161 protein-coding genes, 1 tRNA gene and 1 pseudogene are annotated in these 206086 nt (G+C 41.5%); 86 read left to right on the top strand and 77 right to left on the bottom strand.

Annotated features, from left to right (window positions below; genetic code table 11):
• The first annotated feature begins 295 nt into the window (after nt 1-295).
• Nucleotides 296-3571, top strand: a complete 3276-nt coding sequence (locus tag FC093_RS15440) for a S41 family peptidase (RefSeq protein ID WP_137262697.1) — start codon at nt 296-298, stop codon at nt 3569-3571.
• 219 nt (nt 3572-3790) lie between these two features.
• On the opposite strand, the gene FC093_RS15435 is transcribed toward FC093_RS15440, so the two are convergent.
• The 11 genes from FC093_RS15435 to FC093_RS15385 form a co-directional block, all read right to left on the bottom strand.
• Entirely contained in the window at nt 3791-4195 is a 405-nt protein-coding gene (locus FC093_RS15435; RefSeq protein ID WP_137262696.1) for a Dabb family protein, read from the bottom strand.
• A 253-nt stretch (nt 4196-4448) separates the two neighbouring features.
• Nucleotides 4449-5759 (bottom strand): TolC family protein, encoded by a 1311-nt coding sequence (locus FC093_RS15430; RefSeq protein WP_137262695.1) that lies wholly within the window; start codon nt 5757-5759, stop codon nt 4449-4451.
• A 387-nt stretch (nt 5760-6146) separates the two neighbouring features.
• The gene (locus FC093_RS15425; RefSeq protein ID WP_170971112.1) at nt 6147-7259 is read right to left on the bottom strand and encodes an acyltransferase family protein; all 1113 of its coding nucleotides are present in this window, start codon (nt 7257-7259) and stop codon (nt 6147-6149) included.
• Between the two features lie 328 nt (nt 7260-7587).
• Complete coding sequence (locus tag FC093_RS15420; protein ID WP_137262694.1) at nt 7588-10650, bottom strand: efflux RND transporter permease subunit; 3063 nt, start codon at nt 10648-10650, stop codon at nt 7588-7590.
• 53 nt (nt 10651-10703) lie between these two features.
• Nucleotides 10704-11783, bottom strand: coding sequence for an efflux RND transporter periplasmic adaptor subunit (locus FC093_RS15415; RefSeq protein ID WP_240743325.1), 1080 nt, complete (start codon nt 11781-11783; stop codon nt 10704-10706).
• Between the two features lie 250 nt (nt 11784-12033).
• Nucleotides 12034-14865, bottom strand: a complete 2832-nt coding sequence (locus FC093_RS15410) for a CHAT domain-containing protein (protein WP_137262693.1) — start codon at nt 14863-14865, stop codon at nt 12034-12036.
• Between the two features lie 44 nt (nt 14866-14909).
• The gene (locus FC093_RS15405) at nt 14910-15116 is read right to left on the bottom strand and encodes a hypothetical protein (protein ID WP_137262692.1); all 207 of its coding nucleotides are present in this window, start codon (nt 15114-15116) and stop codon (nt 14910-14912) included.
• A 62-nt stretch (nt 15117-15178) separates the two neighbouring features.
• On the bottom strand, nt 15179-15919 hold the full coding sequence (locus tag FC093_RS15400; RefSeq protein ID WP_137262691.1) for a tetratricopeptide repeat protein: 741 nt from the start codon (nt 15917-15919) through the stop codon (nt 15179-15181).
• Nucleotides 15920-15978: 59 nt separating this feature from the next.
• Nucleotides 15979-16548: an RNA polymerase sigma factor gene (locus FC093_RS15395; protein ID WP_170971111.1), complete on the bottom strand. Its 570-nt coding sequence runs from the start codon at nt 16546-16548 to the stop codon at nt 15979-15981.
• Nucleotides 16549-17051: 503 nt separating this feature from the next.
• Nucleotides 17052-18437: a HAMP domain-containing sensor histidine kinase gene (locus FC093_RS15390; protein WP_137262689.1), complete on the bottom strand. Its 1386-nt coding sequence runs from the start codon at nt 18435-18437 to the stop codon at nt 17052-17054.
• Nucleotides 18438-18445: 8 nt separating this feature from the next.
• The gene (locus tag FC093_RS15385; RefSeq protein WP_137262688.1) at nt 18446-19141 is read right to left on the bottom strand and encodes a response regulator transcription factor; all 696 of its coding nucleotides are present in this window, start codon (nt 19139-19141) and stop codon (nt 18446-18448) included.
• Nucleotides 19142-19498: 357 nt separating this feature from the next.
• Here FC093_RS15385 and FC093_RS15380 point away from each other — a divergent pair, with 357 nt between their 5' ends.
• A complete protein-coding gene (locus FC093_RS15380) occupies nt 19499-19969 on the top strand; it encodes a single-stranded DNA-binding protein (protein WP_137262687.1) in 471 nt (156 codons plus the stop codon).
• A 178-nt stretch (nt 19970-20147) separates the two neighbouring features.
• On the opposite strand, the gene pdeM is transcribed toward FC093_RS15380, so the two are convergent.
• Together pdeM and FC093_RS15370 are read right to left on the bottom strand one after the other, a co-directional pair.
• A complete protein-coding gene (gene pdeM, locus FC093_RS15375; RefSeq protein WP_240743324.1) occupies nt 20148-20864 on the bottom strand; it encodes a ligase-associated DNA damage response endonuclease PdeM in 717 nt (238 codons plus the stop codon).
• 566 nt (nt 20865-21430) lie between these two features.
• Nucleotides 21431-23533 carry a hypothetical protein gene (locus FC093_RS15370; protein ID WP_137262686.1) on the bottom strand — a complete coding sequence of 701 codons (2103 nt, stop codon included), beginning with the start codon at nt 23531-23533 and terminating at the stop codon, nt 21431-21433.
• Nucleotides 23534-23899: 366 nt separating this feature from the next.
• On the opposite strand from FC093_RS15370, the gene FC093_RS15365 reads away from it, so the two are divergent.
• The 3 genes from FC093_RS15365 to FC093_RS15355 all read left to right on the top strand — a co-directional run bounded on the left by FC093_RS15365 (nt 23900) and on the right by FC093_RS15355 (nt 26688).
• Nucleotides 23900-24592, top strand: coding sequence for a response regulator transcription factor (locus FC093_RS15365; RefSeq protein WP_137262685.1), 693 nt, complete (start codon nt 23900-23902; stop codon nt 24590-24592).
• Nucleotides 24593-24645: 53 nt separating this feature from the next.
• Nucleotides 24646-25695 (top strand): sensor histidine kinase, encoded by a 1050-nt coding sequence (locus FC093_RS15360; protein ID WP_137262684.1) that lies wholly within the window; start codon nt 24646-24648, stop codon nt 25693-25695.
• 147 nt (nt 25696-25842) lie between these two features.
• Entirely contained in the window at nt 25843-26688 is an 846-nt protein-coding gene (locus FC093_RS15355; RefSeq protein WP_137262683.1) for a hypothetical protein, read from the top strand.
• A gap of 136 nt (nt 26689-26824) precedes the next feature.
• Here FC093_RS15355 and FC093_RS15350 read toward each other — a convergent pair whose 3' ends face one another.
• On the bottom strand, nt 26825-28789 hold the full coding sequence (locus FC093_RS15350; protein ID WP_137262682.1) for a M4 family metallopeptidase: 1965 nt from the start codon (nt 28787-28789) through the stop codon (nt 26825-26827).
• A gap of 445 nt (nt 28790-29234) precedes the next feature.
• On the opposite strand from FC093_RS15350, the gene FC093_RS15345 reads away from it, so the two are divergent.
• Nucleotides 29235-31124: an ABC-F family ATP-binding cassette domain-containing protein gene (locus FC093_RS15345; protein ID WP_137262681.1), complete on the top strand. Its 1890-nt coding sequence runs from the start codon at nt 29235-29237 to the stop codon at nt 31122-31124.
• Nucleotides 31125-31133: 9 nt separating this feature from the next.
• Here FC093_RS15345 and FC093_RS15340 read toward each other — a convergent pair whose 3' ends face one another.
• Nucleotides 31134-31583 (bottom strand): hypothetical protein, encoded by a 450-nt coding sequence (locus tag FC093_RS15340; RefSeq protein WP_137262680.1) that lies wholly within the window; start codon nt 31581-31583, stop codon nt 31134-31136.
• Between the two features lie 102 nt (nt 31584-31685).
• Between FC093_RS15340 and FC093_RS15335 the strand changes: the two genes are divergently transcribed.
• Nucleotides 31686-32921: a dicarboxylate/amino acid:cation symporter gene (locus FC093_RS15335; RefSeq protein ID WP_137262679.1), complete on the top strand. Its 1236-nt coding sequence runs from the start codon at nt 31686-31688 to the stop codon at nt 32919-32921.
• Between the two features lie 4 nt (nt 32922-32925).
• On the opposite strand, the gene FC093_RS15330 is transcribed toward FC093_RS15335, so the two are convergent.
• From FC093_RS15330 to pgi, 4 genes are all read right to left on the bottom strand, one after another.
• Nucleotides 32926-33798, bottom strand: a complete 873-nt coding sequence (locus FC093_RS15330; RefSeq protein WP_170971110.1) for a DUF72 domain-containing protein — start codon at nt 33796-33798, stop codon at nt 32926-32928.
• A gap of 110 nt (nt 33799-33908) precedes the next feature.
• A complete protein-coding gene (locus FC093_RS15325; RefSeq protein WP_137262677.1) occupies nt 33909-34097 on the bottom strand; it encodes a CsbD family protein in 189 nt (62 codons plus the stop codon).
• A 270-nt stretch (nt 34098-34367) separates the two neighbouring features.
• Nucleotides 34368-35423: a WD40/YVTN/BNR-like repeat-containing protein gene (locus FC093_RS15320; RefSeq protein WP_137262676.1), complete on the bottom strand. Its 1056-nt coding sequence runs from the start codon at nt 35421-35423 to the stop codon at nt 34368-34370.
• A gap of 109 nt (nt 35424-35532) precedes the next feature.
• Nucleotides 35533-37182, bottom strand: coding sequence for a glucose-6-phosphate isomerase (gene pgi / locus FC093_RS15315; protein ID WP_137262675.1), 1650 nt, complete (start codon nt 37180-37182; stop codon nt 35533-35535).
• A gap of 288 nt (nt 37183-37470) precedes the next feature.
• Here pgi and FC093_RS15310 point away from each other — a divergent pair, with 288 nt between their 5' ends.
• The 3 genes from FC093_RS15310 to FC093_RS15300 all read left to right on the top strand — a co-directional run bounded on the left by FC093_RS15310 (nt 37471) and on the right by FC093_RS15300 (nt 40470).
• Nucleotides 37471-38328 (top strand): sigma-70 family RNA polymerase sigma factor, encoded by an 858-nt coding sequence (locus FC093_RS15310; RefSeq protein ID WP_137262674.1) that lies wholly within the window; start codon nt 37471-37473, stop codon nt 38326-38328.
• Between the two features lie 169 nt (nt 38329-38497).
• Nucleotides 38498-39310 carry an alpha/beta fold hydrolase gene (locus FC093_RS15305; protein WP_137262673.1) on the top strand — a complete coding sequence of 271 codons (813 nt, stop codon included), beginning with the start codon at nt 38498-38500 and terminating at the stop codon, nt 39308-39310.
• Nucleotides 39311-39324: 14 nt separating this feature from the next.
• Nucleotides 39325-40470, top strand: coding sequence for a glycosyltransferase (locus FC093_RS15300; protein WP_137262672.1), 1146 nt, complete (start codon nt 39325-39327; stop codon nt 40468-40470).
• Nucleotides 40471-40915: 445 nt separating this feature from the next.
• Here the strand turns inward: FC093_RS15300 and tig are convergent, their stop codons facing one another.
• The 6 genes from tig to FC093_RS15270 form a co-directional block, all read right to left on the bottom strand.
• Complete coding sequence (gene tig / locus FC093_RS15295) at nt 40916-42277, bottom strand: trigger factor (RefSeq protein ID WP_137262671.1); 1362 nt, start codon at nt 42275-42277, stop codon at nt 40916-40918.
• Between the two features lie 84 nt (nt 42278-42361).
• Nucleotides 42362-42443: transfer RNA gene (locus tag FC093_RS15290), tRNA-Leu, on the bottom strand.
• Nucleotides 42444-42517: 74 nt separating this feature from the next.
• Nucleotides 42518-43006: a GNAT family N-acetyltransferase gene (locus FC093_RS15285; RefSeq protein ID WP_137262670.1), complete on the bottom strand. Its 489-nt coding sequence runs from the start codon at nt 43004-43006 to the stop codon at nt 42518-42520.
• A 44-nt stretch (nt 43007-43050) separates the two neighbouring features.
• A complete protein-coding gene (locus tag FC093_RS15280; RefSeq protein WP_240743323.1) occupies nt 43051-44550 on the bottom strand; it encodes an oligosaccharide flippase family protein in 1500 nt (499 codons plus the stop codon).
• A 159-nt stretch (nt 44551-44709) separates the two neighbouring features.
• Nucleotides 44710-45504: a TIGR00266 family protein gene (locus FC093_RS15275; RefSeq protein WP_137262669.1), complete on the bottom strand. Its 795-nt coding sequence runs from the start codon at nt 45502-45504 to the stop codon at nt 44710-44712.
• A 15-nt stretch (nt 45505-45519) separates the two neighbouring features.
• Complete coding sequence (locus FC093_RS15270; protein ID WP_137262668.1) at nt 45520-45786, bottom strand: hypothetical protein; 267 nt, start codon at nt 45784-45786, stop codon at nt 45520-45522.
• 59 nt (nt 45787-45845) lie between these two features.
• Here FC093_RS15270 and FC093_RS15265 point away from each other — a divergent pair, with 59 nt between their 5' ends.
• From FC093_RS15265 to FC093_RS15225, 9 genes are all read left to right on the top strand, one after another.
• Nucleotides 45846-46148, top strand: coding sequence for a YXWGXW repeat-containing protein (locus FC093_RS15265; protein WP_137262667.1), 303 nt, complete (start codon nt 45846-45848; stop codon nt 46146-46148).
• 261 nt (nt 46149-46409) lie between these two features.
• Entirely contained in the window at nt 46410-49370 is a 2961-nt protein-coding gene (locus FC093_RS15260) for a M36 family metallopeptidase (RefSeq protein ID WP_137262666.1), read from the top strand.
• 417 nt (nt 49371-49787) lie between these two features.
• Nucleotides 49788-50324, top strand: coding sequence for a YciE/YciF ferroxidase family protein (locus FC093_RS15255; RefSeq protein WP_137262665.1), 537 nt, complete (start codon nt 49788-49790; stop codon nt 50322-50324).
• Between the two features lie 325 nt (nt 50325-50649).
• Complete coding sequence (locus FC093_RS15250; protein ID WP_137262664.1) at nt 50650-52434, top strand: thiamine pyrophosphate-requiring protein; 1785 nt, start codon at nt 50650-50652, stop codon at nt 52432-52434.
• A gap of 82 nt (nt 52435-52516) precedes the next feature.
• Nucleotides 52517-53599 (top strand): enolase C-terminal domain-like protein, encoded by a 1083-nt coding sequence (locus tag FC093_RS15245; RefSeq protein ID WP_137262663.1) that lies wholly within the window; start codon nt 52517-52519, stop codon nt 53597-53599.
• Between the two features lie 18 nt (nt 53600-53617).
• Nucleotides 53618-56905: an FAD-binding and (Fe-S)-binding domain-containing protein gene (locus FC093_RS15240; RefSeq protein ID WP_240743322.1), complete on the top strand. Its 3288-nt coding sequence runs from the start codon at nt 53618-53620 to the stop codon at nt 56903-56905.
• Between the two features lie 348 nt (nt 56906-57253).
• Nucleotides 57254-57688 (top strand): PPC domain-containing DNA-binding protein, encoded by a 435-nt coding sequence (locus tag FC093_RS15235; protein WP_137262662.1) that lies wholly within the window; start codon nt 57254-57256, stop codon nt 57686-57688.
• An 85-nt stretch (nt 57689-57773) separates the two neighbouring features.
• Nucleotides 57774-58784 carry an SDR family oxidoreductase gene (locus FC093_RS15230; protein WP_137262661.1) on the top strand — a complete coding sequence of 337 codons (1011 nt, stop codon included), beginning with the start codon at nt 57774-57776 and terminating at the stop codon, nt 58782-58784.
• Between the two features lie 40 nt (nt 58785-58824).
• Nucleotides 58825-60672, top strand: coding sequence for a glycoside hydrolase family 15 protein (locus FC093_RS15225; RefSeq protein ID WP_137262660.1), 1848 nt, complete (start codon nt 58825-58827; stop codon nt 60670-60672).
• A 152-nt stretch (nt 60673-60824) separates the two neighbouring features.
• Here the strand turns inward: FC093_RS15225 and FC093_RS15220 are convergent, their stop codons facing one another.
• The gene (locus tag FC093_RS15220; RefSeq protein ID WP_137262659.1) at nt 60825-63050 is read right to left on the bottom strand and encodes an FUSC family membrane protein; all 2226 of its coding nucleotides are present in this window, start codon (nt 63048-63050) and stop codon (nt 60825-60827) included.
• A 150-nt stretch (nt 63051-63200) separates the two neighbouring features.
• On the opposite strand from FC093_RS15220, the gene FC093_RS15215 reads away from it, so the two are divergent.
• The gene (locus FC093_RS15215) at nt 63201-63443 is read left to right on the top strand and encodes a hypothetical protein (protein ID WP_137262658.1); all 243 of its coding nucleotides are present in this window, start codon (nt 63201-63203) and stop codon (nt 63441-63443) included.
• 58 nt (nt 63444-63501) lie between these two features.
• Here the strand turns inward: FC093_RS15215 and ffh are convergent, their stop codons facing one another.
• Together ffh and FC093_RS15205 are read right to left on the bottom strand one after the other, a co-directional pair.
• Nucleotides 63502-64827 (bottom strand): signal recognition particle protein, encoded by a 1326-nt coding sequence (gene ffh, locus FC093_RS15210; protein WP_137262657.1) that lies wholly within the window; start codon nt 64825-64827, stop codon nt 63502-63504.
• Nucleotides 64828-65030: 203 nt separating this feature from the next.
• Complete coding sequence (locus tag FC093_RS15205) at nt 65031-65438, bottom strand: T9SS type A sorting domain-containing protein (protein WP_170971109.1); 408 nt, start codon at nt 65436-65438, stop codon at nt 65031-65033.
• Nucleotides 65439-65580: 142 nt separating this feature from the next.
• On the opposite strand from FC093_RS15205, the gene FC093_RS15200 reads away from it, so the two are divergent.
• The gene (locus FC093_RS15200; RefSeq protein ID WP_137262655.1) at nt 65581-65988 is read left to right on the top strand and encodes a DUF4293 domain-containing protein; all 408 of its coding nucleotides are present in this window, start codon (nt 65581-65583) and stop codon (nt 65986-65988) included.
• Here FC093_RS15200 and FC093_RS15195 read toward each other — a convergent pair.
• From FC093_RS15195 to FC093_RS15185, 3 genes are read right to left on the bottom strand one after another with little or no spacing between them, the layout of a single operon-like run.
• On the bottom strand, nt 65954-66289 hold the full coding sequence (locus FC093_RS15195) for a hypothetical protein (protein ID WP_137262654.1): 336 nt from the start codon (nt 66287-66289) through the stop codon (nt 65954-65956). The two genes, FC093_RS15200 and FC093_RS15195, sit on opposite strands and share 35 nt — an antisense overlap.
• 19 nt (nt 66290-66308) lie before the next feature.
• Nucleotides 66309-67583, bottom strand: a complete 1275-nt coding sequence (gene mtaB, locus FC093_RS15190; protein ID WP_137262653.1) for a tRNA (N(6)-L-threonylcarbamoyladenosine(37)-C(2))-methylthiotransferase MtaB — start codon at nt 67581-67583, stop codon at nt 66309-66311.
• 57 nt (nt 67584-67640) lie between these two features.
• Nucleotides 67641-68546, bottom strand: a complete 906-nt coding sequence (locus FC093_RS15185) for a class I SAM-dependent methyltransferase (RefSeq protein WP_137262652.1) — start codon at nt 68544-68546, stop codon at nt 67641-67643.
• A 126-nt stretch (nt 68547-68672) separates the two neighbouring features.
• On the opposite strand from FC093_RS15185, the gene FC093_RS15180 reads away from it, so the two are divergent.
• From FC093_RS15180 to FC093_RS15160, 5 genes are all read left to right on the top strand, one after another.
• Nucleotides 68673-70043, top strand: a complete 1371-nt coding sequence (locus tag FC093_RS15180) for a DUF58 domain-containing protein (RefSeq protein WP_137262651.1) — start codon at nt 68673-68675, stop codon at nt 70041-70043.
• Between the two features lie 156 nt (nt 70044-70199).
• On the top strand, nt 70200-72818 hold the full coding sequence (locus FC093_RS15175) for a transglutaminase-like domain-containing protein (RefSeq protein ID WP_137262650.1): 2619 nt from the start codon (nt 70200-70202) through the stop codon (nt 72816-72818).
• A 9-nt stretch (nt 72819-72827) separates the two neighbouring features.
• Nucleotides 72828-73826, top strand: a complete 999-nt coding sequence (locus FC093_RS15170; protein WP_206106584.1) for an AAA family ATPase — start codon at nt 72828-72830, stop codon at nt 73824-73826.
• Between the two features lie 380 nt (nt 73827-74206).
• A complete protein-coding gene (locus tag FC093_RS15165) occupies nt 74207-74404 on the top strand; it encodes a hypothetical protein (RefSeq protein WP_137262649.1) in 198 nt (65 codons plus the stop codon).
• Complete coding sequence (locus tag FC093_RS15160; RefSeq protein WP_137262648.1) at nt 74404-76404, top strand: tetratricopeptide repeat protein; 2001 nt, start codon at nt 74404-74406, stop codon at nt 76402-76404. The genes FC093_RS15165 and FC093_RS15160 overlap by 1 nt, the downstream gene beginning before the upstream one ends.
• 57 nt (nt 76405-76461) lie before the next feature.
• Here FC093_RS15160 and FC093_RS15155 read toward each other — a convergent pair whose 3' ends face one another.
• From FC093_RS15155 to FC093_RS15140, 4 genes are all read right to left on the bottom strand, one after another.
• Nucleotides 76462-76722, bottom strand: coding sequence for a hypothetical protein (locus tag FC093_RS15155; RefSeq protein ID WP_137262647.1), 261 nt, complete (start codon nt 76720-76722; stop codon nt 76462-76464).
• Between the two features lie 980 nt (nt 76723-77702).
• Nucleotides 77703-78494 carry a mechanosensitive ion channel family protein gene (locus tag FC093_RS15150; protein WP_137262646.1) on the bottom strand — a complete coding sequence of 264 codons (792 nt, stop codon included), beginning with the start codon at nt 78492-78494 and terminating at the stop codon, nt 77703-77705.
• A gap of 273 nt (nt 78495-78767) precedes the next feature.
• On the bottom strand, nt 78768-79040 hold the full coding sequence (locus tag FC093_RS15145; protein WP_137262645.1) for a SemiSWEET transporter: 273 nt from the start codon (nt 79038-79040) through the stop codon (nt 78768-78770).
• A 310-nt stretch (nt 79041-79350) separates the two neighbouring features.
• Nucleotides 79351-79989, bottom strand: a complete 639-nt coding sequence (locus FC093_RS15140; RefSeq protein WP_137262644.1) for a hypothetical protein — start codon at nt 79987-79989, stop codon at nt 79351-79353.
• A 141-nt stretch (nt 79990-80130) separates the two neighbouring features.
• Here FC093_RS15140 and FC093_RS15135 point away from each other — a divergent pair, with 141 nt between their 5' ends.
• Nucleotides 80131-80916 carry a class I SAM-dependent methyltransferase gene (locus FC093_RS15135; protein ID WP_137262643.1) on the top strand — a complete coding sequence of 262 codons (786 nt, stop codon included), beginning with the start codon at nt 80131-80133 and terminating at the stop codon, nt 80914-80916.
• 349 nt (nt 80917-81265) lie between these two features.
• On the opposite strand, the gene FC093_RS15130 is transcribed toward FC093_RS15135, so the two are convergent.
• The 8 genes from FC093_RS15130 to FC093_RS15095 form a co-directional block, all read right to left on the bottom strand.
• A complete protein-coding gene (locus tag FC093_RS15130) occupies nt 81266-82285 on the bottom strand; it encodes an aldo/keto reductase (RefSeq protein ID WP_137262642.1) in 1020 nt (339 codons plus the stop codon).
• A gap of 494 nt (nt 82286-82779) precedes the next feature.
• A complete protein-coding gene (locus FC093_RS15125) occupies nt 82780-83553 on the bottom strand; it encodes a TerC family protein (protein WP_137262641.1) in 774 nt (257 codons plus the stop codon).
• A 19-nt stretch (nt 83554-83572) separates the two neighbouring features.
• Entirely contained in the window at nt 83573-84274 is a 702-nt protein-coding gene (locus FC093_RS15120; RefSeq protein WP_137262640.1) for a DedA family protein, read from the bottom strand.
• A 65-nt stretch (nt 84275-84339) separates the two neighbouring features.
• A complete protein-coding gene (locus tag FC093_RS15115; protein WP_137262639.1) occupies nt 84340-84642 on the bottom strand; it encodes a TFIIB-type zinc ribbon-containing protein in 303 nt (100 codons plus the stop codon).
• Nucleotides 84643-84836: 194 nt separating this feature from the next.
• On the bottom strand, nt 84837-85172 hold the full coding sequence (locus FC093_RS15110) for a hypothetical protein (protein ID WP_137262638.1): 336 nt from the start codon (nt 85170-85172) through the stop codon (nt 84837-84839).
• A gap of 424 nt (nt 85173-85596) precedes the next feature.
• Nucleotides 85597-87285, bottom strand: coding sequence for a tetratricopeptide repeat protein (locus FC093_RS15105; protein ID WP_137262637.1), 1689 nt, complete (start codon nt 87283-87285; stop codon nt 85597-85599).
• A 367-nt stretch (nt 87286-87652) separates the two neighbouring features.
• Nucleotides 87653-88204, bottom strand: a complete 552-nt coding sequence (locus tag FC093_RS15100) for a dihydrofolate reductase family protein (RefSeq protein ID WP_137262636.1) — start codon at nt 88202-88204, stop codon at nt 87653-87655.
• Nucleotides 88205-88610: 406 nt separating this feature from the next.
• A complete protein-coding gene (locus tag FC093_RS15095; RefSeq protein ID WP_170971108.1) occupies nt 88611-89135 on the bottom strand; it encodes a phosphoribosyltransferase family protein in 525 nt (174 codons plus the stop codon).
• A 71-nt stretch (nt 89136-89206) separates the two neighbouring features.
• On the opposite strand from FC093_RS15095, the gene FC093_RS15090 reads away from it, so the two are divergent.
• Entirely contained in the window at nt 89207-90529 is a 1323-nt protein-coding gene (locus FC093_RS15090) for a (Fe-S)-binding protein (protein ID WP_137262634.1), read from the top strand.
• 169 nt (nt 90530-90698) lie between these two features.
• Here the strand turns inward: FC093_RS15090 and FC093_RS15085 are convergent, their stop codons facing one another.
• Nucleotides 90699-91394, bottom strand: coding sequence for a LysE family translocator (locus FC093_RS15085; RefSeq protein ID WP_170971107.1), 696 nt, complete (start codon nt 91392-91394; stop codon nt 90699-90701).
• Complete coding sequence (locus FC093_RS15080; protein ID WP_137262632.1) at nt 91384-92436, bottom strand: ATP-grasp domain-containing protein; 1053 nt, start codon at nt 92434-92436, stop codon at nt 91384-91386. The genes FC093_RS15085 and FC093_RS15080 overlap by 11 nt, the downstream gene beginning before the upstream one ends.
• Nucleotides 92437-92787: 351 nt before the next feature.
• Here FC093_RS15080 and FC093_RS15075 point away from each other — a divergent pair, with 351 nt between their 5' ends.
• From FC093_RS15075 to FC093_RS23795, 3 genes are all read left to right on the top strand, one after another.
• Entirely contained in the window at nt 92788-94416 is a 1629-nt protein-coding gene (locus tag FC093_RS15075; RefSeq protein ID WP_137262631.1) for an ABC-F family ATP-binding cassette domain-containing protein, read from the top strand.
• A 113-nt stretch (nt 94417-94529) separates the two neighbouring features.
• The gene (locus FC093_RS24615; protein WP_394347973.1) at nt 94530-94598 is read left to right on the top strand and encodes a DUF6364 family protein; all 69 of its coding nucleotides are present in this window, start codon (nt 94530-94532) and stop codon (nt 94596-94598) included.
• 36 nt (nt 94599-94634) lie between these two features.
• Nucleotides 94635-94787 carry a hypothetical protein gene (locus FC093_RS23795; RefSeq protein ID WP_170971106.1) on the top strand — a complete coding sequence of 51 codons (153 nt, stop codon included), beginning with the start codon at nt 94635-94637 and terminating at the stop codon, nt 94785-94787.
• Between the two features lie 498 nt (nt 94788-95285).
• Here FC093_RS23795 and FC093_RS15070 read toward each other — a convergent pair whose 3' ends face one another.
• Nucleotides 95286-97310, bottom strand: coding sequence for a KUP/HAK/KT family potassium transporter (locus FC093_RS15070; protein WP_206106583.1), 2025 nt, complete (start codon nt 97308-97310; stop codon nt 95286-95288).
• Between the two features lie 262 nt (nt 97311-97572).
• Here FC093_RS15070 and FC093_RS15065 point away from each other — a divergent pair, with 262 nt between their 5' ends.
• Nucleotides 97573-98583, top strand: coding sequence for a DHH family phosphoesterase (locus tag FC093_RS15065; RefSeq protein ID WP_137262629.1), 1011 nt, complete (start codon nt 97573-97575; stop codon nt 98581-98583).
• Between the two features lie 138 nt (nt 98584-98721).
• The gene (locus FC093_RS15060; protein ID WP_137262628.1) at nt 98722-99750 is read left to right on the top strand and encodes an FKBP-type peptidyl-prolyl cis-trans isomerase; all 1029 of its coding nucleotides are present in this window, start codon (nt 98722-98724) and stop codon (nt 99748-99750) included.
• Between the two features lie 135 nt (nt 99751-99885).
• On the opposite strand, the gene folP is transcribed toward FC093_RS15060, so the two are convergent.
• Nucleotides 99886-100716 (bottom strand): dihydropteroate synthase, encoded by an 831-nt coding sequence (folP, locus tag FC093_RS15055; protein WP_137262627.1) that lies wholly within the window; start codon nt 100714-100716, stop codon nt 99886-99888.
• Between the two features lie 231 nt (nt 100717-100947).
• Between folP and FC093_RS15050 the strand changes: the two genes are divergently transcribed.
• Nucleotides 100948-101490 (top strand): DUF1599 domain-containing protein, encoded by a 543-nt coding sequence (locus FC093_RS15050; protein WP_137262626.1) that lies wholly within the window; start codon nt 100948-100950, stop codon nt 101488-101490.
• Nucleotides 101491-101525: 35 nt separating this feature from the next.
• The gene (locus tag FC093_RS15045; protein ID WP_240743319.1) at nt 101526-102647 is read left to right on the top strand and encodes a BT_3928 family protein; all 1122 of its coding nucleotides are present in this window, start codon (nt 101526-101528) and stop codon (nt 102645-102647) included.
• Between the two features lie 104 nt (nt 102648-102751).
• On the opposite strand, the gene FC093_RS15040 is transcribed toward FC093_RS15045, so the two are convergent.
• Nucleotides 102752-103033, bottom strand: coding sequence for a DUF721 domain-containing protein (locus FC093_RS15040; RefSeq protein WP_137262625.1), 282 nt, complete (start codon nt 103031-103033; stop codon nt 102752-102754).
• 218 nt (nt 103034-103251) lie between these two features.
• Between FC093_RS15040 and FC093_RS15035 the strand changes: the two genes are divergently transcribed.
• The 4 genes from FC093_RS15035 (at nt 103252) to FC093_RS15020 (ending at nt 107103) form a co-directional block, all read left to right on the top strand.
• Complete coding sequence (locus tag FC093_RS15035; RefSeq protein ID WP_137262624.1) at nt 103252-104022, top strand: 3'-5' exonuclease; 771 nt, start codon at nt 103252-103254, stop codon at nt 104020-104022.
• A 78-nt stretch (nt 104023-104100) separates the two neighbouring features.
• Entirely contained in the window at nt 104101-104874 is a 774-nt protein-coding gene (locus FC093_RS15030) for a polyprenol monophosphomannose synthase (RefSeq protein ID WP_137262623.1), read from the top strand.
• A gap of 323 nt (nt 104875-105197) precedes the next feature.
• Nucleotides 105198-106313, top strand: a complete 1116-nt coding sequence (locus FC093_RS15025; RefSeq protein WP_137262622.1) for a Gfo/Idh/MocA family protein — start codon at nt 105198-105200, stop codon at nt 106311-106313.
• Between the two features lie 142 nt (nt 106314-106455).
• Nucleotides 106456-107103 carry a class I SAM-dependent methyltransferase gene (locus FC093_RS15020; RefSeq protein WP_137262621.1) on the top strand — a complete coding sequence of 216 codons (648 nt, stop codon included), beginning with the start codon at nt 106456-106458 and terminating at the stop codon, nt 107101-107103.
• Between the two features lie 127 nt (nt 107104-107230).
• Here FC093_RS15020 and FC093_RS15015 read toward each other — a convergent pair whose 3' ends face one another.
• Nucleotides 107231-108172: a DUF4349 domain-containing protein gene (locus FC093_RS15015; protein WP_137262620.1), complete on the bottom strand. Its 942-nt coding sequence runs from the start codon at nt 108170-108172 to the stop codon at nt 107231-107233.
• Nucleotides 108173-108577: 405 nt separating this feature from the next.
• On the opposite strand from FC093_RS15015, the gene FC093_RS15010 reads away from it, so the two are divergent.
• Nucleotides 108578-109828 (top strand): 3-deoxy-D-manno-octulosonic acid transferase, encoded by a 1251-nt coding sequence (locus FC093_RS15010; RefSeq protein ID WP_137262619.1) that lies wholly within the window; start codon nt 108578-108580, stop codon nt 109826-109828.
• On the opposite strand, the gene FC093_RS15005 is transcribed toward FC093_RS15010, so the two are convergent.
• Nucleotides 109801-110595, bottom strand: a complete 795-nt coding sequence (locus FC093_RS15005; protein WP_137262618.1) for a hypothetical protein — start codon at nt 110593-110595, stop codon at nt 109801-109803. The two genes, FC093_RS15010 and FC093_RS15005, sit on opposite strands and share 28 nt — an antisense overlap.
• 77 nt (nt 110596-110672) lie before the next feature.
• On the opposite strand from FC093_RS15005, the gene FC093_RS15000 reads away from it, so the two are divergent.
• The 5 genes from FC093_RS15000 to FC093_RS14980 all read left to right on the top strand — a co-directional run bounded on the left by FC093_RS15000 (nt 110673) and on the right by FC093_RS14980 (nt 114898).
• A complete protein-coding gene (locus FC093_RS15000) occupies nt 110673-111242 on the top strand; it encodes a thymidine kinase (RefSeq protein ID WP_137262617.1) in 570 nt (189 codons plus the stop codon).
• A 67-nt stretch (nt 111243-111309) separates the two neighbouring features.
• Nucleotides 111310-111972, top strand: a complete 663-nt coding sequence (locus FC093_RS14995; RefSeq protein WP_137262616.1) for a heme exporter protein CcmB — start codon at nt 111310-111312, stop codon at nt 111970-111972.
• 438 nt (nt 111973-112410) lie between these two features.
• Complete coding sequence (gene ccsA, locus FC093_RS14990; RefSeq protein ID WP_206106582.1) at nt 112411-113100, top strand: cytochrome c biogenesis protein CcsA; 690 nt, start codon at nt 112411-112413, stop codon at nt 113098-113100.
• Entirely contained in the window at nt 113087-113317 is a 231-nt protein-coding gene (locus FC093_RS14985) for a CcmD family protein (protein WP_137262615.1), read from the top strand. The genes ccsA and FC093_RS14985 overlap by 14 nt, the downstream gene beginning before the upstream one ends.
• Nucleotides 113318-113476: 159 nt before the next feature.
• On the top strand, nt 113477-114898 hold the full coding sequence (locus FC093_RS14980) for a Glu/Leu/Phe/Val family dehydrogenase (RefSeq protein WP_137262614.1): 1422 nt from the start codon (nt 113477-113479) through the stop codon (nt 114896-114898).
• Between the two features lie 328 nt (nt 114899-115226).
• On the opposite strand, the gene FC093_RS14975 is transcribed toward FC093_RS14980, so the two are convergent.
• From FC093_RS14975 to FC093_RS14960, 4 genes are all read right to left on the bottom strand, one after another.
• Nucleotides 115227-115634, bottom strand: coding sequence for a DUF3276 family protein (locus FC093_RS14975; protein WP_137262613.1), 408 nt, complete (start codon nt 115632-115634; stop codon nt 115227-115229).
• Nucleotides 115635-115719: 85 nt separating this feature from the next.
• Nucleotides 115720-117579: an ABC transporter ATP-binding protein gene (locus tag FC093_RS14970; protein ID WP_137262612.1), complete on the bottom strand. Its 1860-nt coding sequence runs from the start codon at nt 117577-117579 to the stop codon at nt 115720-115722.
• 450 nt (nt 117580-118029) lie between these two features.
• Nucleotides 118030-118479 (bottom strand): 30S ribosomal protein S16, encoded by a 450-nt coding sequence (rpsP, locus tag FC093_RS24460; RefSeq protein ID WP_137262611.1) that lies wholly within the window; start codon nt 118477-118479, stop codon nt 118030-118032.
• A gap of 112 nt (nt 118480-118591) precedes the next feature.
• Complete coding sequence (locus FC093_RS14960) at nt 118592-120142, bottom strand: hypothetical protein (protein ID WP_137262610.1); 1551 nt, start codon at nt 120140-120142, stop codon at nt 118592-118594.
• 198 nt (nt 120143-120340) lie between these two features.
• Between FC093_RS14960 and FC093_RS14955 the strand changes: the two genes are divergently transcribed.
• The 15 genes from FC093_RS14955 to ilvA all read left to right on the top strand — a co-directional run bounded on the left by FC093_RS14955 (nt 120341) and on the right by ilvA (nt 135612).
• On the top strand, nt 120341-121504 hold the full coding sequence (locus tag FC093_RS14955) for a 2-isopropylmalate synthase (protein ID WP_137262609.1): 1164 nt from the start codon (nt 120341-120343) through the stop codon (nt 121502-121504).
• A gap of 29 nt (nt 121505-121533) precedes the next feature.
• Nucleotides 121534-121692 (top strand): hypothetical protein, encoded by a 159-nt coding sequence (locus FC093_RS23790; protein ID WP_170971105.1) that lies wholly within the window; start codon nt 121534-121536, stop codon nt 121690-121692.
• Between the two features lie 63 nt (nt 121693-121755).
• Nucleotides 121756-123156, top strand: coding sequence for a 3-isopropylmalate dehydratase large subunit (gene leuC / locus FC093_RS14950; protein WP_137262608.1), 1401 nt, complete (start codon nt 121756-121758; stop codon nt 123154-123156).
• A gap of 43 nt (nt 123157-123199) precedes the next feature.
• The gene (locus FC093_RS14945; RefSeq protein ID WP_137262607.1) at nt 123200-123961 is read left to right on the top strand and encodes a class I SAM-dependent methyltransferase; all 762 of its coding nucleotides are present in this window, start codon (nt 123200-123202) and stop codon (nt 123959-123961) included.
• Nucleotides 123962-123987: 26 nt separating this feature from the next.
• Nucleotides 123988-124422 carry a DinB family protein gene (locus tag FC093_RS14940; RefSeq protein WP_170971104.1) on the top strand — a complete coding sequence of 145 codons (435 nt, stop codon included), beginning with the start codon at nt 123988-123990 and terminating at the stop codon, nt 124420-124422.
• 22 nt (nt 124423-124444) lie between these two features.
• Nucleotides 124445-125038, top strand: a complete 594-nt coding sequence (gene leuD / locus FC093_RS14935) for a 3-isopropylmalate dehydratase small subunit (RefSeq protein ID WP_137262605.1) — start codon at nt 124445-124447, stop codon at nt 125036-125038.
• Nucleotides 125039-125069: 31 nt separating this feature from the next.
• The gene (locus tag FC093_RS14930) at nt 125070-126566 is read left to right on the top strand and encodes an ATP-binding cassette domain-containing protein (protein WP_137262604.1); all 1497 of its coding nucleotides are present in this window, start codon (nt 125070-125072) and stop codon (nt 126564-126566) included.
• A 29-nt stretch (nt 126567-126595) separates the two neighbouring features.
• Nucleotides 126596-127711 (top strand): 3-isopropylmalate dehydrogenase, encoded by a 1116-nt coding sequence (gene leuB / locus FC093_RS14925; RefSeq protein WP_137262603.1) that lies wholly within the window; start codon nt 126596-126598, stop codon nt 127709-127711.
• A gap of 174 nt (nt 127712-127885) precedes the next feature.
• Nucleotides 127886-129649 (top strand): dihydroxy-acid dehydratase, encoded by a 1764-nt coding sequence (gene ilvD, locus FC093_RS14920; RefSeq protein ID WP_137262602.1) that lies wholly within the window; start codon nt 127886-127888, stop codon nt 129647-129649.
• A 207-nt stretch (nt 129650-129856) separates the two neighbouring features.
• Nucleotides 129857-131596 carry a biosynthetic-type acetolactate synthase large subunit gene (gene ilvB, locus FC093_RS14915; protein ID WP_137262601.1) on the top strand — a complete coding sequence of 580 codons (1740 nt, stop codon included), beginning with the start codon at nt 129857-129859 and terminating at the stop codon, nt 131594-131596.
• A gap of 116 nt (nt 131597-131712) precedes the next feature.
• Nucleotides 131713-132300, top strand: a complete 588-nt coding sequence (gene ilvN, locus FC093_RS14910) for an acetolactate synthase small subunit (RefSeq protein WP_137262600.1) — start codon at nt 131713-131715, stop codon at nt 132298-132300.
• Nucleotides 132301-132475: 175 nt separating this feature from the next.
• Nucleotides 132476-133525 (top strand): ketol-acid reductoisomerase, encoded by a 1050-nt coding sequence (gene ilvC, locus FC093_RS14905; protein WP_137262599.1) that lies wholly within the window; start codon nt 132476-132478, stop codon nt 133523-133525.
• Nucleotides 133526-133680: 155 nt separating this feature from the next.
• A complete protein-coding gene (locus FC093_RS14900) occupies nt 133681-133923 on the top strand; it encodes a DUF6364 family protein (RefSeq protein ID WP_137262598.1) in 243 nt (80 codons plus the stop codon).
• Nucleotides 133913-134338 carry a type II toxin-antitoxin system VapC family toxin gene (locus tag FC093_RS14895; protein WP_137262597.1) on the top strand — a complete coding sequence of 142 codons (426 nt, stop codon included), beginning with the start codon at nt 133913-133915 and terminating at the stop codon, nt 134336-134338. Before FC093_RS14900 ends, FC093_RS14895 begins: the two co-directional genes overlap by 11 nt.
• A 17-nt stretch (nt 134339-134355) precedes the next feature.
• Nucleotides 134356-135612, top strand: a complete 1257-nt coding sequence (ilvA, locus tag FC093_RS14890) for a threonine ammonia-lyase (protein ID WP_137262596.1) — start codon at nt 134356-134358, stop codon at nt 135610-135612.
• 77 nt (nt 135613-135689) lie between these two features.
• On the opposite strand, the gene FC093_RS14885 is transcribed toward ilvA, so the two are convergent.
• Complete coding sequence (locus tag FC093_RS14885; RefSeq protein WP_137262595.1) at nt 135690-138593, bottom strand: TonB-dependent receptor; 2904 nt, start codon at nt 138591-138593, stop codon at nt 135690-135692.
• A 260-nt stretch (nt 138594-138853) separates the two neighbouring features.
• Between FC093_RS14885 and FC093_RS23785 the strand changes: the two genes are divergently transcribed.
• From FC093_RS23785 to FC093_RS14870, 4 genes are all read left to right on the top strand, one after another.
• Complete coding sequence (locus FC093_RS23785; RefSeq protein ID WP_170971103.1) at nt 138854-139027, top strand: hypothetical protein; 174 nt, start codon at nt 138854-138856, stop codon at nt 139025-139027.
• Between the two features lie 183 nt (nt 139028-139210).
• On the top strand, nt 139211-141670 hold the full coding sequence (gene thrA / locus FC093_RS14880; protein WP_137262594.1) for a bifunctional aspartate kinase/homoserine dehydrogenase I: 2460 nt from the start codon (nt 139211-139213) through the stop codon (nt 141668-141670).
• Nucleotides 141671-141745: 75 nt separating this feature from the next.
• Nucleotides 141746-142171, top strand: a complete 426-nt coding sequence (locus FC093_RS14875) for an endonuclease domain-containing protein (RefSeq protein WP_137262593.1) — start codon at nt 141746-141748, stop codon at nt 142169-142171.
• A complete protein-coding gene (locus tag FC093_RS14870) occupies nt 142161-143132 on the top strand; it encodes a homoserine kinase (RefSeq protein WP_137262592.1) in 972 nt (323 codons plus the stop codon). The genes FC093_RS14875 and FC093_RS14870 overlap by 11 nt, the downstream gene beginning before the upstream one ends.
• A 79-nt stretch (nt 143133-143211) precedes the next feature.
• Here FC093_RS14870 and FC093_RS14865 read toward each other — a convergent pair whose 3' ends face one another.
• The 3 genes from FC093_RS14865 to FC093_RS14855 form a co-directional block, all read right to left on the bottom strand.
• Nucleotides 143212-143586, bottom strand: coding sequence for a YccF domain-containing protein (locus tag FC093_RS14865; protein WP_137262591.1), 375 nt, complete (start codon nt 143584-143586; stop codon nt 143212-143214).
• 86 nt (nt 143587-143672) lie between these two features.
• A complete protein-coding gene (locus FC093_RS14860; protein WP_137262590.1) occupies nt 143673-145394 on the bottom strand; it encodes a M3 family oligoendopeptidase in 1722 nt (573 codons plus the stop codon).
• Nucleotides 145395-145589: 195 nt separating this feature from the next.
• Nucleotides 145590-146039, bottom strand: coding sequence for a DUF5606 family protein (locus tag FC093_RS14855; RefSeq protein WP_170971102.1), 450 nt, complete (start codon nt 146037-146039; stop codon nt 145590-145592).
• 414 nt (nt 146040-146453) lie between these two features.
• Here FC093_RS14855 and FC093_RS14850 point away from each other — a divergent pair, with 414 nt between their 5' ends.
• From FC093_RS14850 to FC093_RS14830, 5 genes are all read left to right on the top strand, one after another.
• Nucleotides 146454-147848, top strand: a complete 1395-nt coding sequence (locus tag FC093_RS14850; protein ID WP_137262589.1) for an undecaprenyl-phosphate glucose phosphotransferase — start codon at nt 146454-146456, stop codon at nt 147846-147848.
• A 292-nt stretch (nt 147849-148140) separates the two neighbouring features.
• Complete coding sequence (locus FC093_RS14845) at nt 148141-148839, top strand: copper resistance protein NlpE N-terminal domain-containing protein (protein WP_137262588.1); 699 nt, start codon at nt 148141-148143, stop codon at nt 148837-148839.
• A gap of 222 nt (nt 148840-149061) precedes the next feature.
• Nucleotides 149062-150345: a phosphopyruvate hydratase gene (gene eno / locus FC093_RS14840; protein ID WP_137262587.1), complete on the top strand. Its 1284-nt coding sequence runs from the start codon at nt 149062-149064 to the stop codon at nt 150343-150345.
• A gap of 171 nt (nt 150346-150516) precedes the next feature.
• Complete coding sequence (locus tag FC093_RS14835) at nt 150517-150828, top strand: FtsB family cell division protein (RefSeq protein ID WP_137262586.1); 312 nt, start codon at nt 150517-150519, stop codon at nt 150826-150828.
• A gap of 73 nt (nt 150829-150901) precedes the next feature.
• Nucleotides 150902-151135 carry a hypothetical protein gene (locus FC093_RS14830; protein WP_137262585.1) on the top strand — a complete coding sequence of 78 codons (234 nt, stop codon included), beginning with the start codon at nt 150902-150904 and terminating at the stop codon, nt 151133-151135.
• 376 nt (nt 151136-151511) lie between these two features.
• On the opposite strand, the gene FC093_RS14825 is transcribed toward FC093_RS14830, so the two are convergent.
• From FC093_RS14825 to FC093_RS14815, 3 genes are all read right to left on the bottom strand, one after another.
• On the bottom strand, nt 151512-153206 hold the full coding sequence (locus tag FC093_RS14825) for a S8 family serine peptidase (protein WP_137262584.1): 1695 nt from the start codon (nt 153204-153206) through the stop codon (nt 151512-151514).
• A gap of 263 nt (nt 153207-153469) precedes the next feature.
• Nucleotides 153470-154672 carry a carboxypeptidase-like regulatory domain-containing protein gene (locus FC093_RS14820; RefSeq protein WP_137262583.1) on the bottom strand — a complete coding sequence of 401 codons (1203 nt, stop codon included), beginning with the start codon at nt 154670-154672 and terminating at the stop codon, nt 153470-153472.
• The gene (locus FC093_RS14815) at nt 154665-155234 is read right to left on the bottom strand and encodes an RNA polymerase sigma factor (RefSeq protein ID WP_170971101.1); all 570 of its coding nucleotides are present in this window, start codon (nt 155232-155234) and stop codon (nt 154665-154667) included. The genes FC093_RS14820 and FC093_RS14815 overlap by 8 nt, the downstream gene beginning before the upstream one ends.
• A gap of 145 nt (nt 155235-155379) precedes the next feature.
• On the opposite strand from FC093_RS14815, the gene FC093_RS14810 reads away from it, so the two are divergent.
• Nucleotides 155380-156411 (top strand): T9SS type A sorting domain-containing protein, encoded by a 1032-nt coding sequence (locus FC093_RS14810; RefSeq protein ID WP_137262582.1) that lies wholly within the window; start codon nt 155380-155382, stop codon nt 156409-156411.
• Between the two features lie 37 nt (nt 156412-156448).
• On the top strand, nt 156449-158398 hold the full coding sequence (locus tag FC093_RS14805) for a vWA domain-containing protein (RefSeq protein WP_137262581.1): 1950 nt from the start codon (nt 156449-156451) through the stop codon (nt 158396-158398).
• 84 nt (nt 158399-158482) lie between these two features.
• On the opposite strand, the gene xerD is transcribed toward FC093_RS14805, so the two are convergent.
• On the bottom strand, nt 158483-159382 hold the full coding sequence (gene xerD, locus FC093_RS14800) for a site-specific tyrosine recombinase XerD (protein WP_137262580.1): 900 nt from the start codon (nt 159380-159382) through the stop codon (nt 158483-158485).
• 502 nt (nt 159383-159884) lie between these two features.
• Here xerD and FC093_RS14795 point away from each other — a divergent pair.
• The 12 genes from FC093_RS14795 (at nt 159885) to FC093_RS14740 (ending at nt 173165) form a co-directional block, all read left to right on the top strand.
• A complete protein-coding gene (locus FC093_RS14795) occupies nt 159885-160334 on the top strand; it encodes an RrF2 family transcriptional regulator (RefSeq protein WP_137262579.1) in 450 nt (149 codons plus the stop codon).
• Nucleotides 160335-160399: 65 nt separating this feature from the next.
• On the top strand, nt 160400-161857 hold the full coding sequence (locus FC093_RS14790) for an alginate export family protein (protein ID WP_137262578.1): 1458 nt from the start codon (nt 160400-160402) through the stop codon (nt 161855-161857).
• A 71-nt stretch (nt 161858-161928) separates the two neighbouring features.
• Nucleotides 161929-162891: a PstS family phosphate ABC transporter substrate-binding protein gene (locus FC093_RS14785; RefSeq protein ID WP_137262577.1), complete on the top strand. Its 963-nt coding sequence runs from the start codon at nt 161929-161931 to the stop codon at nt 162889-162891.
• A 70-nt stretch (nt 162892-162961) separates the two neighbouring features.
• Nucleotides 162962-163933 carry a PstS family phosphate ABC transporter substrate-binding protein gene (locus tag FC093_RS14780; protein ID WP_137262576.1) on the top strand — a complete coding sequence of 324 codons (972 nt, stop codon included), beginning with the start codon at nt 162962-162964 and terminating at the stop codon, nt 163931-163933.
• 129 nt (nt 163934-164062) lie between these two features.
• The gene (gene pstC, locus FC093_RS14775) at nt 164063-164947 is read left to right on the top strand and encodes a phosphate ABC transporter permease subunit PstC (RefSeq protein WP_206106581.1); all 885 of its coding nucleotides are present in this window, start codon (nt 164063-164065) and stop codon (nt 164945-164947) included.
• Nucleotides 164944-165780, top strand: a complete 837-nt coding sequence (gene pstA / locus FC093_RS14770; protein WP_137262575.1) for a phosphate ABC transporter permease PstA — start codon at nt 164944-164946, stop codon at nt 165778-165780. Before pstC ends, pstA begins: the two co-directional genes overlap by 4 nt.
• Nucleotides 165781-165844: 64 nt before the next feature.
• Entirely contained in the window at nt 165845-166648 is an 804-nt protein-coding gene (locus FC093_RS14765; protein ID WP_137262574.1) for a phosphate ABC transporter ATP-binding protein, read from the top strand.
• Nucleotides 166649-166877: 229 nt separating this feature from the next.
• A complete protein-coding gene (gene ade / locus FC093_RS14760) occupies nt 166878-168521 on the top strand; it encodes an adenine deaminase (RefSeq protein ID WP_137262573.1) in 1644 nt (547 codons plus the stop codon).
• A gap of 348 nt (nt 168522-168869) precedes the next feature.
• Nucleotides 168870-170465, top strand: a complete 1596-nt coding sequence (locus tag FC093_RS14755; RefSeq protein ID WP_137262572.1) for an ABC-F family ATP-binding cassette domain-containing protein — start codon at nt 168870-168872, stop codon at nt 170463-170465.
• A gap of 142 nt (nt 170466-170607) precedes the next feature.
• Complete coding sequence (locus FC093_RS14750; protein ID WP_137262571.1) at nt 170608-171021, top strand: hypothetical protein; 414 nt, start codon at nt 170608-170610, stop codon at nt 171019-171021.
• 172 nt (nt 171022-171193) lie between these two features.
• Nucleotides 171194-171439 carry a hypothetical protein gene (locus FC093_RS14745; protein WP_137262570.1) on the top strand — a complete coding sequence of 82 codons (246 nt, stop codon included), beginning with the start codon at nt 171194-171196 and terminating at the stop codon, nt 171437-171439.
• A gap of 238 nt (nt 171440-171677) precedes the next feature.
• The gene (locus FC093_RS14740; protein ID WP_137262569.1) at nt 171678-173165 is read left to right on the top strand and encodes a baeRF7 domain-containing protein; all 1488 of its coding nucleotides are present in this window, start codon (nt 171678-171680) and stop codon (nt 173163-173165) included.
• A 412-nt stretch (nt 173166-173577) separates the two neighbouring features.
• Here FC093_RS14740 and FC093_RS14735 read toward each other — a convergent pair whose 3' ends face one another.
• Both FC093_RS14735 and FC093_RS14730 read right to left on the bottom strand, forming a co-directional pair.
• Nucleotides 173578-175839, bottom strand: coding sequence for a S9 family peptidase (locus FC093_RS14735; protein ID WP_137262568.1), 2262 nt, complete (start codon nt 175837-175839; stop codon nt 173578-173580).
• A 511-nt stretch (nt 175840-176350) separates the two neighbouring features.
• Complete coding sequence (locus FC093_RS14730; RefSeq protein ID WP_137262567.1) at nt 176351-178798, bottom strand: ABC transporter permease; 2448 nt, start codon at nt 178796-178798, stop codon at nt 176351-176353.
• Nucleotides 178799-179154: 356 nt separating this feature from the next.
• Here FC093_RS14730 and FC093_RS14725 point away from each other — a divergent pair, with 356 nt between their 5' ends.
• A complete protein-coding gene (locus FC093_RS14725; RefSeq protein ID WP_137262566.1) occupies nt 179155-180249 on the top strand; it encodes a hypothetical protein in 1095 nt (364 codons plus the stop codon).
• Between the two features lie 968 nt (nt 180250-181217).
• On the opposite strand, the gene FC093_RS14720 is transcribed toward FC093_RS14725, so the two are convergent.
• The 12 genes from FC093_RS14720 to FC093_RS14665 all read right to left on the bottom strand — a co-directional run bounded on the left by FC093_RS14720 (nt 181218) and on the right by FC093_RS14665 (nt 202887).
• Entirely contained in the window at nt 181218-182765 is a 1548-nt protein-coding gene (locus FC093_RS14720) for a glycoside hydrolase family 43 protein (protein ID WP_137262565.1), read from the bottom strand.
• Between the two features lie 53 nt (nt 182766-182818).
• On the bottom strand, nt 182819-185248 hold the full coding sequence (locus FC093_RS14715; RefSeq protein WP_137262564.1) for a glycoside hydrolase family 127 protein: 2430 nt from the start codon (nt 185246-185248) through the stop codon (nt 182819-182821).
• 79 nt (nt 185249-185327) lie between these two features.
• Nucleotides 185328-187418, bottom strand: a complete 2091-nt coding sequence (locus FC093_RS14710; protein ID WP_240743318.1) for an alpha-L-arabinofuranosidase C-terminal domain-containing protein — start codon at nt 187416-187418, stop codon at nt 185328-185330.
• Between the two features lie 88 nt (nt 187419-187506).
• Nucleotides 187507-188406, bottom strand: a complete 900-nt coding sequence (locus tag FC093_RS14705; RefSeq protein WP_137262562.1) for an alpha/beta hydrolase — start codon at nt 188404-188406, stop codon at nt 187507-187509.
• A 171-nt stretch (nt 188407-188577) separates the two neighbouring features.
• Nucleotides 188578-189690: an alpha/beta hydrolase-fold protein gene (locus FC093_RS14700; RefSeq protein ID WP_137262561.1), complete on the bottom strand. Its 1113-nt coding sequence runs from the start codon at nt 189688-189690 to the stop codon at nt 188578-188580.
• Between the two features lie 98 nt (nt 189691-189788).
• Complete coding sequence (locus FC093_RS14695; RefSeq protein WP_137262560.1) at nt 189789-191750, bottom strand: alpha/beta hydrolase-fold protein; 1962 nt, start codon at nt 191748-191750, stop codon at nt 189789-189791.
• A 40-nt stretch (nt 191751-191790) separates the two neighbouring features.
• Nucleotides 191791-192651, bottom strand: coding sequence for a sialate O-acetylesterase (locus tag FC093_RS14690; protein ID WP_240743317.1), 861 nt, complete (start codon nt 192649-192651; stop codon nt 191791-191793).
• A gap of 461 nt (nt 192652-193112) precedes the next feature.
• A complete protein-coding gene (locus tag FC093_RS14685; RefSeq protein WP_137262559.1) occupies nt 193113-195575 on the bottom strand; it encodes a glycoside hydrolase family 95 protein in 2463 nt (820 codons plus the stop codon).
• 159 nt (nt 195576-195734) lie between these two features.
• Nucleotides 195735-196751: a zinc-binding alcohol dehydrogenase family protein gene (locus tag FC093_RS14680; RefSeq protein ID WP_137262558.1), complete on the bottom strand. Its 1017-nt coding sequence runs from the start codon at nt 196749-196751 to the stop codon at nt 195735-195737.
• Nucleotides 196752-196773: 22 nt separating this feature from the next.
• Nucleotides 196774-197826, bottom strand: a complete 1053-nt coding sequence (locus FC093_RS14675; RefSeq protein ID WP_137262557.1) for an aldo/keto reductase — start codon at nt 197824-197826, stop codon at nt 196774-196776.
• Between the two features lie 273 nt (nt 197827-198099).
• Nucleotides 198100-199788 (bottom strand): RagB/SusD family nutrient uptake outer membrane protein, encoded by a 1689-nt coding sequence (locus FC093_RS14670; RefSeq protein ID WP_137262556.1) that lies wholly within the window; start codon nt 199786-199788, stop codon nt 198100-198102.
• A 15-nt stretch (nt 199789-199803) separates the two neighbouring features.
• Nucleotides 199804-202887: a SusC/RagA family TonB-linked outer membrane protein gene (locus FC093_RS14665; protein WP_206106580.1), complete on the bottom strand. Its 3084-nt coding sequence runs from the start codon at nt 202885-202887 to the stop codon at nt 199804-199806.
• Nucleotides 202888-203530: 643 nt separating this feature from the next.
• Here FC093_RS14665 and FC093_RS14660 point away from each other — a divergent pair.
• Nucleotides 203531-204565 carry a LacI family DNA-binding transcriptional regulator gene (locus tag FC093_RS14660; RefSeq protein WP_137262555.1) on the top strand — a complete coding sequence of 345 codons (1035 nt, stop codon included), beginning with the start codon at nt 203531-203533 and terminating at the stop codon, nt 204563-204565.
• 862 nt (nt 204566-205427) lie between these two features.
• Nucleotides 205428-205775: pseudogene (locus FC093_RS24610) on the top strand (Crp/Fnr family transcriptional regulator); the annotation flags it as partial.
• Between the two features lie 127 nt (nt 205776-205902).
• On the opposite strand, the gene FC093_RS24245 reads toward FC093_RS24610, so the two are convergent.
• Nucleotides 205903-206086: hypothetical protein (locus tag FC093_RS24245; RefSeq protein ID WP_240743315.1), on the bottom strand; the 184-nt coding region annotated here is incomplete at its 5' end.

The raw sequence follows: 206086 nt of genomic DNA, 5'->3' as shown, positions 1-206086 counted from the left end.
GCTACAACCTTTAAAATCAACCGCTTATCATACCGTGAAAGGCGGTTAGGACGAACACTAAATTGTTCAACTTCTTTAGACATATACACCTGATTTTGCGTATAGCCATTTCAGGACAAGACACAGCCGTTTGAGAATACAATTACTAAACAGGTTGCGTTTGAAGAACAGGCTCACATCCGTTCCTTACTTCACCAGCCACTCACCATTCATCATTTATCCAACATATAAGAACATTCCTTTTCTTTTATATTTACAATCAATATCTCATCCAATCATTTAACTAACCCATTTTATGAGTAAAATACTGAAACTTTTTACCAGCGCCTGCATTATTACTCAGGCAGCTATTGCACAAACAGATGCCGGTCTGTTGCGCTACCCCGATGTATCTAAAACGCAAATCGTTTTTACATATGCCAACGACATCTGGATTGTACCAAAAGGTGGCGGTACCGCCATTAAACTAAGCTCGCCGCCTGGCATAGAAGCCTATCCCAGGTTTTCGCCCGATGGCAGTAAAATAGCGTTTAGCGGAAACTATGATGGCAATGTAGATGCGTATGTAATGCCTACGACCGGTGGTGTGCCGGTGCGCCTTACAGAACATGGCTATCCCGACCGTGTGGTGGACTGGACGCCCGATGGCAGGCATATTTACTTTGCTTCTCTTCGTGAAAGTGGCAAGGCCCGGTTCAACCAGTTTTATACGATTGCCGATACAGGTGGCGCTGCATCCAAAATGCCGTTTGCGTATGCGGAGTTTGGCTCTTATTCGCCCGATGGCAAACAAATGGCGCTTGTTTTTCGCTCTCAATCTACGCGCAACTGGAAGCGCTATCGTGGTGGCTGGCGGGCAGATATTCATATTTATAATTTTGCCGACACTACTTCCGAAAACATCTCGCTCAACAGCGATGCCGGCTACGAATTTCCAATGTGGAGTGGCAACTACATTTACTTTATCTCCGACCGCGGACCGGAGTTGCGCATGAATCTCTGGCGCTATAATACCACAGATAAAGCCTTTGAACAGCTTACCCATTTTACCGATTACGACATTCATTTTCCATCACTTGGCCCGGATGAAATTGTGTTTGAGAATGGTGGAAAATTGTACCTGTATCCATTGGCTGGCGGCACGCCGGGAGAAGTGAAAGTGAATGTAGTAGCAGATGAAGCGAGCATCAAACCGAAAACTGAAAATGTAAAAAAATACTTTACTTATGCAGGCATATCACCCGATGGCAACCGCGTAGTAGTAGAAGCAAGAGGCGATTTATTTTCGCTACCAGCAGCAGAGGGCTTTGTAAAAAATCTTACGCAAAGTTCGGGCACTGCCGAGCGTTATCCGGCATGGAGTCCCGATGGTAAAACAATTGCTTACTGGAGCGATAAAAGTGGCGAATACGAATTGTACCTAATGCAGCCCGGCAAAGAAGGCAGCGAAAAGAAAATAACGGGCTTTGGTCCCGGTTTTCGTTATGCATTATGGTGGTCGCCCGATAGTAAAAAGGTGGCTTTTATTGATAAAGCAATGCAGATAAAAGTAGTAGATGTAACCACCGGCACAACAACCAATGTAGATAAAGGTTTGCGCATGTCGCATGGTAACCTGGATAATTTTACCGTTAGCTGGTCGCCCGACAGCCGCTATCTTACTTATTCCCGCGACCTCGAAAATTATCACACCGCCATATATATTTACGACTATAATGAAAAGCAACTGCATCAGGCAACGAGTGGTTTTTACACTGCTGCTAATCCGGTGTTTGATATCGAAGGTAAATACCTGTATGTGCTCACCAATCAGGCGTTTCAGGCTTATTACAGCGATATTGATAATTCGTTTGTATATGCCAATAGTACCAAACTCGCAGCCATTCCTTTAAACAAAAAAACCACTTCTTTATTATACCCCAAAAACGATACGGTAGCAGTGAAAAGTGATAGTGATAATGAAGTAAAAGCCACTGCCGCCAAAGGCAAAGAAAGTAAAGACAAGAGTGATACAAAGAGCGATGAAACTTCTGCAAAAAACATAACCATTGACTTTGATGGATTTGAACAACGCATGGAATTATTGCCTTTGAGCGGGGGCAATTATTCAGGCCTTAGTTCCGCTAAAGGAAAACTGTTGTATGTAAAATATCCGTTTACAGGCGCTGGCGAAGAGGCAGTGCCCTCGCTCAATTATTATGACATAGAAGACCGGAAAGAAAAGAAAATTGCAGATGGTGTAGGCCGTTATATTATGGCTGCCAATGGCGAAAAAGTATTGGTGCAAAGCAGGGGTAATGTAGCCGTTTTAAAGATTGCCGAAAATCAGAAAATGGACAAGCTGTTGCGCATGAACGAAATGGAAATGACCGTCAATCCCAAGGAAGAATGGCAGCAAATATTTAATGATGCATGGCGTATTGAGCGCGATTATTTTTATGATTCCAACATGCACGGCGTTAATTGGAATGAAATGAAAGCACGCTATGGCAAGATGCTGCAAAGCGCTATGACACGCGATGAAGTAAACTTTGTATTGGGCGAAATGCTGGGCGAGCTGAACGCTTCGCATACCTACAAAGGCGGTGGTGATATAGAAGACAGTAAAGAGCTTTCGGTTGGTTACCTGGGCATAGACTGGCAGGCAGATGGACAGTATTATAAAATAAAAAAGATACTTAAAGGTGCGCCTTGGGATGCCGAAGTGCACTCCGCATTAGAGGCACCGGGCATTGACATCAAAGAGGGTATGTATATCCTTGCAGTAAACGGAAAGCCTTTAACCACTGCCGAAGAGCCATATGCAGCTTTCCAGGGACTGGGCGACAAAACAGTGGAGCTAACTTACAACAATACACCCTCTTTTACCGGGGCAAAAACGGCGGTAGTAAAAACAATGGATGATGAATACCGCCTGCGCTATTTGAACTGGGTAGAAAACAGCCGCAAAAAAGTAGAGCAGGAAACTAATGGCGAGGCGGGCTATATATATGTGCCGAGCACCGGCGTGGATGGACAAACGGAATTGCTCCGCCAGTTTAATGCACAATGGGATAAAAAAGCCCTGATTATTGATGAACGTTTTAATGATGGCGGTCAAATTCCCGACCGCTTTATTGAAGTGCTCGACCGTACGCCGCTCGCTTATTGGGCAATCAGGGATGGTGAAGCATGGCCTTGGCCGCCGTATGCCAATTTTGGCCCCAAAGTTATGCTGATTAATGGCTGGAGTGGTTCGGGCGGCGATGCTTTTCCGGATTATTTCAGAAAGAAAGGCTTAGGTCCGCTTATTGGCAACCGCACCTGGGGCGGCCTGATTGGCATTAGTGGTACGCCCGATTTGATTGATGGCGGCAGCATTACAGCGCCTTCCTTTAGAATGTATAATCCCAATGGCACGTGGTTTAAGGAAGGTCATGGGGTGGACCCGGATATTATGGTAGATGAAGACCTTGCTGCGATGGCAAAAGGTATAGACCCGCAATTGGAAAAAGGCATTGCCGAGATAAAAAATTTAATTAAAACCAAGGGCTATACAGCACCTAAGCAACCGGCTCCTGAAAAACGATAAGTGTTTTTGAACCACAGCGACACTAAAAGACACAGCGGAGCAAAGAACAGCATATTATGTGCCGTCTCCTTCCTATGTAACTGCACTCCGCTAATGGTGAAATAAAGGCTTACTATCAAAATAAAATGCGGGACTAAGTGCCCGCATTTTATTTGAGAATGCTTATGATTCTTGTTGAAAAATGTATGTTTTTCTACTCGCAGCTAAAAGCACATAGCGCTAAACTGTCTGCGCATCATACACTACTACCTTTTCCCAGAGATGACTGTAATTTTTTACGAATGACTGATGGATGGGATCGGACTGGTAAGATGCCTGGTCTTCGAGGTTATCGAAAAACATAATTTCCGATACGCCCCACGATTGATCTACTACATCGCGCTTTTCAGTATTGGCTACGGTGCCAACATACAGTTGTTTTATTTTGCTGATGCCTGATAGCGTTTTTACGCCTTCTACCAGTTTATCTCTGTCTGCTACAGAGCCTGGATTTTTAAGCCAGAAAATGGCATGATGAATTAACGGTTGTTTCATATTCTTGTTGGTGGTAAATGGTTTGGCAGATACAACTGCTGCTGCGCCCAGTACTGCTGCCGATGTTAAGAAAGCTCTTCGCGTTTTCATGGTTACAAGTATAAGGCGAAAATACAAGATTGTGGGGAGGAAAGTTTTTGTGAGTGAATGATAATAAACTTTCAATTGCCTACATGCAGCTATTATGCACGAAGCACATTCTTCGAGGTGCCAGATCAGCGCACCCCGAAGTAAGAGATTAAAATGGTTCTTCAGAATCAATAAACAATAATGATTAAAAAAACGCTCTTTATCGAAACGGGTTCCTACCGCAGGATTCTTTTGCTTAAAAGCAAAAAACACCCTAAAATGCCAGAATATTTGCCAGCCGCTTCATCTCTATCTCTGCGGCTTTGGCAGCAAAGCTCAGGTTCACCAGCCGGAAAGCTTCATTCTGAAAACTTTGCTCGGCTTCGCGCACTTCTACTATCGTATTTACCCGCAATTGAAAGCGTTGTATTACAATATTCAAGAGCTGTTGCGCCGTATCAAAAATACGCCGCTCTGCCTCCAACTGTTGCAAAGAAGTAATGTATGCCTGGAAGTTTTTGATAATGCTGGCTTTATAATCCCGCTCCAATGCCCTCCGTTGTATATCGGCACTTTGTGTATTAATCTCCGCCACGCGCTGCTGCCGCCTGTAAACAGAACCATTATAAATAGGAATACTCACACCCAGGCTCAGGTACGGTCCGTAGCTTTGGTTTAATAAGGTAAAGCCTGCTGCATTTTGAGTGCGGCCATACGTATATCCGCCCGAAGCCGTTACAGACGGATAGCGCTGTGCCGCCGTTTCTTTGGTGAGCAATTCATTAATTCTTACTTGCCGTTGTGCAGCAATAATATCGGCATTCGCCGGCAAACGCTCCAGCACAGCATCTAATGTTAAGGTATTATCCGCAATGATCGTATCGGCAATGGCGATGGTGGAGTCGGTGTTCAGATTCATCAGGCGCAACAACTCTGTTTTGGTCTGGTCTATTACCAGTTGCTGCGATTGCCTGCTTTGCTCCAAAGCACTTAAGTCAATCTGTGCCTGAAAAAGATCGGCATTATTAGCAAGTCCAACGCTCTTTTGAGTTTCAATAATCAGCAGTTTTTGCCGCGCAACCGTAATAGACTGGTCAATAGTTTTAATATAACTCTGCTGCCGCACTACATCAAAATAATTAATCATAATGTCGGCAATGGTGTTTTGTATCTGCGAATTAAGCCGTTCTTCGCTTTGCGATTGCAGCTCTTCCAGCCGTTTTTTGGTGGCTTTCACCCGCATCCCATTATACAACAAAAAAGAACCATCCACGCTGGAACTGAAGTTGTTGGAGGCGGCATTGTTGCGGGTTACGTTGCGTGTGGCATCAGAATATTTTTGGTTAAGACTGGTTACCTGTTCCCGGTCCTGTACTGCACCGCTTACTACCGGCAAACCGCCGGCAACGCCTATATTATTATAGGTGGTGTTTATCCGTACATCATTTTTAGCAAGCTGAATATCGTAACTGTTTTGCAAGGCAATATTGACAGCCTCCTGCAACTGCAAGGCCGACTGCAATAAGGTATCCTGCGCAAAAACATAATTAAAACAACAAAGAAAAAGGAAAACGAGTGGCTTCATTTATTTGTGCTTAAAGCGGGCGTGGCAAGCTAATTATTTATTGCAAATAGTAGCGTGTTAATGCTTCCTAATATTAGGCTGAAAGGATAAAATTGTAGGTGAGTTTTTTTGAACCACCTGGAAGCACAGTGGGCACGAAGGAGAATAAGAGAATACTTGATGCTACTTTTTTTATCCCTTTGTAGTTCCCGTTGGGGAAAATTAAACAATTCCTTTGTGCAACTTATTACCTTGTCAATTAAATATATTTAAACCATATCGCTACATTTCGTATGGTGAGACACCACCCGTTAGAGAACTATCAGCAGGTGTCCCACTTGCTAAACATTTAATTTATTCAATATACATACGCTTATTGTCTTCGTGCCATATTAGTTCAAACTATTCCTATAACTTAAAGAAAATCTTTTTGCGGTACAACCAATAGCACAGCGACCATTCCAACGCAAAAACAGTTAGTGCTGCAACGATAAGCCCTAACATTTCCGGTGTGTGCAGGTAATCGAAAAGGTGGGTTACGATAAAAGTAATATACTCCGTAAACCAGCGATGCCCTACAATCTCGAAAAACAGGTAAATAAATAAGGAATTCGTACCAATGATTAAAAAGAAAGTCAGGTATTTACGATGGTCTTTAATATCTATCCACCAGTAGCAGGCAGCGAGTATCAGCAACACCCACCCCAGCGAAGCCAGTGTAAATGAAGTAGTGGCAATACGCTTGATGATGGGGGTAATATTTGCCCAATCCAACGCAAAACCAGCTATCAAACAAATAGCTGCACTGATAAGTATCGGTTGCAACTTTTTAGACCTGTTACTCAACAGCATTTTGCCCACCATAGCACCGGCAATGGTATGCACAGCTGTAGGTATGCAATTGATAGCCACCCAGCCATCGGGGTTGATGTAGTTCATTAATTTCAGATCTACATAATTGCCAAAGTTGTGCTGGTTGGTAAACGGTTGATCGAAATTGGGTACATGTGTAAAGCGATACAAACCTTCCGTTAACAATAGCAAGCCAACACAAACAAGTGCCTGCGCTGTGTATGACCAATTAAAAATGAGAAAAGCAACGAGCGTAGTAAAAGACAATTGTGTAAGCACATCCCACAACCAGAACTTCAAACCTTCCTTTGTAACAGCATAATCGAATACGCCCCAGAAAAACAGCCACCAGCAACGGCGAAGCGTTTTGGTAAAAGACTGCGACCATGATAAGCCAAGCTGCTTTTGCTTGTGCAATGAATAAGCCATTGCAACGCCAGCCATAAACATAAATGCTGGCTGCACCAAATCCCAGAAGTGCAACCCATGCCAGGGATGATGAAAGAACTGCTGCATCACACTATTTGCAAAAGTACCTTCACTCCACTGCGATAAATACTCGTACAACCCAGTGCTTTCTAGCGCCAGCAATACCATGATAAGTCCACGCATAAAGTCGAGCGAAAGCAGGCGGTTATAAGCAGATTTTATCGGTGGCAGTGGTTGCATATGGCAGCTACAATGTTTATAGCGATGAAGATATGTGTTTTAAGGAATAAAAGAGAGGTGTTTTCTTGTATGTTAATTTATAAAAGGGAGGGGTTAATTTTTGATGGTATAGTGTGTAAAAAGATGTTTCATTGCGAGCAGTAGCAAAGCTTGGCTAAAGGCAGACAGGCAATTTGTGGATGATAATACAATCAAAATGAGCCATCCAAATAGCTAACCTGTCAAGTTTAAGAACCCGACAGGTTAATGTCTCCCAATTAAGACATCAGCTAATCCAATCAATAATGATTTATGGCATAACACAGATTGCTGCGCTCGTAATGATGATTTACTCCTCTATCCGCACCGCCTTGTATTTGTGACCGCTGGACAAGAAGGTATAAACAGCCGGTATTACAAATAAGGTAAGAATTAAAGAGAATAAGATGCCACCCACCACTACAATACCCAGCGGCATACGACTGGTAGCAGCAGCACCCAGGCTCAATGCAATGGGCAAAGCACCCAGCGAAGTAGCCAGACTTGTCATCAATATCGGGCGAAGGCGTTGCGTAGCAGCATGTGTTACTGCTTCCAGTTTGCTCATACCCTGTTCCCGCTTTTGATTGGCAAATTCTACTATCAAAATACCATTCTTCGTTACCAGCCCAATCAACATAATCATACCTATTTCGGAGAAAATATTGAGCGTTTGTCCAAATATCCAAAGGCTGAGCATAGCGCCTGCCAATGCCAGCGGTACAGTAACCATGATGGCCAGCGGATCAATAAAGCTTTCAAACTGTGCAGCCAATACAAGGTAAATAAGTATCAATGCCAGTCCAAATGCAAAAAGGATGTTGGAAGAACTTTCGGCATAGTCGCGCGATGGGCCGCTAAGCGAAGTTTGATAAGAAGGATCGAGCTGTTTATCGGCAATTGCCTGCATCGCTTTAATGCCATCGCCAATAGTATAACCTTCGGCTAAAGATGCTGAAATAGTAGCTGCCTTGTAGCGGTTGTAATGGTACAACGTTGCCGGGCTGCTGCTTTCCTCCAGGTGCACTACCGCACTCAACGGAATATTGTAGCCGCTACTATTACGTACATACAAATCTTTGATATCCACCGGTGTATTCCTGTCGCCTCTTTCCACCTGCGCTATCACCTGGTATTGAAAACCATTCATTACAAAATACGCCAGCCGGCCACCGCTGAATGCACTTTGCATGGCAGCCACTACATCGGCAGTGGACAAACCCAGGTCGCGCACTTTGATGCGGTCAACCGTTACTTCCAGTTCGGGGCGGTTAAACTTCAGGTTTACATCTACATTGGAAAAGGTTTTATCATCACGCGCGGCGTCCAAAAATTTAGGGATAATTTCGCGGAGTTTATTTAAATCCTGATTTTGCAAAATAAACTGCACCGGTAAGCCACCGCGCGAGCCGGAGCCTACGGCAATAGTTTGCTCCTGTGTGGCAAAAATGCGGGCCTCGTTAAACTTGCTGAGTTTGCGCTGCAAATCATTTGCAATTTCTTCCTGGCTGCGGCTGCGCTCAGTAGGATCTACCAACTGTATGCGCGGCTGTGCCGCATTGGTAGCCCCAGTTGGGGTGCGGGCAAATACAAAATCCCGCTCTGGTACCGAATCGTACAGGTAATTGCTGATGCTATCAGTTATAGCCTGCATAGCAGGATAACTGGTGCCTTCGGGTGCCGTCACCGACAAGCGGATGCTGCTGCGGTCTTCCAGCGGCGCAATTTCGCTCTTAAGCGTGCTGGAAATAAGCCAGATTAATACGCCACAAATAGCGATGATCACCCAAGCCACCTTACGTACACCTAAAAACTTACTCAACAACCGCTGGTAACCGTTTTCCATGCCGGTAAAAAAAGGCTCTGTTTTTTGATAAAATTTACCGTGACCTGCATTCTTACCTGTCAGATAAACATTGAGCACGGGTGTAATGGTTAAAGAAACAAAAGCGGAAATTAACACGGCAGCAGCGAGTGTTACGCCAAACTCGCGGAATAACCTGCCTACAAATCCTTCCAGGAAAATAACTGGCAAAAACACCACTGCCAGCGTAATGGAAGTGGAAATAACGGCAAAAAAGATTTCTTTACTACCTTCTACTGCCGCCTGGCGAATGGGCATGCCCTGCTCATACTTGCGGAAGATATTTTCGGTTACCACAATACCATCGTCCACCACCAAGCCAGTTGCAAGCACGATGCCTAACAATGTAAGCACATTGATAGAAAATCCTGCGAGATACATAATAAAAAAAGTAGCCACCAGCGATATAGGAATGTCTATTAACGGGCGGATGGCTGTAAGCCAGTTGCGGAAGAAAAAGAAGATAACGAGCACCACGAGCGCAAACGAAATTATTAATGTTTCTTCCACTTCGCTTAGCGACTGGCGGATATTGCGGGTATTATCTATTAATACATTAAATTCAATGTCGGTTTTGTTTCCTTTTCTTATTTCTTCAACGCGCTTATTGAACTCGTTGGCAATGGCAATATTGTTGGCGCCGGGCTGCGGAATAACGGCTAAGCCTACTGCATTCACACCATTGTATTTCCAGCTTTGCTCCAACTCTTCCGGGCCAATTTCCACGCGTGCCACATCGTTCAGCCGTACAATACCAGCGCTATCTTCGTGAATAATCAAATCGCGGAATTGCTCCTCGGTGGTCAGCCTGCCCAATGTGCGTATGGTCAGCTCGGTATTATTACCATAAATTTTGCCGGGTGGCAATTCTATATTTTCAGTGTTCAGCGCATTGCGAATATCATTAAAAGCCACACCATAGGCACTCATCTTATCAGGGTGCAGCCAGATGCGCATGGCGTACCGTTTTTCTCCAAAAATGATAATGGAACTTACCTGGTTGATGGTTTGCAACTGTTGCTGCAATACATTTTCGGCATAATCGCTCAGCTCCAGTAAGCTTTTGGTGCGACTTTGTACTGCCAGTATCAGTATAAATTCACTGTTGGCATCTGCTTTCGTTATTATCGGTGATGCATCAATATCCTGTGGCAGGTTGCGTGCTGCCTGGCCTACCTTATCACGCACATCACTGGCTGCCGCTTCCAGATCTACCCCAAGATTAAACTCTACGGTAATGTTGCTGCTGCCCTGTGAGGAAGAAGAAGTAATGGTGCGAATGCCCGGTATGCCGTTAATCTGCTTTTCTATCGGCTCGGTTATCTGGCTCTCAATAATATCAGGGTTAGCGCCGGTATAATTGGTACGCACATTAATGATGGGCGGATCAATAGCCGGGTAATCGCGCACGGCTAAAAAGGTAAACCCTACCACACCAAAAAGGATGATGGCGAGGTTCATTACTGTTGCCAGTACGGGTCGTTTTAAAGATAGCTCAGAGATATTCATGATAAAATAAGCCGGCTGTTATTCAATATTGTTTTATGGCGGATAAAAGAAGTTTACTGGTTTATACTTAATTGTTCTAATGTTTTTGTACTTCTCACATTCAGCGGACTATTGGGGCGTGCAAACAATACTCCGGTTATTACTACACTATCGCCTGCAGATATACCCTTTGTTATTTCTACAGTACTTGCCTGCCGTGTGCCGGTTTGTATATCGGTCATGGCAGCTTTGCCGCCTTTCACCAGTATCAACTGATTGGTTTGGTCGCCTGGAATGATAGCATTGGTAGGCACCAAAATAGCATTTCTGTTGGTGGTGGCATTTACATACACTTTTACAAAGGCCCCGGGGTTACCAACACCTTCTTCCAGTAAAGCGCGTACCTTCAGGTTTCGGGTTTGCTGGTTTACCTGCGGCTCTACAGCAACAATAGTGGCAGTACTTTTTTGCTCGCGTGCCTCATCAATCATTACCTGCACAGTACCGCCAACTTTTATAATATTATTGTAACCTTCAGGAAGGGTAAAATCAATTTTTACCCGGTTGGTTTGCTGCAATGTGGCAATCACATCGTTGGGTGTAACGAAAGCGCCGGGACTTACCTGCCTCAAACCTATCACACCACTAAACGGTGCGCGGATAATGGTTTTATCTATTAATGCATTCGTATATTGAATATCAGCCTCGAGGCTGGCAACCTGATTGACCACAGCATCATAATCTGCCTGGTTTACACCTTGTATGGAGAGCAGCTTACTGAGGCGCTCTTCGTTTTGTTTTGCCAGTTGCAGTTGCACCTCGCTTTTGGTTATCTGAGCGCGCAGGTCGGCATCGTTTATGCGCGCCAGCACCGTACCTTTTTGCACATACGCACCTTCGGGCACATTAAGGTAGGTTAAGCGGCCAGACACTTCGGGACGCAACTGTACCGATTCGTTGGCGATTACGGTGCCATTCGCTTCTACTGTTTGGGAGATGGTGGTAGGCTGCGCTACAAGCACATCTACAATAGTGGCTTGCTTATCAGGCGCCTTACCTTTTTCCGGCTCCTTTTTACCGCTGCAGGCGGCAAATACACATACAATACCAAGCATGGCTACTACTGCTGTAGCCCATTTATGAAAAAAAAGCATGAACGGTTTCAAAATTTTCGGACTGTTGAAGAGGCTAAAGATAAACACAAAGCTTTGCTACAAATTGCTAAATATGGGCGTAGCGGTGAATAGGGCAAAAATTAAGGTGAGCCGATGGAATGTACGATGTGGAATGTGTGATGTACGATGTGAGGGCGGGTTAGCGAATTGTGAATAATTATTCTGATATGAGGTGTGGAGGAAAGAAGTGTGCATAGTGAACTTGCCTGTCAATGGCAGTTGTACGTATTTAATTTTGGATGAGTTGCTGATTAGCAACAATTACATTCACCTTCCCGGAACGCCTGCTGCCTTTCCGTTTTACTATCCACACCACCATTGCTGTTATTGTAATTCCACCAATAAGCGCAGCTATCCACCCTAAAGTGTTGTTTTCTTTTGCAAGCACCACGGGCCGCGGATTACCAATAAGCACCAGGTTTGCCCAGTAATAGGGCAAATTGTGCTCTTTATTATCATTGTTTTGGATAAACCATAGTTTGGCTTTTTGCAATGCTGTGCTTTTATCCATACCAGCAGCAAGACCTTCATTAAATTTTACCGAAATGCGGTAAATAGCCTGGTCATCGGCCTTCCACAAAGTACCGGCAATGGAAGGTATGCCTGCCGCAGCAAAACCCCGTGCCAGACTGTAAATACCTTCACCGGTAGCAGCTTTGCCAATGTTGGTCTGGCAGGCACTTAGCAAAGCAAACTGTGCCGATGTTTTTTGCAGTAATTGCAGTTCGGATAAATAGATTGCCGAATCCTGCATATACAGCACCGGCTCGCGATTGCCGGTATCTGCCCTTGCGTGCGAAAAAATAGTAATAACTGCGTAGTTAGCAGCCTGTTGAATGAAGCTGTTCCGCGTTGCTTTGGCTGCCGTAAATAAGGCAGGATGGCTGTAAAAACCGGCCAATTCGGATAATGCATTTGCTGATTGCCGCAAAGGTACCAACTGCAGGTTGCGGGCAAAAGCCACCGGTGCAAAACCTACAAAATTACCGGCAGCGGCAGTACTGTTTACAAAAGGCTTCATAAAGATGCTTGCCGAATAAACGTAGCAGAAACTGTAATGATACAACAGGAAATCTTCACCAGCGGCATCGGTGCACAGTGCTTCAAACGGAATCAGAAAATTATCGGTACAAATAGCAGTGTTCCCTTTGGGTAGCTGCAATGGACTGAATAGTTTATCATAAATATGCTGCGCCAATACAGAAAAGGAATCGTAGCTGCTGTTCAGCTTTTCTTTATTGCTGCATAAACTTATAAAGGCCGCCAATTGCCGGTTGTCAAAATCTTTTTGCGATAGCCTGATAAAAGTGGTTTTATCTGGTGTAATGCCCAATGCATACATCACCGTATCGCTCATAAAATAATGCACAAAACTTTGATGATTTACGGCCAAATATTGCTGTAGTGATGCTAATGTGGGTACATTATCGGCATATTTGTACTGGTAGTAAGCGGGATAATTTTTTTCTAACGACAGAATGAATGATTCTAAAGCTTGCTTCTCGTTGAGATACTTATATTCTGCCTGCGCATATTCTTTTGATGAAGGATTGAATAGTGAAAGTTGCTGCTCGGCTGCTATTATGTTAGTTTGCAGCATTTCTTCTTTGGCGGCTTGCGAAGGAGGCAAATGGGCTAAGGCGCCTAATTCATTTAACTTATCAGTAAGCAATACAGCCCGGCTTTTTTCCATAAAATAAAAAGCCAGCTTTGCATCTCCGGCCAGGTAAGTTGCTTCCATAGCAGTTGCAAAAAACTGCCGGGTATTATTACGCCAAAAAAGCTTGCTCGATTCGTTGGTTAGCTCATATCGTGTATGCGTAATTACAGAATCGGTGAGTAGTGCAGTTTGCAGGCAGGCAGTAAGGTATTTTGCATCTTGTTGTTGCCTGAACAATTGCAGGAGCAAGATTGTTTTTTGAGTTAATAAATTATACACCAGCTCTTTGTGTTCTATTTTACGAAGCTGCGCTTCCGGCGGGTTGCTCCATAAATAATCGGGAAGCTGAATATTTAAACACCTAAGAGCATAGGTATAGTATTGCACGGCCTCGCTAAGCCTGTTATTTTTAAAGCTGTTATCGCCCAGGTTGGAGTAAGCCAAAGCCAACTGGGAAGCGCGTAGTGCCGGATCGTTTATTTGCCGGGCATACGATACCGCATTCAAATAATTACTTTTAGCTGCGGAGTAGTTTTGTATGCTGTTCTGGAAAAAATTACCCAAATCATTATAATCACTGGCGGTTGCTGCTATATCGCCGGTGTGTTTTCTTGCTGCGATTGCTCTTGTATAAAAGTCTTTGGAACCGGCAAAATCCCTGTTTTTTTCTGCAATAAAACCACTGGTTTTTAAAGCAGCCGCCAGTTCAAAGGTGTCCTTCAATGCAGTTGCCAGTTGTATAGCCAACTTTGCATCTGCGGTTGCCTGAGGTAAGCTATTCTCAAAACAAAGTGACTGCGCTTTAATGTTGAGTAAAATTAAATAGCGCACACTATCTTTTGCAGCAACAGCGTCTTTTATTCCCAACACGCATTCTTCTACACTCTTTGCATAATCGCCAATAAAAAAACAGAGATACGCCTTGTTTTGCCTTGCAGGCATCCGAAGTAGTTGTATATCTTCTGCATTTGCGCTACATGCTATAGCTGAATCGTAGTAAGCCAATGCCTGGCGGTATAGTTTTGCCTGCTGGTGGTAATAGCCAATTGAATAATAACATAATGCCGACAAGTGCTGCGAACGACTCTCTTTTAAAGTATTATTGAGATTGACAGCCTGAGAAGTAAATGCAACAGCAAGCCCACTGTTATTGTGTGCCAGATACTCGCCATTACCAATGCTTCTTAATAGTAAAGCATAAGTACTATCGCCTGTAAGACTGCATTTTTCGGCACTGTTTTTTAAAGCATACAGCGCCTGTAACTTGTCTTCGTACGACAACGTACTGCTGGTATTAATGCCAGAAATTTCTTTTCCGAGTATGGCATACGTTGGGCACTGGCCAATGCTTTGTAGCCATAATATGATAAGTACAATACCAATGGGCAGATGTTTAGACAAAAAATGCACTATTCATTTTTTATAACCCAACCTGCAACTGCTTTTTACAATATTGATCGCTGCGTTGTATCAAACTCCTTTTGTGGCGGCGGTGGCGGTGGTTTTCTTATCGTTCCGGCCGATGTTGAAGCGGCTATATCGGCAGCAATTCTAACTAATGCCACAGCTACTACAGCCAGTTCTGCTGCAATAATACCAAGCCACAGATTGGTGGTGCTGTTTCTTTTTTGCTCAAACGGTGGTTTTTTCATGGTAACAATTTTAGGTTGATGTGTTATGAAGAATGTGTTATACCAAATTACAACAATTTTGCTCACCACTGTGCCAGCCACTCGCTAGCTTGTTTGCTGCCCTCTTTATTTTCCTGCACTACTTTTTGCAGCAGCGCTTTTGCGCTTTCTTTATCACCGGGATTGTTACGCTGCAATAAAGTAACTGCCTGCAAAAAATCGCCGCTGTTGCTGTACAAGCCCTTCATACCCGAAAGTTCCTTAAAACACTCCAGTGCTTTATCATAATTTTTAGTTTGCAGGTAAGCCAAACCAGCATATTTTTTTGCATCGCTGTTGGCAGCATCGTTCCGGCGCACGCCTTCAAACAACATCAATGCACGCTGATAATCCTGGCTGTTATAAGCGGCAATGCCCAATTGCAAACTATCGCGCGAGGCATCCATCGTTTGGCTGAGTATAGTAAAATGGACTTTCACGTATTGACTGGCCAACTGTTGCGGTGCAGGCGATTTTAGAATAAAGTAAGCACCTACAAAAAGTATAATACAGGCTGCTGCCACATACGAAATCCATTTGCGCAATGCCATTTTTTTTATCAATGCAGTTTTTACCATTACCTGTTGCGGCATTGCTCTTTCTGCAAAAGATTTTTGCTTTTCTGCTATCAGCACTTCGCGGGCAGCACTGCGGGCAGTTAAGTAAAACGCCACTTCTTTGGCAAAAGCTGCATCTTCGGCACACCGCACTTCAAAGGTCTTTCGCTCCTCCGCACTAAGCGCTTGTGTAAAGTAAGCTTCAATATATTCCCACGTTTGCTGCATACCCGATTAATTAATGAAGTAATAAATAAAATCTCCTGCACACCATTAGTACCACTGCATTATACCAGCACTTTAGTCCTTAGCTTTTCGAGGCAACGCAGCCGCGTTGTTTTAGCAACGGCTGCATTGTTGTAAGATAATTGCTCGGCTATTTCTCTATCTGTCAAACCATCTTCGTACAGAAGTAAAATTTCTTTGCATTTATCGCCTATTACCTCCAGTTGTGCTTTTATAGTTGCCTTTAGTTCCCTCGTCATCATACCTTCTATAATGTCCCTCGCACTATCGGGCAACTGGTAGAGCATTTCGGGCAGCGGTGCTGCCTTATGCACTTCATTTTTATTAGTCGTATTTTTTCGTACAAGGTCAATACATTTATTAGAAAAAATCTGGTAGAAATAGGTTTTAAGGGAAGAATGACCATCAAAGCGGTCATTAATGATATTTTGCACTGCCGATAAAAAAGCATCGGAGTAAGCGCTGAAGCTGTCTTCATAAGTAAGGCGGTATTTGCGGCATCCTTCGTCCACAAAATATTCATAGGCTTTATACAATATTTTTTCCTGTTTACAGCGTTCAGGATAGTCCGCTTTCAGTCCGTATATTATGGTGGCGTCGGCAGGCAGCAAGGTGTTTTCTTTGGAACAAATCTACTGTATTACAAATACTTCTGCAAGCTTCCTTTTTTATAAACTGTTAGTGTTGTTTGTTGTTGTTTATATTTTTATCAACAGGTTTTTCTAAAAAATTTATAATAATGTGTTTCCATCATTGCGCCGTATGCGATTCATTGTATAAAGACACAATCAAGCGGCAAGTGCCCTTCATTTGCAACATATCTCACGTTTAACTAAAACCCTGTCTTTAAAAAGCAATACCTGAATGAAGAAAGCCACGTTCCCGTGGCTTTGTTATTATATACCCTTTGGATCGCAGAAACAGAAAGAATCTGACATTTTAAAAGTTGAATCATTTATAGAGATTCTGTAGTATGCTGTGTCCGGACACTTGTGCGGACTTAATAATGCACCTGCGAGAAAGCACGCAAAAGCAAACATTTGTCATGCAAATCGTCTTATAAAAAGGTGGAAAAAACTTCACATTATTTCTCTTCAGTTATGCCAAACAACAGTTACACTTGCTGCGTTTCCGGCGAAGTAGCCTTAGGGAAAACAAGTATAAAACGGTTTAATCCGTTATGAACGGTGTAGTTAATGCTGCCTTTGTGCAACGCTACAATGCGCTGGATAATATTTGTGCCTAAACCAAAACCCTTTTTCTGCACTGAATTGGAGGCACGGAAAAACGGGATAAACAGCCGCTCCTGCTCAGCAGCGTCGAGCAATTTTCCGTTATTGTCGAAGTACAAACATACTTCTGTATTGGTGGCGTCGATGGTTACAGCTACCGATTTATTATCGGAGTACAGCCAGGCATTTTTAATAAGATTACGGAATGCCGAACGGATAAGCGAATCGTTACCGCGTATAGAAAGGAACAAATCATCATCGGGGATGCTGGCAAATTCTATAGATACATTTACACCATCCAACATGCGTTTTACCATAGACATCGTATCGTACAGCACTTCATCGAGGCGTACAACCGGCCATTCGGGCGATAAAGTGGTACGCTCGTACTGCGACAGCAACAGCAACGAATTGGTTAGTTCTACCATTTCGCGCTGGTCGTCTTTTAACGAAGCCAATACTTTTTTTGCCTCTTCCACCGTAAGGTCTTTACGCAATGCCAATTCGGTTTGGGCAAGCATGGTAGCCAATGGCGTGCGCAGCTCGTGCGAAGCATGATGCACAAAACTGCGCTGTAGTTCAAAAGCTCTTTCCAGCCGGTCGAGCATAGCATTGAATTGGGTAGCCACCAGCCGCTGCTCGTAATTGACCCGCCCGGTTTTCACTTTCAGGCGTTGCAGGTTGGTCTCCGATATTTTTTCCATCTGCATACTCAGCTCGGTAATCGGGCGCGTAGCTTGCCTTACCAGAAAAAAAGAGAGAACGGTAATCACCATTACACCGCTGAGTGTAACGAGTATTAGTATCCACCCCAGCTTTTTAAGGCGGTCGTAGCCAAACTTATCATACCCCATTGCAATTACATAGCCGGGGCGTGCAGCGTTGCGCATATATAAGGCAATACCTTCTTTGTGATTATGCTTAAAAAACAGGGAGTCTTGCTGTGCAACCTTGCTAAAAAAAGAAGCATCCGGCTTATAATAAGTGGTATCAGAATGATATACCAGTCTTTTACGGGCATCATAAATAACTACATTAACGCCTGCAATTGTACCAGGCCGGCGCGCTTCAATACGCGCACGGGTAAAGCTGTCCGGTTTCAGCTTATAAAAGTTGGCATAAGAGTATGCCGCCTGCGAAAAGAGGCGTTCGTTGAAATCAGCTTCCCGTGTTTTATCGAATAAAGAATAGATAACCGCTAATGCTGCTATTAAAACAAGAGAAATGAGTAAACTAAAAAAAATAGTAAACTTAAACCTTAATGTCATTGATAAAACTATATAACGCTTTCTCTTACATAATAGCCAAAGCCAGGCTTAGTATGAATCAGTTTTGTTTCATAGGGCTTGTCTATTTTATTACGCAGGAAGCTGATATATACTTCAATGGTGTTGGTGCCGGTATCAAAGCTTAGGTCCCATACTTTCTCCAGTATGTCTGTTTTCGAAATCACTTTCCCTTTGTTTCGGGAGAGCAATACCAGCAGGGCAAATTCTTTTGCCGTAAGATTGATGTTTTTGCCGCTGCGCGATACGGTTTTGTTTTCCATATCAATTTCCATATCGGCAACCACAATTTTGTCACTTACAGATGGGGTGTTTTCGGCGCGTTTTAAAAATACTTTGATGCGGGCAGACAGCTCATCAAATTCAAAAGGTTTGACTAAGTAATCATCTGCTCCCAGACTAAAAGCGTCCATCTTATCTTTCAGTTCACCAAGTGCCGTAAGCATGATAATAGGAACTTTGCTGTTAATCTCCCGGAACTCTTTGCACAGCGCTAAACCATTTTTGTAAGGCAGGTTAATATCAAGCAACACCAGCGAGTAGGCATGTTGCTTAAACATTTTTTCGGCAATATTGCCATCATACGCCACATCGGTTACATACCCTTGGCGGGTTAACTCTTCCTGTACTACCTGACTAAGCTTTGGCTCATCTTCTGCGAGTAGGATTCTGTAGGAATTTTCCATTAGTTGAATTTGGGATTTTGATATTGATATTCTGAGGAATAAAGCTATGTATTTTTAACTTTTTGGCGGTAAAATGTTAAAAGTTTTTTATTTCCTTTTAATGGTTGCAACCGTTTTTTAATGAAAATACTACTATTTTAATACCAAATAAATGCTGCTTGCAGGCATTGCCAACAGGTTTGCAGCAGGTGCAATGTAAGCCTCCACAGGCATACAAACAACAGAAATGCGCTACTGTGTACAACAATGTTTAAAAACGCATTATAAAAACCATATATAAAGGTTTGTAATTTTTTTGCCGCAACGCATTCACCGAGTTGAATTTTATGTATATTCACTCACTTAAATTTTAGACAAATGATAAAGTTAACGCTCATCGGCAATCTTGGAAAAGATTGCGTTGTAAACAATGTAAACGGTAAAAACGTTATCAACTTCAATGTTGCCCATACCGAGAAGTTTAAAGACAGTTCGGGTACGCCAAAAGAAAAAACAATTTGGGTAGAATGTGCTTACTGGAGCGACCGTACCGGCATAGCCCCGTATCTTAAAAAAGGTACAAACGTTTATTTGGAAGGCAGCCCGGATGTGCGTACTTATACCTCCAACGACGGCAAGCAAGGTGCCTCATTGCGCCTTAATGTGCAATATGTGCAGTTGCTTGGCGGCCGCAATAACGAAAGCGGCGGACAAAACGATAACCAGCAACAACAGCAGCAGGGCGGCAATACCTCTTACGGATACAACAACAATTATAATACGCAACCCGCAACGCAGGCAGCACCGGTTGCTACCCAGGACGAACCAATGGATGACTTACCTTTCTAAATAATTTTACATTATTGATATACAAAAAAGCAGCTATGATAGCTGCTTTTTGTTTTCTGAGCCACTATTTTAAATTGCCAAGGTACTATGAGAAGAAGCTACACAAAGAATGAAGTAGCGCATTCTTATCAACCTAATAAGAAAAAATCAGACGTATCAGGAATATCGGGATTCAAAATCAGACTTTCATTACCGATTGGTTTACAATAGCAAATACATGATCGCCTTTACTCTTATGCATTACCTTTACGCCGGTGAACTTACTAAATGCGGGCAATACTGCATACCATTCGCCAAAGAAATAGCATGGAAAGGTAAGTGATTGCCTGCCCAGTCCATGTATTGATACCCCCGGATGAATATGTCCGCTAAAAATATAAGACTGATTGTTGCCGGTGCAATTGGCAGCAGTAGCTTCGTGGGTAAAAATAAACTGGTCTATACACAACTGTTCCTGGCTAATGCCAATATTGGCATTGCTGTACCACTCATTTTTTAAAATATCGTGATTTCCCTTCACCAAATGAACATCAACCTGGGGTATATCGTTGCGCCATCTTATAAATAAATCCAGTTCACGGTTTTCTTTGCTGTGGAACAGATCGCCTACAATAATCAGTTGTTTGGGCTTGTAGTATTGTATCTGGCTAAATAGACATTGCAAATCTTCTTTATAAACTGCCTGTGGCACTGCAATACCCTGCCTGCGAAAATGCCCGGTTTTGCCAAGGTGTAAATCCGATACAATCAATGCCTGCGCTTCTTCCCAATAGAGGCAGCGTTGCGGCGAAAGCCAAAAGGTATTGTTGTGGATAATGTGATGTATGGGTGTGGACATGATTGTTGAATAAACGAACGACCGAGTAGAAATATTGGGCGCAGATCTTTGCGGCATTGATTTGTATTTTACTGTACGGGGCAGCACTGACATTTAAAATTCACTCATCCGGAAGACAGCAATTATACTGAACGAGATTCAAAGGACGTACATTTCAAGCTATTTGCTGCGCTGCCTTACCATTTTTTGCTGGTGTTAGCAACGCGCATCTGGAGATAAAAAACAAGGGGTATTTTCGGCCTCACCCAAACCACCAGCATGTCCCTTATCAAAACATCCAAAAAAAGTCTCTCTTTTTATTTGTCGTAATAAGCAGATGAACATAGCTGTAAATAAAATGCAGACCGGGAGACATCCGCGTACGAAACCTAAATACTGTTAATTTAAAGTAGCGTATCGCCTTCATTACGGGTAGCAGCGAAGAATGACGTTGGTCCAACAGGTAACGCTGTTTTAACCCTTCTTCCCAACAGCTATGATGCTTTTCACCAGCAGAGACGAATATTTAAAACGCACACACGCTAACCTGATAAAAAAGCGCCGGACATCCTGAAAGTCCGGCACTTTTCATCTTATCAGTTTAATCAGTGAAACACCAGTTACATCCTTATCCTACTAAAAAATTACCCATTATCCTTATTCTGCAGCTTCGTATAAGCCATAATGAAAGTAGCACCTAAATTTTTATAGGGCGGCACATAATCATCAAACAATTCTTTGGTTTGTCCGCTGCTAAACTGCTTACGGAATGTTTCCCACATAGCCGGCCAATCTAAATCTTTACCATGCCGCAGCTTTTCTACAATGCCGTTAATCATTGGCAGGTTTATTAATCCGCTACCCGTTTGCTTGGAAGAAACAATATGCGCTTCAGGACAAATAGAGAGCACACGGCTCAGGCTTTGATACCCACCGCAGCTACCCAGCAGTACTACCTGCGCCGATGAAGGCAATTGGTCGAGCGTGGCATTGAGGTAATAGCTGTGTCCGCGATGCAACACCACCGTAGGGCTAATACCGTGTTCGCTTAAATAATCATCCAGTTCATGTTGGGCCTTATCGTCCAGGGCTTGTTTTTCATCCAATGGCCTGTTGGAATAAATGGTGATAGGTTTACCTTTAGTGGAGGTAAACGAAACCCAATATTCGGTAGAAGTTCGTTTCCAGTTACTGTTGCTATACGCATTTACAAATGCATTGAATATATTCTGTCCATCTTTATCGCCATAAAAGAACTGCTGAATCACTACCCTGCCGGCAGAATCTTCGAGGCTTTTATCGGGCATGAAATACACCGGGCGAATACCAAGCTCTTTACTCACATCTATTTGATTGGAAGAGTCCATAGATAAGAATAAGGTATTGAGAATACTGTAAATATCCTGTGCGCGTTTGTTGTTGTTTTGCTTCGCCGCTTGCAGGTTTTCCTGTACCTGATGCAGCACCAATCTTTGCAGATCTTTATCGTAAATGCTGGCATACGAGGCAGCAACATCCACCGCGTCTTCCAGGCTGTCTTTGCCACGACCTTTATCTAGCCCGTTTACAAATGCTTTCATCAGCACCAGCGCATTTTGCTTATCCATGCGCTTCAAAAAATCATCGAGCGTATTGTAGTTGGCAGCCATTTTTATCCATTTTTTAAAATGGTCAAAACGCACGTTGATAAGCAAAGAATCGCCACGTGGGTTTTTCATCCGTTGAAAAATACGCGGATATACGCCTTGTACATAACTGGATGTATAAATGAGTTCTTCCTGCATCACGGCTAAATAATACAATTCCTCCGGCGAAAGGCCTTCCAATATTTTAAAGCGCACATTATTTGGAGACTCGTGCAAGCCGTTGATGGTGTTTATGTAATATTTGCCTTTTTCGGTAAGACCTGCATCAATGGCAACCAAACCCATAGGGGTATCGCGTTGCATCACGCGGTCCATATAGTCTATTTTCGTTTTCACCAGCAAGCTATAATACTTGGGTATATCATCTTTTACCGCATCAATTTCATCCAGTGTTACCTTACCATGGTATAAGTTATCAAGGAAAGGGAAATATAGCCGGCCCGATTTGCGAACCGCCAGCTTGCTAATGGTTTGTACCAGTGTATCGGGACTATTCTTTATTTTACTCGCCAGTTGCCCGTAACCCTGCGCATAGTCATAAAACTGATCGGGATCGTAGCGGGCTGCCTCAATAATCAGACTATCGGTAAACGGATAGTTGGAGTTGCTGTTGAGATAAGACAAAATTTTATCGGGGTGCAGCTTGCAGTCTTTGAGAAATACGATATTTTTTGCCTGTGCAATGCCGGGATTGTCTGCAAAAGCAATACTTTGGATCAAGATATTACCCACCTCGTAGCTGCTTTTTGCAATAATATGTTGTATAGAAATATTTTGCTTATCCAATGCTATTGCCTGCGTGTAAGTATTGACCAGTACCGGAAAGTTGGAAGCCTTAGCCATTTGAAAGCGGTAATACCGGTTAAATAATTCGAGTACTTCACTCATTCCGCGCAGGTAACGTATCTTATCATTGCCATTAAGTGTAGTATCTTTTTCTATGTTGTTTTGCAGATCATCTATGCGCCTGGTAGCGGTATAGGTAAGCTGCAGATTCATATCTTCATCATCCGTCAGGTTCATCTCATTGTCAGGCGTGCCATCCAGCCGCAGCAGGTGCTTTTGCGCAGCATCAATACGGTCGTGAAAAGTTTGGCGCATTAGCGGAATGGCGTTTTGTTGGCCAGCAACAGGTTGTATAGTACACAACACACAAATCAAAAGCAGCAGAACAGTAACATTTCTTATCATCACAGCATTTATTTTCTTTCTTAAGTTCCATTTGAACCACGAAGTCACGAAGATAAGAACCTGCCTGCCGGCAGATAGCGTTACACAAAGTATTTTATGCTACGCTTTGTGTCCCTTTTTGTTCCCTGTGCCTTTGTGGTTCAAAAAAAATCAAAAACGGTGGTTCAATGAAGCAAAAATATAACCAAACGCCATACTTTTTGCTTAACAATAATATAATGCGGCAACATACAGGCACTGATAAATGAATTTTAATTTTGTGTAAACAAATCGTTAATGGAAAGTACCGGGAAAAAAATTTTGATTGCAGACGACGAGCCTGACATTTTGGAAATTATCGGCTTCAATCTACATAAAGAAGGCTATGACATTTATACTGCACGCGATGGTAAAGAAGCACTGGAAAAGGCAAAAGAAGTAATGCCGCAATTAATTATTCTCGACATCATGATGCCTTACAAAACAGGCATTGAAGTATGCCGCACGCTGCGCGCACAGGATGCATTTGATGACACACTCATTGTATTTTTAACTGCTGTAAACGATGATGTTTCGCACATCAAAGGGCTGGAAATAGGCGCCGATGATTACATTAGTAAGCCGGTGAGTCCCAAAGTATTGGTAAGCCGCATCAATGCACTGTTTAGAAGAACAGGCAAGCCGCTTGCCGAGATAGCCGAAAATAAGACTTTACAGTCTGACGGTATTATCATAGATCCGGTACGCTTTGTAGTAACGGTCAATGGTAAAGAAGTAACATTAGCTAAAAAAGAATTTGAACTATTATACCTGCTTATATCCAAGCCCGGCAGGGTATTTCTTCGCAACGAAATCTTAAACACTGTATGGGGCACTGACGTAATTGTGGGCGACCGCACTATAGATGTGCATATCCGTAAAATAAGGCAAAAGATGGGTGTTGACTGCATTACTACCGTAAAAGGCGTTGGTTACAAATTTGAATGTTGATATATGTAGATGTACTTTACAAGTAGCCCTCCACCAGCCTGTTAATCATTATTATGTTTGAAACAAAAAATCTTACGCCCAACCAGTTATCGCTATTTACGGCGTTGATTTTATCAATACCCGAAGGCATCGTTTTCTTTATTGTCAGCTCGCATCCGGTGATTGCGCTGGTAGCTATTGCTGTTACTTTTTTTGGCAGTTATTTTCTTATCCGTTTTGTATTGCAATGGTTTATTTATCGAAAAATAAAACTCATTTATAAATTCATTTATCAAACAAAAGCCACCAAAAAGGAAGAAACCTACTACAAGTATGTATTGCCGCAAAAGAGCATTGATGAAGTGCAGGAAGATGTGGCCAAGTGGGCGCAGCAACGCAGGGAAGAGATAGAAATGCTAAAAACTAATGAGGCATACCGCAAGGAATTTTTGCAAAACTTATCGCACGAGTTTAAGACGCCCATTTTTGCTATACAAGGCTATGTGGAAACGCTGCTGCAAGGCGCCATGGAAGATGCCCGATTGAACAAAAAGTTTTTGCAAAACACCGCCCGTAATGTGGAGCGCATGGTAAACTTAGTAAATGATTTAGATGAAATATCCAGGCTGGAAAGCGGCGAGCAACGTATTAATAAAACAAAATTTGTTATTCAGGAGGTGATAAGGGAAGTGTACCAATCTTTGTATATTCTTACCAATGCCAAAAACATTAAAGCTACTATCAAAAAAGGCTGCGAACCGCCGCTGTTTGTATATGCTGATAAAGAAAAAATAAAGCAGGTATTATTTAATTTAGTGGAGAATGCCATCAAGTATGGTCGCTATGGCGGACACATTACCGCAAGCTTTTATAAAACTGATGAAGCACATGCACTGATAGAGATTGGCGATGATGGTATTGGTATTGCCGCCGAGCATTTACCCCGCGTTTTTGAGCGTTTTTACCGCACCGATGTTGCCCGCAGCCGGGATATTGGCGGCACAGGCCTGGGACTGGCTATTTGCAAGCACATTATAGAAGCACACGGACAGGTTATTCATGTACGCAGCAAACCCGATGTGGGCACCACTATAGGCTTTACTTTGGAAACTAAAAAAGAGTAATGTTTTTTGGAACCGTGTACACGCAAAAAGGTGCACGAAGAGATAAAAAGATAAAGACTAACCAGTCCTGATTTAATTTACAACTAAAAATTATGTTTTAAGCAGCAGTTACCTGCTGGCAGGCGTCTTTTTAAAACAAAACTCTTTATGAGATTAACTGCTTACTGTATTATATACCTGGTTTCATTATTCCTGTTTACAAGTTGCCGCACTAGTTCATATTACGTAAGCCCCATGTATGGCAGCAGCAATAGCTATCGCACGTTGCCTTTTATGTCGGACAGTGTAAAAAGCAGCTTATATGCCAATAGCACCATTACTTTTGGAAGCACCAATCAAAACCTGCATGATGATGTATATACCTGGCAGGGTAATATTTACAATGCCCACCAGTTTGCAAGGTGGAAAGTATGGTATGGCACAGGGCTTAGCAGCGGTTTATATCATGCAAGAGCATTTAAGGAGGGTTATGTTGTTAATCCCAACTTCGATACCAGCTACATCAATGCGCATACCGGCGCTTACTATTTTGGCAGTTTCAACCTGAATGCCGGTATATTGTATTGTTTACCATTGGAGAATGGCAGTGAATGGCGCATACTTCATTTTTCACCTTCTTTTCAACAAGAGTTTGGGGATTATAAAAGGTTCAGAAGAGATCTGTACAACGATTCGGTTGTTATAACCGGGCTGGCAACCAGCGGCACACTTAATACTTTGTCCTTTGGCAGCGAGTTATCTATCAAATCCAGAAAACAGGAATGGTTCAATATAGACTTAACGTATAGCTGGATTGCAGGTAAAGATTATAGAAATACACAGCTCACCTACTTTTACGAAGCGCCGCCGCGCCGGTACAATTACATTACGCTGTCCGGCGCATACACTTTCAAGCAGCATACACCATTCATCCAGTGTTCATTTGGTCACCGGCTTACCAACCTTCAGGTAGGTTACAACTATTGTATTGCATCGCAAAAGCATAAAGGATAGCAATAAATAAAGAAGGTTCCGACGCACCAAAGCTTCGGAACCTTCTTTATTTGTAAACAGAGCTATAAAGAATACACAACAATCATCCTTTATTTTCTTTCATACCATTCATGCTTACATCTCAAAAATCCGGTTCTTATTGCACTACCTGAATGGTAGTGGCATTACCGTTATTCAGCTTTACAATATAATTACCTGCACTCAATTGAGGCAGTGCAACAGATATGCGGTTTGCACCTGCAATTGCTGCTATTACTTCTTCGTGTACTTTGGTGCCAGCCATGTTATACACATCTACATATACTTTACCGGCTTTTGCCTGCGTAAACTCCAAAGCAAACCGGTTCTTAACCGGGTTGGGGTATATGCTGAAAACTTTTATATCATTTGCTATTTTGAGTGCTGGATTTACAGCAGCTATCGGTGCATCGTTTTCTATGGTAGCAGTAGCAGTAGTTGCTTTTACGCCCACAGCATTCCAGGCTTTAGTCACCTGGTTTACTTCAAAAGATTTGGCACCATACAAATCTTTGGCGGCCTGTATAGAATACATTCTCGCATCTTTATATACCGATGTTGGCACGAGGTAAGTAGTTAAAGTACGATAGGCAATAGCCTGTGCTTTAGTTATACCAATTGCCTTTACATTATAGGCCAGTCCATTATCGTTGGTGCCGCTGCCGCCTTCGCTTATCAGGTAAAACCAATAGTTCAATACCCCGCTGTTGGTATGTACGCCACCGTTATCGAGCCATGCCAGCAGGCCTTTTGCCCAGGCTTTACCTTTGTATGTATCGGGCTGTGAGAAAGCATTTGGATTGCTCATATCGCGGATAGCGCCAAAGTCACCACCAATGAGCCAGTCTTTCTTTTCAGGACGGGCAAAAGCTTCTACACAGGTACCAAATATATCGCTAAAGCCTTCGTTGAGTGCGCCGGATTCATTGCTATAGTTGAGGTTAGCAGTAAAAGTAGTTAACCCATGCGTAATTTCATGTCCGCATACATCTATTGCTGTAAGCGGCTGATTATTATTGGATGCATCGCCGTCGCCATACGTCATTTTTTCGCCATCCCAAAAAGCATTGAAATAGTTTTTATCGTAGTGAACATAACTTTTGATGGCAAAACCATTATCATCAATACTGTTGCGGTTAAATACGTCTTTATAAAAATCATATGTCATTTCTGCCCCCCAATGGGCATCGGTAGCATACTGGTCTTTTGCAGCATTTACATTGTTCCAGTTGTTATCATTATCCACAAAGTTAACGGCAGCACTGTAGTCAGTCCCTTTTTTCATGTTCATCGTTACAATACCTTTGCCTCTTACTTTATCTTTGAGTATGTACCTGCCGGCACTATTTTTAGTAGTACTAATTTGCTGTGTTTCGCTATAAGCTGTTTCAGCAGTGCCATCAACGGGTTGTATCAAATCTTTAGTGCCCAGCACAGTACCATTGGCAGCATCTACAAATACATATTTGTGCACCAGCGGCGTAGTAGCATACACATCAAACTTGTAAGCAAGCCGCAGGTCTTGTGCCGATACATCTTCGCCTGCAGAAAAATACACCAGCGTGCCTTTTGGATAGTAAGAAGCACTGCGGTCGCCGGTCTCCTGCTTCAGGTAATCTTCTTCGGCGGCATTTTGCCATTTATACTCTTTTGCACCAATTTTATTCAAAGCACGCTGCAACGCAGCCGCTTCGTTTAAAGCAGCACTCACCGCCAGATTGTTGGGATAATCTTTTGCCCAGCGGCCATTTTCTGCCAATACTTTACCACCTTTTACATGCAGTATATATACGGCATCTTCTACCGGAATACCATTGATGGTTTGCTGATAACGATAATTGGTGTAACCAAGTGCATCGGTAGAGCTGCGCAGCAGCCTGGCAGCCTGCTGTACCATTTTTTGTTTTTCATTCTGCACCCAAACATTGCCTCTTATAAAAGCAGGTGCATCAGCAGCACTAAATTCGAGATACGTGGGATGCAATCCCTTAATGTCTTGTAGTTTTTTGGTGATAGTTTGTGCATGTGCAAATTGAACAATACCAATCGTAGCAAGCAAAGAGAAGGATAGAAGTTTTTTCATTAGCAATTGATTTAGAGCAGGAAAGTATAGATAAATTTTAAATTAACAGTTCTATAAGCATTAAAATTGATAAATGATCGGTAAAAAGACGATTGAGGCGGGCAAAAGAAACCAGTTGTTAGTTTATATAAAAAACACTAACTATATGTTGAACCGGAAAGTTGATCGTTTATTATTACTACGGTGACTGCAAATTACCCAAAGAAAGCCTGGTAATTTTTTATAGTTCTTCACCTCGTGAAGTGCAATTGAAAGGCTTACCATATTGCAAGTACACTGCCAACTAAATAATACCTGAGACCACAATCTTATTCCAGAAGGTGCGACACCACCCAACAGAGCGTTACCGGCGGGTAGCACCTCCTGAAAAACCGGGCGCAATTTAGCTGGCAGTATAGTACGTGTCGCTTTTATGTATCGCACTTCGTTCGCTTATCTTTGCGCCATGCATTATATTTCAGCAGAAGGATTAACGAAGAGTTTTGGGGTAACGCCTTTGTTTCAAAATATTTCTTTCAATATAAATGAAGGCGACAAGATAGCGCTGATTGCCCGCAATGGCGTAGGCAAAAGCACACTGCTGCGCATACTTGCCGGCAGCGAAACAGTAGATGAAGGCAAGCTTTGGATAAATAAAGAAGTAACAGTAGCACTCTTTGAGCAGGACCCGAAGTTTGATGAAGCGAAAACAGTACTGGAAAATATTTTTCATACGGCACACCCGGTAATGGATGCCATACGGCAATATGAAGATGCAGAAGAAAGTAATGACGGACACCTGATTGCAGCGGCGATTACCAGAATGGATGAATTGGGCGCCTGGAACTTTGAAGCTAAAGTAAAGCAGATATTAGGCAAGCTGAATATTCATCATTTACAAAACATAGTAAGTGAATTGAGTGGCGGGCAGCGCAAACGTGTGGCACTCGCTAAAACCCTTATAGATATAGGCTTTGAGCATAAGCACACCCTGCTGATGATGGACGAACCAACCAACCATCTTGATGTGGAAATGATTGAATGGCTGGAACATTATCTGAACCAGGAAAATGTAACGCTGTTGCTGGTGACACACGACCGTTATTTTTTAGATGCAGTGTGCAGTGAGATATGGGAACTGGAAAGGAGCAATATGTACGTATATAAGGGCGATTACGAAAATTATATAGAAAAAAAAGCAGCGCGCCTGGAAAGTGAAAATGCGAGTATTGATAAAGCTAAAAATGAATATCGCAAAGAACTGGAATGGATGCGCAAGCAACCTAAGGCACGCACTACCAAAAGCAAATCGCGGCAGGACAACTTTTACGAAGTGGAAGCAAAAGCCAAACAAAAAATAGCTGATGCGCAAATGCAGTTAGGAGTAAAAATGAGCAGGCTTGGTGGCAAAGTAGCCGAACTGAAAAAAGTGTATAAGAGTTACGGCGACAAACCCATTTTAAAAGGCTTTGATTATACATTCAGCAAAGGTGAACGCATTGGTATTATTGGCAAAAATGGCGTTGGTAAATCTACTTTTTTAAACATACTTCAAGGGCTGGAACAGCCCGACAGCGGCAAAGTAAACCTTGGGGATACAGTAATTTTTGGCAATTTTTCGCAACTGGGATTGGTAATAAAAGACAACCTGCGTGTGATTGAATATGTAAAAACATTTGCCGAAAGTTTCCCATTAGCTAAGGGTGGCAGTTTAAGTGCGGCGCAATTTTTAGAGCTGTTTTTGTTTCCGCCCGAAAAGCAATACACGTACTTGAATTCATTAAGCGGCGGCGAAAAAAAGCGGCTGCAATTGCTTACTATTTTGTTCCGCAATCCTAACTTTTTAATATTAGACGAACCAACAAACGACCTTGATTTACCCACATTGGCAGTGCTCGAAAATTTCTTAAGTGAGTATCAGGGCTGCCTTCTCATTGTTTCGCACGACCGTTATTTTATGGACAGATTGGTAGACCATTTATTTGTGTTTGAAGGCGATGGTGTGGTAAGGGACTTCCCCGGCAACTACACGCAATATCGATTGGAAGAAAAGCAAAATGAAGCAAAGAAGGTAGTTGCTGAAGCAAAACCTGTTATTCAACAAAGCAACAGCAATCAGCCACCAATGCGTGTGGACAGTAAACGCAAGCCGAGCTATAAAGAAAAACGGGAATTTGAAATGCTGGAAAAAGAGCTTGCAGCGCTGGAGGCAGAAAAGCAACAATTGGAGCAGCAGTTGGGCAATGCCGATGCGCCTTACGACCAGATAACCTTGTGGAGCAACCGCATTGGTGATATTGCCAACGAAATAAACGCTAAAGAAATGCGCTGGCTGGAATTGAGTGAGATGATGTAGTAAACGATGCTACAAGATAGAAGCATCTTCCCTGCTTTCGTGTAACTGCTTTAGTACAAGCAATTGCTTTCTTGTTTCATTTACTTTTATCCAATAAACTACAAACAAAATAAGAGCGGCAAAACCGGCAATTAAACCTATTATTGGAACCCAGTTTAACACTGAACAAATTGCCCATGCCATACCAATATTATAAGTAACTTTTTGCCCACTATACTCGCCATACAGCTCTAATTGCGTTTGGCTGCTGTTGGCTATTGCATTCACTACTATAAACACCCAAATAGCATTGAAAAATGGGATCAGCATCAGCCAAACGTTACCCGGATTCATGGTGCGATTTTCGGGTTCAACTGCTTTTAGAGTATTTTGTAAAGTAATCAGGAATAAAATGACAGTCACCATAAATACCAATACAAATGCTAAAAGCAATAATTCCTGAAAGCCCAAATTTCCCATAAACCAGATTTGACAACTATTTTTAAGAATAATGCAGAAAGAAAACGGAAAAGTATTGGTTTTTTACTTCTTTGCACTATAATATTTAAACCAGCACTTTTAATGCGAAGAATCACAGGCAGTCTTTACTTCTATGTATTATTGGCCATTGTTGGCGGCGTTTTACTAGGGCATTTCTTTCCCAATTTTGCCGTGCAGTTAAAGCCGTTGGGCGATGCATTTATCAGGCTGATAAAAATGATGATTGCGCCTGTTATTTTTTGCACTATTGTTACAGGCATCGCCGGCATGGAAGATAGAAAAAAAGTAGGACGTGTGGGCATCAAATCGCTCGTATATTTCGAAGTAATGACTACGCTGGCTTTGCTGATTGGATTGCTGTTAATCAACCTCTTTCATCCCGGCAGCGGCATGCACATCAATGCCGCCACGCTGGATGCATCTGCCATCGGTATAAAGCAACACGCACCACAAAGCACCACCGAATTTTTATTGCATATCATCCCTGAAACAATAGTGGGCGCTTTTACCCAAACAGACCTGCTGCCGGTATTATTCTTTTCGGTTTTATTTGGTTTTGGTTTATCCAAAATTGGCACCAAAGCACAGCCGGCAATTGCTATTATACAATCGGTTTCGCATGGCTTGTTTGCTGTTATTAATATCATTATGAAAACGGCGCCGATAGGCGCTTTAGGTGCTATGAGTTATACCATTGGTGCGTATGGCATAGCACAATTAAAACCACTTGCCGGGCTGATGATTACTTTTTATCTCACCTGTTTATTATTTATTATTGTTGTATTGGGCGCCGTATTAAAGCTGTTTGGTTTTAGTATTTTCAAATTACTTTCTTACATTAAAAGTGAATTGCTGATTGTGCTTGGTACGTCTTCATCAGAATCTGCCTTACCGCCGCTGATTGAAAAGTTAGAGAATGCAGGTTGCTCGCCTTCTGTTGTTGGACTGGTTATTCCTGCCGGTTATTCTTTCAATCTCGATGGCACTTCTATTTACCTTACGATGGCAGCCGTGTTTATTGCACAAGCCACCGATACACCACTTGATGTAGGTCATCAATTATCGCTGTTGCTGGTTTTACTGGTTACTTCCAAAGGAGCGGCGGGTGTTACAGGCAGCGGTTTTATTACCCTGGCTGCCACGCTCCCAATCGTGGGACATGTGCCGGTAGCCGGACTTACGCTTATCTTAGGTATTGACCGTTTTATGAGCGAAGCAAGAGCTATCACCAATATTATTGGCAATGCAACTGCCACGGTTATTATGGCTAAATGGGAGAAAGAAATAGATATGGACAAAGCAGCAGTATTGCAATAAGGTATTAAAACAACACACCTTGCGCATCGTGCATTTGCGGAACAGGCAAATGCAAATGACAAACTTCATTCAGCTTTTCTACCAAATACTTATTCAGTACCGGCGCATCTACCCTGTTGTGTTGGTGCATGAAGAAGTACAGCGAAGGTAAGCCTTCATCCAGCCACAACTTAATGCGGTTTACCCATTCATCAATACGTGCATAATCTGTGGGATGTAGCTCATTACCTACAAAACGTATAAATGCTTCGGGCTTGGTTAAGTACATGTGCACACAATCGCGCCGGCCGGCAGCATCGGTTATAATCAATCCTACATCGTAATGTCTTGCCATGTCATAGAGTTGCTTATTAAGTCCATTAGCAAACCATAAAGGATGTCGCAGCTCCAGAAACAAGTCTAAATCAGCGGGCAGTTTAGCAATAAATTTTTCAATGATTCCTAAAGCATTCGGACCCATTTGTGGGTGCGGCATTAAGAACAACGGGCCTAAACTATCTTCAAAAGCGCTGATGGCATTAATAAATGCAATGGTTTCTGCCATACAGTTGGTAAGGCGCTGTACATGCGTAATAAACTGGGGAAATTTAGGGCAGAATTTAAAACCAGGACCGGCTGTTGCTCTCCATTTTTGCACCTGCGCTACAGCCGGTATCTGGTAGTAAGTAGTGTTTAACTCTATGCAGTTGAATAAGCGTGCATAGGCATACAAAAAATCTTTTTCCTGCGTACCGGAAGGATAAAATTTACCTACCCATTCTTTCTTGCCCCATTCAGGGCAGCCTACGTAAATCTTTTGTTCTTTCTTATTGCTTTTAGCAAGTAATGCCTTGTTCGCTACCGGTTCGGGCGGCAGCGAAAGGTTTATTGATTTCAATTGTTCCGGATCTGTTTTTCCAAATTCCATATGCAGGATAGGTAATAACAAATACCTTTTGATAAAGATAAGCAGAATCTATTATGGTTCTTTACAAGGGAGTTACCTATTTATCCTGCATCTCTCAACCACTTAATGAGGTCATCCTTTGCTTTACCCGTCTTCTGCTGCAGGTTACCCCAAAACTCATCGTCCTTACCTTCATTATATTCAAGATCATCATCAGTCAGGTCACCATGTGCCTGCTTCAGCTTACCCTTCCATTCATTCCATTTACCTTTTATTTCCAGCTTGTCCATAGTGCAAAGATTTAATTGTTTGTAATACATTTTTGGAACGATTACCATGCCAAAGCGCATAATTTTCTTAAATGTAAGGAGATATTCTATAGCTTTTTATCAAATCGGTTTATAAAATACAGCCTCCATGAAAAAGCAATACTCAAAAAAAGCAAAATGAATAAAAATGCGCATTAGTTATGTATGCAGATAAGCAGCAGATGTATAATGGATAAATATGAAAAGAAAGAAGCAGTTTAAGCATGAATAGCTGGCAAAAAGAAAAGTCTATTAAAAGTATAGTTTGGCAATACGCCCGTTTTTGCCTGCGAGAAATACGGCATTGCCCTCTTTCGCTTTCTGACAAACGTGAAAGCTCTCCGGTGAAATAAGTGTCCAGTTCATGCCCCCATCATTAGAAATATCTACGCCGGAAGTGCCACAGGTGATAAGTTGTTTGTCGTTTATAAATTCAACGCAGCTACGATAGCCATGTGGTGGGGTTTGGGGAACTTCAATTTTAATTTTTTTATTAAGTGATACTAATACGCAATTACCTGCTGATTCTTTATCATTTTTAAAATCACCCCCAACTACAACTATTCTTTTATTTTTTGGATTAATAGTAACAGAATTAGCACCTTGCGTCTCTTTTCCTTGCAGCAAGGGCAATTTATATTTTTTATCAATAAGCAAGTTGGATTGCGAACCACCGCTTACTGCCACATGATTATATATTCTTTCAAATGAATCAAAATTCAATTTTACATTAGTGCCGCTCGATGCAAAAAAAGCTTCATTACTATCTAACGCGTAAGGCAATGAGGAGGAATGCCAATGATTGCCGCTATCTTCTGTTACTGCAATAAAAGCTTTTTTATCTATTGGGTCGCCAACCACAACACCATAATCACCAGCAAAATCCATTGCATCCAAAAACATCCCTTTCGTACTGTCTTCAAATACTTTCTTCCATGTTTTCCCACCGTCAAGTGTTTTTAAAATAATTGCCGGCTCAGCGATTGCCATGATGATAGCTGTATTGGAATCAAAAGCTTCCACATCGCGAAAGTCGCGCTGCTCATAGCCTTTTACAGTTATCCAGTTAAAGGTTTTACCGCCATCAGTAGAGCGCGCCACCGTACCATTACTGCCGCTCGCCCATAGTACACTATTATTCACCACACTTAATCCGCGTAGCGAAGTGTTTGCGCCACTCGTAAGCACCTGAATAGTTTGCGCACGGGAATAAAAAGCTATGAATAAAAAGAGGAACACTAATAAAACATGAATTTCAAAAGCACGGATGACACGAATTGCACGAATTAATAAATTTTGTTTATCCATGTATGTAATCTTAGTCATCCGTGTTCCAAAAATTCGTTCAGTTCATGTCATTCGTATCAGAACAATTCGTGCAATTCGTGCAATTCGTGTCATCCGTGTGCAATAAAGGCTACTGACGCAAAGTTTTATACGCATTTATCAATCCATTTGTAGAGGAATCATGACTTTTTATTTCTTCGTCATTTTTCAACTCGGGCAAAATTTTGTTGGCGAGTTGCTTGCCCAGTTCTACGCCCCATTGGTCAAACGAAAATATATTCCAGATAACGCCTTGTACAAAAATTTTATGCTCGTACAAAGCTATCAAACTGCCGAGTGACTTCGGTGTTATTTCCTTTAGCAAAAAGGAGTTAGTAGGCTTATTTCCCTGAAACTCTTTAAAACATACAAGCTTCTTCATCGTATCTTCGGGCATGCCTTCCAGCTCGGCTTTTACTTCTTTTTCGTTTTTGCCATTCATCAGGGCTTCTGTTTGCGCAAAGAAGTTACTCAACAGCTTTTCGTGATGGTCACCAATAGGATTGTGGCTGATTGCCGGTGCAATAAAATCGCAGGGAATAAGGATGGTGCCCTGGTGAATTAACTGGTAAAAAGCATGTTGCCCGTTGGTTCCAGGCTCGCCCCAGATAACCGGACCAGTGGAGTAAGAAACGCGGTGACCTGTGCGATCTACACTCTTGCCATTGCTTTCCATATCACCCTGCTGAAAATAGGCTGCAAAGCGATGCATGTATTGGTCGTAGGGCAAAATAGCTTCGGTTTGTGCACCAAAAAAGTTGATATACCATATACCAATTAAGCCCATCAGCACCGGAATATTTTTATCGAAAGAAGTGTTTTTAAAATATTCATCTATGGTATGAGCACCTTTCAGTAGTTTTTCAAAATTATCAAAGCCAACGGTTAATGCGATAGACAAACCAATAGCACTCCACAGCGAATAACGGCCGCCCACCCAATCCCAGAATTGGAACATATTTGCCGGATCAATACCAAATTTTATCACCTCTTTTTCGTTGGTGCTTAAGGCCACAAAATGTTTGGCAACGTCCTCTTCATTCATTGCCGATTTCAAAAACCAGTCGCGCGCCGTGCGGGCATTGGTCATTGTTTCCTGCGTGGTAAAGGTTTTGGAGGCAATGAGAAATAATGTTTCTTCGGGCGTTACTTTTTTCAGTGTTTCGGCAATATGGGTGGCATCTACATTACTTACAAAATAAGCCTGGATGCCTTCGAGCCAATACGGCTTCAGGGCTTCAGTAACCATCACGGGTCCCAAATCGGAGCCGCCAATGCCTATATTTACAATGTATTTTATCTTTTTACCCGAATACCCTTTCCACTCGCCGGTATGTACTTTTTCGCAAAAATCTTTCATTTGCTGTAGCACCTTATTTACTTCCGGCATTACATCCTGTTCATCACTGTAAATGGGCTTGTTGCTCAGGTTGCGCAAAGCAATGTGCAGTACCGAGCGGTTTTCTGTTTCATTAATCTTTTCCCCGCTGAACATGGCTTCAATGGCTTCCTTCAGTTTGCAGTCCTCTGCCAGTTGCAGCAGTAGTTGCAGCGTTTTGGCAGTAATGATGTTTTTAGAATAATCAAATAAAATTCCTTCAGCCGTGAGCGAAAATTTAGAGAAGCGGTCTGCATCTCTGGCAAACAAATCTTTCATGTGGGTGCGGCTCATTTCCTCTTCAAAATGCCTTCTCAGCAATAGCCAGGCCTGGGTAGTGGTGGGATTGATTTTTGGAAACATAATTGTAACAGTACTTTTCTGTATGTTGGTTTGTTGTTATTAAACAGCTAAAGTACGAAGATAGGCGTTTTGCATATCGAAGAAGGGTTTGGTAAAAATTGGGGATAATTGGAGCGAAAATGGGCATTACACAAAAGCCGGGCGAGAAATATAAGAAATTATTGATAATTTTCAGTTAACGGGGACAAATATTTTTTGTAACTTTGCCTGCTGATTTGTAAACAGCGGTGCAACCGGCTAAAATGCTTAATAGATTCGATTTTAAAATAAAACAAGCAAGTAACCACTATGAGGCAGCTTAAAATTGCCACCCAGATCACCAATCGTGACTCGCAGGCCGTAGAAAAGTATCTGCAGGAAATCTCTAAGATTCCGATGATCACTCCCGAAGAGGAAACCACACTGGCACAGCGGATCAAGATGGGTGACCAGAGAGCACTGGACAAACTCGTGCAGGCCAACCTCCGTTTCGTGGTATCTGTGGCTAAGCAGTACCAGCACCAGGGCCTTTCGCTTAGCGACCTCATCAACGAGGGCAACCTCGGTTTGATAAAAGCAGCCCAGCGTTTCGATGAAACCAAGGGCTTTAAATTTATTTCGTACGCAGTATGGTGGATTCGCCAGTCCATCCTGCAGGCGTTGGCAGAGCAGGGCAGATTAGTCCGCCTGCCTCAAAACAAAATTGGCACCTACAACAAAGCCAATAAGGCTTACATGGCTTTTGAACAGGAACATGAGCGCGAACCTTCTACCGAAGAGCTGGCTGATATTCTTGAAATGAGCGAAACGGAAATCAACAACATTTTCCAGAGCAACACGCGCCACACTTCGCTGGATGCACCCGTGCATGAAGCCGAAGACGTAGCAATGGGCGACCTGCTGGAAGGTAACGACGATACCGATGATGATGTGATGAAAGATTCGCTGCGCGAAGAAATCCGCCGCGTACTTAAATCACTCTCACCCAGAGAAGCAGAAATTGTGAATGCTTATTTTGGACTGGATGGAGAAAGCGGCAATACCATTGAACAAATTGGTATGAAGTACGACCTGACCAAAGAACGTATCCGCCAGATTAAAGAACGTGCCATCAAACGCCTGCAAAAAGCAAGGTACAGCAATGCGCTGAAAGCGTATTTGGGATAATTTGTTTTACAAAGTATTATTAATAAAGAGCCGGCAAATATTGCCGGCTCTTTGCTTTTGATAATGAGCTTCCTGGCAGCAACACCGCTTGTCTTATATGAAATTTTAATATCTCTATTATACAAAGGTTGTTTGCGGCAAACTTCTTTACAGTTATTTTGCAGCTTATATGCAGGAGGAAAAGGTTGTTTATAAAAACAGCGTTATTGCTTACAAAAAATATGGACAGGGCAATCGCTATATGCTGTGTTTTCATGGCTTTGGTCAGACAGGCTACCGCTGGGGCATACTGGAGCCTTTCCTCGGCAACAAGTTTACGCTCATAGCTTTTGATCTGCCCTTTCATGGCGATACGATGTGGAATAAGCAGGAAAATTTTACAGTGGAAAAACTGGTTGAAATAATAAAACAGGTATTGCCAAAAAATCACGATAAGTTTTACCTCCTGGGTTACAGCATGGGTGGCAGAATTGCCCTGCGTCTGCTGCAGCAAATACCCGAACAAATACAAAAAGTGGTGCTGCTGGCGCCGGACGGGCTGCACAAAAACTTTTTGTATCGCTTTGCCACACATACTATTGTTGGCAGAAATATCTTTTACAAAAGCATGAGAAATCCGCGCCTGCTTTTTTCCTTAGCAAAACAGTTACACGCCAGAGGCGCCATCAGCAAAGGGTATATTAATATGGCGGAATTATATATGAGCAGTGAAACGTCGCGGATGGCTATTTATTACCGGTGGATGGGCACGCGGTATTTTCAGCCTAACCTAAACCTCCTCAAAAACCAGATAGTAAAATATCGTATTCCGGTGGTAATGGTGTTTGGTAAAAGTGATAAAATTATTATTGCAGATAAAGGTATTTTATTTACAAAAGGTTTAGAAAATTATACCACTATAAAGCTGTTGGATACCGGGCATTATTTTTTACGTGAGAATTACGCGCCTTTAATTGCATCGTTCTTTGATGATGATAAATAAGTTTCTTTGCAGCCATGCCGCTTTTGTATATCCTCTGTTCTTTGTTGTGTGCAGTATATTGTAGTATTATTATTGCTTACCGAGTTTGGTTTAAAAAACTACAACCTTTTCAGCCAACTGATGCTCCTGATCAATACCAATCCTTTTCTGTTATTATTCCGGCAAGAAATGAAGCAGCAAACATTACCAATTGCCTACAATCCATTATAACGAATAACTATCCGCAAGCATTTTTTGAAATAATTGTAATAGATGACTTTTCTACAGATAACACACCGGAATGTGTAAGAAAAATGCAACAACAGTACAGCAACATACAATTATTATCGTTGGAAGCAATGATTGGCAAACGTTCCATGTTGGCTTATAAAAAGAAAGCCATTGAACTGGCAATTGAGCAAGCAAAAAGCAATTGGATCGTAACTACCGATGCGGATTGCATTGTGCCAAAAAACTGGTTAAGTAATTTAAATAATTATATCCATCAAACAAACGCTGTATTTGTAGCAGCACCGGTATCATTTATCAATACACATTCTTTTATTAGTCTTTTTCAGTGTCTCGATTTTATGAGCCTGCAAGGCATTACGGCAGCCGCTGTTTCTGCCGGTGTGCATAGTATGTGCAATGGTGCCAACCTGGCTTATAGCAAAGCGATTTTTTATGCAGTGGATGGCTTTAAAGACATAGATACTATTGCCAGTGGTGATGATATGCTGCTGATGGGTAAGATACAAAAGCAGTATACCGGAAAAACAGGATACCTATTTAATAATAACAGCATTGTACAAACGCTTCCAATGCCAACATGGAAAGATTTTATTAATCAACGCATACGCTGGGCAAGTAAAACAGGTAAGTACCAGGATGGAAAAATTATAGCTGTTTTGGCGTTGGTGTATTTGTTTAATTTATCGCTTTTAGTACTATTCTTCAGCTGTTTTTTGGTGCCCAAACTGTTTATTTTTTGGCTACTTTTATTAATTATAAAAACGGTATGCGAACTAAGTTTTATAATACCGGTTGCCCGCTTCTTTAAGCAGGAAAAGTTGTTAATATGGTTTCCGGTTATGCAGCCTTTTCATATTGTTTATACTGTTGTTGCAGGCTGGCTGGGCTTGTTTGGGAAGTATCAATGGAAAGATAGAAAGGTGAAGTAACACTCACCCCTGCCCCTCTCAACAAGTGGAGAGGGAAACGAAAAGGCTGTCACCGAAGTGTAAGGCGGATTTTAATTTTTGTATCAACGCTGGCAGGTTCGGAATCCTGCTAACGTTTTTCCGTCATTGCGAGGCACGACGTAATCTGTGGATTTTAATAACATCAAAATATACCTTTAGAATTAGGGCTATTTCACCTGTTAGATTCTTGAACCTGACACATGAATGTTTCACAACTAAGCCACCTATATGGATTTACAGCTACTCACAAATTGCTTCGCTATCGCTCGCAATGACGACGCGCGTACAGGTGTTGCAGTGAGTGATGGCACTGGTAGCGCCAGAGGCTACATCAAATACTTCCTATATGCCCTACACCACCCGTTACCAAAACAAAAAAGCCTGCAAAAATTGCAGGCTTTTTATATGCTACTATTTTTAAAAATTAATGATGGTGGTGGTGCAATTTGCTTGCAAAATCGTCTGCCGAGATAGGCTCTTCAGTACTCTGTACCTGGTCTAACAAGATATCAAACAGCTTGGCAGCCTGTATTTCGTTGTAGCTTTGCTCTACAAATTTTTTATCCTGCATCATGCGGTTGGTGTAGTCTTCCATCCACGACAAATCGCCAAAGTTTTGCCCGCCCATATAGCTCATCAGGCGCTGCTGGGCAAATGTCCTGATTTCATCGGGGCTTACAGAAATATTGTTGTCCTGAATAAGCTTAGTGGCAATCAAACTCCACTTCAACTGGCTTTCATATTTAGGATATTCTTCGTTTACCTCTTCCTCGGTTTTTTGCTGTTCGCCATTCAACTGCAACCAACGTTTTAAGAAGCTTTCCGGAAATTGCAATTGGGTATGATCGGTAAGCGCATGAAAAATCTGGTCTTGTGCCTGGCTTCTGCTTTGTGCATCATAATAAGCCTCAATCTCTTTCTTTACCTCTGCACCAAAGTCTTCTTCAGCAGTAATATTTCGTCCGGGATAAACGGTATTAAAAAACTCCTCGTTCAATTCCGACTTTTCTACTAATCCAATCTTTTTGATGGTCATCAAAAAGTACTTATCTGCATCTATATCGCTATGGTTATCCAGTCCCAGATCGCTCATTACCAATTCCCTTTCTTTTGGCTCGAGCGCTTTGCTCAACTGAATCAGAATGGTATCCTCTACCTTTTTTTCGCGCAATTGCGTTTTTACGTCTTCCGTAAAATACTTCAGTAAAAATGAATTGTCTTTTTGAATGCCACCTTCTATAGGATTACCTTCGGCATCAGCCTCTTTCAGTTCTACATTCAACACGTTTTCATCATTGTCAATCACATCCGGGTTGGTCATTTTGCCACTGCGGATTTGCAAACGGTTGATTTCATCGTTCACCATTTCTTCGGTTACAGTCACTTTGTAACGTGTAACGTGGATGTTGTGAATATCTATATTTATTTCAGGCTTATAGCCTACTTCAAAATCGAAAGTATAATCAGCGGGATTAAAAACATCCAGCCTTTGTGAGTCGCTGGGTAGCGGCAATGGCTGGGCAAGAATATCCAGTTTTTCTTCGGTTACGTAGTTGTTCAGTTCTTTTTCTACGGTGCGCAATACTTCATCGGTAAACACACTGCTGCCATACATTTTTTTCACCAGCCCGGGGGGCACCATGCCTTTGCGGAAGCCGGGAATATTGGCTTTCTTAGCATAGTCTTTCAGGCTTTTTTCAAATGCGGGCAGGTAGTCCTGCTTTGCTATATTAACGGTGAGTTTATCGTTTAAAGGACCGATGTTTTCTCTGGTAACGGTAGCCATTGTAAGTGAAACCCCCGTCCCTAAGGGGGGTGATTTTAGTGTAATAGTAATTAAAAAGCCCCTTTAGGGAATGGGGCTTTGGTGTGCGGATGATAGGAATCGAACCTACATGCCTTGCGGCGCTAGATCCTAAGTCTAGTGCGTCTGCCAGTTTCGCCACATCCGCAAACGGGGCGCAAAAATAATGGTTTTAGCAGAATAAACAAATCGCGAAAAAGATGTAACTACTTTATAACAGAATTAGCTGCCTGGTAAATGGATTAGTTGATGTTTGGCACTGTGCTTTTCAAATTCCCATTCCAGAACGTTGCCGTCTTCTTCGTCATAAACTGTTCCCAAACATTTAAATCCATTCTTTTTTAATATCCTGATGGACGCGAGATTATCTGGCAACGTTCTGGCGGTTATTTGCAATGTTGGGTCGGTTTGAAAAGCTAACAGGGTTAATTGCCTGCAAATCTCAGTACCTATCCCTTGCCCCTGATAATTCTTAAATGTCCCATAAGCAATTTCCACTTTGCCGTTTATGGGTTTTCCTTTATAACCACCGCCGCCGATAATTTCTACTCCATTAAAGGTTATAAAATAGCCGATCCAGGGCTTATTGAAACCTACTTTTTTATAAAAAGGCGGATATACTTGTAATATTTCCACACATTCCGGATGGTTGTTGAACTGCGTATTTTTCGCTTCATCTATGTCTATTGGCAAAAAGATCAATGGAGACATGGTATAGTATTATGAAGAGTGCTTAAAGCATGATAATTTGATTTTCATCTAATATACTTTCCAATCACCGGAAAGAGTTTAAACTCTTTCCTTTCTACCTGTACAATAAACCATGCATACAAACTAATCAGAATGGTTGCCACCAGCAGGCTAAATACGGTATTGCTCCACAACATCGTAATGCCTTTGTGTATGAAAAACAGGAGTAGCACAATCACTAAAAAAGCAAGTAATTTTTTCCACGCATAAGGTATGTAATAATGCTTTTGTCCCCATATATAACTCACCACCATCATGGTAGAATAACACAAAAAAGTAGCCCATGCACTCGCAACATAACTAAACCGGGGAATGAAAAGATAGTTCACCGAAAAAGTGATTGCCACACCAATCATTGTTATAATGCTGCCGGCCCATGTGCGGCTGGTAATTTTGTACCAGATACTCAGGTTGATATAAATGCCAAGACTCATATTTGCAAGCAATAGAATAGGCACTACTTTCAACCCCTCCCAATATTTGGGTGCTATAAAATACTTCCATATGGGTATATACAATACCACCACCAAAAACATGAGTGTAATAGTAAGCACAAAGAATTTCATTACACGGGCATACGTTCTGGGTGCATCTTTACCTTCTGCCTGCTTAAAGAAAAATGGCTCGGCGCCCATGCGGAATGCCTGTATAAAAAGGGATATTAAAATAGCCAGTTTATAACACGCGCTGTAAATACCTAATTGCTCTTTGGCAACCGAAGGCGGCAACCACCATCCGAGCATTAGCCTGTCGAAAGTTTCATTCACCGTATAGCCCAAGCCTGCGATTAACATGGGGAAAGCATAGACAATCATGTCCTTCCAGACGGGAAAACTAAATACAAATTTCTTTGGTAACAGCCATTTCAAAAGCAATAACAATGTAACGCCGGATTGAAAGATATTCGCAATCAGCACATATACAATGGGGTTCGTTCGCGGACTGTAAAACAAGACTACCCAAGAGTTGCCGCCATTTTTGTTGTATTCATACGGACAGTACATTACAAAAAAAGCGGTCAGCCCTATGTATAAAATAATACCGATGATTTTTATCAGGGCAAATAACCGTGGTCTGCCTTCGTTGCGGATTTTGGCGAAAGGAATAGCGCTTAAGGCATCCATCACAATAATAAAAATGCTAAGCTGCACCAGTACAGGAAATTCCTTTAGCTCGGTAATCTTAATCAACAATCCTTGATTCAGCCACAACAATACAGCAAACACCGCTGTGCTCAACAGCAAACTGATAGAAGCTGTACTGTCTATAATTGCCGTTTTTTCTTTGTTCTGTATAAACCGGAAATAAGCTGTTTCCATGCCATAGGTAAGCAGCACATTCATCAGCGGCATCATGGCATAAACGGCGCTCATACGGCCAAAATCGGCTATTGTTACAATAGCCGAATAAGTAAGAATAGGAGTCAGTAAATAGTTAATAAATCTTGCCGCTATACTGCTGACGCCATACCACAACGTTTGACCGGCAAGGCTTTTTATGCTCAAAGGAAAGTGTTTTTATATTTAAGAAAGCTGCGGGCTATGAGCTTCGGGCCGTGAGCAATAAGCTACAAACCACAAGCTTCAGGCTGCAAGCAGAAGGTTGTAAACAGAAAATTTACCTATCAGGCTATCAAGCTCGTAGCTTACGGCCCGAAGCTATTACTAATATCCATCTCCATCTAATATATTGCCCAGCCCCCCGAGAATGCTACCTTCTTCCTTACGCTGCACGGTAGCATAGCTTAATATACGCGAAGCTAACCGGCTCACCGGCAACGTTTGTATCCATACTCTGCCGGGACCACGCAGTGTAGCAAAGAACATACCTTCGCCCCCAAAAATGGTATTTTTTATACCTCCTACGAGTTGAATGTCGAACTGCACACCGGCGGTAAAACCTACCAGGCAGCCGGTATCAACCTTCAGCATGTCACCAGCTTCCAATTGCCTCGCAAATACATGGCCGCCGGCATGCATAAATGCCATGCCATCACCTTGCAGTTTTTCCATAATAAAACCTTCGCCGCCAAATAAGCCGGTACCCAACCGGCGCTGAAATTCTATGCTGATACTCACCCCTTTGGCAGCACACAAAAAAGCATCCTTCTGGCAAATAACCGAACCGCCAAGCTGCTCCAGATTCAACGGGATAATTTTGCCGGGGTAAGGCGATGCAAAGCTCACCCGTTTTTTGCCATTGCTTACATTGGTAAAAGCCGTCATAAAAAGGCTCTCCCCTACCAACAGGCGCTTGCCGGCACTCAGCAATTTGCTGAAGATGCCACCCTGCTGTTGCTGGCTGCCATCGCCAAAGATGGTTTGCATCTGAATACCATCGTCCATCATCATAAAAGCGCCACTCTCGGCCACAACTGTTTCCTGCGGATCCAGTTCCACTTCTACAAACTGCATTTCTTCGCCTGCAATGCGATAATCAATTACGTGATTGCGTATCATAAAGGTTATATTATGTTAGTTTTTGAAAACACCGCTCACCAGCCGGTAAGCAGCAAAATACATTACAATATTAGCAATAAGCAATACTATATTTATTACCATTAACACTTGATTCGCTTTCGTATTGAAGGGTATAAGACACAACAACGATACAACCAAACCTGCACCAAATAACAACGGTACATCTGATAGTGCTGGTTCTTTGCTATGCATCCATATCCATACAAACAGTACTACATATAGTATTGCAATTATCCATTGCGGCATTTTACTCTTTAGCATAGCTCTTTGTTAAACCAACTGCAGTTTCGCTTATCTGAAAAAAACAAAAGTAAATAGTTATGAAACATTTTGTGGTAAAGTATCTGATGCTGTTGGCTATTTGTTTTTTGTGCTCGCAACAAAGCCGCGCCCAACGGATTTATGTAACGGTGCAACCAGGGGCAACTGTTGTGGCGCGCCCAGCCGCACCTGCGCACACTTATGTATGGATTGAAGGAGAATGGATACCTATGGGAAGAACGTATGTGTATCAGCCGGGCTATTGGGTAGCGCCGCGCCCGCATTATGTGTGGATGCCCGGCCATTGGGCGCATATACGCCGTGGCTGGTATTGGGTAAGCGGCCATTGGGCACGGACATAACCGTACAAAAATGCAGCTTACAACGGGGCTGCATTTTTATTTTTGAATGAATTAAAAATGAGTAATACTCAAATAAATTCTGTAGCTACTTTTTAACGCCTGCACATTTCACCGGAAAATTATTTGCCACTCGCCAAACAAACTTGTAAAACATTAATTTTTAATTATTTATATAATGCAGTAATAAACTTGCCCACATTTTAATTAAAAGCAAAGTTTTAAAGAAATTTAAATATTTTTAGGCAATAAAATTATTACTGCATGAGAAACAAGAACTTCTGTGCTTTAGCAGTTACCTTGCTATTAGCATTTGGTGCAACAGCTCAAACAACAAAAACTTCCGGAGCAGATGCCAGCGAAGCTGCTGTAAAAAATCTGGTAATCAAAAACAGCAGTGCGCTTGGGCTTACCAGCAATGAGGCCAGAACACTACGTATTTCTTCGTCTTATTACGACAAAAATGCACAAGCTATCATGGCGTATTTGCAGCAAACCTACAAAGGCATAGACGTGTATAATGCCATTACAGTAGTAGCATTCAAAAACGGTCAGGTAATTTCTGTGCAGCCGGGCAGTGTACCAGTTATTGATAAAAAAATTATTGCTAAAACAATACTACCCAACATTGACGCAAAACAGGCATTGCGCAAAGCGGCAGCAGAAGTAAAAGAAGAGTTAAGCGAAAACGTACTTGCCTATGTAAAAAAATCAGCAGATGGCCAGGAGTTTGAGTTTATCCGCGAAAATGCCAACAGCATTTTTGTAAGATTGATGTGGGTGCCTGCTGATGATGAAGCCAACAATTACCTCCTTGGCTGGCAGGTAAGCCTCCACTCCCATGTGGGTAATGCGCTTTGGCTGATAAAAATAGATGCACAAACCGGCAACGTGATAAAGAAAGATAACTTAACGGTTAGCTGCAATTTTACCTCACCCAGGCATTTACACAAAATGGAGTGTTTTGAGCAGCCAGCTATTGCTGCAGAAGACAACATTTTACAGGCAGAAGCTGTAAACTCTGCCAAATACAACGTAATACCTTATCCTTTTTCCGATCCTAACTTCACAGCGCCGGTGCTGGTAACCAATCCATGGACAATGTTTGCCGATGCGGATGCGTACACACTTAACTGGAATAGCGATGCTGCCAAAGATTATGACAGCACGCGCGGCAACAACGTGTATGCACAGCCCGATCTTGATGGCAAAAATAATACACTTAAACAGGCTGCCAGATCTTCTACTGCTTTGCCCAACCTTACTTTTAACTTTACTCCCAACTTCAGCAAAGACGCTTTAAGTTCTGCACCTACACGCAACTTTGGTGTTACCAATCTTTTTTACTGGAACAATATCATGCACGATATGAGTTATCAGTATGGATTTGACGAAGCTGCAGGTAATTTCCAGAAAAGCAATTTAAACCGGGGTGGCAAGGGCAACGACTATGTAATTGCTGATGCGCAGGACGCGTCTGGTACCAACAATGCCAATTTTGCTACCCCTGCGGATGGCAGCAACCCAAGGATGCAAATGTTTTTATGGAGCCCATCTCCGTTTAAGACTTGCTTTGCAAATAAACCGGCTGCATTTACAGGTTTCAAAATGGCCTCGGAAAGCAGTTTTAGCACCAACAATAAAATAAAAAATGCCGGCGCCATTACTGCTAATGTTGTTATTTATAAGGATGCGGGCACAACTACTTCGCTGGGCTGTAACGCCTCTTCCAATGCAGCAGCACTCGCCGGCAAAATAGCGTATATTGACCGCGGTAACTGTGACTTTGTAACAAAGGCAAAAAATGCACAGAATGCCGGCGCTATAGCTGTGCTCATCGGTGATAATGTAGATGCACAATCACCTATACTGATGGGTGGTACAGACAACACCATTACCATACCCGCATTTTCCATTCTCAAAAGTGTAGCTGATTCTATTAAAGATTTCCGCCGGAGGGGTATTGTTGTAAATATTACATTACAACCCGGGCCCCAGATTGACGGTGACCTTGATAATGGCGTTGTCTCGCACGAATACACACATGGCATATCCAACCGGCTTACCGGCGGGCCTAATATTGCAACCTGTCTTAGCAACAAAGAATCGGGCAGTATGGGTGAAGGCTGGAGTGACTATATGGGTTTGATGGTAACTACCAACTGGGCTACTGCTCATGTAAATGATGGATTTAATATACCACGCCCGATTGGCAACTATGCTTTTGGACTAACGCCCGAGTTTGGTGGCATTCGCTATTATCCTTACAGCACCGATTTCAATGTGAATCCGTGGACTTATGACAGCCTTGCCAGCAGCGACCGCATCACCAATGGTGGCTTCCTGGTACCTTACGATCCGCATACCCCTGGTGAAGTGTGGTGCAATATGCTTTGGACAATGACCTGGGATATTATAGCACAGGACGGTATTAATGCATCCATTACCGATGCTTCCAAAACAGGCGGAAACATTGTAGCAATGAAACTGGTAATGCAGGGTATGAAAATGCAGAAGTGCAACCCCGGCTTTGTAGATGCCCGCAACGGCATTTTGGAGGCAGATACCTTGTTATTCGGCGGCGCTTACAGCAATATTATCTGGAAGGCTTTTGCAAAACGGGGCTTAGGCTACAGTGCAAATCAAAAAAAATCAAACAATCTGAAAGATGGTATTGCAGCATACGATTTGCCACCGGGCGTTAACAACTTTATTACTTTAAATTCTTTTGATGCGCGCAGGCAAAACGCAACTGCACAGCTTACCTGGACTACAAACCATGCTGTAAAAACCTCAAAATATATAGTGGAAAGAAGTAGTGATGGACAGGCATTTGCAGCCATTGGCACCGTGAAAGCAACTGGCAGCAATACCTTCAGTTTCGTTGATATACATCCGGCTGCAGGCAACAATATATACCGCATACGCACCGTTAGCAGCAGCAAAGACAATAAGCTTTCAATTGAACGCACAGTCACTTTTAACGGTGCGAAAGCCATTGTTATAGCCCCCAATCCTGTACGTAATTATTTAAAAATAACAATCCCTGGCAACACTCAGCAGTTGCAGGTAAAGGTATATAACAACACAGGTGGTTTGCTTACTGCTTCCAGCTTCAGCGGCACATCTGCTACCATTGATGTACGCACGTTAGCCGCCGGCAGTTATTATATTCATATTATTGGCGACAGCTTTAACTATAAAGAGCAATTTATAGTAGAATAATTGCTGTTTATTTACTTCATTCAAACAAAAGCTGCCTCTGTCATGAGGCAGCTTTTGTTTGTAAAACAACACACAAACTAACTCTTATCTGCTTTATGCAGCATGAAAAACCAATTGCCTTTTTCAATAAGGCATATATCTTGTTTCCTGTATTTAGTACTTTTTTCTCATAGTTTTAATAGTTGTGTGTAGAAAAAATTACCACGTTGCATACTTATGGAATTGCAGAAGGGAACGGCTGTATGTTAATAAACAGTACATTTTTCTTTACTACATAATGCCGGCTATTTACTGAAACAGAACACATAAAAGTTCAAAAATTTTTATCTGTACCAGTTTTAACGGTAGCAAACACTTTTATGGCATACTTATCTGAGACATAGTGGTTATTTAAAACAATTTATAAACGAACCTATTATGAAAACAGGAACTATGAACGACCAGTCAACAACAGCGCATTCTAAATTGAAAGAGCTGTTTGTAGAGCAGCTGCAGGATATTTACTGGGCTGAAAAAAAACTGGTAAAAACATTACCTAAAATGGCCGAAGCAGCCACCAGCGATAAATTAAAGCAGGCATTCAACAACCATCTTGAACAAACAAAAAATCATGTGAGCCGTTTGGAGCAGGTATTTATCAGTATAGGCGAAACTGCAAAAACCAGGAAATGTCCTGCCATGTCGGGCATTGCTGAAGAAGGAGAAGACATCATAGATGGAACGGATGAGGGCTCTGCACAACGCGATGCAGGATTGATTATTGCCGCACAAAAAGCCGAACACTATGAGATTGCCACTTATGGCGGGCTGGCGCAGCTTGCCGAAACCATGGGCTTTACAGAAGCTAAGAGCCTGCTTGGACAAACGCTGCAGGAGGAAGAACAAACAGATAAGCTGTTATCGCAAATTGCTGAAAGTGGCATTAACTACAAGGCAAGCCAGGAAAAAGTGTGAACTGATTGATGAATAGCTTTATTTTTTAAATGCTGCGTCTATGTCCTCAATGTATGTTAAGAATCATTTTAGCCCCCAACAATTTGGTGCAATACAATGTACTGTTAAGCTATCTATGCCTACATGTAATGCCGCAAAAGCTAAAACCGGCATAAGGACACATGTTTTTGACACAGAAGAAAACACAGGAAATAAAAGGTAGCAAAAAGGTCGGGTGTAATTACATCCGACCTTTTTCTTTCCGGTTATTCATAAAAAGCAATTAGCTCCTGCACACAGCATAATTACTATTTATATACCCATACTTAATAAAAAATGTTTTACAATGAAAAATACAGTTAGTGATTATCTAATCAAGCGTATGCACGAGTGGGGTATTACGCGCATATTTGGCTTTCCAGGTGATGGTATTAATGGTATTATGGGCGCACTCAACCGGCATAAGGATATCATGGATTTTATACAGGTACGCCACGAAGAAATGGCGGCGTTTATGGCTTGCGCTCATGCAAAATTTACCGGCGAAGTAGGCGTGTGCATGGCAACCTCGGGGCCTGGCGCCATTCATTTATTAAATGGATTATACGATGCAAAAAAAGACTCACAACCTGTAGTGGCTATCGTTGGTCAGCAGGCACGCCGCGCAATGGGCGGCGATTACCAGCAGGAAGTAGATTTGAATACTTTATTTAAAGATGTGGCAAAAGAATATGTACACATGGTAACGGTACCCGCACAAATGCGGCAGGTAATTGACCGTGCGCTCCGCATAGCACAATCCGAAAGAACAGTTACCTGTGTGATTGTACCTAATGATTTACAGGAAGAAGATGCCGAAGAAGCACCGCCACGCGAGCACGGCAGCATCTTTACCGGCGTAGGATATACAAATATTCACATTGTGCCTTCAGTAGCCGACCTGCAAAAGACAGCCGATATATTGAATGCAGGTAAAAAAGTAGCCATTCTCATTGGCGCCGGCGCCATTGGCGCGCACCAGGAAGTAGAACAGGTAGCGGAGTTGCTGGGTGCCGGCGTTGCAAAAGCGTTGCTGGGCAAAGCTGCATTAAGTGATTATTCTCCTTATTGTACCGGCTCTATCGGTTTGTTAGGTACAAAGCCAAGCTGGGATATGATGATGGACTGTGACACCTTATTGATGATTGGCAGCAGCTTCCCTTATTCTGAATTTTTACCAAAAGAAGGGCAGGCAAAAGGTGTACAGATAGATATTAACCCCAGAAAGTTAAGCCTCCGTTATCCAATGGATGTAAACCTTTTAGGCGGCAGCAAAGAAACCTTACAGGCGCTCATTCCGTTGCTCCAGCGCAAAGAGGATAGAGACTGGCTGAAGAAAATACAGGATAATAACAAAGACTGGGAAGAAATAATTGAAGCAAGGGCAAAGAATGAAGCAAACCCAATTAATCCGCAATTAGTGTTTTCCGAATTATCCAAGCGCTTGCCGGATACCTGTATTCTTTCTGCCGACTCCGGTTCTTCGGCAAACTGGTTTGCCCGCAACCTGAAGGTAAAGGAAACCATGAAAGCCTCGCTGTCGGGCAACCTCGCTACCATGTGCCCCGGCGTGCCGTATGCAATAGCAGCAAAATTTGCGTATCCCGATCGGGTGTCTATCGCACTGGTGGGCGATGGCGCCATGCAAATGCTGGGCAACAACGGTGTTATTACCATTGCTAAATACTGGAAAAGATGGGCTGACCCGCGCCTCATCATCATGGTGCTGCACAACAACGATTTGAACCAAGTAACCTGGGAACAGCGCGTAATGAGCGGTGATCCTAAGTTCGAAGGCTCTCAGGATATACCAGATTTTCCATATTCCAAATATGCAGAATTGGTTGGCTTAAAAGGCATTTTAGTAAACAAGCCCGAAGATATAGGACCTGCCTGGGATCAGGCATTTGCTTCAGACAAACCTGTTGTGATAGATGTAATCACCGACCCGAATGTACCTACCATTCCGCCGCATATTACGTTTACCGAAATGAAGAAATATGCTGAAACCTTGCTGAAAGGAGATCCCAACGAAGGCGGCATCATTAAGCAAACATTTAAAGATGTAGTAGAAAACATTTTACCGCATTAACATCAATAAAGCCTTAGTCATCAGGAATTATGCCACTGCTTTACAGTGTTGTTTAATAAGTGATGACTGACACCTTACCACTATGAAAATTAAAACGCTCACTACTTCGGTGTACACCGTTCCAACTGCATCGCCGGAAGCAGATGGCACATTTGAATGGAACAGTACTACCATGATATTGGTGGAGCTGGAAGCTGGCGGTAAAAAAGGTTTGGGCTATACCTATGCAAGCATTGCTGTAGCAACATTAATTGACAAATCGCTGAAGGATATGGTAATTGGCAAAGATGCGATGAACATCATTGCTATACGTACTGTGCTTATACAGCACATCCGCAACAACGGCGTTTGCGGCATTGCTTTTATGGCGGTGTCTGCCATTGACAATGCATTGTGGGATTTAAAAGCAAAAATTGTAGAATTACCACTTTGCACATTGTTAGGGCAGGCAAAAGAAGGCATGCTGCTTTATGGCAGTGGTGGCTTTACCAACTATACCGATAAGCAACTAAAAAAACAGCTTGAAGCATGGCTGCAACAAGAAGTAAAGTATGTAAAAATGAAGATTGGCCGCGATGAAAAAAGGGATATAGAACGCGTAAAAAATGCGCACCGGATTATCGGTAATGATGCAGCATTATTTGTAGATGCCAATGGGGCATATTCAGCACGACAGGCATTGTATATGGCAGAAGTTTTCAGCCAATACAATATCAGTTGGTTTGAAGAGCCGGTATCTTCTGATAATCTGGAAGGCCTGCAATTTATCCGCAATGGTGTACAACATTATATACAAATTGCTGCCGGTGAATATGGTTATCAATTGAATTATTTCAAGCACATGCTTAGCCATAAGGCGGTAGATGTATTGCAGGCCGATGCTACGCGCTGTGGTGGCATTAGCGGCTTTTTGCAGGTAGGACATTTGTGTGAAGCCTTTCAAATTCCGTTCTCTTCACACTGTGCACCGGCATTGCATCTTCATGCAGCTATTGCTTTGCCCAACTTTTATATCGCTGAATATTTTTACGACCATGAACGTTTAGAATCCCTGCTGTTTGATGGTGTATCGCCACCGCTCAATGGTATGCTTACTCCCGACTTAACCCGACCGGGATTTGGCTTGGAATTTAAATACCAGGATGCAGAAAAATATAAACGCTAAAAATAGTTTATCATGACAATGCAGCATACAAAAGCAAAAATGAAGGGCAATAAGGAAATTACAGATACTCCAAAGCCCAAAGTGCATATAAAAGACAACAACAAATCGCAGGTGAATAGTGTACAGGTAGATACCCGCTTTCAAACAAAATATGCTATAAATGTTGATAGAAAAGCATTAGCGCATGAATTGCAACATGCTGTAACGGGCGAAGTACGTTTTGATGCCGGCAGCCGTGCGTTATACTCAACGGATGCTTCGAATTATCGCCAGCTTCCTATTGGTGTAGTGCTACCCAAAACAGAAGAAGACATTATTAATACCATCCGCATTTGCAAAAAGCACAATGCCCCGCTTTTAAGTCGCGGTGGCGGCACCAGCCTTGCCGGCCAGTGCTGCAATGTGGCGGTAATGATGGATATGAGTAAGTATTACAATCAAGTATTAAACATTAATAAAGAAAAGAAATTAGTAACCGTACAACCTGGCATTGTACTCGATGAAATGCGGCATACCACCGAACGCGAAGCCGGGCTAACTTTTGGTCCTGATCCTGCCACACACGACCACTGTACATTAGGCGGGATGCTCGGCAATAACTCTTGCGGTGTGCACTCTGTAATGGCGCAGTTCTACGGCTATGGTGCACGCACATCAGACAATACAGAAAGCATGACTATTGTAACGTATGATGGTATTAAAATGAAAGTAGGCCCAACATCGGAAGAAGAATATGAGCAAATACAAAAGGAAGGTGGGCGCAAGGCAGAGATTTATAAAAAAATGCGTGACCTCCGCGATAAATATGCAGATCTAATCCGTACAAAATTCCCCAACATTCCGCGCCGTGTTTCCGGCTATAATTTACCTGCTTTATTACCCGAAAATGGTTTCAACGTGGCACATGCTTTAATCGGTTCCGAAAGCACTTTAATAACTATTACCGAAGCCACCTTAAAACTGATTACTACCCCCAAAGAACGCAGCCTCTTAGTACTTGGTTATCCAGGCTTGCCCGATGCCGGCTATGCAGTTCCCGAAATTATGAAGCACGAGCCAATTGGTCTGGAAGGCTTAGATGATTTGCTGATTGAATTTATGCGCCGCAAAGGTTTGAACATTAATGACATTCCCCTGTTGCCACAAGGTAATGCCTGGTTATTGGTAGAATTTGGTGGCGGTAGTAAAGAAGATTCTGACAACAAAGCAAAAGCATTGATGGAAGAATTGAAGAAAAAAAATAATCCGCCTACCATGAGTTTGTTTGATGATGAGGAGCAAGAACAAAAACTTTGGCAGGTGCGTGAATCAGGATTGGGCGCCACTGCCTGGGTGCCCGGCGAGCCCAATGGTGGTCCGGGTTGGGAAGACAGTGCGGTGGATCCTAAAAATGTGGGTGATTATGTAAAAGACCTGCGTGCCTTATTTGATAAATATGGATACAAGCCTTCCATTTATGGGCATTTTGGGCAAGGTTGTATTCACTGCCGCATTGGCTTCGATTTTTTAACGCAGGATGGTATTGAAAAATATAAACAGTTTACTATCGAAGCGGCGCATTTAGTAGTAAAGTATGGCGGCTCACTTTCTGGTGAACATGGCGATGGGCAGGCGCGTGGCGATTTACTCCACATAATGTTTGGCGATGAACTGGTGGAAGCCTTCAAAGAATTTAAAGCTATCTGGGACCCGCAATGGCGAATGAATCCGGGCAAAATTGTGGATACTTACGGGCAAACAAACGACCTGCGGATAGGTATTGATTACGATCCGCCGAAATTAAAAACGCACTTTCAATTTCCGGATGACGCGTATAGCTGGGAACGCATTACCCTGAAATGTGTGGGTGTTGGGGAATGTAGAAGGCATGAAGGCGGTGTGATGTGTCCAAGTTATATGGTAACCAGAGAAGAAAAACACAGCACCCGCGGCCGCTCCCGCTTGTTGTACGAGATGTTGCACGGCGATGTACTAAAAGGTGGCTGGAAAGATGAAAATGTAAAAGAAGCATTAGACCTGTGCCTGGCATGTAAAGGTTGTAAAGGCGATTGTCCCGTAAATGTGGACATGGCAACTTATAAAGCAGAGTTTTTATCACATTATTACAATGGCAGGTTACGTCCAAGAACAGCGTATGTTTTTGGGTGGATTTACTGGTGGAGCAGACTAGCTTCACATATACCAGGCATTGCTAATTTCTTCATGCACGCTCCTGTTATCAGCGGTATCGCTAAAGCCATTGCAGGCATTGCACCACAACGCAAAATGCCCAGGTTTGCCGAGAAATCATTCAAAAACTGGTTCTTCGAAAGACAACAAGAAATAAGATACGAGAAACGAGGTGCAAGGAACAAAATTCAAGAAGCAAAGAATGGCAAGATACAAGATGAAGCTACAGCACATCACACATCAAATATCGTACATCAAACATCTGAAAAAGTAATTCTCTGGGCAGACACGTTCAATAACTATTTTTTACCACAAACATTGGTTGCCGGTGTAGAAGTGTTGGAGGCAGCAGGTTTTGAAGTCATCGTTCCCAAAAAATCACTTTGCTGCGGCAGACCGTTGTATGATTTTGGTATGCTGAATACCGCTAAACGAATGTTGATTGAAATACTGGATACATTGCATGATGAAATAAAAGAAGGCATTCCCATTGTTGGTTTTGAACCAAGTTGTGTTGCCGTATTCCGCGATGAACTGCACAATTTATTTCCGCACAATGAACAAGCAACGCGGTTATCCAAACAGGTATTTACGCTGGGCGAATTTTTAAAGCAAAAGGCACCCGATTTTAAAATTCCTAAACTGGAGCACAAAGCCATTGTGCATGGGCATTGCCATCACCGTTCTATCATGAAGATGGACAGCGAAAAGAAAGTGCTGGATAAAACAGGGTTGGATTATGAAGTATTACCGACCACTTGTTGCGGCATGGCTGGCTACTTTGGATATGAAAAAGGTACGCATTATGAGGTATCTATAAAAGCCGGCGAACAATTGCTATTACCAGCAATTCGCAAAGCAGCTACATCCACCATCATTATTTCGGATGGTTTTAGCTGCCGCGAACAGATAGAGCAGGAAACTGATAGAAAAGGAATGCATTTAGCACAAGTGTTACAAATGGCTTTGCACGAGCAAAACGGTGAAAAAGCGGCTGCATTTCCTGAGCAAAAATATGTGGACGAAATGAAACTACATGGTTCCACAACCATTGATAGCCTGGCAAAAATTGCATCTGTTGTTGGTGTTGCTTTTACAGCGTATGCGATTACTAAAAGCATTATAAAAAGCATATAAGAACAAGAGACGAACCTTAGCAGAAACCGTCATTCCGAGCGGAGCGAGGCAATCTGTGGATGGTATTAAAACCGAAATCATTCATCAGTATTGATTTAGAAAAGAGCATAAAGTCAAAATGAGCCGTCAATAATGATTTCAGGCTTAGCACAGATTGCTTCGCTCCGCTCGCAATGACGAAGATGCTTCACTGTTAAACACATCATTCCGCCGCTGTTGGTGTTCTTCACCAACAGCAATAATATCGGTTATTTGCCGGTGAAGAACGCCGGCAAAGGCAAAATGAAGAATTTATCTTTTATCAGTTCAACAAGAGTTTACTACAATCATTTTAAAAACATATAACCTATGAGATGGAAATTACTATCCTCAGGCGACAAAGCCACCTACGCGCTCATCTTTGAAAGCGGTGATGAAGTGGTAGAAACGATGAAAACTTTTGCCAATGAGCACAGTTTAAAAGCCAGCAGTTTTAAGGCAGTGGGTGCCTTTAGCGAAGCAATGCTTGGCTATTTTGATTACACCATAAAAGACTACAAAAAAATACCGGTAAATGAGCAGGTAGAAGTGCTGTCTTTAATTGGAGATGTGGCATTGTATGGCGATGAGTCTCAAGTACACATTCACGTGGTATTGGGCAGAGAAAACGGCAATGCTATTGGCGGGCATTTATTACAGGCAAAAGTGCATCCAACACTAGAAGTAATACTGGAAGAGTCTCCTTCTTATTTGCAAAAGCGTATGGATGAAGAAACCGGTTTGGCACTAATAGTGATTGATTAAGGTCAAAAACAAATTATTGTATTTCCTGTTGCTATGCATTAAAGCATTTCTATGATACGTAATGCGCATTTTAAAATAAAAAGTCATGACAGATAATCAAACATTTAAAGACAAAGTAGTAGTTATTACCGGCGGCAGTGGTGGTGTGGGCAGGGCAACTGCCTGGGAGTTTGCGAAGCAAGGCGCTAAAGTGGTGGTGTTGGCAAGAGGACAGGAACAACTGGATGGAACGAAAAAAGAAATAGAACAATATGGCGGCAAAGCGTTGTGCATACCCACCGACGTAGCAAACCCTGATGCGGTGGAAGCTGCGGCAGAACAGGCAGAAAGAGAATTTGGACCTATTGATGTATGGATAAACAATGCGATGAATAGTGTGTTTGCGCCCTTTAAAGAAATAAAGCCCGAAGAGTTCAAACGAGTAACCGAGGTAACTTATTTAGGACAGGTATATGGCACTATGTCGGCACTAAAAAGAATGTTGCCCAGAAACAAAGGCGTCATCATTTTTGTAGGCTCTGCGCTGGCGTATCGGGGCATTCCGTTACAAAGTGCTTATTGCGGTTCCAAGCATGGCATACAAGGTTTGTTTGATTCGCTCCGTACCGAACTGATGCACGATAAAACCAATGTAAAAATATGCATGGTGCAACTGCCGGCTATGAATACTACACAGTTTGGCTGGGTGCTTAGCAAGTTGCCCAACAAGCCGCGCCCGATGGGCAAAGTATATCAGCCTGAGGTTGCTGCAAAAGCTATCGTATTTGCTGCTGCCAATCCACGCCGCGAAGTGTGGGTAGGCTATCCTACATACGAAGCAATCATTGGCAATAAAATTGCACCGTGGTATGCCGACTGGGTGCTGTCGAGAACCGGCTTTAAAGGTCAGCAAACAAACCAAAAAGCATCACCCAACCGGAAAAATAATGTATGGGAACCAGTGCCGGAAGACCGCGGTGCGCATGGCAATTTCAAAGATATATCTCACAACAAAAGCTTTACCCTATGGGCAGGCATGCACCGCACTGCTATGCGGATAGCAGCCGGTGCGGCAGTTATTGGTTTGATAGCATTGCTGGGAGGTAATAAAGATTGAAGTTATTACTTTAAACAAAAGCAATGGTGCATTTTACAGTATGAATAAACAGCAAACTTCAGAACGCTATCCGCCTATTGAAAACTATGGAGTCATCGGCAACCTCAACACGGTAGCACTGGTATCGCTTAATTGCTCTATAGATTTTTTATCCTACACCCGTTTCGATTCGCCTACCATCTTTTGCAAGCTGCTGGATGCGGACAAGGGTGGCAGTTTTTCGGTGTGCCCCGAAATGGTGAATATGGTATCCAAGCAGTTATACCTGCCCGATACCAATGTACTGGTAACCCGTTTTTTTGCAGAAGAAGGTATTGCCGAAATAATAGATTTTATGCCTATCCAGGATGGCAATCATGGCTGTACTATCATTCGCAAAATAGCTACTATACGAGGCAGAATAAAATACAACATGCGCTGCTCGCCGCGTTTCAACTATGCCGATACAGGGCATAGAATACATGAGGAGAAGGATGCTTATATATTTACACCCAACAAAGGCGACCAACCTCCTTTTAAATTGTACAGTACCCGCCCGCTCACCCGCGATGGGCAGGATGCAACTGCTTCTTTTACCTTAAAGGAAGGAGAATACACCTGTATGGTACTGGACGCACACGAAAAAAAAGGAAGTGTAAAAGGAAAATTAGAAGATTATGTAGAGAACAGCTACCAGGCAACCATACGCTTTTGGCAAAACTGGCTGTCAAACTGCACATATAATGGTCGCTGGCGCGAAGAAGTAAACCGCTCGGCATTAGCGCTCAAATTATTATTCTCCAAACAATATGGTTCCATTATAGCCGCTGCGACTACCAGCCTGCCAGAAACCATTGGCGGCGAGCGCAACTGGGATTACCGTTATACCTGGATACGCGATGCAGCTTTCTCCATGCATGCTTTTCTCGAGCTTGGTTTTATGGACGAAGCAAAAGCATTTCTGCAATGGGTAAGAAAGCGAAGCACCGATGAAGAACTGCAACTAATGTTTGCCATTGATGGCAGAACCGACCTGAAAGAACTTGAGCTGGCGTATATGGAAGGATATAAAGGCTCGCAGCCGGTGCGTATAGGCAATGCTGCACATGCTCAGGATCAGATGGATATTTACGGCGAGTTGCTGGAAACTATTTATATCTATGTAACGCATGGTGGCGACCTCACCTATGATTACTGGAAAATAATAGTAGAATACATTGATTATGTAATAGAAAACTGGCACAAGCCCGACTGCAGTATATGGGAAGTACGTGGCGAAGAAAGAGAATTTCTTTTTTCGCGCATGATGTGCTGGGTAGCGATGGACCGGGCCATTAAAATAGCCGACCACTTTTCGTTTCCGTACGACTTCTTACAATGGCGCACTGTACGCGATGATATATACAAAGACATTTACGAAAATTTCTGGAATGAAAAAAAGCAATCTTTTGTACAATCGAAAGGCTCTTACATTGTAGATGCAAGTGCACTGCTGATGCCAATATTGAATGTCATCTCTCCTTTCTCCAGAAAATGGGAACTTACCATGGATGCCATTGACCGCGACCTGCGCTCCGATGTACTCGTATATCGCTATCGCGAAGACAGTGATGAGGTGGATGGTTTGAAAGGCAAAGAAGGCACGTTTACCATTTGCTCCTTTTGGCATGTTGAATGCCTGGCACTCAGCGGGCGTTTAGAAGAAGCGAAAGAACATTTTGAGAAGATGCTCGGCTATGCTAATCACCTTGGTTTGTACTCCGAGCAAATAGGTATGCGCGGCGAGCACCTGGGCAATTTTCCGCAGGCTTTTACCCACCTCTCTTTGATAAGTGCTGCGGTTGAAATAGACAAACAGGAATTAGCACACCGCAAAACCCTTCCATTTTTACACAAGGAAATGAAGTAAGCAGCTTTGCATTTTATAAACCACCGCAGTTTTTGTTAACTGTAGAGTTTTATTCAGTAAACCTGAAACATACTTTCGCTGTATAAGCAATTATTTATTTTTACAGTTACCCCATTCAAATTAATCATCCACAATACACAACTGGTGCATACTTACGCTGCCAGCTTCTCCAGTATTCGTACCTCATCTACTACTACCATACTTATCATTTCAAATTGGTCGTAAATGGTTTTTAAATCGGATAATGTTTTTCTTACTGTTGTTTCCAGTTCTGCCCTGCCGCTTGCTACTTCGTGGCGGCGCAATACCAGCAGTTCATTTACTTTCTTGCTTACTGGTATGGCAGGCTTTATTTGCGAAGCTGCTACTGTTTGATGATGTTCCAAAGCTTCGGCAGCTATTTGAAATTGTTTGTTGATTTGTTTAATAATAGGCACAAATTCATCAGAAGCATATTTATGCGCATTCCGTTGTGCGTAATAAGACAGCGAGGCAATATAAGAAGTAAGTGTATGGTTGGTGGCAACAAACTGGTGATAATGCTCCATTTTTACCTGCTTATTTTTCGGCTCAGACAGCATCCGCTGAAAAGTATCGGATAAATTGGCTAATGCTACAAAAGCATTCTTACGATATAATTTATAAAACGTCACATTCACCTGCTCACCGGTAAACATACAAGCCACCACATTGAAATATTTACGGTTTGCTTCCAAAGCTTCTTTTATTAAGCGGTCAATCTGCTCATGCTCCCACACAGGTAAGACCCATGCAGCCATAATAAATGCGATGACCGAGCCGATAATTGTATCTGCTACACGGTCACTTAATGCCTGGTGAAAGCCGCTTGGTCCTAAAAAACCAAGACTGATAAGAAGATACAGCGTAATAAAGGCACTGCTGATAAAGTAATTGATTCTTAATAAACTGTATGCCAATACCATGGTAATGATGAGCAGGATGAATAAGGCTGTTGTATCCTTTATCAGATAAATAATCAAAAAACCAACTGCTGCACCAGCGAGTGTACCTGCTACACGTTGCAGGTTGCGCTGGCGCGTAATGCTGTATGCCGGTTTTATGATAACCGCAATGGTAAGCAGTATCCAATAGCTGTGACCAAGCGGATAAAACAATGAAATAAAATAACCAACCAGCAAAGCCACCGTAAGACGTACCGCATGACGGAAATTGGAAGATTTCAATGTCAGATTGTTGAGCAGCAGTTTAGGATCCATTTCTGTATGTGATGTAAACTTTTCCAGTTCCACATCGTTCCGGTATTCACGGCTTATCATCTTATCATAGCGCGTACTACGGTGCAACCGCTTGATGCGTTCTGTAATATCCTGCAGGCTATAAATGATCTGGCGCAGCGCAATAAAGTCTTCAATGGTTTTGGTATTAATGTTTTCTTTACGCAAAACAATAAAGGCATCCATTGTTTTACGCTGCAGCGCATCCAGGTCTATGCTGTTTTGCGATGGCATACCGCGCTGCAGAGCCAGTCCAATATCGTGCAAATCGGCAGCAAGAATTTGCAATTGCGCTGCAATTGTTTCCAAAATACCGTCTTTTTCAAACTTTTTGTGCAACACAGCATAATCGTATTGCGATGTCATAATACGTTCCAGCAAATCAATGCTATCCAAAAAAATAGACATCAGCACGCGGCCACGCACAGAAGTTTCAGCTACAATCCGGCGCGTTTTATACAGTATTTCGCGTAATTCTTCTTGCTCCTGCCGTATCGTAATCTGGCTTTGCATAAGCAAGTTTTGCAGTTCGGCATAGTCTGGGTTGTCTTCATAAAACTTTGCTTTTACTTCGAGGTAATTAGCCAGCTCAATAATATGGTTGCCTACCAGTTGCTGTATCATTTTGTAGGGCCGCAGGGTGTGCAGCAATAAACTCAGGATGGTGTACCAAACGCCGCCTGCTGTAAATAAAAGCGCTTCCTTCAGCACATTCATGTGTCCTGCAAGGTGCCCGTCTATATTGAATATAAAAACAATGAGTGCTACCAGGCCGATAGAACTTGCGCGACTGCCATATACAGCTATCAGCGAGAGCAACATGCCAAAAAAAACAATAGCCGGCGTTACAAGCCACACATTTGCATGCAGGCTGCCGGAAATAATGATAACTGCAAAATTGACCAGCATGCCGGTTACCAGTCCATTAATGCGGTGTCTAACCGGACCGGGGCTGTCGGTAAGTCCCGTAAACATAGCGCCAAGCGGCAATATAATCATTGCGCCCAGCAGATTATAATGGTATAAAATAAGAGAAGGAATGAGGGCGGCAGCCGTCATGCGGATACCGGTGTACAGGTTTTGACTGCTTAAAAAGTTCCGGATTTTGTTGGTGGCTTCCATTAGCGGAAAGTTAGTACTCAGCTACCAAAAAGTAGCCGTTCTTAAAGTATAATTAAAATAATCAACATTTTATGAACATGATTTTTTCGCTTCTATATTTGGTATCAAATTAGTATTTCTAAAAACATTAGTTAATAAAAACGTGAGGAGATGGAAAGGGAATTAATATTACTTGCGCCTAAGGATTCTGTTCTTACCGCTGAAGAAATTGAGATTGAAAAGCGAAACATGAAAAAGTTGTTTCCTTATATTGAATCTTTCAATGCGTTTCTTATTACCAACGAAATTTTAGACGTAGTAGAGCGGAAAAAAATTACAGGTCGTCACCGCCTGCTGAGAGCTTTTTGCGGCGAAAGGTCGGAGCACGAACTTTTTATTATTTGCAACAACTAAAAAGAAAGCGTGAGTACACACCTACGCTTTCTTTTTAGCGATATACTCATTTAACGTTTTAACGTTTAAAGCCCGGCATGCGTCCCATTCCTGCCGGCATGTTATTCATCATCTTCATCATGCTGCGCATCTGGTCAAATTGCTTCATAAATGCATTCACATCGCTCATTTGTTTTCCGCTGCCTTTGGCAATGCGCATTTTACGCCGTTGATCAATAATATCGGGGTTTGCACGTTCCTGTGGCGTCATAGAGTGTATAATAGCTTCCACACCTTTAAAGGCATCATCGCTGATATCTATATCTTTTATGGCTTTACCTACACCCGGAATCATTGCCATCAGGTCTTTCAGGTTGCCCATTTTCTTTATCTGCTGCAATTGATCCAGAAAATCCTGAAAATCAAACTGGTTTCTGCGTATTTTTTTCTCCAGTTTTTTCGCCTGTTCCTCATCAAACTGTTCCTGCGCTTTTTCTACCAGCGATACAATATCGCCCATACCCAAAATGCGCTGCGCCATACGGTCGGGATAAAACACATCGAGTGTTTCCATTTTTTCGCCGCTGCTTACAAATTTGATAGGCTTTTGTACCGTGTATTTGATAGATAAAGCCGCACCGCCACGCGTATCACCATCCAGTTTGGTAAGCACTACACCGCTGAAATTGAGGCGGTCGTTAAAGGCTTTTGCCGTATTCACCGCATCCTGACCGGTCATGCTGTCCACTACAAACAATATTTCGGTAGGATTTACCGCATTTTTGATGTTGGCCACTTCGGTCATCATTGTTTCATCAATAGCTAAGCGGCCTGCGGTATCTATAATTACTACATTTTTATTCTTTGTTTTTGCCTCATTTATTGCGTTTTGGGCAATTGCCACCGCATCTTTATTGTCCCTTTCGGCATATACTTCCACACCTATCTGGTTGGCAAGCACCGTAAGCTGATCAATTGCCGCCGGGCGGTAAATATCTGCTGCTACCAGCAGTGGAGCTTTGCCCTTTTTGGTTTTAAGATAATTAGCCAGCTTGCCGCTGAAAGTAGTTTTACCGCTACCCTGCAAGCCGGCAATGAGTATCACTGCCGGGTTACCGCTGCTATTGAAGTTGGCTTCGGTGCCGCCCATCAGTTCAGTGAGTTCATCGCGCACAATTTTTACCATCAATTGTCCGGGGCTGATGGCGTTCAATACTTTTTCGCCCAGCGCCTTATCTTTTACTTTATCAGTAAACTCTTTAGCTATCTTATAGTTTACGTCAGCATCTATGAGTGCGCGGCGTATATCTTTTACGGTATTGGCAATGTTGAGGTCCGATATTTTGGCTTCGCCTTTCAGGTTCTTAAATGCCCCTTCCAGTCGCTCGGATAAACTGTTAAACATGTATCTGTTATTTAAATCTTTTAAATAAATTATCTTATTAAGAGTTGCCAAATGCAAGCTATGCCCGCTTTCAGCAAGGCTGCGAAGTTAATAATCAAAAAAATAGATTAGCAAAGCGGTTAAAGAAATATAGCAGCTTAGTTTAAAAATAAAAAAGCGAATGCGCTTTGGCATTCACTTTACCCTTCGTCTCTTGCACACAATTATTTTTGTACCATCAGTTTATAGGTATATACAAACCTGTCGCGCGTAAATACCTTTATAATGTACATACCGTCTGAAAAATTACCTAGATCAACACTGTTATTGCCGGTTTTTATAATGTTCTTATACACCGGCGTACCATTGGTGTTGTAAATCACTACCTGTCCATTATCTTCTCCTTTAATGCTATTAATGTAAATATTGGTAGCACCGGATGCAGGATTGGGAAATAACCGCATATTAGCCGAACTGGTGCCTCGCTGGTACAAAACAGGCGTGTAAGTATATGCATTCATTACCACGTTGTTTTGTGGTACGGTAGTATCCTGCTGTGCTTTAAGGGTGTTTGTAGCTGCCAGCATCATCACTGGTAATGCTAATGCAACAAGTAAATTTCTGTACCTCATATTCATTACTTTTACTATAAAAACCAATTGTAATACCGTGCCAAAGTATTGAGTGCAAATGGTTTTTAACTGTGGAAGCGAGTGGCAGTATTGTTGCTTTTTTTGCTACTTTGCACACTTTATTACACACAACTTACAGAATATGATACAGCGTTCACAGACACTCTGGTTGCTGCTTGCGGCAGTTTGCGCTTTTCTCACCTTTATATTTCCGTTTTACAACCTTAATACACTTTTGGTAACCGATTCGGGTGAGTTTACGGCAACGCATCACATTGTTATAACTATACTCACTTCTATCCTGGGCGCCTTGTGTTTGTTTCTGATATTTTTATATAAAAACCGAAAGTTGCAACTGCGGCTGTCATTCGTAGCCCTCCTGCTAAGCGCCATAACCGTTTGGCTGTATTTTTATTATAAAGATGAATCGGTGAGCGGTGTTTCACTATTTTCCATCTTTACTTTTTTAATACCTATATTTATACTGATGGCAATACGCGGCATCTACCGCGATATTAAGCTGATAAAGAGTTTGGATAGAATAAGATAGAAAGGGAAAAATCAGTTAAGTTGCACTGATGGCAGCCGGTATAATTGCCCGTCGTAAACAAACAATTCTTCAATGGTATAAGTCCAGAAAGGATACAATGGAGATTTTCGCAGGTATTTTCAATTTCTTCTTTAGATAATGCACTGAAGGTAATCCAAATGCTTTGTGATTCCATACTCACCAGGTAACAATCCACTATACATTTATTGATGAGATAACCGATGTACGTGCGGTGCGGTGGTACCAACTGCATAAATTCTTCGGTTATCTCAAACGATATAATGACCTGGTACTTTTTCATTCATAAACAATTTACGTCCTCATAATCTCCAGTCAATCAATTCATTTACCCATTCTCCTTTGTAAGGAGCAGCAATGCGGATATAATTATCCGTATAGCCTTCCATCATGCCCTCTTTGTTGTGGTCTTCAAATAATACTTTGCGTGTTTGTCCGGCATGTTGCTGTGTAAAATACTGCATTTTCATGTAAGACAAATTGCGTAGTGTTTTATTACGCTGATGCCTGACATGAACCGGCACTACCGGCTCAATTTCCAGCGCTTTTGTATTATCTCTTTCGGAATAAGTAAAGACATGCAGATAGCTTATATCCAAACTGTGCAAAAAATCAAAGGTTTCTTTAAAATCTTCTTCTGTTTCACCCGGAAAACCTACAATCACATCCACACCAATACAGCACTGCGGCATCAGGCTTTTTATCCAGGCCACTCTTTCCGCATACAACTCGCGGCGGTAGCGGCGGCGCATGGCACCCAGTATTTTATTGCTGCCGCTTTGCAGCGGGATATGAAAATGCGGCATAAACCTGTTGCTACCGGCTACAAAAGAGATAATCTCATTGGTGAGCAAATTGGGCTCTATCGAAGAAATGCGGTAACGCTCAACACCTTCTACTTTGTCCAAAGCAACAATCAGATCATAAAAGCTTTCTTCATTCTTTTTATTTCCATCGGGGCCTTTACCAAAATCCCCAAGGTTTACGCCCGTCAGCACAATTTCCTTTACGCCTTGCGCAGCCAATTGTTCGGCATTGGCAACTACATTGGCAATGTTGTCGCTGCGGCTTTTGCCACGTGCCATGGGTATCGTGCAAAAAGAACAGTTATAGTCACATCCATCCTGTACTTTTAAAAAGGTACGGGTTCTGTCGGCAATGGAAAAAGAAGCATTAAAACCCGTTACTTCTTCAATATCGCAACTGGAAATTTTGGCTGAATCGCCTTTGGTTAGTTCTTTCAGATGCTGGCTGATATTGAATTTTTCGGCAGCCCCCAATACCAAATCAACACCTTGAATCTCCGCAATTTCTTTAGGTTTTAATTGCGCGTAACAGCCGGTAATCACCACCACACTTTCGGGCGAGCGGCGCTGTATGCGGCGCACCAACTGGCGGCATTCCTTATCAGCATTATCGGTAACGGAGCAGGTATTAATCACATACACATCTGCCTCCTCATCAAAGCTCTTTTTCTCAAAGCCATCCCGCTCCAGCATACGCGAGAGTGTAGAGGTTTCAGAAAAATTGAGTTTGCAACCTAAAGTATGAAATGCTACGGAACGCCGCTGTGTCATAAGGGCGCAAAGATAAGATAGAGGAACTACTTATCTGAAAGCGTACAAAGCGGCTGCTTATCTTTTAGATTTCTTTACCACATAAATGACCGAACTGTACTTCGCTGCATTGCCAATTGCATTCATGTTGGAGCGCAGACCATTGATAAACGCACCCGGCAACCTGCTTTTACCGGTTTTATATTGCTCACTCAACATACTGATGTAGAAACTGTCAAACAGCATGGGCACATATTGGCTAATTGTAAAACCGTGCTGCTGCAACAATTTTTGCATGCTTTGCGGGGAAAAATGGTACAAATGACGCGGCACATCATAGGCTGCCCAAAATGCCTGATAGATATTGGCATCTAAACTGGTATAATTAGGCACCGCAATAATAAGTGTGCCGTTCTCTTTAAGAATACGCTCACAATTTTGCAAATAGCCGCGCAGGTCATGCACATGCTCCAGCACATGCCACATTGTTATCACATCAAAGCTTTGGCTATCAATTGAATAAAGCACTTCGGGCAATTGAAAGTTCAACTTGTATTTGTTAATTGCATTTTGCCGTGCGGTTTCATCCGGCTCTAGCCCCATTACATTCCAGCCTGCCTCCTGCATAATATGGGCAAAAGCGCCGGTGCCTGCTCCCACATCCAGCAGCGAGCCTTTTTGCAAGCCACTTACTTTTTGCACCAACTGCCTTTTTTTCTTCAGCGTAAATTTCCTTATCGCATGGTATAGCTGATTAATAACTCCCTGCTTGGTATCGGTATGAGAAATATAATGCGGCGATAAATAATATTTTCCCACTTCGCCGGGTGCAGGCGCATCCTGTGTAAAGCGCAAGGTGCATTGGCTGCATTGCCACACAGCAAAGACTTCTTTACTTACAGTAAAATCTTTCACCTGCAGCACCGGTTTTATTGCTTCACTTCCGCATGCAGGACAAGATGTATAATGGATAGTTTGGGGCATGGCGGCAAATATAGTATTTGGACAAATAGCATGTTTATAGCACACGCCTTCCTGTTGGCTGACAGGCGTGTGCTATAAAACAACTTTTACATTCTTTTCGCTTTCTTATGCTTAATTTTCCGCACGATGAGTAAGCAAACAAAAGGCTTCAAAGGCATACGAAACAATATCACTTTTTATCTTCCTTTCACCTGGTATTTTGTTGTATTTGCGGTGTGTTGTTTGGCGGGCTATAAATGGCTAAGCAGCCAACCCAGATTGCCCGATACAGCATATGCCGATATTTTCCCGCTGCTCATTCATATTGCCGTATTTTTTGTTGCGGTAATGCTTTCCATTTCATTGCTGTCGGTCCTCGCCTCTTTTTTGTTCTTTTTATATAAAAAAAATAAACAGGCAATTACATTTAAAATAGCAACCAAGCCTTTGCAAACAAAGAAAGGCGAGCAAAAGCAAACGGTTCAGTTAGATATTCATCCCATCTTGAAGCCTTTTTTGGGTTTTGTTAAAATCAGGCTGAAATACGATGAAGAACATTATTCCAAAAAGTTTTCGCTGATAGAACAATCACAAAAAAAGTTAATCAGTACAGCCATCGCCGGCACTTACAACTGGAAATTGCCGGAGATAAAGGAATACCAGATAGAAAAAGCCATTATTTATTTTGAAGATTTCTTCCAGTTTTTTTCGCTCGTATTACCCATAAATACAAGCAACCGTTTTTATACACAGCCGTTGGATGCAGCAGGCAAAGTGATGCAGGCTACGCCCCGCAAGACCGAAGAAACGAACACGCGTATTGAAGAACTAAAGCGGGTGGAAGGCGAATACATCAACTATAAAAATTTTGAAGGCAACGATGATGTACGCCGCATTGTGTGGAAGATTTATGCTAAAAACAAAGACCTGGTAGTTCGCATACCCGAAATACTCGACCCGTATGCTTCACATATTTACCTGTATGCTTCGTTTTTTGCCGGCGGTATGCCTCAGAATGAAATTATAGATGTGCCTTTTTTAAACTATTACAAAAGTAAAATCTGGAATATTTACCGCCAGTTGGTGCAGGAAGGTTTTGAAGTGCGTTATGTACCTGACCAACCCATTGCTGCGACCAATACCAATGATGTGCAGCAACAAGTAAAATACAGTATCAGTACGGGTAAGTGGCACAACGATAAAGACCTGAAACAGTATGTGCAGGCAAAAGATGCGGCAATGGTAGTTGTTTCGTCACTGAGCGATGCGGAACAGGTGAAGCAACTGGTGGATCAATATGGTAATGAAATTTCGTTTGTTTTTGTGCAATTGACCAACAGTTTACATCAATCGGGCATGGGCGACTGGCTGCAGTGGCTGTTTGTGCAAAACGAAAAAGACACGATCAATGAGTACCGGAGAAAATGGAACTTATCTTTTGCCCGAAACAAAATTCTTAACAACGAAAAACGGTTAAAAGAAATTATTGCGAAGTATGGAAAGGCGGTAAGTGTGTGATTGTATTACCGCGATGGTGCGAAGAATACAAATATTCTCTTCTATTTTCTAAATTCTACTTCGCGTCTCAGCTGTTAAAACAATTACCATTTACTAAACTTTTCCCTTTTTATTTTTACTTACAAAACAACATTCGATACAACAGGAGCATATTTCATGAGGATTGGTAGAATACATAGCTATAAAAAGGTGATTGCGCAATTGCTGTTGCTGGCATTACCAACAGCCGCATTGATGTATTATGATTTTTGGGATGCTAACCGTTTTTTTTCTATTCTGCAAAATGACTGGCTGCTGCAGGGTAGCTACTTTTTGGCAGGATTAGCATTGTCCACTGTTTTTTATTCTTACCGCTTCCGGTTTATCACCACGGCAGCAGTGCTGGCGGTTATTTTGTTATTAGCTTATAAACTATTGGGCGCGCTGGTCGTCACGGAGTTTGGCTTCTTAATTACCATACAATTCTATATTTTCTGCGCCATCTTTTGTGCAGCCTGGATGGTAGGTTATGGCTTTAGCCGTGCACGATGGTTTACAATATTATGGAGCATCTTGTTGTTGGTCGTTCAGGTATTGATTGTAAGCAAAACTGCCGAAATAAAAGCAACGGCGTTGATTGGTGCTTTTCTGCCGGTGCTCGCGTATGCTGTGTATATTATTTACACTGCCGAACTGATACGCAATATGAACGAAGACGGGGCAGGCTTTGGCTGGTTTATAGGTAAAAGAATGATTGGTTTTGCCGTGGTGCTGGCGCTGTTGCTGGCAGGCACCTTTACTTATTTTCAGCAGGATTTTAAAGCCATCGAAAAAGAATGGGGCGGTATGCAGCCTGATTACAACAAGAAGGGCAACAGCGAAAGCATGACGAAGCAGGATAAAGATGGCACCATTAAAAATAAAGACCAGACCAGGCTTACCGGCTCGTTGAACAAAGGCAAAAGACTGGTATTTGTAGCCAAACTGGATAACTTTTTACCGGATGGCATTACACCTAATCCGTTATATTTTACAGCGTATTATTATACTAAATTTGATACGCTTACGCAAACCTTTGAGATGGATACCGCACACATGCCGTCCAATGATTTGTTTAAACCCGACCCTTCAAAAATTCCACTGTATTTTACGAGAACAGATTCTACCGTTATAAAAAATACACATGCCACGCTTAACCGCAAAGTGGTAAATGCGGATGTGTATAAAGTGCTGCTTTCGCCCAGCGAGTACTTAGCACCTTCTACCGCCTTTTCGTGCCAGCCCATTGGCGTGCCGCGGGAGTATCAGCAGCAATATGCCAGCGCTTACCGTGCTAAAATGTGGGTGAGCGATTTGAACAGTGCGTATTTTATTTACAACCCCGCAGGCAATAAATCGCTGGAAGATTTCCAGAAGCAGCGTTTTGATATTTTGCGCCGTATCAAGGATTTTCAGGGCTTAGATAAAACGTTTTACGATTATTATACCTTTATGCCCAACAATGAGGAGTATAAGAAAATTACGGCGCTGGCAAAGCAAATTACGGCTAATGCACAAACGCCAATTGATAAAATGCTGGCAATCAGAAATTACTTTTTAAGCAAGGATGAATTTGGCCAGCCGCTGTTTAAATATTCCGATAACCCCGGCATTCCCGGTATTCCGAGTGCGAGCAAACTCTCCTATTTCTTATTTGAAAACCGCAAAGGTTATTGTGCCTATTATGCGGGCGCTACCTTGTTTATGCTGCGCGCTTTGGGCATTCCTTCACGCCTGGCAGCAGGCTTTTTAACCATCGACAGAAGCAGTAAAAATCCTGGCTGGTATTGGTTCTACGAAGACCAGGCACATGCCTGGGTGCAGGCATATTTTCCGGGTTATGGCTGGATGGATTTTGACACTACTATTCCTGATGTAAATACCCAACAGGCATCGCAGCCCGACCAAACACCACCGTTGGATATGCAGCAGGTATATCTTGTGGCTGATGGTGAGGTAACAAACGTGGACACTGTAGGTAAACTGGTACAAATGAAAGTAAAGAATTTACTGTACCACGATCAGAATTATACTACAAATACCACTTTAGATCTATCAACCGATGCAAGCCGCGCTACCGTATCGGCAGATACAGCAACGGTGCCTTTGAGTGCTTTGAAAAAAGGCATGCACATTACGGCTGCCTCGTATGCGGCTGTGTTGAAAAATATAGAAGCTACGGCAAAAGATAGTATGCTTTCTATATTCAAGAAAATACCCAATCCCGTGCCGGTAGATGAAATAAAAATCATTGAAAAAGACGAAGCGAAAAAGCTGAATAAAAAAGAACAATTAGCAGCCAGCAAGCCGATAGATTGGGTAAAAATGATGTGGGCTTCACTGGCGGCTGTTGCTACTTTTATCCTATTGCTGTTCTTAACACCGTACTTTATTTGGGTGTATTACAATAGCCGTGCAAAGCGTAATAATGGTAATGCACGTTTAGCCGCCTTCAATAAATATCGCGCTGCAAGTTATTATCTAAATCAGCTTGGCTACAGCCGTGCAATGATGGGTCCGCAGCAATATGCGTTGCAAACCGATGAACAGTTTGGCACCCGTTTTTCTCCGTTCATTGCCATTTATCAAAAAGCAAAATACAGCTCATCATCATTAACGCCACGGGAAGAAGAAATTGTTGCGCATTTTTACAATGATTTCATTACCCAGGTAGATAAAAATGTTCCCTTTAAAACAAGGTTCAACAGGTTTTTAAATATATATAATACTATTGGGTATTTTTCTCAACCTAAATAAACAATAAGCATGGAAGCAATAGCAACAGAAATGAACATACAAATGGAGCAGGCGCTGGAGAATATCCAAAAACTGACGGATAATATTGAAACGGTGATACGCGGCAAGCGCACGCAAATACAATTTATACTCACGGCTTTATTGGCCAAAGGTCATATTTTAATAGAAGATAATCCCGGTACCGGCAAAACCGTGATGGCAAAAACGTTAGCCAAAAGCATTTCGGGCTTGCACCATGCAGGTGGCGCCGATTTTAAACGCATACAATTTACACCCGATTTGCTGCCCATGGACCTCATTGGCTCGCACATATTTGATGATATAAAAAAGGAATTTATTTTTAAAAAAGGACCGCTGTTTTGCAATGTATTGCTGGCAGATGAAATTAACCGTGCTTCGCCCAAAGTACAATCGGCATTGCTGGAGTGTATGGCTGAAAACCAGATAACAATGGGCGATGTAACCTATCCGCTGGAGCGCTTATTTTTTACCATCGCTACGCAAAACCCGGTGGAAATGGAAGGCACTTATCCGCTGCCGGCGGCACAGTTAGACCGGTTCTTTTTAAAGATATATTTTGGCTATGTGGATGAAACGACGGAGCTGAATATTTATAAAGATTACCTCGGCATCCAAAGCAACCTGGAGCATATACAGCAGGTGCTGAGCATGGATGAAATTTTGTTTTTGCAGGACGAAGCAGAGAAGGTTTTTATACACGATGAAATTATTGCTGCTGTACGAAATATTGTAACGGAAACACGTCGTCATCCAGATATTGTGTTGGGCGCTTCTACACGTAGCGGCATTACATTTTTAAAATGCCTCAAAGCTTTTGCACTGGTAAACGGGCGCACGTTTGTAACCGAAGACGACATCCAGATTATTACACAGGCAGTGCTGGATCACCGCTTAATTTACCGCAACCGAGAAGCAAAACAAAAAGCACTAAGCAATATTTTGGAAAAAGAAATGAGCCGCTTAAGCAAATTAAAACTGGAATATTAAAATTTTAAACAGCGATAAATGAAGTAATAAAATGTGTAGTTTTACAACACTGCATAATAAGTTAGTTGAATGTTTTTTGCTGCAGTCCTAAAGCCTTTAAAAAAGCTGCCCACAGTATGGCTGCAAACAAATAAACACTGATTTCATAATGTTTCAATAAAATTTTTTACAGCATTATTAAAAATACGGTTAGCCAATATTACCGGAACATTATGAAAGAAGACTACGATTTTCACAGTTAATATTCATCTGGAATAGTTACCATCATCGAATAAGCAACGATACATAATGGTTGAACCAGCAGTGAGCATTTTACTATGAAAAAAAACTTGTAAAACATTAAACACTAATTCAATATTACTTAAAAAACATTTTGTCGCATGGAAAATGTAATAGTAAACCTGCTGAGCGATGAAGCCTTACAGGAGCTGAAAGAAATGGAACGCAACAAAAAGATTCAGATTTTGAGTGAAGCAGATGTAGCCAGCCTACAGGCACGCAAAGAAGAGATGCTTAGGGAGATTGATAATTATACGTACGAAAATATATTGAAGAATTTAAAAAGTTCGGATAGCTGATGAGTCGTTTGTTTGTGTTGTATATCGTATGCTGTTTTGCCTTCCGCTGTTTTGCGCAGGAAGACAAAACGGCTGCCCGCTACGAAATAGATGCCAAAAGAATAGGCGTTGATTTTTCGGATAAAGATGCGCTGCCACGCAGCCGCGAGTTTTTGCGGATTGACAGCACCTATTATGTAGGCTGGATGTACGAAGGCATGTACAAGTACAACCGCAGCGCCGATTATCTGGGTTATAAAAATGCCATTGCACCGCTACGTAAATCGTTGGATTTGCTGGAAAAAGATTACGATCCGGTACTTCGCAATATTTATTCATCCATATCTTATTTTTCGCAACATGTACAGCGCTATCAGGATATGATAGTAATAACCAATGCGCTGAATAAATGCTACGATAATATAGAAATGCCCGACTCAGTGATGGCGGTGCTGGATGAAATTGAAAGCTATCATTTTCAGCGCGATTATTTTGGCATTTATTTTCAGCGGGCATGGGAGTATCATCGTAACCGTTTTTTTACAAGTGACAAGTTTGATTTCCTAAAAAATTCTATTGCCGCCAACGAGCAGGCAGCCTTTGCCAGTTGCTACCAGGGCTTTGCACAAATAGAAGATAACAAAGCAATGAATGATGCCTGGTTTGGACCAGGGCAAGCCAACCAAAGCCGCGTACAGATTTATCATTATCTCGCGCTGCTTCATTCTTACAACAAAAACTATGATAGCAGCGAATATTATTATCAATTACTGGCAGAAAACGGCGCTATATCATGGAATAATTATGGCAATTTGCAAGGAGAAATAGGCCGGTTTGCCAATGCCATTGAGTATTACAGCAAAGACATGTATGCCGGCGAGCCGGGTATGTTGCAGGAGCCATTTTATTATTTGCCACAGTTGTATGTGTATGGCGGCGATACCAAAAAAGCCATTAAAATGTGCGATGATATTATTAGTCAAAACGGTTCTACACCAGGTTTTGGCTGGTACAATATTGGGCTTGCGCGCAGCTATATGTACGATGGACAATTGGATAGCGCGCAATTTGCTTTGAACAAAGCAGCCGGTTTTAAAGAGTTGCACATCGGCACTACGCTATCGCAAACGCAGTATGATTTTACTATCAGTTTATTAAAAGCGGAACTGCTTGACCGGCAAATATCACAGGTAAAGTTTTTAAACCGTGGCTGGTGGTATTCACCCACCGCACTTGCAAAAATTGCTTCGCTAAAAATACAGCGGCTGATGGCAGATTATGTAGCGGTAAATGAGTTGGCTAACAACCCCGACCGTACACGACTAGTGTATGATTTGTTTTGCGGTGAATCTACCACTACGTATGATGAAGCATGGTATCTGTTGAAGAATTTTAGTCCTAAATACTTCCGCAATAAGTATGAAGATTATCAGCGAACGGATAACCGGCAAAACATACAACGGTATTTTAAGTTGTTTGCAGCACAGTTTAAAGAAGAAAACGGTGATAAGGATGAAGCATTGACCGACTATGAAAATATTGTAAAAACAACCTTGCTGGATACGGCTAATGAAAAACTGTTTTTAGGTCGTTTATACGAAGATTTATCGCGTGGCTATAAAGGTTATAGAAACGAGCGGGACAACTACAATTTATATCGCAATATCTTGATGGAAGTATATCCGCAGCTGGCACCTTTTTCCAATATTGCCATGCCGGTACAGTTACATGTTTTAGGTGTGGAAGATGATGCTACCAACCAGGTGATGAAAGATGTGAAAAGGTGTAATATTGATTTTGATACACCCAACAATGCCGCCAATGCTACTATTGAATTTATCAAAAAGGGCGATAGATATGAAGCCACCATCAACGTAAAAAGTGCTTACGGAAAGACCATTGTGACTAATCAAAAACTGGTGTTTAAAGATACGGAAGGTGTAGGTGGCGAACTGGCATTACGCCTCTTTGCAAAAGGTGGCGCAATGGTGTACGAAAAGCCGGTAGATACTAATGGATGATTGTTTTTTCGCCAGCAAAGCAAAATCTCTGTTTAGCCTGACTGTTACATACACCTTTCAGCTATTTTGAAAAACAGTTTCCAATATTTCCTGTCCTTCCTGTTGCCGGCGAATGCGTTGCTCCATGCGGTCGAGCACTTCTACAAAGCCGAGGTATAATTCTTCTTTTTCGCCATAATGCTGCGGTAAAGTATTAATGAGAATAAGCGTGATGTTTTCCAGGTATTTCCTGCCGCCCGGCTGGCAGAAAAAACGTTCTACCAGGCTGGTATCACCTTTACTGATAGCGTGGATAATGTTTTTGAAATGCTCATTCATGAAGGCAAAGGTGGTGGTAAGTCGGGAAAAAGAAAAGTTAGTTTTGAGTGGTTCGCTTTATTGCGATGACACATGTTTTTATGCGGTGGTATTAGATGCTAATTTGCAATGAATATTCGCTATTTTCGAATGATTCCTGAGAATCATTTTTATCCATTCTTTAAGTTGCACTTTGCTGATACCTCGAAGAACATGGGTATTCATTTACTGTTTGCTACCTTTTGTTCAATGTAGCAAACAGTAAATAGTCTGAATTATTTTGCAGTTATGAAACTATACTATACATTATTACACATTATGGTCTGATGCAATTAATTGGACGAGATCAGGTATAAGTATATTAAGTATATTTTGTTTGGAAATTTCAAACCCCTATCTTGATTACATTGTCGATGTCTTTTAATCTAATTGCAATAAAAATATTCCTTGAAATTTTTTAATAAAACGTAACTTCTATAATGAGAGTTTTCGCTTTTTAAAAGCCAGGGTTTAAGCAGCCTTGTTAGTTACTTATTACAATATTTTTTACTCCCGTTGGTTTTGAACTATTTTTTAATCCTATATAAGGATAAGTGGAAAACAGTTAAAAAAGGTTATAAATACTACAATGGCAGAATTTACAAGACCTATATTTTTACTTCTATTGTTTTGCCGATTTTTATATTGTTTATAGCAAAACTCATTTATCAGTATATATTATAACCCTAAGCTCGCCTACATTTCCAATGGGCCCTCTTCTATACTGGCTATTCGTTTGGTGTTTTTCAATATAAGAGCAAACACTCAAAAGATAATGGCACAAGCAGATACTTGCGCCAAGTAAAAAAATTTGATTTGCCTATATCATCCAACAACATCTAATACTCTTCTTCTACGCACTGTTCTTCCATCACATGGTAGCTCCTAAAAGAGACAGTGTGGAATATAAAAATGCTGATAGTGTTCTAAACCTCGTCAGTGTTGATTAGTCTTTGATTTATCTACATCCCCGGCAGCTTAATACCATCGCCTTTTAAAGCTTGTATCAGCTTTTCCTGGATGATCAGTTTTGCATCAATAAAGCCATGCGCATTTACCCACACGCTTACCATTACTCTGTAACCATCGGGTTCTACCGTAGATACACCAATGCGGTATTGCGGCACCTTCAATACATTTTGCATGTTGTTGATTGCTGCGCTCAATGCATCATCCACCTGCTTAAACTCTATACCAAAATTGAATTTAAATACTACATCCAACCGGCGCGTGCCTTCGCGGCTGATATTGGTAATCACTTCATTAGACAGTTTGCTATTAGGAATAATGACCGTTTTATTATCATAAGTAGTTATTACGGTATAAAAGATCTCAATAGAATCTACCACCCCCTCTTGCCCCTGCGCAATAATACTATCGCCCACGCGGTAAGGCTTTAGCAACAGTATTAAAATACCACTTGTAAAATTTTGCAGTGTACCCGATAATGCCAGGCCTGCAGCAACGCCAAAAGATGCTATAAAGCTTGCAAATAAAGTAAGCTGCCAACCCAATACTTGTATTAATACCAGAAAAAGCAGAACATTAAGGCCAACATTAATCAAACCTATCAAAAAGGGTTTGAAAGTAGCGTCGACATTTCGCTTATCCATTATTTTATGCAGCCGTATAATGAGTAATCTTATCAGCCACAAGCCCAAAAACAAAAAAATAATAGCTAAAAGAATGCGTGGTCCAACAGTAATTACCCAAGTAGTAATGGTGTCATAAATTTTATCCCAATTCCATTTCACACTCAAAAATTTTGTATTAGTGTTACTAAAAATAATGCCACGGCAGCAAAGTAACAGCAACTTTAATCAGGCTCCGTGATATGGCTGCAAGCGACGAACTATAAGCCGCAGGCAAAATACATCACACCTCACACTATTGAAAATATCGCTGTACCATTTTCAATTAAGTAGCGGGATATACGCTTAGCTCGAAACGCTTAGTTTTCTGCTCGCAGCTTAAAGCTTACTGCTCGTGGCTTATATAGGTTAACTTATTTGAATCCGGCAAACAAGCTACATATCTCCTTTTTCTTTTTTATATTTTATACTAAAGAAAAGCAATGTTAAGTTGACTAAATCGGAGAAAATATTGGTGGCAATAATGGGAATATCCTTCTTTAAAAAACCGTAATACACCCACAAACTAATGCCTGTAATTAGTACTAACAGCATTACAGTTGATATACCTGAAGCATCTTTTTCCTTTATCGTTTTTATTAGTTGTGGCAGCAAAGAGGCAGCGGTAAAAACGCCGGCTATAATGCCAATTATCTCATTGTAATTCATGCAGTGCTGTAAATAAAAAACTGTACCTGTTTATGCAATGGAGTGTCTAAACGACAACTTTATTTTTATAGGGCAGGTATCTGTATCAATGTGGATGTTAGCAGCCATCTACGCCATACTCCCAGGAATTTATTACCAGGTTGATATACATGCAAAAGGAATTAAAAGATTTCAATTATTAAGCCTGATATGCTTTAGCGATGCGGCATTTGCCCGCAGATAAAATGTATGAGTAAGCGTGATTTTGCAGCATTAAACATATACGTTGCTAAAACACTCCATTTACCGCTACCTAAAGTGAAAGAAAAGTTTATTTGAGAAAGCCAAAATCTACCACACGGCGCAGGTATTTTTTATCCTGGATAACCCAGGTTACTTCGTAGCTGTCGTTGGCATCGCGGCTAAGCATATAAATGTAAATATTGCGTTTATCGGGAGAGAGGTACACACCGTTGTAGGACTTTTGGCTGCCGCCCTGCGAATAAGTAAACTGAGGATTATACAAATCAAAATAAGCCGTTGGCGGAATGGCGACGGTGTCTTTATCAACCACTACGGTAATAGAAGCCACTTGTGTCCTGGGCACCGATCCGTAATTGCCAAAATATGCTTTCTTATCTATTTTTACCAGGTATTTTTTCTCCTCATCAGCATAATCCATTTTGTGTTGTGTAGGAAAAAAAGGACTGCTTTTTATTTCCACATGAATGTTGTTGCCTTCAAACGTCATAAAGTTATTGCCATAATTTGTAGCGGCAATGCGCACTAGCGGCGTTTTCCCCACGCTTTCATCTATACCTGCCATAGTGAACGTTGCAAGGTCACCTTTGATATCTTTTTCAGCCATCTTTGTATAGCTGTCTTTTTTGCTGCGATAATCGGGCATATCGTCCTGCGCAATAGTGGAGAGCGCACTGGCGAAAAATAATAAACAAAATATCCAACGCATAAGTAGTATTTTTTATCAAAAATAAATATGCTCTTACAACGAATTTTGAAGAGTGAAAGATATATAAAGGTGGAAACAATTATTACTCGGATAAAAATTGGTAATTCGTATTGCTTTCAAATAATAAATTAACACGCTGATATGTCCCAACCATTCCTGTTTGAGTTTGAAGACCAAAGCTGGTTTCCTGATGTGATAAGAGAAGGAATGACAGACTTTTTGCGTTTTATTTTTACCAGAGGCAATTTATATCAACCCATTATTCCCCTGCTTGCAGATGCGTTGCAACAGGCAAATGCTCACAACATTGTAGATGTATGCTCCGGCAGTGGCGGACCAATAGAACAGGTAGCAAAACTACTAGCGAAGCAGGGCGCTACGGTGCCTATAACAGTTACAGATAAATTCCCCAACATTCCTGCGTATAAATTGTTGCACACAAAAAGCAAACGTGTTATTAGCTATATCAATTATCCGGTGGATGCAGCGCAAGTGCCTGCGGGCATTAAAGGGTTCCGTACTATTTTCTCCGGCTTTCATCACTTCAGCAAACGGTCTGCAACAACCATATTGAACGATGCTGTCAAAGCCAGGGAAGGCATTGCCATCTTTGATGGTGGCGATAAAAGTGTGCTATTTATCCTTACTATTCTGCTGTTGCAGCCAGTTGGTTTTTTCTTATTTACACCTTTCATAAAACCATTTCGCTGGTCAAGGATTATATTTACCTATCTCCTTCCATTTATACCTTTTTGCACCATTTGGGATGGCGTAGTCTCCATCATACGCCTACATACGGTGGAAGAATTATTAGCTATCGCAAGGGCAACATATTGCACCAATTATCATTGGAAAGCCGGAACAGTAAAAAACAAACTAGGTATGCGCATTGCTTATCTGATTGGCTATCCGTCAGGAAAAAAATAAACTATAGGAATACTAATATTACTCATAAAAAAAGTGTATTTCTTTTTCAAGAAATACACCTTACGAACGCTTATTCCATTTACTTTCTATAAAATCACGCCTGCTAAGGGTAATTTTACAGGTTAAAGTTTAGAGCTGGAAATCACCGTTCTGATGCTTAAATTGCATCCAAGATAGTGCCATTTTACTATCGGGTTGATTTACAGTAGTTAACTCTAGAACGACGTTTTTTAATGACTGTTGAAACAGGGGAATTGATGTGGAAAAATATTCCTTTCTGCACCTATTTCCCATAACGTACCACACCTTTTTACCGGCACAAAAAGCACCATTGTCTTCTATCCCCTATTTACTGCTTTCTGTCGGCTCCTTGCCTTTCCAGCATCCAGCCGGGGTACTCTGCAGGTAGCTTACTCACTTCATCCAACTGCTGCAACTCTGCTGCTGTAAACTGAACATCTATAGCTTTCAGGTTATCTTCCAATTGCTCCGTTTTTTTGGCACCAATAATTACCGAACTTACTGCCGGCTGGTGCAGCAGCCACGCTAATGCCAGCTGCGCTACCGATGCACCTTTGGCTTCTGCCATTGGATGAAGCACATCGAGGATATCGAATGCTCTGTCCCGATTTACCGGCGGAAAATCAAAGTTCACACGGCGTGCATCTTCGGGGCCCTCGCCGTTGCGTTTGTACTTGCCGCTTAATAAGCCACCCGCCAGCGGGCTCCATACCATCAGTCCTACTTTCTGATCGAGCAGCAGGGGAATCAATTCCCTTTCTAAATCGCGGCCGGCAATCGTATAATACGCCTGCAGCGATACAAACCTTGCCTGTTCTGTGTACTCCGAGAAAGCCAATGCCTTCATCAATTGCCAGGCAGCCAGGTTGCTGCAACCAATGTAACGCACCTTACCACTTTTTACCAGGTCGTCAAGTGCCCATAAAGTTTCCTCCAGCGGTGTAAGCGGGTCATAGCCATGTATCTGATACAAATCAATATAATCTGTATCCAACCGCTTCAAACTTTCTTCTACCTGTTGCATAATGTGTTTGCGGGTCAATCCGCTGCCATTAGGACCTTCACTCATTTTGCCTCTCACTTTGGTAGCAATCACCAGGTCATCCCTATTCAATCCAAGGTTGCGGATGGCCTTGCCGGTCATCTGCTCCGATAACCCTTCGGAATACACGTTTGCCGTATCAATAAAATTAATGCCTGCATCTACTGCGCGTTTTACCAGTTCATCTACATTATCTTGTGGCAATGTACCAATAGCTGTCCAATAGCCTTTACCCCCAAACGTCATTGTGCCAAGGCAAAGCTCGGATACTTTCAATCCGGTGCTGCCTAAAAGGTTGTATTTCATAGTTGGTTATTTTGGGCGCAAAGGTAATTAACTGCAGAAACACAAGGACGCAACAAAAACACCTGATGGGTTTTTGTTTTTTATACTACAAACTGTAGAGCAACAATGAACTTGCTGATGTAGCCTGTATGCCTTTCAGTTATTATACAGTAAAGCAGGCAGCTGCATATAAATATGTAGAAGCTTCACATCATTGTGGGCGCAGCAAAGCAATCTGTGAATGGCGGTAAAACAAAAGGAGGCTTTTATGGTGCTCCAATAGCTGCAATTGAACTTTTAATAAAGATCAGCATAAGCCATCAATAATGAATTAAAGCATTGCACATACTGCTCTATTCCGCCCGCAATGACGAGGCAGCCTGACCAGACAGGTTAGTTTATCACAGGATATAATAGCCAGTAACTAAAATCTTCCGGCATTTTTTCTTCATCCGCCATATTCTTTTAGGCTTATTATAAAAACATTTTGCAAGCACGATCAACTTTCATCTGTGTTATGACTCATTATTCAACTGTATATTCTCCGCTTTTTTTCTTAACCGTATGTTTAGCAATTCTACAATCAGTGAGAAGCCCAGACAGGAATAGATGATACTTTTGCTCACCTCCTGATGTAATCCACCGGCAATGAGCACCACGCCAATCACAACTAAAAAGGAAAGTGCCAGCATCTGAAGCGTAGGGTGGCGGTTAATAATGCTGGTGACCGGCCCTGCAAAAAGCATCATAATGCCAATGGAAACAATCACCGCAATAATCATTACAACCACACTGTCAACCAGCCCTACAGCAGTTAAAATAGAGTCGAAGGAAAATACCGCATCCACTAACACAATCTGAAAAATCACGCCACCAAAACCAACCACCTTTCCTACCTTTTTCTGTTCCAAGCCGGTATCGCGTTTAAATTTATGATGAATTTCCAACGTGCTTTTCACAATCAAAAACAACCCGCCTGCTATTAATATCAGGTCTTTAACGCTCAAGGCAAGCGGATTAGCAGAAAGCCCCTCAATTGCCGGAATGGTCATCACCGGATCTTTCAAACCAATAATCCAGGTAATGCACAACAACAAACCTACACGGAACAACATGGCCATTAACAGTCCGAGATTGCGAGCCCGGCGTTGTTGTTGCTTCGGCAACTTGCCGGCCACAATAGAAATAAAAATGATATTATCAATACCCAGTACAATCTCGAGAAAACTAAGCGTAAGCAGGCTTATCCAGATAGCCGGGTTAGTAAAATCGGGAAAAACTAATTCCATATACTTGATTTAAGATAGCTTACTGGTTAGCAGGTTCCTGCTCGGGCTCTTTTTGGGTTAAATTATACACAGTTGTCGTTTGCAAACCGCTTTTCTTTTTTCCTAAAAGCAGTTTAAGTAGAACGGGACCTGTAGTAATCACTACAATACCAATGATGATTTTTTCAAGGTTTTCTTTTGCCCAGGTATTTTCGCCCAGCAAAAAGCCCGCTGATACAATACTGCCCGCCCACAGAAAGCTGCCGAAAACATTATATACAGAAAACTTTGCCGGATTCATCCGCACCATGCCGGCCACTATTGGCGCAAACGTGCGGACGATAGGCAGAAAGCGGGCCAGCATAATAGCGCCGCCGCCTTTTTTGTCATAAAATGCCTTGGCCTGTAACAGGTATTTTCTTTTAAATAACCAGTTGTCTTTCTGGAAGAGCAATCTGTCGGATTTTTTTCCAAACCAATAGCCCGCATAGTTGCCCAAAACGCCTGCCGTTGTTATTAATCCAATCCAGAAACATAAATTAATCAACGGTAAAGTAAAAGGCGCTAATGTATTGGCAATAACCATTCCGGCAATAAACAGTAAAGAATCGCCGGGCAGAAAAAAGCCAAAAAACAAGCCAGTTTCAATAAATACGATGAGCACCACAATGTACAATCCACCGTGTTGCATAATCCATTCGGGGTTGGCTATGTTGCTAAAAAATTCTATTATCGTTTGCATAATTATTACATATTGTGTTATTAATTAAATTGCTTCCACCGCCGGTGGAAGCAATAAGAAGGGGTTTAATCAAAGTCGAACAAATCGCCCAGGAAAGACTTCTTTTTATAGGGCTTATTATAGCCATATTGCTGTTTGCTATGCGGATGATAACCATACTGCTGTTTGCTATGCGGATGGTAACCATCAGGCGTACCAAAATTGTCTGGTCCGGTAGTTTCATCAGGAATGCTTTGCGCCGCATACAGCAGCATCTTATCCAGTTCGCCTTTATCCAGCCATACGCCCCTGCACGAAGGGCAATAATCTATTTCAATATGATTACGTTCGGTCATTAACAAGGTTTCATTACAATTAGGACATTTCATAACAGGATGATTTTACAATAAGTAAAAAATTTATACTATGTATAAGAATAACGCTTTTTTCAATTAAGCAGCCTATCGTGCTTGCAGCATATACCATATTACACATTTGTGGTATGCACTTAAAAGAAAATGCAGAGCTGTGTTAAGAAGCAATTTCTCCTCAGCTCAAAACAAAGGCATTATGAGAGCAGTAATTAAAAAAGGTTGTAACGGAATAGAAAAGCGTAATAGCCCGGTGCAGGTAAAAAGCAATTTGCAGGAAAATAGGATGGCTGCCAACCAATATTGGCAAGTGCAATCTGGCTGCCGCCATTGTAAGCATGACTGAGGTGTTGTTTCCTGAAGGAAAAATGAGTAAACCGGCTTACATACGAAGAAGTGGTTAATTGGTTTTCCTCCGTTTCTGTTGCACCCGCAGTTTGGTTCAATTGCAGGGCAGTGGCTTGTTTATAATCTTCAGAAGTGATTTTTATAACCGGAGCCGCTGTGCAAACACAATTAAAAAACAGGAATAGGATCCCGAGCAGCATGTATCTAAAACCGGTATGTTGCTTCACTGACATTTTAATTGTGTAAATTTTATCTTGCAAATCTACCCGAAAAAGGGAGCGTAAAATGTTATCGTTTTAATAAACCCGTTATGTCTCTTCAACACCAAAAACAGCCTTTATAAGCAAGTACTTTTTTATGTGCGTTGGGTAAAGATTTGATATGAATACGGAGAGAACAAATTTTACTTTTAGCAGTAAAACATAAATGAAACCGATAGGCCAAGTGGATAAATTGCAAGCTTCCGGATAAAATAGGGGAAGTATTCAACCATACGTGTTTACAATCCTTTCACTGCTCTAAACACATAGTTCCCGTTTTGTATATTTTTGGTATTACAACCGGTTTTTATTCCTTACTTCAAGGCGCCGCGCCAGCATCTTTCAGAACATAAGTAAAGGTGGCTTATGAATGCTGCTTCAAAAATAGTTTGGCTGCAATCAGTTCAGGTCTGTTCGAAGTGGAGCAAGCTATTGTGGCTAATTGCTGGTAATAATAAATAGCTCTTTCCATGTTGCTCAATTTTTCAGCAGCTACTCCGGCACCATACAAGCTATTAAAACGGTTAGGACTTTTTTGCAGCACTTCTCTGTATGCCTGTAATGCCTTTTCGTACTGTTTCATCTGAAGTAACATATCTGCATACAATTCCCTTGCAGGCAACACCTCTCCCGGCGTTACCGGGTGTTTTGTAGTACTGTCTTCCATATTGGCTGCGGACTGCATCAACTGCAACGCTTCCGATTTTTTTCCTGCCGCAAATTTCAGCCACGCTTCACCCGTTTTTATCTGAATGGCTACCTGTTTTGATTTGTAATCATCCTTCTGCTTTTGCAACGTACTATACAGCGCATTCAGTTTTACCAGTTCCAATAGTGCAGTTGAAAGGTCTCCGCTGTGTGCCGCACCCAATAAGCGTGCAAAATGAATAATCGCTTCCTGCCAGGGAAATTTATTCCACGGGAAATCTGCCGGTTGTAGTAATAAACCCGCAGCTTCCTGCCATCTTTTATTTTCAAGCGCTATACGGGCAGGAACAGCAGCAAACGTGTAGGCTTCTTTAAAATTAACGGGATAAACTTCATGAATAGTTGAGAGGTATTTCAGTTGCTCGCTGGCAGCAATATTATCTCCTTTTTGCAGGTAAGCATACACAAGATAATCTATGCCATGCAATTCCTCATCCCAGTGACCTTTAATACCTGTTGCTTCGGCATAGCATTTAGCCGCCGCAACAGATTGTATGTTTGACCGGATACAATCATCCCAAAGCCCGAGCCTTGTAAAAATATGCGATGGCATGTGCAACGCATGTGCGGACGAAGGAGCTACCGCCGCATACCTCCGGGCTGCAGACAAGCCAAGATGTGCTATACCGGGATAATCATACGTGTGAATAATATAATGAACAATGCCCGGATGGTTGGGCTCAGCAGTATATAACGCATTCAGTATAGTGCCTGCTTTTTTCTGTTTTGTATAAGCTTTATCTGATGGGTCTGCCGCAGCATTTAATGCCAGTGCATAGAATATTGCGGCTTCTTTATCATCGGGATATTGGCTATACAATTGTTGCATTGCTTTTTCAAAATGGATGCTCCGGGTATCCGGATCGGTTTTATCCCAATCTTTATAATAAGTTGCCGCGGCATTGATATAGTCAGATTCGCGTTTTGATTTCCGGGCAATTGCGTTTGCAATCTCAAGGGCTTTTGTACCTTTTTTAAGATCAGCTTCCGAAGGTGGCTCCCACAAGGAATGAAAGCTGCACATAGCCACTCCCCAATATGCCATTGCACATTCCGGCGAAGCTTCAATTATTTTTGCAAAAACTTTTTCCGATTCATCATATTCAAAGGAGTGCAACAGTTCCACTGCTGTATTGAAATCGGTTTTCACTTCGTCACTGCAGCTCATTTCAAAATCAAGCGTTCCAAATTCTTTATCCGGAGGTCCGCACGAAATAAGTTGTCCGCTTTTTAAATGCAATTGACCGATTAATTTTTTTGAAGGCTTTGCATTATTTCCTCCACATGCAAGTAGCAGAGCAGCAAGTAATAAAAATAGCAGCCATTTTCGGGGAAGTGAATTCATATTGCAGGGTTTTTACTTTACTGAATTCTACTATTTCTGTAAATAACAGGAACTGATTTTGTGCGAATTAATAGCGTAGCTACTAATGTTAGACCAGCTTAAAGAATACCGGTATTTATATTCTTCAACCAGAATATAGAACTAAAGATAAATAAAATTCCAGATGTTCATTCGCTTCCGTCTGCCAGTTTTTTCCAAACCTTATTGCTGCCTGTAGTGGCATTTAGCGTTATGTTGGTTTGGAAAAAGATATAGCGTTTAATATAAAATCTGTTGCTGATTAACTTTAGTTGGCCCGCTATGGCAGCAAATCTATTGTTATGCGTATAATGCCCTCTTCATGATAATGTATGTTTCACATAAACTGTCATTTTTTTGTAGACTCATAGTAAAGCGTTACCGCACCACAACCAAACGTTTTTGTCTTTATGAATTTAAGAATCGTCAGGTGGCTTAGGTTTTTAAATAATGGTAAACCGTGCCCGGCTATAACCGGGTGAACACAAAGTTGGTATTCATCAATTAAGTGAAGTTCCGTTAAGCTGACAATCAAACCCGGGCTGCCCACTAAAATATCTTTACCCGGTTGTTGTTTGAGTTCAAAAACTTCTTCTTCAATATCTCGATTTGCCAACTTTGCACTTTCCCATTCTACATTTTTCAGCGTGTGGGAAAAAACAATTTTCGGAATGTTGTCTATTATCACTGCAAATCTATCCATTGCTTTATTGCCGGTAGGATTTTTAACCACAGTTTGCCAATATTCCATAAGCTGGTATGTTATCCTGCCATATAGAATGGTATCTGCGTTACTTAAAAGATCAGCATAATGATAATGTATTTCTTCATCTGGAATTATGGCTGTGTGGTCACAATACCCGTCAATTGTCATATTGATTGCTGCAATTAGTTTTCTCATACTGTTTCGCTTAATTAATTGTCAGATCTCTGTCAACGGTTGATGTGCTTGCAATGTCGCTAGAAATACTACACATACCTTTCTTATCTACGAGAAAGTAACAATAATCTACAATTCTAAATTCCGCTTTGAAGTAAGTATAATTTTATTTAAAGGAACTTCGCAAATTCCCCTTTCATTCAAATATTTTGGCTTGTAAATCCACTTCTGTTCAAATACAACTGTTACGCTTCCCGAATATCCTTTTGCACCCGGTACGCAGCGCCTCGATGCACTCTTTTTATGTAGTATAAAGATATAAAGAGAGTGCCTTTATGTTCTCGTCTGCGGTTTATTAATACGTTGAAGAACGTTTCACATGCAGGTAACCTTAGATAAAATAAACCAAATATTACAATAATCATTTTTACACCTTATCCACCACGCTCACTGATTTTACAAACGCACCAATTACTTCTCCATTTTGTATTTCCACCTGTATATAATCTTCCACCGTAGTCGCTACCGAAACACCTACAAAATCGGGCTTAATAGGAAACTGCTTGTGCATACGCTCTACCAGCACCAATACCAGCACGCGCCTGGGATGAAAATCGAGTAAAGGGCGCAGTGCATACATGAGCGTGCGACCACTGTTGCTTACATCATCTACAAAAATGACGTTCTTGCCGGTGAAGTCTATCTCTTCGCTCAGGCTTATTTCCTTAGGCAAATGCTTGTCCAGCATGATAGAGATAACCTGTGGTTTTACTTTTATATATTGTTCCAGTAACCGGCAAATTTTTTCGGCTATTACGGTGCCGCTCTGCCTGATGCCAATCAGCACCAGTGGCACTTCCTCTTCGCTTACCAGTTCGGCTATTTCCAGCGCCATGCGATGCAGCTTTTCCTGCGCTGCTTCGTAACTTAATACATAATTTTTATCAGCCATGGTATTCATTTACCACTCAAATGTAGTAACAATCACGCATCTTCATTTACCTTAGCGGCACAACTTTACTTATGCACCTTGTAGCACAGATTGCCTTTATTGTATTGACGATCGTTGCAATACTCCTTTTTGCCAGAAAAGCAAAGGAAATACGCGCCAATATTCTCCTGGGCAGGGACGAAGATTTTAGCGATCAGCCGGCCGAACGCTGGAAAAATGTGCTGCTCCTGGCATTGGGGCAAAAAAAGATGTTCCGCAAACCTATTGTTGCAATACTACACTTAGCTGTGTATGCCGGCTTTATCATTATTAATATCGAAGTGCTGGAAATTGCGCTGGATGGGTTGCTTGGAAGTCATCGCTTGTTTGCACGCCCTTTGGGTAGTTTTTATCCGGCGTTCATCAATATGTTTGAATTACTGGCAGTGCTGGTACTTACAGCTTGTGCTATTTTTTTAATTAGAAGAAATATAGTGAAAGTGCCACGCCTGCAATGGAAAGAACTGAATGGCTGGCCAAAAGAAGATGCGAATATTATTTTGATAACCGAGATTATCTTAATGCTCCTTTTTTTAACGATGAATGCTGCCGATACTACCTTGCAGCAAAGAGATTTTGCTGAATATGGACAACATATTACCGGCAATTTTTTCTTTTCTTCATTTTTACATCCACTCTTTACCAATACCAGCAGCGAAACGTTGATGACTATCGAACGCACGTGCTGGTGGTTGCATATCATTGGTATTTTTGCCTTTTTAAATTACCTGCCTTACTCCAAACACTTGCACATTTTGCTGGCATTTCCCAATGCGTATTATGCACGCATTAAGCCACAAGGCAAAATGCGTAATATGCCCGAAATTCAACAGGAAGTACTATATGCCATGCAGCCCGAAACGGCACCTGTTGGCGATACTGCCGAGCCGGAACACAAAAAGTTTGGGGCAAAAGATATTTTTGATTTAAGCTGGCGCAACTTGCAGGATGCTTACACCTGTACCGAGTGTGGCCGATGCGCCGCCGCTTGTCCGGCTACCATTACCGGCAAAAAGCTGAATCCGCGAAAAATAATGATGGACACGCGCGACCGCATGGAAGATGTGCGCGCCAACATTAAAAAGAATGGAACTTTTACAGACGATGGCAAAACATTGCTGAGAGATTATATTACGGAAGAAGAATTGCGCGCCTGCACTACTTGTCAGGCTTGCGTACAGGAGTGCCCGGTTGCCATTAGTCCGCTGGATATTATCGTGCAGATGCGGCGTTATTTAATCATGGAAGAAAGCAGTGCCCCGGCAGAATGGAACAGCATGTTTAGCAATACCGAAAACAATTTTGCACCCTGGAAACTTTCGCCCGATGAGAGAGATAAGTGGGCGGAAGGATAAAAGTTTAATGTTATGCCGTTAGGTCAATAGTTCACGGGTTTATGGCTTTGCAGTAGCAATGTTGGAGATAAGTTGAAATAAAAGCTTACTGTTAAGGAGATATTTTATAGCAAAATGCCTCCCCAACATTAAGCCTTAAACTTTAACTCCAACCCCTCAACCCGCGAGCTTACTTCATCATTGGCACAATCACTACTTTATACAATTGTATCAGAGCAGTAAAAATAAAAACAGCGCCCATAAATTTATTCATGCCTTTATTGCTGGCTTTTAGTTTTTTTGCTATCCGGTTTCCGGCATGTATATACACGGCAAGCCCGGCAATAGTACCGGTACCAGCACCAATGGTAAACATATTGTAATCAAGATTATTGGGGTATAATAAACCGGCATTAATCAAAGTAATTCCCCACGTAAACCAAAAAGGAATTTGCACCGGATTTACGGCACTCATAGTTACGCCCAATACAAAACGGTTAATTTTGTTGTTTAATAAAATTGTTTTTTTATCAGCGGCTTGTTTGTGGGCCATTGTAAAACTAAGGATGCCCAGCGTGAGGAATAACAAAATAGCCACCCAGTTGAGTATGGTAAAAAAAGTTTGGTGTGCTACTACCCAGTTCATGCCCGATAAGGCAATACGGAGGTAAATCATTTCCACGATAGCTGCGCCTATGCTGAACAGCCATGCTTTTTTAAAGTTTTCTTCCAGCCCTATTTGCGTAGCTATAATATTTAAGTTTCCTAAAGGCAACTGCCCAAGAAAACTTACCAGCAAACCTAATAATAAGGTTAATAACACATCCATATTAAAACCGAAAAAATGCAATGATAAATGAAACAACATAGAATGATCAGAACTCAAAATCAATATCTGCCTTTTTAAGCTCCGCAAAAAAACGGTCGGCATTTACTATATGCTTTCTGCCTGCCCAATAACTCCAGTAAGGAATTCCGCTCTTATAATTAATCCTGCTGATGTGATACATATCGTGCCAGTGGTGTGCAATTATTTTTAAAGCATTTGTATAACGCATACCGCAATCATAAATATGGTTAGGCTCGGCGCCGGTGCCATTAAACTCTAAAATCTGTATATTTTTACCTTCTTTGAGATCGGTAACAGACGTGCATTTGAGGTCGTAACGGCCATAATAAAAATGCCCGTTTTCATTGCTGATGGTATCAAATACGGCACACAGTTTATCATCTATTTCATGGCTTAAATTTATAAAGCGCGCGCCACGGTTGTGATTGCCCGCAATACTCAAAAAGTACTTTTTACCCGCAGGTATCACTTCATCTAAATGTGCAGCATGACGGAGGCGCATCTCTTCTTCCCTGAAGCATGCACGCTCATCGTGCTTAATCAATTCCAACAAAGTGCTTTGCCCGTTGCCAGTTACAGAAAGATAATCCTTCAGAATAAAACCTGTTACTTTTCCTTTTTGCTCGCCAGGATAGCGTATGTGAAATACACTGAATTCCATAGGCAGCTCCACCAAACTCTGTATTAAATAAGCTGCCGGTATATGCCTGTGATATTCAGCAAGTTCCTGATCGTTGTTTATTTTTCTAAACAGTAGCCCCTGCATTCCCACCTGGGGCTTTGCAGCACACGGATAAGTAATGTTGGCTGCTGTCATTTGCACTTTTATTTGCTGCAGCGGCACGTTGGGTGATACATAAATAGTAGCCGGGTACAGATGCTTTGGCAACTGGTCGTACATCTCGCGTTTGCTCTCGCCCTGAAAGCCCGAAAATTCAAGCGTAGGATTTACATTGGAGCAAAACCAGAGCGCGCCTGCCCGGATGGAATAATACAACCAAACAACACTCAATGGCATGTAAATAACATAAAACGGCCATAGTTCCCAATGCGTTAATTGCTGCCAGAAGCGTTTCAAACGATTAATTTTATAAGCTGGCAAAAATAGAGAGAAAGAAAGGAGATTACTTCTATAAAGATTCTTAAAGCTGCTTCATTGATAATGATAACTGCTGATAACAGCCTGATATAGCTGATAGTAAACACCTTTTTTGGTAACAGGCTGCACTACTACGAGGCGTCCCCTGCGTCGCATATTCCGTAGTCAGCAAGGCTTACAACTTCAAACTAAAATGCTCACAGTGTCCGAAACCCCGTTAGCATTAACTGAATGCAAATCATAAGCAATTGCTACTAAATATAAATCGCTTTTATTTCTGCTCCTTTCGTTCTACTTTTGCGCCCTGAAAAATTTGAAAGATTTAAGCCCATGATAAGTGTAAAAAATGTAACGCTTGCTTACGGCAAGCGCGTATTATTTGACGAAGTAAACATCAATTTCGTGCATGGCAATTGCTATGGTGTGATTGGTGCCAACGGTGCAGGTAAATCAACTTTTTTAAAGATACTGAGCGGAGATATAGAGCCCAATAAAGGTACAGTAGAGATAACGCCGGGCGAGCGCATGGCGGTGCTAAAGCAAAACCAGTTTGAGTTTGATAACGAAACGGTGCTCAATACCGTGATGATGGGGCATAAAAAGATGTGGGAAGTAATGCACCAGAAAGATGCTATTTATACCGACCCCGATGCTACCGAAGATGATTACATGAAAGCCGGTGAACTGGAAGCCGAATTTGGTGAGATGGGCGGCTATGAGGCTGAAAGCAATGCGGGCACTATTCTAAGCAGCCTTGGTGTGAAAGAAGAATACCACCAAAGCCTGATGAAAGACATCCCAGCCAACCTCAAAGTGCGCGTGTTGCTGGCACAGGCGTTGTTTGGCAATCCCGATATCCTCCTGCTTGATGAGCCTACCAACGGATTGGATATTGAAACTATTGGCTGGCTCGAAAATTTCTTGGCCGATTATCAAAATATTGTACTGGTTGTAAGCCACGACCGTCACTTTTTAGACCAGGTATGTACGCATGTGGCCGATGTGGACAGAAGTAAAATAAAGGTGTTTACCGGCAACTATACCTTCTGGTACGAGAGCAGCCAATTGATGGCGCGCCAGATAAATGATAAGAATAAAAAGGTAGAAGAAAAACGCCAGGCATTGCTTGATTTTATTGCACGGTTTAGTGCCAATGCTTCTAAAAGTAAACAGGCAACCAGCCGTAAAAAGGCATTGGAAAAATTAACCATTGAAGAAATTGAACCTTCTAACCGTAAATATCCGGGCATTATTTTTCAGCCTTTGCGTGAGGTAGGCAACCAGATATTGAATGTGGAGCAGCTCGCCAGCAGCAGTGCCGATGGCAGAAAGCTGTTTGATAAAGCTACTTTCAGTATCAACAAAGGCGAGAAAATTGCCTTTTTAAGCAGAGATCCGCTGGCAGTGACCAACTTTTTCGAAATTATTAATGGCAACCTGCAGCCCGATAGTGGTAAATATGAATGGGGTACTACCATTACAAAGGCTTATTTACCATTAGAAAACAGTGAATTTTTCAAACAAGGGCTAACCTTAATGGATTGGCTGCGCCAGTTTGTACCACCGCACGTAACCGATGCCGACGAGCCTTTTTTGCGTGGCTTTTTGGGTAAGATGTTATTCAGCGGCGATGATATTATGAAGAAGACAAATGTGCTGAGTGGTGGCGAAAAAGTGCGCTGTATGATAAGCCGTATGATGCTGCAAAATCCCAATCTTATTGTCCTCGACCAGCCAACCAACCACCTCGATCTCGAAAGTATTCAAAGCTTTAACGAAGGTTGCCAGTCGTTCCCCGGTATTGTATTGCTTACGAGCCATGACCATACGTTTGTGCAAACTGTTGCCAACAGAATTATTGAGCTGACACCAAATGGCATTATAGACAGGCTGATGACTTACGATGAATACATGGAAGATGCACGTGTGCAGCAGTTGAGAGAGGAGATGTATAAATAAGCGCAACATTAAAGTACAACTGCATTCCGTATAACTTTTATAATTAAATACTACTATTACGTACAGTAAATTCCTGCCGTAATAGTAGTATTTTTGTTTAGTAATAGTGTGTTATGGATAGTAAAATCACATTGAACTTAGATAAGGACATTATTAACAAGGCAAAAGAGTTCGCGGCATAAAACAATGTTAGCTTATCAAAGCTGGTTGAGTTCTTATTGCAAAAAGTTACGTCCACTTCTACTAATTCTTTGGAAGATTATCCAATTGCCGATTGGATGAATGAACTTGCAGAAGGTAAAGGCATTTACCTTACCCAACAGAAAAGCAGAAAAGAATGGAAAAATGAATACTTTTCTGCTGCAAAATGAACCTTTTTATTGATGCCAACATACTTGTATCGGTCGTAAATAAAGAGTATCCTCTGTTTATCTATACTTCCCGTATTTTAAGCCTTTCAGATTCGCTGCGCTTCCAGTTATTTACTTCGCCGGTATGCCTTGCCATCACATTTTACTTTGCTGAAAAGAAATTTAAACGCAAAGTTAGTTGCCAAGCAAAAAATTGCTTTGTTGTGCAGCCATATAAATATTACAAATACAGGAAAAGAAGCAACAATGCAGGCAATTAGCAATCCTGCTATTAACGACTTTGAAGACGGGCTTGAATATTATTCAGCCAAGTAAAGTAATTGCCGTTGTATTATCACCTAAAACACAGACGATTTTTACTTTGCCGATATGGAAGTGTTGAACAGCAAGAATTTCTTTATGAAATACGTGGCAGGTAAACAAATGCCTTAACCATAAGGAGCAACTGATAACAAAATGCTTCTATTTATCAAAATAAAAATCAATTCATTCCTTTTCCTACACTCCTTCTTCTGCATTATTAAACACCCGCTTTAACGGCAGGCTGGTAATAGAGGAAACAATCAGTGGGAATTTTTCTACTGCTACTACACTTGGGTCCAATCCAAAACCTCTTTCTTCGCTAAGGCTTATTTCTTTTATCCAGAAGTGCAGGCGCATTACGAGCTTTTCAATAAAAGGCAATTCATTATCGTTGGACAAGAATTTTTCCATTACAATAAACTGGAAATCGCCTACCACATTATTACGCTCCAGGCTTTCGTAACGGCTCGTTACATTCACTTCTTTATTTTTTACCAGGTCTTCCACTACTTTCCTAAACATCAGGCTCAGCTTTTGCTCTACCCTAAAGCCAAGGCGAAATTCTACCCGTATAATATCGTTTGGAATAATATGATCCACCACAAACTCGCAGGTATAAGGATCGTCCAGCACGTCCACATGCACAAACCAATAAATGTCAGCACGTTTTGGTTTTCGGTTAAGGATGGAATAAATAATCTTATGCTCTATTTCCTTAGGGTTATTGGCACTGGTCATATACACCAGGTGTGTAGCATATTTAGGAACTGTTTTATCATTACTCAGTTCCTGAATCATGGGTATATAATGCTCCATCCGTACAAATTCAACATAACGGTTTTTAATCCTACGACTCCTGAACCACACGTACATAACTACAAACAGCCCACCGCCAACAATTAGTGTTACAAAACCACCATGTGGAAATTTTAACAGGTTGGCGATTAAAAAACCAACTTCAATGGAAAGATAAACCAATAAGTAAAGATAGATCCAGCCCCGCCAGGTACGCTGTCCTACAAGGTAATTGGCAAACAAAATAGAGGTGCTGATCATGCACATAGTAATGGCAAGTCCGTAAGCTGCCTCCATGCGGGAGGCTGTTTGAAAATATAATACAATACCACTACAACCAATAAACAACAAAGTATTGATACCGGGTATAAACAGCTGTCCCTTTTCTTCAGTAGGATAATTTATCTTCATCTTCGGCCACAGGTTCAGGCGTAATGCCTCGCTCACCAGTGTAAACGAACCACTGATTAATGCCTGGCTGGCAATGATTGCCGCAGACGTGGCAATGAAAATACCGATATAAAGAAAATTTTCGGGCATAATGGAGTAAAACACGCTTTTAAGCGGAATGGCAGAAGGATTGGCCGCCATAAAGACTGCATCGGCCATTAAATCTTTCTGCACAAACAGTTTTCCTTCCTGCGTAAGCAACCATGCGCCTTGTCCAAAATAATTGAGTATCAGGCATATTTTTACAAACACCCACGTAATGCGGATGTTGTCGCGCCCCACGTGTCCCAAGTCCGAATACAACGCCTCGGCACCCGTGGTACACAAAAACACAGCGCCCAGCAGCCAAAAGCCTTGCGGATATTGCGTTAATAGTTCAATGGCATAATGCGGCGAAAAAGCCCTGAAAATACTCCAGTCGTCGCTCAGATGCATCAGCCCCAGTACTGCCAGCATCAGAAACCACACCAGCATCATAGGTCCAAACAATTTGCCTATTAAAGAAGTACCAAACTGCTGCAAAAAAAAGAGTGCTGCCATAATGCTTAGTACAATGGCAACAATCACCGACTGGGATATGTTCTCGAAGCGTGGAATAATCTCCAACCCTTCAATAGCCGAAGTAATGGTAATAGGTGGCGTTATCATACCATCTGCCAGCAAAGCCGCACCGCCAATCATCGCCGGCAATACCAGCCACTTTTTTTGCCGCCGCACCAGAGCATAAAGGCTGAAAATCCCACCTTCCCCCCTATTATCGGCTTTCAAAGTAAGGATTACATATTTAATGGTTGTCTGGAGTGTCAATGTCCAGAAGATACAAGAAAGCGAACCCAATACCAGCAGTTCGCTTATAACGCGCCCATTAACGATTGCGTTTAACACGTAAAGCGGAGACGTTCCTATATCGCCGTAAATTATTCCTAATGCCACTACCAATCCAGCGAGCGTAACCTTATTAATGTGCTTACCCACAAGTATTTAATTAATCAGTGGTCAAAGGTATATGATAATACTTAGTTTATTCAAAATTGGCGCAATTCTGTACTATAATTCATGCACCTTTTGGACTCGCTATTCAACTATCATCTGTTAGCATTGCTGTATATTTTTTATGATGCAAGCATGTTCGTTCTTTCATCATTCACCTTTCGTGCCAACCCTCTTTTAATACTTTATAAAGAATATTTATTTCCCCGTATGCTTATAAACCCTCAAATTTGCCGCCATTTGACGTATGCAGGCAATTACTGAATTTTATCCACAACTTTCCAGGTCACACAAAGTTGTTGTTACCATGCACCAGAAGCCTGACGGTGATGCAATGGGTGCCGCACTGGGATTGTATCATTTTTTAATACAGCTTGGTCAGGAGGTAACGGTGATTTCACCAACCAACTGGGCCGATTTTTTAAAGTGGATGCCCGGCTGTGATAAGGTGATCGATTTTGAAGCCCACCGCGAAAAAGCTGCCCGCATTATAAGCACTGCCGAAGTAATTTATTGTGCCGATTTTAACGCCTTACACCGCACCAAAAACCTGCAACATGCCTTGCGCAACAGTAAGGCTGTTAAGGTATTGATAGATCATCACGAATTGCCGGAAGCACATGAATTTTCGTACGGCATTAGCAACCCCTACAAAAGCTCTACCTGCGAAATGGTGTACGACTTTATTGTAGAAGCAGGCTATACTGCCAACATCAACCTTGATATAGCAGCCTGCTTATATACCGGTGTAATGACTGATACCGGTTCTTTCCGCTTTCCTTCTACTACTGCATCGGTACATAAAATGGTAGCGCATTTTAAAGAGTTGGGATTAAATCATACTGTTATTCACGAGCATATCTACGATAATTTTTTAGAGAACCGTTTGCGCTTCATTGGCAATGCATTGCTCAACAAACTGGATGTATTGTATGAATACAATACGGCCATGATGGCGATCCCTAAAAGCGATTTAATAAAATTTGATATAAAAACCGGCGATACAGAAGGCTTGGTTAATTACCTGCTTTCGATAGAAGGCATTAAGCTTGGCGCACTGCTGATAGACCGGGATGAAGAACGAAGATGGAGCTTTCGCAGCAAAGGCAACTTTGATGTAAATGCTTTTGCACGCCTCCACTTTGAAGGCGGCGGGCACAAAAATGCAGCCGGCGGCAGAAGCAGCGATACACTGGAAAATAATGTAAAGCATTTTAAAGCGGTATTAAAGCAATACGAAGAGCAACTTAACAATTAACACTTCCACCTGTTCTTATACCATTATCTTATTGCCATAAAACGTATTCATAAACAATAAATAAAAAAGCTAAAGGATGTTAAGGTATAAAAAATCTGGTACCGCAAAAACATCCGGCATCAAAAACAAAAAGTACAAATGAAACATGTAATCTTTGCAGTGGCTGGTTTAGCCCTGCTTTCCACCGCAGCCTGTAAGGTGAATTACGATAAAACCAAATCGGGACTTCCGTACAAGGTAGTGTCTTCCAAGGGCGGTCAGTCGGTAGTACCCGGACAGATCGTAAAGTTTAATGTAGAATTTAAGCTGTCGCCCAAAGATTCTATCCTTAACACTACATATGGCAAATTTCCTGGTTATACACCTGTAGATACCGGCAAAAACACTGAATATACTTTTATCGAGTTGTTTCCGCTGCTTAAAGTTGGCGATAGCGTAGAGTTTACCATGAGCATTGATACGCTTAAAAACCGTGGTATGATACCTGACTACGACAGCATTTTTACGCGCAATGGACAGATTAAAGGCAAGTTGTCGATATTAGGTGCTTTTGCTACACAGGATTTGGCAAAAAATGACATGGATAAAGAAATGGAGAGAGAAAAAGCCCGTGAAATTGCCAGTATAGAAGACTACCTGAACAAAAAAGGTATAAAAGCACAACGCACTAGGAATGGCGCTTTTGTAGAAATTACTACGCCCGGCGATCCTAACCTGAAAGCTGATTCGGGCAAGCTGGCGATGGTAATGTACCGGGGTTATCTTCAGGACGGAGGTACCGTGTTTGATACCAATATGGATACTTCAAAAGGTCATACCGATCCTATTCCGGTAGTAGTAGGCACTCGCCGTGTTATTCAGGGCTGGGACGAAGCACTGCCTTATTTCAGCAAAGGCAGTAAAGGAAAAATTTATGTTCCTTCTACATTAGGTTATGGTATGCGTGGTGCCGGACAGGATATCCCTGCCAATGCAAACCTGATTTTTGATATTGAAGTAGTAGATGTAAAAGATGCACCACCTGCACAGCCGCAACAACAAGGTGGCAATCCGTTTGGCAATCTTTCCCCGGAACAAATGAAGCAATTGCAGGAGCAAATGCAACAACAAAGACAACAACAGCAAGGTGCACAGCCACAACAGGCAGCACCTGAGCAGAAGAAATAAGATGACAATTGACAAAACAAAAGCGCTTTGCGGTTTCGCAAGGCGCTTTTGTTTTCATTATATCCTCTGATAATTGTTTTTGTCATCAAACAACCAACGACAGTCAACTCTCATTCAACTACACTCCTCTTTCTGTCAACTTTCTTGATATGCTTCCAGCAGTTTAATTGCTTCTGCTGCTTCTTTTACATCGTGCACACGCAAAATGCGTGCGCCGTTGAGCAATGCAATAGTATTTAAAACAGTAGTGCCGTTAAGTGCGTCTGCAGCCGGTATATTCAATGTTTTTTGTATAGTGCCTTTGCGCGAAAGCCCGATAAGCAATGGCTTTTGTAATATAGAAAATGTATGCAAATGTTTTAACAGCTGAAAATTGTGCGTATTGTTTTTAGCAAAGCCAAAACCTGGATCTACTATTATATCATGAATGCCAGCAGCTTTGCACGCACTTAGTTTTTGTATAAAATAATCCAGCACTTCTTTTACTACATTTTCGTAGCTGGCATATTGCTGCATTATTTGCGGTGTACCTTTGATGTGCATACATATATAAGGCACACGTAATGTACCAACGGTTTGCAACATGCCTTCATCCATTGTTCCACCGCTTACATCATTTATAATTGTTGCACCTGCAGCTATGCTTTGCCTTGCAACAGCAGCATAAAAAGTATCTGCAGAGATAAATGCTTCCGGAAAAGCTTTGGCAATTGCTTCTATCACCGGCAATGCCCGGTCGCGTTCTTCATTTTCACTTATCAAAGTACTGCCTGGGCGCGTACTTTGCCCGCCAATATCCAGTATCGTTGCACCATCCTGCAACATTTTAGCTGCCTGCTCCAAAGCCGCATCTACGCCAGATTTACGGCTACCGGCAAAAAAGGAATCAGGTGTTGTATTGATGATGCCCATGACAATTGGCTTATCAATTATTAATAGTCTTCCATTGCAATTGAGTGTAAACATTGGTTGCTTTTACTTTATTTTGTAATAATACGAACCTATCTTGAACAACAGCGGCACAAAGCACACAGAGGAACACGGAGAATCTCTTGTTTACTTATAAAATAACAACTATTCTCTTTTCCCGCTCGTGCAATTCGCGTAGTCAAGATATATAATTCGTGTAATTCGATTCAGTTGTGTTCATACATTCGCACCATTCGCGTTTATAATAATTTTGAGCAATACAATCACATGTCGCAAACCAATAGTCAGTACGATACAGTAGTCGCAGCTTGCAGAGATATTTTTAAAAATAAAACAATAGATTACGGCACTTCGTGGCGGGTGCTTCGCACTATATCGGTAGTAGATCAGATTTTTATAAAAGCCTTACGCATCCGCACCATACAGGAAGTAAAAGAGCAAATGATAAGCGATGATATACCCGGTGAATTTAAAGGTATTTTGAACTATGCAGTAATTGGGTTAATTCAGTTGCAACAAGCACCAGCCATAGAAGATGTACCATTGGATATAGCTGTTAATTTGTACAACCAGCAAATACAAGTAGCCAAAGAAACGATGCTCGCTAAAAATCATGACTATGGAGAAGCATGGCGCGATATGAGCCAGCAAAGCATGGTAGATTTGATATTGGTAAAACTATTGCGCATTAAACAGATTTTGCAAAACGATGGTAAAACGCTCATCAGCGAAGGTATAGATGCGAACTATGTGGACATTATTAATTATGCTGCATTTGCCTTGATACTCATCAGCGAAGGCAAGGCATAAAGGGAATCAATATTCAAAATGAAACATTATTTGGAATGAAGACATCAAAAACTATGAATACAGTATTACTCATCATCCGCTGGGTAGTAGGTATTCTATTTATTTTTTCGGGCTTAATAAAAGCCAACGATCCGCTGGGATTAAGCTATAAAATGCAGGAGTTTTTTGATGCATGGCACACCACGTTCCTGAATGATTATGCCTTACCGTTATCGCTGGCAATGAATGTATTTGAAGTGCTGGCAGGTGTTGCCATTATTATTGGTTGGCGCGTAAAACTATTTAGCTGGCTGCTGCTGTTGCTCATTATATTTTTTACCTTTTTAACCGGCTATGCCACTTATTCCGGTAAGTTTAGAAGCTGCGGCTGCTTTGGCGATTGTGTGCCGCTCACGCCATTACAATCGTTTATAAAAGATATTATATTGCTGGTACTGATTATTATAATATTTATCTACCGCAATAGAATACCCCAGGTCTCCGGCAGAATGACCTTTCCCGTTTTCATACTGTTATTTACGGTGGTTGGTGTTTCGCTGTTTGAAACATACGTGCTTACTTATTTGCCCGTTTTAGATTGCTTGCCTTACCGCGTTGGCAACAATCTTATTGAGCAAATGCAACCTCCCAAAGGCAGCGTGCCCGATAGTACACAACTGGAATTCGTATATAAAAAAGAGGGCAAAGAGGTGCGCTTTGACCAGGACCATTTTCCTGCAGATTTTAACGATAGTGTTTACCAGTATGTTGACCGTTATGAAAAACTGATAAGAAAAGGAAACGATACGCCGCCTATCTCCGATTTTTCTTTGAAAACTGCTAACGGCAAGGATACGTTAGCCGCCGTTTTGCAGCTACCACATTATGTGCTGCTGTTTGTACAAAATTTTGGCAACTGGAATGAGCAGGGCGATAATTATCAGGCAGTGGTGGCTATATGCAAACAGAAAAACATGCCGTTATTTGTAATAACCTCACTACCCGAACTGGCAAAAGAATTGCTGCCGCAAGCCAATATCTTACAATGCGATGCAACAGTAATAAAGACCGCCGCACGTGTAAACGGAACTTATTTTGTGATGGAAGGACCGGTAGTGAAACAAAAGGTAAGCTATGCAAACAGCGATAAACTCATAAGAAGGCTGGAGGAATTGTGAGATGGCAAATTTGTGAATGGTGAGCTGTAAGTGGGAAAAGCAGATGTAAAAACGCTATATCCTAAAAGGAATTAATAGTATTCACAGTTGACAATTCACAATTCTTACTGAATCACCACTTCCTTAATCACATTTTCGCCCAAAGCTTCGTTTACACGTTGTATAATTTTATCCTTTTGAAAAAGCAACTCATGCTTGAGCGGACCAATGGAGGTGGTGATAAATAAGGTGTTGTTGATAATCTGAATTTTATCGGTGTATTTAGCAATGGTCTTACCCATTAGTTCGGTCCATACATTTTCTATCTGCACGGCACGCACACCATTTTTAAGGTTGCTCTTGTTGAGAAATGCCTTCATGGCATCGCCAATGTGATATTCAGACATGCAACAAAGGTAGTGTGCACTTATTAGTTGAAAGCAGATTTTTATTTTTGAAAAAATAACGAATAATAAGGTTGCATTCACATCCGCATCAAATAAATACGTGCACTAAAATATATTCGCCACTTGCTATAAATCATTAATAAATCCTATTTTTATTAAAACAATTTCCACAATTATTTTCTGCCTTATTTTCGTTTTTCCAACTAAAAATTTTTTGGATGAGATTACTGCTGCAACGTCCGGTTGCTTTTATTGATTTAGAAACGACAGGTTTGAATCTGTCAACCGATAAGATAGTAGAAATTGCTATCATCAAAATAATGCCCGATGGGGAACGGCTAGTCAAGCGCAAGCTCGTCAACCCGCAAATGCCTATCTCCGAAGGCGCTTATGCCATTCATGGCATTTCGGATGACATGGTAAAAGGGGCACCCACCTTTAAACAGATTGCCAATGAAATAAAACAGTTTTTGGAGCCTTGCGATATTGGCGGCTACAACAGTAACCGCTTTGATATTCCGATGCTGATAGAAGAGTTTTTGCGTTGCGGTTTACAGTTCAGTGTAGAAGGGCGCAAACTCATTGATGTGCAAAAAATTTTCCATCTGATGGAGCAGCGTACACTTACGGCTGCCTATAAATTTTACTGTGGCAAAGACCTTACAGATGCACACAGTGCCGAATCGGATGCGCTGGCAACATGGGAGATATTAGAAGCACAGTTAGAGCGTTATCCGCACATTGGCAATACGTTAGAAACAATCTGCAAGTTTTGCGGCGAAGAAGATATGGTAGATTTTTCGCGGCGTTTCATCAAGGTAAATGGTGTAGAAGTATTCAATTTTGGTAAGCACAAAGGCAGAACGGTAGTGGAAGTGTTAAAGCAGGAACCACAATATTACGATTGGATGATGAAAGGCGATTTTACAATGCATACGAAACAGAAACTCACCGAGATTCTCAACCGTACTTTGCTAAAAAAAGTTTAAAGAAGCATTTTTAATTAGCTGCCTGCCTAAGATAGACAATTTAAATGTAATTTTCCATCAAAACCTCTTGCCGCCGCTTTGAAAAAATTAATCATTATACCCACATATAACGAAAAAGATAATATTGTTGCTATACTCCGCGTCATATTTGCACTGCAACAGCATTTTCATGTGTTGGTGGTAGATGATGGCTCGCCCGATGGTACAGCGCAAATGGTGAAAGATTTATTCGGTGAATATCCTGATTGCCTGTTTATAGAAGAACGCAAAGGCAAACTGGGGTTGGGCACAGCTTATATTCATGGCTTTAAATGGGCGCTTGCCCGCGGCTACGAATACATTTTTGAAATGGATGCCGATTTTTCGCACGATCCGGCCGACCTGGACAGGCTGTACAAAGCTTGTAAAAACGGTGCCGATGTAGCCGTTGGCAGCCGCTACGTACGAGATGGTCATATAGAAAATTGGCCTCTTATACGGCATGTGTATTCGCGCGGTGGTGCCATTTATACCAGAATGATTACCTGGATGCCGGTGAACGACCCGACTGCAGGGTTTGTTGGTTATAAAAGAAAGGTATTAGACACGATCAATTTTGATGAAATACAATTTGTAGGCTATGCCTTTCAGGTAGAAATGAAATTTGCCGCGTGGAAGCTGGGCTTTAAAATTGTAGAAGTGCCAATTGTTTTTCGCGATCGTAAGCATGGCACTAGCAAAATGTCGAAAGGGATTTTGAAGGAAGGAATTTTGGGCGTGCTAAAAATACAATGGCAAAGTGTGTTTAAAAATTACCGTCGCAAGGTGGGCAATAAAACATTGGTTGCAGCAGCGCCGGTTCAGGAATGCTGAACGGGGTGTATCTGAACTGTGATTTATGAAATTATTGAATAAATAGGATTTAACAGGATATAACAAAAGGTTCGGAGCTTTAAAAGGTTCGGAACCTTTTTATTTTTTAAACCATAGCAGCACAGGAAATCACAGCACGCCACAGAGCATGTTCTATACTCATCTTTAGGGTACGCGGTGTTGTTGAATGCCGCTGTGGTTCAAAAAAGTACAAATAATGCTGTTTTAATGCTGATAATGTGCAGATACGCTTATTTTTATAGTTCCTTTTCCTGTTTGCCTTTTTAATCTGAAAACATCATTTAAAACACCACTCAACACTTATGAAATCGCGTCGTCAATTTCTACAAACAATGACCGCAGCTACGCCTGCTTTTTTCTTTATGAACCAAGCCTTTGCCGCATCATCCCATTTGGAAGAAAAGCCTTACGATGGTCCTATATTGCGTGTAGCCATTATGGGCTTGGGCGGTTATGGCACCCGGGTAGCCAATGCCATGCAGGCTTGTACAAGGGCTAAACTGGTTGGCGCTATCAGTGGTACCCCTTCTAAACTGACCGACTGGCAACAGAAATACAATATACCGGCGAAGAACTGCTACAATTACGAAAATTATGATGCAATAAAAAACAACCCCGATATTGATGCTGTGTATGTCATTACACCCAATGCATTGCACCACGATGCAGTTATACGCGTAGCAAAAGCAGGCAAGCATGCAATATGCGAAAAGCCAATGGCAGTGAATGCTAAAGAAGGACAGGAAATGGTGGATGCGTGTAAAAAAGCAGACGTAAAGCTGCTTGTTGGCTATCGTATGCACTTTGAGCCACATACACTCGAAATAGTGCGTATGCGTAAAGCGGGTGAGTTTGGTAAGATTACATTCTTCCAGGGCTTATCGGGCTTTGTAATTGGCGATCCTACGCAATGGCGGTTGAACAAAGCACTCTCCGGTGGCGGCGCTATGATGGATATTGGCATCTATTCTATTAATGGCGCCCGGTATATGACAGGCGAAGAGCCGGTGTGGGTAACGGCAGAAGAAACAAAAACAAACCCGGAAAAGTTTAAAGAAGGGATTGATGAAACTATCCAGTTTCAACTGGGTTTTCCAAGCGGTGCGGTAGCCTCCTGCCTGTCCACCTATGCAATGAATAATTTGGACCGTTTTTTCCTGGATGGATTAAATGGCTGGGCAGAACTATACCCGGCTACCGGATATGGACCCATTCAGGGACGAACTAATAAAGGGGAAATCAATCAGCCGGTTGTAACACATCAAACGGTGCAGATGGATGAAATGGCACAGATTATTTTGGAAGGGAAACAGCCCATTATCCCGGTGGATGGCGAAGAAGCAGTGAAAGATTTAAAAATTATTGATGCCATTTATGAAGCAGTGAAACTGGCTAAAAAAGTACCATTGAAATTGTAATTTTCTACCGTGGAAAACGGAAGTTAATAGTGTTTTCGCAGCGAAAACAGGTATCGCTGCGAAAACGCTATTTTTTTTATTCGCTGCAATGAGAGAAAAAGCATTATAAAAGAACAACTCAACAGAAAATAGTCCTGCCTGCATGAATACCAGCTTAGTTGATTATTATCAGCAACGGGCAACCGATTACGAAAGCATTTATCATAAGCCGGAGCGGCAGCAAGATATAGCTACTGCTACTACTATTCTGCAAAACATTTTCATTGATAAACAAGTACTGGAAATTGCCTGTGGTACTGGTTTTTGGACAGAGAAAATAGCTGCCGTTGCTTCTGCAATACATGCAACAGACATTAACCAATCTGTAATTGATATAGCAAAACAGAAGCATTATGCTAAAGCCAATGTCTCTTTTGAGCTGGCTGATTTTTTTCAATATCAAACTGCTCAACCATACAATAGCTTATTTGGCGGCTTTATCTGGAGTCATATTTTACTGCAGGAAATACCAACTTTTATCGCAACCATCCAATGCTGTGTTGCACCTGGTGGAACGGTTGTTTTTATGGATAATAATTTTGTAACCGGCAGTAATTTACCCATCACACATACCGATGCAGCAGGTAATACTTTTCAGAAGAGACAATTAGCTGATGGCTCTACGCACCTGGTACTTAAAAATTTTTCAACAGAAACATTTATAAAAAATAAGTTAGAAAAAGTTGCAAGTGAAGTAAATTTTATTCATTTGAAGTATTACTGGATACTTGTGTATAAAACCAATAGTTAGAACAGCTAAAATGCTACACAATGCAGTTGCAAATGTCGGCTGTTTATTACTTACTTTTCTACTTCAATTGATCCTGCATAAATAAAGAAAAAAGCTTCTCTTCCTTCGCAGTAAAATACAAAGTCCATTATGCTTTTTTCAGCTTCCATTTTTTCACATACAATAGTAATATACCACCTGCTAGTACCAGCGGCCATACCGAGATAAAGAATAAAATGATATTGGTAATTATTGTACCACCGGTAGCAAAAGCTGCTTCTACTTTAGTAATAAAAGAAGGCTCGGCAGTATCTGCGCTGTTACCATTGAGATATTGATAATACGTAAGATTAATGGTACTGTACGCAGCACTGTGCGACAGATAGGAAGCCCTGCCCGAAGCTGCCTCCAGGTCTTCCTGTATGCCATTTATTTCTTCCTGCACCGCCAGTATATCTTTCATTGATTTAGACTGTTTTAGCAGCTCCAGATATCTGTCGCGCACCTGTTGTTTAGCTTCTATACGTGCTTTTATATCTACTACTTCGCCGGTTACATCTTCGGTGCTGATGTTTTTCTCCAATACTTTTATACCATCGCCGCCTATACTATTCATCAGGCTTTCAAATAAGACTACAGGCACTTTTATAGTGAGTATATTTTCAATACGTGCATCGCTCTCTGTTTGCTGCTCACCGGCTATGTAAGCGCCATACCTTTTTAGCTTATCATGTATAGCTGTATTGAAAGTAGTATAGTTTTTCAATTCCAATGTTAGTCTTGCTGTTTTAATAATCTTTTTGTCCCAGTCTTCAGTTGTCGGATTGCCGGCATGTAATATATCAGGATTGGCTACACTGCTTCTTTGATTGATTGTATCGGCAGATACCACACTAAATTCACCGGAAAAATTATTAGCCTTTTCTTCCTCTCCTGCTGTAGGTGGCGGAGCAGGAGCAGCCAACGTTACATCTTGTATTGACGCACCTTCAGCAGAATCGGCAGTTTCATTTAGTTTATTACTATTGCTGCTGCAGGCAACAAGTAAGCACATAGCTATCACAGCTACACTGTAAAAAGGTAGTTTCATAAAAGTTGATTAAAAGTGTTTAATAAATAAGATGAAGTGAGAGAAAATTTACATAAAAAAGAAGTGAATTTTTCTTTTTTTATTAAAGTATATACGTGCAGAAGAAGGCCGCAATTGAGCAGCACCAGGGCTTTACGAAGTCATACAGTTGTATTAAAATGATGAATAAATAAAGGCAGACATCTGTATCAGTTGATAACTTTTGCTGTAAAAATGTAACCCGCTGTTCTGAGATTTTTTTGCTGAACTAAAAACTGCTTGTACAGAATAATGCAGATGATTAACGAGCTTATATTGCATTTGCATTATTTTTTTAAAGAGAAATAAAATGCCCAAAAGGAACAGTACTGATAGCACTTATACATCAACCTGCCCATCATCAGCAGATAATAGTAATATTGTAAAATGAGACCGTTCTATTACCTGTTTATAACATTATACCCGGTTGCAGCGCGCGTGCTTTCCCTTTTTAATAAGAAAGCAAAGCTGTGGGTGCGGGGCAGAAAAGATGTAATGGAAGATGTGTATCATTATTTTAAAAGCAATACCGCGCCCGTAATATGGTTTCATTGCGCATCATTAGGCGAGTTTGAACAGGGCAGACCGGTTTTGGAAGGCTTGAAAACCATGTATCAAAGACACAAAATCCTGGTTACGTTTTTCTCTCCTTCGGGCTACGAAATAAGAAAGAATTATAAGCTGGCCGATTTTATTTGTTACCTGCCAATGGATAGTCCGCTACATGCCAAAAGGTTTGTAACAACCGTTCGTCCATCGCTGGTGGTGTTTGTGAAATATGAGTTCTGGTTTTATTATTTAAAAGCCATCCGCAAGCGCGATATTCCTTTGCTGCTTGTATCGGGATTGTTTAGAGAAAACCAGATTTTCTTTAAGAAATATGGTGGTTTTTACCGCCGCATGTTGCGCTATTTTACATACCTTTTTGTGCAAACACCCAAAGCATTGCAACTGCTGCAATCTATTGGCATAGCCAACGCGGGTGTAAGCGGCGATACCCGTTTTGATCGTGTATTAGCCACTGCACAAAACTTTGAACCGGTGCCACTTATTGAAGCTTTTTGTGCCGGTAAAAAAACGATAGTTGCGGGCAGCACCTGGACGGAAGATGATGAAGAATTAGACCATTTTGTCATTCATCATCCTGATATGCGTTTCATTATTGCACCGCATGATATTAGCGAGGAACGGTTGAAAGAATGTGAACGTTTATATAAGCATACCGTACGCTACTCGCATTTAGGCAAGGCGCACAACACGGCAGGCATTAATACATTACTAATTGATAACATTGGTATGCTTAGCCGCTTGTATAAATATGCAACCATTTGTTATGTTGGCGGTGCTTTTGGCGGCGATGGCATTCACAATATTCTGGAGCCGGCAGTGTTTGCAAAACCCGTTTTATTTGGCCCGGTGCACGATAAATTTCCCGAAGCCGGCGAGCTGATAGAAGCAGGTGGCGCTTACAGTATAGAAAATGCCTTAGAACTGGAAAAAGTATTAGATGAATTGCTCAGCAACGAAGAACAATATGCACAGTCTTGCGCTGCCTCGCTGCACTATGTGCAGGGTAATGCAGGCGCTACCGGTAAAGTCATTCAGTACATTCAGGAAAAGCGCCTTTTAACCAGTTGATTGAAGTGCTTAACGATAGGATTATTATCATCCCAACCCAATTTATAAATCATTTCGCGCTGTATCCAATAATTCGCTTCCTGGTAAATGTTAAAAGAATTAATAGTTTTTATGCTGCGCTCATACATCGTTTCGTCACCCCTGAACAACTCGCTGATAAACTGGTAACGATCATTGATATTAATGGCTTTTTTTAAATCGCGGATAGGTTCATCCTGTAGTTTGCTGGCAAGTTCGGGTGCATTATTCACCTTTAGTTTATCATTCAGACTCACCTCTTCCCCATCTTCCTGCGAGCTCAACTGGTAAATTTCCTTACTGCTTTTATCTTCCTGCTGCGCCAGTGTAGGTACTTCATCCGGCATAAAAAAAGCAGGATTAGCAGCCCTTAATCCATAAGTGGGAGTAGAAGGTATTGCAGGCGGCTCCGGAATTTCGCTGGGTTGTTCTTCCGGTGCTTCGGGTGGTGCTGGCATTGGTATTTCGGCAGGCGCTTCCGGCTCTGGTTGTATATCCGGCTGTGCAGGTTGCGGTATTTCGGGTACCGGGGCAGGTGTGGGTTGCTCTTCAGGTACAGGTTTGGGATTTGCAGCAACAGTTGGTACATGCGGCATTACCACCGCTACTTTTTTATTGGTACGGTTAGCGTTTACATCCTGTTGCAGCTCAGCAAGTAACATTTGAACGGTAACTAATAAAGTTCTGTTATCAGCCTGTTGTTGATATTGCTCCTGCAGCTTGCTTATAAAAGCGCCCACTCTTTCCATGCAATGCTATACTTTTGGTAGTTAAAATTAGTGGGCTAAGGTAGTAAGGATTTTTTTTGCACGAATAAGTTTTAAGAATGTTTATTGAACCCTCCATTAACGGCGCTCAAAGAGGATGGATAGAAGTAATTTGCGGCTCTATGTTCAGCGGAAAAACCGAGGAGCTGATACGCCGTTTGCGGCGTGCTAAAATTGCTAACCTGCGTATCGAAATTTATAAGCCTGCCATTGACAACCGTTATCACCAAACAGATGTGGTAAGCCATGATGCCAACAGCATTTCATCTACCATTATCGAAAATTCACAAACCATTTTGTTGTATGCCAGTCATGTGGATGTGGTAGGCATAGATGAAGCACAGTTTTTTGACCCCGAAATTGTTTCTGTATGCGAAAAACTGGCTGCCAGGGGCATCCGTGTGATTGTGGCAGGATTAGATATGGATTATAAAGGCAGACCTTTTGGACCAATGCCCGCTTTATTGGCAATTGCAGATTACATCACCAAGCTACATGCAATATGTGTGCGATGCGGCAACATTGCTTCTTATTCTTACCGCAAAACGGCGCAGGGCGGACAAGTATTGCTGGGCGAAACCGATGTATATGAGCCGCGCTGCCGCAAATGCTATTACGAAGAGGTATAAATATCTTGTATTTAAAGCATTTACACTAAAACATTTATCATTAATTCATTAATTAATACTTTTTCTTTTGACCAATAAATACCACCATATTATTACGCTTGTAAAAAAAGATATACTGCTGGAAGTGCGGCAGCAATATACCTTTTACGGCATTGCTTTGTATGTGGCCTCTACCATATTTGTAGTGTACCTCACCATGGGCACACCCGAGGATACGGTATGGAACAGTTTGTTTTGGGTAATACAATTATTTGTGTGTGTAAATGCAGTAGCCAAAAGTTTTTTGCAGGAAAACAGAGGCCGTATGTTGTATTTTTATTCCATTGCCGGCGCCAGGCAATTCATCCTTGCCAAGCTTATCTTCAATGCGCTGCTGATGCTTTTAATGAGCTTGCTTTCTTTGGTTATGTTCCTACTTTTTTTCGGTAATCCGTTGCACAGCTTTTTACGCTTTGCAGGCATTAGTTGCTTGGGCGGTATTGGCTTAAGTCTTACGTTTAGTTTTCTGGCAGCCATTGCAGCCAAAGCGCAGCAACAGGCAGCCTTAATGGCTATTATGGGTTTCCCTATTATTATTCCGCAATTGCTGTTGCTTAGCAAAATATCCATGATTGCCTTCTCTTCTATCGTACAATCTGGCTTATGGCAGATGTGCGGCTTGCTGGTAGCGTTTGATGCAATGGTGGTAGTATTGGCTATTATCCTGTTTCCTTTTTTATGGAAAGATTAAACACTATAATTAACTGAACAGAAATTGCAAAGTGTATTTGCTTACAGCAACTCAGGGCTTTAGTTCAAAGTTATTTAGTTAAAAATAGTAGCTCCGATAAGAGCACCTGTTTATAAAAAACTCGCAATAAACTTCAGCAGACCCCATCGGAAGCTCCCCATACGAGGAAGCTCTGATGCAGCTCAACATATCTTTACACTTTATATGTTATAAACAGGAAATTCTCTAGAGCTTAACTGAATGATATTGAACTAAGCCTTAAGCTATGATTTTAGCAGCGTATAGTTCCTTATACCTTTATTTCTTTATTCATAAAAAACAATTATTCTTATTTATATTATTTTAAAAACTAACATCCGTTTGTATAACAGCTTTCCCCTAATTTTGCGGCGCATACAGAAAACATATCTTCTGTTTTCTTAAAAACAAATCTCTGTTATGATTCGCAAACCCTGGTGGAAATGGCTGGCTTTTATACTGCTCCTTTATACCTGCATTGCAGGGTTTCTGGTTAAAATTCCGGTGCTGGACGACAGGATGCATCAATCGGTGCGCAACCTGTTTTTCCATGTGCCCATGTGGATGACCATGATGGTACTGTTTATTGTTTCGGTGGTGTATGCGCTTAAATATTTGCGCTCGCAAAACCCAATACACGACTATTATTCACTGGAATATGCGCGTTCGGGTACACTGTTTGGCACACTCGGTTTTATTACCGGCATGATATGGGCCAACTACCAGTGGGGTGCTCCGTGGAGCGGCGATCCTAAACAGATATATGCTGTAATAGGCATTCTTATTTACTTTGCTTATTTCATACTGCGCGGCTCTATGACCGATATAGATAAGCGGAGTAAAGTAAGTGCAGTATATAACATTTTTGCGTTTTGCATGACCATACCTTTATTCTTTATTTTACCCAGAATGCAAGAATCGCTGCACCCCGGCGGACAAGGCAGCGAAGGCAATCCAGGCCTTAACCCTGCCGATTTGGATGCCAACATGCGCCTCGTATGGTATCCTGCTATTATTGGCTGGACGCTGCTGGGCGTATGGATTACAACGCTTCGTATAAGATTTCGTATTTACCAGGAAAAACAATTATTGATACATGAACAAGCTTAAGCGTGCCGTACTGACTTTATCTCTTTGCATATTTACACTGCTTTCTTTTGCACAACCTATGAACATGCAACAGGAAGAACCAACGGATTTTATGAGAAGCAATGGAAAGATTTATGTGGTGGTTGCAGTAATAGTGGTAATAGTAGTTGGCTTGTTTATATATCTGGTAAATTTAGACAGAAAGATAACAAAACTGGAAAAAAACAACAATAAGTAGTTGTTGTATCTAAGGTATAAAAATTGCTTGCTATTATAGTTCAATTTTAAATGTAAGAATGCTTGCCAATGGGCCTTGCATGTAGCTATATTAATGGCACTGTTACAATACAGTCATAAGATCATTCTAACGATTCATTCTTTTTAAAATATAAGTTCAATGTCTAAACAAAAGCACTATAGTTTTTTTGACAGTGTAACAAAGAGCTTTGATAAAGCATCCAGTTATACCAGGTGGGAACCCGGCTTGCTCCAGCAAATAAAAGTGTGCAATGCAGTGTATCAAATGCATTTCCCTATCCGCCGCGATAATGGGGAGATAGAAGTAATAGAAGCTTATCGCGTGCAACATTCGCATCACAAAGAACCATGCAAAGGCGGTATCCGCTTTAGCGAAGAAGTAAACCAGGATGAAGTAATGGCGCTTGCTGCACTGATGACGTATAAGTGCGCTATTGTAAATGTGCCTTTTGGCGGCGCTAAAGGTGGTATTAAAATTAACCCGCGTAATTACAGTGCTTTTGAGCTGCAAAAAATAACCCGTCGTTATACTTCCGAACTGGTAAAGAAAAATTTTATAGGACCAGGCATTGATGTGCCTGCACCCGACTACGGCACCGGTGAGCGTGAGATGGCATGGATAATGGATACGTATGTGACCATGCGCCCCGGCGAAGTGGATGCTATGGGTTGTGTAACCGGAAAACCTGTAACACAAGGTGGCGTACGCGGCCGCAAAGAAGCCACTGGTTTAGGCGTTTTTTATGGTGTGCGCGAAGTATGCAGCATGCCCGAAATAATGGAGCGCCTGGGAATGAGTGTAGGTGTGGAAGGCAAACGTGTAGTAGTACAAGGTTTGGGTAATGTGGGCTATCATACCGCCAGATTCTTTCGCGAGCATGGTGCTAAGGTAATTGCAATTGCAGAGTACGAAGGGGCCGTTTTTAATGAAGATGGATTGAATGAAGAGGAGGTATTTCAACATAGAAGGAAGAATGGTTCTATTTTCAATTTTCCGGGCGCTACCAATATTGTAAAAAGTGCCGATGCACTGGAAATGGAATGTGATATACTGATACCTGCTGCATTGGAGAATGTAATTAATGGTGAGAATGCACCACGCATACAAGCAAAACTTATTGGCGAAGCTGCCAACGGGCCACTTACGCCGGAAGCCGATGAAATATTGATTAAGAAAGGTATTATTGTAATTCCCGATATGTACCTGAATGCCGGCGGTGTAACGGTTTCCTATTTTGAATGGCTGAAAAATTTGAGCCATGTGCGTTACGGTCGTATGGAAAAACGTTTTACCGAGAATATGAATAAACATATTTTAGGACAAATAGAAGAACTGACGGGCAGAAATGTAAGTGCCAGAGAAAAAAAGTTTATAGAACACGGACCTTCAGAGTCTGACCTGGTGCATAGTGGACTGGAAGAAACGATGGTAGAAGCTACCCGCGAAATAATGGATGCCTGGCATGCCAATCCCAGTATCCCCGATATGCGCACCGCCGCTTATGTGGTAGCTATCAACAAGGTAGGCACTTCTTATGCTGAGTTGGGTATTTTTCCATAAAGTCTTGTAACAGCATATTACGAAAGCGCCTTTACATTCGCAAAAGGCGCTTTTATTTAAGTACTCTTTCAAAAGTGAATTGAAATAAAGTGCCACCTCATTCCGCAATTGTCGCCAATACTCCGGATGAACTATTTACAATAAACGGCGGATTTATGCAGAATCTGTATTTAGAATAAATCATTGCCAATGATGAAAGCAGATTTCAGAATACAAAAGTTTATGCAATGATAGTTTTATGTATAGCTTAAGAGGAAATCATAAAAAAGGCTGCCTCGTATGAAGCAGCCAATAGTATTTAAAATAATAACGTAATCAACTATTTACACTACCATTTATCTACATCTTCACTAGAGTGCGTAGTAGCTGCCGGTTTTACAACCTCAGTAGCCACGCCATCAATACCATTGCCATCCAAATGTACTTCCTCTGAAACTGGCTCAGGATATTCATGGTTGAACGCATCAAAATCAAAATCGGGCATCAAATCGGTTTTTACATAATCCACAGCTTCGCCCAACGCTTTACAGAATTTATTAAAATCTTCTTTGTACAAAAAAATCTTGTGCCTGTCATAGCCATCATCGTTAAAACGTTTACGGCTCTCGGTAATAGTAAGATAATAATCGTTGCCGCGTGTAGCTCTTACATCAAAAAAATAAGTTCTTCTTTTTCCGGCTCTGATACGTTTGCTATAAACGCTTTCCATCTTTTTATCGTTATTTTCGTAAGCCACAGCTCAGATATTTTGGTTTATATAAAAAAATTGTCGCACAAATATAACGTTGTTTTGATACCACCAAAATTTTGCACAATATTTTTTATTGAAATTCGGTTGTTGCCTGTGCGGTTTGCTCGGTATTCATTTGCAGATTATACAACTCTGCATATTCACCGTTCTGCTTTATCAACTGCTCGTGTGTACCTTTTTCTAATACTTTTCCATCCTGCAACACAACAATCTTGTCAAAATTCAGGGCCGTAAAAATGCGGTGTGTAATAATGATAGCCGTTTTATCCTGTAAGTATTGTCGCAGGTTATTTACAATATCATGTTCGGTTTTAGAATCTACAGCACTCAGGCAATCGTCAAACAACATGATAGAGGCGCCTTTCATCAAAGCGCGTGCAATAGAAATGCGTTGTTTCTGGCCACCGCTGAGCGTTACACCACGCTCACCTACGAGGGTTTGGTAACCATGTTGCAGATTGTTTATTTCGTTGTGCACGCTGGCGTATTTAGCAGCTTCCTGCACATCGGCAGCTTCGGCGGCATGTGTCAATCCGAAATTAATGTTGGAAGTTATATCATCGCTGAACAAAAAAACATCCTGCGGTACATAGCTGATGTGCTCGCGCAAATAGCGCAATGGAATGCTTTTAATGTTTTCGCCATTCAGCAAAATTTTCCCTTCATCTACATCATAAAAACGCAATAACAACTGTGCAATGGTGGACTTTCCACTACCGGTTTTACCCAATATCAATACCTTCTCTCCTTCTTTGATGGCAAGACTAAAATGTCTGAGCGCCTGTATGCCGGTGTGCGGATAAGTAAAGGATACATCATCAAAAACGATGTTACCGTTGAGTACAGGTGTTACTGGTTTTTCCGGCTCAGTAATAGGTGATTGGGTTTGTAAAAACTCGTTGATGCGTTTTTGCGAGGCAGAAGCACGCTGAATCATGCTGGCTGTCCAGCCAATGGCGCTTACCGGGAAAGTTAATTTGTTGATATATAAAACAAACTCTACAATTACGCCTGGCATCATTCCATGCAATACCTGTAAACTGCCGGATAAAATTGCTATTAATGTACTTAAGCCGATCATCAGCGTCATGCTGGGGAAATAAATAGCTTCCAGCTTGGAAAGGCTTACTGTATTGCGGCGATATTCTTCGCTGTTCTTCTTAAAAAAACCGAGCATATTTTTTTCCTGGCCAAAGGATTTGATCACACGAATGCCACTATATGATTCCTGCGCATTAGTTGTAAGGTCGGAAAGAGAGCGTTGAACAATCTCACTTTTCTTGTGAATGACATTATTCACTACGTAAATGGTAATAGCAAGTATGGGTAAAGGTGATAATACCAGCCATGTAAGCGAAGCATTTTGCTTAAACATGTAAAACAAACAAAAGATAATAGTAGTTACCAAATTGATGGTGTACATAATAGCCGGGCCGGCATACATGCGCACACGGCTTACATCTTCGGCAACCCGGTTCATCATATCGCCGGTGCTGTGTGTTTTATAGAAGTTGGTATTGAGTTGCTGGTAATGCTGGTAGATTTCATTCTTTTGGTCGTACTCAATGTGGCGGCTCATTACAATAATGGTTTGCCGCATAAGGAACATGAAAAAGCCACGCAGCAAGGCCATAATCAGGAGCATCACGCCGGCAAGAATAACGATGCTGCTATAAGTAAAAGCACTACTGTTTATCCATTTGATAAACCACTGTACCAGGAAGTTGTAATTGCCCGATTCCTCATATTTGATTACTTCGTGAATGCCCTGGTTCTGCCGGATGGCGTGCGTAACCATATTGATAATGTAGCCCGATAACTGTGGGCTGAGAATATCAAAAAAGTTGGAGAGCACGACAAACAGAACTCCTAAGCTTAAACGTACGCGGTACTTCCAAAAATATTTATTCAGTGCTGCTAAATGCTTCAAACTGTATCCTTTCCTTTTTGCAAAAGTAAGTTATTGGGGTGGTGAATGCCGGGGTATTAATTGTGAATAATGCGTTGTGATTTTGAAGTTCGCCCATCATTGCAAGCGGAGCGAAGCAACCTGTGTGTAGTGGTACAATCAATACTAATTGCTGTGTAGTAATATTAAACTTTTGAAATGACTTTATCCGCTGTGATAATTAACGGTATTGCAGCAATGATTTCAATTTTATAGTTTCCATTTTCCATTTTTTCTCCTCTACTTGTAGGGGCAGGCATCGAAAGAAAAAAGGAACAAAAAAGAAAAGGGTAATAACAAAGTATCCTTTATCAATTATTAAAATACAAATTTAAAGGGCACACTGAAAGCCAAATACCGATACGTTAGCTTATCATCAAATAAAAAAGTCCCGAAAATGAATTCGGGACTTTAATAGGTTACTGCAAAAGGCTAAGCTTCGTTGCTTCCTGCAGCAGGTCCACCCTGCTCTACTCTTCTTACCACAGGGGTTTGCTTACGGGCACGTTGCGTTTTGCGATGCTCTTCGGAACGTTTACGAACAGCGGCTTCATGCTCTTCGTGCCATTTTTGAAACTTTACCATAGCGGTAGCTTCATCAAACAGTCCCAGCTTTACGCCCCTTAAAAGGTGCTTCAGGTACAATACGCCTTTAAAAGACAGGATACGACGCACCGTGTCGGTAGGTTGTGCACCTTTGTGCAGCCATTCCAGGGCTTTTTGACGATCGAGCTGAATTGTTGCGGGAACAGTTAGTGGATTGTAAGTTCCGATTTTTTGGATAAACTTACCATCGCGCGGTGCACGGGCGTCGGCTACTACTATAAAGTAGAAGGGACGTTTTTTGCTTCCGTGCCTTTGTAGTCTTAATTTGACTGCCATGTTTAAATAGAAATTTAAAGGCTTAGAAAATAAGGTTAACGAAAATATTTAGTGGACAAAAGTAGAATTTCCCTGGAAAAAATCAAAACCTTTATAAGAAAAATTTTTCAAATTAGCAATGTTTTTTTCTTCCCTGCAGAAATTTTTGCCTACGCACCTGTTGCACAGGCACTTGTTGAATTTTGCATTCCAGCCAAGCAATCACATCGAGGTACATAAAAGAGCGTGCTTCCAGCGGATTGCCCTGGTAACGCTCTAATTTTTCCTTTAAAGCTTTAAAAGCAGGTATTATTTGGGAGGGTTTAAGGGTAAAAGATTTGCGCAAAAATTTAAAAATCGCTTCTTCCACCACGCTCAGGTTTTTCATATTGGCCATAAAGCGATAGACGGATTTGATTAAATATTCCAGTAAATCGTAGTTGCCCAACTCGTAGTGGGCTATCAGGTGCAGGAGCCGTGCGTAGCATTGCAGGTCGGTGCGCAGGTCCACTTTCCAGTTGATGATTTTATTTAAATAATCAATAGCTGTGGCACTGTCGCCACTGCCAAAGTACAAGGAAGCGATTTTGTAATAAAACACCAATACCCGGTGACGATCCAATTGCAGCTTATATTCCTCAAGTTTTTCTTCTATATAAGGCACCAGTTGCAAGCCTTCGGTAAAAGTACCGTTGAGAAAATGCTTGTTAATGCGGGCAATATTTAAATATACAAAGGTTTGAATACGGTTGTTGGCATTGCTTTCCGCTTCGGGCGATTGGGCAAACTGCTCAAATTGCTTAAGCGTTGCGGCGAATTTATCGTAATTGTTCAGATCGAAATGGGCACTCAGCAGGTTGTGCAGCGCTTTGATGTATTGTCCGGTTTCTATCGTTAACATCTCCGGATATTTACTGAACAAATCCACCCATTTTTGCGCATACCGGTAATACATCAGCAAATCCTGTAGAATAAAGTTATACCAGCAATAAGACTGATAGAGATACATTTTTTCGTAAAAACCCATCTGCGCAGCATTATAAACCGGCAAATTCGCTTCAAAAAACAGTTTTACGGCGGTTACATCTTTTTCATCGCGTGCATGCCCCATTTTTATATACCAGCTATACAATTGCAGCGAAAGATTGGAAAATTTATTGAGTAAAGACAAATGCGTTGTAATTTCCTCTGACTCATACGCCAATGCTTCTGCCCTGTTTTCCATACTGCGTGTGATGTGCAGACTTTCTATTTTTTTTTCAAAAAAAGTGACCTGCATCTGAAAAGTAAGCTGATGCGCTGCTTTGGCAGTTTGCTTTATCTTATTCAGCACCCTCAGGCTTTGATGATACAGGCCTTTGTTGTACAAAATGCGTGCATAGCCCATTTGCTCATTTAGCTGAATATCAATATTATCCTCATCTTTGGTGTGCCGGAGCGATGCTAAAATCTGCCGGTACAAACCCGCTTTTAAATTGGAAAGTTGTTGTTTGCTGATGCTTTTGTGTTTCTTTAACAATAATACTTCATCATATTCCTCCATTTTATCCAGCGCATCAAAGAGCGTAACGATTTTCAAATCTTCCCCATCACTTCGCTTTACGGTAAGCTTAAAATGACGCTTTTCTCCTTTTTCAAGTGATTTTATTAGCTGAAATAGTTCATCTGTACTTCTGTTAGGCATTGTAAATTAACTTAGTAGAAATCCTTTGTTATCAAGGCTTTTAGTAACTTTACCCTTATTTATACAGCGTAAAAATCTGTATATTTTTATTTTGTTTGCCAATTACCCAAATATATTTTTGACGATGCAGGCTGTTTTAAGAACATTTTGGCAAGCAAAGGAAAGGCTTAACAGCTTGTATAATTTATACTCTTTTCTATGGCGAACGACAAGATTTTCATTTTTGACACCACCTTGCGCGATGGCGAGCAGGTGCCCGGCTGTAAGTTGAATACGAAGGAAAAAATTGAACTGGCACTGGCGCTGGAAGATCTGGGTGTAGATATTATTGAAGCCGGCTTTCCTATTTCCAGTCCCGGCGATTTTGCTTCGGTGGAAGCGATCGCCAAAGTAATTAAAAATGCCACTGTTTGCGGCTTAACACGCGCCGTACAAAAAGATATTGAATGTGCAGCAGAAGCGCTGAAGTATGCGGTTCGCCCGCGTATTCATACAGGCATTGGTTCTTCTGATATTCACATTAAACATAAGTTCAACACTTCGCGCGAAGACATTCTGGAGCGTGCTACAAAAGCTACCAAACTGGCGCGCAACTTAGTGGATGACGTAGAATTCTTTTGCGAAGATGCCGGCCGGGCCGATAATGAATTTCTGGCAAAACTGGTTGAAACCGTTATTGCTGCCGGCGCAACAGTGGTAAATATTCCGGATACTACCGGCTATTGCCTGCCCAACCAATACGGTGAAAAAATTGCCTATTTAAAGAACAATGTTCCTAATGTGGATAAAGCCATTTTATCGTGCCACTGCCATAACGATTTAGGCTTGGCAACTGCCAATTCTATTTTTGGTGCTATGAATGGTGCAAGGCAAATAGAATGCACGATTAATGGCATTGGTGAACGTGCCGGCAATACTTCTCTGGAAGAAGTCGTCATGATCATTCAGCAACATAAGTCTTTGAATCTTCATACGAATATCAATACCAGGAAACTAAATCCAATAAGCAGGCTCGTTTCTGATACGATGCGTATGCCGGTACAAAGCAATAAAGCGATAGTTGGTGCCAATGCGTTCTCGCATTCATCCGGCATTCACCAGGATGGTTTCTTAAAAGAAGCAACTACTTACGAAATTATCAATCCTGAAGATGTGGGCGCTGATCACAGTAAAATTGTTTTAACGGCACGTAGCGGCCGCAGCGCACTAGCACATCGTTTTCATAAATTAGGTTATCAGTTTACACGCAACGAAATTGATGTATTATACGAGCAATTTTTGGAAGTAGCTGACAGCAAAAAAGAAGTAGAAGACAGTGATTTGAAGGAACTGGCTGATGAATTTAACAGCACAGCCGTGTAAGTAAATTATTTATTATAAAAATACATCCTATGGAAAAAGCAGTAAAGAAAATGAGAGAGGAAGCCTATCATCAGCATCAGGAATTAAGTAATCAAGAGAGAGAAAATAAGACAGAAAAAACCGGGACAGAACTGGAAGCTCAACTTAAAACACAGGAGTTTAAGGAAATGCTTAAACGACTAAAGTAGGTCTAAAATAATAAGGCCTAAATTGATAAACACAGTAGATAAAACATAGAATATTCAAAATAAATGGCTAAAACATTATTTGATAAGATTTGGGAAAAGCACGTGGTAAAAAACATTGAAGGTGGTCCTTCGGTATTGTATATTGATAAACACTTTATACATGAGGTAACCAGCCCGCAAGCCTTTAAAGGCCTGGAACAGAGAGGTTTGCCCGTTTTTCGCCCAAAGCAAGTGGTAGCCACTGCCGACCATAATGTACCTACGCTTAATCAGCACCTGCCAATTAAGGAGGAACTGTCTAGAATACAGGTGCAAACATTAAAGGATAATTGCGAAAAATTTGGCATCGAACTGTATGGTTTAGGTCATCCCTTTCAAGGCATTGTACATATTATTGGTCCCGAGCTGGGCATTACGCAACCCGGAATGACCATCGTGTGCGGCGACAGCCATACTTCTACACACGGCGCTTTTGGTGCAATTGCTTTTGGTATTGGAACAAGCGAAGTAGAAATGGTGTTGGCCACGCAATGCCTTATGCAAAGCAAACCTAAACTGATGCGCATTAATGTAGATGGTGAATTAAATAAGGGCGTGGTTTCAAAAGATATTATTTTATACATTATCTCTCAAATTTCTGCCAGTGGCGCCACGGGTTATTTTGTAGAATATGCCGGCAGTGCTATCCGCAGCCTGAGTATGGAGGGACGCATGACGATATGCAACATGAGCATTGAAATGGGGGCACGCGGTGGTATGATAGCGCCTGACGAAACGACTTTCAACTACATGCAAGGTCGCCTGTTTGCACCTAAAGGGGAAGAGTGGGATAAAGCAGCAGAATACTGGAAAACATTGTACAGCGATGCAGATGCCGTATTTGATAGAGAATTGAACATCAGAGCCGAAGACATAGAGCCGATGATTACTTATGGTACCAATCCGGGTATGGGCATTGGTATTAGTGGTCATGTACCGGAGCTAAATGAAGTGGCAGAAAAAGCATCTTTTGAAAAGTCGCTTCACTATATGGGCTTGCAGCCCGGTGAGGTACTGAAAGGACATAAAGTGGATTATGTATTTATTGGCAGTTGCACCAATGCCCGCATAGAAGATTTGCGCATGGTAGCTTCTTTTGTAAAAGGTAAAAAGAAAGCCGACAATGTAGAAGTATGGGTAGTGCCCGGCAGTAAACAGGTAGAAAAACAGGCGGTGGAAGAAGGAATTGACAGGATATTTGAAGAAGCAGGATTTATGCTTCGTCAACCCGGCTGCTCGGCTTGCTTAGGTATGAATGAAGATAAGATACCTGCTGGTAAATATTGCATTTCTACCAGCAACAGAAACTTTGAAGGACGCCAGGGACCAAATGCACGCACCATGCTGGCAAGCCCATTAACAGCAGCTGCAGCAGCCGTTACAGGTGTAGTTACAGATGTGAGAGAAATGTTGCAGGAGCAATAAGCGCAAATAGTTCAATTAATCATTGAGAATAAAACAATAGCAAGTGCCGGAAGTAAACTGGAATGCCGATTTATACAGCACCAAACACAACTTCGTTTTTAAGTACGGTGAAGATCTGATTGGATGGTTGCAACCGAAAGAAGGAGAACGCATTTTGGATGTGGGTTGCGGCACTGGTGAACTGACTAATGAATTGAGTAAATCGGGAGCCACCATTATTGGTATAGATGCTTCTGAACAAATGATCAATAAGGCAAAGCAGCAATTTTCGCACATACAGTTCTTTGTAAAAGATGCTACCAACTTCTCGTTTGATGAGCCCTTTGATGCAGCTTTTTCAAACGCCACTTTGCATTGGATTAATGATCAGTTGAAGGCATTGCAATGTATTTATAATAGTTTGAAAGAGAGTGGAAGATTTGTGTTTGAAATGGGTGGTAAACACAACATCGAAAGTATTCACAATGCTGTTAAAAAAGCAATGGAAGAAGGGCGCTTGAAAGATAAAATTCCTGCTGTTTCTAATTACTTTCCTTCTGTTGCAGAGCAAACAAAATTACTTGAGCAGGCAGGCTTTACGGTCACCGATGTTGCCTGTTTTAAAAGGCCTACGGTATTACAGGGTGAGGATGGAATGAGGAACTGGATCATTCAGTTCTGCACTTTTTTCTTTACTCAAATTTCGCCGGAAGAAAAGGAAGCAATTATTAATCGTGCTGTTGAAATTTTACGACCAACCAATTATAAAAATGGCTCCTGGTACGGAGATTATGTACGCCTGAGAGTAAAGACAATTAAGGAATAAACAGTATGGAGAAATATTTTGACATCATGCAAAAAACAAGAATCAATTTCGTGCGATTGCTTGATGGCCTGACAACAGAACAATTGAATACAATTCCTACAGGGCTTAACAACAATCTTATCTGGAATTTTGCACATTTATTAGCAACACAACAGGTGATATTTTATAGATTATCCGGCTTAATCCCAAATCTGGATGAAGACTTTATAAAGTGTTACAGAAGGTTTTCAAAGCCGGAAGCGTTTGTAAGTGCGGAGGAGTTTGAAAAGATTAAGCAAAACTTCGAGCAGGCGCAGGAAACATTTTTTGAAGATTATAGAATGGGGGCATTCACCAATTTCAAACGGTACACTACGAGTTTTGGAGTGCAGTTAGATACGCTTGAGGATGCCATTAAATTTTCATCGGTGCACGATGGCTTGCATTATGGATATGCAATGGCTATGAAACATTTGGTTTAAATTATTTTCATTTTAATTATTTATGAGCAAAAACATCAATATCATTACCTCAACAGTCGTTCCTATTCATATTGAGAATATAGATACGGACCAGATTATCCCGGCACGCTTCCTGAAAGCTACGAGCCGGGAAGGCTTTGGTAAAAATCTGTTTCGTGATTGGCGTTACCAAAGCAACGATGAAAATCAGCCAAAAGAAGATTTTGTTTTAAATAACCCAACTTACAGCGGCAGAATTTTGGTTGCTGCCAAAAACTTTGGCTGTGGCAGTAGTCGCGAGCACGCTGCATGGGCCATTAAGGACTATGGTTTTGATGTAGTAGTCAGCAGCTTTTTTGCCGATATTTTTAAGAACAATGCATTAAACAACTTCTTGTTGCCGGTAACAGTAAGCGATGCTTTTTTAGATAAGATTTTTACTGCCGTAGAAGAAGACCACACTACAGAAGTAGAAGTGAATTTACCGGAACAATATATTAAAATATTATCTGCCGGCGAGCAGGAAAGCTTTGATATTAACAGTTATAAAAAAACCTGTTTACTCAATGGATACGATGATATTGACTACCTGTTGAGCATGAAAAAAGAAATAGAACAGTTTGAATTGCAAAAATAAATTGATTAAACCTAAATAGGATTCGAGGCGTATGTTTTCATCATCAATTATAGCAAATAATATTTCCGTTACACTGCAGGGTAATCCTGTATTGCAGCATGTTTCATTTGAATTAACACCCAATGAACACCTCGCAATTGTAGGACCATCGGGCAGCGGAAAGACTACCTTGGCAAAAGTACTGGCGGGTCAGTTGTTTGCTAAGGGCAGCATTGAAATCAATTATAACAATGACTCTTCATTACTGCACAAAGTACAGTTGATTGAGCAGCGATACCAGTTTAAGAACCTGTCCAACGTTTCAGATTTTTATTATCAGCAACGTTTTAACAGTTTTGATGCTGCTGATGCGTTGACCGTAATGCAGGAGCTGCAGCAAGTGGCTTTACATCATCTAAATGCAGAAGCAAAAATTAAAGAATGGCTGCAACAATTAGGCATGTATCATCGTAAAGATGCACCGATTATTCAACTGTCGAGCGGCGAGCATAAGCGATTTCAATTAATTAAGGGTTTACTGGCACCGCCGCAGATTTTAATATTAGATATGCCATTCGTTGGCCTGGATAAAGGCGCACGCCGGCAACTGAATCATATTATTAATAACATTGCAGCAAACGGCACTCAACTTATCATTATCACAGACGCGCATGAAGTTCCCGATTGCATTACACACATCGCTTACTTAGAACAAGGTAAGCTGGAGGAATTTGAGGCGAAAGAATCTTTTGACCAAGATGGAATAACACATCATCAAACTCATTATTATAACCTTGAGGAAGCCCCATTGGCAGAAAATGAAAGTGAATTTGAACATGCTGTGTTGATGAAAAATGCAACAGTGAGCTATGGGGATAAAACCATTTTGCACAACATCAACTGGCAGGTAAAAAGAGGTGAAAAATGGCTGCTTCGCGGGCACAATGGTGCAGGAAAATCTACCTTGCTAAGTCTTATCAACGGAGATAACCCGCAAGCCTACAAAAACGAAATTTACCTGTTTGATAAGCGCCGTGGCAGTGGTGAGAGCATTTGGGATATTAAGCAGAAAGCGGGCTATGTTTCACCTGAGTTACATGCTTTCTTTGATAAAGGAACTACCTGCTACAACGCTGTAGCATCCGGCTTTTTTGATACAATTGGCTTATTTAAAAAGTTAACCGGTCAACAGCAAATGTTAGTACAGCAATGGCTTGATTTTTTACAGCTTTCTGCTGTACAAGACAAACCATTAAGCACTTTATCATCCGGCACGCAACGGTTAGTATTACTGGCAAGAGCCTTAGTAAAAAATCCACCTTTACTCATTCTGGACGAGCCTTGTCAGGGATTGGACGATGACCAAAAAGATAGTTTCGTGCAACTGGTGAATGACTTGTGCGAGCGGCTGGATAAAACATTGATTTATGTGAGCCATTATGAAAATGAAATACCGCCCTGCATAGACCATGTGCTGGAGTTGAATGGAGGAAAGCAAAAATTGTATTCAGTAGAAAAACAAATGGAAGCATTTCTACAACCTTTATAAAATTTAATCCTGATACGGATAAGGCTCTTATGAAAAAAAATATTACAGTTATACTCGGCGATGGCATTGGACCCGAAGTAACGCAACAATCTATCAAAGTATTAAATGCTATTGGCGAACAATACGGGCACCAGTTTACTTATTCTTACCAGTTAATGGGTGCCGATGCTATTGATAAAACCGGTAATCCATTACCCGATGAGACCGTAGAATCCTGCTTAAAAACAGATGCCGTTTTATTTGGCGCAATTGGTCATCCTAAATATGATAACGACCCAACTGCAAAGGTGCGTCCGGAGCAGGGCTTGCTAAAGCTGCGCAAATCGTTGCAATTATTTGCCAACATTCGCCCAATTACTATTTATCCTTCACTGCATCATTTATCGCCGTTAAAAAGCAAAGCTTTGGAAGACGTGGATATGGTGATTTATCGCGAGCTGACAGGCGGTATTTACTTTGGCAAAAAAACGTTGAATAAAGAAGGTACACAAGCCTCTGATGATTGTGTTTATACAATAGAAGAAATAGAACGCATTGCGCACTTAGCTTTTAAAAACGCACAGCAAAGAAGAAAAAAACTGACACTGGTAGATAAAGCCAATGTGCTGGAAACCTCCCGCCTGTGGCGCAAAGTAGTGCAGCAGTTAGCATCGCAATATGCTGATGTAGCAGTAGATTATATGTTTGTGGATAATGCCTCTATGCAAATTATTCTCAATCCCAAACAGTTTGATGTAATTCTTACGGAAAACATGTTTGGCGACATCATCAGCGACGAAGCCAGCGTGTTGAGCGGCTCCTTGGGCCTGGCGCCATCTGCTTCTGTTGGCAAAGGTACCGCTTTGTTTGAGCCCATTCACGGCAGCTACCCGCAAGCAGCAGGTAAAGACATTGCCAATCCAATCGGCTCCATTCTGTCAGCCGCTATGATGCTCGATCATTTTGAAATGTACAATGAAGCGCAGGTAGTACGCAATGCCGTTGCCTGGACATTGCAAAGTGGTTTTGTAACAAAAGACATTGACCCTATCAACAACTATTCAACATCAACTATCGGCGATTTGATAAGAGATTTTATTGAAAATAAATTACCTTCTGATGTGAACAGGCAAAATATTGCACTTAGCAAAAGCACGATTATATAGCGGAGATTTGAGAATAAATAAAATTGAATAAAGCTTTTAAAATAAACAGGAATTGAATTTTAGAAAACCACAGCGTAAACAAAGTAATTGCACAGCGTAACACAGCTTTAATAAAAAACGCTTATAAACGCTGTGCTTCAACCTCTTTAACTCAGTGGTCAAAAAACATAACAAATGAAGCACGATCAGATAGACACCAGCAATATCAACGAAGCACCAACAGTAGATGAAAATGCAGCTATTGCACAGTCTCATGCATTGAATAAATACTCCAGAATTTTAACGCAGGATGTAACGCAGCCCGCCGCGCAGGCCATGTATTATGCCATTGGTTTTAAAGAAGAAGATTTTAATAAAGCACAGGTTGGAATTGCAAGCATGGGTTGGGATGGTAATCCCTGCAACATGCACCTAAACGACCTTGCAACCGCCGTTCGCAAAAGTGTAAATGAACAGAAGGAGTTGCTTGGGCTTCGCTTTTATACTATTGGCGTAAGCGACGGCATTAGCATGGGAACAGATGGTATGCGCTACAGCTTGGTAAGCCGCGACGTAATTGCCGATAGTATTGAAACAAATGCCGGCGCGCAATATTATGATGCGTTAATTACCATTCCAGGCTGCGATAAAAACATGCCCGGTTCTATTATGGCAATGGGCAGATTGAACCGTCCTTCTATTATGTTGTATGGCGGCACCATTGCTCCGGGGCATTACAAAGGACAGGATAACCTAAACATTGTTTCTGCTTTTGAAGCATTAGGACAAAAATTGGCAGGCAATCTGGATGAAGCCGATTTTAAAGGTATTATCCGTCACGCTTGCCCGGGTGCAGGTGCTTGTGGCGGCATGTACACTGCCAATACAATGGCGAGCGCTATTGAAGCTTTGGGAATGAGTTTACCTAACTCCTCTTCTAATCCAGCGTTGAGCAAAGACAAACAAAAGGAATGTGAGGCTATAGGAAAAGCTATTAAATTGTTACTCGAAAAAGATATTAAGCCCAAAGATATCATGACACGTAAAGCATTTGAAAATGCGATTACAGTGGTGATGGTGTTGGGTGGAAGTACCAATGCTGTATTGCACCTCATTGCCATAGCAAAAAGTGTGGATATTCCGCTTACACAAGATGACTTTCAGGCTATCAGCAATAAAGTGCCGATGCTGGCAGACTTTAAGCCGAGTGGCAAGTATATGATGGAAGATTTATATCAATATGGCGGCGTGCCTGCTGTAATGAAATATTTATTAAGCAAAGGTTTGCTGCATGGTGATTGCCTTACCGTAACCGGCAAGACCGTAGCAGAAAACTTAGCGGATGCACCGGATTTGGATTTTGAAAAACAAGACATTATTCATTCGTTAGAAAATCCTATTAAAGCAACCGGGCATTTGCAAATACTTTATGGCAATCTTGCTGAAGGCGGCAGCGTGGCCAAAATAACCGGTAAAGAAGGCGAACGTTTTGAAGGAACGGCCCGCGTATTTGACGGCGAGCATCACCTGATAGAAGGTTTGCAAAATGGCAAAGTACATGCAGGTGATGTGGTGGTTATCCGCAACATTGGTCCCAAAGGTGCGCCTGGTATGCCGGAAATGCTAAAGCCCACCGGCGCTATTATCGGCGCTGGTTTGGGTAAATCTGTTGCTTTAATTACCGATGGTAGATTTAGTGGTGGTACGCACGGTTTTGTAGTGGGGCACATTACACCGGAAGCTTATGAAGGTGGTTTAATTGGTTTGGTAAAAGACAATGATATTATAGAAATTGATGCGATTAAAAACACCATAACTTTAAAAGTAAGTGATGAAGAAATAGCCATGCGCAAAGCAGCATGGAAGCAGCCACCTTTGAAAGCAACAAAAGGTATTTTATACAAATACGCTAAATGCGTAAAAACCGCAGCCGAAGGTTGTGTAACGGATGAAGCGTAATTAAGTTAACTGTTTTAAAATGACAACACGATTTATAACCTTAAGTATAAAAGCAACTGCACCGATTCTTTTAGTAAAATCAAATGAGCGAGTCAGCAGCAATTTTTAGTACAATTTTTTGTACAGCAAACAATTAATGCTGTATGGTAAATCAATGAAAAGAAAGGTTCATTCAAATAAGTCGTTTAAAAATAAAAATCTGAGTTTATGGAAACTCTTGCAATACAAAAAGAACAACCAGCCGTAAGCAACAAAACCACTACTATCAGTGGGTCGCAGGCAGTATTGGAAGCCTTTATTGCCGAAGGTGTAGAAACCATATTTGGCTATCCGGGCGGCGCCATTATGCCCATCTATGATGCCTTGTACGATTACAATGAAAAATTAAAACACATCCTCGTTCGCCACGAGCAAGGGGGCATTCATGCGGCACAAGGCTTTGCGCGTGCATCGGGCAAAGTGGGCGTAGTATTTGCCACCAGCGGCCCCGGTGCAACTAACCTGGTGACCGGGCTGGCTGATGCGCAGATAGATAGTACGCCACTGGTATGTATTACCGGGCAGGTGTTTGCACATCTCTTAGGTACTGATGCTTTTCAGGAAACCGATGTGATTAATATTACTACGCCTGTTACCAAATGGAACTACCAAATAACGGATGCCACTGAAATTCCTTCGGTAATGGCAAAAGCTTTTCATATTGCCCAAACCGGCAGGCCAGGACCTGTATTAATTGATATCACTAAAAATGCGCAGTTGCAAAAGTTTGAGTATAGCGGTTATACCAAAATGGAGCATTTGCGCAGCTATCGTCCAAAGCCAATCGTACGCAAAGAATACATTGAACAAGCGGCTAAGCTCATTAATGCAGCTCAAAAGCCATTTGTTATTTGGGGACAAGGCGTGATATTGGGTGGAGCTGAAAAAGAATTTCAGGCATTTATAGAAAAAAGCGGTATTCCTGCAGCATGGACTATTTTGGGTGAGAGTGCTATACCTACCAGCCATCCGCTGAATGTGGGTATGTTAGGTATGCACGGCAATTATGCACCCAACGTACTGACTAATGATTGTGATGTACTAATTGCCATCGGGATGCGCTTTGATGACCGTGTAACCGGCAGGTTGGATAAATACGCGAAACAAGCACAGATCATTCACTTAGATATTGACCCTGCCGAAATAGATAAAAATGTAAAAGTAACCATTCCTGTTTGGGGTGATTGTAAAGAAACGTTGCCCGTACTTACAGAGTTGGTGGAGCGAAAAAATCACTCACAATGGTTACAGAAATTTAAAGAGCTGGAGCAAAAAGAAGTAGAAGAAGTAATTTTTGAAGAACAAAACCCATCTACCGAAATTATGACGATGGGCGAAGTAATCAAAGTAATGAACGAGCTTACCGGCGGCAATGCCATTATTGTTACCGACGTTGGTCAGCACCAGATGGTAGCCTGCCGCTATGTGAAGTTTAATCAAACCAGGAGCAATATTACTTCGGGTGGTTTAGGCACTATGGGCTTTGCATTGCCGGCTGCTATTGGTGCCAAGTTTGGTGCTCCCGAAAGAACAGTGATTACGATTGCTGGCGATGGCGGTATTCAAATGACCATACAGGAATTAGGCACCATTATGCAAAACGAGGTGGATGTAAAGATCCTGATTCTCAACAATCATTTTCTAGGTATGGTACGGCAGTGGCAGCAGTTATTCAACGATAAGCGTTACTCCTTTGTTGACATAGCCAGTCCCGATTATGTTACAGTTGCAAAAGCATATAATATTCCCGGCAGAAGCATATCCAACCGTGCAGATTTAAAGGATGCTTTAAGTGAAATGCTGAACCATAAAGGCGCTTATTTATTGGAAGTAATTGTAGGTAAAGAAAACAATGTATTCCCGATGGTGCCGCAAGGTTGCAGTGTGAGTGAGATAAGGTTGAAGTAAAGTCCCATCCCTTAAAGGGGAGTAAGGCAAACAGCATCTTCAATTAAACATTTATTATTAACTAAAGCTCTCAAAGAATTTTGGAGTTTAAAAATCCCCCTTCAGGGGTTAGGGGCATGAAAAAAGAATTCACATTAACCGTTTATACCGAAAACCAGATTGGCTTGCTTAATCGCATTGCCATTATTTTTTCGCGCAGGAAAATCAACGTAGATAGTTTAAATACTTCTCCTTCAGAGATAGAAAGTGTGCACCGCTTCAACATCGTTATTACAGAAACAGAAGACGTAGTGAAGAAACTGTGCCGGCAAATAGAAAAGCAGGTAGAAGTGTTGAAAGCCTATTACAATACCAACGAAGAAATCATCTGGCAGGAGCTGGCGTTGTATAAAGTACCTACCAATGTAATTGCCGAAAAAGTAGTGGTTGAAAGATTGCTGCGCAAATATGGTGCACGCGCTGTGGTGATTCGTAACGATTACACCGTATTTGAAACTTCCGGTCATCGCGAAGAAACAGAAGGACTTATAAAAGCTTTAGAGCCGTATGGTTTAATTGAATTTGTGCGTAGTGCGCGTGTTGCTATTATTAAAAGCAGCAGTGGCTTTCACGATAAACTTAAAGAATTTGAACAATTGCAACCCGGCGAAAGCGTGGCTGAAAATGAATATCTCAACGAGAGAGATAAAGTGTTTACCATGTAATAGTTTTGCTCTTGAATAGCGATTATACTGATGACATGCCGATCCGGCTGATAAACATTTTCTAACGCATCAGTATAACCAGTTAATCCTTAGTAAATCATTGTTAAAGTCTAATTTATCAGTTCAATTATTATCAAAATAAAACCAGTAGAATCAGTTATCTAAATTTAACCAAATGGCAAAATTAAACTTCGGGGGCGTGGAAGAAAACGTAGTAACACGCGAAGAATTCCCGCTTAGCAAAGCACAGGAAGTCCTGAAAAATGAAACAGTAGCAGTAATAGGATATGGTGTGCAGGGCCCCGGTCAGGCGCTCAACCAACGTGACAATGGCATCAATGTAATTGTTGGTCAGCGCAAAAACTCTAAAACATGGGACAAAGCCGTTGCCGATGGCTTTGTGCCGGGCGAAACCTTGTTTGAAATTGAAGAAGCCCTGGAGCGCGGCACTATTATTTGCTACCTGCTGAGCGATGCCGCCCAAATTGAATTATGGCCAACTGTAAAAAAGCATTTAACGCCCGGCAAAGCACTGTATTTTTCACATGGCTTTGGCATCACATTCAATGAGCAAACTGGTATTATTCCACCAAAAGATGTAGATGTATTTTTGGTGGCACCCAAAGGCTCCGGCACTTCTTTACGCCGTATGTTTTTGCAAGGCAGAGGTTTAAACAGCAGCTTTGCCATTTTTCAGGATGCTACCGGCAAAGCTCGTGACCGTGTGATTGCCTTAGGCATTGCAGTAGGCAGCGGCTACCTGTTTGAAACTGATTTCAGAAAGGAAGTATTTTCCGACTTAACCGGCGAACGCGGCACACTGATGGGTGCTATTCAGGGCATTTTTGCAGCACAATATCAGGTGTTGCGCGATCATGGGCATTCCCCTTCTGAAGCGTTTAACGAAACCGTGGAAGAGCTTACGCAAAGCCTGATGCCGCTCGTAGCAGAAAATGGTATGGACTGGATGTATGCCAACTGCAGCACTACTGCACAGCGTGGTGCACTGGACTGGTGGAAGAAGTTTAGAGATGCTACACAGCCGGTATTCAATGAACTATACGAAAGTGTAGCTGCGGGCAAAGAAAGTCAGCGCAGTATAGATAGCAATAGCCAGTCGGACTATCGTGAAAAACTGAATGAAGAACTGAAAGAATTACGCGAAAGTGAAATGTGGCAGGCAGGCAAAACAGTAAGAAGCCTAAGACCAGAAAATCAACAATAGTACTTGTAAAAATAGCCGCCGGTGGGCGGCTATTTTGTGTTTTGAGGCAAACTGCAGAACTATGATAGTGGTGTTACTCTGTTGTAAGATTCTACTTCCTGTTTAGCAAAGAAGCACCGATACGCATCATTCTCATTTATGCGTATTTTTATACTATGAAAGCGAGATTAAACTTAACAGTTGACGAAGAACTGCTTGATAAAGTGAGGGTGTACGCTGAAAAGAAACAAAAAAGTATATCGCAGATAGTAGAAGAATATTTTTCAAAAATTACAAAAGAGCCAAAGAAAGAATCCATTATAGACCTGATTGAATCACTACCGAAGCCGAATATTGACCCGGATATAGATTTGAAAAAAACTTACTACGAAGAAAACAGAAAAAAGTATGGCTTCTAACATTTTTTTAGATGTAAACATAGTTCTTGATTTTACGTTACAGCGGGATATTGGGTATACAAATGCAAAGGAGATTATGCAACATGTAATTGACGGAAGGTTGCACGCCTGTATTACACCAATAATTGTACACATTGCCGGCTATTTCTTAAAAAAATCGCACGGGATTGATATTACAAAGAAAATGCTGTTATCTTTTTTAACAGATGTCAAAACCATTGATGTTCCGTTTATAGTTGTTCAGCAAGCATTAAAATCAGATATGCCGGATGTAGAGGATTCATTACAGTATTACGCTGCATTGCATCACAACCTTGACTATTTCATATCTAGAGATAAACCATTGAAAAAATTTGCTTTATCACCATTACCTATCATTCACCCCAAAGAATTTATTGAGCATTTCCTGAGTTAAAAATATTTATACATCGAATGACAACAACTTCCAACACAGCTCCTTTTTTAAACTTCACCGCTGCTGCCGAGCGTTTGAAGAATATAGCTACGCATACGCCATTAATGCTCAACCTCAATTTATCGCGCCGATATAAAGCGAATGTATATCTCAAGCGTGAGGATTTGCAGGTAGTACGCAGCTACAAATTGCGTGGTGCTTACAATATGATGAGCAGCCTGCCGGCAGAGCAATTGGCAAAAGGTGTGGTATGCGCAAGTGCCGGCAACCATGCACAGGGTTTTGCATACAGTTGCAAAAAACTGAATGTAAAAGGCGTGGTATTTATGCCGGGCATTACGCCCAAGCAAAAGATCAATCAAACTAAAATGTTTGGAGAGGACAAGGTAGAAATAAAACTGGTGGGCGATACTTTTGATGATTGCGCTATTGCTGCCAAACAATATACGGTAGAGCATGGCATGACCTTTATTCCGCCGTTTGATGATTGCCGCATTATTGAAGGGCAGGCAACGGTAGGTATGGAAATATTGGAAGATTTGCAAAGTGTAGATTATGTGTTTGTTCCTATCGGCGGTGGTGGCCTGGCATCGGGCGTAGGCACTTATTTTAAAACATATTCACCCAATACTAAAATCATTGGACTGGAGCCGGAAGGTGCGCCCAGTATGCTTGCCGCGTTAAAAGCCGGACACCCGGTAACACTGGACAATATTGATCGATTTGTAGATGGTGCGGCAGTTAAGCGCATTGGCGATTTGACTTATAGCATTTGCAAAGAAGTGCTGGACGACATGCACCTGGTACCGGAAGGTAAAATATGCACCACTATTTTAAAACTGTACAACGAAGATGCTATTGTGGTAGAACCTGCTGGTGCTATGTCTATTGCCGCATTAGACGATTATTCAGAAGCTATTAAGGGCAAAACAGTAGTTTGCATTGTAAGTGGCAGCAACAACGATATAGACCGCATGCCGGAGATAAAAGAACGCTCATTGCAATACGAAGGTTTAAAGCACTATTTCCTAATCAATTTTGCACAAAGGCCCGGCGCGTTGCGCGAATTTTTAAATTTTGTATTAGGACCAACAGATGATATTACACGCTTTGAATACATGCAAAAAACCAATAAGGAAAGCGGCCCCGCACTCGTAGGTATTGAACTACAGGTAAAAGATGATTACCAGGCATTAATTCATAAAATGAAGCAATATAATGTTGATTTTACAGAGCTGAATAAGAATGATACATTGTTTGGATATTTGGTGTAAGCCAGTATAAAAAACAAACAAAAAGAGGTATTTAGTTTTAAATACCTCTTTTTGTTTGTTAATTTATCTAAATGAACTTATATACCGCCACCGGGTGATGCTGGTGGCATTCCGTTGCGCTCACCCCTTGGTGCCCTTGGTACAAAACGGTCGTGTTCGCCGCTATTGTTCTGTGCAGCTTTGTTTGTTCTTACATTATTTATTTTATATGTAAAAGTGAGCATAAAATAACGCTGCAATATATTGGTCTGCACATCTTCAATATACGTCTCTGTTACATTGCGCGTGATGCTTTGATTTTGTTTCAAAATATCAAATACATTTAACCGCAAATCGCCACGCTGATTCTTCAGAAATTTCTTTCCTGCACTGGCATTCCAAAGTGTATAATTCTGGTTGTAGCCGTTAGATAAACCTGAATACATCTGATTATTCAAATCGGTATGAAATACCCAGCCATCTTTGCTTAATAAATTGATGCTGGCAGTTGCAGAACCGGAATAATACGATTCATTCAAATTGGGCTGCAATGAATTTTTTACTACGTTATACCCGGCATTGTATCCAATATTAAAATCTACATATTCACTGATGTTACTGGCAAAAGTGACCCCGCCACTATAACCAGAATTCTTCGACTTATTTTCTATACCATTTATCAAACCTGGCTGCCTGGTATAGTTGTAACCACCATTCAAATTAATGTTTGTCTTGATAGCTTTTACAGGAAAACTATAGGTTAAAAACGTTCTGTAGCTCCAGTACCCATCAAGGTTCACAGGCTTGCTTAATTGAGCGCTTTTCTTTAAAACAAACGTTTTGGTTAGCAACGAATCCTCAGATGCGGTGAACACAGCATTGGTAATGTAGCTGTTATTTTGCTGAATAAATGCATTAAAAAACAAACTGCTTGATTTGGCAGTATTGGTAAAATTGAAACGTGCCGCTAAAGTGTTATTATATGCTTGTTTTAAGTCAGGATTGCCAATGGTAACAAACAATGGATTGTTGGTATTATACACGTTCTGCAACTGTGTTACCGATGGCGTTTGCGTAGTAGCTCTGTAAAACAAGCGGATACTGGTTTTTGGAGAAAACCTTTTGTTGAACATCAGATTGGGCAATAGATTACTGAAAGTAAAATGAGTAGTTAGAGCTTCAGGATAGGTCTCTTTGCTGTTCATATCGGTATATTGATAATTTAAGCCTGCCATAAAGCTATTATTCCTGTCACCAATACGATAAGTAATGCCTGCGTTCTGCTTTGCTATATCATTGTTAAACAAATTACTTACACTCGTATCAAGCATATTATACTTGGCAACGGTACTGTTATAATCAAACTCCAGTTGTTTCGAAGTGCTGTTTTGCCAGGATGGATTATAATTAAACATAACCATTGCTTTTTTACCCACCGGCTCGGTATAAGCAATGCTGGCACCTATAGATTTTACATGTGAATTTCTATCCCTGAAAAGTTGTGAAGAATCCTGAATGTTGTTTCCTAAAGTATCTGTATCGGTTGTAAAGATGTCCTGGTAAGTCCCGCCCGTATTGTCACTTAAGCCAGGCGATATACCTAACGTGATACTTCTGCCTTTCTTTTTAAAAGCATGGCGATATAAAAGGTTTGCACTAAAATTATAACCGCTTGAAGTGCTATTAGTACTGTTCAAAACATCAGTTAACACCTTCCCGGATGCCAACGTATTAACTGCATCGGATATACTATGTGCCTGGTTGTTTTGAAAGCCTATAGATGGCGTAAATATCAGTTGGTTAGCACTGTCAATCTTATACTCCATGCGCATGTTGATGCGGTTGTTGTAATTGCTGTTGCTGCTGTTTTCATCCTCTTTATAAAAAATGCTGGTGTCGGTGGGGGTAATGTTTTGACGGTTAGTATGCTGCCCCGTACTATTTCTTGTATTGTTGAAAAAATAACTGCCTGTTACGGTGAGATTTTTTGCCCAGGTATCACTGTAATTAATACCTAATGAATTGGTAGAATTGATGCCGGATGCATTACCTGTTAAAAAATTGCCAGCACCACCTCCGCGGAAACCCCCACCGCCCCTTTGACCACCGCCCCCGCCCCTCCTGCCTCCATTGCCACCTGTACTCAATACGCCCAACAAATCCTGCTGCGAAAAATTCTGCTGGTTGATGTTGTTGGATAAACCTATCAATGCAATGCGGCGGTCACCATTGAAGAAATTTACATTACCACCCATGGTGTAGCGATTATCTGTACCATAACCAGCATATACTTTTCCAAACTGGCTGGCGCGCATACCTCCTTTTGTAACAATATTGATAGCTTTAGAAGTATTCCCATCATCAAAGCCGGTAAACTGTGCCTGATCGCTCAGCTTGTCAAACACTTGTATTTTATCTATCACATCTGCCGGCAGGTTGCGTAAAGTTGCGCTGGCATCATCACCAAAATATTCCTTTCCATCTACCAATACTTTTTTTACCGTTTCGCCATGTGCTGTTACCGTGCCATCACTGCCCACTGTTATGCCCGGCATTTTTTTTACCAGGTCTTCGCTGGTTGCATCAGGGTTTACCTTATATTGATTAGCGCTGTATTGAACCGTATCTCCTTTTTGTACAACCGCTGGTGTAGTGGCAGTAACCACTACCGTATTCAGGCTGTTGCTGATGCGTACCAATTGCAGCTCGCCCAGATTAATAGTTGTATTATTAGCTGCCTGTATAATTTTAGAAGCGCTGCCATAACCAATAAACGAAACAGTAATAACATATTTTCCTGAATCCACATTCGTAAACAAAAAAGCACCGGCTGTATCGGTAAGTGTAGATTGCAGTTGGATGTTGCCGGTGTCTTTGTTTAGTTGAACAGTTGCAGCAGACAGCGGTTTGTTGGCACTATCCACAATCCTGCCGTTGATGGTTGTTTGCGCCTGTAAGCTTGCAACAGTTAATAAGAAAAAAAGAAGTAAAAGTGTTTTCATAAATGATGTTTGAGAGAAAGCAGTTTGATAAGCCAAATTACCAAAGGGTTTTCTGAATGATTTGCTAACATAGACTAATTGCAGGTTTATGCCGGTGAATGACAATCGTTACCTGTTAAACAGCTATTCTGTTTCTGCCGACCCTATAATTTTCGCTTATACATTGCATTTATTTTATAGCCATTTCCAATCAACTTCAATTCCAATATGCTGTATAATGACTGGCTTATATTTTCGCCGTTTAAAGCATGTAGGTAGAGATGAAAATTTGTTCGGTAAACGAAAGATTTATTTTTACTAACGATTGTTTTGCAATTTGCAGCACTTATCTTCGCGACACTTTTAAAAAGATGTTATCTCCTTTCAACCATATTATTACTTCTAATACTGTAGCATTGACGGCTACTACCATCACTATTATTACAACCCTGTAAGGGGTTGTACATTGTCATATTATCCACCGGGCATCAATTGCTGTTTGAAATACAAGTAAAAGGCTGTGGACTTTGCCGAGGAGCGCACAGGTGTTGAAGTAAGTAATATATCAGCAGCATAGCAACACTGCAGCTCACTCTATAAAAAATAAATTCTTTACCTAACTAAATTCCCATCAGGGTATGAAGGTTTTAAAATTCGGCGGCTCTTCTGTAGCTAAAGCCGCAAATATTCAAAAAGTAGTAAATATAGTCAAGCGCGGCAACGAGCCTCAAATTGTTGTTGTATCTGCACTTGGCGGCGTAACAGATATGCTTATAAAAGCCGGTATGCTGGCTGAAAACGGCGATGAACTGTATAAAGAAGTGCTGCACGAACTGGAAATAAAGCACTTAGATGCAGCGCGCGAACTGCTGCCGGTAACCAATCAAAGCGGTTGCCTGAGTATGGTTAAGCAATACTTCAACGAACTGGAAGATATTTGCGAAGGTGTGTACCGCCTTCAGGAATTATCATTGCGTACAAAGGACAGAATAGTATCTTTCGGCGAGCTGCTTTCTTCCAAAATTATCTCAGCATATATGCTGTCGCAGCATGTGGCGCATCAATGGATTGATTCAAGAAAAGTAATTAAGACCAATAGTAATTTTAGCTTTGCCGGGGTTGATTTCAGCGAAACCAACAAGCTTATTTCCGATGCAATTTTCAGCTCAAAAGAAAACTTGTTTTTAGCACCGGGCTTTATTGCCAGCGATGTTAATAATCATACTACTACTTTAGGGCGCGGTGGCTCCGATTATACCGCAGCTATTTTTGCAGCGGCCGTCAATGCTTCTTCTTTAGAGATATGGACCGATGTAACCGGCATGATGACTGCCGACCCGCGCTGGGTTGCCAATGCCAAAACCATCGACAGCACCTCGTACCAGGCAGCTATGGAGTTATCACATTTTGGGGCAAAGGTGATTTATCCACCCACCATTCAGCCGGTGATGCAACAAAATATTCCAACTTATATTAAAAATACTTTTGCGCCTGATGAAAAGGGAACGCTTATACAAGAATTGAACAGCGCCTCTTCAGCGGCGGCGGGCACGGAAATTATTACCGGCATTTCCAGCATTAACAGCCTTGCGTTATTAAGTTTAGAAGGCAGTGGGATGGTGGGCATCCCAGGTTTTTCCAAGCGTTTGTTTGAAGCATTGGCAAATGAAAAAGTAAATGTTATTTTAATTACACAAAGCTCATCCGAACATTCCATCTGCGTAGCCGTAAATGCAGCCGATGCATCCAAAGCAAAAGAAGCCGTTGATAAAACTTTTGAGCCGGAAATCAGCAATGGCAAAGTAGAGCCATTGAAGATAGAAAGAGAATTATCCATTATTGCTTTGGTGGGCGATAAAATGAAAAGTCACCCGGGTATCAGCGGGCGTATGTTTGGTGCTTTGGGCAGAAATGGTATCAACGTACGCGCCATTGCACAAGGCTCTTCCGAGCGCAATATCTCTACCGTTATTGCTGCTGCTGATGTAAAAAAAGCAGTGAATGTATTGCACGAAGCTTTCTTTGAATCTACTACTTACAAGCAGTTAAACATCTTTATTGTAGGTGTAGGTAACGTAGGCAGTAAACTAATAGCACAGTTAAAACAGCAACAGGAATTTTTGCTGGAACATTCTAATATACAGGCGCGCATTACCGGTATTGCCAACAGCCGGAAAATGTTGTTTGTAGATAATGGCAATGCTATTAATCTAAATACCTGGCAACAAGATCTGGAAAAGGGCGATCAAATGAGCCTGGACAAGTTTGTAGAAACAGTAATAGATAAAAACCTGCGTAATGCGGTATTTGTAGATGTAACGGCAAATGGCGAAGTAGCTAAAGTGTATAAGCAATTATTAGAAAAAAGTATTTCGGTAGTAGCCTGCAACAAAATTGCCGCATCATCAGCTTATGACAACTATAAATCATTAAAGTTCACCGCCAATGAATTTAATGCATTGTATCTTTTTGAAACTAATGTAGGTGCAGGTTTACCGGTAATCAGCACACTGAATGATTTAAGAAAAAGCGGTGATGTGGTGAATAAAATTCAAGCGGTTTTATCGGGCACATTAAACTTTGTTTTTAATCATTACAACGGGTCTGTTCCTTTTGCTGAAGTAGTAAGGCAGGCACAAAAAGAAGGCTATACAGAACCCGATCCAAGGCTTGACTTAGGCGGTACCGATGTAATGCGTAAGATACTTATTCTCGCCCGCGAAGCCGGCGAACAAATGGAGATGGAAGACATTACCAACAATGGCTTTTTGCCCGCCAGTTGTTTTGAAGGCAGCGTAGATGATTTTTATGCCGAAATGCTGCGGCAGGAACCACATTTCAGAGCTTTATACGATGTTGCGCACAGCCGCAACAGCAAGCTGAAATTTGTAGCGCAATACGAAGGAGGCAAAGCTTCTGTTGGCTTGCAACATATACCTGCTGATTCCGACTTTTATCATCTGTACGGAAAAGATAATATTGTACTTTTTTATACCCAACGTTATCCTGTACAGCCATTAGTTGTAAAAGGTGCAGGTGCTGGTGCAGATGTAACAGCGAGTGGTGTGTTTGCAGATATTATAAGAGTTGCACGATAAGAGCAGCCCCCAGCCTCTAAAGGGGAGTTTGTAGCTCGTAAGGTAGAATATGACAACAAAGAATTTTTAGCTGCTATGAAATTACAATTCACACCAAATCACTTTCAATACTCCCCTTCCGGGGCTGGGGGCTTTGGGGGCATGCACTATGGTGCTCATCCTCTGATATTTAAGAAAGCGGAAGATTTGAGAAATAAAATGACACATGCAGAGGAGTTGTTGTGGAATTATTTAAAAACAAATGAATGGGGTTATAAGTTTAGAAGACAGCATCCCACCTTTATGTATGTGGCAGATTTTTATTGTCATCAGCTAAAGCTTATCATAGAAGTTGATGGCAGCATACATGAATCAGAAGATGTAAAACGTGATGATGCAATCAGAGAAAATCACTTAAAAAACTTAGGCTTAAAAAGCTTTCGTTTTAAGAATGAAAAAGTAATGAATAATTTAGAAAGTGTACTCAATCAAATAAAACAAATCATTCAACATGAACAATAACTCCCCTTCCACCTCAGCAGCTACAAGCTCCCCTTCAGGGGCGGGGGGCATTAGAGTTTTTAGTCCTGCCACGGTTGCCAATTTGGTTTGCGGCTTTGATGTGCTGGGGCTTTGCCTGCACGAGCCATACGATATTATGGATGTGAAGCTATTGGATGAGCCTAACATTATCGTGCGCAGTGCCGATGGTTATCCTTTGCCCGAAGATCCTGCACAAAATACGGCAGGTGCGCCACTCATAGAAATGCTGAAAGAGGTGGATGAAAACATCGGTTTTGAAGTATTAATACATAAGCGTATCAAACCGGGCAGCGGTGTGGGCAGCAGTGCAGCCAGTGCGGCAGGTGCAGTAGTAGCAGCTAACCATTTATTAGGTAATCGCTTTAGTAAAGAGCAACTCATTCAGTTTGCGATGTTTGGCGAAAAAGTAGCAAGTGGTGTTAAACACGCGGACAACATTGCGCCTTGTATTTATGGCGGCGTTACACTCATTCGCTCCATTTTTCCATTAGATATTATTCCGCTTACTGCTCCCAACTTATATGTAACGGTAGTACACCCGCAGATAGAAGTAAGAACAGCTGATGCCCGCGCTATTTTGAAGCAAAAAGTGCTCCTCAAAGATGCTATTAAGCAGTGGGGAAATGTGGGCGGTTTGGTTGCTGGTTTTTTGAAAGAAGATTACGATTTGATTGGTCGCTCATTGGAAGATTTTATTATAGAGCCGGTGCGCAGTATGCTCATTCCGGGCTTTGACGAATTGAAGAAGAAATGCAAAGCCGCTGGCGCTTTGGGTGGCGGTATTTCGGGTAGCGGACCTTCTGTTTTTATGCTAAGCAAAGAAGAAGCTACCGCACAACAGATAGCACAAATAATGGCAGCTATTTTCACCCGCATAGGAATAGACTTCCATACGTATGTAACCAGGATTAATGGCGAAGGGGTAAAGGTGCAGCAATAATTAGTCCTTTTACTAATAAACAAAAAGCAAAATGGGACAGTTCATGTTCCTATTAAAGGAGTGCTATTTCAAATAAACTTTACTTTCCAATAATCTGCTTTCCAAATGGTGCTAATGACAAGCCAGCCAGTTCCAGATGCTTGCGGGCGAATGGAATACCAATAATGGTGATGAATAAAAGAAAAGCAAAAACAATATGCACCAAAGCTGTATAGATGCCCCCGGTGCATATCCAGATGATGTTAAATAAAAGAGATAAACAACCACTGCTGCTTTGCGAGTCAACAACTGTTTTACCAAATGGCCACAATACAAAGCCTGCAATTTTAAAACATTGCCAGCCAAAAGGAATTCCGATAATGGTAACACAAAAAAGGAGTCCGCTAATTGCATAGCCTAAGGCCGATAAAAAGCCACCGCAGATAAGCCAGATCAAATTGCCAAGCAGGTTCATAATAATAGTTGTAAAAATAAAGGTGTAAAAATAAAGGGTTATAAAGCTTCCTTCATAACCCTTTATCCTTTATATCAACCATTTAGTTAATTCAACTTATCCATTTCTCCTTTTACAAACTCCATCAGATTTTTAATGTATGCCGGGGATAGATCAAACTTTAAACCCGCTGCCTCATACAACTGTGGCAATGTTTTGGTACCACCTAAGCTTAATGCATTAATATAATTCTGTAAAGCCTTGTCGGGATTTTCAATGTATTGCTTCCACAAGCCGATAGCTCCCAACTGTGCAATGCCATATTCAATGTAATAAAACGGCACTTCAAACAGGTGCAACTGGCGCTGCCAGCTATTTTTACGATATTCTTCCAAACCGGAGAAATCAACGGTATTGGTTGAAAATTCATCCAGAATATTGATCCATGCTTCGGTTCTTTCTTCTACTGTGTGCTTTGGATGCTCATATATCCAATGCTGAAACTTATCTATTGTAGCAATCCAGGGGAAGATGGTAATTACTCTTTCCAACTGGTGTTCTTTTGCACGTTTCAAATCTTCCTTATTGTCGAAGAAAGTATCCCAATGATTCATGGTAAACAGTTCCATTGCCATGCTGGCCACCTCTGCTATTTCCATTGGATATTCTTTAAAGGCATTCAGTTCCAGATTATGCGCCAGGAAAGAATGTACAGCGTGGCCACCTTCGTGCACCATGGTAGTTACATCGCTCATTTGCCCCGCCGCATTCATAAAAATAAACGGCGCACCACTCTCAGCGAGCGGACAATTATAACCACCCGGTGCTTTGCCTTTGCGGCTTTCCAGATCCAAATGACCAAGTGCATTCATCTTTTTTAAGCACTCAGCAAAAAATGGATTCAACTCTTCAAAGCATTGCTCGGTTTTTTCCAGCAGTTCTTTGCCCCCTTCAAACGGATGCAAAGGCTCCACTCCTTCTGGTTCTGCTTCGGTATCCCACGGGCGCAGTGTATCTACCCCCAGTTTTTCTTTTTTATGAATATTAATTTGTGCTACCAACGGTAATACATGCAGCTTTACAGCTTCATGAAACTGAAAACAATCCTCTTTGGTATAGTCAAACCTGCCCATTTCGGCAAATTTGTAATCCCGGTAGTTTTCAAAACCGGCATTGTGTGCAATTTGATCGCGCTTTTCTATCAACTGCGTAAAGAGTGCATTCAGCTTATCCCTATCCTGCAGTCTTCGCTCTTGTATCTTCCTGTACACTTCTTCACGCAGCTTGCGGTCATGGCTTTCCAAAAACTTAGAAGCCTGCTGCAGCGTATATTCCTGGCCATTTACTTCCACCGTCATAGCGCCGGTTATTACACCATATTGTTGTTGCAGTACGCTCAGTTCTGCCTGTAGTGGTATGTTTGCTTCGCGAAACAGCTCAATACTTTTGCGCACATTGCGGAGATAAGTAAAATATTTTTGCTGATCAAGCTCCTGCGTATAAGGCGAGTTGATGAGCTTTTTATTCAGTGCATCAGCATACGGTTGCAGTTTGGGCTGTATTTCCATGCAAAAGAAAGTAAATGCCTCTTCCAGTGCCTTATCGGTTGTATCGCAGGTCATTCGTATTTGCCGCCAGCAAGCATCTTCGCTTACTACCGCTTCCAGTTCGCTGGTGTCGTGCAGCCATTGTTCAAGATCTGCGCGGCTATTTATTGCTCTGTCTAACAATTCTTTAAAATACGGCTCCACAGCTTCCCAGGCAGTAAGCTTAAAGTCCCTGGGAATAAAGTGCCGCTGTATTTTTTGTATGTCTGCATTAAGTTGCATAATAAGTTGTTTTAAACTCGCCCCCGCCCCTCCCACTCGTGTGGAGAGGGGAACGTTGGAAATGAAAGGTGAATTAAAATTTTAAATGTTCATTCGATGAGAAAAAGTGTAATTTAAACACTTCTTTGTACAGCGCTCAAGACTTGAAGCTTGCAGCCTGAGGCTTGTAGCTTAACACGTACATCGTGCATCCATTTACGACTCATCCGAGGTCTGAATCTCATCGTTCATTGTTTCATCTGTCGCTGCTGTTTCCGCCTCATTTCTCAGCTTTATTTCAATATTGTTTTGCTGTAAAATGGAGAACCATTTTATCATTTTCTTCATATCACTGGCATATACACGGTCAAAGTCCATACCGGGATATACCTTTTCGTAGTAAGCTTTCACCGCTTTTGCATCTTTAGCATCGGGCAGTGGTTCGCTGCTTTGCTGCATTGCCTTGAAAACGTCTGCGAGGTTTACATTTTCATGATTGGTATAAACTTCTATGCTCTCCAGGTGCGAAAAATTGTGTACGCGCGACGAAACAAACTTTGTACTTCCATCTTCGAGCGAGCGCACAATGGCGCCATCGTTTTTGCTGCCTGCCAACTCGTATAAACCGCCTAAACCGGTAACAGAAATTATTTTACTGTATTCCATACATCCATTTTTTAAGTGTTGCAAAGTAATATAATAGTGCTGAAAGACTTCCTAAATAGAAGCGAAAAAACAAAGATGCAGTTAAAGGCAGTCGTTTTAATACTTCGGCTGTCTAAAGTGACATTATACTTATTTAATGTCAAAGCACCTAAATATTGCTATTATCGCTTAATAAATTATTAATTTAACCTATAACGTTGCTTAAAAAGTAAGCATGTTATACGTTTTATATAATAAAATACACTGCAAAAGCATAACATCCCGGTTATAAATCGTAGCTTTAATTGATTTGGTTAAAGCTGAAAAATGGATGAAAATTACAGAACAGCCAAACTCTTTAGCCATGTATAGTATATTTGCTGAAGTTTACTTATTTAATAATTTACCAATATCACTGGTTTAAAAGTGACAGTTATGGGAAAACGTTACGGATTTCTGTTAAAAGTCATGCTTCTTTTCATGGACTTATGCCTGCTCAATTGCTGCTCTCTTTTAGCATACTGGTTAATAGATTTACCCGCCAACTCCTGGTTGCTAATTAATCTTTTTATATGCAATAGCTGTTGGGTGCTTTCGGCGGTATTTTGCAAGCTTTACAAATCTGGCGCCCGTACCACCATGCGTGCCATCACCAGCCGTACTGTAAAAACCGTAATTGTAAATGTAAGTGTACAAATGCTACTTTTTCATTTTTTAAAGAAAGCCCACTTGCCTCATCATGTATTGCTCAGTATTATTTGCTCCTATTCTTTACTTATTATAGCCAGCCGTATTTTTATTAATAATGTACTGGAATTCTTTATTGAAAAAGCCAAATTACAACGTAAAACAGCTATTGTAGGCTACAACAATACCGGCGTGCAACTTGCCAATCTTTTGCAACAGCGCAAAAGCATGTATTCGTTTGAAGGTTTTTTTGATAACCCGGATACTAAATACGATGGCTTACTGGTTGATAATAAAGGAAAAATTGTAGGCAGCATAGACCATTGTATAGATTATGCAGTAAAAAACGATATCCGCGAAATTTATTCTACCATATTACCACACCAAAGTGTTGCTATGCAAAAGCTGATGGAAGTGGCCGACAAAAACTGTGTACGGATAAGATTTGTGCACGACAATAATCTCAGCGCTTCTACGCAGCATCGCATTGAGTACTTTCTTGATGAACTACCGGTTATCAGTTTGCGGTCGGAGCCATTGCAAAATTTCAGGAACCGCCTTTTTAAAAGAGCAGTGGATGTGGCTATTAGCGGCTTTGCCCTGTTGTTTATCTTATCCTGGCTCACACCTATTCTCGCTGTTATTATCAAGGTGCAATCCCCAGGACCTGTATTTTTTAAACAGCAACGCTCGGGCAAAAACAACGTGCCTTTCTGGTGCTATAAGTTTAGAAGCATGACGGTGAATGACAAAAGCGATACATTACAAGCCACTAAAAACGATCCGCGTGTAACGCCTATTGGCGCCTTTTTACGTAAAAGCAGTCTTGATGAATTTCCACAGTTCTGGAATGTTTTTATAGGCGACATGAGCATCATTGGGCCGCGCCCACACATGCTAAAACATACCGAGCAATACAGTGCCATCATTAACAGGTACATGATACGCCAGTTTCTTAAACCCGGCATTACCGGCTGGGCACAAGCCAATGGCTACCGCGGTGAAACAGAAAGTGTAGAACTGATGGAGAAAAGAGTAGAACACGATATCTGGTATATGGAAAACTGGTCGCCTAACCTCGATTTAAAAATATTTGTGCGCACCCTGCTTTCTATTTTTATGCGCGAGGAAAGAGCTTATTAAAGAAATAGAATAAGATCAAATGAAAAGCCATGTCAAGCATGGCTTTTTTTGGCAAAAAAATATGCAGCCTTTGATTAGTTAACGAAGGCTGCAGCTTTTGGAGCCATAGTAAACAGCTGTTGGCTGTAATCAAAAATGCCATTTGAAGGCTATTATTTTCCCATCTTCAATTACGGTAAAAGCCCCAAGCCATTTCCTTTTACCAGATAACTATTGTTAAATTTTTATTTAGTGCATAATAATTGCGGTATTTTCAAACCGAATACTTTTGATACACAATACACCTGCGCTTATGAAGCATTTATTTGTGCTAACCTGTTTATTATTTTTTGCCTGTAACAACAAAAAAAACAACAACAATAACAACCGTACTGCTAACCAGCCAACCGGCTTTGGTACAAAGAATGTAGCCGGTGTTTTCTACGATACACTGCCCTGCGCCGATTGCCCCGGCATGGCGGCCAAGCTGTACCTGAAGCCCGACAACAGCTTTATTATGGAACTGGCGTATATAGGAAAAAATGTTGTATATGACTTGGGCAAATGGTCCCTAACCGACAGCATCTTAAAACTTACCGGCACCGAAGGTATAAGCCAGTTTAAAATTTTAAATCATGCCACTATAAAGCTGCTGGATAATGAGGGTCGGATGATATACGATACAACTAATAGACGCTTGACTTTGCAGCGTAATAATACCCCCTTCCAACCGCTGCAGCCCGTACCGGTAGAAGGCATTTTTTCGGCTGATGGCAATACGATGAATATCCTCATTTGTGCAATGGGCAACAATTATCCCGTGGCACTTGCACCCAGTGCAATGAGTATGAAAGCGGCTTACAATAAAGCAATACATAAAAAAAGCGAGCCGTTGTATGCAAAGCTGAAAGGTCATTTTGAGTTGCGCCCCTCGCTGAATGATACCACTACCAAAGACTTTTTTGTGGTAGAACATTTTATGGCATTTGTTCCTGGGCAGCAATGCAAATAACCGCTTTCGGCAGGATTGCATTCCTATTTGTAAAAACAGCACACTTTTATGTAAATTATTTCAGGTTTTGTTTGGTGGAGACAACATCCTGAATGGCAGTGTATTTCAAACTCATTCATATACCAGCGCAATAGTAGCCCCGTATCAAACATTTATTCCCTGTGCTTTTACATAATACACTTAGAATTTGTTTCTTTGCACCTCAATTAAATTCCTCTCTGTATGAGTTACATTTCCGACATCCATGCCCGCCAGATTCTCGATAGCCGCGGCAATCCAACCGTAGAAGTAGATGTGCTAACCGAAAATGGTATTCTTGGCCGTGCAGCGGTTCCATCCGGCGCCTCCACCGGCATACACGAAGCCGTGGAACTTCGTGACAACGATAAGCAAGTATATATGGGTAAAGGTGTAATGAAAGCCGTATCCAATGTAAATGATATAATTACCGAGCAGTTGACCGGCTACCCGGTTACCGACCAGGCCGGCTTAGATAAAAGATTGCTGGAGTTGGATGGCACCGAAAACAAAAGTAAGCTGGGCGCCAATGCCATGCTTGCCGTATCGATGGCTGTTGCTAAAGCTGCTGCCGAAGAAAGCGGTTTACCATTGTTCCGTTATTTGGGCGGTGTAAATGCCACCGTATTGCCCATTCCGCTCATGAATATTTTGAACGGTGGTGTACATGCCGATAACAAAATAGATTTCCAGGAATACATGATTGTGCCCGTGGGCGCCTCTTCTTTCAGCGAAGGACTGCGCTGGGGCGTAGAAGTGTTTCACAACCTTAAAAGTGTATTGAAAAAGAAGGGCTTTAGCACCAATGTGGGTGATGAAGGTGGTTTTGCCCCCGATATTCAAAGTAATGAAGAAGCGATAGAAACCGTGTTGCAGGCGATAGAAGCTGCCGGCTACAAAGTGGGCGACCAGGTAGCTATTGCGCTGGACGCTGCAAGCAGCGAAATGTTTAAAGACGGCAAATACAAGTTTTACAAGAGCAGCGGCAAAGCGATAAGCAGCGATGAAATGGTAGCTTACTGGACAGAATGGGTAAACAAATATCCCATTGTATCCATTGAAGATGGCATGGCAGAAGAAGACTGGGATGGCTGGAAGAAACTGACAGATGCCATTGGCAATAAATGCCAGTTGGTTGGCGATGACTTGTTTGTAACCAATACCAAAATTTTGCAACGCGGTATTGATATGGGTGTTGCCAACAGTATTTTGATAAAAGTAAACCAGATTGGTACCGTAACCGAAACCATTAATGCCGTACAACTTGCGCAAACCAACGGCTACACTACTATTATGAGCCACCGCAGCGGCGAAACCGAAGATACTACTATTGCCGACCTCGCAGTTGCGCTGAATTGCGGTCAGATAAAAACCGGCTCTGCCAGCCGTACCGACCGTCTGGCAAAGTACAACCAGCTTATCCGTATAGAAGAAATGCTGAATGGCAATGCCATTTATCCCAACGGAAAAAAATTGTACAGTAAGTAAATGAAGTATGATAAATGGCAGTTAACTTTATAACTGCCATTTGTTTTTAGAACAAAATTTTGTGAGTGGTAAGTGAAAGGCCAAACGTTAGAAAGGAAATAAAGGTGAGTTTTAAACAGTTTTTCACTTACCATTTACAATATTCACTATTTAATTTATGTTTTCCGTTATATGAGAAAAACAGCTTCGCGGATATTTAAAATTGTAAGCAATAAGTATATGATTGCTTTAATTGCTTTTGTGTTGATGATGCTGTTTTTTGACGATAACAATCTCTTTTTACAACTTGACCGCAAACGCCAGTTGAATGCTTTGCTAAAAAGTAAAGCGTTTTATGAAACAGCCATTGCCAACACACAGCAAACGCTTGACAATCTGGAGAGCAGCCCTGCTTCGATTGAAAAATTTGCACGCGAAAATTTCCTGATGAAGCGTGATAATGAGGACATCTTTATAGTAGATACGCTTGCTAACAAAAAATAAACAATTAATTTACAATAATATTTTATTGCTATCCGTTTATTATGCATGTCATCATTTTTACAAACACCCCGCTATGCCTAAATTTACAACTGAGGATCTCTTATCGTTTTTGTATGATGAAATAAGTGTAGAAAAGAAAAAGGAAATAGAAGCTGCCCTGCAAACCGATTGGGCACTATCGCAAAAGTATCTGGTATTGAAAGAAGCACACGCCAGGCTCAGCAATATAAAGCTTGCTTCTCCCCGCAACAAAACAATAGCCGCCATCATGCAGTATGCTGAGGAAAGCATACACCTTCCTAAATAACTGCTGTTCTCTTTATTTTCTTGTTTTTTATTATGCAAGCTTTGTTTTAAGCCGGCTGTATTTTGCAATATATCTATACGCGCGCATCACTATATTCATTTACGCAAAACGGCGGCAATTCAAATTTTCGCATAATAGCTCCGATATTTATGTCGGGGAAATACGTTATCATCAGCGAATATTTGAAATGCATTTAAGCAAACCTTTTACGTTTGTTAGTCATTCCTGTATTACTCCTTCTTTATCCGAATTTGTAAATGGCTATTATTTTTGCCAGGTTATACATTGCAGCCATTAGAACTTCCAGGAAGTTATTATATAAAAAACCTTGATAAGCATGCATGCTTATCAAGGTTTTTTATATAATAATTACAGCTTATTTGTTTGTAATGTTATTCTGCAATTTTATCTTAGGTGTATCCTGTTTGTTCTGCGCAGGCGTTTCGGGTTTTAAAGTAGCAGCAAGTTGTACGGCTGCATAGGCATTTAAAAATCCACCGCTGCTGCACAAATCTTTTACCGGCACTGTTTTATTGGTTCCCGGCTCCTGTACGAGCACCGAATCGGGCAATTGCACCACCGATTTTTCGATAGCATATTTTACCTGTTGAGCCGATAAGTCTGGGAAATAAGAACGTATCAATGCAGCCACGCCGGCTACCACAGGGGCTGCCATGCTGGTGCCCTGCAAAAAGCCGTACCTGTTGCCGCCCGGCAGCGTAGAATAAATTTTTACACCTGGTGCAAACACATTTACTTCACCTGCACCATAGTTGCTGAAAGAAGCAATGATGTTGCCGCTACCAATATGTTTATCGCTGCTGGCACCAACCGTAATAAAGTTGGTTGCGGTGGTATGAAAAGCTTTCAGGTCGGAATTGGGATAATTGTCAGTGCTGTCTATATCTTCTGCTTCGTTACCGGCAGCATGAACAATCAGCACATCTTTGCTTTCGGCATAACGCACAGCCTCATCCACCCATTGTTTTTCGGGCGAATAGCCTTTACCGAAACTCATGTTGATGACTTTAGCGCCATTATCTACGGCATATTTGATAGCCAATGCAATGTCTTTATCATATTCATCACCTTGCGGTACCGCGCGGATCATCATAATTTTAACGTCGTTGGCAACACCCTGCATACCAATATTATTATCCCGTTGTGCTGCTATAATGCCGCTTACGTGCGTACCATGCATAGGGTCGCCTGCCATTACATCGCTGTTGCCGTAATACCGGTCGTTGATGTTGTAATAATCATCGCCTATTATTTGTGCGCGATAGTTGGGTGGTGCAGTGGTTTTCGCATCAACAGACTGTTGCTTACTTTCTATTTCATCATCCAGCTCATTAATAATTTCGGTGTTTGTCATACTATTATCTAATTCGGCCAGCTTGGCTAAGGTAAGTAAAGCAAATTTTGCCTGTTTCCCTTCGGTGCTTTTGGGCGCAAACTGCTCTACATCATCAATAGAATACACCTTTTTTTGCATTTCATCCTGCAGCTTTTTATCATTCTTGTGCATGAGCTTGAGCATCATATTCATGTACATCAGCTCGGTTTGGTCGTTGCCGCCGGATTGTATTTCGCTGGCGGCTTTTAGCCAGGTATTATACTGCTCTTTTTCCAGCTCATTCATGGTATCCTCATCAATGCTTTTGCCAGAGAACTGATTTTTGAAACGGTAATACACGCGCGTTCTTTCATCTACATCTTTACTCAGGTTTTCGCCGTTTTCATTACCCAAAAAATTCCAGCCATACACATCATCTACATAGCCATTGCCGTCATCATCTTTACCATTGCCAGGAATTTCTTTTGGGTTATGCCAGAGAACATTTTTCAGGTCTTCGTGCGTGGTATCCACCCCCGAATCAATAACTGCAACTACCACCTGCTTTGGCTTTTTAGAGGCTAAAAACTGATATGTATTGTTGAGACTGATACCGTAAAAGCTATCTTTTGCCGGGTCGAGCAGTTGCCAGCCTTTCATATCGTGCTGCTGGGCAAATAGCGTAGAAAAAAAGAATAATACCGGCAAGCAGCCGAGGAGCATTTTCAACTTCATGTGCAAATAAATAAAATATTGTTCTTACAAAGTTTGTTCTTAACTATCAGAATAAATGTTATAAAGGTTTAATTTAAGAAATAATTAGAGGCTGTTTGGAAGAATTTAAGCGTTAAGGCGCAAAGAACATTTTGAGTAGTTTTCTTCGTCCTGCTCTTTGCAGTTGCTAATACTAAAAGTATAAAATTTTTCAACAATCATTTATCCGATCTATTTTACCCTTGCATATCAACCCGGGTCATCTGTGCGCTATTTATCAGGCATTATTTATACCGCAATGTTATCCGCAGCTTATTCTTTCTATCTCCCGTTGTCCACCTTGGACCTGTTTTGATGGCACTGATGGCTTCGTTAGCTGTTTGCGAATCGGGCGCATGTAATACCTTAAAATCACTTGGTTCGCCTGAATCATTAATAGAAAACTCAAGCTGCAAATCGCCATCAATGTACGCATTCGTTAGGGTAGTATCATATTTCTTTTGCAATTTATTATATACATATTCCCTGAAAGATTGCCAGCCGCCTTCGGGCATTGTTGCAGTAGTATCGGCTACTTTTTTATCGGCAGTACCTATGTTAATCACTTCTACATCGGATAACAGAAAAGGCCTTTCTTTTAAAACAATCCTGTTGTAACCGCCCCTTAATGATTGCTTTTGCAAAGGTTTGTATCCCAAAGCCGAAATGCTGGCAGTAACCGTACTATCGGTAGTGGCAATGCGAAAATTACCGTCTCTGTCTGTAACTGCTGCAGTGCTGTCCTGCAGGATGATTTTGGCGTTAGGTACCGGTTGTTGCTTGTTGTCGGTAATGGTTCCGGTAAGTACCCTGGCGGGCGCCCGCATTGCCATTACACTATTTGCACTTTGTGCCGCTGCTGTATTATTATCGTTGGTCATAGCAGTCATTGGCGCCGTTGCCTGAGCCGCTGATGGTTGTTTTTTTGAGATAATCCTTTTTTTGTTTTTGGCTAATAAACGTTGGTCTTTTTCAGCCGGCGCCTTTTCAGCACTATCCGTTTTAATGGCAGTTGTATCGTTTACAGGCGGAACAACCTGTTGCACATGCATTTGCACCGAATCCTGCTGAAGCATCGTGCTGCTTTCGTTTTTGGCAAGCATAGCATTATTTGCTTTTTTAAAATAGATAAAAAAAGAAATACTGCCAATACAAGCCAATAAAACTACGGCCGCGGCTACCTGCCAGCTTTGATATTTTCTGTAGCGTGGAAGCGGCACTACTTTACCCTGCTGCTGTGGCTGCTGTATAGCTCTTTCAATTTGCGATAAATGCGTTTGCGCCTGTTGCATATTTGCTTGGCGGTAGCCTTCCAGCGCATCTGCCAAAAAAGGATCTTCGAGGGCGGCACGCTCCAACTCGTGCATTTCCTTGGCAGTCATGCCGCCCTGCAGGTACCGCTGAATATCTGCCAGTGTGTAGGTAATATGTTTATCAGCCTCAGCCATGTTGCTCCATACATATTTTAAGGTTGCGCCTGCCGTTTTGTATCAGGCTGCGTATTTTATTCCATTCCATTGCCGTTTGCGCTGCTATTTCGTTGTAGCATTTATTTTCAAAATAAAAGAGTTGAATTGCCATGCGCTGTTCATCACTCAATTTTTCCATGCACTGCTCCAGCATTTTAAAATGTGCTTCTTTATCCAATAAATCATCCAGATGCAGCAGGTCGGCCGATTGCATAAATGTTGGTTGAAATTCAACAATGGTTGCTGTTTTGCTGCGGCGCAGCTGCATAAGACAATGATTTTTTACCACTACATATAACCAGCTTTTAAAGTGGTGTACTTCCTGTGCAGGTAGTTTTTGCAGCAATTCTGTATAAATGTTCATTACCGCATCTTTAGCGGCTTCTGCATCTTTGAGGTATTTAAGACAGGTACCATACACCAGCTCGCTATAGCGCAAATACAACGTAGCCAATGCCTGCTGGTTATTGTTTTGTTTGAACAACAACAGCAACTCCTCATCAGTTTCCAGTGCTTTTTGTATTTGTTTAATGGGTAACAAAATGATGATCGTATAGCTTAGGTAATAACTTTATAGTATTGGCAAGCCTGTCAAATATTCCGTTGCACAAGATAATGTAAAAAAATTTCTGAACGGTTTATGTAAAAGTACCTAAAGCCACATCCCATTGAAAAACCAATGCTATATGAAAAGAGAAACGTACGTAAGCATTCCGCAGCCATGCCACGAAAACTGGGATTCAATGACGCCGCAGGACAAAGGCCGCTATTGTGCAAGCTGTGCTAAAACAGTCATCGATTTCAGCCTGATGAGTGATGCGCAGGTACTCTATTATTTATCGCAATCCAAAGGCAGATTGTGCGGGCGCTTTTCGCAGGAACAAACAGAACGACCGCTGGTACCAATGAAAAGGGAAAAGAAAATGATATGGTGGATGGCAGCCTTTATTCCATTGACGTTGTTGCTGAATAAGGCGAATGGGCAATTTAAGAAGGATAAAAACGTGAAGGAAAATATTGTATTTCTTAATAACTGCTGGCAAAGGACGGATTTGGTTATTGCAGACAAACAACAGGTATGTGGCATAGAACAAAGTAGCAGTAATAAATTAATCACCGGAATCATAGTTGATGAAAACAGGCTTCCTATAAGTGGTGCTTCTATTATTTTGAAGGGAACAATGATTGAAACTGTATCGGATACTGCCGGTAAATTTCGTTTAAGCTTTGCTACAAACAGTTCTTCAGTAACCGTTAGCATCTCGTATATAGGTTATCAAACAAAAGAAATAGACTATACTTTCAATAATGCCGGTGAAATAAATTTAAATACACAATCCTTAACGCTGGAGCCCACATCGATGGGTGATGTAGTTGTGATTGCAGGTTATGCAATACCTCATCATCGTGTAAAACAGACAGACACTCTCAAAACAACTGTACGAAAAATCTTCCACGCCAATTTATTCAAAGTTTATCCTAATCCGGCAACACGCGGCAATGCTATACATATGGAAGTAAAGAATGAAGGACATTACTCTATACAATTATTAGACGTTCATTCAAAGCTCATAACGCACAGCTTGTTTGATGCTGTAAAAGGCGCCAAAACAACTACTGTTATTATTCCTTCCACCGCCGCAACAGGCATATATTTTATCCGCCTGATTAATGATGATACAAAACAACAATACACAGATAAAATTATTGTTGAATAGCCCCATACTATTATTCACTTACATACAATCTACAATTATGAAATACTTGTTATTACTTAGCACAATATGCCTGTTTGCATTTGCATTTGTTGCCAACGAAGGCAGAACGATAGAAGGCACTATACAGGATCAAAAGGGCAATCCAATTGAAGGTGCTTCTGTTGGCATAAAAGGAACAATCACCGGAACGCTAACTGATTCAAATGGCCATTTTAAATTAGAGATGCCTGTTGAAAATGCGGTATTGGTAATTTCGGCCCTTGGTTATGGAACAGTAGAGTTTAAACTTAATCAGGAGAATACAATAGCTGTTACCCTACAAAAAACAAACACTACACTTGACGAAGTAGTGGTAGTAGGCTATGACGCACAACAGAAAAAATCATTTACAGGAGCCCTATCTGTTACAAGAAATTTTACCGTGCCCCATGTGTTACAAGGAAGGGCAGCAGGCGTTTATATTACCTCCAAAAGAGCCGGAAGAGCACAAAAAAATAAAGCACTGACTAACCCTGATAAATACGCCAATATCAATCAGGACTTCAACCGCGAAGGTTATGATAAAATAACAGAAAACCCGTTTTTAAAAGTAACAGGCAACCCTTTATCCACTTTTTCAATTGATGTAGATGCAGCTTCGTATAGTAATGTACGCCGTTTTATCAACAACAAAGAATTGCCGCATGCAGGTGCCGTACGCATTGAGGAAATGATTAACTATTTTACCTACCAGTACCCGCAACCTCAAAGTGGTGAGCCATGTAGTATTAACACAGAGCTTTCCACTTGTCCGTGGAATGAGGAGCATCACCTACTACTAATTGGTTTGCAGGGCAAAATTATTTCTGCTGAAACATTGCCCGCAAGCAATCTTGTATTTCTCATAGATGTAAGCGGCAGTATGACCGATGAGCATAAACTGCCATTGGTACAATCGTCGTTAAAGTTATTAACCGATCAGCTACGTCCGCAGGATAAAGTATCCATAGTAGTATATGCAGGCAATGCGGGATTGGTATTGCCGCCCACAACAGGCGACCATAAAACAACTATCAAAGATGCCATTGGCCGGCTGGAAGCGGGTGGCTCTACTGCTGGTGGCGAGGGTATAAAACTGGCTTATGCCACTGCCAAACAAAACTTTATAGAAGGGGGTAACAACCGCGTGATACTTTGTACCGATGGTGATTTTAATGTGGGTGTAAGCAGCGATGATGAACTGGAAAGGTTGATAGAACAGGAACGCGAAACAGGTATTTTTCTTACGGTGCTGGGCTATGGCATGGGCAACTACCAGGACGCAAAAATGCAAAAACTGGCAGATAAGGGCAATGGCAATCATGCGTATATTGATGGCATCAGTGAAGCTAAAAAGGTGTTGATAAACGAGTTTGGTGGTACCTTGTTTACCATAGCCAAAGATGTGAAATTGCAGATAGAATTTAATCCAGCTAAAGTACAAGGGTATAGGCTGATAGGTTATGAAAACCGTATGCTGGCTAAAGAAGATTTTAATAATGATAAAATAGATGCCGGTGAGTTAGGCAGCGGTCATACTGTAACAGCTTTGTACGAAATTATTCCGGCAGGTGTACCCACCAATGAACTGGATAGCGTGGATGCATTGCGCTATCAAACAACAAAAAAAGTAAAAACTTACAATCAGTTTACCGATGAATTGCTAAACATAAAACTACGGTATAAGCAACCCGATGAAAATGTAAGCAAGCTATTGCAGCATCCGGTGAAAGGTAATACTGTTGCATTGAGTAATACTTCACCCAACTTTCGCTTTGCCTCCGCTGTAGCTTCCTTTGGTATGTTATTACGCCATTCAAAATACAAAGGCAGCTTTGGGTACAATGACATTGTACAATTAGCCACACAAGCTGCCAGCAATGATATCGAAGGATACCGCAGGGAGTTTATTCAACTGGTACAAAATGCGAGTCAGCTAAAAGATAAGCCTGTTGCCAAAGCTGAATAATAGCAGCTTGCAATAAGCTGCAAGCCACATGCATTGAGCCTTGAGCTGTGGTCATGGAATGTTGCTTAATTAAAAATGATTTAATTACTGAAACGCAGGGTGAAATTGTTGCAGCGTAGCCCGCAAGTAATCCCGGTCTAAGTGCGTATAAATTTCGGTGGTGGTAATACTTTCGTGCCCCAGCATTTCCTGTACGGCACGAAGGCTGGCACCACCTTCTACCAAATGCGTGGCAAAGGAATGGCGGAATGTATGTGGCGAAATATTTTTGGTGATACCTGCTTTCGCTGCTAAATCTTTAATAATTAAAAACACCATAATGCGCGAAAGACTTTTTCCAAAGCGGTTTAAAAACAGCACATCTTCAAAACCTTTCTGAATGCGTTGATGCACCCTTACCCCATCTTTATAAATGGTAATATACTTGATGGCATCGCTGCCAATGGGTACCAGCCGTTCTTTATTACCTTTACCAATCACGCGTATAAAACCAACATCCAGATACAACCAGCTTAGGCGCAAATCCACCAGTTCACTCACGCGCAAGCCACAGCTATACAAGGTTTCCAGCATGGCTTTGTTGCGTGTGCCATCGGGCGTACTTACATCTATTTGCGCAATAATGTGCTCAATTTCCTCAAAGCTCAGTATATCGGGCAAAGCACGTTTTAGCTTCGGCGCTTCCAGCAGAGCAGATGGATCCACAGCCACTATATTTTCTGCCAGACAATACTTATAAAAACCACGAACGCCCGAAATAATGCGCGATTGCGACGAAGCAGTGATCCCCAGTCCGGCAGCCCATTGTACAAATTGTTGCAGGTCTTTTAACGTTAGCTCATCGGGTGCTTTCAGATTGTTGATTGCCTGTAAAAAATCAGTCAGCTTATCTACATCGCGCAGGTAAGCTGCTACCGAGTTAGCACTTAATGATTTCTCCAGTTGCAGATAAGCTTTAAATCCTTTTTTATATACTTCCCACATACAGCGAATATCTCTGTTTATTTTAAATTAAGAACGCTTGCTCCCGCAGTTTTCTTTCGCAGCAGAGAACAGGAGTTTAGTGAGGTTTCGCAGCATTTAATATCTACAAGGGTGTGATATATAAATGTTATGTTTGAGAGTAACATAATTAATATCATTGCGGGCACAGTAAAGCAATCTGTACTTAGCTTAAATCATTATTGATGACTTAACTGGATATTTGTAACAAAGTTTATCATCCATTATTACAGGTTTATATAGATTTCAATAACACTCACAAATAGCTTTACTGCGCCCGCAACAACAAACGAGCATCTGGAGTTTGGTATCTCTGCACAAACGCTATTTACTCCAGTTCTTTGCACTGAAAGAACAAGTATATTCTTATTACCTACTACTTCTTTATTTCACTCACAATATCTAACTGATATTTTCATGCTTTTATCTATGCTTTAGCATCTTAGTATTTGTATTAAAGTACAATATAGGTATCTTTGCAATAATGCTGTCTAAGAAGACAAAGTACGCCATTAATGCGCTTGTGTATCTTGCCCGCGAGCAAAGTAAAGCACCTGTGCAAATAAGTAAAATTGCAGAAAGCGAACGCATTCCCCGTAAATTTCTGGAAGCCATTTTGCTCGACCTCCGCAATGCGGGTATGCTAAGCAGCCGCAAAGGAAAGACAGGTGGCTATTACCTGCTTAAAAGCCCCGATGAAATAAATATTGCCGAAGTAGTGCGCCTGTTTGAAGGCGCTATTGCCCTGCTGCCCTGTGTTGCGCATAAATATTACGAACGTTGCGAAGAATGTAAAAATGAGGAAGTATGTGGAATTCGCGATGTGTTTGCCGATGTACGCAACGAAACCGTGAATATGCTTAAAAATGCTACATTAAGCAATATTCTTGAGCGTGAAAGAACGCTTGAAAATGATTCAGCGGAAAAAAGTTAAAATTTTTTTCGAATTAATTCCTATTAATCCAATAGGAATTATATGTTTGCAGTAAATTAATCTGCATGAAGAACCATACAATCAAAACACTGTTTGTGGCATTTACCTCATTTGCACTTACGCAGGTACAGGCACAGGCTGGCAATGCTATAGTTAAAGCAACACAAAGCGGACAAACGCCTGCTACAGGCCTTCAGGACTCTTTACAGAGAGGAGCAGTAACGGTTCCCCCTACACCGGTTGCTGAAGTGCCCAAGCCAGCCAATTCACTTAATATCTCGGTCGATATGCGTATACGCTCCGAGTTCAGGCACGGCTATAGAAACATTCCCTTAAAAGACACTGCACCGGCATTTCTCGTTAACCAGCGCACCAGGCTGAATGTTGATTTTAAAACTAAGCGCTTGGATTTTTATGCGTCCATACAGGATGCAAGAGTGTGGGGCGAGCAAGACCCGAGAGCAAGTCAGGGTACTACTTCCGGCACTACGGCTTCTCCTACTACTACTTTTCCTATTTATTTGTTTGAAGGGTATATTGAGCCACATTTTAATGACAAGTGGAGCGTTCGCATAGGCAGGCAAAGATTAGTATATGACAACCAACGGCTATTTGCTGAGAACGATTGGCGCCTTCCCGGCAACTCGCACGACGCAATACGTTTTATCTATAACAATAAAATTAACCTGAATACCGAACTCACATTTGCCTTTAACCAATCTGCAGAAAATACATTTACTACCACCTATGCTCCAAATGGTTTTAAGAACTACAAAGACCTGCTCGTGCATTATTTAAATTATAAGCTCAGCAAGAGTTTTATACTTACTACTATCAATACCATGGATGGCTACCAAAGTGCTTACGATTACAAAACCACGTATCAACGTTTTACCAGCGGCGGCAGACTGGAATACCAAACTTACAACTGGTACTTAACCGCAGCAGCATATTATCAGTATGGTAAAGACTCTTCAGGTAAAAAGTTAGCAGCTTATTATATCCAGCCCGAAATAAAATATTCTTCTAAAAATTTGGCTATCCGGCTTGGTATGGAGTACCTGAGCGGACAAGACAGCACAGCCAGCAAAGACAATAATTTTGTTCCGCTATATGGTGTAGCACACCGGTTTATGGGTAATCTCGATTTGTTTACCACCTTTCCAGGTGATGTAAAAAGTGGCGGTTTAATTAACCCTTACCTGTTCTTCCAATACCAGAAAAACAAATGGAGCATACGTCTTGAAAATCACTTGTTCTATTCGCATACAGGCTTTGCCTTCAAAGGAATGCCAGCTAACAATAAATATCTTGGTTTTGAAAATGACTGGCGCATCAATTACAAGCCCACGCCTGTTGTTGATGTGGAATATGGCTTTTGCTGGGCTGCCGTTACTAACTCTATGATTGAGGTAAAAAATTCAATCAAGTCGAAAGATGATTTAAGCAAATATTCAAAAACGCCTTACTGGACTTATCTCAGCGTGCGCTTTACACCTGTTATCGGCAAGTTTACTTTTTAAATTCTTAAAACAAAACCAACTGTTCTTTTAGCAAACCCCAATTCTTATTACAACCAAACCTTCATCATTTTATGACATATAAAAACCGTGTATTATTTACTGCTGTATTACTTCTTACCATCAGTTTCCAGGGACGCGAGCCAAGAGCACCTAAATCGCCCAAAGCTGTTTCTATATCCTTATCCGGCGCATTTGCATTATACCCTTTGGCGCAGGTATGGGCACAGGAATACAATAAAACGCATCCCGATGTACGGTTTGATATTCAAGCCGGCGGCGCCGGCAAAGGCTTTACCGATTGCATGAGCGGTGCGGTGGATGTGGGCATGTTTTCGCGCGAATTTTCGGATGCAGAAAAAGCAAAAGGTGTGTGGTATATAGCCGTGTGCAAAGACGCCGTATTGCCCACCATGAACCTCAAAAACCCCAATATGAAAGCGTTGCAGCTGAGAGGCGTTAAGAAAGCAGAGTTCGCCGGCATTTTTGTAGATAAAAGCATCTCTACCTGGGAGCAATTGTTGGGTACAAAAAATAGTTCGCCACACAAAATAAATGTATATACGAGAGCGGATGCTGCCGGTGCAGCCGATTCGTGGGCGGCTTTTTTCGGCAAAAAGCAGGAAAACCTCAAAGGCATTGGCATACCCAGCGACCCTGGTGTGGCAGATGCTGTGCGTAAAGATTTGAATGGCATTGGCTACAACAATACTTTATTTGTTTTTGACCCTAAATCCGGCAAAAAACTGCCCGGTATTGATGTAGTGCCCATTGATGTAAACGGCAATGGACAGATTGACCCGGATGAAAATTTTTACGGCAATCTCCACCAGTTTTTAAAAGCGGTAAATGATGGTAAATATCCTTCGCCGCCAGCCCGCAATCTGTATTTTATTACTAATGGCAAAAGCAATAAAAAAGAAGTGCTGGATTTTTTTAAATGGGTATTGACGGATGGACAACAATTTGTAGCACCCGCCGGCTATGTGGCGCTACCTAAAAACATAATAGCGGATCAGGTAAAAAAAATAAAATAACCCTTTATTCAATCCTCCTTTTCTGTTTCTACAGAAAAGGCATTTATCACCAACTCAAACGTAACTGAACATGAAAACAACAAAACATTTATTACTTATTCCGGCACTCCTCCTCTTCGCTTCCTGCGGAAGAAATGAGGACGCAAACAGCTCGAAAGAAACTGAGCAACAACAAGTGTCTATCTCTTTTTCCGGGGCATTTGCCTTATATCCTTTAGCACAAAAATGGGCAGAAGCATACAACAAAATGCATCCTGATGTACGCTTTGATATACAAGCCGGCGGTGCTGGCAAAGGTATGACAGACGCGCTCACCGGTGCGGTGGATATAGGTATGTTTTCGAGAGAAATAACCGATGTGGAAAAAAGCAAAGGTGTATGGTATATAGCGCTTTGCAAAGATGCCGTAATACCAACTATCAATCCGGCCAACCCATACATCAATACTATACGCGAACGCGGTATCACCAAAGATCAGTTTAAAGCCATTTTTGTTGATCAATCAGTAAAAACATGGGACGATTTGTTGAGTATAAAAAATGGCAAAGGAGCAAAAATAGATGTGTTTACCCGCTCGGATGCGTCGGGCGCTGCCGATTCGTGGGCGGCTTTTTTTGGCAAAAAACAAGAAAATCTTAAAGGCTTGGGTATGAACGGCGATCCGGGTGTTTCGGATGCAGTAAAGAAAGACAAAAACGGCATTGGCTATAACAATACTTTGTTTTTGTATAATATCAAAACAGGCAAACAGATTCCGGGTATTGAAGCCGTGCCGATAGATGTAAATGGCAATGGCAAAATAGATGCGGATGAAAAAAGCTATGGCGATTTGAACACTTTTTTAAAAGCGGTAAATGATGGTAAATATCCCGCACCACCTGCCCGCGATTTATACTTTGTTACTAAAGGCAAACCGGTTAAAAAAGAAGTGCTTGACTTTTTTAACTGGGTATTAAAAGACGGACAACAATTAGTGCAATCGGCTGGTTATGTGCCGCTGCCGCAAAATGTAATCAGCGAACAAATAAACAAATTGAAATAGTGAATCGTGAATTGTCAATATTGGATGGTGAATATTGACTTTAGTATCTGTTTATCACTTCTGATTGACAATTCACCATTCACAAACACACCACTCATAATACTTGCTCAAACAAACCTTTTATAAACCATGACTAAACGATTATTCATAGACAAACTTTCTTCCCGATGGATGGTACTATGCCTGTCTGTTTTGCTCTTGCTACCATTGGCAATAGGATTAGGACTAGTGATAAAGTCCAGCGATCTCTGGCTTACGCATGCTTTAGGTTCACTCATCTTTTCGCAAGACTGGAGCCCCAGCGAGAGCCAGTTTGGCTTTTGGCCTTTTATTCTCAGTTCGCTTTGGGTTACGGTAGTGGCATTGATTATTTCTATGCCGTTGTGCCTGCTGGCTGCTATTTTTCTTACCCAGTTTGCACCCACGTGGATGCTTAAAGTTATGCGCCCGGTAATAGACATCTTAGCCGGTATTCCATCAGTAGTATATGGCGTGTGGGGGGTGTTGGTAATAGTGCCGCTGGTGGCAGATATTATTGCTCCTATGTTTCACAATGAATCACTGGGCTATAGCATTCTTGCCGGGGCCCTTGTACTAAGCGTAATGAGTATTCCTTACATACTCAACATGATATTGGAAGTCTTTCGCCAAGTGCCGGTGGAGTTGGGCGAAGCCTCTTTATCATTGGGTGCAACTAAATGGGAAACCATTAAGTATGTGTTTTTGCGTAAGGGTGCAACGGGCATTATCTCAGCTTACGGGCTGGGCTTTTCCAAAGCATTGGGCGAAACCATTGCCGTAATGATGGTGATTGGCAATGTGGTGCAGGTGCCGGCATCGGTATTTGATGCAGGTTATCCGCTTCCTGCTTTAGTTGCCAATAATTATGGAGAAATGATGTCTATTCCAACGTATGATTCTGCCTTAATGTTTGGCTCGTTGTTACTCTTTATCATCATTATTACCATCAATGTTATTTTCCGCTACATCATCTATAAATCCGAAGCAATATGACACTTAACCGCAAGCTGGAAGAAAGCTTTTTTAAATATTTATCGGCTATTGTATCTGTATTAATTATTCTTGTATTAATACACATTGTATATAGCATTATTGCAAAAGGTGCTTCCGCCTTATCGTGGGAAGTATTGACGCAGGAGCCCAAAGGTGGCTTTTATATGGGTGGCGGCGGCGGTATTTTCAATGCTATTGTTGGCTCGTTGTACCTGGCGATTGGCGCTACCGTGTTAGCTTTTATTATTAGCCTGCCGGTTGCGCTGTTCATCAATATTTATTTAATCAAATATCCACGTACACTCATCGGCATTCGCTTTTTTCTGGATGTGTTATGGGGTGTACCTTCTATTGTTTTTGGTGCCTTTGGTTTTATCCTGCTGATGTATATGGGCATGCGCAATTCATTGGGAGCAGGCATTGTAACAGTAGCAGCACTCATTTCACCTATTATGATAAGAGCAATGGACGAAGTGCTGATGACCATTCCAAAAGGTTTGCAGGAAGCAGCGTATTCATTAGGTTCTACCAAAACAGAAACCGCTTTTAAAATTTTTTTCCGGCAGGCTTTGCCTGGCTTTGCAACAGCCATTTTATTAGCCTTTGGCAGAGGTATTGGCGATGCTGCTTCGGTGCTGTTTACTGCCGGCTATACCGATCATGTGCCGGAGAAATTGAGTGATCCGGCCGCAACCTTACCGCTTTCTATTTTCTTTCAATTAAGCTCGCCTATTGAAGAGGTACAAAACAGAGCATTTGCTGCAGCCATCGTGCTCACATTTATTGTATTAATCATCAGTATTACCGCAAGATTGTTATACCGAAAAAAATAACCTTATCCCGCCTCTTTTCCATAAGCGGAGAGAGAGAATTCCTCCAAATTTTAAATGAACCAACATGAAAACAGCAATAGTAACTGCAGAAAAAAGAGTAGAACATATTACCACCGAAGTGCCGATAATGAACATCAGCAATCTGAATGTGTATAGCAAATCGGCACATATTTTAAAGAACATCAATATTACCATTCCTAAAAATAAAATCACTGTATTGCTTGGTCCATCCGGCTGCGGCAAAACCACACTGCTCAAGTGCATGAACCGCCTGACAGATTTGTACAGTGAATTAAGATTAGATGGCACCATTGAAATAGATGGACAAAATATTTTAACCGAGCGCAACCGCATTACAGAGATCAGACAAAAGATGGGACTGGTAATGCAGCGTCCTTATCCTTTACCCATGAGCATTTATGATAACATTGCTTATGGCTTGAAACTAAAAGGTGTGCGTGATAAAAATGTTATTGCCGAAAAGGTAGAAAAACATCTGCGCGAAGTAGCCCTTTGGGATGAAGTAAAAGACCGTTTAAAAAGCAGTGCCCAACGCTTATCTATTGGTCAGCAGCAACGCTTGTGCCTTGCACGCGGGCTGGCAGTAGAACCTGAAATTATTTTGGCAGATGAACCTACTTCGGCGCTTGATCCCATTAGCAGCCGCGTGATAGAAGAACAGTTTAGCAAACTAAAGGATGATTACACCATCATCATGGTAACACATATTCTAAGGCAGGCAAAAAGATTGGCGGATTACGTAGTGTTTATGTATTATGGCGAAATAATAGAGCATGGCAATGCCGCTGATATTTTTGAAAATCCACAAACAGATATTCTTAAAGAATACATGAGAGTAGGACACTAATCCTACATCTGGGGTGTACGTTTGAGCAAAACCGGCTGTCTTGTCTAAGACAGCCTTTTTGTTTTTTATTTACTGCGAAAGCAGGAGATAAATAAAATATATAAATTATTTTCTGCAACACTTTGCACCTTAGCACTTTCGAAGTGTGCTTTTCAGGTTACTAATTTCTACAGAAAAATATTTATACTGTAGTTTGCACCCGAATATTTATTCAACAGAACATTTTTATATGCCAGCATCATTTACCATAACCGCTAATTTCGTAAACATCTTTCAACAACAAATTTACCCGGTACATCTTACGGTAGAAAATGATAGTATACAAAGCATAACAGAAGCAAAAGATGCAGATGCAACTACGCTTCCTTATTTATTGCCTGGCTTTATAGATAGTCATGTGCACATTGAAAGCAGTATGCTGGTGCCACAACAATTTGCGCGGTTGGCAGTAGTGCATGGCACAGTAGCAACAGTAAGCGATCCGCATGAAATAGCCAATGTATGTGGTATGGCTGGTGTAGATTATATGATTGAAGATGGGAAAAAAGTCCCTTTCAAATTCTATTTTGGCGCGCCGAGTTGTGTGCCTGCAACGGTGTACGAAACTGCTGGTGCTTTGCTTGATAGTAAAGATGTGAAAGCGTTATTACTACGCAATGAAATACATTACCTCAGCGAAATGATGAACTTCCCCGGTGTGTTGCACAAAGATGAAAAAGTGATGCAAAAAATAGCGGCCGCCAAAGCACTTAACAAGCCGGTAGATGGACATGCACCCGGCTTGCGTGGCGACCAGGCAAAGCAATATATTGATGCCGGTATTAGCACCGACCATGAATGTTTTACTATTGAAGAAGCAACAGATAAGTTGCAATATGGCATGAAAATTATCATTCGCGAAGGCAGTGCTGCCCGTAATTTTGAAGTATTAGTACCGCTGTTGAACGAACACTACAACAACATTATGTTTTGCAGCGATGACAAGCATCCCGATAGCCTGGTGCAGGGACATATTAATATACTTTGTGCAAGAGCAGTTGCAAAGGGTATTGATGTGTTTAAAGTATTGCAGGCAGCTTGCATCAATCCTGTTGTACATTATGCGTTAGATGTTGGTCTGTTGCGCGAAGGGGATAAAGCAGATTTTATTATAGTTAATAATTTAAAAGTTTTCGAAGCAACAGCTACATATATCAATGGACAAAAAGTAGCTGAAGGAGGCAAGAGTTTAATTACTACAACTACTTCTGAGGTTATTAATAATTTCAGCTGCAAACCTATTGATATAGCAGCCTTGCAAATGCATGCAAACAATTACATTAATAACGATGGATTAATACCTGTAATAGAAGCATTGGATGGCGAATTGATCACTAATAAACGATGGCTATCGCCTAAGACGGAAAATAATTTATTGATAAGCGACACCGAAACTGATGTTTTGAAAATGGCAGTGGTCAATCGCTATCGCGATGCGCCGGCAGCTACCTGTTTTATTAAAAACTTTGGACTGAGGAAGGGTGCTATAGCCTCTTCTGTTGCGCATGATAGTCATAATATTATTGCTGTTGGTGTAAGCGATGAAGATTTGTTACATGCCATCAACATAATAATTAAAAACAAAGGTGGTATTAGCTGTGTTGATGGCAATGAACAAATGGTATTACCCTTACCTGTTGCCGGATTGATGAGCACCAGTGATGGCTATATAGTAGCAGAAAATTATACATCCATTACTGCAATGGCAAAGAGATTAGGCAGTCCTCTACAGGCTCCATTTATGACACTGAGCTTTATGGCACTACTCGTTATTCCGCATCTGAAACTAAGTGATAAAGGTTTGTTTGATGGTGACACTTTTTCTTTTATATAAAGCTGTTCTTATAATCTATTTTTAATAAGCATGCCGCATGTTATACCAGTTTGAAAATTCGTTTTTTGCTCTATAGGATCTCTTTTCCATAGCCTTTTATATTAGCAGGAAATATATTATGATAATGCACTGCAATTTTTAAAACTTACCTATCATAGTATTCTTTAGTGTAAATATCCTATAAATAAACTCTTACACAGAATAAAGCCCGGATTAAACGACCTTTCTATATATTTGTAAACCCAAATTAAAAAATAGTACAATGTAAAATGTAATTTCTTTCGGATAAAACAGATAGTACACTGTCCGGCAGTTGACTATCATTATTCACCTTTAAAGAAAGAAATTATGCTTATTCTGCAAAACATTGCTTATTTGCATCCGAATAAAGAGTTGTTGTTCAGCAACATCAATTTAACAGTCAATAATCACGAAAAGTTAGCTTTAATTGGTAATAATGGTGTGGGAAAATCTACCCTCCTGAAGATTATTGCAGGCGCATTACAGCCTTCTGACGGGCAGCTAAGTATAGGAACCAAGCCTTATTATGTTCCACAAATTTTTGGTCAATATAATCACCTTACCATTGCACAGGCTTTACGCATTGAGGACAAAATCAACGCGCTAAAAGCAATCCTTAACGGCAACGTGACGGAAGCTAACCTTGCTATACTCGATGACGATTGGACTATTGAAGAACGTTGTACAGCAGCGCTACATTACTGGCATCTGGAAGGTTTGGATTTGACACAAAAAATGGAAACCCTAAGCGGCGGACAAAAAACGAAAGTTTTCCTCGCCGGCATCTCCATTCACCAACACCAGTTTGTTTTACTGGATGAACCAAGTAACCATTTAGACACAGCAGGAAGGCAATTATTATACAGCTTTGTTCAATCTACGTCCAGCACTTTGATGATTGTAAGCCACGACAGAAAATCATTAAATCTTTTAGATACTATTTGTGAGTTAAGCAGGCGGGGTATAACGGTTTATGGCGGCAATTATGAGTTTTATGCAGTGCAAAAGGAAATAGAAAACAATGCATTGAACGAAGACATTAAAAGCACAGAAAAAGCCTTGCGAAAAGCTAAAGAAAAAGAACGCGAAACAGTAGAACGGCAACAAAAATTAGATGCGCGCGGAAGAAAAAAGCAGGAAAAAGCGGGAACACCAACAATTATGTTGAATACACTGAGAAACAACGCGGAGAAGAGTACATCCAAAATAAAAAGCGTTCATGCAGAAAAGATAGGCGGCATTTCGCAGGAGTTACAAGCACTGCGAAAAGAACTGCCCGAGATAGATAAAATGAAGTTTGGCTTTGATAATGCTGCATTGCACAAAGGCAAAATATTATTCACTGCTACCGGCATCAATTTTAGCTACAGCCTGCAATCACTCTGGAATGAAAACCTGAACATACAAATTGTAAGCGGCGAAAGAGTTGCCCTGAAAGGGTTGAATGGTTCGGGCAAAACTACTTTGATAAAAATAATGCTGGGAAAATTAGAACCCACTACCGGAACCGTTTACAGGGCACATAGTACATCGGTGTATATAGATCAGGATTATTCACTAATCGATGATAGACTCAATGTGTATGAACAAGCCCTACGATTTAATACTTCAGCCTTACAGGAACACGAAATTAAAATCAGGCTCAGCCGTTTTTTGTTTACAAAAGAAGATTGGGATAAGGCTTGCAGTGCATTGAGTGGTGGCGAAAAAATGCGGTTAATGCTTTGTTGCCTTACAATAAGTAATCAGTCGCCGGATATCATAGTATTGGACGAACCAACCAATAATTTAGATCTTCAAAACATAGAGATATTAACAGCCGCTATCAATGAGTACCAGGGAACACTCATAGTAGTTTCGCACGATGATTATTTTTTGGAGCAGATACAGGTAGTGCGAACGATTGAACTGTCTTCTTTTTAATGTTTCCTGCCTTAGTTTATTGTACACTTGGAGACTGATTTAAATCATCTCTGCTCCTGATACATATTCCCACTTTTACCTCAAAGATTATTCAACTTGCAACTGCTGGTTAATAGTATTAAAGATGTAGTACATTACAATAATGAAAACATCAAAGCCTATAGACAGTCTTACTCGTTATACCTTAGGCATCTTACTTGGCTTTGTAGCATTAAATGCTTTCGGAGGCGGGTACTACGGCATGTCAGGTGCAAAGAACATTCCTTTGGAATGGCTAGCAGGTAGCCCCTTTCGCAACTATTTTATACCAGGTCTTTTTCTCTTTCTGATTGTTGGCGGTTCAGCGCTTATTGCTTCAATTGCCGTATTCAGGCGAAGCCATATGGCAGGTAAAGCTGCTTTTATTTGCAGCATTATTGTTCTACTTTGGCTTGCTATCCAGGTCTCTATTATTGGCTACGTTTCGTACATGCAACCAACTACAGCGCTTGCAGCAACAATCATTCTTTTTCTCACCTGGTTGATAGCAAAACATAACGATTCTCATAATCAATAAATGAAACATAAAAATACCGTTACCACTTCAGTTATACTCACTTTCAACACCACATATATTTTTACTTCTTCGCTCAAATCTTTGTGCATAATGCAGCACTTTTCTTAAAAAGCAGCGCTCCTCGGCTACAAAATCTTACTTTACCAACTACTTAACAAGACTATAGCCTGCTATGCGGCCAACATCCTTTTTGGCACGCCTTGCTGGTATGCTAATTGTACCTTATAACATAAAATATGGTATGGGCAAAGATCAAAATGGCACCTTTCATCCTCGTAAAGGAAAGCCATCGGGAATCAACAAAGACGAAGGGCTGGGTTTTACTTCTACACCGCCCGAAAAGCTGGATAAGTATTTGGAAACAACGGGAAAATATACAACCAATGCCGATGAGTTGCAGCCTTCAATCAAGCGGTAGCATCCAAACCGCAATACCAGCAAAAACGAAGAGATAAAAAAGGCTTGATACAAACCAATAATGTACACTAAGTGGTTTGTAAATAAACAGCTATCGTTAATTTTTTTATTATATAGGTAAATGCAATATCAAAAACAGAGCTTACGGCTACGATGTTCAAATCTTTGCAAAATATAGTATAATATCAATGCTCCGCAAGAGCATATTCAACAATTTTTAATCACTTAAAAGGAAGAATATGGCAAAACAAACAATGGGAAAAGATGATAATGGCACATTCCATCCGGGAAAGGGAATGCCATCGGGCGTAAATAAATCAGAAGGGCTGGGCGTGGCGGCTACACCACCCGAAAAGTTGGATGAATACCTCGAAATGACGGAAAAATATACAGTGGGCCCTGATGAGCTGGACCCCTCTGTACGGATACGGCATCCCAACCGCAATACCAGTAAAGGTGAAGAAAACTTTAAAGGAAAAATGAACACTCAGGCAAGTGATAAAACGGTTAATGAAACCTTTACAGAAGAGCGCGTAGAGGTAGTGCCGGAAGAACTGCCAGGCATTCTTACCAAAGAAATTTTTTCGGAACTGGCAAATTATAAAGCCGATTGTACTATCTCCATATATCTCGATACGCACAACTCCGGTATGCAGGTAAATAACCGTTTCGATCCTATCAACTTTAAAAATCAGTTGCAGGAAGTTACCCGCCGTTTGGGCGATAAAGGTCATGATCAGGGCCATGTAGAGCGCCTGCTGAAACCCGGCTACGAGCTGCTGCGCAATTTTGATTTTTGGATGGATTTGACACCAGGTTTGGCGGTTTTTATTGCGGAGGGCTATTTTAAATACATTAAAATGCCAGCAGCACCTATAGTGGAAGGTATAACCATAGAACCCACGTTTTATGTAACCCCACTTATACCGCTGATGACGCGCAATGAATATTTTTATATACTGGTGATTGCTAAGAAATGTGCGAAACTCTTCAGGGCAGATGCATGGGATATAGAAGTAGTAAAGGATGTGAATCTGCCGCAGGATATGGAGGATGTAAAACGCCTGTCGGGGCTTGATGCCACTACCTTTAGGTCAGGTAGCTCGGGCACCAGAGCTCCACGTTATTCGCAGGAGGGTGTTTATCATGGTGTTGGCGGCGGCAACCCGGAACCTAAGGACAGTATGCTGGTATATTTTGAAGCAGTAGATGATGCTTTATGGGATCAGCTTTTAAATAAAGAAAATGCACCGCTGTTGCTTGCTGGTGTGGAATACGAAATTCCTATGTACCGCAAAGCGTGCGACTACCACAATGTGTGGCCCGACGCACTAACCGGCAACCGCGAACGTCAAGATAAACATGAGCTTTACAAGGATGCCATGGAAGTGATGAAGCCCTATTTTGAACAAAATAAAAAACGGGCATTTGAACTGTACATGAATAATTCGGCTACCAGTAAAACCACTTCTATTGTGGAAGATATTGTACCTGCGGCGTATTATTCTCAGATATCGCACTTGTTTGTTGCCAAAGGCGAACATTTGTGGGGCACTTTTGATGAGGTAAATAACAAATTGCAACTACACAATACCCCCGATGAGGGCGGCGAACACCTGATAGACAATGCAGTAGTAAAAACACTGGCAAACGGTGGCGAAGTATATCTGCTGGAAAAAAATGAAATGCCGGCAGATGCACCTATGGCAGCCATTTTGCGGTATTAATACTTTATTGTTTAAGGATACAGGTTTGGTGAAGAGGAGGAAGAAATAAAGTGAAGAAGGAACAGTGCGTTTGACAAAATGCAGCGTTTAAACACGCTGCATTTTTTATGTAGGTTTACTAAAAGTGCCTTTTTACGAGCGCTTGTGTATCCATTATTGAAGTTAGAAAGTTTATGTGTCCTTCTGTATGTTATTAAATTCAGCAATCAAACTTTGCCTTTTATGCTGCCGAAGGAAGCATCTGAACATTGTACCCGGATCATTCCTTAAATTAAACTTTGATTTATAACAAATCACAGGTGCTTCGTACCTCAGTGTGACAAAGGCAAAGTTTGATTTTGGAATTAAATTTCCTATACAAGCACATTGCAAAGGACACTGTGGTTTTGACCATGCGTTTTTTTCAACACTTTTACTCCTGCGCTTCACTCCCGCTTTCAATGCCTTTCAAATAGCGTTGCAGATACCGATAATACACTTCATAAATCAGCAGATGACTTTGCATGTTATAAGCAGCGCCATGCGCACCGGGCGGATAAATGCGCAACTCAGCATCTTTACCAGCATTGGTTAAAGCAGTAAGCAATTGCATGGTATTGGCAGGATGCACATTATCATCGCTCATAGAATGAATTAATAATAAATGATCCTGCAAATTGGCCGCGTGAGTAATAGCCGCACTGTTAATGTATCCTTCTTCATTATCCTGCAAAGGCGCCATGTATCGTTCGGTATAAATATCATCATACAAGCGCCAGTCGGTAACGGGAGAATTGGCAATACCAACCTTAAAAACACCAGGATGTGTAAGCAAGGTATAAGTAGTAATATAGCCACCGTAGCTCGTTCCCATAATCGCCATTTTGGAAGCATCTACATACGGAAGCGTAGCAAGATAATGTGCCGTTTCAACAAAATCATTGCTCTCCCATTTGCCCAACTTCTTATATACAATCTTCATAAATGCGCTGCCATAGTTGGCCATACCGCGATTGTTCACATCTACAACAATATATCCGTTTTGCGCCAGCCATTGTTTCCAGCCGCTGGTTTCAAATTGGTTAAACACATCATGCGATTCCACACCACCGTAAACAGTAAAAACTACAGGGTATTTTTTGGTAGAATCAAAATCATAAGGCTTTATAATAGAAGCATCCAGCATTACACCATCTGATGTTTTGAATTGAATCAACTGAGGATATGCATATGCATGATTATCGAGGTAATTACTTACCTGCTGATTATCCACAAGCAGTTTCAGTTCTTTGCCCATATTGTTGTGTAAAGAAACATGTACCGGAGTAGTAATATTGCTATACGTATTGAGATAATACTTTGTATTCGGACTCATATCAATTTTATGGTAGCCCGGCACAGTAGTGAGCTTTTTTTCGTTTGCGCCGCTAAAATCAATGGAGTATAACTGCTGTTGTAAGGGCGACGCCTCAGCAGAGAGATAATATATTTTTTTACCTGCAGGATCAATGCCGCTTACTTTAATCACATCCCAATCACCTTTGGTAACCTGATTAATTAATTGTCCGCTATAATTGTAACGGTAAATATGATAATAGCCCGAACGATCTGATAACCAAAAGAACTCTCTTGTTTTTTCGGGGAAATAAATCATATCATTTACATCGGTATAAAAATTAAAGATGGCTACCCAGGTATTATTCTTTTCTTCCATCACCACATGATGTTCGCCGGTTTTTACATTAAAGAAGTATAATTTCATATCATTTTGTGCGCGGTTCAATGTAATCATAGCCAGCACATCAGGATCAGAAGTCCAGTATATCCGGGGAATATAGAAATCGCCGGTTTCATCCGGTGTCAGCCACACTTTCTGACCAGTTTTTACATCAATCACACCAATCTTTACAGCAGGATTTGGATCACCAGGTTGCGGAATAGGAATGCTTATTTCTTCGGGATGTAAGCCTTCGTAATTCGTCATTTTAAAAACGGGTACTTTACTTTCATCAAACTGCCAGAAAGCAATGTACTTGCTATCCGGCGACCAGTTCCAGGCTTGTGCCTGCCCAAACTCTTCTTCATACACCCAATCGTAATGTCCGTTAAATATGGCGTCTTCGCCGGTGGCATCATTGGTAAGTTGGGTTTCTTTGTTGGCAGCAAAATGGTACACATACATATTGCCACCCCGCTCAATACCTACCATAGAACCATCGGGAGAAAGTTCGGCAGTACGGGCATCTTTTGCAACAGGCTGCAGGCTTTTATCAGTGAGTGAATAGATATAATAATCGGCAATACCGGAGCGGCGATAAATCTTGCGGACATTGGTTTTGAATACCAGGTGTTTTGAATCGTGCGACCATTGAAAAGACTCATAATTAAAAGTAGAATCAGTGCCAGGAAATTGCAAACTACTATTATCAAAAAGCAATTTATGATTTAATGTAGCAGGATCAAAAATATGGATTTCTTCCTGCTGTTTAGCTTCGTTGTAATCAATGTAAGAATATTGGTTACCGCCATTAATCCAGTTTACACTTTGCGGACCTTCAGCGCCCATTAATTTATACGTAGAGAATATAGCGTCTTTAAGATTGCTATAGCGTGCTTTATTTTGTGCAAAAGAAGCAATTGGCAGCAGCAGTATCAATACAACCACATACTTTTTGTAAGCCGGTAATTTGACCATAACTTTAATTTTAAGAATTGAGTTTGTTCAGGAGTATCAAAAGTCGTGTTTTATAGCAAACGATCGCTTCTTTCCATTAAACCTTGGGAATAAGGATTATCTCCTGTTGTCTCACTACTCCTATGAGCTGTATATTGTAGAGGCAGCATACTGTGGAATATGGCTAATGCTGCCTCTGATTGTAAAGACGTGCCCGCAGCTAATCTCATTAAAGCTGTTTATGATATTACGTTTACAAAGGAAGAGCATGTTTATAACACGCAACTTTTGAGGCACAAATAAATTGCTTTAAATTTAGGAATACTCCTTACATAAAAAGGCAACGCCAGATCGACGTTGCCTTTTTATACGAATTTTTGTTGCTTATCAAAAGCTTTATATTTTTAAAAGCTCCTTACTGTTACAGCTTTTACTTGCCACTTACATTATTTCTCAAACTCCCGAAACACACTTTAATTCATTATGTACATCCTGTTTATTATTTCTACAACCTTTTACCTTCTCCGTGCCCCTACTCCGTTCTTAAATTCTTTACCGGATTGCTGATGGCTACTTTAATTGCCTGTATGCTGATGGTTAAAAAGGCAATCAGGAATGCAGTAGCCCAGGCCGATAAAATAATCCAAATGGTAAAAGGTGCTCTATAGGCAAAGCCCTCCAGCCAGCGATTGATAAAATACCAGGCAACAGGCGATGCAATAAAGAAAGAAATAAATACCAGCTTCAAAAAGTCTTTCGACAACAACGATACTATACCCACATTACTTGCCCCCAATACTTTGCGGATGCCCATCTCTTTGGTACGTTGTTCTATGGTAAAGGTAGTAAGCCCAAACAAGCCCAAACACGAAATAAAAATGGCTACAATGGTAAAGTAACGGATAATGGCAGCCAACCGGTCTTCGGCTGCATAGTTTCTTTCAAAATCCTGGTCGAGAAAGCTATATTCAAAAGGTTCATTCGGGTTAAGTTTACTCCAAATGGCAGCCATGCTACTTAAAGCCGTTTTAATATTACCAACCTGCACATGCGCTATCAGATAATCGTAGCTCGGACGGCTATTCAGAAAAAAACCATACGATTCTATGCCTGTATGCAGGTCTTTAAAATGAAAGTCTTTTACCACACCCACTATATTAAACAGGTTTTGCTGACCACCAAATTCGCCCACTATATTTTTACCAACTGCATCATTCGCATTAGCAAATCCAAATGTTTTAACCGCCTGTTCATTTAAGATAATACGGTTATTGGTATCGGCTGGAAACTGCTTCGAAAACAGCCTGCCGGCAATCGGCGTAATACCCAATGTTTGTAAATAACTGTCATCTACAAAATTGATAAACACATCTTTGTTTTGCGCAGCCGTACTGCCTTGTTTATACAGCAACCAATCGGTAGTATTAGTTATACCGGGATAATAAATAGAAGCGCCTACCTTATCAACTGCAGCAGCATTGGCCAGTTCATCTTTAAGGGAAGCATAGATATTTTTTGCTGTGGTGGTACGCAGCGGAATGATTACCTGCTGGTCTTTTATAAAGCCCAGATCCTGGTTGCGCAAAAACCTCATCTGGTTGTTGATAGAAGCAGAAGCAACAATCAATGCCACCGAAATAACAAACTGAAATACAACCAACACCTTACGGAATGAAATAGCCGCCAGCGAATTGGAAAACCTGCCTTTAAGCACCGTTACCGGCCGGAAGGCAGATAAATAAAAAGCAGGATACAAGCCTGCTATAAAGCCTGCTGCAATGGTAACAAGCAAGAAGCCACCAAGCAAACCGGCATATTGGTTTAAGGAGAAAGCAAACGTTTTGCCCGAGACATTCTCAAACAGCGGCAGCAGAAGAAAACTGCCTGCAACAGCAATAATAAATGCTAATAAAGACAATAAAACTGCTTCGCACAGGAACTGCTTTATTAATGCCTTCTTCTCTGCGCCCAACACTTTGCGTACACCAATCTCCAATGCTCTTTTAGAGGAGCGTGCAGTAGAAAGATTCATAAAATTAACGCAGGCAATCAGCAGTGTAACAAAAGCGATAGATAAGAGTATGTATAAATAACTTAAGCTGCCGCCCGGCGTTACATTACCTTCATCATTGGCATATAAATGAATAGCTCTTACGGGTGTAAGGTATTGCTTACGGCTGCGGCCGGAACCTTTTAAATCATCACCGGCATGTTTTTGTATAAACGCTGCAAATTTGGCCTCCAGCTTTTTAGCATCAGCGCCGGGCTTTAACAGGAGGTAAGAAAAAAACATGTTGTTATTTACCATGTCGGTCATGCCACTTACCCACTGTGCTACATCACCGCCTTTCATACTCATGATAAAACGGGCATCTATATGCGACGGTGTTTTGGCAGGTGTAAATACACCTGTTACTTTAAAATCGTACTCGCCGTTGGTATTACTGTTAATATGCAGCGTTTTGTTTAATGCCGGCTCATTGCCAAATATTTTGTGGGCTATCTCATCTGAAATAACCACCGAGTTAGGCTCGTTTAATGCAGTTGCCGCGTTACCCTCTTTAAAGCTGTAAGTAAACAAGCGAAAAAAAGTGGAATCGGCTAAGTAACCTTTTGTCTCGTAAAACGATTTTACATCATTACCTATTTGATATTGCAGCAAGGTTTTATCGTCCTGAAACAAATTCACAAGCCGTGCAGTGCTTTCAATTTCCGGAAACTCCTGCTGCATTGCCGGCACCATCGTAGCTGGTGTGCGGCCATAACGGCTTGCTTTACCTTCTATCGTGCTCTCGGTTCCTAACTGGTACAAACGGTCGCCCAGCTTCTGGTGCGCATCGTAGCTCAGTTCCTGGTAAATGTACATGGAAATAAGCAGGCAACAGGTCAGTCCAATTGCCAGTCCAAAAACATTGATAAATGAGAACAGTTTATTTTTTGCAAGGCTCCGGTAAGCAAGCCGGAAATATGTTTTGATCATACGCGCAGTTGTAAGAATGGAGTGAAGGTTTGTTATAACATATTATCCTGCATGCAGGAGCGTGCCAGTTTATGATTGCTTTATTGTCAATGATTTAATAAAATACAGGAATACGAAACCGTTCGTTAATGAACAGTTATTGTACATAAGCGATACAAAATAATTCAGTAAGCAGGTTGCCGGATTGTGGTAACAAATAGTTTTCTATATACACCAGAATTTTGTACCGGCAACCGGAAAATGAAGGAACTATTTTATTATTCCGTTCTCAAATTTGCAAACAGCAGACGCGCCTTATTTAATGCGTACATCAATCCATTAACACTTATTTTTGAGCAACGGAATAAAATAAGTTTATGCAAGCATCCAAGCTACTGTATGTAGTACTTATTATACTATTGTTCTGCCAGTGCAAAACAGCAAGACCAAAAGTATCACTGCCACTCTCTCCCACTGCTTCCATTGTTGGTGAGGGTTTTATTAACTGCTTTGAGAAAGATCTCTCCGTTGAAGGAAAGCCCTTATGGTGCGAGGCTTCTGCTATTGTGTATGATGGCAGTAAGCTGCTTTTTGCCAATGATAAAGACATGCCTGATAAAAGAACCTCGCTGTTTTACTTACCATTGCAGAACGGCTTTATAGATACCTTGCAGGCACCCGTTTATTCCGAAAATCCGGTGATAAAATATGCAAAGAAGTATGAAGATTTTGCTATAACCCCCGATGGTAACTATATTTTTTTAAGTACCGGGTTCGACAGGGTAAAAGAAGGCAGTACTGATTGGGATAGCTACAATACTATTTTATATTGGAGGACCAGCGATGAAACACACCCCAAAGTACTGAGCATCAACGGAACAGATAGCACATCGGTAAGCTTACGGCAAAAAATATCCAAAGCGTTAACGTCTGCCGGTTTTCCCGACGGTGCGCCTTATTTTAAAATTGAAGGGCTGGCCGTAACCAGCAATACCATGTACTGGGGTGTAAGAGAAGAAGGAAGGAAGTACGATGATTTTGCATACAAAATAAAAATCCTTACTTCTCCATACACCATCCGCAACGGCGTGGTGGAAGTAGGTGAGATCAGCCTGCTTACCGATTTTGCCATTTCTGCCATCAATCCATCCAATGAAACTATTGCAATTTCCTCTATCGAATACGACCGTTTTAATAAGCGTTTTCTGATATTGACCTCTTATGAAAACGGCGATCAATTGGGCGGCTACTTATGGACAGCCACACTGGATGAGTTGAAACAGCACAGGATGCACCTTGTAAGAGATGTGCAAGGCAAGGCAATAGACTTTCACCATAAGTGTGAGGATGTTGCACCCATCAGCAAAAACAGGGTTATCATCATAGAGGACGATGACCGGGTAGTTACTAAAATGGGCAATGCAGTACGGCAACCCAACCAGGCAGGATACAGTATTGTGGAGTTTAAGTGATTGCCTAACCTGATACGAATTATTGCTTCTACGCAATATTGAAAGACCCGTAGCTTATCTAAACAGGACTAACCATTTGCTTCCGGATAAATTAAAAAATGGAAATCCGCACCATAATCTTCCGAACAATCAATATAAATTAACTAAAAGAAAAATAGAAAATCAGCTTTCAACTGTAATACTAATCTTGTCACCGTTGATCCTTTTTATTTCCTTTTACCTGTTTTGCTATCCGTTTCCAGACTGGGAATTCGCCGCGCCCGGTACCAAATGACTGCTTTTCCGTTTGGGAACAGATAGTTGCTACTTTACTTACTTTTTGTATAAGCTAACGCGAACTCATGGTGTTTATTTATTTTCAATAGTTGATCTTAGTTCTAATTATAAATGAGCCATTTGGATAGGCGATTTTGCTGCATCAAATCAGGATTGTTGAATTCAGACTGAAACTTAATCAATCATTTTACCTAATAACTTGTTTTACACGCAAAATACCCTGAACTCACGTTATATATACAGATTTCAACACCTTTATCTTTTGCAGAAACCGCGAGTCCGGAAGTAAAATTAAACTCCTTTGCAGGGTTGCTTTAATGGTGTTGTTTGCCTTATCAATTTTCCGGTTAATCAATATAGGAATCAGATCCCACTGCTCCAGTGTGTTTTGCAACCTTACGGCCACCGGTTGCCGCTCTCATACCATGATGAATCAGTTCGACACCTGCTGTTTTTCGTTAAAAAACATCCCATTATACTGGCTGCAGAAGACAAACATATTCACCCAGGTTTTTCAAAATAGCCCGAATCGTTTATTGTTAATGATTGGAAGAAGAGGAAATGCAAAAAGGGCAAAAAGTAAAGCAAAGCCCATCCCCAACGTCATCTTTTTTGGCAAAGTAATCAGTTGCATTTTCATAGCAAAAGATCATTGAGTTGTAGTTGTAATAGTTCACAAATTGTATCGGTGTTTAATTAACCCGGAACCAGTCAAAATCAACATATCCTCCAGTTTGTTGAGTCGGATAGTTGAACAGGCAAAACTTATTACCGGTAAACATTTTGAGGCTGAACTTCATCATTAATTTATCGCCCAGCTGCTTAAACGTTTTGTTGTCTAAGCTATATTCAAAGCTGGCATCGGACGATGAGTTAGAAGCAATCGTACGCAAGTACACTGTTGTTGATGGCAAGGCAACCGAATCAACCATTTCACCATTGTTTACCATCGCCAGATACGATGCACCATTTTCACGCTTCACGCAGATAAAAGCGTACGGATCCTGAAACACAGCCAGCCCTGCTACATCACCATCTTTCATGTGCGACACATCCATTTTAGTTGTGGCAATGGTTGGCACCGTTTGATCGTGTTTCGCAAAAGGCCGTTGCGTTAATGTGTTTTGCGCATCGCGAAGCGTAGCAGCGGGTTTTACCGTCATCAGCCGCAGACTTCCACGCTTTTGCGTGAGTGACCATTTCGTAGAATCGGGATTGTGATTCCAGCCCCATTGCATACCTAGTTTTGTATCATTAAATTCATCGGAAGTCGGAAGGTCTTTAACAGGATATGCTTTGCCAACACCTGGCTTTTTATACGTTACAATTGCTTTTCCATTCAAGCCAATCATGGGCCAATCATCTACCCAGGTAACGGGTTGCAGGGAAGGAAAGCGACCAAAAGGGCCGCTATCTACAAACAGTATCGTCCACCACTCGCCGGTTCCGGTTTGAATGAGGGCGCCCTGGTGTATGCCGTAATTAATGCCTTGTGTGGTATCGTAAATAAGCAGCTTTTGTTCGTAGGGCCCGTAGATGTTTTTGGAGCGTAAGGCTACCTGCATACCATCCCTGCCACCATAGGTACAATAGAGATAATAATATCCGTTAATTTTATATACATGCGTGCCTTCCAGTCCTTTGCGAATATCGCCAGTGTACACCAGCGAATCAGGACCAATAGCATGAAGGTTGGAATCAACTTCTGTAATAGAAATCCTACTATAGCCCTGCGCTACATAAATTTTTCCGTTATCATCAAAAAATAAACCCGGATCGTAAAAACCCTTTGGTAAATGCGTAATTTTCCACGGACCTTCGGCTTTATCTGCCGTACACATAAAACCACCTTCATCAAGGGTAATGAATAACAGGTAAAACTTACCGTTGTGATATTTTAAACTGGTTGCCCATTGCCCGTGACCATAACGATTACATCCATCGAGATCATAACATTTGCTAAAATCAAAACGCGGCACTGCATTGCTGCAATATTCCCAGTTTACAAGGTCGTGCGATTTTAAAATTGTAACGCCGGGAAACACAAACATCGTTGTAGAAACCATGTAATAAGTATCGCCAACGCGGATGACATCAGGGTCGGGGAAATCTGCCGAAATCAAAGGATTAGTATAGGTACCGTTACCATTATCTGCGTGAACGTTTTGTGCCGATGACACAAACGTGTGCAACAATAGCAGCATATAAAAACAAAGAAAATATTTGCTGTTTTTACTCATGTCTAAAAAGAATTACGTTCTGTTATTCACTTTTTAAGCTAGATAGATATGGCTCATCGCGCTGCTGACTGATCGGTTATCTCTTTCGTAAGCAACCGGATGTAATACACAGGCGAAGTAGCACTGCCTTCCAATGACTGAAATCTTATACTGATATGATTCTTTCTTTTCAGTATTGAATCAGGAATGGCGTATTGAATATCAAAAAACTTTGACTGATTCCATTTGCCGGTATTATCTTCTGTTACCAGTTTCTGGTCATCTATGTAAATATCAAATTTCCGGCTGCCCCACTCTGCACCCCAATAGCGCACCATTAAACTTAAATTTGTTTCTCCGTTCGTAGTCATATCATAACTAAAATAGCCGCCATTAAATGCTTCGCGGAAGGATTTATCCTGGGCAAAACCTTTTCTTGATTGATCACTTTGCATTGCATGATCTACTTCCGGCTGCTGCTCTCCCGGCGCTACAAAATCAACCGTCCGTTTTTCCAAAGCCATCTTTTCTTTTTCATCTGCTGCAATAGAATCGAGGTACGACTTATATTCATTGTTGCTCAATGCCATCCAGTACATCATATAGCGGGCATCATGAATCTGGTAGAATGGTTGCAGGGTAACATCCATCTGGTTAACCATTTTCACATCGTGCATGGTGAAGTGTAATGGCTGGTTTTTTACCGGCGCTAAATTGTTCGTAATAGTTGATAAGCTATCTTCTACAAAAATGGGAGCTTTATCCAACGGCAATTTTTTGCCACCGGGAATATGTCCCCAGCGGCTGTCGTCTGCAATTAGCCCTTTCAAATCTTCGGTGCCGGATTTTGCAGCCAATAATATTGGTCCGTGCATAATGGCGATGTACTGCGGTACATTCGGCAAATGCTCGATACTATTGTGCATGGGCAAATCAATCTGCACCACATCGCCTTTCTTCCAAGGGCGCTTAACAGCTACATACGAAGAAGGATGATTCGTGTATGACACAGGTTTGCCATTCACTAAAATCTTTAAAGTACCAGCTGCTACCCAATGAGGATAACGAATGAGCAAAGTGAACGGGGCAGCACCTTTCACGATAGAAAGTGTTGTTTGTTCTTCATAAGGAAAAGTAGTTTCCTGTTTAATTTTCACTCCTTTATCTCTCCAGTTCAGTTCAGAAGCAATAAAAAGATTTACAAACAGGGAATCGTTGGAGTGAGTGTAAATAAGTTCATTGTATTTACCATGATTTTCCATACCACTGCCAACACAACACCACATGGCTTCGTTAGGTGCGGAGTACACGCGGTAACTGCGCGGACGAGCCGGTGTAAAATACACATAACCACCTGTTTTGGGGTTTTGGGTGGAAAGGATATGATTGTACACCGTACGCTCGTAAAAATCCATGTATTTGGCAGCAGGATTTTCTCTGAATAAATCCTCCGTCAGCTTCAGCATGTTGTACGAATTGCAGGATTCCGGACCTTCCACATCATTCAAAAAGTCGGTGCAAGCGGCAGCACTGGGAAAAAATTCCCTGCGGCTGTTGCCACCAAATGCAAGGCTGCGGTTGGTAGTAACCGTTTGCCAGAAAAACGAACCTGCATCTTTGTATTTTTCATCCTGCGAAAGTTCACCAATGCGTTCAAAACCGATGGCTTTGGGTACTTGGGTATTCGCATGTTTGTTATCCAGATTATCAATGTTTTGCGACATCGGTTCTAATAACATCCTGTGCGAAAACCGTTTGGCAGCAGTGAGATATTTTTGATCGCCGGTTATCTGGTACGCATCTGCCAGTACTTCGTTCATGCCACCTTGTTCGGTATCCAGCATAAGCTGCATTTGCTTATCACTTAAATTAGCAGTGATGTTGATTGCCCAATCGCAGAATTTTAAAAAGATACTTTTTGCTTCTTCGTTGCCGGTGTATAACCATACATCGCGCAAGCCGGCATACATTTTATGTACATTATACCACGGCACCCATGCCGCATGAAATGCTTTGAAATCTCCATTCTTTAACGTAGCCCAAATAACTGCACTATTGGGCACGCCGCCGACATATCCTTTCCCCCAGTCAGTATGATTTTTTGTATTGGCTTCCTGGCAGGCTTTGAGTTCGGAAATCATATACAACATGCGCTGTTTAATTTCTGCATTGTTGGTAGCTGCCTTATTCATAGCCAAAGCAGATAAATAATGTCCGCCGATATGCCCATCCAAACCTTCCCAGTTTTTGTAGCTGGAATCTTTAGGTGTTAAGCCAGCTTCTTTGCGGTAAGGCGCTAACAAACGATCTACATTGTACTCCAATAAGGTTTTTATATTGAGTTCACGTGCCTGTTTGAAAGGACCATCCAGCAACGTAACATCGCTTAATGGAAATTCATTGTGGTACAATCTTTCCTGCGCATGAACAACGGCATTATTCAAAATAATTACAGATAACAGCAGGCAGCTAAGTCGTACCAGTATGATTTTTCTTTTTATCATTCGCATTCATTTCTTATTAATACATCAACATAATTTACTTTTCTGATTCTACTACTTTTTATTGTATTTTACTGTTACTTTATTTGCCTGCTTGCAGTTGTAATATACTTACAGAATAGGGATCCAGATTTCTTGTAAAGCTTTTAGTTATTCCTTTTACCGTTGTTGTTACCGGAGCTATTTTAACCGGATCAGTAATAGAATTGGTATCCTCCGGCTCGCTGCCTTTCACAACCACCAGGGTTGCTTCCGGAGCTACTTTAGCAATGCCGTCCAAGTTTATTTTAATAGCTTGTTTTTTTGCAGTTGTATTCACCATTTTAAGATAAATAACGCCTGTGGTATCGTTCATGGTAGCAGAATAAAATACAGTAGGAACTGTTTTAGATGTAATGCCATCCGTACTATCTTTCTTCGTAAGTGGTCTATTTTGAACAGGTATGTTTGCTGCAGTTACCGGCACAATCTTGTTCCCTAAATACTGACTGAATAGCTTTTGCACATAATAGGATGGCGAACCGTAACTATTAAGTGCGTTGTAACCTATCAGATCAGAATCCCACTGCCAGGCTTTGGGTGCTGTTGCGGTAGCCGTATTTACATTCACAAACAGCGGTGCATAACAGGACATGATAACAAGATCGGAATTACGTTCCATTCCCGTCATCCAGGCAGCATCGCCCAAGGCTGCATTTAAATTCGTAGTTGGCGCTCCTTCGCGCGTTGCCCATTCGCCAACAAAAATCTTCGGACCATTGCGATCATACTTATCGTATTGCGATGCATTTTCCCACATATCCCAGGAATTGCGGTAGTAATGCTCGTCTACTACAGCAGGCGCTTTGCCGGAGGTCACTTTCATATCCGGGTATTGTGCATCAGCAATGGTAGAAATGCACGTCAATTGTGGGTATTTCCCTTCAATTGCCGTCCTGAATTGAGTAAACCGGCCATTGTAGCTGTTTGATCTGTCAAACCAATCTTCATTGCCAATTTCTACATATTTAAGTTTAAACGGAGCCGGATGTCCGTCTGCGGCACGCTTAGCACCCCAGTAAGTAGTGGTATCGCCTATAACATATTGAATTTCGTCCAAAGCATCATCTACATAAGGATTCAAAAGTGGGCCCGCATCTACATGGTCTCCCTCCAGCGAATAACCGGCATATACCGCCAGCACCGGCTCTGCGCCCATGTCTTCGCACCACAACAAAAACTCCAGCAGCCCCATACCATCCGAAGGACGATAGCCCCAGGAACCTTTGTGTCCCGGTCTGCTTTCCAAGGGGCCGAGCGTTTGTTTCCAGGGAAAGGCATCTGTAATCAACGGACCTTCTAAAAAATTACCGCCGGGGAAACGAAGGAATTTAGGTTTCATATCCACCAGCATCTGCATCAGATCTGTTCTGTTTCCATTCGGACGGTTGTTGTAAGTGGGTGGAAATAAAGAAACAAGGTTGAAATAATACTGCCCCGTACGGTCAGTAGAAATAACCAGGCGGGCATCTTTCGTGGGTTTTACATCAGCCGCCGTAGCCAGGGTCAATTCATATTTTTTCCAGTAATCACTCTTTTCAAGATTGATAGTGCCGGACGCATACACCGTTTTTCCATCGTTGCTTTCCAGGGTAACAGTGATGGGCCCGGCGGTGTTGTTTTCAATCACCGGAAGCGGTGGCGTGGTGGGCTTTGGTTCCCATGGATGACGGAAAGGCTCTCTTCGGTCGGTTCCTTTTATGTAAAAAGAAGCTTTATATGCGGTGGAAGGCCTTACAGGAATGCCCCAATAGCCTTCGTTGGCAATGCCGACTCTTCCAACAGCTTTTTCTACCGTTAGCCGCAAACAGGTGGAGAGTGCGCCGTTTATAGCAAGACGGCGCTCGTCATAAGGCCGCTTTTCTTCGGAAGCACCAATAAGTTTTATACTCGCTTTTGCAGCCGGATCGTCCTGTACAAGGCTCCATCCTTCCGGCGTATTTTTATTGTCTTTAAATATGCGGTTGCGTACCAGTTCGGCATACAAGCCGCCATCATAAGAATGGTTGATTTCTTCTGTCATCAACCCGTACAACATGGGACTGACGTTAGCTCCCGGTTTTGTAAAATCTAATGTCAGCACCGGTGTTTGGGCTATCGTTAGCTGATTGATGCAACCTGCTAACAGCAACATTAGAAAATGCTTTTTTAAAGCAAGTTTGTAACACCTATTCCACTTCATAATTGATCCGCTTTTAAAAGTTATTTGATAATGTAAAAATTTATTTATTTATCCAATTGCTGCTTTTCATCCACTCAAAAAGAGGCTCCATCCAACCCGGATGTTTAAAGATAAAGCCATGATTACCTTTAGGATAAATGTGTATTTCAACCGGCACATTATGATGCCTGAGTGCTTCAAAATAAACAATGCTGTTATCTACATCTACTACGTTATCATCGGCAGCATGGGTAAGGTAAGCCGGCGGTGAATCTTTATCAATCTGCAAATCGTTTGAGTATTCATCGATTACTTCTTTTGAAGGATGGGCACCCATTAATTGCCTGCGCGAATCTTTATGCGTCAAGCTGTCCTGCATACTGATTACCGGGTAAACAAGTATTTGAAAATCGGGGCGAAGATTAGTGTTGCTTTTATTTTCAATCAATGCTGTCCGGTAATGCGTAGCTTCGGTAGAAGCCAGGTGTCCACCAGCCGAAAAACCAATAATGCCCACCTTGTTTATATCAATGTTCCATTTGCCGGCATTATCACGTACCATTTTAATAGCTTGCTGCGCATCCTGTAAAGGTGCTATCGTTTTATTCACTTCAAATGAATCATTTGGCAACCGGTATTTCAGCACAAAGGCAGCCACGCCGTTTTTAGCAAATTCCTTAGCGGTTGTTACGCCTTCGCCATCATACACAATCACGCTGTAGCCGCCGCCAGGACATATCACTACTGCTGCACCGTTTGCTTTTTCTTTTTCGGGCAAATACACTTCCAGCGTTGGATGAATGCTTCTCCGCACCAACCCGGATGGATTTTGCGGCACATCCGGCAATGTGGTAGGATTGGCATTTGGAATGCTATCCGGGTACAGGTTGATGATTTCCTGTGCCCACATTGCAAAAGGAAATAAGCATAGCATCACCAGCAAAAGTCTTGATGTATTCATATTTTGTTTAAACGGTTCTCATTTTGTTTACGTTTTGCACTATCACTGGCGACGGTTGTTTGCATTGATTGTGCAAAAAGGATTCCGGCGATTGAGATAGCTGCCCAACAGCAATTAAGAAATTGCCAATCGTTATCATGTTCGTTTCTGTAATTGAGATTAAGATGGCTGTTAATCTTTAAACAGCAGTGGTGCCAATTCGTGCAGACTGCGGCGCCAGGTTTGAAACTCGTGTGCTGTATTCTGGGACACAAAAGAAACCACATTAAAACCAGCGTCCTTTAATTTGGCTGCCGCATCGTTTACACGGTCGGGATTTTCGCGGCTGCCACAGCTTATAAAGATGAGCTTAGGCTTTGTTTTACCCCCTAATTCTTCCGGTGTATAAATGCCGCCACTCAGCAGACCATAGTAGGAGAATACATCAGGTTTGTTCAACGTGATGCTATGTGTTTCAAAACCGCCCATAGAAAGCCCTGCCATGGCGCGATGAGCACGGTCGGAAATGGTGCGGAAATTAGCGTCCACGTAAGGAATTAACTCATCAACAAGCACTGTTTGGAAAGAGTCAACTTTGAACTCTTTCAAATGACCCCATTTTAATTCGTTAGTCATGCCGTAAGTCATAACTATAATGAACGGTTTTATTTTGCCTTCTGCAATCAGGTTATCCATAATCAGGTTGGCATGTCCCTGGTTGCTCCAGGCGGTTTCATCTTCACCCCAACCGTGCTGCAGGTACAATACCGGGTATTTTTTTGATTTATCTTTTTCATAGCCCGGCGGTGTGTACACAAACGCACGGCGCGATGTGCTGGTACTTTTAGAAGGAAAAAGAATTTGCTGCACATTGCCATGCGGAACATCTTTCAGAGCATAAAAGTCCTGGTCGTGTGCCGGTATTTCGATGCCGCTTTCCCAACGGGTAGAGCCGTAGAAATTCAAAGTGCCTGGATCGTTGAACGTGCCGCCATCTACGGTAAGATGGTAGTAATGGAAGCCTTCATCCATAGGACCTTCGGTAGTGCCCGTCCACACACTATCTCCCGTTTTGGTAAGTTTTGTACCACCTCTTCCGCCCAATCCAAGGCTCACTTTTACACTATCGGCATAAGGGGCCACAATGCGGAACCGGGCGTAGCCCTGCGAATTAACCTGCGGGTATAGTTGTCCCGGCTGGTTGAGTGTGGATGGTTTAAAGTCTTCCTTTACATCAGACTGGGCTAAACAGGCTCCTCCTGCCAATATAGCTACCGAGAAAATAATTGCTTGTTTCAATTTCATATGCAAGTTTTTAAATGGTTAGATTTTATTTTACAGCGGGTTATTACCAGCAACCAAGAGTCAATGGCTATAATACGGATAAAGCTTAATGCTTTTTTTTAATTCTGAAAAAGCAATTGCGCGAAATGATACAAGTCATTTCTCCATACCGGCCAGGAATGCCCGCCCGGATATTCGTAGTAAGTATGTTTGATGTTTAGTTCATCTAATTTACCTAACATGATTTGTCCGTTTTTATAAGCAATGTCTTCTTTACCACCTTCCGAAATCCAGAAAGCTTTTAGATTATTGTTGATTTTATCTTTATTGTCTTTCATAAAAGCATATTGTGCATCGGCAGTTTTACTAAGCATTGGCAATATCCATCCGGAACTAAATACACCAAGATGAGAAAACATATCCGTGTTATTAATGCCTGTATAAAGCGTATGTAAACCGCCTAATGATAACCCAGCCAGCGCACGATCATTCGCGTTATTGGAAGCACGGTAATTTTTTTCAACAAAGGGAATAATTACCTGTTTCATTTCAGCTTCAAACCCCCTTAAAGACCCTTCAACGCCACCAGCACTAAAACCGCCGGCACCAACATTGGCATCGGGCATTACCACCAGCATGGGTTTTGCTTTTCCTTCGGCAATGAGGTTATCCAATATTAGATCTGTTTTGCCCTGCATTGCCCAGCCGGTTTGGTCTTCACCGCCGCCATGTAGTATGTATAAAACCGGATATTTTTCATTCATATTGGAATCGTAGCTTGGTGGCGTGTAGACGTACATTTCGCGCCAGGAACGGGTTACAGGAGAAAAATATTTTTTGATGCGGATGTCGCCATGCGGTACCTCTTTTTGCGCATAGTAGTCGCCACCGGCAAAAGGAATTTCAATGCCGCTTGCCATGCGTCCCATGCCATAAAATGTTTGGCTGGCAGGATCAGCAAGAGCAACGCCATCTATCAATAACGAATAATAATGAAAGCCTTCGCCGATAGAATCGGTGGTTACCATCCAATAGCCGTCGGTATCTTTTACGAGGTCGTATTTTTTACCTAAATCAATCTGCACTGTTTGTGCATCCGGTGCTTTCACACGAAAGATTACCCGGTTATCCGGTAAGATTTGCGGGTATTTCGCATTGCGCACATTGGTTGATGCAGGAAAACCCAACACCGTGTATTCAGAAAACCTGGAAGCATCCACCGGTTTAAAGATGAGTTGAGAAAACATATACAAATCATTCTTCCACACTTTAAAATCATGCACGCCCGGCTCTACATAAAAAATATGCGGAACATTATTCTGATACAGGTAATCATGCGTGCGTTTGCTGAATGGCATCAATCCATCGGCATCGCCGCAGGAAATCCAAAGCAGCTTTAATTGTTCTCTTGCTTTTGAAGGATCCGGCACTAACTCCTGTGGTGTTTTGGTATTAGGTGCAGAAGAAAAACCACCAATCCATGCAAATTGATCGAGGTTGCCTAATCCAAAGTTTAATGATTGACCGCCGCCCATAGATAAGCCAGCAATCGCGCGATGTTCCCGGTCAGTATATACAGGATAATGCTTTTGGATGTAAGGAATAAGATCGTTGAGTAAATCCTGTTCAAAAGTGGCGAATGCCTGCACCTTCGCGCTGTCAAAAATGTTTCCGGTGGCACGGTCATCTTTCATGGCTCTGCCATTGGGTAACACTACAATCATCGGCTCCACCTTTCCTTGCTCATATAAATTATCCAATATGGTTTCGGGATGCCCTTGTGAATACCATTCTTTTTCATCACCGCCAATGCCGTGCAGTAAATAAAGTACCGGGTATTTCTTCTTTTTCGAATAGCCCGGCGGCGTATAAATCAAGGCTCGGCGGCTTGTACCCACTGTTTTTGAATTGTACGTGATGGTATCAATTTTCCCATGCGGAATACCGCTTTGTACCGAATCAAAACCTGGCGGCGCATGCTTTACAATTTCCTGTGCATGAATTGTATCAATCAATGTAATAGTAAGAACTGCTACAAGGAAAAGATGTATAAAATGACGAGATTGTTTTTTGGAAATCATGTTTGAAGGTGTTTGTATCATGAGGTCTAAAGTGTTAATATTATTTATTGATTTTAACCCCTAACATCAGCAGCATCTCCGCGGCATATCGCCTTCCCAACATCCGGTAACCTTCAGCTGTAAAATGTAAGTTATCCCCTTTTTGCGGACAACCTGCAGAGGAAATCACATGCGCGGTGGGTATGGTTTGCGGCAGTTCATCAATAATGGTATTCATCTTTGCGCAAGCACCACCCTGATCGGCATTCACCACCTCACCTGCGAGCAGCGGTACCGAAGCAGCATCTAAATTCAAATCCTGCAAAAGATTGTCATACACCTGTTTCACTTTTTGCGGCCAGGTAGTATCGCCGGTATTCGATTCGCCCTGGTGCAACAAAATGCCTTTAATTACGCCATCTTTCTGCGCCAGCTTTGCCATTTCTACCAGCCGTGCATAGGGATTGCCATCATACTCTTTTATCATGCCTTTCATCCATACCGGTGCAGTATCGGCATAAACCTGATAATTATTTTTATCGAACAATTCAATTTTACAGCCACCAACAGCCACATTAATAACACCTACTTTCGCATCTTTAGGCAGGTTAGCCACCAGGGTTCTTCCAAAATAATCTGCCGGCGTTAAACCGGTTTTGCAACGACACAGGGGCGGCACCGCCGTGTACCACTGCCCTTTCACCCTGTTCAGGTTGGGACAGTCCACTGCTTCCATCACCTGGAACCGCCTATTGACATCAGTGGTGTCCTGCGGCTCAATCCTGGCGTTGCCTTCCATATTGGATTGTCCAAGGCATAGAAAAATATAAAATTTGGAATTCTGCGAAAAAGAATGAGAAAACATAAAAAGGAGCGCTGTGCACAGCAGCGAGCTTCTTCTTTGTAAGGTTGTATAATTCATATAGGTTTTGATATCGTGAATGACACTTTGGTAATGATTAATGGTTTCGATGTTTTATGAGATCCCAACCACAAGTAAGGCAACAGCCATGAAATGTATTTTATACACTTATTATTTTGAACGTAGTTCTCTCATTGCTCAACACTTTAAGGTTTTACAGATATAGCCTTATAACCTAACCAATTCGATAAATAGAAAAAATTTAAGGAGGAATTCCGCATTATTTATTTAACTGTGTTCTTTATGTGCTAACCGCCAGCGTAGTGTTACAACGGAATGCCTGATAAAGGACAAGTCATACGTTTTCGTTTATTTTGTATTAATAGCTTTATTGCAAATAAAACAATATTCAAAGGACACTCAATCTCATTCTTTCGTCCTGGCAAGTTCAATCATTAGCATTGCTAACTGTTTATTTCAGTATTCAATATTCAGTAAACCATTGCAATCAGACAGATACTTTAATCACCAATTATTATATATTCCTTTCCTTTTTGTGTTGGTATATCATACACCCATGTTGTTTTCAGTTGAGGAGCATTGATGGTGGCTTTCGGCGATATAATTGGCTCGGGCGTTTTTTCTGTTTGAAAGAAAGTATTGGTGTTCTCACCAGTTGCTTTTTTCAAGCTCGCGCCACCATTCAATTTCATTTCATTCGGAACCCGCAGGCGAAGGTTGCCCCCCAGGTTCGATTTGATGACTGCTTTTACCAGCTTTCCACTTTTCCACTCTATGCTCACCACTTCAAATCCACCTCTTGCCCGTAAACCACTTACGCTGCCATCAGCCTGCCATACATCGGGAAGTGCCGGAAGTAAATGAAGCTCACCATCTTCACTTTGCATCAGCATTTCTGCAATACCGGAAGTGCATCCAAAATTGCCATCTATCTGGAATGGCGGATGCGCATCAAACAAGTTGTTGTACGTACCGCCGCCGGCTTCATTTACACCTACCGGAGACAGTTGATTTTGAATGAGTTTATACGCATGATTACCATCCAGCATTTTTGCCCACCAGTTCACTTTCCAGCCCATACTCCAGCCGGTAGATACATCGCTACGTTGTTCTAAAGTATTTTTTGCACCGCTGTATAATTGGGGCGTGCGGTAAGGAGAGATCTGGTTGGAAGGGAATAAACCATAAAGGTGCGAAATGTGGCGATGATGATCATTCGGGTCATCCACATCATCCAGCCATTCCTGCAATTGCCCGTACTGCCCAATATGCATGGGTGCCAGGTGACTGCGCTTTTGTTGTAAGGTATCAACAAAAGAGGCATCTTTATTCAAAATCTGTGCGGCTCTTATAGCCGTGCTAAACACATCAAATACAATCTGGTTGGTCATTGTTACACCCGCATCCAGCGAAGAGCCCTGGTGAGCCTTAGGTGCATTCTCCGGTGACATATCCGGGCAAATAACCAGCCAATGATATTTTGGATGTTCTACTAAAAAATCAGCATAAAAAGTAGCAGCACCTTTTAGAATGGGATAGATAGATGCTAAATAATCCTTGTCGCCGTTGTATAGATAATGCTCCCAAAGGTGTTGGCTTGTCCACCCGCCGCCATTGCTCCAGGCGCCCCAAAATGCACCATCCACTGCGCCTGTTGCCCGCCAGATGTCAGTATTGTGATGCGCCATCCAACCTCCTGCTCCATACATATCTTTTGCTGTTTGTTGCCCTGTTTGGGATAACTCTTTTACCATCTTCAAAAAGGGTTCATGCAGTTCTGCAAGGTTGGTTTTTTCAGCCGGCCAGTAATTCATCTCTGCGTTGATGTTAATGGTGTACTTGCTATCCCAGGGTGGAAACAATTTGTTGTTCCAGATGCCCTGCAAATTGGCTGGTTGCCCGCCCGGTTGCGATGATGAAATCAGCAAATATCGCCCGTATTGAAAATAGAGTGCAGCAAACTGTGGATCGCTGGTGGACGCAAAGTTCTTTAACCGTTCATCCGTTGGAAGTTTAGCGGCATCGCTCCCTCCGAGATTCAGTTTTACTCGGTTAAAATAGTTTTGATAGGCTAGAACATGCGCCTTTAAAATATCTGCAAAAGATTTTGGATAAGCTTTATCCAGGTATGCTGCAGCTCTTTCGTTTTCGTTGCCACTGATATCGTTATAACTTTTGAAGTTGGTAGCGATGGAAATATAGATGGTCGCGGCATTTGCATTCTTTACAATCAACGAAGTATCATTGGATGAAAGAGTGCCGCCATCCAGTTTGATGCGTGCAATGCCTTTAAATTTCACCTTGCCTTCTACTCCTTCATGATCGATGGTGGTACCGGCAATGGTTAACTCTTTTGAAGATGTTGTAGCAATAGTTGCTTTAGGTTGAGGCGTTGAAAAAAGGGCTGTAAATGAAATGCTTTTTGGTTTGTTTGCCGTTAAATGCATTACAATTAACCGGTCTGGAAAAGAAGCGATTGCTTCTCTGGTATAGGTAACACCGTCAACGTTATAAGTAGTCTTTTCTATTGCTCTTTCAATATCTAGTTCGCGATAGTAGTTGGTGTAGTTTTCCTGCCCTTCAAAAGCCAGCCGCAAGCTGCCCACCGGCTCAAACATTTGTCCCTGCGATGTTTTGCTGATGATAGTTCTATTTGCCATTGCCTCAGCTTCTTTTTGCCTCCCTTCAAAAATCAGCTTCCGTATTTCAGCCAAAGAATCTAAAATCAAAGGGTTGTCGTTGCGGTTAGGGCTGCCGCTCCAAACGGTATGTTCATTTAACTGAACCGTTTCAGTATCCACATTTCCGTACACCATAGCGCCTAACCTGCCATTTCCTATTGGCAAGGCATTCTCCCAAACATTGCCGGATGGTTTGTTATACCAAAGTTTTAAGTCTGCGTTGTTTTGTGAAAAGCAAACGATTGTTGCAAGTAGCAGAAGAACCAGAAATATTTGTTTCATTCGTTAGATGTTAATTATAGACGTGCAGAGGCTTGTTTAGTAATGATGTACTTTATAAATTTTGTTTACTTTCTTTTTAAAAGTCATACCAATAATTTCATTTTAAATCTCAAAACATATGCATTGAAAACATTGCACTTAAGCGTATCCATTTTATTTTTACTCCAGTTCCACCATTGCTTTAATAACACCATTTGCCGGGTTCAACCAACTTTCAAATTCATCTGCTACGCTATCAAACAACACACGATGTGTAATATAGGTAGTGGGTTTTACTTCTCCCCTTTTCATGCTGGCTATTACGTGTTCAAAATCTGCTCTTGTTGCATTACGGCTGCTCATTAAAGTGCCCTCTCTTTTATGAAACTCCGGATGGCTGAAACAGATCTCTCCTTTTTGTAAACCAATCAATACATAACGTGCACCATGTGCCATGTATTGAAAAGCATTGTTGATGGCTTTCAGACTTCCGGTTGCATCTATTACAACAGTGGGCATATCGCCGTTGGTGATTGCTCTTAGTTGCTCTGCAACATCAGATGCAAGCGCATTGATTGTATGGGCAACCTGCAATTTGTCTTTACAAAATTGTAATCGCTGTTCATTGATGTCTAAAGCAATGACCTGCGCTCCTGCTATTCTTGCAAATTCCATTGTTCCCAAACCAATAGGACCTGCACCGATGACCAGCACAAATTCACCTGGTACAATCGCCGCCCTGCGAACACCATGTGCACCAATAGCCAGCGGCTCAACCAATGCCAGTTCATCAAAACTCAATCCTTCGCCATGCAACAACGTAGCCGAAGGCACCGATACATATTCAACCATACCACCATCGATATGCACACCAAACACTTTGATATTTACGCAACAATTAGGTTTCCCGCTACGGCATGCAATGCAGGTACCACAATTAAAGTAGGGGATAAATGTGACAGCTTCGCCCACTTCAAAGCCTGGTGCATTATCAAATGCAACCAGTTCGCCTGCCAGTTCATGTCCCAGAATACGGGGGTAGCTGAAGTAAGGTTGGGTCCCTTCAAAAGCATGTAAATCAGTTCCGCAAATGCCAATACGTTTTATTTTGATAATAGCCTGACCTTCCTTTAATTCCGGTTGTTCGCCTGTGGCATATTCAAATCTTCCCGGTTCGGTACACACTAATGTTTTCATATTATTATTGGTACTTTTTTATTTATGATATTGGTTGAAGCTTATTAAAGAAGTTTACCTCAATTAATCCTTTTGCATGAAGCGTTTCCCAAAATTCAATTGGTATATCAGCATCTGCCAATTCCAGGTTTTCCTTTATTCGTTTTACGTTGGTAGTGCTCAGTGCAATGCTCTTTACACCGGGAGCATGCAAGGCAAATTGCACACAAGCTGCAGCGGGGCTAATGTTATATGCTTTGCATACAGCAAAAAATGCTTCTCTCCAACAGAATAAAGCTTCATTTTCCGGAGTACCCGGCTCTATTAATTTATAATCAAAATAATTGCTGCCTATTAAGAAGCCGGAATGAAACACTGCTGAATTGATAATAATGATCCCTTTTTCATCAAGTGCCTGCATAAAATTGAGCAGTTCCTCCGGATGATGTTTAATTGTCATGCTATTGGCAATCATAATCCAGTCAAGCTTCACATCATCCGTAATTCTTTGGATGATTTTCCAATCTTTCGCTCCAACACCTATTGCCTGTACTTTACCCTGTCGCTTAAGATCGTACAAGGCTTCATAAGCAGCCAAAATATCTTTATAACGCTGTTGCACATGTTGCTCGTTTGTTGCTGCTGCTATATACTCGTCGGGGTCGTGTACCGAAACCATTTGAGGTATAAATCCATCCAAAAGTTCATTGCCTTGCTCAAAACATTCTATAATTCCATCGTAGCTTATTTTTTGAACAGCATCATATTTCAAATCCTTCCAAACACCTGGCTCAAAGGTGGGTTCTGCTGTTTGTAATGCTGTACGTACCCACCCCAGCTTATTGCTGATAATCACATTTTCGGGTTGAACATTTAATCTTTTTAAGCATTTGCCAAGGACTTCCAGCGCAAGTCCGGCGCCATATTTACCGGCTGAATCAAAAACTACAGGACCTTTCGACAGCCGTACAAATTCTTTTATAATCTCAAATTTGGATTCCTCATCAAGCGCCACAAATAAATTTCCTAACCCACTGGTTCCAAAAATTACAGGTGGCAGATTTATAACCACTGGTTTTTCATTTTGCGTACTCATATACCTTGATTAATTTTTCCAAACTACAATTTCCTATCAGTTTTCCAATACATTACTTCATAATACTGTACCAATCGCCGGCTTTTCCTGATTGCCGACCGTATCCGTTATCTTACAAGCTTTCCAGACATAATAGCGAACAACAAGAAAACGCATCAGTGGCACCATATACCCCAATTAAATGTTGTCTGTAGCATCGCTTAAGTACTGTCATCCATTGGCAGGCGGCAATACACATCATATTACATACAGGCCTGAATAAAAACGTTATTCTTACCACCCAGGAGTTTGTGTCAATTCAGGATTACGCCGTATTTCATTGGTCTCAATTGGAAGCAGATTCATTTTTTCATCATAAGGTATTTTTTGTATCAACTGTACCGGAGTGTATGTCGTAACTCCTGTTGTAAGATTTTTTATTACGTCCATACCTCTTATTGGTGTGTTTTCAACACTATCCGCTATTTTCCACCTTCTGATGTCGAAAAACCGGTGCTCTTCAAATGCCAGTTCAATTCTCCGTTCATTGTACAACCTTCTTCTCAATGCTTCTCCTGTAACTGTTGCCGGTATCGGAGGCAATCCTACTCTTGCCCTCACTTTTGAAATGTAATCTCTGCAAGCGGCTTCATCTCCCAGTTCAAATTTGGCTTCAGCATAATTCAGGTATATCTCTGCCAAACGAAAGTACGGCCACGGAATAGTATAAGTTTGCTGCCAGCTTAGCGGCACGTCGGCATCCGGCATAAATTTTTTAAGTATATAGCCGCCACGTGGGTTATCACTGCTTTGCTTGTAAGAGTCATATCCCCATTGGTTGCCGTCTGTTGATACCCATTCCTCAATAAGATCTCCGTGATAAATTGTTGAATCATGTATGATAGAAGCATCAAAACGGGGATCTCTGTTCCAGTATGGATGACTGGGGTTATAGCCGGAAGCTGGATTTACAGATTGTATACCGTTTGTATAAACGAAAGGTGGCTCCCCGTTGGTCATGTCATAATCATCTACCAGGTTCTGAGAAGGTCCATTGCTTGCCCACCATCCTCCGTAAGCACCATAGCGGCGGCCAAGATTGTGCATAGGAGCCTGGTGACCGTTGGTGGTTGTAAAGTTTCTGCAGAAAATGTATTCATCTTCAGGTGCTCCGCTTGGTAGTATAAAAAGTTTTCTATAATCCGGATAAAGGGAATACCCACTGTTTAACAGCGCCCCGGCAGCATCAGCAGCTTTTTGCCATTTTTGTCTATCATTATCAGTATTGAAAAGCGGTGAGGCAGCATATAGCAGTACCCGTGACCGTAATGCCATACAAGCATCCTGTGTAGCCCTCCCAAAGTTTGCATCCGTTGATAAATATCTTGCCGGCAAGTCGGGCATTGCTTCATCGAGGTCCTTTTCAATAAATGCAACACATTCGTCAAACGTATTTCTTTTAAAAGTAGCACTATCACCAAGCGCGTAAGATTGCGTCACAATGGGCACGCCTCCATACCGCTCAATCAATTCGAAATAGTCAAATGCTCTTAAAAACTTAGCTTCAGCAATCAGGCGTGCCTTATCCTGAAACTGAATAGCATCCTGTGCTCCCATCTTTTCAAGAAACACATTGATTTTTCTGATGTATTGGTAGCCTTGATTCCAGTAATACATATAACCACCCCAAAAGTCACCGCCGCTTACACCTGTTATGTTATCCGGATTGTAGGTATCCTGCTTAAAAATATCTGCACCACAACAGGGAGCTGTGTTGATGGCTTCATCGGTATATTTAGAATACATGTGTATATAAAAGCCATGAGGTATGGCATTATATAGTTCTGTATGATATGCTTTTATAAGGTTTTCATCTGTCCATACAGCATCCTCAGAAATACGGTCTTCAGGCGAAATATCGAGCACATCCTTTTTACAGGAAAAAAAGGTAATGATTAATAAAAATGGTATTATCTTCTTCATATTATACAAGCTTGTTTAAAACTTTACATTAGCACCAAAATTGATTATACGAAGCGGCGGATAGGTAGTAAAATCACCGCTGATTTCAGGGTCTGACCACTTAATTTCTTTAGACCAGGTAAGTAAATTGAATCCGCTTACGTAAAACCGGACATTATCAAACACCTTGGTCTTACCTACATTAACAGGTAAACTGTAGCCCAGTTCCAGTGTTTTAAGCCGCACAAAGGTGGCATCGAACAGGAAGAAGGTTGTAGCCCCTGGTGACCACGCATCCGCTCTGGGCTTTGAACCGCCCGGATTATCAACAGTCCATCTGTCTGCAGCTCTCCATGTAACAGCATTCGCGAAGTCGGTACCGCCTAACACTGCTGTGGTATTATCGTAGTTATATGCTTTTGTTTGTCCTTGAAAAAATATGTTCAGGTCGAATCGTTTGTATTGAAAGTTTGTATTTAAGCCAAACGTCACTTGAGGTGTGGAAGAATAATCAAACCGGAACTGATCTTTTGAATCGATTACCCCGTCCCCATTCAAATCAAGCACCCGGATGTCGCCCACCTGTGCGCCGGCACCATGAGGATATTTATCCAATTCTGCCTGGGTATGGAAAATTCCATCTGCTTTATAATACAGCGCGGATCCAACAGGATGACCGGTGAGATTTTGGTAAGGCTCGGGTTGCGGAGCTTCATCCATAAAGATGATCTTGCTTTTTGCATAGGATACATTTCCTGTTATATCGTAAGTCAGCTTACCAGCCTTATTTCTGTGGCTTAATACCAATTCATATCCATGATTATCAACCTCTCCAATGTTTTCACTCGGCAAGCCGGAAAATCCAAATACATTGCTGACAGACAAGTTGGGTTGAGCCAGGATATTAGACCGGTTTTCTTTCCACAGTGTTAACTCCATCCCAAGCAATCCTTTCCACAAAGAAGCTTCCAAGCCAACATCCGTCTTCTTACTAACCTCCCAGGTGATATTTGGATTGGGCATGGTGTTGGGATAAATAGCGGGTGCATCTGAAGTACCAAATACATAATTATTTCCAAATGAATAAGATTGCAGATACTGATATGGACCTACGCGGTCGTTACCCAATTCTCCATAGGAGGCTCTCAATTTCAATTGGTCTATAAAAGTGAGATCCTTCATAAATTTCTCTTCAGATATTCTCCAGCCACCAGAAATACCTGGGAAAAATCCATATCTTTTGCCTTTAGGGAATATCTGCGAACCATCATAACGAAAAACAAATTCGAGTAGATATTTGGACAGGTAATCGTAATTCAACCGACCAAAGTAATTATTGTAAGCCCCAAAAGAAGCACTTCCGCTATTGTCTTTGTCGGCCGGAGATGAACTTCCTACATTGATCTCCGGAATGGAGGTACTCACAAAATTCTTTCTGTAAGCAGATGCGAACTTGTAGGTGTTTTTTTGCTGTTCATTACCCAGCAAGGCGGTGATGTGATGGTTATTGAACGATTTGTCGTAAGTAATTCTTACATTATACAAACTCGTTGTCCATTTACGATAAGTATCTGTTAGGGAAGCGATGGAGGTACCTGTTCCCTGCTTTTTGTCGTACTGGCTGGTATTCACATTGTACTCATAAAAGTAATAGGGTGTACTCCATAACTTTTCAAACTGGTTACTCAAGTCATAATTATAAGACGCATCTACCCGCAATCCCTGCACAAACGGCACTTTGTAGGTTGCAGTAAAGGTGGAATAAATAGGATTGTCTTCGATTTTATCGTAACCCCGCTGATCCAGCAGAAGCGGATTTTCACCTAACCTTCCCGGACCTATCAGCCCGTTAGGATAAACCGAAACTATTGTGGGGTTCGCCTGCAGAATATTAATGAAGTTGACGTTTGTTGCCACGGAAGGATACGTTTTATTACCAAGTATGGCATAAACATTTGCGCCAACAGTCAAACTTTTCGTAACATCAGCATCTACTTTTACACGTACATTGTATTGCCTGTATTTAGTAGGAGTATTCCGGTAATTACCATCCTGATTTATACTTTCAAAAGAAAACAGATACCGGACGTTATCGGAACCTCCGCTGGCCTGCAGACTAGCTCTTTGCTCGCCTGAATGCGGCTTCAAAACTGCCTTCACCCAATTGGTATTTGGGTAAAGCACAGGATCAGCGCCATTCCGGAATTTTTGTATAGCTGAATCTGAATAAAACGGCGTATAATTAGCAGGACGACCTTGCCTGTAAAAATCGCCTTCATTATACACCCCGGCAAATGTTGCAGCATCCAGCATATCCGGCGTTTTAGTCGGGCTCTGCAAAGCATAGTTGTAAGCAAAATTAAAACTGGTCCTTCCCTTAACTCCTTTTTTCGTAGTTATTAAAATTACTCCATTCGCTGCGCGTGCCCCGTAGATGGCAGCAGAAGCATCTTTTAAAACCGATACACTTTCAATATCCTCCGGATTGAGCCTGCTGAGCAAACTACGCTCAACACCATCAATAATAATGAGCGGTGAAGCATCGCCAAATGTGCCTGTGCCGCGAATCAGAATACTTGGATCATCTCTTCCGGGTTCTCCGCTGCGCTGGTTTACAGTTAATCCGGCAAGCTTTCCTGCCATAGAACTGGTAACATTAGGTGACGGACTTTTCGAGATTTCTTTTCCCGAAACCGTAGCAACGGAGCCGGTTAAAGTTGCTTTCCGCTGCGTACCGTATCCTACAACTACTACTTCACCCAGTTGTGATGTAGTGTGCTGCAACTGAATAGTACCAATGTTTTGGTTTGTCGCCTTTACTTCCTGGTTAGCATACCCGATATAACTAATAACCAGCGTTGCATTTGTTGGCGCGTTGATTGAAAAGCTACCGTTATCATCTGTAACCGTAGCGATGGTTGTTCCCTTTACAGTTACGGTGGCGCCTGCTATGGCTGTATCACCAGACATTACTTTACCAGTGACCTTTTGTTGAGCAAAAACTGTAATGGAGAAAAAACTAAGAATAATGAGCAATAAAAAGTGGTGACTTCCTGAAGAATATCCCACATCATTTTTTGCACAAGGAATAATCATCTTTTGTTGCAAGCATCGTTTCATGGAATCGTTTTAAAAAATTGAATAAAAGCAGGTTCAAGTAAAAGCCATTAATGACATCGGCTTTTTTTATGCAATCGGTTTCAAAAGTAAGTTTATGAAATCGATTGACAAAAATTTTCTAAAGAAATTATTATCACCTTTTAAAGCTGATTATTAGCCTGTTGTTATGTATTTATATTTTTGTAAATCGATTTCATTTAATAGTCTTATTATAGTATTTTACAATAGCAACAAGCCAATCTTTTATTGGGGAAGAGGAGGAACGGGTTAAGGTAAAAATGATTAATTTAATATATTTTCGCCTAGAAGTTATTGCTTATAAATGAGCTTGTATAAATATTTAATAACAACATAAAATATACAACAAAACAGCAAAATCAATCCCAGCCATTTCTCTTAATAAGACCTAACCTGGGTAAAAATAATCGGATTTAAAACGGCAGTAATGCACCTCTGAGATGGACGAACGAGAAGGTTCAACAACCGCGATGATGAGCTTTTGATTTAATGATTGCAGGAGGCTGTTATTAAATAATTTTTGCCTTCCTTGTTAAAAGCTTTTTATTTTAACTATACTAAATAAATACCACTGACAGGTCGTAAATGGAATATGTAAACGTTTTTAGAATATTATCAAACCAAAATGAGCAGTAAACGAGTAACCATATATGATCTGGCAAAAGAATTGGGTATTTCAGCTTCTTATATTTCAAGAGCCTTGAATGATCATCCATCCATAAACGAAAAAGTAAAAGAAACAGTAAAGAAAAAAGCGCTTGAATTAAATTATAAGCACAACTCCCATGCAGCCAATCTCCGGCAGGGTTCCTCAAAAATTATAGGCGTAATTGTTCCTCACATCAATCAAAGCTTCTTTTCAGAAGCCATTGCCGGTATGGAAGAAGCATGCTTTGAAAATAATCATAGTTTAATTATTTCACAATCTCATGAATCCTTTAAACAGGAATGCAAAGCGATAGAAACATTAATTCATCAAAATGTTGATTGCATTTTGATTTCTGTATCAGCAGAAACAAAATCTGCTGCTCATTTGGAAACCATCAAGGAAAACAATATTGAGTTGATACAATTTGACAGGTACATTGATGATCTTGATAGCTATAAAGTTTCAAATGACAATGAAGAAGTATCTTATCATGTTGTAAAAAATCTTATTAAGGAAGGATATAAAAAGATCGCCTTCATTGGAGGACCCGAGCATCTAACTATATTCAAAAGCAGAAAAGCAGGCTATTTAAAGGCGATAAAGGGAACTAAGTTGATTATCCCATATAATTTTATTGTTGAAGATGCACTATCCAAGGAAAAGGCAATTGAAACAGCAACTGAGCTATTAACGCTACCAGAGCCACCGGATGCTTTCTTTACGGTTTCCGATCACCAATCTTTAGGCATCCTGCAGGTAGCAGATGCCATAGGTATAAAAGTACCGGAGCAGTTAGGCATTTTTGGATTTGCAAATGAAGACTTTACAGAAATTATAAAGCCTGCTCTTTCATCAGTAGACCAAAAAGGCAAGGAATTGGGAAAGCGTGCTGCTAATCTTTATTTTGAAAAGATTCTGAAGGGAGAAGGCGATTTATCTACAAGTAAAAAGGAAATAGTCAAAAGTGAAATCATCATCAGGCGAAGCTCAGTAAGAGCATCTAACTACTAATCTTTAGTGATAGAATTTAATGATCCCGTTTGATCGCAGTGATTATCTGTAAAACATAGTTGTCAGCTTACTGATGACGGCATTGCTTTCCGCTGTTAATTTATTATTTAATGATTGCATAATTACTCAAAAATAGTTGGTAGCATCTTTTGGAATGCAGGATTGGCAAGAGTTTTAGAGTATTTTATTAAAAACAGTTTCAGTAAACTTTTTGTTTTATTAAGCCTTTCTAAAATAGATTAAAATTGAGTTTTCCTTAGATAAAAAGCTTACCAAAAAGTATGTTATAAACAAAAGTTTTAAAACAATCACCAACTATTTTTGAGTACATTACCTCAACGATTTACTCCCTGTCTACTCTATAGCATTAACAACTGCGGTGAACTATGCAGAAAGAATTTTGTTTTATTGTATTAACAGAGCAGTTTTAATCATTGTTTTTCTTCTGCTGCTAACTGTAAAGGCTGATATTTATGCTGATAGATTAAACCATATAAAGCAATCGCATTAGCATCTGCTTTATCATTTTTATCTCTACATTATCCTTGTTGTTGTTTAGCTTCCCATCAGTTTGCAGCAGTTTAAAGTCGCTCTCAGTGGTATGTTGGTTCCTTCATTCAGCCAGGCTCAGACTCATTTATTCTGAGCCATTTTCAAAACAGGATTAAACCAATCTTCCATCTCAAATTTTTATACTGCGATTATACCAGAAGGGGATTTCTTAGATATTGCGGGTTCCCTGATTCTATCTCACTAATCCCGACGGATTTTACAACAGATTGTCCTTTTTGTCCATTTGCAGGCCTTGCCATGTAGTGTAATTTCGCCCTCATAAATTAATATAATTAGCCCTTCCTGTTCAATGTGCGCGAGTATATTCGATTGCTTTGAAAATTATATCAGAAATCATAGCTTATTTTCTGACGAGGAGATTGCAACTATTAAGTCCCTGGCGATACCGAAGCGACTTAAAAAGAAGCAATACTTACTACGTCAGGGGAGTGTGTGTAGATTTCACACTTTCGTATGCAGCGGCTGTCTTCGATCATACCGAATCGATGACAAGGGTAACGAACACATCTTTAATCTTTCACCGGCCAATCATTGGGTATGCGATCGTGTAAGTCTTGTTACTGACACACCTTCAAATGAATTTATCGACGCTTTAGAAGATAGTACTATTATCCAGCTTTCCGCAGATAGTTTTAAAACTCTTTTAAAAGATATACCCAATTTCAATGCGCTATATACTAAAATTATTACGGACGACTGCGGTACAAGCCGTGACAGAATATATATGATGCTCAGCCATCAGGCAGAAGAAAGATACCGGCAATTTATCCGGCGCTTTCCGCAATTGCATGAACGTCTTCCAGTATATATGATCGCTTCCTATATTGGAGATTTCGCTGATATTGACCACTCCATTTCGCTACAAGCTGACCACTGCATTTCGGAGCAAATTGACCAGGTGATTTCGCTATAAATTGACCACCTGTTTTCGGTAGAAGAGCTGCGGCT

Source organism: Ilyomonas limi, assembly GCF_005233845.1.
GTDB lineage: Bacteria > Bacteroidota > Bacteroidia > Chitinophagales > Chitinophagaceae > Ilyomonas > Ilyomonas limi.
This window is presented reverse-complemented; position numbering and strand designations above follow the sequence as displayed.

Bases quoted from the DNA above. Each gene is read 5' to 3' on its own strand.
- FC093_RS15440 (WP_137262697.1), top strand. From the start codon at position 296: ATGAGTAAAATACTGAAACTTTTTACCAGCGCCTGCATTATTACTCAG.
- FC093_RS15435 (WP_137262696.1), bottom strand. From the start codon at position 4,195: ATGAAAACGCGAAGAGCTTTCTTAACATCGGCAGCAGTACTGGGCGCA.
- FC093_RS15430 (WP_137262695.1), bottom strand. From the start codon at position 5,759: ATGAAGCCACTCGTTTTCCTTTTTCTTTGTTGTTTTAATTATGTTTTT.
- FC093_RS15425 (WP_170971112.1), bottom strand. From the start codon at position 7,259: ATGCAACCACTGCCACCGATAAAATCTGCTTATAACCGCCTGCTTTCG.
- FC093_RS15420 (WP_137262694.1), bottom strand. From the start codon at position 10,650: ATGAATATCTCTGAGCTATCTTTAAAACGACCCGTACTGGCAACAGTA.
- FC093_RS15415 (WP_240743325.1), bottom strand. From the start codon at position 11,783: ATGCTTTTTTTTCATAAATGGGCTACAGCAGTAGTAGCCATGCTTGGT.
- FC093_RS15405 (WP_137262692.1), bottom strand. From the start codon at position 15,116: ATGAAAAAACCACCGTTTGAGCAAAAAAGAAACAGCACCACCAATCTG.
- FC093_RS15400 (WP_137262691.1), bottom strand. From the start codon at position 15,919: ATGCAGCAAACGTGGGAATATATTGAAGCTTACTTTACACAAGCGCTT.
- FC093_RS15390 (WP_137262689.1), bottom strand. From the start codon at position 18,437: ATGACATTAAGGTTTAAGTTTACTATTTTTTTTAGTTTACTCATTTCT.
- FC093_RS15385 (WP_137262688.1), bottom strand. From the start codon at position 19,141: ATGGAAAATTCCTACAGAATCCTACTCGCAGAAGATGAGCCAAAGCTT.
- FC093_RS15380 (WP_137262687.1), top strand. From the start codon at position 19,499: ATGATAAAGTTAACGCTCATCGGCAATCTTGGAAAAGATTGCGTTGTA.
- pdeM (WP_240743324.1), bottom strand. From the start codon at position 20,864: ATGCCGCAAAGATCTGCGCCCAATATTTCTACTCGGTCGTTCGTTTAT.
- FC093_RS15370 (WP_137262686.1), bottom strand. From the start codon at position 23,533: ATGCGCCAAACTTTTCACGACCGTATTGATGCTGCGCAAAAGCACCTG.
- FC093_RS15365 (WP_137262685.1), top strand. From the start codon at position 23,900: ATGGAAAGTACCGGGAAAAAAATTTTGATTGCAGACGACGAGCCTGAC.
- FC093_RS15360 (WP_137262684.1), top strand. From the start codon at position 24,646: ATGTTTGAAACAAAAAATCTTACGCCCAACCAGTTATCGCTATTTACG.
- FC093_RS15355 (WP_137262683.1), top strand. From the start codon at position 25,843: ATGAGATTAACTGCTTACTGTATTATATACCTGGTTTCATTATTCCTG.
- FC093_RS15350 (WP_137262682.1), bottom strand. From the start codon at position 28,789: ATGAAAAAACTTCTATCCTTCTCTTTGCTTGCTACGATTGGTATTGTT.
- FC093_RS15345 (WP_137262681.1), top strand. From the start codon at position 29,235: ATGCATTATATTTCAGCAGAAGGATTAACGAAGAGTTTTGGGGTAACG.
- FC093_RS15340 (WP_137262680.1), bottom strand. From the start codon at position 31,583: ATGGGAAATTTGGGCTTTCAGGAATTATTGCTTTTAGCATTTGTATTG.
- FC093_RS15335 (WP_137262679.1), top strand. From the start codon at position 31,686: ATGCGAAGAATCACAGGCAGTCTTTACTTCTATGTATTATTGGCCATT.
- FC093_RS15325 (WP_137262677.1), bottom strand. From the start codon at position 34,097: ATGGACAAGCTGGAAATAAAAGGTAAATGGAATGAATGGAAGGGTAAG.
- FC093_RS15320 (WP_137262676.1), bottom strand. From the start codon at position 35,423: ATGGATAAACAAAATTTATTAATTCGTGCAATTCGTGTCATCCGTGCT.
- pgi (WP_137262675.1), bottom strand. From the start codon at position 37,182: ATGTTTCCAAAAATCAATCCCACCACTACCCAGGCCTGGCTATTGCTG.
- FC093_RS15310 (WP_137262674.1), top strand. From the start codon at position 37,471: ATGAGGCAGCTTAAAATTGCCACCCAGATCACCAATCGTGACTCGCAG.
- FC093_RS15305 (WP_137262673.1), top strand. From the start codon at position 38,498: ATGCAGGAGGAAAAGGTTGTTTATAAAAACAGCGTTATTGCTTACAAA.
- FC093_RS15300 (WP_137262672.1), top strand. From the start codon at position 39,325: ATGCCGCTTTTGTATATCCTCTGTTCTTTGTTGTGTGCAGTATATTGT.
- tig (WP_137262671.1), bottom strand. From the start codon at position 42,277: ATGGCTACCGTTACCAGAGAAAACATCGGTCCTTTAAACGATAAACTC.
- FC093_RS15285 (WP_137262670.1), bottom strand. From the start codon at position 43,006: ATGTCTCCATTGATCTTTTTGCCAATAGACATAGATGAAGCGAAAAAT.
- FC093_RS15275 (WP_137262669.1), bottom strand. From the start codon at position 45,504: ATGATACGCAATCACGTAATTGATTATCGCATTGCAGGCGAAGAAATG.
- FC093_RS15270 (WP_137262668.1), bottom strand. From the start codon at position 45,786: ATGCTAAAGAGTAAAATGCCGCAATGGATAATTGCAATACTATATGTA.
- FC093_RS15265 (WP_137262667.1), top strand. From the start codon at position 45,846: ATGAAACATTTTGTGGTAAAGTATCTGATGCTGTTGGCTATTTGTTTT.
- FC093_RS15260 (WP_137262666.1), top strand. From the start codon at position 46,410: ATGAGAAACAAGAACTTCTGTGCTTTAGCAGTTACCTTGCTATTAGCA.
- FC093_RS15255 (WP_137262665.1), top strand. From the start codon at position 49,788: ATGAAAACAGGAACTATGAACGACCAGTCAACAACAGCGCATTCTAAA.
- FC093_RS15250 (WP_137262664.1), top strand. From the start codon at position 50,650: ATGAAAAATACAGTTAGTGATTATCTAATCAAGCGTATGCACGAGTGG.
- FC093_RS15245 (WP_137262663.1), top strand. From the start codon at position 52,517: ATGAAAATTAAAACGCTCACTACTTCGGTGTACACCGTTCCAACTGCA.
- FC093_RS15240 (WP_240743322.1), top strand. From the start codon at position 53,618: ATGCAGCATACAAAAGCAAAAATGAAGGGCAATAAGGAAATTACAGAT.
- FC093_RS15235 (WP_137262662.1), top strand. From the start codon at position 57,254: ATGAGATGGAAATTACTATCCTCAGGCGACAAAGCCACCTACGCGCTC.
- FC093_RS15230 (WP_137262661.1), top strand. From the start codon at position 57,774: ATGACAGATAATCAAACATTTAAAGACAAAGTAGTAGTTATTACCGGC.
- FC093_RS15225 (WP_137262660.1), top strand. From the start codon at position 58,825: ATGAATAAACAGCAAACTTCAGAACGCTATCCGCCTATTGAAAACTAT.
- FC093_RS15220 (WP_137262659.1), bottom strand. From the start codon at position 63,050: ATGGAAGCCACCAACAAAATCCGGAACTTTTTAAGCAGTCAAAACCTG.
- FC093_RS15215 (WP_137262658.1), top strand. From the start codon at position 63,201: ATGGAAAGGGAATTAATATTACTTGCGCCTAAGGATTCTGTTCTTACC.
- ffh (WP_137262657.1), bottom strand. From the start codon at position 64,827: ATGTTTAACAGTTTATCCGAGCGACTGGAAGGGGCATTTAAGAACCTG.
- FC093_RS15205 (WP_170971109.1), bottom strand. From the start codon at position 65,438: ATGAGGTACAGAAATTTACTTGTTGCATTAGCATTACCAGTGATGATG.
- FC093_RS15200 (WP_137262655.1), top strand. From the start codon at position 65,581: ATGATACAGCGTTCACAGACACTCTGGTTGCTGCTTGCGGCAGTTTGC.
- FC093_RS15195 (WP_137262654.1), bottom strand. From the start codon at position 66,289: ATGAAAAAGTACCAGGTCATTATATCGTTTGAGATAACCGAAGAATTT.
- mtaB (WP_137262653.1), bottom strand. From the start codon at position 67,583: ATGACACAGCGGCGTTCCGTAGCATTTCATACTTTAGGTTGCAAACTC.
- FC093_RS15185 (WP_137262652.1), bottom strand. From the start codon at position 68,546: ATGCCCCAAACTATCCATTATACATCTTGTCCTGCATGCGGAAGTGAA.
- FC093_RS15180 (WP_137262651.1), top strand. From the start codon at position 68,673: ATGAGTAAGCAAACAAAAGGCTTCAAAGGCATACGAAACAATATCACT.
- FC093_RS15175 (WP_137262650.1), top strand. From the start codon at position 70,200: ATGAGGATTGGTAGAATACATAGCTATAAAAAGGTGATTGCGCAATTG.
- FC093_RS15170 (WP_206106584.1), top strand. From the start codon at position 72,828: ATGGAAGCAATAGCAACAGAAATGAACATACAAATGGAGCAGGCGCTG.
- FC093_RS15165 (WP_137262649.1), top strand. From the start codon at position 74,207: ATGGAAAATGTAATAGTAAACCTGCTGAGCGATGAAGCCTTACAGGAG.
- FC093_RS15160 (WP_137262648.1), top strand. From the start codon at position 74,404: ATGAGTCGTTTGTTTGTGTTGTATATCGTATGCTGTTTTGCCTTCCGC.
- FC093_RS15155 (WP_137262647.1), bottom strand. From the start codon at position 76,722: ATGAATGAGCATTTCAAAAACATTATCCACGCTATCAGTAAAGGTGAT.
- FC093_RS15145 (WP_137262645.1), bottom strand. From the start codon at position 79,040: ATGAATTACAATGAGATAATTGGCATTATAGCCGGCGTTTTTACCGCT.
- FC093_RS15140 (WP_137262644.1), bottom strand. From the start codon at position 79,989: ATGCGTTGGATATTTTGTTTATTATTTTTCGCCAGTGCGCTCTCCACT.
- FC093_RS15135 (WP_137262643.1), top strand. From the start codon at position 80,131: ATGTCCCAACCATTCCTGTTTGAGTTTGAAGACCAAAGCTGGTTTCCT.
- FC093_RS15130 (WP_137262642.1), bottom strand. From the start codon at position 82,285: ATGAAATACAACCTTTTAGGCAGCACCGGATTGAAAGTATCCGAGCTT.
- FC093_RS15125 (WP_137262641.1), bottom strand. From the start codon at position 83,553: ATGGAATTAGTTTTTCCCGATTTTACTAACCCGGCTATCTGGATAAGC.
- FC093_RS15120 (WP_137262640.1), bottom strand. From the start codon at position 84,274: ATGCAAACGATAATAGAATTTTTTAGCAACATAGCCAACCCCGAATGG.
- FC093_RS15115 (WP_137262639.1), bottom strand. From the start codon at position 84,642: ATGAAATGTCCTAATTGTAATGAAACCTTGTTAATGACCGAACGTAAT.
- FC093_RS15110 (WP_137262638.1), bottom strand. From the start codon at position 85,172: ATGCTGCTCGGGATCCTATTCCTGTTTTTTAATTGTGTTTGCACAGCG.
- FC093_RS15105 (WP_137262637.1), bottom strand. From the start codon at position 87,285: ATGAATTCACTTCCCCGAAAATGGCTGCTATTTTTATTACTTGCTGCT.
- FC093_RS15100 (WP_137262636.1), bottom strand. From the start codon at position 88,204: ATGAGAAAACTAATTGCAGCAATCAATATGACAATTGACGGGTATTGT.
- FC093_RS15095 (WP_170971108.1), bottom strand. From the start codon at position 89,135: ATGGCTGATAAAAATTATGTATTAAGTTACGAAGCAGCGCAGGAAAAG.
- FC093_RS15090 (WP_137262634.1), top strand. From the start codon at position 89,207: ATGCACCTTGTAGCACAGATTGCCTTTATTGTATTGACGATCGTTGCA.
- FC093_RS15075 (WP_137262631.1), top strand. From the start codon at position 92,788: ATGATAAGTGTAAAAAATGTAACGCTTGCTTACGGCAAGCGCGTATTA.
- FC093_RS15065 (WP_137262629.1), top strand. From the start codon at position 97,573: ATGCAGGCAATTACTGAATTTTATCCACAACTTTCCAGGTCACACAAA.
- FC093_RS15060 (WP_137262628.1), top strand. From the start codon at position 98,722: ATGAAACATGTAATCTTTGCAGTGGCTGGTTTAGCCCTGCTTTCCACC.
- folP (WP_137262627.1), bottom strand. From the start codon at position 100,716: ATGTTTACACTCAATTGCAATGGAAGACTATTAATAATTGATAAGCCA.
- FC093_RS15050 (WP_137262626.1), top strand. From the start codon at position 100,948: ATGTCGCAAACCAATAGTCAGTACGATACAGTAGTCGCAGCTTGCAGA.
- FC093_RS15045 (WP_240743319.1), top strand. From the start codon at position 101,526: ATGAAGACATCAAAAACTATGAATACAGTATTACTCATCATCCGCTGG.
- FC093_RS15040 (WP_137262625.1), bottom strand. From the start codon at position 103,033: ATGTCTGAATATCACATTGGCGATGCCATGAAGGCATTTCTCAACAAG.
- FC093_RS15035 (WP_137262624.1), top strand. From the start codon at position 103,252: ATGAGATTACTGCTGCAACGTCCGGTTGCTTTTATTGATTTAGAAACG.
- FC093_RS15025 (WP_137262622.1), top strand. From the start codon at position 105,198: ATGAAATCGCGTCGTCAATTTCTACAAACAATGACCGCAGCTACGCCT.
- FC093_RS15020 (WP_137262621.1), top strand. From the start codon at position 106,456: ATGAATACCAGCTTAGTTGATTATTATCAGCAACGGGCAACCGATTAC.
- FC093_RS15015 (WP_137262620.1), bottom strand. From the start codon at position 108,172: ATGAAACTACCTTTTTACAGTGTAGCTGTGATAGCTATGTGCTTACTT.
- FC093_RS15010 (WP_137262619.1), top strand. From the start codon at position 108,578: ATGAGACCGTTCTATTACCTGTTTATAACATTATACCCGGTTGCAGCG.
- FC093_RS15005 (WP_137262618.1), bottom strand. From the start codon at position 110,595: ATGGAAAGAGTGGGCGCTTTTATAAGCAAGCTGCAGGAGCAATATCAA.
- FC093_RS15000 (WP_137262617.1), top strand. From the start codon at position 110,673: ATGTTTATTGAACCCTCCATTAACGGCGCTCAAAGAGGATGGATAGAA.
- ccsA (WP_206106582.1), top strand. From the start codon at position 112,411: ATGATTCGCAAACCCTGGTGGAAATGGCTGGCTTTTATACTGCTCCTT.
- FC093_RS14985 (WP_137262615.1), top strand. From the start codon at position 113,087: ATGAACAAGCTTAAGCGTGCCGTACTGACTTTATCTCTTTGCATATTT.
- FC093_RS14980 (WP_137262614.1), top strand. From the start codon at position 113,477: ATGTCTAAACAAAAGCACTATAGTTTTTTTGACAGTGTAACAAAGAGC.
- rpsP (WP_137262611.1), bottom strand. From the start codon at position 118,479: ATGGCAGTCAAATTAAGACTACAAAGGCACGGAAGCAAAAAACGTCCC.
- FC093_RS14960 (WP_137262610.1), bottom strand. From the start codon at position 120,142: ATGCCTAACAGAAGTACAGATGAACTATTTCAGCTAATAAAATCACTT.
- FC093_RS14955 (WP_137262609.1), top strand. From the start codon at position 120,341: ATGGCGAACGACAAGATTTTCATTTTTGACACCACCTTGCGCGATGGC.
- FC093_RS23790 (WP_170971105.1), top strand. From the start codon at position 121,534: ATGGAAAAAGCAGTAAAGAAAATGAGAGAGGAAGCCTATCATCAGCAT.
- leuC (WP_137262608.1), top strand. From the start codon at position 121,756: ATGGCTAAAACATTATTTGATAAGATTTGGGAAAAGCACGTGGTAAAA.
- FC093_RS14940 (WP_170971104.1), top strand. From the start codon at position 123,988: ATGCAAAAAACAAGAATCAATTTCGTGCGATTGCTTGATGGCCTGACA.
- leuD (WP_137262605.1), top strand. From the start codon at position 124,445: ATGAGCAAAAACATCAATATCATTACCTCAACAGTCGTTCCTATTCAT.
- FC093_RS14930 (WP_137262604.1), top strand. From the start codon at position 125,070: ATGTTTTCATCATCAATTATAGCAAATAATATTTCCGTTACACTGCAG.
- leuB (WP_137262603.1), top strand. From the start codon at position 126,596: ATGAAAAAAAATATTACAGTTATACTCGGCGATGGCATTGGACCCGAA.
- ilvD (WP_137262602.1), top strand. From the start codon at position 127,886: ATGAAGCACGATCAGATAGACACCAGCAATATCAACGAAGCACCAACA.
- ilvB (WP_137262601.1), top strand. From the start codon at position 129,857: ATGGAAACTCTTGCAATACAAAAAGAACAACCAGCCGTAAGCAACAAA.
- ilvN (WP_137262600.1), top strand. From the start codon at position 131,713: ATGAAAAAAGAATTCACATTAACCGTTTATACCGAAAACCAGATTGGC.
- ilvC (WP_137262599.1), top strand. From the start codon at position 132,476: ATGGCAAAATTAAACTTCGGGGGCGTGGAAGAAAACGTAGTAACACGC.
- FC093_RS14900 (WP_137262598.1), top strand. From the start codon at position 133,681: ATGAAAGCGAGATTAAACTTAACAGTTGACGAAGAACTGCTTGATAAA.
- FC093_RS14895 (WP_137262597.1), top strand. From the start codon at position 133,913: ATGGCTTCTAACATTTTTTTAGATGTAAACATAGTTCTTGATTTTACG.
- ilvA (WP_137262596.1), top strand. From the start codon at position 134,356: ATGACAACAACTTCCAACACAGCTCCTTTTTTAAACTTCACCGCTGCT.
- FC093_RS14885 (WP_137262595.1), bottom strand. From the start codon at position 138,593: ATGAAAACACTTTTACTTCTTTTTTTCTTATTAACTGTTGCAAGCTTA.
- FC093_RS23785 (WP_170971103.1), top strand. From the start codon at position 138,854: ATGAAAATTTGTTCGGTAAACGAAAGATTTATTTTTACTAACGATTGT.
- thrA (WP_137262594.1), top strand. From the start codon at position 139,211: ATGAAGGTTTTAAAATTCGGCGGCTCTTCTGTAGCTAAAGCCGCAAAT.
- FC093_RS14875 (WP_137262593.1), top strand. From the start codon at position 141,746: ATGAAATTACAATTCACACCAAATCACTTTCAATACTCCCCTTCCGGG.
- FC093_RS14870 (WP_137262592.1), top strand. From the start codon at position 142,161: ATGAACAATAACTCCCCTTCCACCTCAGCAGCTACAAGCTCCCCTTCA.
- FC093_RS14865 (WP_137262591.1), bottom strand. From the start codon at position 143,586: ATGAACCTGCTTGGCAATTTGATCTGGCTTATCTGCGGTGGCTTTTTA.
- FC093_RS14860 (WP_137262590.1), bottom strand. From the start codon at position 145,394: ATGCAACTTAATGCAGACATACAAAAAATACAGCGGCACTTTATTCCC.
- FC093_RS14855 (WP_170971102.1), bottom strand. From the start codon at position 146,039: ATGGAATACAGTAAAATAATTTCTGTTACCGGTTTAGGCGGTTTATAC.
- FC093_RS14850 (WP_137262589.1), top strand. From the start codon at position 146,454: ATGGGAAAACGTTACGGATTTCTGTTAAAAGTCATGCTTCTTTTCATG.
- FC093_RS14845 (WP_137262588.1), top strand. From the start codon at position 148,141: ATGAAGCATTTATTTGTGCTAACCTGTTTATTATTTTTTGCCTGTAAC.
- eno (WP_137262587.1), top strand. From the start codon at position 149,062: ATGAGTTACATTTCCGACATCCATGCCCGCCAGATTCTCGATAGCCGC.
- FC093_RS14835 (WP_137262586.1), top strand. From the start codon at position 150,517: ATGAGAAAAACAGCTTCGCGGATATTTAAAATTGTAAGCAATAAGTAT.
- FC093_RS14830 (WP_137262585.1), top strand. From the start codon at position 150,902: ATGCCTAAATTTACAACTGAGGATCTCTTATCGTTTTTGTATGATGAA.
- FC093_RS14825 (WP_137262584.1), bottom strand. From the start codon at position 153,206: ATGAAGTTGAAAATGCTCCTCGGCTGCTTGCCGGTATTATTCTTTTTT.
- FC093_RS14820 (WP_137262583.1), bottom strand. From the start codon at position 154,672: ATGGCTGAGGCTGATAAACATATTACCTACACACTGGCAGATATTCAG.
- FC093_RS14810 (WP_137262582.1), top strand. From the start codon at position 155,380: ATGAAAAGAGAAACGTACGTAAGCATTCCGCAGCCATGCCACGAAAAC.
- FC093_RS14805 (WP_137262581.1), top strand. From the start codon at position 156,449: ATGAAATACTTGTTATTACTTAGCACAATATGCCTGTTTGCATTTGCA.
- xerD (WP_137262580.1), bottom strand. From the start codon at position 159,382: ATGTGGGAAGTATATAAAAAAGGATTTAAAGCTTATCTGCAACTGGAG.
- FC093_RS14795 (WP_137262579.1), top strand. From the start codon at position 159,885: ATGCTGTCTAAGAAGACAAAGTACGCCATTAATGCGCTTGTGTATCTT.
- FC093_RS14790 (WP_137262578.1), top strand. From the start codon at position 160,400: ATGAAGAACCATACAATCAAAACACTGTTTGTGGCATTTACCTCATTT.
- FC093_RS14785 (WP_137262577.1), top strand. From the start codon at position 161,929: ATGACATATAAAAACCGTGTATTATTTACTGCTGTATTACTTCTTACC.
- FC093_RS14780 (WP_137262576.1), top strand. From the start codon at position 162,962: ATGAAAACAACAAAACATTTATTACTTATTCCGGCACTCCTCCTCTTC.
- pstC (WP_206106581.1), top strand. From the start codon at position 164,063: ATGACTAAACGATTATTCATAGACAAACTTTCTTCCCGATGGATGGTA.
- pstA (WP_137262575.1), top strand. From the start codon at position 164,944: ATGACACTTAACCGCAAGCTGGAAGAAAGCTTTTTTAAATATTTATCG.
- FC093_RS14765 (WP_137262574.1), top strand. From the start codon at position 165,845: ATGAAAACAGCAATAGTAACTGCAGAAAAAAGAGTAGAACATATTACC.
- ade (WP_137262573.1), top strand. From the start codon at position 166,878: ATGCCAGCATCATTTACCATAACCGCTAATTTCGTAAACATCTTTCAA.
- FC093_RS14755 (WP_137262572.1), top strand. From the start codon at position 168,870: ATGCTTATTCTGCAAAACATTGCTTATTTGCATCCGAATAAAGAGTTG.
- FC093_RS14750 (WP_137262571.1), top strand. From the start codon at position 170,608: ATGAAAACATCAAAGCCTATAGACAGTCTTACTCGTTATACCTTAGGC.
- FC093_RS14745 (WP_137262570.1), top strand. From the start codon at position 171,194: ATGCGGCCAACATCCTTTTTGGCACGCCTTGCTGGTATGCTAATTGTA.
- FC093_RS14740 (WP_137262569.1), top strand. From the start codon at position 171,678: ATGGCAAAACAAACAATGGGAAAAGATGATAATGGCACATTCCATCCG.
- FC093_RS14735 (WP_137262568.1), bottom strand. From the start codon at position 175,839: ATGGTCAAATTACCGGCTTACAAAAAGTATGTGGTTGTATTGATACTG.
- FC093_RS14730 (WP_137262567.1), bottom strand. From the start codon at position 178,798: ATGATCAAAACATATTTCCGGCTTGCTTACCGGAGCCTTGCAAAAAAT.
- FC093_RS14725 (WP_137262566.1), top strand. From the start codon at position 179,155: ATGCAAGCATCCAAGCTACTGTATGTAGTACTTATTATACTATTGTTC.
- FC093_RS14720 (WP_137262565.1), bottom strand. From the start codon at position 182,765: ATGAGTAAAAACAGCAAATATTTTCTTTGTTTTTATATGCTGCTATTG.
- FC093_RS14715 (WP_137262564.1), bottom strand. From the start codon at position 185,248: ATGATAAAAAGAAAAATCATACTGGTACGACTTAGCTGCCTGCTGTTA.
- FC093_RS14710 (WP_240743318.1), bottom strand. From the start codon at position 187,418: ATGTTGCTGTTAGCAGGTTGCATCAATCAGCTAACGATAGCCCAAACA.
- FC093_RS14705 (WP_137262562.1), bottom strand. From the start codon at position 188,406: ATGAATACATCAAGACTTTTGCTGGTGATGCTATGCTTATTTCCTTTT.
- FC093_RS14700 (WP_137262561.1), bottom strand. From the start codon at position 189,690: ATGAAATTGAAACAAGCAATTATTTTCTCGGTAGCTATATTGGCAGGA.
- FC093_RS14695 (WP_137262560.1), bottom strand. From the start codon at position 191,750: ATGATTTCCAAAAAACAATCTCGTCATTTTATACATCTTTTCCTTGTA.
- FC093_RS14690 (WP_240743317.1), bottom strand. From the start codon at position 192,651: ATGAATTATACAACCTTACAAAGAAGAAGCTCGCTGCTGTGCACAGCG.
- FC093_RS14685 (WP_137262559.1), bottom strand. From the start codon at position 195,575: ATGAAACAAATATTTCTGGTTCTTCTGCTACTTGCAACAATCGTTTGC.
- FC093_RS14680 (WP_137262558.1), bottom strand. From the start codon at position 196,751: ATGAAAACATTAGTGTGTACCGAACCGGGAAGATTTGAATATGCCACA.
- FC093_RS14675 (WP_137262557.1), bottom strand. From the start codon at position 197,826: ATGAGTACGCAAAATGAAAAACCAGTGGTTATAAATCTGCCACCTGTA.
- FC093_RS14670 (WP_137262556.1), bottom strand. From the start codon at position 199,788: ATGAAGAAGATAATACCATTTTTATTAATCATTACCTTTTTTTCCTGT.
- FC093_RS14665 (WP_206106580.1), bottom strand. From the start codon at position 202,887: ATGAAACGATGCTTGCAACAAAAGATGATTATTCCTTGTGCAAAAAAT.
- FC093_RS14660 (WP_137262555.1), top strand. From the start codon at position 203,531: ATGAGCAGTAAACGAGTAACCATATATGATCTGGCAAAAGAATTGGGT.